Below are 229,275 nucleotides of genomic sequence, written 5' to 3'. Positions count from 1 at the left end.
AGCATTCACACGTCGCCGACCGGTCGATATGTGGCGCGGACCCGCTACCGCGACTGGGACGGTCACGCCCGTCTGGTGCAGGCCAGCGGCACCACCGCCAGGGCCGCAGAACGGGCGCTGAAGAGCAAGCTTGCCGACCGGGACCTGTTCCAACCCGCCGACACGAGGCTCACGCCGGACAGCCTGTTCAAGGACCTCGTGACCTACTGGCTGGAGGACGTTGATTCGGAGGGCCGGATCTCCCGGACCACCCGGAACCTCTACGAGCGCAACATGCGTACCCTCGTCTCACCGGCCTTCGACCACCTCACCCTGCGCGAGATCGGCGTCGCCCGGTGCGACCAGTTCATCAAACAGCTGGCGAAGATCTCCTACAGTCGCGCCAAGCAGGCCCGGGTCGTGTTGCGGCTCGCCCTGGAACTGGCGGTGCGGCACGAGGTCCTCCCGCGGAATCCGATGGACCACGTCTCCCGCCTCTACCGTGAGCCACACCGTGCCCGACGCACTCATGGCCCCCGAGGTGAACATGATCCGCGCGGCGATCGCCCAGTGGGAGGGCGCCGCCGACCACACTTCCGGGCCGAAGCCCGACGGCCAGCTCGGGGCGATCATCGAGGTGATGCTCGGGACCTCAGCACGGATCGGCGAGGTGCTGGCCGTCCACCGCCGGGACGTCGACATCACCAGCGCTGTGCCCTCAATCCGTCTGGCCGGCACGATCGTCAGTCGGAACGGCGAGCAGACGTTCCGGCAGGACCACCCGAAAACCGCCAGGTCCACCCGCGTAGTTGCGATCCCCACCTTCACCGCCGACGCGGTCCGCCGACGGCTCGCCAAGGTCGGGAGCCTGGGCCTGGACGCATTGCTGTTCCAATCCCGGGACGGCACCCCGCTGACCACCGCGAACGTGCGCCGACAACTGCGACAGGTACTCGAGGGGGCGGGCATCAAGGGAGTGACCCCGCACATGTTCCGCCGCACGGTCGCGACTGCGGTCAACACCAACGCCAGCATCGAGCTCGCCTCAGAGCTGCTCGGCCACACGGACACAAAGATCACGGTGCAGCACTACATCCAGCGCAGCGAGATGGTGAACCCGGCCACCGCCGCGCTCCTCGACCGGGCGTTTCCGAAGGATGATGAGTGAACGCGGTGCTGCCACGGTGGCAGCACCGTTCTACCAGGGATTCGCCGCTTCTCAGCGGATCATGTCCGGGTCATCGCGGTGCCGCCACGGTGGCGGCACCGCGTCTTCTAGGGTTTTGTTGGCGAGCGTCGACCACGGATCACGGTGGTGCCACAATGGCACCACCGACTCTTCTGGAGTTGTACCGAAAGCTCGAGGATCCGGTCGTTGATGTAGCGTGCGCGCCTCCTCAGATCTACCTTCCATTGTGCGCCGAGGATCGACGGTTCGCAATCGCTCCATCCGCGGAAGCGGAACGAGACACCGACGCGTCATGCGGGCGCAAGCTAGCGGCACGGTCAGCGGTCAGTGTCGGTAGTAGGCGCATCCACGCTCGAAAACCGAGCAGTACACCTTCTCTACCGCCGACGCAATGGCCGGTTCGTGTTCCCGTCCGGGAGCTGGCTTAGCCGCGGGAAACGCCCGGACGCGGCCTGACCAAAACGCTCCGCCCAGGAGTCAACGAACAGGTCTAGGTCCCCGACGTCAAGAGGGACAACGCCATACCCGAGTTGAAGCCGACCGAGCCCACCTTGGAATACCCCGAGCCCTTCGCTGGGCTGAACCGCACGAGGCTGGTTATTGAAGTCAGCACCCATAGTCTGCATGAAGCCCAACTCGAACCACGAATATGAATGCTCGGCTTCGAAGTCGGCGAAGTAGAGCGAGTGCGAACGGGAACGAGTGCGACCGCTGTCCTCGAGCCGGATGTGGCCGTACGCGATCACGTCGAACGGCGACGACTCGCTGCCGGAGAAGTCAGATAGGCCAGAAATGATTAGGCGCGCGTGCCCCAGCGCGAGCGTCGCGCCACCGTCGCGTGAGCGAGATACCTCGGTCGCCGGGGCACTGTCGGAGATGAACTCGACTACCTCCTCTATCAGCGCCGCGTAGCCACCGCGGCAGCTGTCCGCCAAAGCTTCCCTGCGCTCGCGTTCCGTACGAACGGTCTCCGCGGCGGCTTGCTCGGCGGCACGAGATTGCAGGACTGCCGACTGCGCAGCGGCGAGGGCGCTGCCGCCACGTGTTGCAGCTTCGGCCCCAGCCCGTCGAAGCCGGTCGATGAGATTCCCCGCCGCGGGACGAGCTCCGGGCGCTTTGCTCAGAGACTCGCTCACAATCCAGGACAGCTTTCGGCTGCCGGGCAGGAGGTCCGGCACAGTGCTCAGGTGTTGGTCGCGTAAAACGTCATGCGAGCCAGTGAATGGACGCTGACCGGCGAGCAGTTCGTATGCGATGACACCGAACGCATAGACATCTGTCGCCGCAGTCGCGCGCTCGTACCGCCACTGCTCGGGCGCGGCATAGGCGGCAGTGAAGGAGAACTTTCGCGTATCGCCAGCGGTCGCAGCGTCAGCGTACCGCGCGATTCCGAAGTCGCACAGCGCCCAAGTTCCATTGAGAAAGAGGACGTTTTCTGGCTTGATATCGCGATGAACTACTACCGGCGCGATGACATTCAGGGCCTCGGCCAGATCTGTGAGTATGGCAATCGCCTCGCCTGCGCTAACGCCAGCGTTGATCTTCTGCCGAAGCGAGTAGTCCGCACGCGGCATGTACAGCACGAACGAATCGGGCGTCTCCTCGACGCGCAAGATTGGGACGACGTGGGGCGAGCTGGGTGCGTCCTGTGCGATGAGCTGTTCGCGCGTCGCACCTTCCGCTTTGGGCACGACCTTGGCCGCGAGCTGATCCGTACCTGGCCCATAAGCCGCGTATACCTCACCGAATCCGCCGCTGCCGATCGATTTACCGGAGTCCCATCCCCATTTAGTCACGAGACGAACATATCTGAACTTTATGTCGCGGCAGTTGATAAGCGCTCTCTTGCACTATGAGCCCGTCCAATTCGACATGAAGTTGGAGGGGCCGGTCGCGCGGCGGCGGCAGCTCCAACAAAGTGTGCATCGGTATACCAATACGATCTGCATATGACAGTAATTCCCGAGCCGCCTGTGCCTCACCCTGGCCAATGGCACCGGACTTGGCCGTGGTTGTGTGCGTCCCTATTCGTCCTCGTGTCGATCCCGCTGATCTTGTGGGCACCGGCCTGGATGGTGTTTGGGGCGTTCCCGTGGAACCACACCACGGATTCTACGAGCGTGGAGTGGGCCAACGCGCTCACCGCAGCTCGGCAATCAGTCCTGTGGACCCTCGGAGGTTTGGTAGCGCTAGTCGGTGTGGTGCTCTCCTTGTATCGAAACAGGCGTGAGCATCTCAGCGTTCAGTTGGAACAGCACCGCCAGTTCCTCGACAAAGATCGGCAGAGGCTGGAGAGTGACCGACATTGGACCAGCCGGTACACCGACGCGATAGGCCAACTGGGTGACGTCAAGTCTGTGTCCGTCAGATTGGGCGGCATTTACGCTTTGGAGCGTCTGGCCTCAGAGGCAGCTGTGGCTGACCGCCAAACCATTTTGGACGTTTTGGCGGCCTATCTGCGCGAGAGCGCCAGCATGGAACACCAGAAGGGGCATCTTCCGCCTCCAACCGAGGACGAAATGTCGACCGACACAGCAGCGGTTGCGACGGTATTGGCACGGCTGACGCAGTCCCATGAAAACGCTGGGTACTGGAACATCAATCTTCACGGTGTGGACCTGCATGGGGCCAACCTTGAAGGGGCTCGGCTCCCGAGCGCGCACTTGGATTATGCAAACCTGGAGCACGCGAATCTTCGGTTTGCTGTGCTGGAAGACGCCGGCATGCATTTCGTTCGCCTCACGGACGCGGACCTTCACAATGCGAATTGTCGGGGAGCGCATCTCCCCGACGCCGCCCTCAGCGGAGCATCACTAGGCTCTGCCGACCTCAGCAATGCCTACCTGAATAGATCGGACCTGAGCCGGTCACACCTTAGTCATGCGACACTGACTGGGGCGAACCTGTCTGGGGCTATATTCGATGGCGCTCACCTGAACGGTGCAGACTTGAGTCAGGCCACAGGAACAACATTTGAACAGCTGGAAGCAGCGGAAATGTGGGATGAATCGACCAGATGGCCAGATGGGCATACCCCGTCGATTCCCGCTAAGACTGGTTCGTGATCGACACAGACCGTGTTGGCGCACCGCGGTGACCGTTAGCGCGCTCGCGTAGACGGCAACCCGGGACGTTCTCCATGTGCGACGGCGGCGCGGATCCTTTGGGGGCAAATTTGTTCGCCGAGACGAACCCGCAAGGGCACACGATCGACCGATTCGTTTGTCGACGGTCCGCTTGAGCCTCTACGACCCCGCCTTGCCGAAGATCCCGATCTTGCCCTGCGTCTACGTGCGTACCTCCATGCAATGCTCGGATGCTCGCTCTTGCGATGACCGGACTTTAGCGCCAGAACATGAGCTCGCGGTCCTGGGAATCCCAGGACCGGTCGATGCGCGCCAGCACGTAAGACCTCTTGAGCAACTGAATCAGGTCCGTCGTGACACTTCGTAGTCTCGCTAAATCAGCTTCTGCCTGACCATCGGGAAGTCGTCCGAGCAAAACGCACCACTCCGCCCACAACGGCGCGGCCACATTCTGCCACTCACTCGAGGATTCGACGGATGCTGGCAGCGCAGTCTCTCGAACCCGAATCTCGGCAGCGAGCAGAGACAGAGCCTTCCAAAGGTTCGTGAAAGCTGCGGACTGAAGACGGGCAGCGGCGTGCAGGTCGGTCCGCACCATGGTCCGCGCCTCGGCAGTGGACGCGACGAATGCTGAAATGTCGCTACTGAGGACGTCGCTGAAAGGCGACGGATGTGGATGAAGGGATTCGGCGGCCAGCTCCGCGCGGTACTCCTCGATGATGGTTCCAGCTTCGGTCGCGAAGTACCGTTGCTCAGAGGACCGAACGTTCATGGAGTTGTAAACCGCTTCTGAATCTTCCCCGCGGAAATGATGCAGGGCATGGATCGCCTCATGTGCCGCCAGATGAAAAAGCAAAAGGTGATGCCCATCCAATTGCTCCTCGGTGGACTCCGGGTCTATAAAAAGCGCGTCAATGTCGATCAGGATGTCTACCCCGCCATCCGCTGTGCGCATGGTCTTCGCCACTGCAACGTTTGCACCTCGACTGGTGCCATAGATGATGCCCACGCCTCTGGCGTCGAAACGGTCCTGGACGGACCGGACGAAGTTCGCTGAGTAGACCACCCCCGCGTCATTTGAAATTTGCAGCACCTCGGCGGCAAGCCTGGTCAGAAGCTGGTTCGGGTATTGGGTCGGATCCGCCACAAACTCGCGCAACTCTTCCGGGAGGTATTCCACGATCACCTGTCGTTGGAGCCCTTGATTCGGCTCGGCATTGGTCATTCCGACAGGTTATCGGAGGGGAAGAAGTAGTCGGGGGCTCTCTGAACAAGGCGAACGGCAAGTTGAGTCCGATCGGGGCGAGTCGAGTTGTGCGTGGAGCCTCTGAGGGGGCTGCGAGTGATTTCGCTCGTACGGCACGCAGGCTGCCGACGATGCCTGTCCTGTACTGGGGGAACGCCCGCTGCGCGTCCGTGCGACCCTAGTCTTGATCTAAGGGCAGACTATGACTGTGCCCCCAATGGATGCGTCCTCCAATCCCAGCCACATCGACGCGGGACTCGGAGGTGGAGACGCGCAGGTGATCGCGAGTCGCGCGATGGTCGCTCAAGACGCGAAGTGGTTGTCCAATGCTTTGATCTCGGCTCGTGGAGAAGATGGGGTCTGGTCAATAGCGCTCTTCGGTCACGCAACGCGAGTTGTGTTCGAAGGATCTAAGATCGCACGTGACGAGCGACTTGGCGTGCCCGCACTCGCGGAACTGTTGACCACACAGCATGCAGCGGAAATTGAGCGATCGCGCCAAGCGAGCAAGCTTCTCGACGACAAGTTGATATCGCTGGCGGAACTCCGGGCTGAGATGGCCTCTACCTACGCGGCGCATCATGCGCGATTTACCGGGAACGCAGTCTGGTTCGCGCGCGGTCTAGAGACGGACTTGGCTCTAGCGACTCTCAACGACCGGGTTATCGCCGCGTCGATCCCGCTGGATCGACGCTTCGGGTTGGAAGCACTCGATGAATCGTCGGTAATGCCGCTCGCAGAGACGTTGGGGAGCGCGTTGACCGTTTTAGCTGCGATGACCGGTGAGACCTCGATACAAGTGACCCCTGTGGACTATCAACGCATCGGTCGGGTCACCTGGCGCGACCGGCTGGCGGGACGAGAGCTGAAGCGGTCGTACGAATCAAATATGGCCATCGAAACGAAGTTCATACTCCTTCTGGTTGAGTCCGAGGTGGCGACTTCGGCTGAGGTGCTTCCGCACACCGCGGGTGGGATCCAGCTTTCGGTTTTCCGCTCACAGACGGTTGTTCTGTTCCACGCGCTCTCCACAATCCGCGCCGTACTCGACGCGGAGCCCGGGTTGTCGGCGCGTTCCAATCCCATGCTTCAATTCCTGCAATCGGAGGAAGCCGCATACTTCCTCAAAGATCCGGCGTTCAGGATGGTCCGCAATTATGCGATGCACTACGGCATCCGTGACCCGGCTTTCGTACTAGACCTGCAGGCGCCGATGTTTGGTCTTGTCGAGTCATTGACAGGGGAACGAATTCAGGAACTGGCCGACCAGGTGGCAGGTTCGACTATCGCCCTTGCAGACCTGCTTCGAGACTGGCGGGTGCAATAGAGCCGGGGCACTTGCTTCGGCTCCCGGCCCAGCGGCGCCGGGTCCTTAGAATATGCAGTATTTGAGGCACCAGGTCATATCGCCGGACCGTAGTTTCCAATCTCGCGGAACCCGACGTCAGTCTCCCGCCGTCGCGCGACGTCATCCTGCCTTTGAAACGTCATCCAGGTGATTGCCTCGAAGGCGCCGCCAATCCTAAATTTCAGTTGCCACGCCTCTTGCAGATCGAGGCGGCGTACCTCCTAAGCGATAGCGGAGGAGCGCGCGGTGACGGTGTCGATGCGGGTGATGAGCGCCGGCGACGGCTACAAATACCTGCTGCGCACAGTCGCTGCCGCAGACGGGCAGCGGCCGCTGTCCACGCCGTTGACCCGTTACTACAGCGCGAAAGGAACGCCACCGGGTCAATGGATGGGAAGTGGCCTCCGTGGCCTGGGCGCGGGTTGCATCGTCGAGGGCGACGAAGTTACGGAGGCACAGCTGCAGAGGTTGATCGGATTGGGGTGCGACCCGGTCGACGGTTCGCCTCTCGGTTGCGCCTATCCCGTGTACCGAAGCCCAACAGATCCAGCGCAGAGCGGCGTGTCCCGGGCGACGGAGACCCGGCGACGTGCGGTCGCCGGGTACGACTTCACTTTCTCGATTCCGAAGTCGGCAAGCATCCTCTGGGGCCTGGCTGACGCAGCGACGCAGTCGCGGATTGTGGAAGCGCATCACGCGGCGGTTGCCGAGGTCGTCGCGTTCATGGAGCGCGAGGTCGCGGCGACGCGGACGGGAACCACGGCTGACGGCGGAGCCGTTGCGCAGGTCGATGTGACTGGCCTGATCGCCACGGCGTTCGATCATTTCGACAGCAGGGCTGGTGACCCGCATCTGCATACGCACGTGGTCATCAGCAACAAGGTGCAGACCGTGCTGGACGGTAAGTGGCGCTCGCTCGATGGGCGGCCGATGCACGCGGCTGTGGTTGCGCTGTCCGAACTGCACGAATCTTTGTTCGCTGACGCCTTGACCCGATCCTTGGGCGTCGGGTGGGAGGTACGCGAGCGGGGGAGGGATCGCCACCCCGCATGGGCGATCAACTTCGTACCTGAGGCACTCGTCGCGGAATTTTCGACCAGGTCACGACGCATTGATATTGAGACCGACGAGTTGATTGAAGCGTACGTCGAGAGGCACGGTCATCGTCCCGGGCCGGCCACCATCATGAAGCTGCGCGCCCAAGCGACTCTCTCCACACGACCCGCAAAGCATGTGCGCTCGCTCGCAGAACTCACTGGAGAATGGCGTGCACGCGCGGAGCTGGTGTTGGGACGGGATGCGACAACGTGGGCGAGCGCCGCATCCGCCGGCTCCTCCGTGCTGGTGATACGCGCGGAGGATGTGCCGCCCGAAACCGTCCATTCGCTGGGGTTGAGCGTGATGACGGCGGTCAGCGAGAAGCCGTCCACCTGGCGGCATTGGAACTTGACGGCCGAAGCCGCCCGCCAGACGATGCACCTCCGATTCGCGTCGGCAGCTGACCGCGAAGCCGTCCTCGGCCGTGTCGTCACTGCCGCCGAAAGAGCGTCGCTGCGGATCACACCCCCGGAGCTTGCGTCGACTCCGGAGGCATTCCGGCGGAACGATGGGTCTTCGGTGTTTCACCCGAAGCACTCCATCGTTTTCACGTCGTCGGAGTTGCTCGACGCGGAGGCCCGACTGCTCGAACGCGCGGCCGATGAGACTGGACCGCGACTCGCACCGGCAATCTTGCGTTCGGTTTCCCGGACGAAGCTGCCGGGTGGCGGAGTACTGGCCGAAGGTCAGCTCGGAGCGCTCACGAAGATCGCCGGTTCCGGACGCGTCATCGATGTCCTCGTGGGCCCGGCCGGCGCCGGCAAGACAACGGCAATGCACGCGCTTCGTCGAGCCTGGGAGGCGGCACATGGTGCGGGCTCGGTTGTCGGCCTCGCCCCCTCGGCGGCTGCCGCACAGGTTCTAGGGGAAGATCTCGGCATCACCACCGAGAACCTGGCCAAATGGTGGCAGAACCACCTCGTTTCTGGGGCGACGTTCGGCGCCGCTCAACTGGTGATCATCGACGAGGCGTCTCTGGCAGGAACACTGTCTCTGGACCGGGTCACCGCACTCGCTGCGAACGCCGGCGCGAAAGTCCTCCTGGTTGGCGACCACGCCCAGTTGCAGTCGGTTGATGCGGGCGGTGCGTTCTCGCTGCTCGTCCATCATCGAGCAGACGCGCCCGAGCTCGTCGACGTGTACCGCTTCATTGAAGACTGGGAGAAGACGGCCTCCCTCGCCCTGCGTCAGGGCGACCCCGAGTCCGTCGATCAATACATCGGGCACAATCGCATTCGTGAGGGCAGCACTGAGGCAATGGCGGAGGCTGCATACGAGGCGTGGCGTGTAGACACTCGAGTCGGCAAACGAACGGTTCTGATCAGCGACTCGAACGAGGCCGTGGCGTCACTGAACACACGCGCCCGCACAGAACTGATTCTCGAGGGTCGTGTCGACGCTCTTCGTGAAGTACACCTGCATGACGGAACCCGTGTGGCTGCCGGTGACACGATCATTACGCGCCGCAACGATCGTCGGCTCCGCGCGGCCCGATCCTGGGTGCGCAACGGTGACCGCTGGACTGTGATCGCAGTGCGGCGGAACGGCTCGGCCGAAGTCCGACGGCTTGGGCGGCGATGGGGGAGCGCCGTGGTGCTCCCTGCCGAGTACATGAAGCGCCACGTCGAACTCGGCTACGCCGTCACCTCCCACCGTGCACAAGGCATCACCACCGACACCGCTCACGTCATCGTCGCCTCCAGCACGACGAGGGAGAACTTCTACGTCGCCATGACGCGCGGCCGCGAGGCGAACACGGCCTACGTGGCCGTCGATCAGCCGGATTTCGCGCACTTCGGACCTCGCCTGGGGAATGGCGCCGACTCGACAGGGCGCAGTGTCCTCTATGGGGTGCTGCAGCACATCGCCGCCGAGTTGTCTGCGCACGAGACGATCGTGGCGGAGCACGACGCTCGGGGATCGATCGCGCAACTCGCGGCTGAGTACGAAACCATCGCGGCTGCCGCGCAGCGTGAGAGGTGGGCTTCAGCTCTGCGAGAAACCGGGCTCACCCAAAGCCAAGCCGATGACGCCATCCATTCAGAAGCGTTCGGGGCCCTGGCGGCCGAGTTGCGTCGAGCTGAGGCACACCACTACAACGTCAGAAGCCTTCTCCAGCGGATCATTGCGGCCCGCGGGTTCGACGACGCCCAAGACATCGCGGCCGTCCTGCACAGCCGGATCGCCTCGGTGATAGCTCGAGACCCCGGTGCCGGCCGACCCGGGCGCGCGCCAGCACTGGTGGTCGGGCTCATCCCGGCAGCGGTCGGGCCAATAGAACCTGACCTGCGGCGCGCTCTCGACGAACGCGGCGCCATGATGGAGGCTCGAGCGAGTGCCGTCCTCGATGCGGCATTGCTCGTCAGGGCCCCGTGGACTCGGGCGTTGGGGTCCACGCCACAGGGCTCCGGGTCCGTCGCGTGGCGACAATGCGCCTGCACGGTCGCGGCTTACCGGGACCGTTACGGCGTCGTCAGTGCGAGAACCCTCGGTCCGCCCCTTTCATCGGTGGCACAGGAACGGGACGTCGCCAGTGCTCGTGCCGCAATCCGCAGAGCACAGCAGCTAGCTGGAGAAGACCACCGCTTCGAGGCATCACCAAACGTGGTTCAGTCGGGACCTCGGTCTGTCGGCATCCGCTTCTAGTCGGAGTTAGCGGCCAGGAGCGCTACCGGGGTCGTGAATCTGCCCATCCCGACATCGTCTGAACGCTCGATCTCCCGAGGTGCACGAACGCGCGCGATTTCGGCCAGTAGAGCAGCCCACCTGTAATCGGGAGAGACTCTACTCCCGGGGTCAATCGTTTCGGCCGTATGGAGGCACCTCGACTGCGAATCTATTCGGACGGGTCAAACGAGACCGCGCTAACGATTGAGCCAATCGCCCGAACCGAATGCGCTCTGAGTCGCGTGATCCGTCGCGACGACACCCCCATTCTGCGGCCAACGCATTTTCCGAGATGAAGCGTTCGTGGCGTCGCCCGGCGGCCCTCGGTTCGTAGAGGGGCCGCCTATCCGTTCTGTCGCGATCGGACGACCTCGGTGCCGTCGCAACGCCGCCGGGTGGAGCGCTCCACACCCTTGGGCCCACTCGGGTCCAGCGATGGGGAAGCCCTACCTTGCTGGACTCCTTCTCACGGGCATGCGAGCCGGATAGCATCCTCGCATGAGCGCCGCCTCAAGTCCTCACCCGACACCTTCTGAGCTTCGTGCTGGCGAGGCGTCGCGAGTCTGCAGCGGATGCTCCTGAGTATCATGCGTTGGTGGCACACCCTCTACCGAAGTTGGCAACACGGCCTCGTCGGCGATGACGGAGAAATGTTCTCTAGCGCGCTAGACCCGACGAACATTCATCTCGAACAAGACATCTTTAACCTCATCGCTGGCCGATAGTCACTCCACTTAATGTGTAATCCGCTAAGGCCTAATCCGCGGTGAAAGGCGTGAGCACAGCGAGGAGGACGGGGCCAGAGACCATTGCGGTCCGCCGCTGACAGCGGATAGCGATAATTGGCCTTCGCGATGCGGGCTAGTCAACTTGCGGTGTGGGCGTTTGACGCTTAATCGTCCGGGCAACCCAGCCGATCATCAGATCGGTGGCGCTGTCGAACTTCGGCCACAGAGCAGAATAGATCAGGAACACGGGCGAGAACACGATGAACGCGACTCCCGCCGTGCCGAAGTTTGATACTCCTTCGATAGTGGCTGCGCCCGGCACAAATGCGAGATAGAGCAGCCAACCGCCGACTGTCACAGTACCTATGGCAAGGCAACCCCACGCAACGAGACGAAGAAGCCGCGCGAAACCCTGTACCCCGATCAGCGACTTCGCGAGACGAGACGCGAGGTGCGTTCTGGCATCCACCAGCTTCACCCGGCCCTGATCATTGTCGGGCATGCTGTCAATCGCTTCACTTAGCAACTTGATTCGTTTGATTGCTGACGGCTCTCCGCGAGCGATGAACAACTGCACACCGACCGTCGACACACCTGCAACCACCGCGACTGCAAGCGGCACCCATTCAGCCACGATCGGACCTTTCCCCAGACGACATTCCCAAAGCATATTGCTTTACAAGCCAAGCCAAGCGGCGCGGCCATCCTCCGATATTCGACGATTTGATCGCTCTCCGTTTACCCGTAGACGGTCCCCTATCGGCGCATTTCGCCTTCAGGGTGGCCGGCGACGCGGACGATGGCCCTCCCATTGGGTTTGGCGTGGGACATCGATACGCCACCAGAATGAGGTCAATCCCATTTCCCGAAACGTCGGAGTCTTCCCTGTGCCATTGAGCCCGCAGCAGACCATCGTGAGCGCGACCAGACTGGCGATCCACCCGGCAACCGCTGCGCTCCACCAGCTGCTCGAGTCGTACCTGCAGGGAGCCACGCCGAACGCCGTTCATCCCCAACGAGGTCCGGCCCGCGCCTATAGTGCGGACAGATGATGAGGACACAGATTGCCGAATAATTTGAAACCAGGCACCCGCAGGACCGGCGACCTGATTGACTTCGATCCAGATACGCCGAAGGTCAAAGTCACGCTGGAGTGGTCGGAAAAAGGCATTAGCGTCGAAATCCCGTGGTCGGGACCCGACGACTACTACGCGTCCTGGTTTCTCCGCGACGCGTTCCAGGGCCTCGCTGCGAAGAACAACAAGCCGATACCAAGGCGCCTGCTGTTTACGGACTCACACGGCTCCGTTCTCCTGGTCGACTGCTGGCCCAAGGGCTACCACACGAACTTTGCCGCCGGAACAGGAAGGATGTGGGCTTCCTATGCGGTGATGGACGTTGGCACTGATCTCGATTTCTCGCGGCTCGATGGCATCCGGTCAGAGGTGTCCGGCCTGCGTGAGTGGCTTCAGGTGAGCAGCGTTTCGGAGAACTTCGATCCGTCGTCGCAGACGATGACGATCGTCGGCAAATCGGCAAACCCGATAAACGTCAACCAGGATTTGACGCTGGTTCCGACGTGGCTGACGGAGCGGCCGGACGGTGAGGAATCGATCGTGCTCCGCGACTACGTCGCGTGCGAGACGAGGGCGACGACGCCGGGCGCCTGGGAGGACTTGGCTGAAGCTCATCGCGGCGTGCGGGACTTGCTCGTCTTCGCTCGCTGGCGGCGAGAGACTTGTAACGTGACGTTCGCCACCCGCGCGGACGATCCGATTGTGACGCTCGACGGCGAGGAGCACGGTGAGCAGTGGCGCGCTGTGATGTCACCGCGTCATGAGGATCCGCCGGCGGCGGTCACCGGCTATCGGCCCCATCTGATGGAGTACGACGAGATCGGCGGCGCAGCAGGTGTGGCGCGGTGGCTGAAACTGCGCGACGAGTTCAGTCGCGCCCTCGACCCGATCGTGTCCGACCGGTACCTTCAGCGCGTGCCAGCGGTTACGCACCTCGCACAAGTCGGGCCTGGGCTTGAAGCTCTCGGATACCTGATTCTGAAGAATCGGGACGGCGTGGGATCTACCGCCGCGAAAGATTCGCCTTTGCGACAACGCCTGGACCGGATCGCGTCGGACGTTGATGGAGCGCTACCGTTCGACGGCGCGACGTGGGCGGCCGAAATGACAAGCGCCTACAACGGGATTAAGCATGCCAACCGCAAGTTACCTTCCGAACTCAACCTGTTGAACAGGTGGAGCGAATCAATCGTCGTGATGCGTGCATGGGTTGCTTTAGAGCTCGGGGCCTCCAAAGAGCTTGTGAAGCGCCGGCTTGAGCTTGATCCAGCGGCCGCTCGCTTCAGCGCCCGCAGCTGACGACCCCCTCTGGGTCGGAGGGGTGCGCGGCAGGGAATGACGATAGCTTGGTCCACGGAGTGCGGGGCAGCGCCGCAAGCGGAACCCATCGGCTTAACGCCCGATCTATTTGAAGTGCAACGGAGATAAATGTCCAAGTCTGTCGAGAATGGGACTCGTCCCTGGGTCCGCGTGCTCATCCTTAGCGTTGCGATGGTCATTCTGGGCATAGTGGTAGTGCGGACGACCGGACAAATCATCCCGAACGATCCGTCCGAGGCTGTACTCGTGCAGAACAGCATCCTCCTGTTGGTGCTTGGTTCGGTTATTCTCGAAAAACACTTCACCGCCCCGGGTGATGCACTAGTCAACGCATTCACTGCTCTCATCACGATTATTCCGCTCTTTCCATCTGTCTCGCGCGGTCCTTGGATAGCCGTCGCAACGTATTTGGTACTCGTGATGGTGGCAGGCATCGTTTGTTTATCCCTGCAGTCCGCTGGCCATGGCGGCAGAGTCGGCAAGGCAATGGCCGTGGCCTACCTCGTAGCTTCAAAATTGGGTAGGGCACAGGTCGTCTTCTCGGTCGTATTTCTAGCCGCGATCTTCTTCTTTGCTAGTGAACGGTCTGCACTTGCTCTACCGTTGCTTGTCTTCTGGGGTCTATATCTCGCGATCTGGCCGTTGGGTATACCGCAGTTCATCAGCCGACTGAAAAAATCTTCCGCATGGCGCGGAGTCTTGGTTGGGAATCTGGACCGGATCGACAGCCCAAATATCGCACGAGTCGCGCTTGCGACGAGCGAATCTTGGCCGGGTGGAGATGCTTCCGTGGCGATACACCTTCATGACGGCTCCGCGAGATGGGGGATTCCGTTGTTTCGCGAGAATCGCAGCGATGGCTCGTGGGCGACGTTCCTTATCTCCCCTCAGATCGTCCCTGGCAGTGGTCGGGCCGGTACCGTTGTTCTGCCACCTTCGGCTGAGGCAGGCCCAACATGTTCTGAGCTAGTTGCTGGTCTTGCGGGGGTCGTGGGCGCGTCACTCGTCGGAATCGTACGGGAGGGCTCTAACCTGTCGCGTTTACGGGTCGAGATTCTCCCGGACAGTCAAGTCAGCTCGGGGCAGGTATTTGTGGTCCCTTCCAGTGAAGGACCTGTCCATTATCAGGTCGCTGAAGCCGAAACAGCTGAGGAGTCATTTGGTGGCCTTAACTATGGCGCACACATCGCCTCCGCCACGCAGATCGGCTTGCTGAAGAACGGTCGATTCGAGCGGTTCAACTATCTACCGATGATGAATGAGCTTGTCTTCGAATGGCCCACTCCGGTCGTCGAGCTTGGCAACGACGATCGTCGGTTCACTTTGGGTGTTGTTCCAGGCACGGGCGTGTCGCTGCGTGGGGACTTTGTACAGAATCTCGAGTCACACACCGCCATATTGGGCACGACCGGAAGTGGAAAGACCGAGTTCGCCTTCGACTTGATCCGCCACGCTCTGCAGAACAGGGTGAACGTGATCTGTATAGACCTCACTTCTCAATATGCTCCCCGCCTTTCCGATCTCGACCCTGTGCAACTCTCGATTTCCGCCGCGCAAGCCGCCGACCTCGGGAAACGGCTCTTTGAGGCAGAAACTGGGGCCTATGGCGGCGGGGCTGAGAAGAAGGTGCTGGATCAGTTCGCGAAGGACATCCGCGCTGATATTCGCAAGGCGCTCGAGGACTTCTTCGCAGGTAGTGCGGGGTCTCTAGGTCTCATTGAGCTGAACGAAATTTCGAATACGAAGGCAACCCTATGGATCACCGAGATGTACCTCAGCACTCTTCTCGAACTAGCAAGAGAAGGCAAGACGGGAAACAATAAGACCGTAGTAGTTGTGGAAGAAGCCCACACGGTCATGCCAGAAGCATCCTTCTCTGGACTTGGTGATTTCGACTCCAAAGGCACAATCGCGAAAATTACCCAGATCGCTTTGCAGGGACGTAAATACGGGGTAGGGCTTTTGGTGCTCGCTCAGCGCACGGCAACGGTCAGTAAGTCAGTTCTGACTCAGTGCAACACGATAGTTTCGTTTTCCTGCGTCGATGATACAAGTATCAATTTCCTCCGAAATGTTTATGGGTCGACGATCGCGGAAGGTCTGCCCCAACTTCCTCGCCTACGAGCCATCGCCCACGGCCTATGGATTGATGCCGAGCAGCCCATCGCATTTGACGTGCCCTATGACAAGAACAAAGCGGACAGGAAAGGGTGGGCATTGCAAACCCAACCCCAACCTCAAAACGGAACTGCGTCAACTACGGCTGCGCCCATAGCTCTGCCGGTTAGCGCACCGATGGAGGACGCACCGTTCTAGCCTGTACTGCTAGCGCGCATGCTGGCGCGTGTGAACGACTGTGGTTCCGACGCGGTCGCGCACAGGGTTCCGCGTTCTGGCACGCCGAACTGCGAACCAAACCGACTGCGAGGTGTCCCACGGGTGCCGTCGACTGTCGTGGACAGGCGCATGCTGCTGCCCGAAAAGGGGTCGCGGAGGAACCGTGAGGTGCAGGTTTCCCATGCCAAGCTGAGCAGGCTGTCCTCGACGAAGAAAGTACATAATGGGCCTTTTTGACCGACTTTTCGGCCGCCGCACGAAGAACACCGCGACCTCGCCTCAGGCTCGACCGGTGCGCCGGGCGACACAGAGTAGCGAGCCGACATTCGCGATCATCGATGTTGAAACGACCGGGCTCTCACCTCGGATGGACCGAGTCCTCGAGCTTGCGATCGTCCACGTCGACGCCCAGGGGCGGGTGGTCGACGAATGGGCGACGCGTTTCAACCCGGAGGGGCCGGTCGGTGCGACACACATCCATGGCATCCGGGACGCGGACGTCGCGGCCTCGCCGTTCTTCCGAGACCTCGCGCCCACCGTTGCGTCCCGCCTGCAGGGGCTGCCGGTGGCCGCTCACAACGCGTCCTTCGACCTGGCGTTCCTTCGAGCGGAGTTTGCCACAGCCGGCTGGGATACGCCATCGATCCCGTCATTTTGCACCCTGCACGCGAGCCACCACTACATGCCTGATTTGGCCCGCCGCAAACTAGCTGACTGCTGTTGGGCGACCGGCGTAACGCTCGACAATGCGCACTCCGCACTCGGCGACGCTCGGGCAACGGCAGGGCTCATGAACCGCTACATGGCCGGGCACGGCGGTGCCGAGGTCCACTCTGATCTGCTGACTCTGCCCTCGCACGCACGAACTGTCCTCTGGCCCGCAGGCCCCAGCCGTCAGCCCACGCCCCGGCAGCGCGTAGCGCCTAGGCCGAGCAACAGCCGCCCCATCGATAGTCGACCTGTCCGCTTTACCCCGGCACGCGCGAAACAGCCGCCACTCATCAAACAGCTCACCGCGCTGAGTCTGCTTGAAGTCGTCGACGAGGGCGCACCCGAAGGCACGACGGCGTACCTCGAAACGCTGTTGGAATGCCTCGAAGACGGCGACCTGTCCGACACCGAGACGGCTCATCTGGCCGACCTGGTCAGAGCATACGAACTTAGCGACGCGGACGTAGCAGCGACCCATCGCGCCTGCCTCCTCGCTCTCGCGCATCGAGCACTCGACGACGGGCACGTCTCCAACGACGAACGAGCCGAGCTGTACTCTCTGGCCGAACTGCTTACAGTGCCACGCAGCACCGTGTTAGGAGCCATCAAGCACGCCGATGCTGCTCGCGCCACCCGAATGAGCGCAGGCCTCCTTCCGCTCCCCGACGGTTGGACACACGGCGAACCGCTCCGCGTGGGCGACAAGGTCGGCTTCACCGGATGCGACGAAGCACAGCGCGAAAAGCTTGAGAAGCGCGCCGAAGAACTCGGTGTGCGCGTAGCTGGCAGTATCTCCCGCCTCACCACATTGCTCGTGACCGATGGAACGTTCGCCGGCACCAAGCTCGCAAAGGCGACGGAAATCGGGACACGCGTCGTGCACCCAGATGTGTTCGAAATTCTGCTCACACACCTACAGCCGGCATCCATGCAGCGGGTCGGGACGCAATTCACCCCGCGACTCCAAGTCGCCTCAGAAACAACGTCGGTTGCTCAATCGGCCACCCCCGTAATCACGGTACCCCCGGCACAAGTTCGCGCATGGGCAGCCGCGAACGGATACGCCATCGGAGTTCGGGGGCGTCTGCCCCTCGAAGTGGTAGACGCATTCACTGCAGCAAGCTCATGAAAACCGTGCAGAAGCGGTTGGATGCCCGGAACCAGGGGGAAGTTACATGACGACCGCACCGGATGTGCAGTACGAGACACGGTCCGTGAAAACGGTTCGCGGCATGGAAACCAGGACCAGAGCCAAGATAGAAAACGAAGGCTGGGAGTTCGTCTCTCAAACTCAAGGAACAGTACGGTCGGAGTTGAATTTCCGGCGCCAGAAGCCGAAGACCCCGTGGAAACTGATCGGAATCGGCGGCGGCGTAGTCGCACTCCTTATCGCCGTGCTCCTCATCATCAACGCGATCGGAGGCGGAGGTAGTGGAAGAGAAGGCGATGAGAGCTCGCCGTCGCCAACTCCGTCCCAGGTGGCACCAAGCGAGGCAAGCGCACCATCAGCCGCGCCCGAGCCCGCCGCCGTGATCACAGACACTTCCGTTGATGAGTTACTCGAAAGGCTCAACTCCGCCGAGATGGGTGGAGTCAAGGTTGGGGATCAATTCCGGCTGAATGGCGAGTTGTTCATGTCCGATCTATGGATGACCGGGGCATCCGGAGACTTTTTCGTCATGCTCAAGGCTCAGGACGGAGCCCAGGACTTGCCCGTGTTCGTCGATGAGTCGGATACGGCGGGGTGGCAGGACGGTACAAAGGTGGAGATGGTCGTAGAGATGGTAGAGGCCACGATTGATGGTGAGACCACGGACGGCTGGCTGCGGGCCAAGTCCGCGACGACAAGCCCCTGACCAATGACGTGCGTCGGCAGGCGTGCGCTAGCGCGTCTGAACGTCCGCGGTTCCGACGCTGTCCCGCAATTGGGTTCCCCCTTGGACGTTCCCGCTGAGGGTTCCCGTTCTGGGTGTGCTGGATGGCAGTTAGCCGAGCTTCGTAGCCGATATGGTCAAACTCGGAATCAGATTTCGGCGAAGTCGTGCAGAGCGCGACGCGATCAAAGGGGAGAGGTCGAGCGGGGGCGCTGCTTGGCGGCGACTTCGCGTAGATCGACGACGGACACGTCACCGCAGCCCAGACGGATTCGCGGATGTCGCAAGCTGCCACTAGCGTGATGAACACGGCTAGGGCGCCGAGGGGAGGGGCCCGAAATGGCGGAAACGCTCGGAACAATCATTGGCGTGATCGTCGTTGTTGTGATCCTTCTGACGCCGGTCGCGCTGCTGGTGACGCTGATCGTGTGGCTGATGCGGCGAAGCGGACGTAAATCAGCGCAGGTCCCGCCCCATGCCCGTCGGACAGGCAACGTGGCAGTGCCGATCGCGTCTCCGCCGGCGGCACAGGTCGTCGCACCCGGATGGTACCCCGATACCTCGTCAGGTGGCCAAAGCCGGTGGTGGGATGGCGCTCGGTGGACGATTCTTGCGCACGAGCACCCGGCCGATTCGGCGTCGACCCACCCAACGTTGCCTACGGGGAAGCCGCAGTCCGTTGAGCCGTTGCTGCCAGCGGCTAAGGCCGCGCATGTGGCGGCTGAGAGCGTGCCACGTACCCCCGCGCCAACTTTCAGGACTCGCCGCGATATCCGTGCGGCGGAGCGAGAGGACGAAGCCCAGCGCGCCGCGCAGGAAGCCGGACTGGGGGTGACGGCTGGTGGCCTCCAAGCGAATGGTAACCCAGTCGCGTACGAGAACTACGTGGATTTCAGTGCTGGCGCACCGATGGTTCGCGCAATCCGGGCGCCGATAGCCTCAGTCCCCGCAGCTGCCCGAAGCGTGATCGCTTCCGTTCCTGCTGTCGTTAGGTCGGCTCTTGCGGCGGGCACATTGGGTTTCGTCGAGCCAGCTTCATCAACGGATGCCGACTCGGCTGAGGCGCAGCCACGAAACGAATTTATCGGCGGGGGTCGATGGATACGGCACGGTGAGACGGTCCATGTGGCAGGATATGCAATCCGGGGCGGGCTGATCTACGTCGGGTCCGGACTCAGATCCCCGTACGGTGGGGTAGAGCCTTCGCTGATCGATCCCATGTTGGACGTCAACCGACACTCGGCGCGAAGAACCGTCGATCAACTGGGGTACTGGCCTTCCTACGCTTCGATAAGCGCCGTGTCTCGCGCCGGTTATCTGCGCTGGCTCGCGGACGGTCGCCGCGAGAAACTCGCGCCAACGGGGTTCATGTTTCTGTTCATGTACGGGCTGGAGCGTCGCGTGCTCGTGGACGGCGTCGATGACGCGACCGAGCTGCGGCATATTCGCGACGAGATGCTCAGGCTTCAGGCGGCGTACCGTTCGTCGAGTTCGTCGTTCAATGGATATTCGACCAACTTCATTCAGCTTCTCGACCTGTTGTTGCTGCAGAGGGACCCCGCTTCAGATTTATCGCCACCGCGTCCTTCTGAGAACCGATTCTCCATGCCGGTCGCGATCCGCGTGCAATTAGGGCGCCTCTCAGCGGCTGGCCAGCCGATACCCGCAGCATTGGCTTTCGCGTGGGCGTGGTTCACTCCGGCGATTACTCTGCGGACACCGGCGACGAGGTGCCGTCAGGAGTATGAGGCCCTCTTCAAGGTCTTGTATCGGGAGAGATGCGGAGTCGGCGTGGTGGTCCCGCCGGTCAAGAGGGCGATGTCGTTCACCTACACTCCGGCTAGCTCTGGCATTGGTGCAACGGAAACGACGCTCCAGGGCATCCCCGATGTGTTCGACGCGGTTGAACCACGGCTCCTTCTGATCTCGATTGCGAACTCTGCTCAATCGATGCTGGATGGCTACAGCCGTTACATCGGTAAGAATCCGGGATCGGAGACATCGTTAGAAGCTATATCGCGGCTGCCAGCTCCCCTCATCAACGCGACCCTCGACGGAGTTAGCGCGCTGCGTGAGTGGGCTGAAGCGCTCAGTAAAGCAGGCTTGCAGGGTGCAGCTTCCGACCTGTTTCGGCTGTGGGGGCACAGCGAGCACACGTCTCGGTTGACCAAGGCGGAGTCGGTGCCGATTGCTCAACTCCTGGGCGAGCTCGGGTTTGGCGTCGAGCCGGATGTCCGCTTCGGCGGTGAACCGTTCTCCAGAGATCGGCCCGTGCTTGTTTTTCCAGCGCCCGTTGGAGGATCTCGATCGCCTACGGCAGAGTACGACGCGGCTCAGCTTCTCGTGCATCTTGCTGTCGCAGTCAGCGCTGCCGACGGCCACATTGTCGACGTTGAAAGATCGACGCTGCTGCAGCACATCAAGTCTTCTTTGGGACTCAGCGACGAAGAAAAGGTTCGACTCCACTCTCACGCACGATGGGTCGCCACCGGCGCCTCCAAGCTCAACGGGCTCCCAAAGCGGGTAGCCGAATTGAGCTCGAAGCAGAGCTCGGGCTTGGCAGACCTCCTTATTCGCGTCGCCGTCAGTGATGGGGTCATCGCGAAAGAAGAGGTCGACATGCTGATGCGTATCTTCGCTGTGCTCGGCCAGAATCCTTCGTTGGTCGCATCACGGCTGCACACTGCGCTCTCGTCCACCCAGGTGGCGATCGAGCCTCGCACTGTCGACGACGAGCCGATCACGGTGTGGCGCGCGCCGTCCCCAGTCGCTGGGCAGTCGATTCCCGCCAAGCCCTCTGATCCGAAGGCTGCAATCCCGGCGGACGCGCAGCCGAACGGGCTCGTTCTCAACCGACAGCTCATCGATCTGACTATTCAAGAGACAGCTCGAGTGTCTGCACTCCTGCGTGACGTGTTCGCCGAGGACGAGCCTTCCGTGGTGGCGAGCCCAGCAGTTGAGGTTACGTGCTTCGGTCCCCTTGATTCTGCCCACTCCGAACTGCTTGGGCGGCTGGCGGGACTCTCACGAATTTCGCGCCCCGACTTCGAGGAGATCGCTCGAGTTCTCGACGTGCTGCCGAACGGTGCCTTGGACACCCTCAACGAAGCCGCCCTCGATGTGGCTGATGACCTATTGCTGGAGGGTGATGACACCTTGTTCCTCAACCTCGACGTACTACAGGAGATGATGAAGTGACCGAACCCAACACGATTCGCCCTCGCGACCGCGATGCAGTGCTGCAAGCCCTTCGCACCGGTGTTGTGCCACGCACCGGCCAGCAGCACATCCAAGTGGGACGCGCCAACGAGGTGCGAGCGCTCCTCACCGACATCGAGCGGGTTGCGGATGGGGGTTCGGGCGTTCGCTTCGTCATCGGTGACTACGGATCTGGGAAGACTTTCTTCCTGCATCTGGTGCGATCGATGGCGTTGCAGCAGAAGCTCGTCACGGTGCACGCCGATCTTTCGCCAGATCGCCGGCTGCAGGCGACCGGGGGTCAGGCACGAAGCCTCTACGCAGAGCTGATGCGCAACATGTCGACGCGCGCCAAACCGGATGGCGGCGCCATGACCAACGTCCTCGAGCGCTTCATCACCGAAGCGTTGAACGAGTCGAAGACCTCGAACCAGGCGGTTGAAGTGGTTATTCGAGAGCGGCTGGATGAGCTGACGGAGCTCACCGGCGGCTATGATTTCGCCGAGGTTGTAGCCAAATACTGGGAGGGTCACGACAACGGAAACGAGCAGCTCAAGTCCGACGCGGTGCGGTGGATGCGCGGGGAGTTCACGACGAAGACCGACGCTCGCAATGCCCTCGGCGTCCGCACCATCGTCGACGATTCGAACGTCTACGACCAGCTCAAATTGCTCGCAGTCTTTGTGCGCTTGGCCGGGTTCGGTGGTTTGCTGGTGTGCCTGGATGAGATGGTCAATCTGTACAAACTCGCGCACACGCAGGCGCGCAATGCCAACTACGAACAGATCCTGCGGATCGTCAACGACGCTACGCAAGGCACGGCCATTGGTCTCGGGTTCGTCATGGGCGGTACGCCGGACTTCTTGATGGATCCGCGAAGAGGCCTCTACTCGTATTCAGCTCTCCAAACGCGCCTTGCCGAGAACGCCTTCGCCGTGGACGGGCTTGTCGACTATTCCGGCCCGGTCATTCGGCTGCCGGGACTTACTCCGGAAGATCTATTCGTTCTTCTCTGCAAGCTGCGTCACGTGCAGGCATCGGGCGATCCGGAGGCCTACCTCATGCCGGATGACGGTATCCAGGCATACATGGCCCATTGCCAGACTCGAATTGGAAATTCCTACTTCCGCACCCCACGCACGTCGATCAAGAGCTACCTGGATCTTCTCGCAGTGCTCGAGCAGAACCCCGATCGAGGTTGGGTCGACCTCGTCGGCACCGTTCAGATCGCCGAGGAAGTTAATCCTGATCTGGAGCCGATCGACGGGGGCGGCGAGTCGGACGGCTGGGCTGAGTCTGCACCGGCGGCATCTAACGGGCCGAGGTTCGCGGCTGCACTCTCTGTCGCATCGACCCAAGACGACGATGACCTCACCGCATTTCGACTCTGAGCCCGGCTCGCGGGCACTGATCCCGTCTCGTGGGTTCGACGACCTCCATCCACAGGTACAGCGCTGGATCTGGAACCAGAATTGGGCAGAGCTGCGCCGCGTGCAGCAGCTGGCGATATCGCCGATCCTCGAGGGCAGCCGCGATGTCATCATCAGTGCAGCGACAGCGAGCGGCAAGACGGAAGCGGCGTGGTTGCCGATCTGTTCGAAGCTCGCGTACGAAGCCGAAGCGGGAATATCTGCCCCTGGAATCAAAGCTCTTTACATCAGCCCGCTGAAGGCACTCATCAACGACCAGTTCGAGCGTTTGGAATCGCTGTGCGAGCTTGTCGACATGCCCGTGGTCAGACGCCATGGAGATGTCTCCGGCTCTGAGCGACAGGCACTGACTCGCAAGCCAGATGGCCTGCTTTTGATCACGCCGGAAGCACTTGAGGCGCAATTCGTGCTCAAAGGGCCGCAGGTTCCAGCACTGTTCGCGGGACTTCGTTATGTGGTGATCGACGAGATGCACTCGTTCATCGGAACAGAGCGAGGCGCTCAGCTTCAGTCCTTACTCCACCGGATCGAGCTTGCAACCCGCCGCCGCGTGGTGCGTATTGGGCTGTCCGCGACGTTTGCGGACTTCAGCGCCGCGGCGGACTTTCTTCGACCGAGGCGGGGCGCCGACGTCGAAGTCGTGCGAGATGAATCGGAAGGGCGCTCTGACCTGCGGCTTCAAGTGCGCGGATACCGCCTGTCGCCGCCACCCAGAGAATCGGGCGAGCAGCACCGTCGTCCGAAGCAAACAGCCTTTGAGTTCACTGACGAAAACGGATCGAGCCCCTGTGAAGGAACGATCGCTGGGCACCTGTTTCGCGTACTACGAGGCCAGGACAATCTAGTCTTCGCCAACTCTCGGTCCGACGTCGAGACATACTCCGACAGCCTTCGAGAGGCCAGCGACGCAGCACGCGTTCCGAATGAATTCTTGCCGCATCATGGAAGTCTGTCCAAGCAGCTGCGTGAAGATGTTGAAGCCAGACTCAAAGATCCCTCCACCCCTACGACCGCCGTGTGCACGTCGACGCTCGAGATGGGAGTCGACATCGGGTCTGCGGACTCGGTGGCCCAGATCGGACCGCCCTACTCGGTCGCGGCACTCCGTCAGCGCGTCGGCCGTTCTGGGCGCCGCGGCAAGCCCGCGGTCTTGCGCATATACCTCACGGAGACTGGGCTCGACTCGGAGACCAATGTCACGGACAGGCTTCGCACTAGGACTTTTCAAACGGCCGCAGTTGTGGACCTAATGCTCAAACACTGGTATGAACCTCCTGCCATGACCAAGCTCCACCTCTCGACTCTGATTCAACAAATCCTCTCTGTTGTGGCTCAACATGGCGGCGCGACTGCAGGACAGCTCTTCAACGCATTGTGTGCAGCGGGCCCATTCGAATACGTTTCGCGATCACAGTTCGTCGAGCTCTTGCGGAACCTCGGATCTACCGAGCTGCTCTCGCAAGCCGGCGACGGCACGCTATTGCCGGGAGTCGTGGGCGAGCGGATCATCAACCACTACAGTTTCTACGCAGCGTTCGCCTCGTCGGAGGAGTATCGCTTGCTCGCGCACGGGCAGCTTCTAGGAACAATCCCTGTCGACTTCCCGGTTCTCGTCGACAGCATGATGATTTTCGCCGGCCGAAGATGGCTCGTCGTCGCGGTCGACACCGCTACGAAGACGATCGAGCTGACTGAGGCACGCGGTGGAGTCACTCCTCAGTTCAACCCGAGCTCAGGCGATATCGCTGACCGCATACGGCAGAAGATGCGCGAGCTCTACGTGGCGACTGAAGTCCCCGCTTACCTCGATCAGCAGGCAAGAGTGCTCTTCGCTGAGGGGCAGTCAGCCTTTGCGCAGCATGATCTCGCGGAGAATGCGGTTGTAAGTGCGGGCAAGAACTGCCTGCTGTTCGTGTGGCGTGGCAGTCGAGTTTGCACGACGCTGAGCGCGATGCTGACAATCATGGGCGTGAAGAACAGCGTCGAATCGATGACGATCAAATGCCAGGACGTCACACGCGAAGAGCTTCTCGGCATCCTCGCGGCAATCGGTTCCATGCCGAAGCCTACTGCTCGTGATCTAGCAGGTAGCGCCCCGATACAGAATGTCGACAAGTACGACGAGTACCTAAGTGAATCCCTGCTGAGGGATTCAGCCGCCGCGCGAGATTTTGATGTTGATGGCGCGTGGGATGAGCTCACGTCGATCGTTGCTGATCATCCCGCTATTCCTGATGTCGTGCCTGAATCTTGGACGTCGGTCGACGAGCTAGCGGTGCTTGGCGAGACACCGTTCGTGGTGGTGGACGTTGAGACCACCGGGCTCTCGCCCCGCAACGGCGCCCGTGTCGTCGAGATCGCTCTCGTTTCGTTGGACTCCAAGGGCAATGTTACTGACACCTGGTCGACTTTAATCGACCCGGAAGTCGATACCGGCCCTCGCCACGTCCACGGCATAAGCAGTCAAGACGTGAGCGAGGCTCCCGTATTTGCTGGGATTATCGATGAAGTTGCGCATCGTCTGTCGGGACGGATCGTCGTTGCACACAATGCTCCCTTTGACCTTAAGTTTCTCTCGAGCGAATTTGAAAGAGCAGGAGCCCGACCGATGTCATGGCCTACGCTGTGCACGCTGCGGCTTTCGCAGCGGCTGTTTCCGGGCGAGCCAGCAAATTTGAGTGCTCTGTGCGATCGGCTCGGTATAGATGCCTCACCCACCCACGCCGCGCTCGATGACGCGGTGGCCACCGCGTATCTGTTGCGCTCATTGCTCTCCACTGCACCCACAGATGTGACCCATTCGGCCGAGACTCTCGGCGTGCGACCGATTCGGCTCGGACCCAACTGGCCCGCACCCGTCGTGCCTGCACCAGTTCGGCTTAGACCTGTTCCAACTGACGACTTAAGGCGTGTGTGACCGAATGCTCGACTACACTGCGATCGATTTCGAAACGGCTAACTCTTACAGAGGATCACCGTGCTCGGTCGGCCTCGTCCGTGTCCGCGATGGCCAGGCCGTGGACGAACGCCACTGGTTGATCCGGCCGCCCGAGGGTGCTGAGTGGTTCGACGCCTGGAATATCGCCATTCATGGAATCACCGCCGACATGGTGGCGGACGCCCCTCGGTGGAAAGACATCCTCCCGTACATCGTCAGTTTCATCGGTGACGATGTCGTTGTGGCTCACAACGCCGGATTCGACACCGGTGTAATCCGGTACGCCTGCGCACTGGACGGTATCGAGTGGCCGGAGATGAACTTCCTGTGCACGCTCGTCATGGCCCGACGCGCTCTGGCTCTGCCCACTTACCGGTTGCCGTTCGTGGCCGAGTCGCTGGGCTTTTTGCTGGATGATCACCACGATGCTCTTGCGGACGCGAACGCGGTCGTCGAGATTGTCGCGCGGCTCGCGGCCAAGCAGGGAGTTGCCGACCTCGAGGAGCTTGCCGCTTCGGTCGGTGTGGGTGTCGGGCGAATGGGTAGCGGCATTTACCGGGGGAGTACCGCGGCTTCGTCTAGCGGCCGTAGCTTCACCCCAATTGAAGTCAATGCTGAAGCGGATCCGGGCGGATATCTGTACGGACGAGTCGTCGTGTTTACGGGCACTCTGATGTCGATGACTCGCGATATTGCCCGACAGGAGTTCGCCAAGGTTGGTGCGATTCCCCAGAACGACACGACGAAGCGAACGAATGTCCTCGTTGTCGGCGACATGAACCCGGCTGTGTTGCGTCCTGGCTCGAATCTTACGGGCAAGGCGCGCAAGGTATTTGAATTGCAGGACAAGGGTCAAAAGATTGAGGTGATGACGGAGGATGACTTCCTGCGCTGCCTCGATGGCAACATGCTTGATGGTGCCGAGGTTCTTGTTAATTGCAGTGTCGCTCAGCCGGATGCGGGCTCCCACTCAGACACCGAAGTACCAAGTCGTCTGCGAGGACTACCGCTTACTGAGCGCGCCTCACCGCTGGCAGCTCAACCGCAGGTCGTTAGACCGCCCAAGCCACTTCGACGGATCCCCGTCCCGACCGATCAGACCTGTTCGATCGACGGTTGCGGAGCCGTGGCAGCATTCAAGACCCGGACTAAACCGACGTGGTGCGCCGGCCACATAGAAGACATTCAGCGCAAGGGTGGGTTGCGTCCGTTGGAGTCGTTCACGCACGCTGATGATTGGCAGTTAACCGAGTGCCGGACGTGCAGCGTTGAGGCGCACTATCGCTTCAACTACACGTTGGAGAAGAATGGTTGGGGAGAGCCAACCTGCCGTGCGTGTTTCTGGCGTAGCTGGGCAGCGGATAGCCGCCGAATGCAGGGGGAGTGGGCCGACCTAACGCCGGTGCTTTACGAGGAAGCCAAATCGTTCATCGAAGAACAGGGTTTCGACTACCTTGGCCCTTTGACAGCTCCCTCGTACAGGGATGATCCTCACCACACGCGGTGCCGCCGCTGTGGAAAGGTCAGCGCAGCGCGCCTTGGAGACATCGGGTTCGGGTGCACCTGCCAGCCGCGTGCCTAGCTGGCAATCGCCGCCCACGGCAAGTGGAAGGCTTCTCACCCGTCTTACCTTTCTCATCGACGCCCCAAATGGCTGCCCGTTTGTAACGCCGTCGTGATGCAAATCAGGCCGCAGATCGAGCGCCAGCACAGCCATGCTCGATGACACGCGGCGGCACGGGGAGAATCGTTTGGAGGGCTCGGAGTGCCGCCAAAAGGGGCTCAAATGGTCATCATTTAGTCATCTAATTCAACTTCATCTGACCCGAATTGACCGCGTACAATTGGAGGCAGCGAACCGCCCGGTTCCCTGTAAACACAAGGGAATCCGCCAGTTTTCGGCGATTTTCGGTAAAACCAGAGTTTAGGAAATAACCTCCAAGGGGTCGCGGGTTCAAATCATGTCGGCCCGATCACAACGTCTCGGAAACTCATGGGTTTGCGGGACTTACTTGGTTGTCGTTTGAGTATCCGAGGTTGATTCCGGTTCGCTCTGATCGTCCGGGACGCGCCCTTCGCCGCAAATAATCTCGCCGGTCACACCGACGCGAGGAAATCTACGATCACGGGTACCGTGGCATCCGGATTTTCGTCAATGATGTAGTGCGCGGCCCCGTCGATGAGCGCGAGTCGGACGTCGGCGCCGATGGTCTCTGGGTTCTCGAACACCTTCCGGGCGATCTGTGGAGGAAACACGATGTCCTCGGTGCCGAAGACGAAGAGGGTCGGCATCGCGAATCTCTCGTTCCGGTACGCTCCCCGAACGATTCGCACGAGTTCCGTGAGCACCATCCGCCGACACAACAATGCCGAGGCTTCTGAAATCTCCGGGTCCCCGAGAATCTCGACGGCAAGGTTCACGACCTCGGGATCCATTGGTCGCGCCGAGAAGTTCGAGAACAGCCTGCGGGGTAATCGTCCCCCACGCAGAAGAGCGGGTCCGAGTCCCGGAATGGGGATCACTTCCTGGTGCCAGAGATGACGCATACCCGGCATAAGAGAGAGTGAGAACTTCATTTGTGGAGGCGGAACGGCCAGCAGCACCTGCGCGGTGAATCGATCGGGGAAGTCCAAGGTGAGCTGGAACGCCGTGATCGAGCCGATGTCGTGGCTCACGAGTCGCACCGAGTCAAGCTGCAGCGTGTCGAGTAGCGCGATGACGTCTTCTTCGCGGCGAGTGCGTGTGATAGCGCTGGCTGGCAGATCAGTCCAGCCGTCGCCCCGCAGATCCGGGGCAATTGCCTGATAGCCCGCAGAGGCCAGCGCGGGCATGAGATCGCGCCACTCCCACCACGTCTGACCGAATCCAGCCAGCAGCAGCACGGGGTCGCCCGATCCCAGGGTCGCGACATGCATGCGCCCGTCCGCCAGATCTATGAATGTGTGCTCGACGTCGGCGACCATGGGCATCGCAGGTTTCGCTGCCATCGTGGTGGTCATTTCGCACCTCCTCTTCGGTGAACACTATGTTTATAGTGCTCTCACTCTACAACCACAATCACTACGTTGATAGTGGTCATTTGTACTGATTGAAGCGAAGTCGGTGCCGACGCCTATGCCCATCAACTCCGCGCACATGGATCAACCCGTTTTCGCGTAAAGCCCCGCCCGCAGGTGCAATCACCCGGCAGGGGTGAGGCGACGATCTGTTCGCGGAGAGCACGCTGTCAGCAGAAGCACGTAGCCCGGGCGTCAGCTCTGGGCGCTTCACACTGTGGTTCGGAACCGACGAGGAGTGAGAATGCCGGCTGTGGATTCGAAGTCCGGGGGAGTCGTTCCTCCACCCGGAGCTCGAGCCGCGTCGTCGTCGACGACACGGATCGGCGAATCATCCTCGACCTTCGCGGCCCTTTCGCGGGTTGCGAGCGTGCGCCTTCGCCCATCGAAGGCGGTCCACGAAGCCGCGACCGTACAGCATCCGCTCTCTGCATTTGATTGAAAACGCACCCGGACCGTCGCGCTGGCGGTCGCTGATCGTGAATCACGAAAGAGGTTCTCATGAGTACAGAGACCGTCGCCCGAACGCGCGGCGTTCTGATCGCCACCTGTCTCTCGACTCTCGTGGTGAACGCGAACACGTCGGCGGTGAGCATCCTGCTGCCTGCGATCAGTGAGGATACCGGGATGTCGGTGACCGATCTTCAGTGGGCTGTCACCGGGTATTCGTTGGTTGGTGCGGCTGTCATCATTACCTCCGGATCTCTGGGCGATGTGTTCGGTCGTCGGCGGATATTCCAACTGGGCCTGCTGCTCTTCGTCGCCTCCTGCGTGTTTATCGCTCTGGGGACGACCGGTGGCATGGTGATCGCTGGTCGGATGATTCAGGGGGCTGCCGGTGCGACGATCCTGGCCTGCGGGCTGAGCCTCTTGACCGTGGCCAATAAGGGGCAACAGGCGCAATTGCGTGCGGTGTCGCTCTGGGGAGCTGCGGCGGCGGTCGGTGCGGCTGCCGGGCCGCTGGTTGGCGGGCTGCTTGTGGGCACAACCGGCTGGCAGGGGCTCTTCTGGGTTGACGCAGTGGTTGGTGTCGTCTGCATCGTGATCACCGCGATGTCGGTTGCCGAGTCGCGTGACCCCAACCGATCGCACTCCATCGACTTCGCAGGCACGATCCTCGTCGCGTTGACGCTTGGTCCGATCATCCTTGCGATGAGCAAGGGCGCCGAGTGGGGGTGGACCTCGCTGGCGACGCTGGGTTCGCTGGCATTCGGGGTGGTGGCTGGCATTGCGTTCGTGGCCGTTGAACGCCGCGTGAAGGTGCCGTTGCTTGATCTCGCTCTGCTTCGCAACCGGGTGCTGGTGGGATCGACCGTGGCGATCCTGATCGGTGCGGGCACCATCAACGCGCTGATGTACCTGCTGAGTTTGTACTTCCAGGATCCGGCGAGCCTTGGCTTCGACTCGTTCCAGGCCGGACTGGCGACTCTTCCGGCCACGGTCGGGCTGGTCATCGTCGCACCTCTCGTTCCTCGGCTGGCTGCCCGGTTCGGTGGTCGACAGGTGGTCGGTGCTGGCTTTGCCATTACGGCTGTCGGGTTCGCGATCATCGGCTTCACGCAGACGAACTGGAGCTATGCCATCTTTGTCCTGCCGCTGATCGCCGTTGCCGTTGGCATGGGGCTTTCCAACGGGCCGGCATCGTCGGCGGCAACGGCGTCGGTTCCGGCCAATCAGGTGGGGGAGGCTTCCGGTGTGTCCAACATGGCTCGTTACGTGGGAGCGGCGGTGGCAACGGCGCTCGCCGCGTCGATCTATGGTTCTGTGATCGCGTCGAAGACGGCGGCCGGTGCCGAGACGGCGGAGGCGCTCGCCGATGGTCTGTCCCGAGCATCATGGGTGATGGCGATCTTCAGCCTCGCGGGCGTGTTGATGGCTGTTGTCATGGGTCGTCACCGCGCGGCCGTGGGAACTCTCTACGACGCAGCGTCAGCCGCGGCATCCGTCAGTCATACACTGCCGACGTCCGCCACGCCGTCCCAGGATGGGAAGCACGCGGGTCCCGTCGAAGCGGGATCGCCATAGAGCCAGCGACCCGGTTTGGCGCTCACCCTCCCGGCTGGTCTTGGCTCTGGAACCGTGTTCAATCAGCCGTTCTTGCCTACGTTCACCCGATGCGGGTGATACACAACGCCAAGTCCGGTGACAGGGTCGAGTATTCAGGTCGCGCCGGTGAAGGCGTCGACGTTTCAAGTCGGAGGAGCGCACGATGCCCAACGGGAAGCCGAACATTCTGGTCATCTGGGGAGATGACATCGGAATCACAAATCTGAGTTGCTACAGCGACGGGCTGATGGGGTATCGGACGCCGAACATCGACCGCATTGCTGAGGAAGGAATGCGGTTCACCGATTCGTACGGCGAGCAAAGCTGCACCGCTGGGCGGAGTTCGTTCATCACCGGGCAGAGCGTATTCAGGACCGGGTTGAGCAAAGTTGGCATGCCCGGGGCCGACGTCGGCCTTCAGCCCGAGGACCCGACAATTGCTGAAGTGCTGAAACCGCTCGGATACGCAACCGGACAGTTCGGCAAAAACCACCTCGGTGACAAGAACGAATATCTTCCCACCGTGCATGGGTTCGACGAGTTCTACGGCAATCTGTACCACCTGAATGCGGAGGAGGAGCCGGAGGCGGTGAATTGGCCCTCCGAGAGGGATTTCCCTGACTTCAACGCGCACGCTCGTCCGCGCGGGGTCATCCGCTCGTGGGCGACCGACGAGGATGACGACACGGAGGACGGACGATACGGCCGCCGGGGCAAGCAACGAATCGAGGACACCGGCGCGCTGACCAAGAAGCGGATGGAGACGATCGACGAGGAGTTCGCGGCGGCCGCTCAAGACTTCATCAGTCGTCAGGTCAGCTCGGACACGCCGTTCTTCGTGTGGATGAACACCACACACATGCATTTCAGGACACATCCCAAGCCCGAGAGTGTTGGTCAAGCCGGTCGGTGGCAGTCCGAGTATCACGACACGATGATCGATCACGACGCGCTCGTTGGGGATCTCCTTGATCAACTGGACGAGCTTGGCATCGCGGACGACACCATTGTGATCTACTCCACCGACAATGGGCCGCATATGAATAGCTGGCCCGATGCAGGAATGACTCCGTTTCGCAGCGAAAAGAACACAAACTGGGAGGGCGCCTTCCGTGTCCCGGAAATGGTGCGATGGCCAGGTCACATCCCCGCCGGAACAGTGTCAAACGAGATCGTGCAGCACCACGACTGGTTGCCCACGTTCCTCGCCGCGGCAGGGGACACAACTACTGTCGAGGAGCTGAAGGCGGGTAAAGCCATCGGCGACGCCACTTTCAAGGTCCACATCGACGGTTACAACTTGTTGCCCTATCTGACCGGGGAAGAGGAAGAGAGCCCTCGGAAAGGTCTTGTGTACTTCTCGGACGACGGCGACGTTCTTGCACTTCGCTTTGACAATTGGAAGGTCGTCTTTATGGAGCAACGCACGGCGGGGACACTTGCGGTATGGGCGGACCCATTTGTCACCTTGCGGGTGCCGAAGCTCTACAACCTGCGTACCGACCCGTTCGAGCGCGCAGACGTAACCTCGAACACGTACTACAACTGGATCCTCGAGAATGCCTATCTGATTCTCGCTTCCCAAGCTCTCATATCTCGGTTCCTGACAACGTTCGAGGAGTTTCCTCCCCGGCAGAAAGCCGCGACATTCGGCATTGATCAAGCGGTCGCGAAGCTCGAAGCGTTCATCGCTGGCGGGGACTGACCCGTCGGAGGCAAACGCAGTCGACCGTGCCGAAGTTCGCCAGACCGGTGGCGGCGAGTTCAGCGCGGTTCCCGGGGCATCACAGGCCGATGCTCACGGGGAAGGTGGCAACCCAGATCAGCGCGCCCACGAGCACCGCGAGACCGGAGAGGAGCATGACGGCGCGAAGTCGCCGGCTGCTGAACTTGGTGCTGATACCGGCGAAGAACAGAACTACGGCGTACAGGACGACTGAGAGTACGTAGTTGCTTGCCCGTTGGATGTCACGACGAACTTCAGCCGCGGATTCCTCCGCTTTGTCGTCGAGCCGAGCTGCCTCATTCTTCGATTCGACCTGATACTCCGCCATGGTGAACGGAGTCTCCGGCGCTTTCGGGTCCGTGAACGGCTCCGTCGCGATCCACGCATTGAATGCCACCGTGAACTCGGGACGAAATCGCTCGGTGTAGAAGGTGGCGAGCGAGGCGTCGCCGCTCTGATCTGCGTCAGCCCACGCGATGAAAGTAGCCACGTCCACCTCAGTCTGAGCTTCAGCAAGGCTCGACGAGCGAGCGGCGTCGATTCGGATGGCATTCGTGCGGCTTGTCGCCTGCGCCTGCTCGCCGTGCCATCGAGTCGCCTGGTAGCTACTCCACGATGTGGCAACGGCTGCGACCACGAGGAGCACGGTGACAAGCAGTTCGAGGCGGTCCTGGCTGGCAGCCCCTTGATCAGCGCGCGATGCCATTGCTGTCACATGGTGGGTTCAGGTTCAGCCCGACAAAGTCGAGCTCGGCGTCGATGATCCGGGTTGCGCGCTCCATCGCTGTCGGACGGAGCTGTCCGACACCCGGGCCGTGCGGATTATTGAAGAAGACAAGAAGTACCAGAAGGGTGCTGATGGTCAGAGTGACGCTCCCCATCAGCATGCCTTGGGTTGCCGGTCCCTCGTCCGGATCGGCGAAGAACAACATATAGACAAGGATTGCGGCAAAGATTGTGAAAAGAGCGATCCACAGAGGTAAAGGGATGAGTCCTCCAGCCGCGTGTATTCGATCGAGTCGCGCCTGTTCTCGTTCTCCCGTCTGATCCATCCATCGGTCGTAAGCTGACTGCTCGACGGGGGTTTCCGGATCAACCGCCTTGATAGTGAGGTACATCTGCCCGCCCCAGGGGTTAATGGACTCACTCAATTGCCCCCGCTCCAAGGCATCCCATTGAGGGCCGATCACCGAACGCGCGTAACAGACGAGTTGACCGGTCAGATCCTCAGCAGCGTCCGCTGGTAAGAATTGGGCGGTCTGGACCTGCTGAGCCACGATCGCGGCCTCCGCCTCTGCTCCCGCCCGCGATTCGTCATAAGACTGAAAGGCGATCACAATTATGAAACCAAGGAGCACAGAAAAGCCGGTGGCCAGCACGCCGAAAACCCCGGATGCCCGGTCGCCATCACTGAAATAGCTGCCAGACGGAGCACGTCTGCGGACGAGCAACATTGCGGTGACGGTGACAGCGGTGATCGCGATCACGACAGCAAAGCCGACGAGAACGTTCACCCACTCCTCCTTAAACTGCGAAGACGGTCCGCGCCCATGCCGTTGAACATCGATGGCTATGGCGGCATGTGTTGCGCGTCTTCTCAGGGTGGTCGTAAGCGTGACTTGGAGGGTCCCCCTGCCGGGGTGATCTTGAGGAAGGGGCTTGGCCGCGGAGAGGGCGTTGATCAGTTCATGTTCGAAGCCACTTTCGGCGCGCGCTCCGAGCCAGCAGATTCGGCTGGTAACAGCGCAGCGCCGACGAAAAAGCACACAGCACCGACGAACGTGCCGGCGTTGACCAGTGCAATGTTCGCGGGCTCCGACGTCGTGGGCAGATAGCGCGCACCAATGGCCGCCAGCCCAAACGCTACCGATCCGACGAGGTTGAGTAGTGCGATATGCCACCCGAGATCGCGCCGGGGGTGCCTCCAGATTCGCGGAGAGACCTCAACGTACGCGAGCACGCTGGCGATGAGGAAGCACGCTGATCCCCAGAAGTCGGGCGCCCAAATGAGTTTCCGCTCCTGATCAACCGCAAGGTCCTGCCGGGTTGCCGCGAACGTGCTGATGTTGAAGAGGATCGTTCCGGCAAGCTGAATCGCCGTAGCCCACCAGCCGAGGCTGCGCGTTCGCCACCCGACGAGGTAGCGCAAACCTTGTTTGCGTGAACCTGCCGGGTCGATCGTCTCCGGCGCAGCAAGGCACTCCCGGAACTGCAGGTAGCTCGCGACCGTGAAGAAAATCGACCCACCGAAGAACACCCACGCGACGAGCGCGGAATCGGCAAGGTTGAAAAATGCCGGAAGCGAGCCGAGCGCGAAACAGAAAGCCCCGACCATGAACAGGCCGCCTATGCACCAACTGGACAGCGTCGCTCCGCGCATTAGGTCCCGAAGGCGGCGAACGGGGCGATTTTCTGTCGCCATCGGCGCGAGCCCTTTGCGGTGACGCCGCGTGCTCCAATCGATCTCCGTCCCATCAGGGCGTCTGACCACTGCACGGGTTGCAAAGAACGGCGGGCCGTCAACCTGACCCAGGTGCCAGCCTGCGGGAACATTGAGACCCAGTGCGCTCGACCGGGAGGGCTTGTGCATCTCAAGCCCGGCGTTGGCCAGTGCGGGCTTTCTGGTGGGCCGCCATCAGAGCGGGGGCCGTCCATAGATCCGGGCTCGTGTGTTTGCGCGTCGCAGGCTTTTCCTCCGACAAGTGAGTACAGGCATCCTCGATATCACGAATCAGCATGTCGACCATTTGTCGGCTGAGGTCGAGGCGCACTACCACTCGCATGAGATGAACGTCCTCCGCGTTCGGCGGGAGGCTGTACGCGGGCACGATCCAGCCGTGCTCGCGGAGCCGGGCCGACAGATCGTAGACCGTGAAGTCAGAATCGTTCCTGAGTCGGAACGTCACCACCGGTTCGCTGAGCCCGGGATTGAGGATTTCGAACCAGCCGCTCGCCTCGAGACGCTCGTTTAGATGGCGCGCGTTGTCCAGCATGTTGGCGACGATCGACTTATAGCCGTTGCGACCGAGGCGGAGGAAGTTGTACAGCTGAGCTTGGATCATTGCCGAGCCACGCGAGAAGTTGAAGGTGAACGTGGGTTGGGCGCCCCCTAGATAGTTGACGCTGAAAACCAGATCTTCGGGGAGCTGGAACCGGTCACGGAACACGAGCCAACCGACGCCCGGGTATACCAGGCCGTACTTGTGCCCGGACGCGTTGATCGACGCGACCTGCTCGAGTCGGAAGTCGAATAAATAGTCGGGGTGAGCGAATGGGGCGATGAAAGCACCGCTCGCGCCATCAACGTGAATCGGGATGTCCCACCCCTTCTCGGCTTTCAGGCGCAGCAATCGCTCATTGATCTCAGGGATCGGGTCTGCCTCGCCGATGTGAGTCGTGCCGAGAACAACGCCCACGGCGATCGTGTTCTCGTCTACCTGCTCTTCGACGTCGTCTGCGCTCATGACGTACCGGTCAGGTCGCATGGGAATTTTGCGCATTTCCACATCGAAGTAGTTGGCGAACTTGTCCCACACAACGTGGGTTTCCGCACCGAACACAACGTTGGGTCGATCCGTTGACAGCCCCTCGGACTGGCGTCGATCACGCCAGCTTCGCTTGTGCGCGAGAAGGCCAAGCATGATGGCTTCGGAAGATCCAATGGTGGCAACACCGACCACCTCAGCAGGGTCAGGGGCGTTGAACAGATCACCCAGCATGTGCACGCACGCTTCCTCGATCAACGAAGCGGCCGGATACTCCTCGTGGTCTATGTGATTCTTGCGCAGCGAGTCGTGGATCAGCTGTTCTGCCTGGGGTTCCATCCATGTCGTGACGAACGATGCAAGGTTGAGCGTCTCGCGTCCGTCGAGCATGAGCCCGGTGTGGATGAGTTCGTAGGCCTCGTCAGGAGGAAGTGAGTTCTCAGGAAAGGTGAACGGGTCGATATGTGTACGGAAGGCTTCGCCCCCGTGTATTGGCTCAAAGGGATCGGCGGTGGACATTCTTGTCCTCACTTTCAGTGGTCATTTGTGCGAGCGGGCGCCACGGTACCAACGCCTCGACCCGGCCACCTCGCCCGAACCGTATGACATGGCCGCTCCGGACAGTCGGGTGAAGTAAGCCGTCTACCTGTGCTGAAATCGCCGCGCCTCGAACTGAGGCACCGAGTCGAAGGCCGGAGTGCGCCGGGTGAATGGCAAGGTGCGGACGCTCTTCACGGTTCGCGCGATGGTCGATGGAGAAACCTGTGCTCGCCAAAAGGGTGCACGTGCCCGGGTAGGGGAGACGGGGAGCGCAGTACGAGTGGGTTGTACTTTTGACCCCATTTCGGGGGCGGCCGCATCAGCGCGCTGCGTCTTTTAGGCCGGCGCAATCGCCGTGATCATCGATATCCCGAAGCGGGTGCGCGGGAGTCTGGACAATCGATTCGATGCCGCGACCTGCATCGAGTTGGAGATTTGCTCTTGTGAAATAATAAATAAGCATGAATTATTAATTAATCCATCGGCATCCAATCGCGATGGTCCACCGAGACTCATAGAGGAGTACAGATGCGAAAGATCAATCGCGTGACCGCATTCGCCCTAGCCGGCGCGGCCACTCTGGCGCTGGCCGGATGCAGCACAGGAGGTGGAGCAAGCTCCAGCCTCCCGGATGGGATCCCGGACAGCGTTGATGCCAAGGGCGAGACCCTCACGGTCTGGGTCATGCAGGACGACTACAGCGAGGCCACGCTCGACGCCATCAACGAAGAGTTCACCGAGCGCACCGGCGCTGAGGTCGACGTGCAGATGCAGCCATGGGACGGCATCAGCACGAAGCTGAGCACCGCACTTGGTACATCCACCCCACCGGATGTCGTTGACATCGGAAACACACAGGTCGCCGGTTACGCCACCAACGGTGCACTGCTCGACGTCACCGACTACCGTGAGGACCTCGCGCAGGGTCAGACCTGGCTCGGCGGCCTCGAGGAGCCCGCGACCGTCGATGGGTCGCTCTACGGCATCCCCGGCTTCGCCGGAAACCGCGCCGTCATCTACAACAAGACCATGTGGGCTGAAGCGGGCGTAACCGAAGCACCCACCACCTGGGACGAACTGACGGCGGCGCTCGACACCGTCGCAGCTGCCAACCCGGCCGAAGACTTCTCGCCGCTGTACCTCCCCGGTCAGCACTGGTACGTCGGCCTTCAGTTCATGTGGGACCACGGCGGAGAGATCGCCACGCAGGAGGACGGCGAGTGGGTCTCGACCGCTGGCTCCGATGCTTCGCTCAAGGGCATCGAAGCCTGGAAAGAATTCCAGAACACGTACTCCGCAGAATCATCGCGCACCGTCTCGGCAGACAAGCCTGAGCAGGAGCAGATCCTCGCCGATGGCAAGGCCGGCGCAATCATCGCTTCGAACGGTTCGGTCACGGCGACGCTCAACGCCAACCCCGAACTGACCGAGGCGGACCTCGGCACCTTCGCACTGCCCGGTCAGAACGAAGAGACCCAGCCGGTCATGCTCGGCGGATCGGTGTGGGGCATCGCAGCGAAGAGCGCGAACCCCGAGCTCGCGCTGATCTGGACACAGATCGCAGTGAACCCGGACATCCAGACCGAGTACGTCTTCGGTGACCAGGGCCTGATGCCGAACAGCGAGGAGAGCATCGAAGCTGTCGAAGGCGACCTCAGCGAGGTCAAGGCTGGGTTCTTCCAGGCGGCACTCAACTCACGTGCGACCCCCGCGGCGCCGGGCTGGACCGAGGTCGAGGGCGCAAACCTGCTTCAGAACCTGTTCTCGACAGTGGCCTCCGGCGCGGCAACGCCGGAGGAGGCTGCGGCCGCCTACGACGCCAAGGCCGGCGAAGCCCTGAAGTGATCTGACGGATGGGCGCCCGAACCGGGCGCCCATCCTGTCGTCCGACCCGGAGATACACCGTGAACCGAAAACCTCAATCCGCGCGCGCCTTTGCAGAGCGTCGACTTCCACCCTTTCTGCTTATGGCACCCGCCGGCATCGTTCTCGCCGCGGTGACGCTCATTCCGCTCCTGGTGATGGTCTACATGGCGTTCACCGACTACAACCAGCGCTCGCTCTTCACCGGTGAGTACTCCTTCGTTGGATTCGCCCAGTTCACCGGCATCCTCACCGATCCCGAGTTCTGGGCATCGTTTGTCCGCACGATCGTCTTCACCGCTGCTCTCGTTATCGGCAGCGTGGTGATCGGCGTTGGCATGTCCCACCTCATGACCCGGCTGAGCACCACCATGCGCACCGTCACCACGATCGTGCTCGTGTTCGCCTGGGCGATGCCGAACGTAGCGGCCTCGCTCGTCTGGAACTGGATGTTCCAGCCCGGCTACGGCGTGATGAACTGGATTCTCACGCAACTGCGCATCTTCGGTGACATGACCAACACCGACTGGGGCGCTGACACCGGACTCGCATTCATTGCCATCTGGCTGCTCGTGGTCTGGCAGGCCGTTCCTTTCATCGCGTTGACGATTTACGCCGCCGAAACCCAGGTCGGCAGCGAGTACATTGAGGCCGCGCGACTGGACGGCGCGTCCGAAGCGAGCATCTACCGCCTGGTCACGCTCCCGTTCCTTCAGCCGACCATCCTGCTCGTCACGATCCTGTCGGTGATCTGGGACTTCAACGTCTTCAACCAGATCTGGCTTGTCTCCAAAGGCGGGCCGGACGGCTCGACCTCGACGCTCGGCGTCTTCACCTACATCACAGCGTTCGTCGGTCTCGACATCGGAGCCGGAGCGGCCCTCGCGCTGATCACCGCACTGTTGCTCGGCGCCATCACGAGCGTTTACATCCGTAATCTCATCCGATCGGGGGAGGACCTGTGAGCACACGTCGCCGGCTTCATCGACCATCTCCGGTCGCCACAACAATCGCTCTTATCTTCTGCGTGGTGTGGGCCTTCCCGACCTATTGGATGGTGAAATCCGCGTTCACACCGCGCAAGGACGCCCTCACCACAACGCCGTCGTTCCTCCCTCTTAACCCGACCCTGGCGAACTTCGAAACGGCGATCTTCCAGGCCGGCTTCTTCGACAACCTGCGCAGCTCGGTCATCGTCGTAACCGGTGCCGTCGTGTTCGCCGTGCTGCTTGGCCTCTTCGCCGCAGCCGCCCTCTCCAGATTCCGCTTCCGCGGTCGTCGTCAGATCCTCGTTCTGATCCTCCTCATCCAGATGATCCCTGGCGCGGCGACCCTGATCCCGCAGTACCTGGTCTTCAACCAGGCCGGTCTCCTCGGCACGTACACCGGGCTCATCCTCGCCTACATCTCATCGACCCTGCCGTTCTCGATCTGGATGATGCGCAGCTTCTTCCTGGCGCTTCCCGCCGAACTCGAGGAGGCCGCTCAGCTCGACGGCGCAAGCACCTGGCAGGTGCTGACCCGCATCCTGTTCCCCCTGGTTCTCCCCGGCATGATCGCGACCAGCGTGTTCACGTTTATCAATGCCTGGAACGACTACCTCATCGCCTACACCTTCATGAAGGACCAAAGTATGTATACCCTCCCCGTCTGGCTGGCATCGTTCAGCTCCCCACTCACCGGCACCGACGTGAGCGGTCAGATGGCTGCATCCGTGCTGTTCTCCCTGCCGGTTGTTGTGTTCTTCGTGATCCTGCAGCGCAAACTCGTTGTCGGAATGTCCGCAGGGGCGGTGAAGGGCTGATGGGCGCGCACACGCTGATTCCCCGTCCGCGGCTCTTCACGACCGCCGATGGTGAGTTCACCATGCACGGCTCGGTCGCGGTTTCCGCGGTTCCCGACGCTCGGGACGCGGTTGCCCTGTTGACCGAACGGCTGTGGGCCGGTGCACGCATCCGCGTCGACGTCGTTGATCAGACCCCGTCGAAGATTTCTTTCATAACGGATGCCACGGTGGCGGCTGAGACCCACCTGGTCGACGTGACCTCATCGGCTGTCACCATCACGGCGGGCGACGCGGCAGGTTTCCTGCACGGTACGACAACACTCCTGCAACTGATGGGTGACGGCATCTGGCGCTCGGTCAGTGCGATCACCCGCGTGATCACCATCCCGGCCTGCCACATCGAAGACGAACCGGCCTTCGCATGGCGCGGACTCATGATCGACGTCGCACGCCACTTCCTTCCCGTCCGGGAGGTGCTGCGCATTATCGACCTGATGGCCATGCACAAGTACAACCGCCTGCACTTCCACCTCACCGACGACCAGGGCTGGCGCGTCGAGATTCGGGCGTTCCCGAAACTGACCGAGGTCGGCGCGTGGCGCTACCGCACCCAGGTCGGTGCAGCCGACGCCACAGCGCCGGAGATCGACCGTCCCCATGGTGGTTTCTACACACAACAGGACATCGTCGAAATCGTTGCATACGCCGCGTCCCGCGGCATCGTCGTTGTTCCGGAGATCGACCTTCCCGGCCACTCGCAGGCCGCGATCGCCGCGTATCCCGAGCTCGGTGTGCCCGGCCCGGATGGGGAACCGCCTCTCGTCGAGGTGTTCCCGCGGTGGGGGATCAGCCAGTACCCGCTCAACGCCGAGACGTCGACCGTCGATTTCTTCCGGGTCGTGCTCGACGAGGTGCTCGCGCTCTTCCCGTCCGTCGACATCGGACTTGGGGGCGACGAAGTGCCCTCAGGCCCATGGGAAGCCGATGCGCGCTCCCGAGAGCTGACCAGGGAACGCGGCCTGACGCACCCCCGTGAGCTGCAGTTCTGGTTCCTCGACCAGTTGCGCTCGCACATCGAACAGCGCGGGCGTCGCATGATGGCGTGGGACGAAGTGCTCGAGCACGAGGTGACGCCGGACGTCACAGTGCTCGGGTGGCGTGGTGACGCCGGAGTCGGCGAAGCGCTTCGCCGCGGCATCCCCGTCGTCGCATGCCCAGACAACCGCCTGTACTTTGACTATCGGCAGTCAGACGACCCACGTGAGCCGATCCCGGTTGGCGTCGTCGTTGGGCTTCGAGAGGTGTTCGAGTTCAATCCCATCCCGGACTGGGCAACACCTGAGCAGGCCGCGTTCCTTCGGGGAGCGCAGGCGAACCTCTGGGCTGAGCACCTGGAGGACGCACGCTCGCGTGATTACATGCTCTGGCCACGGGCATCGGCGCTGGCCGAGGTGCTGTGGTGCGGGCCAGGCGGCAACTTCGACGAGTTCAAACAACGGCTCGACGTGCATCTCCGGCGACTCGCCGAGCAGGGAGTGGAGTATCGTCGTGCGGCAGGACCGCTACCGTGGCAGGAACGCCCCGGTGTCAGCGGACGCATTCAGGAACAGGATGAGCGCCAGCGGGAGATCGATGATCTGACCTCCGCAATCGTGCGGTGACAACGATCGAGGACGAGAAAGATGTGGGTGGGGACGTGCGGGACGCAAGCGAGCGAACCAACCGGACGACCGGCATCCTGTCGCTGACATCAACGGAGCTGCAGGCTTTGCGCAGGCCGTTTCCGACGCCAGGCGGAGCCGCCATCCAGGCGACTCGACAGCACAACCTCTCGGTCATCCGCCGTCTCCTCTACGAGAACGGACCCCAATCGCGGCCAGAACTTGCGCGCCTCAGCGGACTGTCGTTGCCAACGGTCGGCGCACTCGTCGCCGAGCTTGTTGACGCCGGCACCGTGGAAGACCTCGGGGTAATCGCGGAGGCCCGCGTGGGGAAGCCCGCATCCCGGGTGGCAATCGACACAGCGGGCAATGTGGCAATCGTCCTCGACCTCACACACGACGACCTGTTCATCGGCGCGACGGTCGACCTCGACGGCGCCATCGTGGATCGTGTCGAGGTCGATATCGGTGATGCCGCAGGAGATGACGCACTCGCCCACGCTGTTGATCTCGCGAGCGTCCTGATCGAGCGCACCACCGCGCAGGTGGTGGGGATCGGCGTTGCTTCTCCCGGTCTCGTCGACGAAAACGGCACCGTGCACGTTGCTGATCGACTCCAATGGCGCGACGTTGCCCTTGCCGAGGTTCTGCACAGCAGCACCGGCGTTGCGACGATCGTCGGAAACGACGTCAATCTGCTTGCGCTCGGCCTCAGCCGGTTCCAGACCGACGCGGGGCGAGACGCGATTGTGGTCGCGCTCGACAACGGTGTTGGTGCTGCTGTGCTCGTCGGTGGCGTTCCCGTGCTCGGAGAACAGTTCGCCGCGGGGGAGATCGCCCACCTGACTGTCGACCGGGACGGAGACCCGTGCCGGTGCGGACGGAACGGATGCCTCGACGTGGTGGTCGGTGCCCCTCACCTTTCCCGCCGGGTCGCGGTTTCCGGTCCTGGCGTGCTTGAGCCCGCCGGACGCATGCTCGGCGAGGTGCTCGCCCCCATCGTGCTCATGCTGAACATCAACGTTGTCGTCGTTGTCGGCCCAGCTGACCTCGTCGAGGGAGCGTTCGCGGCCGGGGTCGTCTCCGGGGTGCACTCACGCCTGCGCCCAACCATCGTCGAGGGGCTCGAGATCGAGGTCGGTCGCCACGACCCTGACCTCGTCCTCAGGGGAGCGGCCGCACAGGTGCTCGAAACACAACTCGGGATGCGCTGACGCTTTATTCACGCCGTCAGTTGAGGGCCGAGGTCAATCGCGCGAGACCGTCGAGGAACGTGGCCCTGGCGGGTTCCCTGCGCCACTCCTCAAGGGTCAGCTCGCGCCCCGCCTCCCGGTAGGCGTCCTCGACCCGGTGCATGTCCGCCACGAACGAACCGCCGCGCACGAGGAGCGAGACCTCCATGTTGAGGCTGAACGAGCGGATGTCCATATTGCTTGATCCGATGACCGCAACATCGTCGTCGATCGAGAAGTGTTTCGCGTGCAGGATGTATGGCCCCGGATAGAGGAAGATCCGCACGCCGGCCTCCAACAGCACGCCGTAATACGAACGCTGGGCGTGATACACCAGGCCCTGGTCCCCGATCTCCGACACAAACAACTGCACCTCAAGCCCCCGCTGGCAGGCCGTGGTGATGGCGTAAACCATCGCCTCGTCCGGCACGAAGTACGGACTGGTGAGGATCACCCGCTCCGTGGCGCCGTAGATCAAGGACAGGAAGAGCCGCAGGTTGTTCTCGGTGATATATCCGGGGCCGCTCGGCACGACCTGGCAGACGAGTTTGCCTGAGGACACAGGCACGGCAGCAGGCGGCACGTGATCCTGATCCACGAGATCGCCGGTTTCGATCAGCCAGTCTGAGAGGAAAACCGCATTGACGGATGCCACGACCGGTCCGGTTAAACGCACCATCAGTTCTTGCCACTTCAGGCCACGCTCAATGTTCTTGGGTGAGTTGTACGAACGGTCGATGAGGTTTTGCGAGCCCATGAATGCGACTCGGCCGTCGATGACCACTAGTTTGCGGTGATTGCGGAGGTCCGGGCGCTGGTACTTGCCCTGAGTCGGCATGACCGGCAGCATCCACGCCCACGACACCCCGATGCTGTCCAGCTTGGCGAACGTTTCCGTCGCGTTCGCTACCCGTTTCGATGCGACGTGGTCAGCCAGCAGCCGCACGGTGACTCCACGCGAGACCGCTCGTTCCATCGCGGCGAAGAACGGAGCTGTCGTCTCGTCAAACGACACAATGTAGAACTCGACGTGCACGAACCGGGTAGCGCTCTCGATAGCCGATGCCATTTGCGCGATCGAAGCTTCGTAGTCGGCGATGAGGCTGGCGTCGTTGCCGCTCACGGCTGGAAGCGCGGTGAGGTCCTCGTTCTGCATCACGACCCGTTGGAACCAGCGCGGCCAAAGAGCAACATCCGCTCGCGTGTGCGTGTCGATTTCCGCGACGCGCTCGGCGATCAGGGTGTCGATGCGCGCTTGCTCGTTCCTGCGAGCGGACGGCAGGCGAAAGCTGCCGAGGAGAAGGTAGAACGCGATGCCCACAAACGGGATGAGGAAGATGGCCAGGAGCCAGGCCATCGCCGCTGTGGGCTTGCGCCCGCGTGGAATGACGATCAAAGCGACCACCTTGATGGCGAGGTCGGCCAGCAACGCGATCGCCCAGACCAGATTGGCCACAGAGGTTGAATCCATGAGGCGCTACAGCCGAGTCAGCTGTCGGTTCGAATCTCGTCGCCGTGCACCAGCAGCGCGTAAATCACAAGTACGTCGATGGCGATGACGACAAGCGACCAGAACGGCTGCACGGGGATGAGCAGCAGTTGCGACACAGCGCTCAGAACCACGAATACGACGGCGACCACCCTGGCCCACGTCGCTCCTGAAAAGAGAGCGCTGCCCGATGCGAGCAGCAGCACACCAAGAATGATGTTCCACCAGGCCCATCCCGTTGTGTCGAAGACGAGGAGCTCCCCGTTGATCTCCGCCGAGTATGTGTTCGGGTCGGTCAGGAGCACCAGGCCCTGCGTGAGACTGAACATGCCATTGACGAAGAGGATCGCGGCTGCGAAGAAGACCCAACCCGTCCATCCCATTGGTTTGGACTGGGGTGCCGCTGCGGAGCTGTTCATCGTGCCGACCGCCTTCTCTGTGTGATGTACCGGCGTCCCCGTGGTCGGCGTGAACGACCGAGAGGCTGGTCCTTGTCTAACACTGCGCGGTGAGCGGGTGAGCCACCCGCTGTGGGTGATCTTGCGGTTCGGGTCAGGCGTCGAACGGCGCTGCGTTCAGCGGGAGCCCTTCTGGTCGGCCGGGGACGACGGAGGAACGGGGCGGCCATCCGCAGCTTCCCGTCGTTCCACGACACCGTCGCTGGCGTCGTCAGTCTCGTGCGCCGCGAGTGTGCGCACCAGGACGATCAGCCAGGTGAAGATCAACAACCCCGCGATCAGTTCGACGGCGGTCAGGTTGTAATAGCCGAAGGGGAAGTACAGCAATGCCGCAATGATGATGACCGCGAGGAACGCGTATCCGAGAGAGATGAACTCGACTGTCGCACCCTGAACGAAACGGCGAACGCGAATAACCAGGACGGCGTAGGTGACGACCATTCCTGACGCGGCAATGGTGTGAACGACGAAGAGCTCATCGACAGGGAACAGTCCGACGCACGCGAGCAACACACCAAGCAACGTCAGGCCGCCCTGAAGAAGAGAGAACGAACCGGCGGCGGGCGCTGACCCCTCTGCGGTCGGCGCGTGCACCGGGGGAGTTGCCGAAGGGCGCGTGGCGAAGCTCGCCAGTGCGGTCACCAGTGCTCCGGCGACAAGCAGCGTGATGTTGAACGCCTTGCCTGACGCGTCAGCGCTGGCACCAAGGGCGCTGAGGTTTCGTTGCCACCAGTTGGGGTCGCTCGCGGTCAGCATGCTCGCGAGCATTCCGCCGACGAGGAACACGGCGAGCAGCGTGGCCAGTCGATACGCGTCCATTCGCGTTGCGGAGAGGTAAGAAACGTATGCGGTCGCCGACCCGACAGCGCCGACCATGACGGCCGCTGCGATCGGATACAGGACCGCTCCGAGAAAGCTCTCCTGTAACAGGGTGAACAGGCCGAGCCACAGAAGTAGGGCGACGATCCCGTGCGCCAGGGCCAGGGAGAAAAGATCGATCAGTGAGCGAACCCGTCCGGCGCGGAACAGGGCGGCATCGGGGTGTACCTGTCTGGCCCGAAACGCCGAGAAGGCGAACGTCGCTGCGCCGACGACGGCGCCACCGAGCGCGCCAACTGTTGCGACAGACAGCCGCCCCGCCAGCGGGATATCCTGGCCGCCGAAAATGAGGAGCGCGACCAGAGTGAGCACCACGAATGCCGCCGCACCTGCCAGTAGCGCTTGCGATTCATCAGTCACGGCTCGACCGAGAATGCGGCCTCGGCGCGTGTTCGTTGTCGACATAGTTTCCCCTGTTGTTCCCGCGGTGAGAAGCGGGCCTGGTCGTCATTTTCGCGTTCCGGCTCCGGGCTGTCGTCATCCGTTCCGAGTGAGAGCGGCTCAGCACCGGAGCTCCCTCTGTGACGGCGTGCCGCCACAGACATTTCATGCTCGGTGGGTGATCTGCCGACCAGCCGCGCGGTGCACTGTTGCTCTCATCACTCGACCGGGCCGGAGAGGACCGAAGCAGAAGTCACGGGCGCGATGACAGGCCTGGCACGGAAACCTCGTCCAGCAGCCCCGGGCGAGCTTGGCACTGTGCAACAACGAGAGGTCGACAAGATGAGTGCTCAAGATAGCGTGAGCGTTGGAGCGGTCACGACAGCGACTTTCGGGGCGTTTCGCATCACCACTTCCTCAGGGGCACAGTACCTTCTCGTCAACGAAGCCGAACGCCCGGTGTTGCTCACTCGAACGCCATCCACGAGGGAGGGCGCCGAGGTGCTGCCTCGGGACAACGTCCCTGTGCCGGTTGTCGACTTCGACACGGTGCGAGTGGGGGAGGAAGCGACCTTTCGGATTCAGGCCGAAAAACGCCGGGCCGCACCCATCACCCGAATCACGACGGCTGTGACCGAGCTGGTGCAGCTGCTGTGACGGGCGGGGTGTGGTTAGCGCGGGCCCTGGCCAATACTCAACCACGCGTCAGGGCCCCCGCCGGGCCGGTCAGCACCAGAACTGTCCGAGGACGCGCCCGAGTTCTTGAGCGCCCGCAGTTGCCGCTCGACCTCAGCTTGCGCTGCGCCGGCTGAGAGCTGGCGCTCGAGGTCGGCATCGGGCGAGGCGGTGAGGTCTTCAAGGGCGCCGCTGGCGAGCAACTCGTCGGTCGCCGCCGCACGGGCCTGCATCTGGGCGACCCGATCTTTGGCGCGGTTGAGGTTCGCACCAACGTCACTCATGTATGAGCCAAGACCAGCGGCGGCTTCGTTCGCCCTGACCTGGGCCTCGGAAGCGGTGTATGTCGCTTTGATCGTCTCTTTCTCGACCCGAAAGTTAGCCACACGTTCCGCGAGTCGGCGCTCATTCTCCTGCAATTGCGTCTGCTGCAGGAGCAGCGCCGCATGCTGCTCACGCACCGTTGCGACCTGTCGCTCAAGGAGGGAGCGGCGCTCGAGTGCGGTTCGTGCGAGGTCCTCCCGCCCCTGACTCAGCGCCTCTTGCGCCTGTTCGGTCAGCCGTTGATACCGGTTGCCCATCTCCTGGCCCTGCAACTCGATCCGTTTTTTGCCCGTCGCGACCGCGGCAAGTCCCTGACGCACCTGTTGCAGCATCTTCACTTGCTCGTCGTAGCTGTCGTCGAGCGCTTCGCGCGGGTCTTCCAGCCGGTCGACGACGTGCGTCGCCTTGATGCGGAATACGGCTCGCAAACGTGAAGTCAGGCTCATGGCTTGTTTCCTCTGCTCAGGCGGTTCATCTCAAGGGGGTTCGACCCGTGCTGTCGTCGATTTTGTCGTGCGTCGTAACCGTTGAGGTTGTGCAGCTCGCGGAGTCCAGCGTTCATCGCCGAGACCTCGATGTCGACATCCGACCGGAGCCTTTCCAACCCAGCGTCGGATTCTTCCGCGAGGCCAGTAGCGACGACGGAGCGGAGTTCGTGCACAACGCTCGCCACCGCTTCAACCCGGCGTCTTGCGACCGGTATCGCCTCGGCCAGCACGGCGGGATCGGTCTCGCTCTCCATCAGTCGCAACTGCGACTCGAGCGCAATTCCCTCGGCCTGGATGCGGCGGAAGAGCCGCGGTATCTCACCGTGTGCATACTCGCTATGCGCGGCAAGGTCTACCGCCGCCTGACCGCTTGCGAGCGAATTGTCGAGGCGCAGTCGCAGCGAAAGGACCTCGTGCCGCCGCCCCAGACTCAGTCGGGTGCGTGTGCGGAGCATCGCTCCGCTGACGGCGCGGCTGCGCCGCATCCTTCTATAGAAGTTTCGGACAACCAGTGCGACTGCGGCGAGCGAGCCGAGGTAAATCAGGAGAAACCCGGCCAGAACCCACTCAAGCATCGTCATGACTGATCCCCGCGCTTTACGGACCGGGTCCTGCGCACGCCTTCGTACTTGCTCATCTGCTCACCTTCATTGAGGCGGTTCGTCTCGCCCGCTCGAACTCGGGACGATCTAACGGTTACGCTACCCTCGTTTCCGACAATTTGTCACGTTCCACTGTGGCTCTTCGGTGCTCACGGTGAGCGTGCTCGTTGTGGCGGGGCTGTGCGCGCCGGACTCGGTCACCTGGTTTGGGTGTCTCGGATGGTTCGCCAGAGCTGTTAGCGTCCAAAGATGACAGAGGACAGCTCATCCGAGAGCGTGGCGCCCCACGCGTACTCCATCCCCGCCATCGCTGCGGCGGTCGTCGGAGTCAGCTCCCTCTTCGTGACAAGCATGCCTTTCGTCGCGACGCTACTCGCCATCGCGGCGATCGGCCTGAGCCTCGGAGCGCGACGGCAGCTCAAACTCACGCCGGGCGCGCGAGGATTTTCGCTTTCCCTGATTGGCTTTCTCGCGGCGATCTGGGTTGTCCTGACAACCGGCGTTCCCTCCCTCTTCGCGGCCGCACTCGTGGCGTCTCTCTGACTCACGCTGAGCGTGCGTTTTCGCCGTCCATGGATCGCGAGTTATGGCATCCGTTCGTGAAAAAATGGGCGTTTGAGAACGAATGCGACGAGGGCGCTCAGCCCGGGAGGTGGCTCGCTGAACCCCTAAGATTGGACCCGTCGCCGCACGGCGCCACGGATGGGACTCGAATACATGTTGAAGAAGCTCGGATTGGCGATCGCCGTTGGACTTCTAGCGTGCAGTTTGACCGCTTGCGGAACCGCGAGGGCTGAGAGCACCGAGGATGTCGCCGGAAATCTTGAGTCGGCGATCTCTGCGGTTGAGGGTGTCTCCAGCGTGAATGCCAGGCACAAGGCGAGCATCGGCATGGGTTCGACGGTTAGCGTGCGCGTTACAGCGGAGCCGGGCGCGGTCCTGGACTCGGTTCTCAACGACTCCCTCATGGCCTTCGCCGGGGCCTCCGACGGCATCAGTTCCACCGCTGCCGTCTCGTTTCAGGTCACCGAAGATGGGCAGCAGAACACCATAGCGCCCGATGCCATCGGCCTGCAGAAGAGCCCAACGGTCCGAGAGGTTCGTGATTTCGCCAACGGCCAATAGCGAAAGGCTGACGGCTGTCGTGTGAGCGTCTGCCGTTGCTGCGAAGATAAATCCCGGAAAGGTCGATGAATGGGAACCGAGCAAGACGTCGTGACACTCGAGGCGGAGCTTCTGCTTCCCGATCTTCCGGAGCTTCTCGCGCCGTACCCCGCTTCGCTGCCGGAGCCACGACTTCACGCACGGTGGATCATCGACGAAGAGCTGACCCTGACGTTTATCGAGATCGGCGATATCGCCATGCACGTCGAGACAACCGACGACGATGTCGCATGGCACCTTCACGTCGGCGGCCACGATGGTCCGCCCCTGGAGGGGACACCGTGGGACGAACCGACGACCGCATTGCTCCTCGAGTGGATGGCTGAATTCGTCGGAAAGGTGCACGCCTGCATCGAGATGATCGACGACGACATCTTTGACGCCGTCGACCTGTTTGAGGCTGGAGCGACCTCGGCGCAACTGTCGCCTGCGAGTTTCGAGCCAGAAGACTGGGCGCGTTTCACTCGGAACGACTTCAAACTGTTTCGGGTCAGCATCCCTGGCCACGCCGAACCGCAGATTTGGACGGGCAGCGGCGACGCGTGGCACATGCACGACGAAGAGCGCAACGGCGATGCGGAACTGCTGTGGGCACCGCCGGGATCCGAGGACGAGAATCACATCCACCTCGGTGCGGTGATCATCTCACCCGAGACCGGACTGCCCGCGACGTTCGCAAACCCGGGCATCAATTGGGATGACGTCGGAATGGCCGAGGATGAAGCCATGGACTGGCTGCTTCGTGAGCACAGAAACTGCGTCTGGGCGTCGACCATTCACGATGCGCTCACCGAAGAGGTGCTCAAGGTGCTGGCCGGGTTTACAGCACCGGTACCGTCGCCTCACCGTTAGTACTTTTCCCGGTTCGCGGCCGCGAGCAGGAGCGCGATAGTCGCTTGACAGGATTACCCCTCATTGTTGAAGTGATGCGGACGGGGGAGCTGACTGCCCGCCACTGTGCATGGGTCAGGGTTCCGCGCGACGGTGAAGTGCAGTACTTTGGGGCGACCGCGAGCCCCGGGAGGCACCATGGCGGATCTGACCACCGATGACGTGTGGCGGGTGCTCGAGAAGCAAAACTTCATGGTGGTGGGAATGGTCTCGGCTCGGGGCAAGGCTCGCACCGCCGGCGTGATGCCGTTCACCCTGGATCGCACGCTTTGGTTCACAACCAATGACAGGGAGTGGAAGGCACGTCACATCGCGTTCAATCCCGAGGTGTCGGTGACGGTGGCGATCCCGAAACGGGTACCGCTCCTGCCGTGGATCAAAGTTCCTGCCGCCACCATCACGTTCTCGGGAATCGCGGAGGTGATGCCAGCGACACGGATGCCTGACGCCGCGCGGCAGGCGCTCACTCAGGGACTCACGCTTAGCGAAGACGGGGGCGCGCACGGCTCACTGCTCGGTATCGGTGTTCGCCCCGTGGGCGACTTCGTGACCTACGGCGTAGGAGTTTCTGTCGTCCGGATGCGTGACACCAATGCGGCGCGCGGGCGAGTGTCGAGCAACGACCAGTGATGTTCGCACATGGCGGGGAGATGAACGGTGAGCCGAACCGATAGAGCGAGCCTGCTGATTCACGCTGACCGAGATCGGGTGTTCGCCGCGCTTACCAGTGAAGAGGCTCTCGTCCGTTGGTTGCCGCCGCAGGGCATGCGCGGGAAATTCGAGCGGTTCGACATGCGCGACGGCGGTTCGTACCGCCTCGTGCTTACCTACGACAACGCATCAGGAGCGCCGGGGAAGACATCGGCTGGCTCGGACGTGTCCGAGGTGCGAGTTGTGCTCCTCGTCCCGGGGGAGCGAGTCGTGCAGGAGGTCGATTTCGAGTCCGACGATCCGGCGTTTCAGGGAACCATGCAAATGGAGTGGGGTCTCCGGGAAGAGCGCGACGGGACAGTTGTCGAATTTGAGGCGAGAAACGTTCCCGTGGGGGTCGGAGCGCGTGACCATGCGGAGGGAATGACGTCTTCGCTCGTCAATCTCGCCTTCTTCCTCGAACCGTAGCGTCGTTGCCCGGGTCGATCACTGTGTCGTCGCTGGTTGTGTGAGTGAGGCGACGACGCTGTCTGCGCCAACAAAGATGCTGCCGCCGTTGCGAACGGTCCTGACGATCAGATCGGTCATGGTCGTCTCATCGCGCCTGACAGCCGCGATCCACTCCGGCGGCGCGTCCGTTTCTGGATCGATACTGGCGCTCCAGTTGGCGATCTCGAGGAGTATCGGGATCAGCCCAAGGCCAGCCTCGGTGAGGTTGTAGACCACTCTTCGCGCATCGGTGGGATCCGGAGTCCGGTCAAGGATGCCATCGGCGTCGAGCCGCGCTAGACGTGCGGCGAGAACGCTGGGCGCAACCGCCTCTTCTGAGGCCAGGAATTCTTTGAAGGTGTGTTTCCCGAAATAGACGATGTCGCGAACGACGAGGAGAGCCCACGGGTCGCCAAAGGCCTCGAGACCGAAGTTGATCGGGCAGTGGGACTTCCCGGTTGTTCGTCTCATGGTGGCCCCTTGACTTCATTTCGCTTTGTGCATCAGAGTGATCTCACTACGTTGATGATAGTGAATGGAGCGACATGATGAGCAACTCGCAACCCACATTTGACGTTCACGCCACCCGAACGTTTCCCGTCTCGGTCGAGGCGGTGTTTGCGGCATGGACCGAAGGGGACCTGGTCAAACAATGGTGGGGTCCGCTCGGCTTCACCTGCCCGATGGCTGAGATGGACGTTCGAAGCGGCGGCGTCTCGGTGGTCGCGATGCGAGCTCCGGCCGAGTTTGGCGGAGCCGTGATGTACAACACGTGGACGTACACCAAAGTCGATCCTCCGAATCGGCTTGAATACGACATGCGGTTCTCCACTCCCGAAGGCCAGCCCATCAGTCCTGCCAGTGCTGGTATCCCGGGCGGTGTGCCGGACTTCGTCCCTCATGTTGTTCTCTTTGATCGGCTGGACGATCATCGCAGCCGAGTGAGCGTCACCGAATCCGGCTACACCGCGCACGACGCCCGTGCCATGTCGCTCGCCGGCCTCGAGGAATGCCTGGACAAGCTCGCCGTTCTCCTCGGCACAGGCTCAACCGCGAACACGTAGACCTCAGAGGAGATGGCGTTCATTGTCGTCGGTGCGCTTCGGCGCATAAGATACGACACCCTGGTATGTCGTGAGGAAGTCTCCTGGAGGTGCACGTGGCGGCGGACATGATTCTGGTTCCCGGCGGAACATTCCGCATGGGCTCGGCCGAGTTCTACCCCGACGAGAGGCCTGTCCATGAAAGGGACGTCGAGTCATTTCGTATCGACCGACTCGAGGTGACCAACGAGGACTACGACCGATTCGTCCGCGAGACCGGATACGTAACGGTGGCCGAACGGGATCTTGATCCAACTCAGTTCCCCGGTGTTGATCCGGCCATTCTGGTTCCGGGTGCGATGGTTTTCACACCTCCGTCTGGCCCGGTCGATCTTCGCAACTGGCGGGGATGGTGGCGGTGGCAGCCTGGCGCATTTTGGCGGCAGCCATCCGGTCCTGGTTCGTCGATCGATCAGAAGCTCAACCATCCGGTCGTTCACGTTGCGTTCGAGGATGCCGTGGCGTTCGCTTCGTGGGCAGGCAAGCGACTGCCTACGGAGACTGAATACGAGTACGCAGCGCGAGGTGGCCTCGATGGCGCGCGGTTTGCGTGGGGCGATGAGCCTTACCCCGACGGGATACCGCGGGCGAACTCCTGGCTCGGTCGTTTCCCGTACGACAACCAGGGGGTTGGCGGCACAGCGCCGGTGGGCTCCTATCCGCCGAACGGATATGGACTTCACGACATGATCGGCAACGTGTGGGAGTGGACATCCGATTTCTACACGGCGCAGCACATCAGGCCGTCTGACGAGCCGGTGAGAGCGCATGGTCGAACGAATCTGCTTGCCGCCGCGAGCGCGGAGGAGGGATTTCCTGAAATGCCTCGGCGTGTCCTCAAAGGAGGATCACACCTGTGCTCCCCGGACTACTGCCTCAGGTTCCGTCCGGCCGCACGATCGCCGCAGGCCGAGGACACGGCGATGAGCCACATCGGATTTCGCTGCGCGCTGGACGCCTGATCGCACAGCTGCAACCCTCAGGTCAGGTAAGCGTTCACCAGAATAGCTCCGCGGATGTCACGGAACGAATCCACAAGTCGCTCGAGACCGCGGGTGGTCACCGAAGACAACTGGAGATCGTGCGGCCCGAGCTTCTCCAGTTTGCCTGTGCGTATTCGCACCACCTCCCACTGGGCCGCACGCAGCAACCGGTCTTTCCGGCGATCCGCCTCTTCCCGTTTGCCGACGTGCTCGAGCCCGTGTCGCCCGGTGCTGTCGTATTCGACGGCGATGCGCAGCTCGGGGAGAACGAGGTCAGGCCAGACCTCGAGGTGATCAAAAAATGGCCGGCTCACGCGCACGGCGTTGAGTCCGGGGGTAACAGCCAAACGTGCGAAAAGGTCAGCTCTCAATTGTGCTTCGACCGCTGACGCGGGCTTGGGAGCGCACGTGCTGACAAACGGCTCGCCGACCGGAAGCCGAGGGGTTTTTGGGCAGACCGGCCGGGCCGGCCTCTGTGGTCGGCGGATCTCCGCTGATTTCGCGGGTCGAACGTGCTGTGGTTTCGCGAGGGACGTGCAGTCCGGACACCACGCTGACCTGCGACGCTCGCGGCTTGGGCGAGCACGTTGCTCGGTTGGAGTGGCGACGAACACGTGCCCGGCGCTGCAGGTCCAGAGCAACAGTACGTCGGCGGCCGGGGGAATTTGGGTCAGCATGATGCCCGCGTTGCGGTCGGGATAGTACTGCCGGATCAACGCCGGATATGGCGCCCACGCCTCGCGGTATGTGCCGATGGCGTATGGCACATCGGTTCCACGGGAGAACTGGCGACGCGCCCACCAGTCCTCGATTCTTTCCGGCATGTCGGCACCGTAACAGGGCCTACTGACATCGACGCTGGTTGTCAACGCCTCACGCGCAACCGGATTGCTTCCTTACCGTAGGCACGTCGGTAGATTCGGCACCGTCAAAGCCTGCCCGACGACGGAAGGGCCAGCATTACAGAGGGGACAACTCGTGGGAAAACTATATGCATTGATGCTCGCAATTGTGCTTGGCAGCCACGGGTTGATTGGGCTGTTTATCGAGGGCGAGCACCTGTTGGCGATCCTCAACGTCGACATCTTCGTGGACGTGGTGTACCTCCTCATGGCAGTTCTCCTCTTTTTCGTCGCGTTGACAGACAGTTCTCCGAACGCGATTCGAGGTTCGTTGTTTGCAGTCGGTGCTGGCCTGCTGGCGATCGGTGGCTTGGGGCTGCTTGATGACACGGTATTCGGGCTCCTGCCGACCGGTCTGACCCTCGTCGACTTCTTCCTCCTGTTTGGAGCGGGAGGGATCTCGGTCATCATGGCTGCCCTGCCGGGGTCAGTCGAGCCCCTCACCTCGGTTGGCCAACCCCTCAACTGAAAGCTGGTCAGAACGACTGGGCGGTAACCACGAACGCTGTGGTTGCCCGTTCGGCGTTCGGGGGGAGTGCTCAGCGCACTGATTTCCGTTCGTAGATGGTCATCGACCAGGCGTAGCCGATCCCCGTTATCACCACACACCAGATGACTGCAAGCACTCCATTCCAGCCAAGGGGGGTGCCGAGCAATAGCGCCCTGACCGTCTCAATGAACGGCGTGAATGGCTGAAACTGCGCGAACCACTGCAACCACGTCGGCATTGACTCGGTTGGCACGAAGCCACTGCCGAGGAAAGGCAGAAAGGTCAGGAGCAGAGGCCAGTTGCTTGCCGTCTCAACCGACTTCGCCTGCATGCCCATGGCCACAGCGATCCAGGTGATGGCAAACGAGATGAAGATGAGGAGACCGGCGACAGCGAACCACTCGAGCAGGTCAGCCGCCGGACGGAAACCGATCAGCACTCCAACACCGAGCACCAGGGTGACGGCGATCAACGCCTGGATGGTATTGCCCAGGACATGCCCGGCGAGCACCGATGCCCTCGAGATCGCCATCGACCGAAACCGGGCCGTGATTCCCTCGGTCATGTCCATCGAAACAGTGGTTGCGGTGCCTCCAGCGCTGCCAGCGATGGTGATGAGCAGAATGCCCGGCATCACGTAGGCGATATACGCTTCGCGTCCGCCGGCGGGATCAACCCCTGGGAGGCCTGCCCCGAGTGTTCCGCCGAAGACATAGACAAACATCAGCAGGATGACGACCGGTCCCAGAATGGTGAACACCGAGAGGCCGGGATAACGGATCATGTGCAGCAGGTTGCGGCGCATCATGGTGACCGCGTCTGCGACGACGTATCCGTGCGGGCGTACGCCGCCCGCGGTTGGCTGTGGGCCTGTAAGAGTGGTCATGACGGTGTGTCCTCGGGTTCGGCCCGGCCGGTGAGGGCGAAGAAGACATCGTCGAGGTCGGGAGTGTGAATGCTGAGGTCATCGACCTCAATGTGAGCCTCGTCCAGTCGGCTTAGAACTGTGCGAAGAGTTCCAACTCCGCCGTCGCTCGGAACCGCGAGCTCCAGCGCTGCGTCTTCGGGCGTTGAGTCGGCGAGGAGACTCGCCGCTCTGCCCAGTCCATCAGCGTCCGCGAACCGGAGTCGAATATGTCCACCGGGAACCAGCCGCTTGAGTTGCTCGGGTGTCCCTTCCGCGACGATCCGGCCTCCGTCGAGCACCGCGATCCGGTCGGCGAGCTGGTCGGCTTCGTCGAGGTGCTGGGTGGTGAGCAGTACGGTGGTTCCCTCGACGACGAGTGCGCGCACGATGTCCCACATGGTGTGGCGACTGCGCGGATCGAGGCCGGTCGTGGGCTCGTCGAGGAAAATCACGCTCGGCGTCGCGACCAGTGTCATTGCCAGATCGAGGCGGCGGCGCATCCCACCGGAATAGGTGGCGAGCGGCTTGCGGGCGGCTTCGACCAGGTCGAACTGTTCAAGAAGTTCAGCGACCCGAGTTTTCGAGCGCTTCGCGCCGAGGTGGCGAAGCCGTGCCATCAGCTGGAGGTTCTCCTCGCCGCTGAGCAGCCCGTCGACTGCGGAAAACTGACCGGTCAGGCCAATCGCAGCGCGCACGCCGTCCGGGTCGCGCGCCACGTCGCATCCGTTCACGAATGCAACACCACCGTCGAGCCGGATCAGGGTGCTGAGGATGTGCACGGTTGTGGTCTTGCCTGCTCCGTTTGGGCCGAGCAACGCGGTGACCGTTCCGGGAGCAACGGTGAGATCGACGCCGTCGAGGACTGCTTTGTCGCCGTAGGACTTTCGAAGTCCTCGGACGTCGATTGCGGGAATATTCATGTCTGTATCCCTTCTGAATGTGCCCGATTTGAAGGGGCACGTGAAATGGCGATGTCGCCGTACTGCGTTCGTGCGCGCACAGCAACTGTCTGTTCGGAGGGTGCGGGAGCACGGTCACCGTCGAGTTCGTTTCGAACCCGGCCGTCTTTGGAAGAGAGGTCAAGCCAGGCTGGGACGCCGGATCGTATGCCGATTGATACGCCGCCGTAGCCGCTCTCGACCTCGATTGAACCGCTCGAGACTTCGCCGATTTCGATGCTGCCGTACGCCGTTTTCGCGGTGACCGAAGCGCTCGCCTGAGAGATTTCGAGGTCGCCGTATGACAGCCGGGCATCGACGTCACCGTGGACTTCTTGGACCCGGATGCTGCCGTGCGATGACTTGAGGACAGCGTCGCCCCTGATGGCACCCGCCCGAATCTGCCCGTGGTCGGCCGTGATCTCAACGTCGCCGTTCGCGGCACCGAGCGTCGCGTTACCGTGGGACGCACGCAACCACAGGTCGCCGGTCGCGTCGACGTTCACGGCGCCCGTGGAGGCTTTGATGCGGGTGGCTCCGAGCCGCCCGACGGTGCGCACGCCACCCACCGAGATGTCAGCGGTGAGCCGCGATCCGGAGGGGAGCTCAACTGTGACGTCGACAGATTCGGCCGGGCCGACCAGAGTGAACCGAGGTTTCGCGCCGGTGACGGTGAGCCTGCGTCCGTCGAACTCGACACTCGTCTCGGCCGCGCCCCTGCGGTCGACCGCCTTATCCGGGTTGGACGGGGCGACGGTCACGATCGTGTCTGTTCGGTTGCTCGCCACAACGTCGATCGCGCCGACTGGGAGGTGAACGGCGAGGTCGATGGGCGCGGGAGTGGGGAAAGTGGGCATGCTGACGCTGTCCTTTCGGTAGGCGTGTTCGGCCATCCCCGCGTCTTCGCGGGGATCAGGGAGGGGCGAGGGCGCTAGCGCGCCCAGCCTGCGAAGTTGTCTCCTGTGCGCAGGCTCCGTTGGGCGGATCGTCGTTGTTTGGGTTGGAGGGCGGAAGCGACAGCTCGGACCAGCCAGGTGTTGACTGACAGACCGTCGGCTGACGCAGCCTCGTCGACCCGCGCCTTAAGAGCGTCGGGCAGGCGAAGTGTGGTTCGGGAGGTGCTGGCATCATCAAGGTCGACGGGGGAGGTCGTTCGATCGTCCCCGTCGGTGTCGATGTTCGGCGAAAGAACGACGAACTCGATCTCCCGTCCGCGAAGACGCACATCGACGGCGCCCGGAGCGAGCTCGCGGGTGATTTCACCGGCCGCGGCCGACAGGGCATCGAGGAGCACAAGCCGCGTTGCGGCGTCGAGGCTGGCTGCGAGCCGTTCAGCGATGGCGCGGGTGTCTTCCGACGCGTGCTCCGTGGCATCCGCCAATTGGCGTTGCAGGTCCTGAACGTACTGCCCGAGTTCCATAGCACCACGGTGACACCACAGTGGTGTCACGTCAAGGGGTCTGTGGTGTCATTTTTCGACGGCTTGCTGGCGGCGGACAATTTCCGCTATCCAGATCGGGGCGTAGGGGGAGGTGCAGTTAGGGGGAGTGGGATAGTCCTTGAGAACTTCCAGGCGCTCACCGATGTCGACGGCCCGGGCGCGGTACTGCGGATGCGAGATGCCAATCTGGGCGAGGCAGCTGTTCATCTCCCATTGAAGCCGGTCGGGTGCATCCTTCATGTCGGTCTCGATGGTGTCGAGCAGCTCCCCAAGATCCACTCCCTCCGGCTTTCTCACCACCCGTTCTGTGGTGAGCGCCCATCCGGCACTCGCAACCACTGGATCGGGGTCGCTGAACCACGCCACCCGTAGTTCGTCCACGTGCGGGCTCTTCTTCACCACGTAATTGACCAGCCAGTCGTGCACCTTGGGGGCACGGGCTTCGCGTAGCTTGGTATCGAGGTCGCTCCGTGAAAAAGCCTTCGGCCGGCAGATCAGGAGAGCCAGCAGCCGGGCGGCGGTGTCGTCGGTTGCCCAAAGGTCGAGCGCCAGCTCGTGTTGCGTTTTCAGACGTTTGGCGATCGCGCGGAGTTTTCCGAGATTGACGCCGTGGTCGTCGCCGTGTCTGTGGTTCACCTCGCGGGCACGCGGGTCGTCAAGCGCAGCTAACTCCGACATCAGTTCGGGTACCGTCGTCCCGGTCATCGTGGTCTGGGTCAACATAGCCTCCCTGTGCTATCCGCGTCAGCACAGCCTACGACGCGGCGTGACTGCGCGCTTCCGTCGCCGAACCGTTCGTTTCCGTGGCCATAACGTGCGACGCTTTTCCTATGGATCTGGAAGTGTCGACCGCGCTGACGATTCCGGCTTCTGAACTCGGATGGCGATTCTCGCGGTCATCGGGGCCGGGTGGGCAGCACGTGAACACCTCGGACAGCCGGGTTGAGCTGTCCTGGAGCGTTCTCGACTCGAGGACGCTGTCTGACGAGCAACGGGACAGACTGCTGTTGCGGTTGCGAGGTCGTCTCATCGCCGGGATTGTCACGGTCACGTCGTCGGAGGAACGTTCGCAGCTGCGGAACCGAGAAGATGCTCTCAAAAAACTCGCCGAGCTTGTGCGCGCGGGTCTCGCACCTGACGGCCCACGTCGACGCCCAACGAAACCGACAAAAGGGTCGAACCGTCGGCGGCTCGCGGCCAAGGGGAGACGAGCGGAGACCAAGCAACACCGACGCCGACCACCGACCGACTAGCGCCCAACCGGTGACGCCGTTCGTGCGAAGGCCCGCGCACGGCGACGCTGGCTCCTTCGAATGCTCGCGCCGACAAGTCTCAAGGCCAGCCAAGCTGGCAGAAACCGCGTCGCCGCGGTTCGTGACGCCGACGTCGGGGTTCGATATCGAGGGAAGTTTTGCAGGTTGTGGGGTGGGCTGGGCAGCGGCAGGGCGGGAAGCTCCGACAGGTCGCGCTCGTCGCGATCCGCGTTTGCAAAGGTCCTCGCCCACCGTCGTACGGACTCGGGATCGGTGGCGGCGTAACTGTCGAGCCGTTCCCAGCCGTCGACGGTAGATCGATAAAAGACCTCGCGGAAGAACGCCCGTGCTTCGCGGTGATAGACCGTCGACACGAGCCAACAACGTCCGGGCGCCACCCACAGCTCACCCGTCGGAACGCGCTCGCTGACGCCCCGCGATGAACTGCCGTGCGGACTCCGAATCATCGTCCGTTCACCGGGGGATCCTCGCCAGGAACTCGGCCAGCTCGTCGGCCATCGGGCCGGGTTCCCAATCGTGGTTCGCGCCTGGCACTCGCTTCCATTCTGCGTTGGGAATCTCAGTGACGATCATTTCGGCGGCGGGCACCATGACGTCGTCGAAGCTGGAGGTTCCCACCATCGCGAGTACTGGCATCCGTCGCTCTGAAAGGAGGTCGGACAGCGGCGCCGACTCTGCCCACGCGAGCGAATCGGCGTCGGGCTGCAGTGTTGCGGCCTGCCCGATCATGGCGGGGATGGTCTTCACGATGTCGAGGATTTCGGGCGGCATGTCACGCATGTAGAAGCTCAGCGCGTTCTCGAGTTCGCCGGCCGTGATGAGGTGGCGGAGTTCGTCGGCGAAGTCGTCGGCTCCGCTGTGTGGCGGAGCGAGTGGCGCTTCCCAGAGAGCAAGCCCCGCAATTGGGAGCCCGCGCGCTGCGGCGAGAAGGGAGATGGAGCAGCCGGAGGAGTGACCGCAGAGAACAGCGCTTCCACCGACCTCGTCGATCAGGGCCGCTAGCGCCGATAGCTCGCGCTCGAGGGTGAATGGGCCTTCAGCGACGCTCTCTCCGCGACCGGGGCGGTCGTAGACCACCGTGGTGAAGCCTTTGCCGGCAAGGAGTTCTCCGGTCTGGCTCGTTCCTGAGTCGATTTCTCGCCAGGGGCCTGCGCCAGCGACGAAGATGAGAGCCGGGCCGGTGCCGCGTCGGTCGAAGGCGATTCGATCGCCGGACTCGGTGGTGACAAAACTGGACACAGGCTTCTCCGATCGATCAGTTTCCTCAGGGTGTCAGGAACCGTTATGCCCGACAAGCCCCGGAGCTGTGGTCACTCTCTCGGCGGGTGGTTCGCACAACCGGCAACCAGCGGCGGTGACGTCGCGCGAGTTGGGGATGGACGGTGAGCATCACCCTGTCCTACAGACCGAGAAGCAGGCTGGTCGCGATCGCAAACATGACGAGCGCGATGCCCGCGTCGAGGATCCGCCAGGCTATCGGTTTCGCAAAGAGCGGTCTCAGGAGCCGTGAGCCATACCCGAGCGCGGTGAACCAGACCACACTCCCGAGCATCGCGCCGAGCCCGAAGAGCCACCGGCTGTCGCCGTAGGTTGCACCGATCGAGCCGAGCAGCACGACCGTATCGAGGTAGACATGCGGGTTCAGCCAGGTTAGCGCGAGGACGGTGGCCACGGCGCTCCTCAGCGGGAGTGCGCTACCGGACGATTCCGCGTTCAATGTGCCGGGCCGCCATGCCCGCATGGCCGAGCGCACTCCGTACCAGATCAAGAACGCGGCCCCACCGATCCGCACCACAACGAGCAGCACATCCGCCGACTCGATGATTGCGCCGAGCCCCCAGATTCCCAAACCGATCAACACCGCGTCAGACAGTGCGCAAATCGCAACGACCCAGAACACGTGTTCGCGGCGAAGACCCTGCCGAAGCACAAAAGCATTTTGAGCGCCAATCGCAATGATGAGGGAAAGGCCAAGGCCAAGGCCAGCCAAAAGAGGAGAGTGCACAGGTTTACGTTAGAGGGTTCCTTCCATCGATGCTTGACGAGCGGTGCGGATGCCGCGGGGCGCGCGGGTGCATCGCTGGCCGTTTTGCGCGATTTTGGGGCAGGGCCTTCATCAGAAGACTTCCCCGGAGGATGATGGTCGAAGAATTGCCCACCATCCGACAACCGTGCCCCACTGAGTGCGCAAAGGAGTTGCTCATGCGACAGGGCGACGCTGCTCAGGGATTCGGTAGACCACGGCGGGTGCGCCCTCTCGTTCTCGGCCTGCTCGCCCTGCTTGTTCTGGCGCTGCTGCCCGGTCTGTTTCAGGTTGCGGACTTCGCCGAGCGGCTCGAGGCTGGGAAACGCGCAGAGCCCAGCCTGAGCGCCTTCTACACAGTGCCGAATTCTCTCCCCGCCGGTTCCCCGGGTGAGATCGTTCGATCGGAACGCGTCGTCGGCGCGCCGCCAGGTGCCGAGGCGTGGCGCGTTCTGTACCACTCGAGTGACGAGCAGGGTGCGGACACGATCGTGTCGGGAACCGTGGTCGCGCCGACGGCGAATACGACCGGCGAGCGCACCGTCGTCTCGTGGGCACACCCGACAACCGGAACCGCGCCCCGTTGTGCTCCCTCTATCGGAATCGCCCCGTTCTTCTTCATCGAGGGTTTGACCAGATTCCTTTCGGCTGGATACGTGGTCGTTGCGACGGACTATGCCGGTATGGGGCTGCCCGGGCCGCCGTCCTTCCTCCTCGGCAACACTGAAGCAGCAAATGTTCTCGATATCGCGCGCGCCGCGCAACAGATTCCGGGCGCTCGCGCGAGCAACGACGTTCTCCTCTGGGGGCACTCGCAGGGCGGCCACGCCGCTCTCTTCGCGGCGCACAATGCGGCCTTCTATGCGCCGGACATCGACGTACTCGGAGTAGCCGTCGCCGCTCCGGCGACCGATCTTGGCGCGCTCCTCACAGCGGATATCGTTGGCGTGTCCGGTATCACCATCGGAGCGTACGCCCTGACCGCGTATGCGTCCGCTTATGCCGATGCGCTCCCGCCTGACCCACTCAGCACAATCCTCACGCCGAATGGTGTCGCTGCCACCAGCCGCATGAGCGAACTATGCCTGCTCGGTCAGAACGACCAGTTGCACGCGATTGCGAAACCGCTCATCGGACGTTATCTGGCCGTCGAGCCAGCGACATCTCCTCCGTGGGACGGTTTGCTCGCGCAAAATAAGCCGAGCTCCGCCGCTTTGACTGTGCCGCTCTTCGTCGCGCAGGGCGAATCGGACACACTCGTGCGGCCACACATTACGGCTGCGTATGTTCGGGCTCAGGAACTAGCGGGAACCGACGTTACCTCGCACACGTACCCGCGGGTCGGCCACGGCACCGTCGCACTTGAAGCGCTCGACGACCTATTCGTCTGGATCAACCAACTGGGAATGTCTGGCGGCTCGACGTCATCTGGCTGACGCGGGTCCAGAGGCGTAGCGGCTCTCTGACCCTCGGTCGAACGCGGACACGCGCCCCGTGTGATGCCGAGGCGCGTGTCGAGTGGTTCGCGTGGAGTCGTGATCACTCTGCGAGCGGGAGATCCCGGCCGTGGGCGGTTACCGCATAGATGATGAGTATGTCGACCGTGATGATGATGACCGACCACCACGGCTGTGCGGGGAGAATCAGCATTTGCCCGATCGCGCTGAGCCCGGCCGCGATGATCGCCAGCACGCGCGCCCACGTGGCGCCTGTCAGTACGGCAAATCCGGTGAGGAGAAGAACGATTCCGACGATGAGGTTCCACCACCCCCACCCGGTGAGGTCGAACAGGAAGAGGGTTCCGCCCTCAACGGTGTAGTAGACGTTGGATCCGATAAGGGCGATGAACCCCTGGATGAGGCTGAACGCTCCGCTGAGGATGAGGATGGTGGCGGCGAAGCTGACCCACCCGCCGGTTCCTTCTGACGTTGTTGCTCGTGCTTCGCTCATTTCTTTCTCCGTTTCTTCCGAATGGAGAGGGCATCGATCGAAGCTGAACCGGGTGGAGCAGAGCAACCGATGAGCGTCCGTCTGCGAGACGGCTTCCTCCTCTGCCGCGACACTCCTCCTTCGGGCCCGGGTGAGCGTCACCCCGTCGGGGTGATTGTGCCGACACAATGCGATCGTCGGAATAGCGCTTCGGATCCGAGACTTCAGCGTTCCTCGCTTACAGAATTGCGATGCCGGAGCCGATGATGATGGCACTGACCATGAGAGCTACGGCGAGCATCAGGGAGCTGCCGCTCCTCACAATCCAGTTACGGGTTGCATCCAGGGGCTGCTTGGTCTTTTCCGGTGCGGAGAAGTGTCCAATGATCGGCGCAGCGACCGTTGACACCCCGATGAGTGTGAAGATCAAGACGACGATGAAGACGTCTCCCATTGGAAGCGAAGCATCCCCGATCACGATTGCGCCCGCAAACGAGAGGACAATGTTCTTCGGACGCAACGCGAGCGCCGCGCCGAATCCGAAAGCGCCGCCTGAGGTGATTCTCCCCAACGCATCCATCCATCGTGGCGCTGCAGACGGTCCCTTCGACCTGGTGCGCCATTTGCCGATGGAGTATATGAGCAATGCAGTGCCGAGGACGATACGGATCACCCCGACTGTCGTGTCATTCCTCGCCGGAGTCGCAGCGGGGATGAGAGCAACCCCGATGGTCAGGGCGGTCAGGATAATTGCCATTCCACATGCCCAGCCGATGAGGAGGGCGATACTCACCAGCGGTTTCGCATCGGACAGCAGGATCAGAATTGTCGCGATGATGGGCACCGTACTGAGAGCGACGGCGATCGCGAGTGGCAGGATCTGGGCGATGACGGTGGTCATGCTTGCTCGCACGCGGTTCGGTCGGACTGCGCCGTTTGCTCATCACGCTCCGGCCGTCGCGTAGCGGCTAGGCCATGGCCTTTGCTTTGAGTGCGGCGAACTCGTCCGCGGTGATCGACCCCGAAGCTAAAAGGCCCTGAGCTTGGGCAATCTGGTCAGTCGGGCTGGGGGAATAGATGTGTGGGTGGTAGTCATCGGGTTCGGACACCGTGACTGGACCCCTCGCGTTGCGTTCGCTCATGCCCTTCCCACGAGCTATGACATAGACGAGGACTGTGAGGATGGGAACGAAGACCAGACAGATGACCCAGAGTGCTTTCAGCCAGCCACTCAGCGAATGGTCGCGGAAGATGTCGCCGAGCACGAACACGATCGTGATCAGGTAGGCGAGGACGACATAAATCCACAAAAACCAGACAATGACGTCCCAGAAATCGTTGAACCAGTTCATGTCAGCTCACTCCTTCGCTCGCAGGCGAACTCTCGTCAGCTGAAACCTAGTGGAGCCCTTCACCGCTTGCAGTCACCCGTCACGGATGACATTTGCGGCGGACTTCAGCAACCGTGGTGAAACCCTGTGCCGAGTGCTAGGTTGCCACAAAGTCGGGACCGCAGAGCCGCGGACGTGCTTCGAGGATGGAATTATGAATCTACGCTTCTGGCGTCGCGGCGAACGCTCGCCTGACGTAGCGCGACCGCCTCAACCCGAGTCGAACGATTACAGCGAAAGCCCAGGAACACTCCCGCGCGCGACCATCATTCTCCTCAGCCTCGGTGGGGGAGCAGCAGCGCTCTTCGGCCTCGCGGCGGTGCAGACCGTTGCCGCGCCTGTCGCCCTTTCACTTGTCCTGACCATCTGCGCGCACCCCGTTCGAGGCGCTCTTGAGCGAATCCGGGTACCTCGAGGAGTTGCGACCATTCTCGCAATCCTGCTCGTGTTCGCGCTGCTCGCCGGCTTCGTTGCCGCCCTCCTCATCGCACTGACCCAGTTCACCACCCTGCTGCCTCAATACGTGACGCAGCTCGAGCAAATCGGGCAGGACTTCGCGGCCTGGCTCGAAAAAATCGGGGTAGGCGCGAAAACAGCGGACACGATAATCACGGGGCTTGAGCCAGCTAACCTCCTCGACTTCGTAGCCGGACTGCTCGGAGGGCTCACGGGCATCGTGTTCTCGCTCGTCGTCATCCTCACACTCGTTATGCTGATGGCGCTCGACGCGACCTACTTGCCGACGCTCCTCTCCCAGCTCCGCCGGATTCGTCCGACGCTCGTCGCCGCGCTCGTCGGATACGCCGCCAGCGTCCGGCGCTACATGGTCGCCGCCACAGGCCTTGGCCTGCTGCAAAGCACCATGAACTTCATCGCCCTCGTGATCCTCGGAGTCCCCGCACCGCTCCTGTGGTCGCTGCTCTCGTTCATCTGCAGCTACATTCCCAACGTTGGCTATTTCCTCGCGATCATCCCGCCAACGATCTTTGGCTTGCTCGTCGGCGGCTGGCCAACGGCCATCGCGGTCATCCTCGTCTACGGCATCATCAACGTGATCGTGCAGTCGATCGTGCAACCCTTCCTTGTCAGCAATGTCGTCGCACTGAACCAGACGATCACTTTCGTCTCGGTTTTGTTCTGGACGCCGGTCCTCGGTCCTGTCGGGGCTGTGCTTGCCGTGCCGCTGACGCTGCTGGTTCGCGCGATCCTGCTCGATGCCGACCCGAACGCTGCGAGGTGGCGACCACTGACGGGGGACATCGACGAGGCGAAAGGCATTATGAAGGCAACGGATGCCGACACTCGGCTTCAGAGATCGGCTCACAAACGCGAGCGCAACGAGCGCAAATCCAGTGCTCGCAAGCCAGCGCCGCTGCCTGACGAGTTGCCCATGTGAACGCGCGGCTTCCGAGGGCTCTACAGGAGACCGAGCTCGCGGGCGCGTTCGATGGCGTTGTCCCTCGTTGTTGCGTCCAGTTTGCGATAGATGTGCGCCATGTGGGTTTTGATGGTGTTGACCGAAACGAAGAACCGACGTGCCAATTCCAGGTTCGTATACCGGGTCGGAAGAAACGCGAGTACCTCTAATTCCCGTTCCGTTAGCGGTTCGCTGAGCCCGACTGGTGACGGCTCCAGCTCCCGGCGAGCGCGAGTGCGCACTATGTCGCTGAAGGCCGATTGCGGTCCGGAAAGCATCGAGAGACGTTGAAGAATCAACGGCCCGGCTTGCACGAAGACGTCAACGAAACCGTGGACTTCAGCGATTTGAAGAGCGGCGGTCAGGTGGCGAATGGATTCATCCGGCATTTCGTCGACCCCGGCCAGACGGGCTCGGAGGATGTGATGTTGGACAACCGACAGCGGAGTGTGAACCTGAACGAGTTCGTCCCAGGCTTCGACGACCTCGCGAGCGAGCTCTGTGTCACCGAGCGAGATGGAGGCCGCGGCACGGTCAAAGAGCACCGTAGGAACGAGCTTCGGTGACTCGAACGCTCCGAGATCGGCGTTGTCCGGGCGTGTGGCCGTGCGAGGCACCAGCGGGTGTCGCACTTTTTCCTCGCCGGGGCTCCCGGTTTCTGCGGGGAAGGAGTCGGGTGGGCTGTGGCTGTGTCGCAATTCGGGCAGCGTCGTCGAGACGACGGCTTTTCCGGGCTCCAGCGAGGTCAGAACAGCGGCGAGGTGGGCGTCGGCGATGGCGGGCTGCGCCAGCATCCCTGCGTCGCGCGCTGTCTCGAGCGCATCTCGCACGAGGCGGTCAGCGATGACGGTGTTCCTGCACCAGGCTTCGACGAGAGACAGTGCGCTCAAAGCGCTGACTCGACCTACGACGTCTCCGGATGCAGCGAGAAGCGCCATCGAGAGCCATCGTCGAGCCTCATCGGTGTTTCCTGCAAGGAAATATGCTCGGCCGCCCGAAACCAGCGCGTCGGCGAGGTCGGGAGATGGCGCGCCTGCAGCTGTCGACAAATTACTGAGCGTCGCCACCTTTGACTGGGCCTCTTCAGTTGATATGTCAGGGCGAGTGCGCCACAGAACCTGTGCAGCCACGAATCCCCACCCTCGACGCGGCGTGGCTGTGCTGAACGGCCCGGGCAGCGGGCTGATCTCCTGGGCTGACGCGGATTCGCTCTGCCGCGCGTGACGCACTCCCGCGAACAAGTCTTCGTCCACAACGTCAGATGTCCACAGCTCCGCGGTCTCGGCCTCGAGGTTGGCGGTAGTCTCCGTGCGTTCGGTCGCGTCGTTCGCGGAGGACGTCAGCATCGCTTCCATCGCTCCGTCTCGTGCTTGCGCGCGGAAAAGGTAGTCAAGCGCGGGCTTGACGCGCCCCCGACTGAGGTGCCAGTCGGCGGCGGCGGTCAGGATCTGTAGTTCAGCGGCAGGGTTCTCGACTCGGAGCCGGGAACGCAGGAGTTCCGAGAACAGGTGATGAAATCGGAACCACTGGCGCCGCGCGTCGAGCGGGATGAGGAACATGCATTCGTGTTCCAGTTCCTCAAGCACCTGTTGCGCGTAAACCGGACCGATCGCCGCTTCCACAAGGCCTGCACACATGTCATCGAGCGCAGACATTTTCAGGAGCAGGTGTCGCCGCTCAGGGGGAAGTCCATCGATGACCTCTTCACCCAGGTAGTCGGCCACCAGTCGGTCGCTACCGTTGAACTGGGCGACGAACGCGTCAGGATCGGCTTCGTGTCTGAGATGCAAACCGGCAAGTTGCAGGCCGGCTGCCCACCCCTCCGTCTTCTCCCGAAGCACTCTGACCTGTTGCGGGTCCACTGGGCGACCGACGATTCGTTCAAGGAATGCCGCGGACTCACGTTCGCTGAACGCGAGGTGAGCGGGCCGCAATTCGAGAAGGTCATCGTTGAGGCGATGGTTGCCGAGCGCGATGGGCGGGTCCACCCGCGACGCCATCACCACGTGGGCTGACTCCGGCATCTGTTCGATCAGGCGACCGAGATCGGCCACGAGCGACACGTTGGTGAAACGGTGAACGTCGTCGAGCAGAAGAACCGTCTCTGGGGATTTTGCGAGCGCGCTCGTGAGGGTCGCACTCAGATGGGAATCGAGACCTGAGCTATGGGGCCCGGCAGTCCGGGGCACGCGAGCAACCGTCGGTCGCGATTTCGTGAGTGCTGCGACCAGGCGCCCCACGAATCGAGCCGGGTCGTCATCGTCTGGTTCGATGTCGAGTTGGGTGAATGCGCGGTCGGCGTGTGTGGTCGCCCACTGTTTCAGCAACGTGGTCTTGCCCGCACCGGCTTGCGCCGTGATGAGAGTGAGTCGTCGGTTCAGCGCTCCGTCGAGTACACCGAGAAGCGCCGGTCGTTCAATCAGGTGTTCTTTTGTCGTTGGATGGCTGGAAGCGCTCATGGCATCTCCGTTCCACGGTCAGTGTTGCATAAGTGACCTGCCGCGACCAGAGTTTCCGCGCACAACTAGGGTTCCTCTACCCCTCACAACTAGGGTGCCTTCACCCTTGACGGATGACGCGGGGAGTCGGCAGCGCTCGCACACTAGCGGGGGGAAAGGTTTGGCTGTGACCGGTGAATCATTCGAGATCGTTATCAAGGGCACACTGAGCGAGCCGGTCCTCGATCTCATCGATGGGTTTCGGATTCATCGGGTAGAGCACGGGGAAACGCACCTCGTTGGTACGGTCCCGGATCAGTCCCGGCTGCAGGGCATCCTCACGATTTTCGGCAACCTTAACATTGAGTTGATATCGGTCAACCCGATATGACTCACACCGGCGAACCTCAGCGGCGTGGTTGCCAGCCGGACACGATCCGCGCGATCGCGATAACCAGGAACAGCTGACCGGTGATTGCCTCGGCAATCGCGACGCTCTGAACGAGGGCACCGACGGGCACGAGGTTGCCGTAACCGGTCGTTGTCAGCGTCGTGAATGAGAAGAACAACTGACCGGTGAGTGAGTCTATGGTCCCAGGCCCAAAGAGCGGTGTCGGCGTCAGAAGAGCGATGAGGTTGAAGACGAACGTGAAGAACATCCCAACCATGACGTAGGCCGCGATGGACGCGAGGAGTGTCTGTCCATCGACGACAACCTTGCGTAGTTGGTGCGCGATGATCGCGACAGGCGCGACGAGGTACGCAACCATGGACGCTGAAGCGAGGACGACGGCAGGGATCGTGTTTTGGAGCGCGGCGATCTCGACCGCAACCACAATCGAGGCGACGAGAACCAGGAGCATTAGCCCGAGCCGTCGGAGGCGCACACCCACCTCGGCCACCCACAGGGTCACCGCGACAGTGACGAGCTGGAACATGAGAGCGAGGAGGCTGGTTTTCGGGGATGTCTGGCTTGCGCAGAGCACGTATGACGTGGCCAGGAGAGCGAGCACAAGCCAATATCCTGACTGCCAGATCGTCCGTCGCGGCGCCGCGGATTCGTTGTCGGGTGAGCTGTTTCTGCGCGAATGTCGACGCGGCTTGATCATCGTTGCACTCCTGGCTTCGCCGGTCGGTTCTCGGGATGCTACCGGCGAAGTTCAGGGCTCGTCGTCATCCGGTCGGGGTGAGGGTTTGGAGGAAGAAGCGGGTCATCCTCGCGGGGTGACGCAGTGGCATCCGTCGCTCATTAGATTCAGGCCATCGGCGTACTTCGCCGATGTTTATCGTGGAAAGGTCGCCCTGAAATGAATTTCTGGGACTTCATTGTGTTCGTGTTCTGGAGCTACGTCTTCTTCGCTTATCTGATGGTTCTCTTCGGGATCATCGCCGACATCTTCCGCGACCACACCCTGAACGGCGGATTGAAGGCGGTGTGGGTGATCTTCCTGGTGTTCGTTCCGTTCCTGGCCGCCCTCGTGTATCTCATTGCCCGTGGCAAGGGGATGAGCGAACGCCAGCGTGCCGCCGCGAATCAGGCCAGGTCTGAGACGGACCAGTACATCCGTAATGTCGCATCGAGCTCACCGGTCGAGGAGATCGCGAAGGCGAAGACGCTCCTCGATTCGGGAACCATCAGCCAGGCAGAGTTCGACGGACTGAAGAGTCGGGCACTTGGTGCGGTTGCCTAGGCTTTCGCAGTCTTAATCCGCTGCGGACCTGGTCGGAACTGTAACGTCGGCTCCGCCTTCTCGGGTAAGCCGCGGCCCCATGCGCACCATCGTTGGGGCAGCGGTGAACCCGCCGGCGAATAGCGCTTCACCCTGCTGGAACCGCGAGGCCCTCGCGAGCATCGCGCTTGGCACGAATCCGAAAATGGTCGCAAGCTCGGAAAGGTCGAGCGGCGACGTCATTTTCATCAGCGCGAGGTTGTCGCACTGGGAGATAATGCTCGGATCAATCCGCGACGGCCGCTGCGTCGACAGCAGGAGCCACAAACCGAACTTCCTGCCCTCGGCGGCGATCTGAATGAGTCGCTCACGCACAGCGACGTGCAGTGGGCTGTGTTGATCCGGCGATCCGAGGTTGTGCGCTTCGTCGATCACGATGAGCAGTGGGCGTCGCTGCTCACGCTTGGCCCAGAGGTCGTCGAGAACCGCCATCGCCACGACGAGCGATTCGTCGGGATTGTCGAAACCGCCCAAATCGAGCACGGTCGCGTCAGGACGCGTGTCGAGGATATCGGTCACCGCTTCGAACCCCTGGGCCCAGACATTCCAGTCAAGCAGGCCCAGATTCTCGATACGTGCCGCCAGAGACGCTGCGGCTGCTGAACCTCGGCTGCGCAGCATCGAAACGACGTCGTTGCCTTCGACCGAGCCGATCATCTCGTCCAGGTGGACAAGTTCGTTGTATTCGTCCCGGTCATTGAGCGGGTGCAGGCGCATCACGGCGGCTTTCGCGCGCAGGGGCAAGTCGATGAACCGGACACGAAGGGAGTCGGGGTTGGGGGACGATGGACGGAGTATCCGAATGTTGCGATTCGAAAGCGCTCGCGTGGCATCCGTCTCGCCCGCCCCGGAATTGGCTTCGCGAAGCCGCACGAAGTCGGCGTTCGGGTCGAAGATCACCATTGGCAGTCCGGTGCGCACCAGAATCTGCTCGAGAACAACTCCGAGCGCGTATGTCTTTCCCGATCCGCTCTGCCCGCACCAGAAGGTGTGTCGGTTGAACCTGTGGGGGAGCAGGTGAGCGGGAAGATCCGCCAGAGCGAGGTAGGACCCGATGTCGAGGACGTCTACCGGGTTGTCGTACAGCGCTTTGACCGCTGTGGCGTCCGCGGGCGAAACTGAGGCTCCACCGAATGGGCGAGAACGCCGCTGATCGAGGTGTTGGCCATCCTCCGAAACCAACCCAAGGATTCTGCCGGCACCCTGCATGCCTCCGTCTTCGATCGAGAACCTGGCCTCTTCGACCTGTCCAAGCTGGTGGGTACCGTCGTCTGAGAGAAGTGTGACGAACGCGCCAGGATCGAGCGCCGATCGTATGGACCCGGCGAATCGAAAGTACCGGCCGTCGAGGGAGACCGCGGAGAAATCAGCATCGGGCGATCGCGAATCATTCATCGGTGGGCTCTCCTTATTTCGCGGCCAGTCGGGTGGAGTTCACAGTTAATTGTGGCGGCGTGATGTACGTCAAGCGTCCGCACGTTCGAGTGGTTGGCCCGATGTCGTTTTTTCGCGATCTCATGCTCCGCGGGTGATCTGGTTCCCGAACACCCGGGGGCAGAGTTGCTGGCAGCACACCATCAGCGCGATTGAGGACTCATGGCGGACCTGGCGAACGTGGACCTGCTGCGGCGGATCGAAGAACTCGAAGCTGAGAACACAACGCTTCGTGAACGAGATTCCGCCCGGCCGACCGAACCCATCCCCTCAGGCGCGCTGCCCGATGGGCCGCGCAAAGGGCGCGGTTGGTGGTGGACAGTCCTCGCCACCGTGCTAATCGTGCTCGGCGCGTTACTTGCGCCCGTCGCTTTGGTCGCATCCTGGTCAAAGACCGTCCTCACGGACACCGACCAATTCGTGGCGACATACGCGCCTCTCTCAGAGGACCCGCGTATTCAGGCCTACGTCGTCGACGAGGCACTCCTCGTCATCAACGAGCAGATCGACATCCCCCAGATCACGTCGGACGTCATCGACGGCATCACCGAACTCGGCACAGGACCACGCGCAACCGAGGCGCTCGAGCTGCTGAAGGGACCGGCCGCGTCAGGAGTCGAGTCGCTGATGGAAAGCGGCGTCACCACCTTCGTTGAGTCCGAAGCGTTCTCAAACGTGTGGGCATCTGCTCTGCGCATCAGCCACACTCAGCTGGTGAAAGCGATGGGGGCGGATCCGGATGCTGCGCTGCAGCTAGGCGATGACGGCTCGGTTGGTATCCAACTCGGCCCCATCATCGATGCTGTGAAGTCCGCCCTGCTCGACCAGGGCATCGAATTGGCGAACCAGATTCCCGCGGTCGACCGAACCATAGTCATCGCGCAGTCCGATGCGCTCGCGTCAGTGCAACTGGCCTACGGGGCTGCCGTGACACTGGGTTCGTGGTTGCCGTGGATTGCCATCGTCCTTCTCGCACTCGGAGTGCTGGTTGCTCGGCGCAGGCCAATCGCGTTGATCTGGGCGGCCATCGCACTGGCCCTGTCGATGGGGCTCGCTCTCGCTGGTTTCGTTGTCGGCAGTCTCGCCCTCGTCTCCGCCCTCAGCCCTGACATCCTGCCCTCCGGCGTCACCAGCTTGCTGTATGAAACTGTCGCAGAAAACATGAGAGCAACAGCGGTCGCGGTTCTCGTGCTCGCCGTCGTTGTCGCGCTGGTGGGTTGGCTGGCCGGCCCGTTTGCGCTTCCACGTCGCCTTCGCGGATTCGCCAATGAGGGCACGGCTGTGCTGCGCAATGCGGCAGAGCGACGCGGAATCACGACCGGTCGGGTGGGCGTGTGGGTGTACACACACCGAACGCTCCTGCGAGCCGCCGTTGCCGTTATTGCTGCGGCCGTTGTCCTCATCGTGCGACCGGTGACCGTCGGTTTGACCCTGTGGACGCTGGTGCTCGCTGGCCTGGTTCTTCTGATTCTCGAACTTGTTCAACGGCCGGTGATCACAGTGCCAGCCACGGCTGAGGAGCAGGTGCCCGTTGTCGCTGTGGAATGACAGCGATACCTGCGCCACGAGGAAGAGGTCCGCATCATGAGTATTTCCACTACCGAAGCGCGAGCCAGATCAGGGGTATGGGCCGGCTGGGTCACCTTCGCCGGAGTAATCCTGATGATCAACGGGATCTTCAGCGTCATCCAGGGTGTCGTGGCGCTCATTGGCCCCGATACCTACTACGCGGCCATGCCAAGCGGACTCTTCCTCTTTGACGTTGAGGGGTGGGGTTGGTTCAACCTGATCGTCGGGGTCTTGCTCATCGCCACAGCCATCGGCGTCTTCGCGGAACAGGGATGGGCGCGAATCACCGCGATCGTCCTTGCCGTGGTGAGCGCGCTGATTCAACTTCTGCTCATGCCGGCGCAGCCGTGGTGGTCGCTCATTGTCATCGCGATCGACATCACCATCATCTACGCCCTGGTCGTGCGCAGCGACGAGTCTCTCGAGCGCCGGTAGCTCGGACTTCCCGCGCCAGTTGGGGCGGGAAGATGCGAGCAGGCCGTGAAATATCCAACGCTGTTCAGGTCAAGGCCCACAGTGGGACACGGCCTGCTCGGGGAAATCAGCCGAGCGTCAGGACGCCTGAGCGGATGGCGGCGACGACTCCACCATCCACAAGGACGTCGGTTCCCGTCATGAACGACGCCTGAGGGGAAAGCAGGAACGCGACAGCGTTCGCGATGTCGCCTGGGGTGCCGACCCGCTTCGTGCCTGAGGCGTCGATCATCGTGCGCATGTTCTCTCCGCTGGGACTTGCGAGTTCCTGGAGCCCCATCGGCGTGGAGATGACCCCGGGGCTGACGCTGTTGATCCGTGCACCGCTGGCGCCCCATGCGATGCTGGCGGCCTGAACCCTGAGCTGGCTGGCGCGCTTCGAGATGCTGTACGCCGCGCCGGGGTTCGAGAACTTGGGGTCAGCCCACAGCGGCAGGTCGAGCAGCTGGTCAGTTGGTGTGAGCGCCAGTGCTCCTTCGAGCTCGGCGGGCAAGCTTCCAGCCGCGATGCTTCCGGCCATGCTTGCGATGACGACTCCGGCTCCGCCGGGCGCGATGACGGCCGCAAACTCGTCGAGTACGTTCGCGACGCCAACGAGATCAACGCGGAGGATCGCGTCCGCAGGCGCCTGTGCCGGGGAGAGGCCAGCCGTGTGAATCACCTCAGTGACCGCGCCGCCAGCCGCCGCGGCGGTGGCCAAATCCGCGACGGACGCTCGCGATGAAACGTCAACGACGTGAGTCTCAACAACGTATCCGTCGCCACGCAGTGCATCAGCCGTTTGAAGAAGCCCTTCTTCGTTGAAGTCGGCCAAAACGAGCTTCTTGCCTGAGCCTTGGCGACGCGCGATCGACTCGCCCATTCCGCCGACACCGATGACGACGACTACCTGATCCACGCTGTGCTCCCTTGCGACTATCGAGACACTCCGTCTCGTAATGCGACTATAAACCCTAGAATCAGAAAATGGTTGAAGCGAAATTGGGTCGACCGCGAAGCGAGGCAACCCGCCATGCGATTCTTCGGGCCGCCGCCGGGCTCGTCGACGAAATCGGGTACGCCAACATCACGACGACAGCCATTGCCACGCGAGCGGGCGCTGGCAAACAAACCATCTATCGGTGGTGGAGAGCGAAGTCGAGCGTTATCGCTGATGCGGTCGTTGAGGGATACCTTCGGCTGCCCTCAGCTGACGTCGCGGTAACGGGGTCACTCGAGGACGACCTCAAAGCCTGGCTGCACGTGACCGTTCAGGTGATGAATGACGCAGCAACCGGTCCCATGGTTCGCGCGCTTGCCGCCGCCGCTTCGGACGATGCCGCCCAGGCAACCGCTCTGTGGGACCACCTGACGGGACCGCTCCATCGAGACCTCCTGAATCGTCTCGAGCGCGGCCAGCACGCTGGACAATTGTCAGCAGCGGTGGATTCCGCTGCCATCGCTGACGCACTTTTGGGGACTGTGCTTTTTCGACTGCTCGCTCAAGCCCCAAACCCAGCGCGTCTGGATGGAATCGTCGACGCTGTGCTCGGAGCGAGTCGCCCGGCCGGATAGCGGCTGGGCGCGGGTAGCCATGCGTGCACCAGCAACCTGCCCGACCCGTTGCGGGGCTCAAAGACGCTGCCTAACATGACAGCCATGACCGGTGACGACTCACCGCACCATCCTCACGGGACACCGCCCCGACGATACCTGTTCGCGCTCATCGACGCGGGCGGCACAGTTCCTCCTGAGCTCGGTGTCGCCCGTCGACTCGTCGACCGCGGGCACGAGGTCACCGTCCTCGCGGACGAGACTCTCGCAGAGGCGGTACGCCGCACGGGCGCGGCATACCTGCCGCGGGCCACCGCACCCTCTGGCACTTTCCGCGACTGGAACCTGACGCCCCTCGCTCTCGCTCGAACCATGGCAGATCACATGATGGTCGGACCCGCACCGGATCAGGCTGCGGATACCCTGATGGCCATCGATGCTGTCCAGCCCGACCTCGTCGTCGCGTCGTCTCTTGCGGTCGGCGCCATGGTCGCGGCCGAGGTACGCGGAGTGCCTTTCGATCTCCTGATTCCTAACGTGTATCCATTCCCTGCCGAGGGAATGCCGCCGTTTGGCGCGGGATTGGCGCCGGCTCGAGGGCCGTTCGGTCCTCTTCGTGACAGGATTTTCAGCACCGCTGGCGTGCGGTTGTTCGATCGATATGCTCTGCCGGGAATTAACACGCTTCGCAGCGAATACTCTCTGGCGCCCATTCCGACGACGTGGGCTCAAATGCGTTTTGCACGACGTCACCTTATTCTCACGTCGAGGTCGTTCGATTTTCCGGCACGAATGCCCGAAAACGCCCGCTACGTCGGCCCCATCCTCGACGACCCGGCGTGGGCCGCAACGCAACCGTGGATCCCACCGGCAGGCGACGAGCCCCTCGTTCTCGTGGCAATGTCATCAACGTTTCAGAACCACGTCGGGTGCATGCAGAAGATCGTCGATGCCCTGAGTTCGCTCCCGGTGCGTGCCGTTGTCACAACCGGGCCTGCGGTGCCTACGAATGCCATCTCCGCACCAGCGCATGTCTCTGTCGTTTCATCCGCACCGCACGGTGAGGTGCTTCGCCAGGCCGCCCTGGTCGTCACACACGGCGGCCATGGCACGGTGGTCAAAACTCTCGCGGCCGGAGTGCCTCTGCTCGTTCTTCCCCACGGCCGCGACCAGTCCGACAACGCGGTGCGTGTCACCACCCGTGGCGCCGGAATCGCTCTGTCCCGTCGCGCCGGAGCCCCGCGTATGGCGCGTGCTGCAACGACAATCCTCACCAGGCCCATCTATCGCGAGGCCGCAGAGAGGCTTGGCAAGGCGATCGCCCATGACGCCGAACACAACGGGCTGATCGAGGAGCTCGAACAGGTGCAATGACGAGGTTCAGCTGGTCAGGAACGTGGTTCCTGCGGTTTGCGGAGCGAGACGAGCGGGGGAGCGTGCAACGGTTCGGTCTCCCAGCGGGTTTCAAAGGTTGAGGTTTCCGAATCGAGACGGATGTGAAGCCGATGCGGTGTTTCGATGAAGATCACGTCGACCGCGAGGTGCTTCGAGCCCCAGCCGGCACTCGCCGACGTCGCTTCGCTCGTGAGCCACTCGCCGAATCCCGCCGGAACCTCGATGTGGTTTTCGTCCTCAACGAGCGTGAGCACAAGCCCGGTGTCGCTCGCCCGGAGGTGAATGGAGGTCAGAGACGGGTACGTATCGGCTGACGACGGTGAGAAGGTGTGCGATGTGACCGGCCGATCGCCTTGACCCGTTTCGAGAGCGGGAAGGGCCAGGGACGCAAGCTGCGCGGCCAGCGTGGCATCCGTCATCGAATTGCCACGGAACTCGTTCTGCGTACCGAAAGCGGGGAGCAGGTGCTCCCAGGCCAGGTTGAGGACCCCCTGCATGTCGTCGCTCTGACCGGTCATCGCCAGGACGACATCGTGCGCCGGCAGAACCACACAGAATTGACCGTACGCGCCGTCGCCCCGATAGCCGTGGCGGGCTATCCAGAATTGGAAGCCGTAGCCCTGCTCCCAGTCGGATGCGGGGTTCGAGCCGTTGGAAATGTGCGCCCGGGTTGCCTCATCCACCCACCCGGCCGGGATCAGTTGTGTGCCGTTCCACATTCCCCGCTGCAGGTACAGCTGCCCGAGGGCGGCGATCGCTTCCGTTGCTGCGTGGAGGCCACTGAATCCGAGTTCATGACCAGAGGCATCCGTTGTCCAGCCCACGTCGCCGATTCCGAGCGGATCCAGGAGGCGCGGGCGGAGGTAATCGACGAGCGACTGCCCGGAGGCGCGTTGAACGATCAGCGCCGCGGCATACGTACACGGCTGGTTGTAGGCGAAAACAGCGCCGGGCTCCTCGTCGGGAGGAAGCAGGAGGAACCCGCGAACGAGGTTGTCCTGGTCGATGGCCAGGGCGCGGTCGAGCGTGTCTTCACGGTGGCCGCTCGACATCGCGAGGACATGCCGAACGAGCATGGAACGGCTGCGGGGGTCGCCGATGTCAGCGTCAATCTCGGGAAAGTGGCTGAGCACAGTGTCGTCGAGACTGAGCAGGCCTTCCTCGACGGCGAAGGCTACAGCGGTGGAGGTAAAGCTTTTGCTCAGCGAGTAGAGCAGGTGGACCCGGTCAGGTGAGTATGGTGACCACCAGCCCTCAGCAAGCACATGCCCATGGCGCAGCAGCATGAGGCTGTGCGGTTCGATGTTCGGGGCGGCTTCGAGTGCCTCGATAAAGGCGGCGATGCCTTGGGCGTCAACGGAGTGAGCGGACGGCGTGCTTCTCGGCAGTGAGCTGTGCATGCGTCCCATGCTAGGACCCGTTCGGCGCGGGTCGAGGCTGCAATCCCCGGTGCTGAAGCGATGCGCCTGAAAGACACCATCGGGGAACGAGCAGGCTGCGGCCGGGCCGCAGCTTCCGTCCGAACGCGGACGACGGGCAAAGCTCGGCGTCAGGAATGCTCGACGAGCGCCCGGGAATCGGTTCGTTCTAAAGAGTCACCCCGCGGAACGCGAGGAAGGGCTTCGGGTCGGTGTATGCGCCCGTGCGGATCTTCAGGTCGAGGTGGCAGCCGGTGGCGACGCCGGTCATGCCGACGTTGCCGATGATGGTGCCGGCTTGAACGTGCTGGCCGACGGACACTTTGAACGACCCGGTCTGCATGTGCCCGTAGATCGACTCGAGACCGCTGCCGTGGTCGATGATCACGCGCTCTCCGAAGCTGCCAGCGTTGGTCGCTGAGGTCACGCGGCCGGGCGAAATGGCTTTGATCGGTGTGCCGCACGCCGAGCCGAAGTCGACCCCGTCGTGGAACGTGTTCGAGCACCCCGCCGGAGTGCAGATGACGGGGCGCGGGCCGTAGTTCGACGTGATCCTGCCGGCGACGGGACGGACCCATGCAGCGTCGGCGTCGTGCATATAGTTTCCTCCGCGACTCGGTGGGCCCGCGTTGAGCTGGGAGTCGTCGACCGCCGCAACCACGGCCGTTGATCCGGCACTTGGTGACGCAGCATCGACGGTGGCCGCATGGGCTGGTACGGCGAGAGCCGCGACCAGAGCGGGAATCACCGCTGCGAGCGCGAACAAAGGCCGAATTGCTCGGCTGTCGGCACGCTTCCGGCGCGAGTGCAGAACGAGATCGTTCATTGTGCTCCTGGTTTCGACAAAGCTCAACGCTGTCGAGACGCAGCGCAGATAGCGACCACGTTATCGGTGCAGACGCCGCAACGGACTGATATTCGGGGGTGTCTTCGCTGGGGGCGCCATGTCACTTTCGTTTCTCCGGATACGATCGGGGAATGCCTCCACGCTCTCCGCTCCCGCAGCGACACGGGCTGGATCCAGCGTGGATGAGGACTCCTGACCTCGATCGGTCACTGCCGGAGCCATGGCCGACCATGGGCGCCTGGTTGACTGACCGTCTCTCCGAATTCATCGACGTCGCCCAGTTTCTGAACGACAAGCGTTTCGTCTATCAGTCAGGTGCCGCCGTCGCTGGGTCGGACGCTTACCGGCCACACACCTTCGTCTGGTTTCATCGAGATCTGCGGGAGGAGGCATCCGTACCGGGAAAAATCGCTGTCGTCCATCGTGACGAACGGATCGTCGTGATCGATAAACCTCCCTTCCTTTCGACGATTCCGCGAGGGCGGCACGTGCAACAGAGTGTGGTCGTGCGGCTGCGTGCGGAACTCGGGCTGCCGGAACTGTCGCCGCTTCATCGACTGGACCGTGTGACATCCGGTCTTCTGATTCTTGCGACGGAAAAGCGGTGGCGTGCGCCGTATCAGACGCTGTTTCAGCGAGGTGAGGTGCGGAAGGTGTATCGAGCGCTCGCGGCGCATCGCCCGGAGCTGGACCTGCCGGTGACCGTGAGCAACCACCTGGTGAAACAGCGCGGGCGAATGCAGGGCGAGATTGTTGCGGGGGAGCCGGCGAACTCCGAGTCGCTGGTTGAGCTTGAGACGGTGATCGGCGGAACGGAGGCTGTTTACCGGCTGACGCCGCGGACGGGGCGAATGCATCAGCTGCGGCTGCACATGTGGAGCCTGGGCATTCCGATCAGCGGTGACCCGCTGTACCCCGTTGTGCGGGACGTGTCAGTTGACGACTTCGAGCACCCACTGCAGCTGTTGGCGAGCGAACTGAGCTTCACTGATCCTGTCGATGGCGCATTCCGCCGATTTGAGGCGGTGCGCGCGCTGCCGCTTCGAAGCGAGATCGTGCGTTGACCTGTGTGCATATTCCGCGCCGAGCGTGGCCCTTTTCCTAGACGGAGAACCCTCCGTCAGCTTTGATCAGCTGACCGGAGACCCAGCGCCCCTCCGGTGAGACGAGGAAACGGACGACGTTTGCGATGTCGTCTGTTGTGCCGAGTCGCCCCGTCGGCTGGCGAGCGACTCCAGACGCACGGATGCTCTCGTCCATCCATCCCGTGTCCACCGGCCCGGGATTCAGCGAATTCGACGAGATGCCGAGGTCGCCCAGCTCGCGAGCGGCGGCGATCACGATTCGATCGAGCGCGCCTTTGCTCGCGCCGTAAGGCATGTTGTGCACGACATGGTCGCTCGTCAGCGCAACGATGGCACCGCCGTCCGTCGGTACCTGCAGAGCGAAGGCTCGAATGAGAAGCCACGCCGCTCGGGTGTTGACCGCGAAGTGCCGGTCGAAGCTGTCGACCGAGGTGTCGAGAATGCCCGAGTCCACCGATTCGGAATGCGAGAGCACCAGAGCGGAAACCGGTCCGAGCTCTGCCGTTGCGCGACCAAGAATATGAGCTGGCGCGGACGGGTCTTCGAGGTCTGCCTCGATAGCCAGTGCGCGTGTCCCCGTCGCCGCGATCTCATCGGCAATGTTGGCGGGGTCGCTGGCCGTTCCGCCGAGCGACATTCGTTCTTCGTACGGCACCCAATAGTTGAACGCGATATCCCAGCCATCGTTCGCCAATCGAAGTGCGATTGATCGCGCAATGCCGTTCTTTCGACCCACGCCCGTGATACAGGCGACCCGTGTTAGCACGTTATGGGTGCCTAGACCGGCGAACAATGAGAACAATGCCGAAGGCGGAGAGACCGCAGAGGATTCCCAGAGGAATTCCCGCGGGGTTCTTCGTGAGAAGCGGCGCGATCACGGCGTAGAGGAGTGCGATCGCGGACAGGAGACCGGCGATGAGCAGCCACGCCATTTGCGTTGTGCCGAGCCGCGCGCGGGTTTGCTCGGAAGGGTTCTTCTGCTCCGTCATGATCACACCGTACTGGTCAGCGGGGGCAATCAGGGGAAAATCCGGGATGGTTCTAGACTGCTGCAATGACGGCAGCGCAGCCAAACGAGCCGGGTAGACGCCTCGTTCTTGACCTGCCGTTCACCGGTCGCTGGCTGGTGCAGAACAGTCCGGCGCGGCGTGTGCCAAGCCACGGTACCGATGCATTCGGTGAACGGTACGCGATCGACTTCGTCGGTGTCGATGCTCGGCGCCGGACGACCGAACACGTGAGCCTTCGGACGCTGGCCGGCGCCGAACCACCCGAGCTGTTCTTCTCATTCGGCCGACCGATACTCGCTCCGTGCGACGGTGTGATTGCCGAGGTGCACGATGGTGAGCCGGACCATGAAGCGCGTCGATCGCCTTTCGCGCTGGTGGGATACATGCTCGGGCAGGGAGGCAGGATGCGCCAGGGAGTCTCGGCGATCGCTGGCAACTATGTGATCATCGAGCTCCCAGACCGAGGAGCATTCGTCGCCCTCGTGCACCTGCAGCGCGACTCACTCATCGTGGGTGCGGGGGACCGGGTTGTGACGGGACAGCGAGTCGCTGTCTGCGGGAACTCCGGCAACTCGACCCAACCTCACGTCCACGTGCAGGCGATGGACAGTCGAGATCTCTCGGTCGCCCAGGGAATTCCGATCGTGTTTCGCCGGTATCGAGAGGAGCTGGGCAGCCGGAGTCTTGGCACGTGGCGGGAGTCCAGCGTTCCCGCCGAAGGTGCTGTTGTGGAACCGTGACGAGGCTTACGGAATCGTCAGCCGAGCTGTTGCTCCAAAAAGCTCTCTCGCTCGTTGTGAATGAACCGAGCCTTTGCACCATTGATGATCGACATCTGGGGTGGAACGTGCCCGATTTCGAGGTCGGCGATGATCGGTACCGTGAGCGAGCCCAGAGCGTCCAAGACCGCGTCGTCCTGGCTCAGCGACGGCATTCCTGGTGCCGCTGTGCGTCCGACGAGAATGGCGACCGCACCGTCGAAGAACCCGGCCAGCTTCATGCCGTGCAGGTTTCGGCAGATGTCAAAGGCGTCGTCCTCTGAGGCTTCGACGAAAACGATGGTCGGCTCCGTTCCGAACTCACCGCGAAGGGACGAGGTGTCGCCGAACGGTGTGCCAGCGACGTTCGCCAGAGTCTCGATACACCCACCAATCAACCGTCCTTCCGCAGCGACCGGACCTGAACCCTCGTCGAGGCGCCTCCACGAGCCAGTCCCGTTCCACGTATGTGTGGTGATGTTGGGATGAGCCATCCAGTCGTCGTGGTCGCCTCTTCGGAAACGGTTCGAGGGCGATTGACGGATAACGGTGCCGGGAGCTGCCGTCGCGACATCGAGCCAGGACGTCAGAGTCTCCGGTAGCTCATACGGACTGTCCATGAGATTCGGGCCGTGCACGGTCGCCCACCCGGTAAGCAGGGTAATCGGGGTGAGAAGCGTCGAAATGTCGGAGTAGCCGACGAACCAGGTCGGCTCTGCTTGTGCGAGGGCGTCGAAGTCGAGGAGCGGCAGGAGATCGATCGCGGTTTCGCCGCCCCACGGTGGGATCACGGCACGGATTTCAGGGTCGAGCAACATCCGCATCAGTTCAGCCGCTCGAGCCGCTGCTGGAGCGCTGATGTGAGCCGAGCCGTCCATGCACTCGCCAAGCTCAACCTGAAAACCCTGATCCCGAAGCCATTGACAGGCGAAATGCAATCGATCCTGTTCGTTCGGGCCGACACCACTGGAAGGTGCCGTGATTCCTATTCGATCACCGGAGGCGAGCGGGGAAGGAAACCGAATCGTCATGGCACTCACACTGTCACACGTGTGGCGTTAACGGAGTGTCGATCTTCTCCGGGTTCACCACCAACGCGATCTCCCGCACCGCCCCATCGGCGACCGCAAGGTCGACAACCGCGACAATGCTCCGGCCTTCGCGCAAAACGATTCCCGTGCGCCCGTTCACCGGCTCGAGTGACGGAACAACAGCCGCGCCGCGATTGCGCTGCTGCCCCAACACGCCGAGCAGATACACCGCGACGGCATTCGCTCCTCGCAGGGCCTTGCGGGCGGCGTGAATGTGCTCTCCACCGTCCGCGCGCGAAATCACCTCCGGGTCGAGGACGGCGGCGAGCGCTTCGAGGTTCCCGTCCATGCACGCGCGAGCGAACGCGCCGACGACGGCATCACGTTCGGAGCCGTTCACGTCGAATCGGGGACGTGATCGCACGTTCCGGCGCGCCGACGTCGCAAGCTGCCGACAGGCATCCGCTGTTCGTCCAACGATTTCGCCGATTTCGCCAAACGGCATTCCAAAGACGTCATGCAGGATCAGGCTCACCCGCTCAGGCGGGGTCAACTGTTCCATTGCGACCAGGAGCGCGAGCGAGATCGATTCGTCAAGGCTGACGGAGTCGTGAGGGTCGACGGATGTCACGGGCAGCGTTACCGAGACAGCCTCACCCAGGAGCGGCTCGGGAAGCCAGATCCCCACGTAGTTCTCTCGGCGAGATCGAGCCGATTTGAGCTCGTCGAGGCAGATGCGGCTCACCACCCGAGTGAGCCAGCCCATCGGTTCGCGAATTGCATCGCGCTCGTCGGCGGTCAATCGTTGCCAGCGTTCGAAGCCCTCCTGCACGGCGTCTTCTGCGTCGTGCACCGAGCCGAGGATCCGATAGGCGACCCCAAATAACCGTCGATACTCACTGCTATCGCGTTCGAACATCACGGTGCCCATTGTGCCGGAGTGGCTCCGCTCGGTCGAGGTTTCGGTCCCTTCGGCGCCCAGAATGCACCCGGCTCCGTGCGTTCGCGCCGTGAGGAGTTCACCGTCATTCTGCACACCGCTTCTTTCACGAAAGCGCCCAGTCGCCCGCCCAGAGCGAGTGACGTCGGCGAATCGTCGGCGTGCACAACTTGAACGTAACCGCGTGAACGGCCCAGGCTGACGCACTGCACAAGAAATCCAACCGAAACCGTCGGCGGTTGCTCACCGCGAAGAATGGCAAGGGCGGTCGCTGCGGCCGCGCCGCCAAGGGGAAGTGCCATGGCGCAGCCCATCCGGACGTGGGCGCCCACCGACTCCGGGAGCCGGACGGCGTCGCCCGCACCGAGGATGTGCTGGCTATCAACGCTCCGAAGATGTTCATCGACGAGCAAGCGGCCCCGCTCATCGACGGTCAGTCCGCTGGCACGAGCCAGATCCGGAACGGAGAAGGACGCGGTCCACATGCAGACGCCAAAACTCACGAGCTCACCAGAGTCCAGGACGATTGCGCTCTCGGTGATGCAATCCACACGCGCGTTCTCGCGGACATCAACGCCGAGGCGACGGAGCGATCGATGAATCGACCGGCGGGCCGCCGCCCGCATGTGTGGCACGAGAAGTTCCGCTGAGAGAAGCACGACCTCAAGATCGGGATGCTGGTCAGCGACCTCACTCGCGGTTTCGACGCCGGTGAACCCGCCTCCAACCACTACGACTCGCGAACCGGGTGCTGAGGCGCCGATCGCCTGAAGCGCCACAGCCGCGTCGGCCGGATCGGCAAGCCCGAGAGCGAATTCGCTGACACCCGGCGTGCGCCGGTCCGCGCAGCTGCCAACCGCATAAACCAGGAGGTCGTAGTGCAGAGCACGGATTTCGCCGGCGCGTTCGACCTCCGCGACGCGGCCGGGGGAGTCGATTCTGACGACCCGACCGATGGTCACCTCAACGTCTGGATGCAGCATCTCTGCGAGCGGTATCGCGGCCGAGGTGCGCGTGCCGGCAGCGACCTCGTGCAGTCGAATCCGCTCCTGGAACTCTGACGTCGGGTTGACGACGACGACCCGGGTCAGAGCGGCCCGGTCCTCGCCCAACGAGGATCGCAAACGGTTGGCGCACAAGATCCCGGCATATCCTCCGCCCACAATGACGACTGTCTGCTCAATTCCCACGGTGATCCTCTCTGTGTCGAGTTGGTGTCACTACTACTGACGATTCACAAAGGCCAGATGTGAGGCCGGGTGAGAAACGGAGGGCACGCACACACAACGATCACTCGGCGAATGCGGCGAATGCTTTCGATCCGGGGCCAAATGCGTTAAGGACGATCAACAACGGATGCTTATGCGAACGCTTGCAGCTCGCGCCGCGTTGCGCGAAACCACAGTCTCGTTCGCCCTAGGCTGAGGTCATGCACAATGGTCACGTCGCCGCTGAATCCAGGCTGCATGAGTCCCGTGAGTTTGCGGTCGCGCTCATGGACATCTCGGCGGACGTGCGCCGCAAGTCACACGAGGGAACCGGTGATCCGGCCCTGTCCAATGCGGCGTTCGACATCGTCCGTGTCATCGAGAACAACCCGGGCATCACCGTTGCGGAACTCGCCACGCGCCTCGGCCGTCAGCTCAGCAACGTGAGCACCCAGCTCAAGGAGCTGGTCATCCGCGGACTGATCACCCGTAAGCACGATCCGGCAGACAAACGCTACGTCGCGCTGCACCCGACTGAAGAGTCGCTCCGCATCAAAACGGTTCTCGAGTCTGCGTGGTCTGACGCCGTCAGCAGTGCCGCCGCGCAGCTCACCGCCGACGAACGTGACCAGCTTCAGGCGAGCGTTCCCGCCCTTCGTCGCCTTGCGGAAATCCTGGGTAGCGAAGCGGACCGGCCGAGCGAATAGATCGGCGTACGCAGGTTAGACGGTCGGCGCGGTCGCGGTCCCGGTCGCGTTCGGCGCAGGCACTGACGACGCGGCAACGCGTGCCAGGAGCCAGCCGCCGGGGATGAGGGCTGCGCCAACAGGGCTGAGCACACCGAGGAGCGGTGCGAGAATTCTCAGCACATCCTGCTCCACTCCCGGCCGGTCGGGTATGTACTGAAAGAACAGCAGGTTCTGGTCGACGATGGCGATTGCGATGAGGCCGGTACCCAGGAGGACGGCAAACCTTGGGCTCAACCGGGGCGGTAACCGGGACTCGTCGGTGCTCTCAGCCTGACGCGAGAACCGCTTTTCGCCGATCGCGCGCGCGACTATCGAGGCGACCACAAACCCGGCGCCAAGCGGCACCATGAGGCTCAGCACTGAGTTGAGTGTCCAGATCGGCCAACTCGATGCCAGTTCCTGTCCACCGAGAGCGATGGAACCGGTGATCAGGGCGTTGGCGCCGACGGTGCCGAGAACGAGTAGGACGATGCCGAGCCAGCACGCCTCGGGTTGAGCCATCCGGACACACCGGAGTTTGCACTCGGCAAACCCGCGGCCTGTGCGGCGTCAGCGGCTTCGTGCATCATCCATCGCATCAATCTCGTCGAGGGCAATCGCCGTCCGCAACTTACGGTCGTCTGCGTAGGCGTTGAGGGCTCGCGTCGCCGCAAGCAGCAAGCGAATCACAACGACCGCGATGGCGACGATGAGTACGATAGCGAGCGCCGTGTACGCCGTCCAGGCGATATCCATTCCGAGGGGCATGACCCGAACCTATCGAATGCGTGAGGGTCGCACCAGAGCTCGGCGAGGCACCGAAGACAAGCGGCCCTCGCGATGGACCGCATTGCCCGGTGCCTTGCCCTACGCCGCGGTTGCCGCCGCCGGCGCAAACTCGTGCAGGTCCACGCGGCCGCCCCGCACAACAACCGAGGAGGATTCAGGCACTTCTTCCCACGCTCCACGCAGATCGCCGAGAGGTTCCGAGACCACAAGCCGAGCGTCATCGGAGAGATCGTGAAGGAGCGGGTTATCGGGGTATTGATGGCGAAGCGTCGAGACATCTGTGCTTCGGAACAGCGAACGAGACCGGCCCTCGCTCGAGTAACGAAACGCCCACGTGGTGTCTCCATCAGTCGTCGCCACGGTCATCTGCAACGGGAACTGCACACCGTGGTTCCGTCCGGTTTCTTCGATGAAGCCCACGGCCCTCGCCACTGCAGCGCGAGGGTCCTCAGCCAACCCGAACGTGAGCGCGAGAAAGAAGAAGGTCTCAGAGTCGGTTGACCCTTCAATGTCCGGATACAGGGACGGGTCCACAGCCATCACCAAATCCCGTTTGACCAAGGAGAAGTCAGCGATCGAGCCGTTGTGCATCCACAACCAGTTCTCATAACGAAACGGGTGACAGTTGGACTGCTGGATGGCAGAGCCGGTGGACGCTCGGATGTGGGCAAAGACACGACCAGCGGATGCCTGTGCCGAGAGTTCACGCAGGTTGCGATCATTCCATGCTGGCTCAATGCTGTGGTAGATGCCCGGTGTTGCATGGGAACCGTACCAGCCGATGCCGAAACCGTCGCCGTTGACCGTCTCGGCGCCGAGCCGCGAGTGTCGACTCTGGACGACGAGCGAGTTCGCCGGCTTGTACAGCAGATCCTCAATCGACACCGGCGAACCGGAGTACGCAAGCCAACGACACATAACTTCTCGCTCTCATTTGGATGCCAAACTTTTGCAACAGTGAACACCGGGCACAGTGCCGCCGAATCATCCGCCGAGGGTGACTCCGACGCGAGGCCAACCCGGTCTCGGTGGATCGCCCTAGGAGATCTCCCGAAATGCCAGTCCCCGTTGCGCGAGACACTCAGACAGAATCCGGATGGACTTCGCGCCGATGCCGTGAAGGTCGAGGAGCTCAGCGGTCGTGACAGTGGTGAGCTGGTCGAATCTGGTGTACCCGTTCTCGGCGAGTGCCCGTCTCGCGACATTACCGAGCTCGCGAGGAAACTCGGTCGGAGCCGCAATGTCGTCGGCGGCTGCTCCGCTCAGCTGTCGGAGAGAGCGGGTGCGAGTCGAACCAGCCTGGCCGTGCTAGTCTCGTCGATCTCGGCGACAGCTTCACGCGACTTCACGAAGTCCGAGAAGGACCGGAAACCAAGGGCTTTCTCGCTGAACGACGGGTCCATGCGTTTCATCTGCGTCTTCACGTTCGAACTGTGCAGCCAGTCGGCGTCGTCCTTCTCGTGCCCCAGCCGGAGCGCGCGCTCAAGCAGCCCGGTCGCGACATCCTGGGGGTCGGGCTCGACCTCTGGTTCGTCGTCGATTTCGGGGTCAGGTGCCGCTGCGCGTCGGGACGCGCGGCGCCGCGGAGGTGCCGCCGGCATATCGGGGCCGGAGAAGACGAGTGCGGTGGGCGAAACCGGCTCCTTCGCTGGTTCGGAAGCGACAGCATCCGTTATCGATTCTGCAGCGACGGCATCCGTCGGTGTCTTCTTCGAACGGGAGGCCCGTTTCGCCGTTGCCGGCTTGTCGGGCTCGGGTGCTTCGACCACGGGGGCCGGGGGGATCGGCTTCACACCGGGGAGTGCGTCGTAGGTGGCGAACTCGTCACAGGCGGCAGCAAGCGAACGGCTGGTCGATCCAGCAACCCCGATGCCGACCACGTAACGCCCGAGACGCTTGCAGCGCTGCGCCAGGGCAATGTAGTCCGAGTCGCCAGCCACGATGATGACGTGGGTGAGGTCGGGAAGTCGGAACATATCCTCAACGCTGTCAACGGCAAGTCGGATGTCTGCACCGTTTTTCGCGTAGGCGGCCGCCGGGAACAGCTGGACCAGGTCGACGGCACGGCTGACCAGCTGTCCGCGGTAGTCAGCGTTGAACGGAGCAGACCAGTCTGCGTATGCCCGTGTGAGCACGAGGGTACCGAATGACGAGGCGAAGTCGATGATCGCACCAACGTCGACGGTCGCGCGGCTCAGCTTCTCGGCGATCTCGGGATTCGCCTCGCGGTCGGCCGCGCTGAAACCGCGTGCCCTGTCGCGCATGAACTGGCTGCGACCGTGCACCTGGTCGTAGCGCGAGATCACGATGTTGTCGAAGTCGATGTAAACGGCGACGCGCGAATCGACGGGTTCTGGCATGAGGGACTCTTCTCGATCGAGGGCGTACTTCCAGTCTGGCGGGTCGATGCGGAACCCGCCAAAAGCAGCGCTACTCGTCATCAGGTGTCGAGAGCCCGCGCCGTGCCGAGAGCAACTCGATCTCAGGGCGGTTCGCGACCGATCGTTCAATGGCGTCGAGGATGTCGCCGGCGTGCCGAAGGTCGGGTGAGACGACCGCGACGCCGACGGCTGCGCGGCGATGCAGGTCGAGCGAGCCCACTTCAGCGACGCTCACATGGAAGTGTTGTTGCAGGTCGGCGACGAGCGGCCGAATCACCGAGCGCTTTTCCTTCAGTGAGCGGACGTCACCGAGCAGAATGTCGAATTCGATCCAGCCAATCCACATATCTTCAGGATGCCATGTGGCGACTTCCGGAGCGGGCTTGCGTGTCAGGCGGGCTGGCGGAACTCACTGACAACGAACTGAGCACCCTGCGGGTCTCGGAGGCTGGCCAGAGCCGCCCAGTTGTGTTCGGTCGCTTCAAGCAGCGTCGCGCCAAGCGATTCCGCGAGCGTGACACTGTCATCACGATCCATAACGCTGAAGGTGACTTGCCAGTGCGAACTTTCCACCCCTGTTGCGACGCTCATGTTACCAATCACGTCGGCGAACCCCGCTGGAGCGTCGGCTTGCCGCACGTAGATATCCGGGTCGGCCGTTGCCGCGAGGTGGTCACCGTACCCGGGCACACTGATCATTCCGTCGAACCCCGCACCGAAACTCAGGTATCTCCAGCCGAAGACGTGAGAGTAGAACTCGGCGGCAGCATCACGGTCGGTGGTGCGAAGGTCGCTGAAGTTCCACGAGCCGGGCGCGTTCACGACCTGCGCTCCCGGTCGCCGGTACGGCTGCCAGAGGCGGAATTCAGCACCGTGCGGGTCGCGGCAGGTTGCCGTTCGTCCACCGGGCCCAGCGTCTTCGGCCGGGGACACCACGGTTCCGCCACCTGCCACGACCTGCGCCGCAGATTCGTCGGCATCCGTCACCGCAAAATAGGTATTCCAGGCCGGACTGCCGGACTCCGAGCCGATTGCTGCCACATCCTGACCGTCGAGTTGGGCGATGAAGTATTGAGCGGGTGCATCCTCCGCCATCACCGACGTGAAGGTCCAGCCAAACAGGCGGCCGTAGAAGCCCCGGGCGGCCGCAGTGTCGGGCTGATCAGTGTCGACCCAGCACGAGACCCCGTGCGGATAGGTACGTGAAACAGTCATAATCGATCTCCTTCTCACGAGCGCGGCGCCGATGTCACGCCGCTCTGCGGTCAGAGTAGTACTCGGCTCCGACAGCGGAGAAGAGATGCCTTACAAACGCACAAACGCCCTTCGCTCGGAAGCGAAGGGCGTCTGTGTGTGTTGCTCGCTTAAGAGCGCGGGGCGCGCGTGTCGTCGCGACGTGCTGACGACTTGCGGTCGGGCTTCAGCTCGATGAGCTTGCCGCTGATGCGGGTCTCCTTCAGCTTGTCGAGCGTCTCGGGGGAGAGGTTCGCCGGAAGCTCCACAATGGAGAAGTCCGGGAGAATCTTGATCCCGCCGAAGTCCTCGCGGCTCAGACCACCCTCGTTTGCCAGTGCACCGACGATCTGGCGCGGCTCGACCTTCTGGCGCTTGCCGACCTCGATGCGGTAGGCGGAGAGCTGCTGGTCGCTCGAGCGCGGCCGGCGTTCGGGACGCTCGCCACGAGCGGGGCGATCATTCCGGTCGCCACCACGTGCCGGGCGATCGTTACGGTCGCCACGGGTTGCCCGTTCGTCGCGTTCCATCCGCTCGCGGTCACGACGCTGCGCGCGCTCGTCCTCTGCCGTGAGCAGGAGGGGTGTTTCGCCCTGTGCAACAACAGCGAGCGCGGCGGCAACATCAGCCTCAGGGACGTCGTGGTGCTCGACGTAGTGGTTGATGATGTCGCGGAATGTCTCGATCCGCTGGCTGTTGCTCAGCGCTTCGGTGATGGCGTCATCAAAGCGAGCGAGGCGCGTCACGTTGACGTCCTCGACGCTCGGCAGCTGCATCTGGGTGAGCGGCTGGCGTGTGGCCTTCTCGATGGCGGTGAGCAGGCGACGTTCGCGCGGCGTGACGAAGCTGATCGCCGCTCCGCTGCGACCGGCGCGGCCGGTGCGGCCGATGCGGTGCACGTAGGACTCGGTGTCGATCGGGATGTCGAAGTTGACCACGTGGCTGATGCGCTCGACGTCAAGACCGCGAGCAGCGACATCCGTTGCAACGAGGATGTCGAGCTTGCCCGACTTGAGCTGCTCAACGGTGCGCTCACGCTGTGCCTGCTGCACGTCACCGTTGATCGCCGCTGCGGCGTACCCACGGGCCCGAAGCTTCTCGGCCAGAGTCTCGGTCTCGTTCTTCGTGCGAGTGAAGACGATCATGCCCTCGAAGTTCTCGACCTCAAGGATGCGGGTCAGCGCGTCGACCTTCTGCGGGTACGACACCATGAGGTACCGCTGCGTGGTGTTCGCCGAAGTCGTCGTCTTGTTCTTGACGGTGATCTCTTCGGGGTCGTGCAGGTACTTCTTGGAGATCCGTCGGATCTGCGCCGGCATCGTGGCAGAGAACAGAGCCACCTGCTTGTCTTCGGGGGTGTCGGCGAGAATCGTCTCGACATCCTCAGCGAAGCCCATCTTGAGCATCTCGTCGGCCTCGTCCAGGACGAGGTACTTGAGCTGCGAGAGATCGAGCGTGCCCTTTTCGAGGTGGTCCATGATGCGGCCGGGGGTACCGACGACAATGTGGACGCCGCGGCGAAGAGCCGACAGCTGAACGCCGTAGCCCTGTCCGCCGTAGACCGGGAGGACGTGGACGCCGCGCATGCCACCTGCATAGCTCTCAAATGCCTCACAAACCTGGAGCGCGAGCTCACGGGTCGGCGCGAGGACGAGGGCCTGCGGGCTCTTCTGCGACATGTCGAGCCGGGAAAGGATCGGCAGTGCGAACGCTGCGGTCTTTCCTGTGCCGGTCTGGGCGAGTCCAACGACGTCGCGGCCGTCGAGAAGGACGGGAATGGTTGCTGCCTGAATAGCCGAGGGGGTTTCGTACCCGACTGCCTTGAGGCCTTTAAGGACTGTGTCGCTCAGTCCGAGATCGGAAAATGTGAGAGCTTCGCGGGCAGTTTCTGCCTCGCTCAGCGTCGTCGTGTCAGAAGACGTCATAGGTTCAACGGTAGCCCCTCTCGCGCCCTGTTGTGTCAGCGAACGGCTCTCATGGGACGACGTGCAGTATTACCGGCGTCTCCTACGCGCATTTTGCGTCAAAATCTGAGCCAGAAAACGCCGAGAGCGCCGAACGCGGGGCCCACAAGAACGACAAGTAGAACCGCCACGCCAGCGAGCAGGAGCCAAAGCCACCAGCGGCCCCCGGCGTTCGCTATGGAGAGCGCCAGAAATATCGGCACGCTCAACTCGACCAGGACGACCGCGAGCACAGCACCGGCGAAGGCCGAGAGATACGAGAAAGCCACGAACAGGCTCGGTGCGATGGACAGCAGAGTGGCAAGAACGCCGACAACACCGACCACCCAGGCGAAAATGAGGCGGAGGGTCCGCGAGGGAGCGGCGGCTTCGCTGGATTCTCGGGATTCTCGTTCCATGGCAGCGATGCTATCGGCCCGGGTGCCAGCGCGGGCACAAACGATCGATTCAGTCTTGCTCGGTCGCCAACGGCTGCTTAAGGGCGAGTTCCCCAGCCGGTACCGACCGAGCGGGATTTGCGGCCAGCCACTTGTGACGGCGCGACGGCGCATGCGGGCGTTGGGAATTGAGCACGCGGCAATCGGGGCGTTTCGCACACAAGGCGCCTCGTGGCATCCGCTCGACAAGGCCAGGATGGGAGCATGCCGACCGTTACTCAGATCGTCCGCGCGGGAATTGCCCCGCTCAGCCGCACCCGCGCCTTCCGGGCGGTCGCGCCGAGAGCACTGCCGCCGTTTGAACGATTTCTCACTCGGATCACCGGCGGAAAGGTGCAGGTCAGCGGCCTGCTCGTGCCGTCGCTGATGCTTCACACAGTTGGTGCGCGCAGCGGCGAGAAGCGCGAGTCACCGCTGATGTACACACCCGACGGGCACGGCCGGGCCCTCGTCGCCGGAACCAGTTTCGCCCGCGAGAAGCACCCGGCGTGGACTCACAACCTGATCGCGAATCCGGATGCCATGATCACGGTGAGAGGACGCCGCCTATTGGTGCACGCGACGTTGATTGACGACCGCGACGAGCGCGAGGCCGCCTGGCGTCGCATCGAGAGCCAATGGCCCGGTTACCGCGGCTATGAGCGAGATTCGGGGCGGCGCGTTCGGATCTTTCGGCTGCAACCGTTGCGGGAGCTGGGCGCAGGGGAAGCTGCGGGGGAGTCAGGCGTCAAGTGACCGGGTCAGCCAGACGATGTCGCCACCGTCGTCGGTTGTGACACGGTCGCGGGAGAAACCAATCTTCTCCAGCACGCGGAAGGACGGCGGGTTCCACGGGCGCACGGTTGACCAGAGCCGCGTGCGGCCCGTCGCTCTCGCCGCGTCGACGATCACCTGGGCGGCTTCCGTGGCATACCCGTTGCCGTGTGCCGAGCGGAGAAGCTCGTAGGCGATCTCGGGCTCCTCAATGCTCGCGCGGCCGATGACCAGGCCGCAATAGCCAAGAAACATGCTCGGGTCGTCGCGTCGACGGAGCGTAAGAAGGTGGATGCCGCGACCAGGAGCGCTCTCTCGGGCGCCGTCGATGTCGGCCAGTGCCTCGTCCATGGTGGGCAATGGGTCGCCCCGTTCGCCGACGAGCTCGCGGTAGCCGGATGCGTCGGCCCGGTCCCAGAGTCGCAGGATGAGGCGCTGAGTTTTGAGTTCGAACGGCAACGGGCGGAATGGCGCCCGTGCGATCTGTCCCTCGTCGGTATGTGGACTCATAAAACCCCTTGGTGTGGCACGCACATTTCGTTCAGGCTATCGACCGAGCCGCCCGCGGGCGAGGAATATTTGTTTGGGCGCGCTGGAGCATCCGTTATCTGTTCACGGCCCGCATTCAGGTAACCGGGAACAGGGGAGGCGTCGCGGGCGTTCCTCTTTTTCGGCAGACTGTTCCGAGACAAGGGAGCCACTTATGACGAACACAACACAGACCGCGATCCTCGCCGGTGGATGCTTTTGGGGAGCCCAGGAGTTGCTGCGCAAGCGCCCGGGAGTGATCTCGACGCGCGTTGGATATTCGGGCGGCGACACTCCGAATGCGACATACCGCAATCACGGAACCCACGCTGAGTCGGTCGAGATCGTCTTCGACCCTGAGCAGATTTCGTACCGAGACATTTTGGAGTTCTTCTTCCAGATCCATGACCCGTCGACCAAGAACCGGCAGGGCAACGACGTCGGCATGAGCTACCGCTCGGCGATTTTCTACCTCGACGAGGAGCAGAAGCGTGTCGCTCTGGACACGATCGCCGACGTCGACGCCTCGGGCCTCTGGCCGGGCCCGGTTGTGACCGAGGTCACCGCGGCCGGCCCGTTCTGGGAGGCCGAAGAGGAGCACCAGGACTACCTGGTGAAGTACCCGAACGGGTACACCTGCCACTTCGTGCGCCCGGGATGGAAACTTCCGCGTCGCGAGGCGGAGACCGTCTCCTAAGCAACACTCACCGAAACGCCGTGGCCGTCCGCCGCGGCGTTTCGCCGTTAACCGCGCGACGTGGTGCTCAGCCCACCGACGTGGCGCTCAACCCACCATCGCTCGGAGCGTGTCGGCGTTGCGCACGGCGTTGCCGTCGCCGTCGTTGTTGAAGTACACGTACACCTCGGTGCCGGCGTCGCGCCATTCGCGGAGCCGGTCTGCCCACCAGGCGAGATCCTGGTCGGAGTACGAGCCGCCGTAGAGGTGGTCGTGGTCTGGGCCGTGCATTCGGACGTAGGCGACGGGCGAGGTCACCCGGAGGACGCACGGGAGGTTCGCTCCGCTCATGACGCAGTAGGCGGCTCCGTGTGACTCGAGGAGCCGGAAGACGTCGTCGGTATGCCAACTCGGGTGGCGGAACTCGACGGCCACAGCGATCCAGTCGGGGAGTTGACCCAGAAAGTAGCCCAGTCGCACGTCGTCCCGCTCGAGCGACGGTGGCAGTTGAACGAGCAATACCGCCCGTTTGTCGCCGAGCTCGTGCCAGGCGCGGGTGATTCGCTCGACCCAGGCCTCGGGCGCATACAGCTTCTTGCCGTGGGTGAGCCCACGCGGCGCCTTCACGGACAGCCGGAAGCCCTGCGGCAACCGACGGCGCCAGCTGGCGAATGACGTGTCGCGCGGCCAGCGGTAGAAGCTCGCGTTCAGTTCAACGGTGTCGAACCGGTTCACGTAGTACCCGAGCCGGTGCCACCGGGGGAGTCCCGGCGGGTACAGAACGCCGTCCCAGTGCTCGTAACTCCAGCCGGACGTGCCGATGTGGATGACCATCCGACCTCGCTTCCGTTGCACCCAAGGTAACCGACAGCATCGCCGCCTCGGTCCGCCGTTCGGCGGCATCACGCACGGTGCGCCCTGCGGTCGAGCATGGCGCACGCGAGGCAGCGACCGTGTGAGCCGCCACCTCGCGTGCATTTCGGGCTAGCGCGAAACCGACGACTCCGCCAGTATCGCGTCGATCTGGCCGAGCGCCTCGGCCATGCCCTCTTCCATCCCCATCTTCATCATCTCGTCGAGCTGCTCAGCGCTCTTGAAGGTGTTGACCAGGGTCATTCGGGTGCCATTCTCGACGGTTTCCAGCGTCACGGCGCATGTTGCGAAGTCCGTGCTGTCGACCGGCTCGCCGCTGTCGTCGGAGAATCCGTCTTCGAATTCAAGTCGGTGTGGCGCGTGTACGGCGAGGATTCGCCACCAGCCATAGGCTCTGGAGCCGTCGGGCATTGTCATGAAGTAGCGGGCGTCCCCTTCGGGCGAGAACTCCAGCTTGGTGAACGTTGCTGGCACAGTTGGAGGCCCCCACCAGCGTTCGAGCTGACGCGGGTCTTCCCAGACCTGCCAGACGCGGTCGACGCTGGCCGCAAACTCGGTGGTGAAGGTCAGCGTGAGGTTTTCGACATCCTTGTGCGAAAGAGTGAGAGTCATTTGTTCTTGTCCTTCTCGGGCTCGGAGAGAATCTCTCCGATACGAATGGCACGTTCATGCCAGATTTGTTCGTAGGCGTCGAGCAGTTCTTTCGCTCGACGGAGCGCTTCGGAGTTTCCGTGCACGATCTGCTCCCGTCCCCGACGCTCCTTAGTAACCAACATCGCGCGCTCAAGCACCGCAACGTGTTTCTGAACGGCCGCGAAGCTCATTTCGTAATGCTTCGCGAGGTCAGACACCGACTGTTCGTGCCGCAGTGTGCGCTCGATGATGTCGCGGCGGGTACTGTCTGCCAGGGCCTGGAAGATGCGGTCCACCGCGGTGTCACTCAACTCATATACAACCATTTGGTTGTACGTTAGCACGACTCCGGCACTCTCGCTAGGGCCGGTTTGAGAGCATTTTTCGAGCGGATGCCACGGGCCTCAGCGCTTCGTGCGGGTCACCTATCCGAAGCGAAAACTCGAGCTGTCCTCGAGCGCCGTGGTCTCATATCTAGCCAGCGTAAAGACGTGTCACGCGGCCCATCTAGACGGCGTCAGGATTGCGGAAAAGGCTGCATTTCCGTGGCATTCGGTAGCAAGGCGGGGTCAGGCCTATCGCCATCGTGGACGATCGCGGCCACCGGTGAGGAGGCTCGTTCGAAAGATTGGAGAATATACTTTCGATTCCGGTGGTTAAGAGTTACAATTGAGTATGGCAAGGATGTCCGAGCAGATTCGAGAGGTCGCCTTCAAAGTGAGCGACCGAATCTCTCGCTGCGAGGCGGCCGCTGAGAACTCGGCGGAATTCGGATCGACCTTGATCTCGAGGCCTTTCGAAATAGGATCCTCCGGCACTACTGCTATCAGTGGTGCCGGTTCTTCGTTAAGTGCCGCTCCGTTGTCGATGGTGCTTGACCGCGCGTCAAACCAAGAGCTGGAGGCCCTGCTCCGAGACGCGGCGCGCGCAAAGTCTGAACTCGATGTGGTCATCGCCGCGGGTGCAGGGGTTGTGGCCAAGCGTTCAACTCGTGACCTGGGTTATTCGGGGTGGGCTCAGTGGTGACCGGACGGCTGTGAATCTGGTTCAGCGTCTCACCGGGTCAACGAAGACCGAGGCCTTCCGGCAGGTCCGTCTTGGCGAAGCGATGGGTGAGGCTGACGCCGCGACCCACCCGGTCGGGTTGCCACCCGGAACAGACGGCACCGGAGAGCCGCTCATCGACCCTGAGGGCAGTGTGGAGGTCGGCCCGAACCCTGACGCTCCCACCGCCGGAGTCATCCAGCTTCGACCGGTTCCCGTCGTGCCGTGGCACGAGCCGCTCACACGGGCAGTTCGAGACGGTGTCATTCGGTCAGAAGCAGTGACGATCATCATGCGCGGCCTCGGTAAGCCGGAAGAGCGGGTGAGTGTCGAGATGCTCCGCGCCGCCGCGGAGGAAATCATTGCTGACGCGGCAGGCGTTCACGCCGACGATCTGGGCGCGAGAGCGCGACACCTGCGCGACCGCATCGACCCGGCCGGAGTTCAGTTGCGCTGGGATGAACGCTACGAAAACCGCAAGTGGCGGTTCGGCCGCACCGAAGACGGCACCAAAACCGCATACGTCACCTTCGACGAGGAGGGCGCAGCCTGGATGGAATCCATCGTCGGCTCAGCTATGCGGCCGCGACGCGGTGGACCTCGCATGGTCGACGCGGAAGAGGCCGAGCGTGCAGAACGGCTGCGACTCGACAGCCGCTCCAACGATCAGATCGTCTACGACATCCTGATGGGCGCACTGAAGGCAGGTGTCCAGGCAGACCCGAGCACGACGTTCGGCTCCCGTCAGCCGGGAATCCGGGTGGTCATGACCGAGGAGAGCCTCAACACCCGCACTCCCGACGCCGAAGGTTCCGAGTTTCTGACCGGCACCGGGTATCTCGAAGACAACAAAGACGGTGTCCCCGGAAGCGTGATCGAAAAGCAGATCTGTATCTCCGGAATCTCTCCGATCCTCATGGACACCAGCGGAACAATCCTCGACGTTGGACGAGAGCAACGGCTCCACACGCCGAAACAGCGGGTTGCTATGGCGGTTCGCGATGGCGGGTGCCGCATCGCGGGATGCGATTGCCCGCCGTCGATGACGGAAGCGCACCACATCAACGAGTGGGCGGCACACGAGGGGCGCACCGACCTGGCTGATGGAATCCTGATGTGTCCGTTCCACCACAACTACGTTCACACCAAAAAGTGCCAGGTGGAGCGGATCGAGGGTGAGTACTACATGGTTCATCCGCCCGGTGTCGATGGGGAACGTGTGCTCATCGAGATGCCCTCCAAATCTCCGCTCGAAAGGGAGCGCATTCGTCAGCGTGCGATCCAGGCCGCGAACGACGCCGCCGACGCCGCAACACGCGCGACAGCTGATGCGCGTGCCGAGGAGGCGCAGGGCGCGAGCGGGCCGGCTGCGGGGGAGAACTCCGCCGACCCACCGTTGAGGATTGCTGGCACGGGGTAGATCACCGCTTCAATGCCGAGGAGCAGGAGCGTCGGCTTCGGTGCACCGGGCGTCCCTGGCCGGGTCGGTGCTGAGCCGCGATCGTTGATGGAAACGGGCCGTAGACGAGTGGGCAAGGCTTCAGTGGCCGACGCGACCGAAGAGAAACGACGCCGACACCCGGACGGCGTCATCCACAGAGGCTCCCATTTCCTTGGGCAAAGCACCCTGCAGCCAGAGAGTGGCGAAACCGTGAACGAAAGCCCACGCGCTGACATTGGTCAGGATGGTGTCTCCACCCCGGCGCTCCGGCGGGAGCGATGCGACCCCGCGGAAGAGAGCGGATCGGCTCATGTTTCGGGCCTTGACCAGACCGGGGTCATCGTTGTGGAAGAGATCGGGTCGGAACATGACCTCGAAGTACGCCTCGTGGTCGACGGCGAACCGCACATAGGCGACGCTCAATTCGACGAGGTCCGTGGCCGGCTCGACCCGACCGAGTGCTTCGGTCAACAATCTGTAACCCTCGGTGGCGACAGCGGTGAAAAGACCCTCCTTGCCACCAAAGTGGTGCGCGGGAGCCGCGTGCGACACCCCGATTCGACGGGCCAGATCCCTCAGGCTGACCGCTGCCGGGCCCGAATCGCTGATCACATCGACCGCGGCGGTGATTACGGCGTGCCTCAGGTCACCGTGGTGATACGGACGCTCACTCACCGGTATCTCCTGTCTTCTCAAATCAGGGCGCGAAGGAAGTCTTCGGCGCTGACGCCCTTCTGGCGGGCGCGCTCCTGCAGCCGGATGTTCTCTGCAGCGCTGAGCGACAACGTAATGGTGTGCCACTCCGTGCCGCTGATGTCGTCGTCGAGGTCGAAGAGGCTCGGTTCGAGGATTTGCGGAGCCGGCGACGAATCAGACGGTTCGTTTGCTGGGGCGTTCGCGACAGCATCCGAATCTGGTGATGGCGTAACCGCACCGGGAAAGCCGGGACCAGACGGAATCTCGCGACCACGCTGGAACGCCTCGGCGACCGCACGTGCGCGGGTGTCCGCTGCCTCATTGAGTTCGTGGCCGATGTGACCCTTCACCCACTCGAATTTGTATCTGCGGCCTACCAGTACTTCATCGAGTTCTTTGAGCAGATCGATGTTGAGTACCGGCTTACCGTCACTTTTGCGCCAGCCTTTGGCCTTCCAGCCGCGCATCCACTTGGTGACGGCGTTGATGACGTACTGGCTGTCGCACAGAACGAGGAGGTCATCGTCGACGTGGGCGGTCGCTCGGAACAACTCGAGCACTGCCTTCAGCTCGGCCTGGTTGTTGGTCGCATGCTTCCAACCGCCAGCACCCCAACGCTCGTCGTCGACGTACCAGGCCCAACCTGCGGGTCCCGGGTTGCCAAGTGCCGAGCCGTCGGCTGAGGCGGTGATCGTCATGCTGCCCTTTCAGTCGCGACCTGTCGTCGGGACTGACCCATCGTATCGATGAGCGCGCGCGACTCCGGGGAAGCCAGCGGGGGAGTCTGGGGTGGCCATGGCGGGCGGGGCAAGGGGTGACGTCGCTTGGAGTGCCCCGCTAGGTTGGTCGCATGGCTACCGACGCAGTCGTCCTTCCCGTTGACGGACCCTCTGGAACGCGCGACGTTCGTATTTCGAGCCCTGGGCGGGTGCTCTGGCCGGAGCCGGGCATCACGAAACTTGACCTGGCGAAGTACATGGTTGAGGTGGGGTCGGCGTTCCTCGCGGCCAATGGGGACCGGCCTGTGTCGCTCGAGCGCTTTCCCGGCGGAATCGACGGCGAACGATTCTTCTCCAAGAACCCGCCGAAAGGAGCCCCGGACTACGTGCGCGCGGTCACGGTCACCTACCCGAGCGGTCGGTCGCACCCTCAGGTCGTTCTTGATGAACCCGCAGCCGCGGTGTGGGCCGTTCAGATGAACACCGTCGTGTTCCACCCGTGGCCGTCGCTTGCGGGCAACTCAGACAATCCCGACCAGCTGCGCATCGACCTCGACCCCCAGCCAGGCACCGACTTCCACGACGCGATCCCGGCGGCGATCGAACTCCGCTCGCTTCTCGAAGAGGCCGGACTGACGGCCTTTCTCAAGACAAGCGGAAACCGCGGCATTCATGTGTTCGCCCCGATCGAACCCAGCCACGAGTTTCTTGAGGTGCGGCACGCCGTTATCGCGGCAGCGCGCGAACTCGAACGGCGAATGCCCGACCAGGTGACAACGAACTGGTGGAAGGAAGAGCGGGGCAAACGCATATTTGTGGACTTCAACCAGGCCAACCGCGACCGCACAATGGCGGGCGCATACAGCCCTCGTGCCCTCGCCCACGCCTCGGTCTCATGCCCGATCGAGTGGGACGAGCTGGAAAACGCAGACCCCAGGGCGTTCACCATCGAGACGGTGCCCGAGCGGCTCCGCACCATCGGTGACCCGTGGGCACGCTTCGGCGAGAACCCCGGCACGCTCGACACCCTCCTCGGGTGGTGGGACCGGGACGTGAAGAACGGGCTCGGTGAACTGCCGTTCCCACCCGACTTTCCGAAAATGCCAGGCGAGCCGCCGCGTGTGCAGCCGAGCCGGAAGAACGCAGCAAACTGGGACGGCGAGGAGAAAAAGTCCGGCTAGACCAGCACGTCGTCCAGGTCGTATGCGATCGGCCGGTCGAGCTGGTCGAAGGTGCATGAGGTTGCTTCCCGATCCGGCCGCCAGCGTTCGAACTGCACGGTGTGCCGAAACCGCATGCCCTCCATCTGGTCGTATTGCACCTCGAGAACCCGGGTGGGTTCGAGCGGGACGTACGACACATCCTTCGAGCCCGAGAACCGACTGCGGTCGGTTTCAGCAGAGACGATCTCGCCGTCCGTGTCCCGCTTCACGAGTGGCGCGAGCTCATCGATCAGCTCCAGTCGACGCGCATTACTGAAAGCGGATGCTCCGCCAACATTGAGCAGGACACCATCGTCTGTGTAGAGCCCCAGGAGCAGAGAGCCCACACCGTTCCCGCTCTTGTGGACCCGATAGCCGACCACGACGGCATCCGCCGTTCGGTGGTGTTTGATTTTGAGCATCAGCCGCTTGCCCGGCGCGTATGCGGCGTTCAACGGCTTGGCGACGACCCCATCCAGGCCAGCGCCTTCGAACTCGACCAGCCACCGACGGGCAAGGTCTACGTCCGTCGTCGTCGTCGTCACGTGCAACGGGTGCGGCAGCGCGCCGAAGAGATCGTCGAGCATGGAGCGGCGCCGGGAGAACGGAGCGTCGAGGAGCACCTCATCAGCCTGTGAGAGCAGATCAAACGCCACGAACATCGCCGGTGTTGTCTCGGCGAGCAGGTTCACGCGGCTCGCCGCCGGGTGGATGCGTTGCGACAGCGCCTCCCAGTCAAGTTTCTGGGAACCCTCGGCGCCCTGTGGCACCACAATTTCACCGTCGAGAACGCAAGGTCCGGGCAGAAGCCGGCGAAAGGCATCCGTCAATTCAGGAAAATACCGCGTCAGCATCTTCGAGCCGCGACTGCCGATCTCGACGTTCTCACCATCAAAGTAGATGATCGCGCGGAAGCCGTCCCACTTCGGTTCGTAGCTCAGGCCACCATCGACGCTGTCCGGTTCGGGGACAGCTCCGATCGCTTTGGCGAGCTGCGGCGAAACGGGAGAGGCTGGCGAGAGTTCCATGGGTCGATCCTGCCGGACTCGGCGCGATTGCGACAGTGTGCGGTTGCGAGTGGCCCGGTGTGCGGTTCGTCAACCCATGTCTACGCCGCGGCTGCCTGGGCTAACGTCAAAACACTGTGCAGACCTTCCTTCCTTACCCCTCATTCGCCGAGAGCGCTGCCGTTCTCGACCGCTCGCGTCTCGGAAAGCAGCGCGTTGAGGCGCTTCAGGTGTTGCGCGCCGTCACCATTCCGACCTACGGCTGGCGCCACCATCCCGCCGCCAAGATGTGGCGTGGGTATGTGCCGGGGCTCACGAAATACGCGTTGGAGATGACGGATGCCTGGATCGCGCGCGGGCACAGCGACACTGTGCGACCGCAGGTGTTGCTGTTCGCGCCCGAGGTGAATGACCTCCGACAGGACGAACTCGATCTGCCGCCGTGGATCGGCGACGAGGCATTTCACCTCAGCCACCGTTCGAACCTGGTTCGGAAGGATCCGGAGTTTTACCGGGACGTGTTCCCAGGCGTTCCTGACGACCTGCCGTACGTGTGGCCGGGCGAGACGTTGCGATGAGCGTCGACGCGGCGGAACTCGCACCGGTTGACCCGGGTCAATCGGGCATCGGCGCCGCTCGGATCGGGATCTCAGGTTGGCGTTATGTGCCGTGGCGGTCGGTGTTTTACCCCAAGGGGCTGCCGCAGCGGCGGGAACTCGAGTACGTCTCTGGCCGGATGAACTCGGTCGAGATCAACGGGTCTTTCTATGCTCTGCAAACGCCGACGAGCTACCAGCGCTGGGCAGACGAGGTGCCGGATGACTTCCTGTTCTCTGTGAAGGGCGGACGCTACATCACCCATATTCTTCGGCTGAAGGATACTGAGAAGGCTCTGGCGAATTTCTTCGCCTCAGGGGTGCTCGCGCTCGGACCGAAACTTGGCCCTGTGCTCTGGCAGGTGCCGCCAAACCTCGCCTACGACAGGGACACTCTCGATGCCTTTCTGGCGACGCTGCCGTGCACGACGTCGGCGGCCGTCGAGGTCGGCCGCAACCATGATGAGCGGATGGACGGTAGGGCGTGGCTGAAAACCGACGCTGACAGGCCTCTCCGGCACACGCTCGAGATTCGGCACCCCAGTTTTGAGTGCGAGGACTTTGTGCAGCTCGCTCGTGATCGAGACGTGGCCATTGTTGTGTCTGACAGCGCAGGACGGTTTCCGCAGATGTTTGAGGTGACATCCGATGAAATGTACGTGCGACTACACGGTGCAGAAGAACTCTACGTGAGCGGGTACCCGGAGGATTTGCTGCAGACCTGGGCCGCCCGGGTGCACGGCTGGCGGACAGGTGAGTCGACAGACGGCCGAGCACGCGACGTCTACGTGTACTGCGACAACGACGCCAAGGTGCGTGCTCCATTCGACGCCATGCGCCTGGCCGAAATCGTCGCAGAGTTGGCCGCCTGACCTCCTCGATCTGACCTAGCGCGCGTTGCGTTCCGCGAGGAAGGCGTGCACGGACGACACGACGACGGAGCCCTCGCCGACGGCTGACGCCACTCGCTTGACCGAACCGCGCCGAACGTCACCCACCGCGAAGAAGCCGGGCACCGACGACTCGAGCGGTGCTGGTGGCCGATCCCTCGACCACACCCGGCGTCCGCCCTCAACCACCATGTCGTTACCAGTGAAAACGTAACCCCACTGATCGCGAAGCACTGCATCATCGATCCATTCCGTGTGGGGAGCGGCGCCGATCGTGATGAAGAGGGCGCTCGCCGGAACAGTGGTTTCGTCGCCGGCCACCCGGTGCCGCAGCACGACGGCGTCGAGTCCCTCATCGGTGCCGATGGCTCCAACGATCTTCCGTTCGGTGAGCAGAGCCACTCCCGCAGCGCTCAGCTGGGTGATCAGGTAACTCGACATGCTCGCCGCCAGGTTCGGACCACGCACAACAAGCGAGACCGAGGCCGCGTACCGTGCGAGGTGCAGCGCTGCCTGGCCTGCCGAGTTCCCGCCACCGATCACGAGCACATGTTTGCCGGTCTGGGCCTTCGCTTCCACGGCGGTTGCGCCGTAGAACACCGACGTTCCGACGTACCGTTCGAGCCCGGGCACGTGAAGCCGTCGATAGGACACCCCCGTCGCCACAATGACCGACCGGGCCACCACCTCATCGCCCCTGTCCAGTGTGAGCCGAAAGCCCTCATCATCCATCGACATGCCCACAACGTTCCTCGTGTGTCCGAACCGCGCACCGAACGCCCACGCCTGCTGGTAGGCACGGTCCGACAGGTCGGCACCGGACACACCGCTGGCGAAGCCCAGATAGTTACGAATCAGTGAACTTGAGCCGGCCTGCCCTCCGACCGAATCCCGTTCGAGAACGAGGGTGCGAAGACCTTCGGATGCCGCGTACACGGCGGCAGCGAGGCCTCCCGGTCCTGCGCCAACGATGGCGACATCGGAAATTTCGGATGTCGGCACCGAGGTGCTCAGCCCGAAGACGTCGGCGAGCTCGGCGTTGCTCGGGTTCACGAGGATGCCCCCGCCAGCCACCTCGACCACCGGCGCGTCCGAGCCCACGGCGGTGAGAGAACCGAGGATCGCGCTGCCCGCAGCGGACTCCGGGCTGCTCACCCGGTGCCGAATGCCCGCCCGGGAGAGATACCTGATGATCTCGTGAACTCGTGGCAGGGATGACGAGCCGACGATCGTGGCATCCGGTGTTGTCAAAGTGCTTGATCGTTCAACGGCATAGAGCAACTCGGTGACCGCGCGGTGAAAGTACTCGTCGGGCGAGCGCCGAGGGAGCACAATGTAACAGTCAGCCTGTGTCGATGCGAGTGCCGAAAGCACCACTTCCGCCGTTTTCGGAAGAGCCCACGACCCCCACTCGATCACGAGCCCGCGGCGCACGTCGGGGAAGAGATGGCGAGCGAGGTGGAACACTGAGCCGTGAGTGGTGTCCTCGGTCAGGTCGTCAGAGAGAACGAGCACGACTGGCACGGCGGAGGATGACGCATCACGCAAGGCGTCGAACGCTCGAACGGCGCTGTCGGAGGCAACAACGTCATAGTCACTGGAGTACCGGCGGGTGAGCTCGTCGACGATCCTGCCCCGGGAGTGTGGCGAAGCAAGGCAGACCAGGATCCTCGGGCGTTTGGGCTGTTCGCTGGTCATTCGGAACCTCCCCGTTGAGTGCCCGCGATTCTGCCCGCGAGTGTACTCGGCGGCGGCGCTGGACTCCAGAGCGGCGGGGGCTGGACGCGAGGGTGTCTCACGTTCGACAATTCCTGCATGGATCGACAGCCCGGCACGATCCGCACCCCCGACCAGAGGCTGCGCATCTTTGTCAGCTCGACGCTGAAGGAACTCGCCGCTGAGCGTGTGACGGCGAGGGCGGCCATCGAGCGCCTGCACCTGGCACCGGTGATGTTCGAGCTTGGGGCCAGGCCGCATCCGCCAAGGGACCTCTACCGTGCGTACCTCGCGCAGAGCGACGTCTTCGTCGGCCTGTATTGGGAACGTTATGGCTGGGTCGCACCAGGGGAGGAGGTCTCAGGGCTCGCTGACGAGTACCTGCTCGCACCGCGGTCAATGCCGAAGCTCATCTACATCAAGGAGTCAGCTCACCGGGAGCCGCGACTGGTCGAATTGCTCGACAGGATCCGCACGGACGACATGGCCTCGTTCAAGTACTTCACCGAGCCCGCTGAGGTCGGCGAGTACGTCGAGGCCGATCTCGCCATCCTGCTGGCCGAACGTTTCGCACTGGGGCAGGTGACGACGGTTGCTGACGTCGACGAAGCCACGACCGCGCGCTCCGGCCTGCCAGCTCCGCTCACCGAGCTAATCGGCAGGGCGACCGAGCTCGACACTGTCGAGTCCCTGTTGCGCGACCCGGCCGTTCGCCTTGTCACCCTCGTCGGCGCAGGGGGTATCGGCAAGAGCCGACTGGCTATCGCAGCCGCGTCGCACGTCGCCGATGCGTTCTCCGGAGGGGTGTGCTTCGTCGACCTTGCACCTGTCCACGACGAGACAGCGGTGCTCGCCACCATTGCAGGGGCTCTGGGGGTTCGCGACACCGGAGACGGGTCGCTCGAAGAGAAGCTCGTCGTCGCGATCCGGGATCGCCGGGTTCTGCTCGTCCTGGACAACTTCGAACAGGTGGTCGACTCAGCGCCACGTCTGGCCGCGCTGCTGGTGAGCTCACCCGGCCTGACCGTTCTCGTCACGAGTCGCACTCGTTTGCGGGTCTCTGCCGAGCGCAGCTTCGAGGTGGGCCCGCTCAGGTTGCCCGTGCCCGGGCGTCCCACAACGGCCGAGCATGTCCTGGCGGCTCCGTCGGTTGCCCTCTTCACCGAGAGGGCCAGGGCTGTGAAGCCCGATTTTCAGATAACGGATGCCAACGCCTCCGCGGTTGCCTCGCTCGTCACCCGGCTCGATGGTGTGCCACTGGCGCTCGAGCTTGCCGCGGCGAAGGTGCGGCTGCTCACGCCGGCCGCCATGCTTGAGCGGCTCGATCGATTGCTACCGTTCCTCAGCGGAGGGCTCCGCGACCTCCCGGACCGCCAGCAAACCCTCAGGAAGACGATCGAGTGGAGCACCCAGATGCTTGGGGAGGACGAGAAACAACTCCTCGCAACCCTCGGTGTCTTTGAAGGCGGTTTCTCGCTTGAGGCCGCCGAAGCTGTCTACAGTCCCGGCCGAGGCACAGACACCCTGAGCGTGCTCGGCACGCTTGTCGACAACAGCCTCGTCCGTCAGGAAGACAGGGTCGCCCGCTCGTACTTTTCCCAACTCGTGACGGTACGCGAATTCGCTCGGGAGCAGCTCGAAGCGACGGGGCGCCTCGCCGAGGTCAGTGAGTTGCACGCCGAGTACTTCTCCCGGCTGGGGCAACAGGCGGAACGTTCGCTCGAGGGCCCGACACAGCGCGAGTGGATGAGTCGCCTGGCTGATGACAACGCCAACCTCCGCGCCACTGTGCTCTATTTTCTGTCGACGGGTGATGTGGACCGGGCGGCGCGTTTCTGCTGGACTCTCTATGTCTACTGGTGGGTAGGCGGGAGGCTGGGCGAGGTTCGCACCTGGATGACCCGGGTTCTCGAAGCCGACCCGCCGGTCTCGGGGTTCACCCGAGCCGTCGCCCTGTACTTCACCCGCGCCATCGGATTCTGGGAGGAGCCAGCAGGGCAGGTCCTTCCAGGACTCGTCGAGAGCGCCGAACTGTTTCGCGCTGAGGGGGCGACATCGGGTCAGGCCCTTGCGCTTGTCTCCGTCGCACTGGCCCGGCTGGCCTCTGACGTGCCCGATATGCAGGGCGCGGAGGACGCGCTGGAAACCAGCCTGGACTTGTTCCGGAAAGCCGAGGACAACTGGGGGCAGGCCATGGTGCTTGTGGCACTGGGGCGAACGGCGTTGCTCTCGGGAAACGTTCCAGCGGCGCTCAGTCGTTTCCGGGGGAGTCTCGCGCTCGCCGAAGAAGAGCAGGACGAGCTGAGCGAGACCATTGCTTTGCATCACCTGGGTGTGGCGCTGGCCTTTCAGGGGGACATGGACAACGCGCGCACCGCGTTCGAATCCAGTCTGACCAAGTCAGCGCGACTGCGGCATGACGACGGCATTGCCTATGGTCTGGAGGGGCTGATCGTCACTGCAGTGTCGAGCGGCGACATCCAACGGGCCGGAGTTCTCACCGGTGCGGCCCAAAAGGTGCGCGAAGAAACCGGGCTGTACAACGCGCCGACGTTCGCGTTCTACCAACCATGGGTCGACGGTGTGCTCGCCGGTGAGGGGGCCGGCGTGTTCGAGTCGGCGCGCGCGGCCGGTCGGGCGCTCAGTCTGTCGCAAGCCGTTGACTATGCGCTGCCCCCACCACTCGCTCCGGTAAACAAACAGTCAGCCAATGCGTGAGCGGCGCAGGGGGAGAGCGGTCCGCGCTGACAACGCCGTCACGGCATTCACCGCGGGCCTGAGCATCCTCGTTCTGCCGTTCCTCATCATCGCGAGTTGCCTCCTCTACGTCGCTCCAGCCAACACGGAACAGCATTTCGCGTGGACTATCGAACCCGGTGTCACCGCCATGTACCTCGCGTCGGCCTATCTCGGTGGCGTGTGGTTCTTCGGAAACGTGCTGCGTGTGCGCCAGTGGCACCGTGTGCGGCATGGTTTCCCGGCGGTGCTCGTTTTCGCCGGCCTGCTCGCCGCCGCTACAGCTCTGCACTGGGACAGGTTCCACGCCGGACACGTGTCCTTTCTCGCCTGGACGGCGCTCTACATCACTACGCCGTTTTTGGTGGGAGCCGCCCTCGTTCTGCAGGCCGGGTCAGACCCGGGAAAGCCGGCTCAGCGCGACACTGTGATCCCGGCAGGGTGGCGGATAGCGCTCGCCGTTCTGGGGCTGCTGTCCATGGGCGTCGGGGTCGTTCTCTTTCTGGTGCCCACTCTTGGGCTGGACACCTGGGCGTGGCCCCTGACCCCGCTCACCGCCCGGGTCCTCGGTGCAACGTTGACCCTGCCCGGGATGGTCAATGTGTGGTTGCTCATTGATGTGCGCTGGAGTGCGTTCCGCATCCTCTTCCAGGCACAAATGGTCAGTCTCGGATTCATTCTGGTGGCACTTGCCCTGAGTTGGTCCCAGCTCGACTTCTCCCGGGTCGCTGCCTGGCTGCTTCCGCCAGGGCTCCTCGTCACCCTGTTGCTCTACGCGCTGGTCTATGGGGTCTGTGAAATGCGCATGCGGCGCCACTTGCCGGGAACTGAACCACCTGTCAACCCCCGGGCTGTGTGACGGCCACGAAACCGCGAAGGCAATAGTCTTCCTTTATGTCCTCGCCGACGAGTCCGCTCGAATACATCTCGCCCTGGGTCGTTTCCCAACGTTGGTTTGCAAGCAAGGGGCGGGTTCCCCGTCTCGAGTCGATCGGCAGTTGGGAGATTCCTTCTGACGGCCCGAGGATCGTCACCCACCTGATCATGGACTTCTCCGCCCGGGTGCCCGTGCTGTACCAGGTGCCCGTGACCGAGAGGGCTGAGCCCCTCGACGGAGCCGAGAACGCCCTGATCGCCGAGGTTGCGACCGAGAACGGTACGACATACCTTTACGACGGACCACACGATCCCGCATACGCAACGGCGCTGCTCAGAATGATCAGCGCCAGCACCGAAGCGACCGCACACGGGGCAACAGCACACGGCCAGGTGTTCGGAGCAATCGAGTTCTCCGAAATCCTGTCCTCGAGTGTTCTGCGCGGCGAGCAGTCGAACACGTCCATCATTTACTCGGTGGTCACTGATAGTGGCATCGACAGTGTCATCTGCAAAGTGTTTCGCGCGCTCCACCACGGTGAGAACCCTGACGTTGTTCTCCAGGCGGCGCTCGCCGCCTCCGGTTCACCCAACGTTCCCCAGTCGATCGGGGCGGTTGTAGGCGAGTGGAACGACATCGGGCGGGCCAACGGGCGCGCGCTTGGGCACCTTGCGTTCGCACAAGAGTTTCTCGCAGGGTCCGAAGACGCGTGGCGATTCGCCCTGCGCTCGGCCGAGGAGATGGATGACTTCACCGAACGGGCCTACTCACTCGGCACCGTCACCGCCGAGGTCCACACACTTCTGGCCGGGTCGCTCGGCACGACAGTTCCCAGCCGAGATGAAATCGACAGCACCCTCGCCAGCTGGCGATCCCGGCTGCTGCTCGCCATCGACGAGGTTCCGGCGATTGACGAGTTCCGGGACACCATCGAGGCTCTTTACGCATCGACAGCGTCACTCGACTGGCCGCCCCTCCAACGCATCCACGGTGACTATCATCTGGGCCAGGTGCTGCTCGCCTCAGATGGGCACTGGGTTCTCCTCGATTTCGAGGGAGAACCGATGCGGCCGATGGAGGAACGCTCTCGATTCGACTTCGCCCTGCGCGATGTCGCCGGCATGCTGCGCAGCTTCGATTACGTTGCCGGCTCGCTCGGCAGCACCGAGGACGCCCAAAGCTGGACCCGCGCCTCCCGCAACGCCTTCCTCAGCGGCTACATCGAGCGTTCGGGAAACGACCTCCGCACCCACAGAGAACTCCTTGACGCGTTCGAAATGGATAAGGCGCTGTATGAGGCGGTGTACGAGGCGCGCAACCGTCCGGACTGGCTGCCGATCCCGCTCGCTGCGCTCGGCCGGCTCGCTCGACGTCAGCGATAACAGCACGGCATCGCGATCCGCGCCGGTTACCCGTGCGTTCGTAACAGCACGCCACGGAGAAACGCTGCCTGACGCCGTGCTGCAGGTGCGCGAATGCTTAGACCTTCACTGGGTAGGTGAGTTGTAACTCGTCAGCGGGCACTCCTCGAATTCCCCAATTCGCCCGAGGCGTCTCGGTGATCGTAATTTCAAGATCGTTGCCGGCGACGCCGATCGCAGCAACACTGCTGATCATCTGCCGGATGAAGTCCTTTTTTGTCGCCGTCGTGCGACCCTCGAACATGCTGACTTCGATGATGGTGTAATCGATCGAACGATCCGAGGGCGCGAGAAAGTACTCGGGATCCAGGGGGATGAAACGGTGAAATCGCTTCTCGACCGGCAGCTGGAGCGCCGATACCGCCGCCGTGTGGATCGCGTCGGACAGTGATGCGATGCGAGGGACAAGCGCCGACTTATGTCCGTAGACAATGATTTGAGCCATGCCTTACTCTCCCAGAAAGGGCGGCGACAGTTCCGCTTGTGAAGGAGACATTCTCCAACCCGGGACCGAGGGTACGGGACCGGAAAGAAGTCCGAGACCGAAATGCGATGGAACCAGACGTCTCACTCAGCTGTCCATGCTCGCGCTGCTGGCCTGTGGCCCTGTATCCGATGACGCCGCCTAGCCGTGCGACCGTAATAGCACGCCGCGGAGAAAGGCTGCCTGACCGGCGTGCTGCTGGTCGTCGGCTATCACGCTGACGAGTCGAACACCGAGGGTGACTGGCGGATCCCATTTCTCGTCGACCACGCGGTCGAGGTCACCGTCGTCCAGCCCGCGCACGAAGTGCACGGTTCGCTCGTGCACCTCATCGAAGTATCCGAGCAGCAGTTCGGGCGAGCTCACCACTACAGCCGCGACGTCGTCGCTCGAGTGCCTGTACCCGGTGTCTTCCGGCGCAAACGGCAACCGGAACCTGTCGACCCAGCCCGCCGAAATCCAGATCTGATCGGTTCCCATAAGTTCGGCCACGTGGTCGTCCTGCACTCGGGTGAGGTGCCAGATCAACCACGCGAGCGTGTTCGACTCGTCATCCACGCGCGCGAGAAGTGTCGGCGCATCAAGGCCATTCACGGCACTGTGGACGCTCTCGGAAACGCGCTGGAAAGCATCCGTCAGCAGATCAGAACTGTTCATCTCGACTCCCTCTGGCTGCGGCGTTGCACCCTCAGGTACGAAGGTTCGCGGAGCCTGCGTTCCCAGGCGTATGTTGAGGTGCCGGGCAGCGGGTGCCGCACGGGGTCGTATCGTTCGGCTGTGTCGACGGCTCCCGGTTCACGCCACAACTCCACGATTGCGAACGGATGCCATAAGCCAAGCGGTTGCGCGTGGTACAGCTTCAGTCGCCAGCTGGTCTCGTCGAGGGCACGGGCAAGCTCGTCGGGGTCGGTCGGCAGGTCTTCGGGCTCGAGCGTGCGTGCGGCCAGGAGAATCGGGCCGTTCGGTGTGCGTAGCGGCATCAGCGTGGTCAGTCGTGCCCGCGACGGTGACCGGTGGGCAGCGAGCCAGAACCGGGACGGCACACCGAACCCGGTTGACGCGAACAGCACGTCGGCGGGGCGGTTCGTTGTCTCGAAGCGGAGGGCGAGCCCGATGACGTCGGGGAGCGGCGACGGAACGCCGACCGAGCGGGAGATCCGTGCTGTCACAGGCAGTTCGCTGGTGTGCGGATGATCGATGAAGTCGATGCCGGCGGGGGCCCGGTCAGTGAGCCAGCGGAGCGTCCCGCGGAGTGCTATGCCGTGTGGATGGATCGGACGAGGACGTCGAACAATGCGGAGGGTGTCGAAGATGCCGGCGATGGCGCCGCCGAGAAGCCCGGTGGGGGTGAGTGTCATGATTCGCTCCGTCCCACCCGCAGGGCGAGCGCGATCAGGGGGAGTTGCAGGGGGAGTCTGGCCAGGGCGGCCAGGAGCGCCGGGGTGCCCTTTGCGCGCACCACGCGGACCGTGCGGACGTTCGCCGGGAATACGGCCACCAGAAACACCGCCGATAACAGCCCGCCTATGCTGCGAGTGGCTCGGGTGGCGACGAGCCAGGCAAGCGCCCATTCGGCGAGACCGGAGGACACCGTCCAGAACCTGCTCGAACCGGGCAACAGGCGCGGAACTATCGCGTCAAAAACCGATGGTCGAAGAAAGTGGATAGCCCCGGTAACCGCGAACATCGAGGCGACGGACCGGGCTGCCCCGGTATCCCGTCCCGTCGAAAGCGTTGGTTTTCTCACTGTGTCGCGCATTCGACTCACAGTAGGGCGGTGACAGTCGCGCTTGCAAGAGGTTGCGCTCGCGGGTCAGTTCTCTCGTGTTGTGCCCGCCGTGCCTTCCTGCTGGTTGCCGTACTGGCTCGCCTTGCGCACCAGGTCGCTGAGGTCGCTCGCGTCGCCGTTCCGGTCGGGAAGGTCATTGAGCGTGATCAGGCCATCGGGGTCGCGTGAATCATATACGCCGGTGATGCGCTCACCGATCGACGCCCCGGGACCGGTCGCTGTGCCGTTCTTGTGGGAGTTCGCATTCTCGGTTTCACTCATGTTTAACCTTCTCTCGGCTGTTCAATTGGTTCAGCGCGCTCATGCGTTCGCCTGAGTTTGGGCACGCGAGGCTTCGTCCTGCTCCTGTTGCCAGCGCGGCGTGCCAGGAATGGCCGGGCCGGTCGGCCACCGCAGAACGGCCGCGACATCCGCTGACCTCGGCAACACACCGTGATCGACGAACATGATCTTTGACTCGGTGAGAACGGCGGCCCGCACCAGGGCCAGGAGCGCTGGGACCGGCTCAAGCACCTCAGCGCCCATTGCTTCTTCCGGCGCTGTCGCAACCCACGGTTCAGACGCGAGCGCGAGAAGAACCCGCCCATCGGCGGGTGCCTCATCGATCAGGATCGTGTCCGCCTGGCTCTGCTGGAGGGCGTGGGCCACAGGACCGATTCCGACCGCGCCGTTCTCGAAGTCTCCGGCCGACAGCCGGTCGAGCGCCGCAGACTGGTCCTGTCTCCGAATTTCTTCGAGTTTCTCTGAGACGCGGAGCTCAAGGGCGCTCCGTGAAGAACCGGCAGCGAGGACGTTGGCCGGAACCGGGCGACTGATCTCGCGAGCGGCAGGGGACAGTTCCTCGGTCAGCAGTTGCACGGCTCGCATGTCGCCAGCGAGCAGGACAAACCGCGGGCGGAGTTGGCGGACGAGCTCGTCCACAGCACCAGCCAGCTGGCTCTGGTTCTGCTTCCAGATCTCCTCCGAGTGGTGCTGATACCGGCTGTGCGCCCAGCCACCGGTTTGAACCTTCTTCAAGCTGTCTGTTCGCCCCTCCAGACTCTCCGAATGCAGGGCGGTGTGGTGCGACGCCCGATACGCATGAATCTCAGCCGTGCCCCTGCTTGCCTCAACCACCAGATAGACCACGTCGTTCTGGCGGTACCGCACGAGGGGGAGCAGGTCAGGGACGCTCAGGTAACCGGTGCTCTCCGGCCATGCGCGCGGTCCGGCGAGTACCTCGTCGATCACCGGTTCGCCATCGTGCACTGCGAGGAACCGCGCGAGTGGGCCTCCCTGGCCCGTCGGCTCAGCGAGGATCGACTCGACAGCGGCGAGATCTCGCTCTGGAGCGCCCGCCCGCGCGAGGTCGTCGCTCACCTGTCGACGCCGGGACTCCGCGTCCTGCCCTGGTCCGTCCGACAGTCCGTTCGCGTCGATGAACACCGTGGAGAATTTGCCCTCTCGGCGCCAGAGCTCAGCTAGTTTCCGTGCTTGTGAATCCAACACTCGCTTGTCCCTCCTCTTCGACAGGCTCACACCGCATCGAAAGGCCCGTCCCTCACGTCGGTGCCGCGACTCCCATGAAACCCGCCAGCGTTGGACATTACAAGGGCTTGTGCCAACTGCGCGTTCTCGATTGCGGAAGCTCCATACCATCCGAACGGCCGGAAAGCTAGACCCGGCGATCACAGGGTCGCACAGCGAGAGACGAACTAGATTTGATAAACCCGTGCGATCTGACGCTCGGTGGAGCCCCCACAAGGAGACCGATGGAAAGCTGGCCTGGAACCGCGTACCCGCTTGGTGCCACATTCGACGGAAGTGGCACGAACTTCGCGATCTACAGCGAAGCGGCGGAACGAGTCGAACTGTGCCTCTTCGACGAGGACGGCACAGAAACGCGAATCGAAGTGCGGGACTCCGAGGCCTTCATCTGGCACTGCTACCTGCCTGAGGCACAGCCCGGCCAGCGATACGGCTACCGTGTCCACGGCGAGTACGCACCCGAGAGGGGCCTCAGGCTCAACCCGAACAAGCTGCTCCTTGACCCATACGCCAAGGCAACGTGCGGATCCTATGACTGGGACCAGTCGCTGTTCTCCTACAACTTCGGTGACCCAGACTCTCGCAACGACGAAGACAGCGCAGCGCACTCGATGCTCAGCGTCGTTGTGAACCCCTTCTTTGACTGGTCGGGCGACCGCCACCCGAAGACCCCGTACAACAACAGCGTGATCTACGAAGCCCACGTCAAGGGCCTGACGAAGCTCAACGAGCAAATCCCGGAGCAGCAGCGCGGCACCTACGCAGGTATCGCTCACCCCGCCACGATCGAGCATCTCCAGCGACTCGGCGTCACCGCCATCGAACTGATGCCGGTGCACCAGTTCGTCCAGGATTCGACGCTCCTCGACAAAGGCCTCCGGAACTACTGGGGATATAACACCATCGGGTTCTTTGCTCCGCACAACGAGTACTCGGCGACCGGCGAGATCGGCCAGCAGGTGCAGGAATTCAAGGGCATGGTCAAATCCCTTCACGCCGCAGACATCGAGGTCATCCTCGACGTGGTGTACAACCACACGGCCGAAGGCAACCACATGGGACCGACCCTCTCATTCCGTGGAATCGACAACGAGGCGTACTACCGACTCGAAGATAACGACAAGCGCTACTACACCGACTACACAGGCACGGGCAACACACTCAACGTGCGCCACCCGCACTCGCTTCAGCTCATCATGGACTCCCTTCGTTACTGGGTGACCGAGATGCACGTCGACGGCTTCCGCTTCGACCTGGCGTCTGCACTGGCTCGCGACCTCTATGAAGTCGACAAGCTGTCGACCTTCTTCGAGCTCGTTCAGCAAGACCCCATCGTCTCCCAGGTGAAGCTCATCGCGGAGCCATGGGACGTCGGCCCCGGCGGGTACCAGGTGGGAAACTTCCCCTCCCAGTGGACCGAGTGGAACGGAAAGTACCGCGACACGGTGCGTGACTTCTGGCGCGGAGAACCGTCAACACTCGGTGAATTCGCCTCACGGATCACCGGCTCAGCCGATCTCTATGAGCACTCCGGCCGCCGGCCGGTCGCCTCGATCAACTTTGTGACCGCTCACGACGGCTTCACCATGCGCGACCTTGTCTCCTACAACGAGAAGCACAATGATGCGAACGGTGAAGACAACAACGACGGTGAGTCACACAACCGGTCGTGGAACTCCGGCGTTGAGGGCGACACGGACGACCCCGAAGTTCTTGGGCTGAGGGCGCGGCAACAGCGCAACATGATTGCGACGCTCCTGCTCTCGCAGGGTGTGCCGATGATCCTTCATGGCGACGAACTCGGCCGAACCCAACAGGGAAACAACAACGGGTACGCGCAAGACAACGAGCTGACATGGTTGAACTGGGACGTTGTTGACGTTCCGCTTATCGAGTTCACCTCAGCCGTGGCCCGACTGCGCAAGGAACACCCCGTGTTCCGCCGGAGCCGGTTCTTCGACGGTCGCCCGGTACGGCGCACCGAAGGCGAACCGCTTCCCGACATCGTCTGGCTCAACCGTGACGGCATGGAAATGCAGCCTGAAGACTGGGACGAGAACCTGGCCCGGACCGTCGGTGTGTTTTTTAACGGCGAGGGTATCCGTGAACGAGATGCGCGCGGTCAGAACGTCAGCGATGTGCACTTCCTGCTCTACTTCAACGCTGACGTTGAGGACGCTGAATTCACGCTTCCGCCAATGGAATATTCTCCCGAATGGGAGATCGTTGTCGACACCGCCGGTGAAGGAGCGGACAGCGTCGCGCGTCCAGCAGGAGCAATCCAGACGGTGAAGGCACGATCGCTTCTTGTCATGCGCGCCTACCGAGCCCCTGAGGTTGAACCGGATCACTCGGTCGCCGCATCGCTTGCGGTCCTGAGCGGGTCCCAGACCACTTCGAGCACCGAAGTGAAACCGGGAGCAGTGAGTTGAGCGACATGAGGATTCCCGTCTCCACGTACCGGCTTCAGGTCCGGGAGTCGTTCGATCTGGATGCTGCAGCTGAGGTGGCTGACTACATCCGGAGCCTCGGTGCCGACTGGCTCTACCTGTCGCCGTTGCTTGAGGCCGAGGCCGGGTCTGACCACGGCTACGACGTCGTCAACCACTCCCACATCGACCCGGTTCGGGGTGGGGCTGCAGGGCTTGAACGGCTCGCCGCGAAGGCTCGGCAGTCCGGCATGGGAATCCTCGTTGACATCGTGCCCAACCATGTCGGCGTTGCTACTCCCGCGACAAACGCCTGGTGGTGGGACCTGCTTACCCACGGGCAGGAATCGCGATATGCCGAGGCGTTCGACGTCGACTGGGCAGCCGGTGGCGGCAAGATCCGGATCCCGGTTCTCGGTGACGGAGACGGCGAACTGGACGAACTCACGCTCGTCGATGGTGAGCTGCGCTACTACGACAATCGCTTCCCCATCGCGCCAGGTACGGCGGATGACGGTGCAGACGCGCGTATGGTGCACTCCCGCCAGAATTATGAACTGATCAACTGGCGCAAGGCTGACTCTGACCTGAACTACCGACGATTCTTCGCCGTCAACTCTCTCGCCGGCATCCGCGTGGAGGTTCCGTGGGTGTTCGACGAGTCGCACGCCGAGATCCTCCGCTGGGTGAAGGAAGATCTCGTTCACGGGCTCCGTGTTGATCACCCGGACGGTCTCGCACAGCCCGGCGACTACCTCGATGACCTGCACAAGGCAACCGGCGGCATCTATGTCCTCGTGGAGAAGATCCTTGAGGGTGATGAGGGAATGCCGCCCAGTTGGGCCGCAGCGGGAACGACGGGTTATGACGCACTCGGCGACATCGACCGGGTCCTGGTTGACCCGGCCGGACGTAGCCGCCTTGACGCACTGGAAGGAAGGCTTGAGGACACGCAGGCGTCGATGGACGACGTCTGGCCCGAGCTGATCTACGAGAACAAGCGCCACATCGCCGACGGGATTCTGCGGTCTGAGGTGCTTCGGCTGGCGCGGCTCGTGCCGGAAATCGACGGTGCTGACGACGCGCTTGCCGAAATACTTGCCTGCTTCCCCGTCTATCGGTCGTACCTGCCGTTCGGCGAGGAGCACCTCGCGGAGGCGGCTCGCTCAGCGACCGCCCGCCGACCCGAGCTGGCCTCGCGTGTCGAGGCTCTCTATCCCGTGCTCTCCGACCCGAAGCATCCGGCCGCCGTCAGGTTCCAGCAAACCTCCGGCATGGTGATGGCAAAGGGTGTCGAGGACACGGCGTTTTATCGGTTCAGCCGACTCACGTCGCTCAACGAAGTTGGGGCTGACCCGGGCGAGTTCGCGATAGACGTCGCTGAATTTCACCGCCGCCAGCAGTCTCGCCAGGCGACGCTACCGGCATCACTCACCACGCTGTCCACCCACGACACCAAACGCGGTGAAGACGTGCGCAGTCGTATCTCCGTGATTGCCGAGATACCGGAAAAGTGGGAAGCGACCCTGGACCGGCTCCGCGAACTCGCGCCGCTCGGCGACGGTCCGTTCGAGCAGCTGCTGTGGGAAGCGGTCCTCGGGGCATGGCCGGCGTCGCGGGAGAGGCTCCACGCGTACGCCGAAAAGGCTGCCCGCGAGGCCGGAACGTCCACAACATGGACCGCTCCGAACGAGAAGTTCGAATCGGCCATGCACGGTCTCATCGACGCCGTCTTCGACAACGCCGAAGTGCACGAGATCGTCACAGGTTTCGTCGACACTGTGGCGCAGGCGGGGTGGTCTAATTCGCTGGCGGCCAAGGTCATCCAGATCACCGCTCCCGGTGTGCCCGACGTCTATCAGGGCAGCGAACTCTGGGAGACGTCACTCGTTGACCCGGACAACCGCCGTTCGGTCGACTTCGCCTTGCGACGTGAATCTCTGGCACGGGTCGACCGTGGCTGGCTTCCGCCCATCGACGAGACCGGTGCGGCAAAACTCCTCGTCACCGCTCGCGCGCTTCGGCTGCGACGGGATCGTCCCGAGTGGTTCTCCCGCTACCTGCCGGTCCCCGCGTACGGCTCAGCCGCCGATCACGTCGTCGCCTTCGACCGTGGCGAGGCTCTCACCGTGGCCACCCGCCTTCCCGTGGGGCTCGAGAACAAGGGCGGCTGGGGTGACACCACGATCGTCGTCGCCGGTCGACCTCTCGTCGATGCGTTCACCGGGGAACGATACGCGGGCGGCACCCTCCGGCTCGCCGATCTGCTGCGACAGTACCCGGTCGCGCTCCTCGTCCCTGACAACACAGACCTCACAGCACTCTTGGGAGATTCCGAATGATCAGCAGACGCCACCGCGAGCCGTTAACCGTTTGGGCGCCGGCCGCAAGCCGGGTCGATCTTGTGCTCGGGGACTCTTCAATCCCGATGACACGGGGCAGGGACGCGTGGTGGGTACCGGCATCCGACAGTCTGAATGTGGGTTCCGAGACCGACTACGGTTTCCTCATCGACGGAGAAGGACCATTTCCCGACCCCCGATCGTTGCGGCAGCCGGAGGGCGTCCACGGGCTTTCTCGTACCTACGATCCGGCGACGTACCGCTGGAAGGATTCTGCCTGGAGCGGGCGTCAGCTTGCCGGGGGAGTGATCTACGAGATGCACGTCGGAACGTTCACTCCGGATGGCACCCTGGACTCGGCGATTGACCGGCTCGACCACCTGGTTGAGCTTGGCGTCGACTTCGTTGAAGTGCTCCCCGTCAACGGTTTCAATGGAACCCACAACTGGGGCTACGACGGAGTGCTCTGGTACACGGTGTCGGAGAACTATGGGGGCCCGGCCGCCTACCAACGCTTCGTCGATGCCTGCCATGCCGCTGGCCTCGGAGTGATCCAGGACGTTGTCTACAACCACCTCGGACCGAGCGGAAACTACCTGCCGAAGTTCGGGCCGTACCTGACGGATGGCCCGGGCAACACCTGGGGTTCCTCGGTGAACCTCGATGGAGAACACTCCGATCAGGTGCGTAACTACATTCTTGAGAACGCCCTGATGTGGCTCGACGAATATCACGTCGACGGACTCCGCCTCGACGCCGTGCACGCGCTCGTCGACTCCCGCGCCACTCATCTGCTCGAGGAGATGGCGACGGAGGTCGCCGCCCTGAGCGCTGCTGTGCGCCGCCCCCTCACCCTCATCGCCGAGTCTGACCTTAACGATCCGACGCTCATCACCCCGCGTGAGGCAAACGGATATGGGCTCGATGGCCAGTGGAGCGACGACTTCCACCACGCCGTGCACGTCGCCCTCAGCCGGGAAACCACCGGATACTACGCGGACTTCGAGCCACTGTCTGCCCTCGCGAAGGTGCTCACCCGCGGGTTCTTCCACGATGGCACGTTCTCAAGCTTCCGCGGCCGAATCCACGGTCGGGCGATCGACACGGAGCGGATGCCGGCCTGGCGCCTCGTGGTCGCCAACCAGAACCACGACCAGATCGGTAACCGAGCTACCGGCGACCGACTGTCGGCAAGCCTCGATTCAGGCCAGCTCGCCATCGCAGCGGCGCTCACCCTCACGTCGCCGTTCACGCCCATGCTGTTCATGGGTGAAGAGTGGGGTGCGAAGACGCCGTGGCAGTTCTTCACCTCCCACCCGGAGCCTGAGCTCGGGAAGGCGACGGCCGAGGGACGCATCGCGGAGTTCGAGCGTATGGGCTGGGACCCGAACGTTGTGCCTGACCCGCAAGAACCATCGACCTTCGCGAATTCGAAGCTCAACTGGGATGAGCTTCAAGACGTGGACTCGGCCCGGCTGCTCGACTGGTACCGCGAGCTGACCGCACTTCGACGCTCGCGCCCTGACCTGCTGGATCCGCGCTTCGGTGCGACGAGCGTCGAGTTCGACGAGGACGAGCGCTGGCTGGTGCTCCGTCGCGGCAGCGTGGCGATCGTGATCAATTTCGACGAGCAGGAGCACACGGTTTCAGCACCCGTTGGCGCGGAACTGCTCTCGTTCGCATCTGACGGCGACGCGGTCCGTGATCGGCGAGAAGGCATCATTCAGCTGGCGCCGCACTCCGTGCTCATCGCCGAGCTGACCGATTAGACATCGAGAGCTGCCCGGAACGCCTCGAGCGTTTGCGCTGAGAACAGCACAAATGTGACGTCCATCGGCGGGTCGACCTCGCGGACCGCCCGAACCGCAATCCGGGCGGCATCCGCGAGCGGCCAGCCGTACACGCCAGCGGAAATCGCCGGAAAGGCGATGGTCTCGGCGCCAAGTTCGTCAGCAACGCGCAGGCTGTTTCGATATGCGGATGCCAGAAGCTGCGAGCGATCCTCATTCGGGTCCCAGATGGGACCGACCGTGTGGATCACGTGTTTCGCCGGCAATCGTCCCGCTGTGGTCGCCACAGCTTCCCCTGTTGGCAGTCCGCGCGGGAACGTGGTTCTTCGCAGTTCCCTGCAAGCCGCCAGAATCTTGGGGCCTCCAACGCGGTGGATTGCTCCATCGACACCGCCTCCGCCGAGCAGTGACGTGTTTGCCGCATTGACAATGGCGTCCACTCGCATCGTCGTGATATCGCCGCGAACCGGTGTGATCATGGTGTTATCAGGACGCCCCGAGAGCGCGAGCCGCGTCGACAGCTGCACGGACACCGCCTGACCACGGGTCGCCGTGGCCGGGCAGAACAAGTTCGGCATCGGTGTCGGCGAGCGCCGTCAGTGTGTCGAGGGCCATAACGGAGTCGGCAGTTGCTGCGCCGGCGATGATTTGAGCACCACGGGAACCCTTGTACGGATCGAGGGTGACGAGCGCGTCTCCGGAGAGCAACGCGCCGCGACCGGCGAGATGCAATGCGGTGTGGCCGAACGTGTGACCCGGGGTGAAAATAATCTGCGGTTGACCCGGCACATTGAGCATGCCGCTCTCTGGAAGGTACTCGACGTTCTCCACACCCTTGACGGCAAGCGCGCCGGCCGCCGTCATGCCCGCGAGTACGGGTATCGCCGCCGGGTAAAGCAACGGATACACAAACGGTGTGCGTTCCCTCTGATACTGGTAGGGGTGGGCGGCAAGATGCTCGTCAGCGCGGTTCACCCAGATCGGCACCCGCAGCTCCGCCTGTGCCCGGGCGGCGAAGCCGATGTGATCGAAGTGGGCGTGGGTAAGCACGATCGCTTCGATGTCTGTGCGTTTGTATCCGATCTCGTCGAGGGCCAGCAGTAGCGGTGCCCAGGTCGACGGAAAGGCGGCGTCGACGATGGTAATGGACCTGCCGTCTTCAATGAGGTAACAGTTCACGTAGGCGTGCTCGAGTCGGTGAACCCCCTGTGCTACATTCTTCGTCAGCGTCGCTCGCCGTCCTCGACGCGGTGCGTGTGCCATTCTCGCCTGCCTCCCTGCCGGCGTTTCCCACCAGCGTTGCGGACAGCGTAGCCCGGCGAATTCGGCAAATCACAGGGGTTGATTGTTCGGCCGCGAAGGTCCATCCCGCACGTCGCCAGGCTTCCAACTCCCGGTGAGCTGCGCTATACCGGGAGGATGGCCTCGCACATCGACCAATGGCTGAACGGTTACCTCCGAGCCTGGCAGAGCAACAGAGCAAACGACATTCGCGCGCTCTTCACCGAGGATGCCGAGTATCGCACCGAGCCGTGGGTCCAGCCATGGCGCGGTGTCGATGCCATTGTCGACGGATGGCTCGAGCGACAGGACCTACCAGGGACGGCTGAATTCACCTGGTCGGTGATTGCCGAAACGGATGCTGTCACAGTCGTCGAAGGCAAGACGACCTATCGGGACGGACCGACATACTCGAACCTCTGGGTAATCAGTTTCGACGCGAACGGTCGAGCACGCAGTTTCACCGAGTGGTGGATGGACCAGTCGTCGTGACCTGAATTACAGGGCCCGAAGCTTCTCAAGCAGCGGCTCGGCAGCATCGGCAAGAAATGCGTCCTGACCCTCATTACCCACCTGAATGAGTGCGATGTCTGTATAACCGGCGTCGACAAACGCGCGAGCGCTTTCCGCGATTTCATCGAGGTCAGGACCGCACGCGATCGACTCGGCAACGTCTTCCTCGCGTACGAACTGCGTCGCACCGGCGAACCCGGCGGGCGTCGGCAGGTCGGCGTTGACCGCCCAGCCGCCGGCGAACCAGCGGAACTGTTCGTGCGCCTTCGAGATCGCTTTTTGCTTATCAGGGCCCCAGCAGATGGGGATCTGGCCGATCACCCGCGATTCGTCTGTCGTGCCGCCCTTGGCCGCTCGCCACCCCGCAACGAGCTCCGGGTCAGGCTCTGTCGAGATGAAGTGATCCGAGAGTGGAGCGAACCTCGCGATGGACTTCTCGCCCGAAACGGCGACGCCGATCGGCACGCCGGAGTCCGGAACGTCCCAGATGCGGGCGGAGTCGACGCGAAAGTACGAACCCTCCCAGGTCACGAGCTGGCCGGTGTGAAGCTCACGGATGATGGTCACCGCCTCCTCGAGCATGTCCTGTCGCACGTCGACGGATGGCCAGCCCTCACCGACGACGTGCTCGTTGAGGTTCTCGCCCGAACCGAGCCCGAGGATGAACCGGCCCTCGGCGAGTATCTGGAGAGTCGCCGCACTCTGCGCGACGACGGCCGGGTGATATCGCATCGTCGGACAGGTCACAAAGGTGGCCAGCTCGACCCGGCTCGTCACCTGCGCCACCGCGCCAAGAACCGTCCAGGCGAACGGCGCGTGTCCCTGTTCGGTGAGCCACGGCGAGTAATGGTCGCTCGACACTTCAAAGTCGAACCCGGCGTTCTCGGCCGCAACGGCATAACGAACGAGTTCTCGTGGGTCGCTTTGCTCCGTCATGAGTGTGTATCCGAATCGAGTCATGCTGCGACGCTGCCACCGGATCTTTCACAGCTCAAGGGCTTGCGCCATCCGCCGCGACCGTTATGTTCGTTGCGGCAACTCCTGCAGCGCCCAGCTGTTCCCGTCCGGGTCATCGAAGTAGACAAACCGACCCCACGGCTGCTCGTCAACATCACTGGCGAGCACCCCGCCGTCGATCAGCTGCGCCCTCGCGGCATCCGCGTCACTCACGACGATCTGGATACCCTTCTGTGAGCCAGGCGCCATTTCGGTGATACCGGTGCCCATCGCGATTGAGCACGCTGAGCCCGGTGGGGTGAGCTGTACGAACCGAAGCTCATCCGAGACCCGGTGGTCGGAGTCGAGGGCAAAGCCGACCCTGTTCGTGTAGAAGTCGATGGCGCGGTCCACATCGGTGACCGGCACCGCAATCAGCTCGATCTTCCAGTCCATGGCGTCCTCCGGGGGTCGATACTTGGGTTGCACCAGTGTAAAAACGGAATGAGGACAACGGGAGTCCTTATTCGGAACCCCCATGCACAACGCACGCAAAGGAGCTACACATGCTGACCACAACATCCGCGTTCGGTGGATTCAGCGTCGACGACATCGACGCTGCACAGGAGTTCTACGGCACGACTCTCGGCCTCCAGGTGGCTACCGGTGAGATGGGCATTCTCCACCTCACCCTTCCAGGCGGGGCCGAGGTCATCGCCTACCCGAAGCCCGACCACACTCCAGCGTCGTTCACGATCCTCAACTTCCTGGTTTCTGACGTCGGCCGAGCCGTCGACGAGCTGAACGCCGCTGGAGTGACGACCAAGATCTACGATGACGAGCAGTTCCCCACAGACGACAGAGGCATCATGAGCGGCAACGGCCCGTCGATCGCCTGGTTCCGCGACCCGGCCGGCAATGTCTTGTCTGTGATCGAGGAGTGAATTCTCGTGCCGCGCGCCCGGCGCGGCCACCGTCGACGTAGTGTCGACTCATGTCTCGCATTCTCGTCACAGGAGCCACCGGCTACGTCGGCGGTCGCCTCGTCCCCAAATTGCTTGAAGCCGGTTTCGCGGTGCGGGTGCTCGTGCGCAGCCCGCACAAGCTGGTTGATGTTCCGTGGCGAAACGACGTTGAAGTGGTTGAGGGCGATCTAGCGAACACGGATGCCGTCACCGCGGCGTGCGTCGACGTCGACACTCTCTATTATCTGGTGCACTCCATGGGGGCAGGCGGACGTTTCGAGGACATCGAGGCGGCCAGTGCTCAGACGGTGGCCGAGGCGGCCGGGAACGCGGGCGTGTCCCGGATCATCTACCTGGGCGGACTGCATCCCGCAACTGGCGACCTCTCCGAGCACCTCAGATCCCGCGTTGCCGTCGGCGAGATTTTTCTGAACTCGCCTGTCCCGACGATCGCGTTCCAGGCCGGCGTTGTTATCGGCTCCGGTTCCGCGTCATTCGAGATGATCCGGCACCTGACCGAGGTGCTGCCGTACATGCCTGCACCGAAATGGGTACGAAACCGGATCCAGCCGATCGCGATTCGTGATGTCCTGCACTACCTCGTCGAGGCGGCCAGGCTTCCTGGCGCTGTTCAGGGCACTTTCGATATCGGTGGTCCTGACATTCTGCGTTACGGGCAGATGATGAACGGGTATGCCCTCGAGGCCGGGCTCAAGCAGCGCCCGATCGCTTCCCTGCCCGTGCTCACGCCGTGGCTGGCGTCGCAGTGGGTCAACCTGGTCACGCCGATTCCGCGCAGCCTCGCCGTTCCGATCATCGCGTCGTTGCAGTACGACTGTGTCGTTACCGAGCACGGAATCGACGAGTACATTCCTGCTCCGCCCGGCGGGCTCACCGGCTACCGTGCCGCGGTGCGGTTGGCCCTCGCCCGGATGCGTGATGGCGATGTCGAAACCAGCTGGCAGGACTCGTCGGTCTTTGGAGCTCCGAGCGATTCATTGCCAAGCGACCCCCTCTGGGCCGGGCACGTCGTCTACACCGACCTCAAGGAACGTGAGACAGCGGCGACCCCCGCCGATCTCTGGGCGGTCATCGAGGGTATCGGCGGCGAGAACGGGTGGTACTCGTTCCCGCTGGCCTGGGCTGCGCGCGGGTGGATGGACAAGCTCGTCGGGGGAGTCGGGTTGCGGCGCGGACGGCGTCATGCCTCCCGGCTGCAGACCGGTGACGCCCTCGACTTCTGGCGGGTCGAACTGCTCGATCGGGGTTCCCGGCTGCGGCTGCGCGCCGAGATGAGGGTGCCAGGCCGCGCCTGGCTTGAGCTCTGCGTCGAGGAAACCGCGACCGGTTCTCGTTACCGCCAGCGTGCAGTTTTCTTTCCGCAAGGGCTCGGCGGTCGCCTGTACTGGTTCGCCATACTGCCGTTCCACGGCGTTATCTTCAACGGAATGGCGAACCGGATCAGCGTCGAGGCGGAGAAGCGCACAGCTGAGGCAGCGCTCGAACGCAGCCTTACCGCGGTGGGCTGACCGGTCCGAGCAGGTGGTTGGCGACTGTGGAGTGCGCCGATTCCGGGTCGCTCGGGTGGAACAGGCCGGCGAGGGCGTCGCGATACAGTCGGCCCAGCTCGTGATCGGCCGAATACGACGCGCCGCCGGAGCAGCGGATCGCCTTCTCGACCACGTCCCTGGCGACGTCGACAGACCGGGTCTTGGTTCCGACGAGCAGCCGGAACCACGCACTTCCATGGTCGACCGAGTTGTCGACGTCGGTGGCGAGCGACTCGATCTGCGGCGCCAGCGAGTCGAGCGCCATGGCGGCGTCTGCGAGCTGCCAGCGGATGTCTGGATCGTCTGCGTAGCGTCGTCCTCCGGCTTTCTTCGATGTTCTGCGGTGTGCGGCCTCGACACCGAGTTCGAGCGCACGGTCAGCGATTCCGGCGTACACCGAGCTGATCAGCAGGAGGAAGTTGCTGAAGATTCCGAAGATGTACGGGTCGGCACTCGGGCCGACCGGGAGGATCCGCGCGATTCGTTCTGCGGGCACACGGGCGTTCTCGAGAACCGTGGTGAAACTCTGCGTTGCGCGCATGCCGAGGGTGTTCCAGTCGCCGACGGCCCGGTGTCCTTCGCTGTTCCGCGTGAGGTACCCGTGCACGAGCACGGGGGAGTCCGGGTCCGTGTCGTCCCTGCCAAAGATGCCCAGCCGGGTCCAGGCCGGCGACAGCGAGGTGAAAATCTTTGTTCCGGTGAACAGGTACGAGCCGTCCTGCTGCGGTTCCGCTCGCGTGCCAGAGTCGAACATCACCTCGTCGTTTCCCGCCTCGCTGTTGCCGAAAGCGAACAACTCACCGGCCCTGGCCTCGTCGAGGATCCAGTCCAGGCTGAAGTCGCCCCGATCGTGCAGTACGCGGGCGACACCGACAACGACGTGGTGCATGTTGATGGCGAGTGCTGTCGCAGGGGCGAAGCGCGCGAGCAGTCGCTGGTTGTGTGCGGCATCAAGCAACGATTGCGGGGCAAGGTACCCGGCCGCGCGGAGCTCGTCCAGGTCCTCAGTGGGAAAAACATTGTCGCGGTCATAGCCTGGCGCGCGGGAACGGATCCGCTCGAGCAGGTCTGGAGTCAGCACGGTCACAGGCCCAGCCTAGGCCGCTCAGTCGTCGGCGGGCTCCCGACCGCGCAGCTTCTCCAGGTCGCGCCGTTCACGTTTCGTCGGCCGGCCGGCACCGCGGTCACGGGTCGGAGCGAGGGCAACTTCCTCCCGGGGCGGCGGAGGCGGAGTTGTGTCAATCAGGCACTCAGCGGCTGCCTGTGCCCCCATTCGTTTCGTGGCCAGGCGCGTCACGGTCACAATGCGGTCGAAACCGTGCTCGCGGATGCGAACCTCGTCGCCGATTTTCACCGGGTACGCGGCCTTGACCCGCTCACCGCCGACCCGAACGTGGCCGCCACGGCACGCGGTCGTCGCCATCGAGCGGGTTTTGTACACGCGCACGGCCCACAGCCAGCTGTCGATCCGCACGGTCGACGTCATGATGTTTGCCCGGCGAGCAGGGTGTAGCCGCGGTAGACAGCGGCTTCGGTGATTGGTTCGGGCAGGCCGGTGGCAGCGGAGAGCCGATCTATCACCAGCTCGAGTGGTTCAGAGCGGGAATACGATTCACGGATGCCATCAGCTACGTTGCGCAGCAGAACGGCCTGCTGTCGAAGAAAGGCCACGTTTACTGGGGCTCCGTGACCAGGCACGATCACGTCGGCGTCGGTCATTCGCCCGGCGAGGGCGTCGAGCTGGACCGGCCAGTCGAACGGGAAGCTGCCCGAGCCGAACATCGGCGGTCCGGACTCCTCGACGACGTCTCCCACAATCCAGGTGTGGGCGTCCGGCACGTGCACAACGAGGTCTGTGTCGGTGTGTCCTGGGCCGAGGGGCACCAGGCGCACGAGCCGGTTGCCGATGTCGAGCTCAATTTCGGCGTCGATCAGCACTGCGGGGGGAGTGAGAACGACGTCGCGCCAGTCATACTGCGGCTGCGCAGCGGGGTCCTCTCGCCACACGTCCAGCCGGGGCGACTCGAAGGCGGCGAAGTGAGCGGGGATCCGGGAATGCCCGTACACCGTCGCCGTTGCGGCGAACTCCGAGTTTCCGAACGTGTGGTCGTAGTGTGCGTGAGTGTTCACCACACGGGTGACGTCCCCGAAACCGAGGGTCATGGCATCCGCTCGGATTTCTGATGCCTCACGCGGATTGCAGCGGGTGTCGACAAGTAGCAGGCCTTCGTCACCGCGAATCAGTGTGACGGAGATATCGAGCGGGGAGTAGCGCCGGACGTAGACCCGGTCGGCGATTTCGGTCCACAGCGGCATGGCTTCGATTCTACGGCCGGATCGCACGTGTTCTGAGGTGAACTCTTACCTCGCCTGCCCGGTCAGGCTAGTGTTTCGGTAAGCAGTGTTTGCTGGCCGCTTCCGCGGACGAATTCCGCGCGGCGCCTGGGCACGTCGAATCGCCAGGTGGTATTGGGGAAAGGTCTGACATGGGAAAGCTTTACTACGATTCGACACTGACCGTCGATTTTGATGACCGTGTGCTTGCGCACCTGCAAATCGTCATCGGTGCAAAGCTTCGGAGAGGCGAATCGTTCTACTTCAGCTGGAAGGACGACCCCGCTGTCGGAGACGGTCGAAGCACAATCTGGCTTGCTCCCCACATTCCACTGCACTACAAATACTTCGGTTCGAGGCTGCCTTCGCTCAACCGTGACTGGATCCTCGCGTTGAGTGCGTCGTCGAACTCCGCAAGCGGACTCCAGATCGTGCCTGAGCCACAGGCCAAAGCCGGTGGGGCGTCGGCGGACGTCGAATAGGGGCGCCTGTCGTCCGCACCAAAATGAGGAACAGGCATCCGTCGCCAAACCGAAACATCGCCGACCTCCCAGGGAAAGATCGGCGATGTGTTCGACGTGATTAGCCCTTTGAGCTTGAGCGGTTCTCCGCGCTGACCATCCACGCGAACTGTTCAAGCTTCGCGATGATCGCGTGCAGGATGTCTGCTGTCGTCGGGTCTTCCTCGTCGATGGCGTCGTGTACGTCACGCATGGTGGCGACCGTTGCCTCGAGGCGGACCGTGATCAGGTCGACGGTCTGGGCGGTGTCTGTCTCACCGTTGGGGTATGCGGGCAGTGTTGTGGTCGATGCGACCGTATCGCTGCGTCCGTCCGGGACGGCGTGCAGTGCCCGCATGCGCTCAGCAACCTCGTCAGAGAATTCGCGAGCGGCCTCGATGATCTCGTCAAGCTGCAGGTGCAGATCACGGAAGTTCTTGCCGACGACGTTCCAGTGCGCCTGCTTGCCCTGAATGTGCAGCTCGACCAGGTCGACGAGCACCTTCTGCATGTTCTCGGCGAGCTCGCTGGATGCGATGAATCCGCGCTCGGGCTTCTGCCTGCGGGTGGTCTTCGCTCCGGAGTTCGACGAAGTGGTCCTTGTTCGTTCCTGCGTTGCCGTTGCCATAGTCCTGTTGTCCTTTCGGCCGGTGTGATTGGATCAGGCTAGGCCGCGACCTGGACCGTTCTCAAGGCCTTGCGCGAGCGTCGAAAACACGACAGGAGGTTGTGGACGGGTTGTTCGTGGGACAAATCGTGTTCGGATAGTTTCTTCTCGCGCAACCGGCCGTGAACAGGGGGCGCTGGTGTTTAGAGTGTGATCTATGCCAGCGCATGTACGAACCATCCAGACTGCAGTTCCGCCGACGATCCTCGATCAGTCGGTGGCGCGGGAGATTTTCGCGTCCCAGGATGGGCTCACGCGGCTGGGAGAGCGGCTTGTGCGAACCTCGTTCGATGTTTCGGGAATCGACACGCGCCACACCGTGGTCGAAGAGCTCGATGGGTCGACGCCCGTCGGCGAACCCACGTTCTATGACGCTGCCGCTGGTGCGTTGCTTGCGCCATCAACCCGCACCCGCAATGAGGTCTATATCGAGGCGGCTCGTACTCTGTTCGTCGACGCTGCGCGGCGCGCGCTCGATGACTGTGCGGAGATCGAGGCCAGTGATGTCACGCACGTCGTCACCGTCTCGTGCACCGGGTTTTACTCCCCGGGTCCGGACTACGAAATTGTGCGCAAGCTCGGTCTCGCCACTGGTACCCAGCGCTACCACATCGGATTTATGGGGTGCTACGGCGCGTTCCCCGCGCTGCGGGCGGCTGCCGCATTCTGCGAGGCTGATCCTCGGGCCGTTGTACTGATCGTCAGCTGCGAAGTGTGCACCATCCATGTTCGATCGTCCAACGACCCCGACCAGATCGTGGCCTCGAGCGTGTTTGGTGACGGAGCGGCGGCGGCGATTGTCACAGCTGCACCCGGGCCGGCAGGAACGCCGACGTTGAGGATCGACAAGCTCGCCAGCGAACTGACGCCGGTCGGCGAGGAAGATATGGCGTGGACGATCGGTGACACCGGATTCGAAATGGTGCTGAGCGCTGCGGTGCCGAAGATCATCGACACCTACATTCGACCGGCCCTGGAGCCCCTGCTCGTCGACGAGCCATGGCTGGCCGAAGACCTGCCGAATCGAATCGCGCGCTGGGCCATCCATCCTGGCGGACGCAGCATTCTCGACAAGGTCCAGTCCACCCTCGGCCTTAGTGTCGAACAACTCACGCCGTCGCGACGCATCCTTCGCGACTACGGAAACATGTCGAGCGCCACAGTGCTCTTCGTCCTCAAGGAGATTCTCCAGTCCCCGGGCGATGTGAGCGAGGAACGGGTGTGCGCCATGGCGTTCGGGCCAGGCCTAACCGTCGAAACTGGCTTGTTCACCCGGGTCGACCGGTGAGAACACGTTCTGGCGTCGCGGGGTGGCTCCGCTTCCGTGACATTGAGGTCGCGGAGCGGATGGACGATCCTGAGTGCGACCTGCCCACACTGTTCCGTACCTATGCGCAGTTCCCGGTGATCAACGGGATCGTTGCCGGCTGGGGAATTACCTACCGGGCCGAGATCCGGCCACGGTTCACGGGAACGCACCACACTCTCCTCGACATTGGGACGGGTGGAGGTGACGTCGCTCGTGCGCTACACAGGCTTGCGCGACGCGACGGCGTCACGCTCTCGGTCACCGCGATAGACCCCGATCCGCGTGCGGCCGCATACGTTCGCAGCCTGCCGACGAGGGAGGGTGTCACCTACCGCCAGTGCACCAGTTCGGAACTTGTTTCCGAAGGGGCGACTTTCGACTTCGTCGTCTCCAACCACGTTTTGCACCACCTCTCCGCACCTGAGCTTGGAGCGGTGCTTGCCGACTCTGAGCGGCTCGCACGGCGACTGGTGATTCACAGCGACATTCGGAGAACCCGCCTCGGGTACGTTCTCTACGGCGCCGTCACGGCGATCCTCTTCCGGCGGTCCTTCGTGCGGGAAGACGGACTCATCTCCATCCGGCGAAGCTTTCTCCCTTCAGAACTTCGGGATATTCTTCCTCGCCGCTGGCGGGTGAAGTCTCAACCGTTCTTTCGGACGCTCAGCATTTTTGACGCGGCCGAATCGCTTCGGATTGTCAGCGCTGGAGGGCGTCGAGCACCGTCGATGCTGTCAGTGCTGATCCCGCGGGCGTCGGGTGCAGCAGGTCGGGCAGAAGCAGAGTCGTGACGTCAGGTGAATCGAGGTACGCGGAGTGCACGTCGACGGCGCGAACCTCCTGGTGCTCAGCGAGCCAGCCGGTCACGTGGTCGATGACGTCGTCGTGGGCGGCAGAGTACTGGTCGAGTCGGGGATTCTCGAGGAGCGCTGCGTAGCCGATCTGTGACGGCCAGTGGCGTTCAATCTCGGCAACCAGCGCGGTGAACTGCTCCCCGACCTGGGCCGGCTCCAGCACATTGTTGAGGCCATGATTGAGGATCACGAGGTCAGGTTCCACCGGAATAAGAGTGTCGAAGTTGGCGAGTGAGTACTCGGCGGTCTTGCCGCTCGCCGAACCGTTCCACACCTCGAGCGGGGCATGCGGTGCGTTGTCGTTGGAGCGAATCGGCTCGAGGTACGCGCTCGACAGCACGTCCCACGGGTGTTGAACGAGTGGCCGGTCGAGTTCTTCGGAGAGAGCTCGAAACGCAACGTCGACCCACTCACCGGGTTCATTGCCGGTGGAATCACCAATGACCTGCACGACGAAGGTTCGGTCCGCGTCTTTCATCAAATCTCGAGCGTCGACGAATGACGCCAGGGAAAACGTCGAATCGGCAGCGGCAGCCACCGTGCCGCCTGAGCCGTCGCCTGGCGTCGCTGTCACGGCAACCGGACGCGGTGATAGCGCGAAAAACAAGGCGCCAACGGCGGTGGCGATCGCAACGGGAACGCCCACCCTGAGTGCGATTCGGCGGCGCAGTCTGGGCGAAATGTCGAGCCGGCCGATCTGATCGCCGGTTCGCGGATTGCGCTGCATGTGTAAAGAGTACGTCAGGAAATCAATGAGAAAACGCCCTCGTAGGGGTGTCATGCTTCACAGGTCTTTCCGCGGCATCAGAAGCACGTCCATTAGGCTGGCCGGGTGAGCAGAGAAGGCGATTCCCTCGTGAGTGACCGCATCCTGACGGTTCCGAATCTGCTGAGCTTTCTCCGGCTCGCGCTCGTTCCCGTATTCCTCATCCTGCTTGTCGAGGGGCAGGACATCTGGGCGCTTGTCATTCTCGCTGTGTCAGGATTTACCGATTTTCTCGACGGCTTCCTGGCACGCCGACTCAACCAGGTCTCCCGACTTGGCCAACTGCTCGACCCGGCGGCCGATCGTCTCTACATTCTGGCCGCGCTGCTCGGACTGGCCTGGCGCGAATTGATTCCGTGGTGGCTCGTGATCGTCATCATTTCCCGTGACGTGATGCTGCTGGTCATTGGAATACTGCTGGCGCGTATCGGCCACGGTGCTTTCCCGGTCAACTGGGTGGGGAAGTTCGCAACGGCGTGTCTCTTTGTTGGCCTCCCGCTATTGATGCTCGGAGCCGCGTTGCCGGACGTTCACGGCTACGCGCAGCCGTTCGGCATGATTTTCGCCATCGTCGGCGCCGTGCTTTACTGGTGGGCCGGCATCCTCTACCTCGTTGACACCGTCCGCGTGAAAAGAGTGCACCCAAAGCACCCGGGTTCATCACACACGGACCTCGGATCAGATACGCTGGAAACCTAGGAGGTTCACGGTGTCATACCCCCACGAGCAGAACCCCCCGACCGGGGACGAGCAGAATCCCCCGACCGGGGCTTTTTTGCGAGAGCCGGCCGCGTACGACAGTGCGACCGGCGCAGTTGCAAACGATACGACAGCGAGCTTCAGTCGCGATCTGAGTGCGGCGCTCCAGGCAGTCGAAGCGGATGTCAGCGCTGACGAGAGAGAAGCCATTGCGGCGCTTCCGTCAGGGTCGGCACTGCTGATCGCTCGCAGGGGTCCGAACACAGGCGCTCGCTTTCTTCTCGACGCCGATGTGACGACGGTTGGCCGGCACCCGGATGCCGATATTTTCCTCGACGACGTCACGGTGTCTCGGCGGCACGCAGAATTTCTTCGCCACGGCGTCGCATTCGAAGTGCGCGATCTGAACTCGCTGAACGGAACGTACTTCGATGGTGTGCGCATCGACAACGCCATGTTGAGCGATGGAGCGGAAGTGCAGGTCGGAAAGTTCCGTCTCACTTTCTACCCGTCACGCGTCGACCTGAACGCTCAAGCGGGCGCCTAGCCTGTGTCAGCCCAGGCGGCCAGGCAGCACGGGGCTGAGCGCGGGCAGGAGAATGTGCGCGCGGGTCAAGCGCGCAAGGGGCAGTCATCGCCCGCTCTCCTTGGAATAGGCCAGGTGCTCGCGCGGCTGGCGAAGGAGTTCCCCGACCTCAGTAACTCGAAGCTGCGTTTCCTGGAGGAGCAGGGCCTCGTTTCGCCGCGTCGGACGCAGTCCGGCTACCGGAAGTTTTCCCCTGACGATGTGGAGCGGCTGCGCATCATCCTCTCGATGCAGCGTGACCACTATCTGCCGCTCAAGGTGATCCGCGGCTATCTCGACGATTTGGACGCTGGGCAGTCGCCCGCTCTGCCTGGGGGCACTGGCCGCGTTTCAACGATCATTCCCGCAGGCAGGCGGTACCAGCGTGAGGAATTGATCAAGGAGGCGGGAGCATCCGCTTCACTGTTTAATGACGCGATTTCTGCCTCACTGATTACGCCGTCGGAAACATACACCGATGACAGCCTCGGTGTGCTTCGTTCGCTCGTCGCGCTCAAACGGTGCGGCATCGAACCCCGGCACCTGCGCGGCTACCGCGCGACCGCTGAACGGGAAGTCAGTCTGATCGAGAGTGCACTCTTGCCGATCTCGCGGAAGGACGACGCCGGCAGCAGGGCGCGCGCCGCAGAACTGTCCGGTGAGATCGCTGGGCAGCTCGACGTGATTCGTGCGAGCCTCGTTCGGTCGGCGCTCGGCAGGCTCACCTCGTGAGCCCGGCGCGACGGCAGGTCACAGAATGATCACGGCAGCTCGACACGCCGGGCTCGCTGAGCCGATGTCGTTGATCGAAACGGCCCGGCTCTGTAGCGTTGACAACGTGGCACCCGCCGCAGCCTTTTTCGACAGGAGCACCAACGGATGAGCGAGAATACCGCCAACGACAATGCTCGGTACGACCTGGGGCTGCTTTTCACCGACGGCATGCCGGACCTGGACGACCAGTCAGGCTACCGCGGCGCCGTTGCCGCGCGTGCTGCCGGCATCAGCTACCGTCAGCTCGACTATTGGGCCCGTACCGGCCTCGTTGAGCCAACCGTGCGTGGTGCGGCCGGTTCCGGGTCGCAGCGGCTCTACGGGTTCCGCGACATTCTTGTGCTCAAACTGGTCAAGAGATTGCTCGACACCGGAATTTCACTTCAGCAGATTCGAACGGCCGTCAACCAGCTTCGCGAATCCGGCATCAATGACCTGGCCCAGACCACACTCATGAGCGATGGCGCCAGCGTGTACCTGTGCACCTCGGACGATGAGGTCATCGACCTCGTCAGTCGTGGCCAGGGCGTTTTCGGTATCGCCGTCGGCAAGGTTCTGCGCGAAGTCGAGAGCACACTCATCGAGTTCGACAGCCAGACAGCCGATCCGATGGACGAACTCGCGGTTCGTCGCGCAGCGCGCACCGCGTAGGTTCTTCCTCACGTCGCTCGCCTTACCGTGGTAAGGCGAGCTTTTTCTTGCCCACAGGTCCGCGCCAAAGCGCTGCGCGAGCGAACGCCCGTGTAAGCCTTCAGCGTTCCGAAGTGGGCAGCGCTGGCGAGCCCGCACTGCTTAGGAGTGCTGAGGTAGGTTACCGAGCTGCTTTTGCGGGGTCAGCGTACTCGCCGACTCGGCCAGTGCGGAGCACGCGATCGAGAAGCAGGTCGAAGTTGTTCGCCATCTCCTGAGCGCTGTCGCCAGGCCAAATGTGAAGCGGCTTTGCCGCACCCTGGGCCTGCTGCAACGAAGTGCGCTCTGGCAACTGCGGGCTGAGCACCAGGGGACCGAACATGTCGCGGAGCTCCTTGATGCGGAACTGGTGCTCAAGTGACTGCGAACGGACACGGTTGACCACGATGCCCAAAGGCTGGAGTCGGGGGCTGAGGCCGCGCCGGATCTCTTCGATGGCGCGGAGCGCGCGGTCAGCGGCGGCGACGGAGAACAGGCCAGGCTCGGTGACAACGACAACGCGGTCACTCGCTGCCCACGCCGTGCGGGTCAGTGCGTTGAGTGATGGGGCACAGTCGATGAGAACGAGGTCGTAGTCGTCCTCGACGTGGGCGAGGGCTTCCTCGAGCTTCCAAATGTCGCGAATGGACGGGTGAGGGCCGTCGAAGTTAATGGCTGACGGGCTGCCGATGAGCACGTCAATGGTGCCCGGGTGTGTCTTCGTCCAGCCGCTTGGCGAGATCGCCTGGCGAACGGTTTTTTCCTTCGGCGACGCGAGAACGTCAGCGACGTTCAATCGACCCGCGAGGGCAATATCCATGCCGGTCGACACATCTGACTGTGGATCGAGATCGACGACGAGGGTTCGGACGCCCTTGGCGAAGGCCGCGGAGGCCAGGCCAAGGCTGACTGTTGTTTTCCCGACGCCTCCTTTGAGGCTCGAGACGCTTAGTACGTGCACAAGTAGATACGTTACCTTCACTAAGCTGGCAGAACCTAACTGTTCCCTGTGCGCTGTGTTGCCAGAGAGGTCTGCATGTTCAAGAAAATTCTCGTTGCCAACCGAGGTGAAATCGCTATCCGCGCTTTTCGCGCTGCTTATGAACTCGGGGCAAAAACCGTTGCTGTCTTCCCGTACGAAGACCGCAACTCTATGCACAGGCTTAAGGCCGATGAGGCATATCAGATCGGCGAGCCCGGTCACCCGGTTCGGGCATACCTCGACGTAGCCGAAATTATTCGTGTCGCACTGGAGTCAGGCGCTGACGCGATTTACCCCGGTTACGGGTTCCTCTCCGAAAACCCTGAGTTGGCTGAACAAGCCGCTGCGAACGGCATCACCTTCATCGGCCCAACGTCGAACGTGCTCGAGATGGCCGGAAACAAGGTCACTGCGAAGACGCACGCGATCGAGGCGGGCGTGCCTGTTCTCGCATCAACGCCCGCGTCTCGGAACATCGACGAACTGCTCGCAGGAGCAGACGCTGTCGGCTTCCCGCTGTTCGCCAAGGCTGTCGCGGGTGGAGGTGGACGCGGTATGCGCCGTGTCGCCACGAAGGAAGAGCTCGCTCCGGCGCTGGCCGAAGCCATGCGTGAGGCAGACAGCGCTTTTGGTGACCCGACAATGTTTCTTGAGCAGGCCGTACTGCGTCCGCGTCACATCGAAGTGCAGATCCTCGCTGACGCTTCTGGCGGCACCGTTCACCTCTTCGAGCGCGACTGCTCTGTGCAGCGCCGCAACCAAAAGGTCGTCGAGATCGCTCCGGCGCCGAACATCAGCGATGAACTGCGTCAGGCACTGTACCGCGACGCCATCGCCTTCGCGCGATCGATCGGCTACGTCAACGCCGGTACCGTCGAGTTCCTCCTGGACACAGCCGGCGAGCGTAAGGGCCAGCACGTCTTCATTGAAATGAACCCGCGTATTCAGGTTGAGCACACGGTGACCGAAGAAATCACCGATGTCGACCTCGTCCAGTCGCAGATCCGTATCGCAGCGGGGGAGACCCTCGCCGACCTCGGGCTCAGCCAGGACACCATTTCGATGCACGGTGCCGCTCTGCAGTGCCGCATCACCACGGAAGACCCGGCGCAGGGTTTCCGCCCGGACACCGGAAAGATCACCACCTACCGCTCGCCGGGTGGAGGCGGAATTCGTCTCGACGGCGGAACCATCAACCCCGGCGCTCAGATCAGCCCGCACTTCGACTCGATGCTCGCGAAGATGACCTGCCGCGGCCGCGACTTCCCGGCCGCCGTTGCACGCGCGAAGCGCGGGCTCGCCGAGTTCCGAATCCGCGGTGTCTCCACGAACATCTCCTTCCTCCAGGCTGTTCTGGAAGACCCGGAGTTTGTTGCCGGTGACCTCAGCACGTCGTTCATCGACGAGCGCCCCGAGCTGGTGCGCGGGCGGGTTTCCAAGGACCGTGGAACCAAGATCATGAACTGGCTCGCCGACGTTACGGTGAACCAGCCTCACGGGGCACGGCCGACGAACTTCCACCCGGCCGAGAAACTGCCGACGCTCGACCTGACCACGCCGGCCCCCGCCGGATCTCGGCAGCGCCTGCTCGAACTCGGACCGCAGGGCTTCGCCCGCGCGCTGCGGGAACAGACAGCGTTGGCCGTCACGGAGACCACCTTCCGTGACGCGCACCAGTCGCTCCTCGCGACCCGCGTGCGCACCCGCGACCTGCTCGCCGCTGCGCCCTACGTCGCCAGGCTCACCCCCGAGTTGCTCTCCGTTGAGGCATGGGGTGGCGCGACGTACGACGTCGCACTGCGTTTCCTCGGCGAAGACCCGTGGGAGCGGCTGTCCAGCCTGCGTGAGGCCCTGCCGAACGTCGCCATCCAGATGCTGCTCCGCGGTCGCAACACGGTCGGTTACACGCCGTACCCGACAGCGGTGACGGATGCTTTCGTGCGCGAGGCAGCGGACAGTGGCGTTGATATCTTCCGGATCTTCGACGCTCTGAATGACGTCAACCAGATGCGGCCGGCGATCGACGCTGTGCTCGCAACCGGAACAACTGTCGCCGAGGTCGCCGTGTGCTACACCGGCGACCTGCTCGACCCGTCCGAGGACCTCTACAACCTGGACTACTACCTCCGGCTCGCCGACGACATCGTCTCCGCAGGAGCACACGTTCTTGCCATCAAGGACATGGCGGGTCTTCTGCGTCCCGCCGCCGCGGCAAAGCTCGTCTCTGCTTTCCGTGAACGCTTCGATGTGCCCGTTCACGTCCACACTCACGACACGGCGGGTGGCCAGCTGGCCACGCTGCTTGCCGCGAGCCAGGCCGGCGCGGATGCGGTTGACGTTGCGAGCGCTCCGATGGCCGGAACCACAAGCCAGCCATCGGCATCCGCTCTCGTCGCAGCGCTCGCGCACACGGAACGTGACACGGGACTTTCCCTGCAGGCTGTCGCGGATCTTGAGCCGTACTGGGAAGCGGTTCGTCACATCTACAAGCCGTTCGAGTCAGGCCTCGCCGGCCCGACCGGGCGCGTGTACACCCACGAGATCCCCGGCGGCCAGCTGTCGAACCTGCGCCAGCAGGCGATCGCCCTTGGGCTCGCTGACCACTTCGAGCTGATCGAGGACATGTACGCCGCCGCGAACCGGATCCTCGGTCGTGTGCCGAAGGTCACGCCGTCGTCAAAGGTTGTTGGTGACCTCGCGCTCTACCTCGCCGCTGTGAAGGCCGACCCGGCCGACTTCGCCGAGAACCCGGACAAGTACGATGTGCCGGACTCGGTCGTCGGCTTCATGGCCGGCGAACTGGGCGACCTGCCCGGTGGCTGGCCTGAGCCCTTCCGCAGCAAGGTTCTCGCTGGCAGGAACATCAACATCGAGGTCGCCCCGCTGAGCGACGACGACCAGGCGCAGCTCGACGGCACGTCGGTCGAGCGGAGGGCAGCTCTGAACCGCCTGCTGTTCCCCGCACCGACGCAGCACTTCCTGCAGACCCGTGAACTCTTCGGCGATCTCTCGGTTGTTGACACCATCGACTACCTCTACGGGCTCGAGCCGGGCCAGGAGCACGTCATCGAGATCGACAAGGGTGTCCGCCTGTACGCGGGCCTTGAGGCGATCGGTGAACCGGACGACAAGGGTATGCGCACGGTGATGACGACGCTGAACGGCCAGTTGCGGCCGGTGTTCGTGCGAGACACGAGCATCAAGGTCGAGACGAAGCCCGTCGAGAAGGCAGACACGTCGAAGCCGGGCCAGGTTGCCGCGCCGTTCTCCGGTGTTGTTACCGTCAAGGTGGCCGAAGGCGATGTCGTCGAGGCCGGCCAGCCTGTCGCGTCGATTGAGGCCATGAAGATGGAGGCGGCAATCACCGCTGCTGTTGGCGGAACCGTCGAACGTGTGGCGATCTCAACGACCCAGCAGGTGGAAGCCGGCGACCTGATCGTGGTGGTCAAGCCGGGCGCGTAACGCTTGTTCTGGGCACGGGGGAGCGCTGACACCTAAACTAAGGGGTTGAACCCGAACGAAGGGGGTTGCTCCCATGGCACCCACTCAAGGCGCAGGGGGTAGCGCGCGACACTCAGGCGACAGGTCCGGAAAGGACGTTGCCGCTGAGCCGGTGCTCTCGTCCGCAGACACAGACACGGCGTCGATCGACCCGATCGACGCCGTGTCGTCACGGGCGACGGTCTCCGTCCAACTGCCTGCAGCGCCGATCCACGACATTCCCGAAGATGAGCAGGCCGTCGCCATCGACGACGTTGCAGTGCAACCCGACTACCTGGAAGCCGGCACCGAGCCTTCGACGGAGTCTGTCGTTCTGCACGCTCCCGTTCCGACGCCGGAGGTCCAGCCGGCGCCGGTGAGTGTGAGTGCCAGGCGATCTGAGAAAGGCGGACCCGAATCGTCAGATCTTCTCACCAGCGAACGCCTGCTTGAGGGAACCCACGGCAGCCGGACACCACCGGAGGGCTTCTGGCGCAAGCTCGTCTACGACGTCAGCGGCCAGCGCGTCCACCTCGGTGATTCTGCCGAAGCCGCAGCGCGCAAGGACCTCGACGAGCGCATCCGCAAACACTTTCACGGTGGCGCCCGGTTCGTCCCGGTCCTCACCCGCAAGGGCGGTGTCGGCAAAACGACGGTAACCGCGCTTCTCGGCATGGCTCTCGCTGACACTCGCGATGACCGGATCATCGCGATCGACGCCAACCCCGACCGCGGGACGCTCTCCGAACGCATCGCAAGACACACCGATCACACGGTTCGCGACGTCGTTCGCGATGTCGACTCGATCCACGGCTACAACGAGTTCTCCACTCTGGTCGCTCGAGATGAAACCCGACTCGACGTACTGGCGTCAGACACCGATCCGCTGCTGTCCGAAGCGTTCAACGCCGACGATTACGACATCGTGGCTGACATCGCCTCGCAGTACTACTCACTCGTACTCACCGACTGCGGCACCGGCATCGTGCACTCCGTCATGGGTGCGACATTACGGCGAGCGGATGCTGTCGTCATCGTTTCCGGATCAAGCGTCGATGAGGCGCGACTCGCGTCCGAGACCCTGACCTGGCTTGAGCGGAACGGCTACGAGCACCTCGTGTCCAACGCAATAGTCGCCTTGAATACGGCGACGCAGGGGTCGCACATGGTGAACCTCGGCGAGATCGAGAGCCACTTCAAGTCGCGGGTCCGCGAGATCGTCCGAATCCCGTACGACCCTCAACTCGCAGCCGGTTCCGCCATCTCCTTCAAAGACCTCAAACCCGTGACACGGCACGCAGCTCGGACTCTGGCCGCGCTTGTCGTCGCGGGAATGCCCACAACACGACCGACACTTCCCACATCATCCCCGACCGAAAGACGCCAGTGACAGAACGACAGATCCGACTTTTCGGAGACCCGGTGCTCAAGACCTCATCCGACCCGATCACCGACATCGATGACCGGGTCCGCGGGCTCGTTGACGACCTCCTCGACAGTGTGCGGCTGCCCGGTCGCGCTGGCGTCGCCGCAAGCCAGATCGGCGTCAACCTGCGGGCGTTCAGCTACAACGTCGACGGTGAAATTGGGTACATTCTCAACCCCGAACTCGTTGAGACACGGGGCGAGGCTGAACTCGTTGACGAAGGGTGCCTCTCGGTGCCAGGGCTCTGGTATCCGACACCGCGCTACCCCTTCGCTCGTGTGACAGGGATCGACCTCGACGGTAACCCCGTGGAGGTCTCCGGAACCGGCGTCCTCGCACAGGCGTTGCAGCACGAAACCGACCACCTCAACGGCATGCTCTACCTGGACCGGCTCGGCAAGGAACACCGCCGCGCTGCCATGAAGGAAGTCCGGGAGAGCAGCTGGTTCTGAACCGGCGCTGCACCACGAGACGGCGGAACCTGGTACAACGAAAAAGCACCCGATCTGGCTTGAACCAGGGCGGGTGCTTTTTCGTTGTCGAAAGCGGGTCGGCCTATTTCAGCGACATGCCCTGGGTCGGAGCGTCAGCGTAGAGACCGTCGATGATGGGCGCAAAGTCCTTGAGGATGACGTGACGCTTGATGCTCAGCTTGGGCGTCAGGTGCCCGCTCGCCTCGGTGAACTCCGTATTCAGAACGACGAACTTTCGGATGGACTCCGCCCGGGACACCCGGGTGTTCGCGTTGTCGATGGCCTTCTGGATCTCAGCGAGTACCGCAGGGTTCTTCGTGGCTTGCTCGAGTGACAGGGACGCGTCCTGGCCGTTGTTGCCGAGCCAGGTGCCGATCATCTCGGAGTCGAGAGTGATCAGAGCGGAGATGAACGGGCGTTGATCTCCGACGACCACGACCTGGCCGACGACCGGGTTCGACCTGATCGGGTCCTCGAGCGCGGCAGGGGCAACATTCTTGCCGGCAGCGGTGACGATGATCTCCTTCTTGCGGCCGGTGATGGCGAGGTTGCCATCCGCGTCGAAGGTCCCGAGGTCACCCGTGCGGAACCAGCCGTCGTTGAACGACTCGGCTGTGGCCTCTGGGTTCTTCCAGTACTCCTTGAAAACGTTGTTGCCTTTGACCTCGATCTCACCGTCGTCGAGGATGCGGATCGACACCCCGGGCATTGGCGGGCCGACGGTGCCGATCGGTGTCTTGCCCGGACGACCCACACTCGCGGGCGCCGTGGTCTCTGTGAGGCCGTAACCCTCGAGGATTTCGATGCCTAGACTGTGGAAGAAGTGTCCGAGCCGTGATCCGAGAGGGGCCGAACCGGAGACGGCGTACTCAATGTGACCGCCCATCGCGGTGCGCAGCTTGTTGTAGACGAGCTTGTCGAACAGCATGAACTTGGCCTTGAGCCCGAACGGGACCTTTCCGGCCTGCCGTGCCTTCGAGTAGTCCACTGCGACGTCAGCGGCGGCGCGGAAGATCTTGCCCTTGCCGCCGGCTTCAGCCTTTTGCTCAGCCGAGTTGTATACCTTCTCGAAAACGCGAGGAACCGCGAGGAGGTACGTCGGCTGGAATGTGCTGAGCGCCGGGAGCAGCTGCTTGGTGTCAGGCTGGTGTCCGGTCTTCACGCCGGCGTGCACGTTGAGCACTGAAATGAAGCGGGCGAAGATGTGCGCCAGCGTGATGAAGAGAAGGGTCGATGACCCGTTCTTCCCGTCCACAACCTCGTGAAGTGCGACGGCGGAGTTACGCGAAAGCTCGACGAAGTTTGAGTGCGTGATCACGCAGCCCTTCGGCTTGCCCGTAGACCCGGAGGTGTAGATGAGCGTCGCGATGTCCGCGCCGACGGCGAGCGAACGGCGACGCTCGATCTCCTCGTCCGGCACATCAGTGCCGGAGGCAGACAGCTTGTCCAGGTCGCCGAGGGCGATCTGCCAGACGTTACGGATCAATGGAAGGTCGGGGTGAACCTCGTCAAAGCGGGCAAAGTGGTCAGCGCTCTCGAGGATGACCGCGACGGCACCCGAGTCCTCCATGTTCCACTGAACCTGGCTCGGGGAGCTGGTTTCGTAGATCGGTACCAGGATGGCGCCGGTGAACCAGGTGGCGAAGTCGATCAGCGTCCACTGGTAGCTGGTTTTGCACATCAAGCCGATTTTGTCGCCCGGCTCAATTCCTGCAGCGGTGAACCCTTTGGCGAGGGCGACGACCTGGCGGAGGAATTCCTCGGCGCTGACGTCTTTCCATCCTCCGTTGTCCGGAAGAGCGAAGAGGGGGGCCGTTGGTGTGAGTTTTGCACGCTCGACCAGCAGATCCGTTGTGTTCGCTGTCGGGTCGGCGGTGACAACTGCTGGGACATCGAACTGTTCCAAGGTATCTCCTTCGGTACCTAAAGGGGCAGGGTACGTCTACTCTAGGGGGCATCCGGCCTCGAATGCGGGCGAGATCACGCGGGTTGGACCGGATCACTAAACTGAGCGGTACTCGCGCGGGCTGTGCTTGTCGCTTTCGTCAGACCATCCATTCTGGTTTCAACTGGAGGTTCCTGTGCACGCCATCGGTATAGACATCGGCGGAACCAAAATCGCCGGCGCACTCGTTGATGAAGAAGGCGACATCCTCCGTGAGGCTCGTGTACCCACGCCACCGACCGCGCAGCTGATTGAAGACGCGGTGGTCGCCATGGTGACCGACCTTGCAATGGGCGAAGCCATCGAGGGTGTCGGGGTCGCCGCTGCCGGCTTCATCGACGCCGCACAGTCAACCGTGTACTACGCGCCGAACATCAGCTGGAGGAACGAGCCTTTCCAGGCTCGCCTGGCTGCCAGGCTGCACCTCCCCATCGTCATCGACAACGACGCAAACGCAGCGGGGTGGGCTGAGTTCCGCTTCGGCGCCGGCCGACTTGTCAGCGACATGGTGATGCTGACCATTGGCACCGGCGTCGGCGGCGCCATCGTCACCGAGGATCGCCTCTTCCGCGGTGGTTTCGGCGCTGGCGCCGAACTCGGACACATGCGCCTCGTGCCAGACGGCCACCCCTGCGGCTGCGGCCAGCACGGCTGCCTCGAACAGTATGGCTCGGGCCGCGCACTCCTTCGCTTCGCCAATGAACTCGCTGACGCTGGCGGAATCGGGCAGGCCCTCGCCGATCGCAGGGCACTGACCGGCGAACTCACCGGAAACGACGTCGCGGACCTCATCATCGCCGGCGATGGCGGCTCACTGGCAGCCCTCCGCCAGCTCGGCCACGGGCTCGGCCAGGGCTGCGCCAGCCTCGGCGCTATCCTCGACCCGCAACTCTTCGTGATCGGCGGAGGAGTGGCGCAAGCGGGCGAGCTGCTGCTCGAACCAATCCGCAACGCATACCTCGAGCACCTTCCGGCCCGGGGTTACCACCCTGAGCCCGAGTTCCGAATCGCGGAGCTCGTGAACAACGCCGGCGTCGTCGGCGCAGCCGACCTTGCGCGTGTCGCCGCACGTCGCACCGCCGACTCAGCGCAGCTGTAGAGCATACTGGGACGACGATGTTCTACTGGTTCATGAAGTACCTGGTGGCTGGCCCACTCCTGAAGTCTGTTTTTCGTCCGTGGGTGATCGGCCAGGAGAACATCCCCAAATCCGGCGGGGCAATCCTCGCGTCGAACCACCTGTCGGTGATTGACTCCGTATTCCTTCCGCTTTACCTGGACCGGCGGATCTCGTTTCTCGCCAAGAGTGAGTACTTCACCGGCAAAGGGCTCAAAGGTTGGGCCACGCGCATGTTCATGACCGCGACAGGGCAGCTGCCCATCGACAGGTCCGGCGGCAAAGCCTCAGAGGCATCTCTTCGTACCGGCCTCCGCATTCTCGGTGGGGGAGACCTGTTGGGTATCTACCCCGAGGGCACTCGAAGCCCGGACGGCAAAATGTATCGAGGTCGCACCGGCGTAGCGCGGATGGTCCTCGAAGCCGGTGTGCCGATCATCCCGGTTGCGATGATCGACACCGAGAAGATGATGCCGATCGGCACCACGCTTCCGCGAATTCGGCGCATCGGCATCGTCATCGGCAAACCGCTCGACTTCAGCCGTTTCGAAGGTATGGAGGGGGACCGGTTCATTCTTCGGTCCGTCACCGACGAGCTGATGTACGAACTGCAGCGACTGAGCCTCCAGGAGTACGTCGACGTTTACGCGACGAGCGTCAAGGAAAAGGCCGCAATCGAATCGCGGTAGTCTGGGATCGTCGCTCATTTCCCTTTGAAATGGGCATTCCCTCCTTTTAGAACAGGATGTTCCGTGGTAGATCCAAACGATCCGGTGGTTTTGGCAGATGACTCTGTGATTGCCGGTTTGGACTATTGGCGTGAGCTCCCGATCAAGCAGCAGCCCGCCTGGCCCGACGCTGATGCCGTTGCTCGTGCGTCGGCGCAGATCGCGTCCTTCCCACCGCTCGTCTTTGCCGGTGAAGTAGACATTCTGCGTGAGCGCCTGGCGCGGGCAGCATCAGGTGAAGCCTTCCTGCTGCAGGGCGGAGACTGCGCAGAAACTTTCGCCGGAGCGACGGCAGACCAGATCCGCAACCGGGTGAAGACTCTCCTGCAGATGGCCGTCGTGCTGACCTACGGCGCGTCCATGCCGGTGATCAAGATGGGCCGGATGGCCGGTCAGTTCGCGAAGCCCCGCTCGAGCGACACCGAGACCCGTGGCGATGTCACCCTGCCCGCGTACCGGGGCGACATCGTGAACGGTTACGACTTCACTCCCGAGTCACGACGCGCCGACCCTGCCCGGCTCGTTGAGGGTTACCACACGGCCGCATCGACGCTCAACCTCATCAGAGCCTTCACGCAGGGTGGTTTCGCCGACCTCCGTGAAGTGCACAGCTGGAACAAGGGCTTCGCATCGAACCCGGCCAACCACCGGTACGAGCAGCTCGCGCGCGACATCGACAAGGCCATCCGGTTCATGGAGGCAGCTGGCGCCGACTTCGATGAGCTCAAGCGCGTCGAGTTCTACACCGGTCACGAGGGTCTTCTGATGGACTACGAGCGCCCGATGACCCGGATCGACTCCCGTACCGGAACGCCGTACAACACGTCCTCTCACTTCCTCTGGATTGGTGAGCGCACTCGCGATCTCGATGGAGCGCACGTTGACTTCCTGTCTCGGGTGCGCAACCCGATCGGCGTGAAGCTCGGCCCAACCACGACACCCGAGACGATGCAGAAGCTGATCGACAAGCTCGACCCGAATCGTGAGCCTGGTCGCCTGACCTTCATCACCCGCATGGGCGCAGGCAAAATCCGAGACGCTCTGCCTCCGCTTCTTGAAGCAATTCAGAAAACGGATGCTCGCCCGCTGTGGGTGACCGACCCGATGCACGGCAATGGAATCACAACGCCGAATGGGTACAAGACGCGTCGCTTTGACGACGTGGTCGATGAGGTCAAGGGCTTCTTCGAAGCGCACCGCGAGGTCGGAACCCATCCGGGCGGAATCCACGTCGAGCTCACCGGTGACGACGTCACCGAATGCCTCGGCGGCTCGGAGCAGCTCGACGAAGCAGCACTCGCGACACGCTATGAGTCGCTCTGCGACCCGCGGCTCAACCACATGCAGTCCCTCGAGCTCGCCTTCCTGGTGGCAGAGGAACTGGCCAAGTAACAACTCGACGCACGAAGAAATCCCCAAGCTGTATGGCTCGGGGATTTTTTCGTGCGTGCGGACTGAGTCATACGGCGCCGGGGCGAACCCTCTGGCGTCAAGTGAGCAGGCGGCGGCGGTAGCCCTCGGCGACCGCTGAGGCGCGGTCGCGAACGCCGAATTTGTCGTAGATGTGTTGCAGGTGTGTCTTGATACTCGCTTCACCGATGAACAATGCCGATGCAACCTCCCGGTTGGAACTGCCGTTCGCGACCAGTTGCAGCACCTCTCGCTCGCGATCCGTCAAGGCGCCGGGGCCGGGCTTCCGAATCTGCCCGAGCAATTGCTGGGTCACCGACGGAGCGAGCACCGATTCTCCTCGCGCGGCCGCACGGACGGCTCGCATCAGTTCGTCCGGCAATGCGTCCTTCAGGAGATATCCGATCGCGCCCGCCTCGATGGCTGGCAGCACGTCGCTCTCGCTGTCGAAGGTAGTCAGGATCAACACTCGTGCGGAGGGGGAGTGCTCTCGCAGGGCTGCGGTCGCTGCGACGCCGTCCATGCCAGGCATTCGAAGGTCCATGAGCACGACGTCTGCTGAAAGAAGCGTCGCCCGTGAGATGCCTTCGGCGCCGTCCGCGGCCTCGCCGACCACGACGATGTCATCAGAGCCCGCAAAGGTGTCGCGGAGACCGCCCCTCACGATCGGGTGGTCGTCAACGATCACGAGTCGAATCATGAGTGGATCTCCCTTGCTGCTCTCGTGCCCCCGGGCGCGATCGCCGGCACCCGCGCGCTGACGGATGTTCCTTCGCCCCGTGCGCTCTGCACCTCTACGTGACCGCCGACCCCTCTGATGCGTTGGCGCATGCTTGTCAGGCCGAAGCCCGTCCCGTCGACCTCAGTAAAACCGCGTCCGTCATCCCGGACGTCCAGCAGCACCTCGTTGCCGGTGTAAGACAGCGTGACACCGACACGTGAGGCCTGCGCATGCTTCGCCACGTTGGTTAGTGACTCCTGTGCGACCCGGAAGAGCGAGACTTCGATCGCCGGGCTCAGCGGTTCTCCGTGGCCAGTGACCTCCACCCGCGCACTGATCCCTTGTTCCTCCGACCATCGCTCAACTAGCGTGCGCACCGCGTCAGGGAGGTGAGCTCGTCCGAGTTCCTGCGGAGCGAGCGCTTGCACCGACCGTCGAGCTTCGGTGAGGCTACTGCGGGCCAGGCGAAGTGCTCGAGCGACATGCTCTTCAGTTTCGCCCTGGACAGCCGCGGAGCGCTGCGCGGCTTGCAACTGTGTGATGATGCCGGCGAGGCCCTGAGCGAGTGTGTCGTGTATCTCGCCAGCCAATCGTTGTCGCTCATCCTGAGCTCCGGACTCGCGCGCCTGGGCGACCAATTGAGCGTGAAGCCCGGCGTTCTCGTGCAGCGTCGCCTCGAGCCGCTCGACAAGTTCTTCCCGCTTCCGTTCCTCCGGCTCGCTGCGGGCCGTCAGCAGAATACCCACCCCGATGGCCGCAGTCTGAACGGTGACGATCAGGGCGAACTCTGCGATCGTTTCGGGAGTCGCATTAGCCCACACCCCCATCGTCGAACCGTTCAGAACCACAGAGGTGGCAAGAACTCCGGCCACCCCAAGAGGCCACGGCCTGAGCAGGTAGGCGTGAAAGAATCCGGCGATGGTGAAGACGAGGAAGATGACGGAGTGAGCCATGAGGGCGACGCACAACGCGAGCAGCCCCACGAAGAAGACGCATGCGGGAACAGGTCGGAGCGACCGCCTCCTGAGGGGCAGCGTATGACCGAACAGCACCCACAACACCGAGACCGCGACCAACCCGAGGACGGATGCGCCCTCGGGCCAGAATCCCTGACCGGAAGAGGGAAGCACCCACGCGAAGTAGATCGTCGCCGAGGTCGTCAGCAACAGCCAGGGGGCGACGAGTTGCAGCCTGTCCCAGACACGCAGTTGCTCTGCTTTCCACGCCAGCCGGGAGTGAGTGGAGTTATTCGCCGGTTCCTCGATCGCAAATTCGTGCGTCCCAAAGCTCGGGTGCTCACCGGCTCGGGTATCCCGCATCATCGACATCTACTCCCAACGGAAGAGCTTAGCGGCGATCGCGGTGGTGACAATGGCAATACCAGCCATCGCCGCAATCTGCAGCCAGAAGGGCAAACCCCCGTTTGTGGCGGTGATCTCGCCCGCTTCCACTGACCATGCCGTGGTCAGGGCCTGCAGCCCTGGCGGTATGAACTCGCCAACCGCGCGCAGCATGTCGGGCATGACGACGCGGGGCAGGAACGCTCCTCCGAAGAACATCAGGGCAACGAACAGAAGTGTACCGATCTGGGTCGCGGCACTGCTCGTGCGGGCTACCGCCGCGGAGACCAAGCCGATCCCAAGCAGGGCCGCATAGCCGACGATGAAGGCGGCGACGAACTCGAGAGGCCGCTCGGGCGGAGCGATGCCAAGCACCGCCCACGCGGAGATGATCAGGAGCGCCGCGGACGCGACCACTGATGCGAATGCGACGATCATCTGGGCGAGCAGAATGCTCCCCGGCGGCGCGGGGGTGGTCGACAGTCTCCGAAGGATCCCACGTTCGCGATAGGTCGCGATCACCGCCGGGATGTGTTGCACGGCGATCATCACCATTCCGAACACCAGCGCGGTTGGCGCCCAAATGTCGATGGATCGTAGCCCGCCGGTGTCCGGCGTTGACTCCCTGAGCGCTGGGACGGCGCCCATTCCGAGGAGGAGCGCCGTCGGGAACAGCACGCCGAAGAGAACGGTGGCAGAGTCTCGAAGGAAGAGTCTGGACTCAATTTTGACCATCTGGGGAAGAGCGCGCATCAATCAACCTTCCTCTCGAAGGGTATAGACGAGTCCGGGGCGCGTCCCGTCAGGGCCACGAACGCGTCGTCGAGGTTGCGCTGGTCGACACGCAGATCCTCCGCCACAACCTGCGCTCTGGCGAGGGCCCCGGCGACACTGGTCAGAAACTGTCCATTCCCTGTGACCGTCCAGCGTCCGTCACTCATATCGACGGAAGTTACGTCGGGAAGGTCGGTGAGAATGCTCTTATCGAGAGGCTGGCGGAGGCGGAACCGGACCTGCTGCGAAGCGCTCGACCGAGCGATCAGACCTGCGGGCGTATCCACTGCGGCGACCCGCCCGCCATCGATGACGGCGATCCTGTCGCTGAGGCGCTCAGCTTCATCCATGAAGTGCGTGACGAGGATGATTGTCACGCCGGCGTCGCGAACCCTTTCGATGAGGCTCCACGTATCCCGTCGGGCCTGCGGGTCCAACCCCGTCGTGAGTTCGTCCAGGATGGCAATCTTCGGGGTGCCCACTAGCGCGAGTGCGATTGACAGTCGTTGCTTCTGTCCGCCGGAGAGGGCCTTGTATCTGGTGTGGCGCTTCTCGGTTAGACCCAGGAGATCCATGAGCTCACGCCAGTCAGCGGGGTTCTGGTAAAAGGAGCTGTACAGCTCGAGGGCTTCCGAGACCTTAATCGCATCGGGAAAACTGCTCTCCTGCAGCTGCACGCCGAGTCGCTCGCGCACCTCCGCCCGGTCCTTGACCGGGTTGAACCCCAGCACAGAAATTGATCCAGAGTCTGGCGTGCGCAGGCCAGCGATGCTCTCAACTGTCGTGGTCTTGCCGGCGCCGTTGGGCCCGATGATGCCGAAAATTTCGCCCTCTTCCACGGTGAAGGAGACCTCGTCGACGGCAACGTGCTTACCGTAGCGTTTGTGCAGATTCCGTACTTCTATAGCGTCCATACTGCGAAGTTACGAGCACACGCCACCCCACTACATCGACCGTAGCGTCTGAGCATAGGTTGATTCAGGGCTCCACCATTCGGTGGATGTATTCGTTCACGTGCGCCGTAGGATTTCGTTATGACCGACGGTGTCCTCAACGTGCAGAACGCCCTCTCCTCAATCGAGGAGCATTGGCAGCCGCATCGCCTCACCAGTATCAATGACTACGACGTCAAGGTGGTCAGGATGCAGGGGGAGTTTGTGTGGCACACCCACCCGGATACAGACGAATTCTTCATGGTCGTTGAGGGTGAGTTGACCATCCAACTTCGGGATCGGAACGTCACCCTGGGTCCGAACGATGTGTTCGTCGTACCGAGGGGCATCGAGCATTGCCCACAAGCGGCCGGCGAAGTTCGCGCAATCCTGATTGAGCCGAAGGGCACTATCAATACGGGAGACGCCGGAGGCGACAGAACGGCGCAGCTCCGGGAGATCAACGAGGTAGCCAGATAGCCGGGTAGCTGCTCTGTGGCCTGAGAAACAAACGTGCATCATCGTGCTGTCAGTGCATCGGTCGTGACGGGCGGACTCCGTCAGGCCCAATTGCGAGCGTGCGCGGTTAGGGCGCTTCGAAGAGGTACGAGGTCAGGGTGACCGTCGAGCCACGCTTGATGGCGGTTCCTGCCGGTGGGTCAGACTGGTCGACAGTGACGAGCGGGAATCCCCAGTTGGCTTCGGCTACGTCGCTGATGACCTTGACGCTGAACCCGAGCTCCTCAAGCTGTGTCTTGGCTTCGGCAAGCACCTTGCCTGCGACGTCTGGGACGGAGACCAGATCCTGGCCCTTAGACACGATCAGCGTGGCTGAATCGCCTGGACGAATTGTGCCGTCCGGCAAATCGGCGTTGATGACAACTCCCTTGTCGACCTCGTCGCTGAACTCTTCCCGGTTTTTGTCCGCAACGAGGAGCCCGCGTTCGGTCAGGGTGCTTCGTGCCTCGTCTGGGCCCATTCCGCTCACCGAGGGGATGCTGCCGAGCGATACGGCAAGATTCACCGTCTCACCCTGGAGGATTTCACCGCCGGCCGACAGATCCGCGTCAGTGGCAGCATCCGTCGCCGCAAGAACGATTCCCTCATCAGCGTCACCGTTGAACTGTTCGTCAACAGTGCCCAGAGTGAGCCTGTTCTCGGAGAGGAACGCCTCGACGTCGGTTCTCGGCATGCCCGCCAGCGCGGGCATCGCTACGGGAGCGCGGCCGAGTGAAACATTCACCGTGACTGCACTGCCCTTATCGACCAGGGCTCCCTGAACAGGGTTTGTGCTCGAGACCAGACCAGCCGCCACGTCGAAGCTGTACTCCTCGCCCCGTGTCACCTCGAGGCCGAGGTCAATCAGGGCCTGCGATGCGGCATCCGGGTTCTCATTGACCAGTGAGGGTATGGAGACGTGCGAGCCAGGGCCAGCGGCAAAGTACCAGCCGGTGCCGCCGGACAGCGCGGCGAGGAGCAGGACAAGTGCGAGGATCCAGTAGCCCTTTGTGCGCCGTTTCGCTGCGACCGTGCTGAGCGCGGATGCAGCGTCGACGGGATCGACAGGGTCGGTGCGCATCGAGGGGGAGGTCAGCACCTGCGTGAACCCGGCTGCATCGCTTGCCGGCGGTGTGCTGGCCATCACCATGGTGGCCTGCGTGTTCGCGGATCCGCCGTAACCGAGCTGGTTCTCGACCTCCCGGAGACGCTCGAGAAGTTCGCGTGCGTCGTTCGGACGCTGGTCAGGCGAGCGCTCTGTCGCCCACAGGACGAGGTCGTCGAGTGCGTCAGGAACGTCCGGGTTCACCGCGCTCGGGCGCGGGACCGACTCATTGGCGTGCTGGTACGCGATCTGCATCGGCTGTTCGCCCTTGTACGGCTGTTCGCCGGTGAGCATCTCGTACATCATGATGCCGAGCGCGTAGATGTCGCTGCGTGCATCCGCCACGCCGCGGGTGACGAGCTCGGGGGAGAGGTAAGCAATCGTGCCGAGCAGCGATTGTCCGGTCGCCGTGTTGGCGCTTGCCGCACGGGCGAGCCCGAAGTCGCTGATCTTGATGCGACCGTCGTCAGCGAGAAGCACGTTTTCGGGTTTTACATCGCGGTGGATGATGCCGGCACGGTGTGCCGCAGCGAGGCCGCTGGTGACGGCGTCCATGATGTCAATCACCTGACGTGGGGTCAGCTTGCCGTGATCGCGAAGCAACTCGCGAAGGGTGATGCCTGGCAGGTACTCCATCACCAGGTAAGCGAGATCCGAGTCCTGGCCCTGATCGAAAACGCTCACAACATGAGGATCTGCGAGCCGTGCCGCGCTCCGCGCTTCCTGAACGAAACGGTTGCGGAAATTACTGTCATCCGCGAGGTGGCCGTGCATGACCTTGATGGCAACGCGCCGTTCGAGGCGTCGGTCTGTGGCGAGATAAACGGTCGCCATGCCGCCGCGGGCGATTCGAGAGCGCACGTCATAACGGTCGTCAATGAGACGGCCGATAATCGGGTCGGTCTGCTGGCTGGTTGTCACGAACGAAAGTCTATGGAGCCATGCCCACCTGGCGCTGGCAAAACACCGCATGGCCCACTAATCAGGGGCAATTCGTGACCTGATCGTAAGTTTCGCCGGGCGTGTGAACCGGTCAACCGAGTTCGGCGAGCCAGGAGCGCGCTGACGCTTCCCATTTCGCGTAGGCGTCCGGGTGTTCCGACTTCTGGACAGCCTGGGCGGCCGCGGCGACGCTCATCGACTTCCAGCCGGGAACGTCGAGCAGGCCGCTCGTGAGGCCCGGGTTCGGGTTCGACGAGCCGCCGAAGAAGGCCTTGGTCGCCCGCACCGGGTCGAGGATCTGATCGGGAGTTCCCCATCCCATGCTCGGGCGTTGCTGGAACAGACCCAGGGAGTCGCGATCGCCGAATTGCACGTTGCGGAGGCTCGACTCCTGTGCGGCGGCAGCCAGCGCGATCACAATGCCGTGGTCGCCCACTCCGATCGACCTGGCGGTCGAAACGATCACAGCGGCGTTGGCCCGCATCTCTGCCGACATCTGCGTCACCGTCTGAGGTGCGGAGGGGGCAGGCGAAGACACCGGCGGAGCGGGAGCTGGAGCGGGAGCTGGCGCGGACTGTGGAGTTCCGGCTGCGGGAATAGTGATGTTCTGGCCGGGGTAAATGATGCTGGCCGAGCTGAGCCCGTTGGCGGCGAACACGGCTGCGACCGTCACTCCATGGGCTGAGGCGATGCCTGAAATCGTGTCGCCGGAGAGGACTGTGTACGTCGAGGTGGCCGGAGCGGGAGGCGCTGGCGCGGTCGGCGCGGCGTCCGGGCTCGCAGTCGCGCCGCTCAGCATCAGCACTTGCCCGGGGAAGATCATGCTTGACCAGCCAAGCCCGTTGAGGGTGAGGACGGATGCCGTTGCCAGACCGAACTTTGCAGCGATGCCCGAGATGGTGTCGCCGGATTCGACTGTGTACTGGGCCGGTGCGGCCTGGACAGCGACAGGTGTCGGGGCGGCCTTGGGCAGTGAGGGCGCCGGAACGCTCGAGCGCGGCTGAGGAGAGGACGCCGAGGAGTGCGCCGCGGCAGGCAAAGCAATTTGCATGCTGGCAGCGAGGGAACCCGTCAGAACGAGCGGCAGCGTGAGGTTGCGTGCGCGGCGGCGACTCGCCGCACGGGCTTCCGTGTCGCGCTCGGCTGCCTCTCGCTCCGTGAGCGAGTTAGTGGTGGGCTCGTCGGTAGTGGGCAGATCTGGAGAAACTAAGTGAGACGCTGATGGCAACGGCATGGAATGACCCCCGTTCGTGTGACATCCGGTAGTCACGCTCCCACAGATCCGTGCCAGGAGTCAATCACTGAGGCCATTGTGATGAACGTGACTGGTGTGAATTGGCGTGTCCGCGAATGAAAGGGTGAGATCGCTTCCGGTGGCGTGGCAGACTCGTAGCGTGACAAATATGTTTCCTGAGCGACAGTGGCTGACTCTTTCCGAGATCGCTGACGCAGTAGGCGTGACCCAGAGCCGTATCCGCAAACTCATCGAAGAACGCCAGCTGCTCGCGGTCAAACGCGAGGGCGTGCTGAGCGTACCCGCGGACTTCCTCCGCGACAATGAACCGATGAGCGAACTCCGCGGAACCCTTTTCGTACTCGCTGACGCTGGTTTCCGTGATGATGACGCCATGCGGTGGCTCCTCACCGAAGAAGAGAGCTTGCTGGTCGCGCCGATCGATGCGCTTCGCGCTGGACGCAAAGCCGAGGTTCGTCGCGTGGCCCAGGCTCTCGCCTGAGTCAGCTCCGTTTCAGTCCGAGCTTTTTGATTACTTTTAATCCGGACCGACGCGTTTAGTGCGATCGACGCGTCACAGCATCGGCGAGTTCGCGTAGTTGCGCTGAGGCCTGAGCCGATAGCGGTGCTGGGTCGAGTGCTGCGATCGCGCGCTCGACGTTGTTGTCGATCATCGCCTCGATCTGGTCGACCGCGCCGGACTCACGGATCGTCGCTTGAAGCGACGAAACCTGGCTGCCGGTGAGTTCGGGGTCTCCGAGAAGCTCGTCGAGAATGCGTCGAGCCGACGCGGGGATCGCGGCTCGAGTCAGAGCGATGAGCACTGTGCGCTTTCCTTCGCGAAGATCATCGCCGCTCGGCTTGCCGGTAACGGTCGCGTCCCCGAAGACGCCAAGCAGGTCGTCCCTCAACTGAAAGGCGACGCCGAGGGGGAGGCCGAAAGACCTCAGAGATGAGAGCTGCTCCTCCGTGGCGCCCGCAAGGAGGGCGCCGAGCGCCAGCGGACTTTCGATGCTGTATTTCGCAGACTTGTAGATGAGCACCTGCTGGGCGCGGCCCAATTGAGAATCGTCGTCATGGGAGCGCCACGCGCGCTCCTCGAGGATGTCAAGGTACTGCCCGGCGGTCACCTCGGTGCGCATCCTGTTGAACTCGGAGCGCGCGGCTCGAGCCACCGGCCGAGCGCAGTTGTCGAGGGCTTCGTCGAGGAGCTCGTCGCTCCATCCGAGGAGGAGGTCGCCGAGCAGCGTTGCGGCCGCTCGGCCGTATTCATCACCATTGCCGGCCCACGTTCCCTGCCTGTGCAATTGCTCAAATCGACGGTGTGCGCTCGGCGCGCCTCGACGGGTGTCCGAGTTGTCGATGATGTCGTCGTGCACCAGCGCCGCCGCGTGGAAAATCTCCAGCGCGCTTGCCACCGAAATGACGTCCGAAAGGGTTGCGCTTCCGCTCACGGCGGGGTGCTCTGGTGCTTCCGAGACGCTCTGCCAGCCCCAGTAGCAAAAGCGGGCACGGAAGCGCTTGCCACCGCTGAGAAAGTCCCTAGAAAAGGCAGCGAAGGGATCGAGCCCTGAGCCCACTTGGGAGAGAATTGACTCTCGCGATGCAATGAAATCACCGATCCGAGACTGGACAAGGTCGTTCAGGTTGACGGTTTCATTCACATCGCTAGCCTAGCCATCGGAGCAAGGCTAGAATTGACACAGATGAACCTGCGTCGAACCCGAAGTTGGAGGGAACATCATGCCACTGTCTGAACAGGAGCAACGGCTTCTCGATGAGATGGAGCGCAACCTCTACAGGAACGACGCTGATTTCGTATCGACCGTCGGGAATCGAAAGGGGCGACCGAGCTATCGCAATATCGCGATCGGCTGTGTTGTCACAATCGTCGGTGCCGGTGCGCTGGTTGCCGGCGTCATCTTGCAACAGCCCATCATTGGCATCATCGGCTTCGCCGCCATGCTCGTCGGTGTGATGGTGGCGATCTCCCCAGGCAAGGGATCGGCAAGCTCGACTCCCGAGTCGCCGTTTACGGGAGCTTCGCGCGGATCAAAACCGAAAGCATCCGCTTCGTTCATGGATCGAATGAATGATCGCTGGGACAAGCGACAGGACGACCGCTAACCTCCACCAGATCCTCGCCGTTAGCTGCCGCCGGGGCACATAAACTCTTCACCGTTTGTCGGGCCGACCATAGTGGTCGGCCCTTTTTTGTTGCCTTTTCTGGGGCGGCACGTCTCGCCGGTGATCGCTGGCGCTCATTTTTCGCGCCCCGATAGCGATCCTCCACTGCCCTCCACTTCAGGCCCAGGCGTGTGCGGTCCTCGCCTTGGACCCCTGTGTGGCCGCGCCGCAGCATCCCCCGATGCAGATCGTCTCCATTTCCCTCCACTCGACAGTTCCCAGTGTTGGCGCGCCAATTTGCGAGTCCAAACCCATTGATTCCCGCGATTTCGTAGATATGTGGTGCTAAGTGGAGTAAAGTGGAGGCAACCTGATGCTTGGCCGGAATCGAAGGGGGATCTGCCGATGTTTCTTGGCACCTACGCCCCCAAGCTCGACGAAAAAGGCCGGATCATCCTTCCCGCGAAGTTTCGCGAGGAGCTGGCCGGGGGAGTCGTCATGACTCGCGGGCAGGAGCACTGCGTCTATGTGTTCAGCACGCGCGAGTTCGAGGCGCTCCACGACAAGATCCGCCAGGCACCGGTTACAAGCAAGCAGGCCCGCGACTACCTCCGCGTCTTTCTCTCCGGAGCGAGCGCTGAGACACCCGATAAGCAGAACAGGGTGACCGTTCCGGCTTCGCTGCGAACCTACGCAGGGCTTTCGCGTGACCTCACAGTGATCGGAGCGGGCAGCCGCGCTGAGATTTGGGACACCGAAGCGTGGGAGAAGTACCTCGAGGAGCAGGAAGCTGCCTTCGCCGACACAGCAGAGGAGGTGATTCCTGGATTGTTCTAGTCCCTGAGCTCTGACTCCCAGCCGTTCGCTCGCCCTGGCACACTTCCCCGGTGCCAGGTCGGAATGGATGGGGATCAGGATTCAGGGGCAATCCGGAAAAGCTATGGAATTTAACAACATTCACACCCCGGTCATGCTCGAGCGCACGGTCGAGCTGCTCAGCCCAGCGCTCTCGAAGCCTGGTGCTGTCCTCATCGATGCGACCCTCGGCATGGGTGGGCACGCCGAAGCTTTTCTGGAGCGCTTCCCGGAACTGCAGCTCGTTGGCCTCGACAGGGACCTGGACGCACTCGCCATTGCCGAAGAGCGCCTCAAAAGATTCAGCAGCAGGTTCCACCCTGTACACACGGTTTACGACGGAATCGCTGACGCACTGGACGGTCTGGGATTTGCCGCGGCAGATGGCATCCTCTTCGATTTGGGTGTTTCGTCGCTTCAGCTTGACCGCGCTGAGCGCGGATTCTCCTATTCCCAGGACGCGCCGCTCGACATGCGAATGGATGCGACGAGCGAGCTAACCGCTGAGGTGATCCTCGCCACCTACCGCGAGGGTGACCTTCGACGCATCTTTGAGGACTACGGCGAAGAGAAGCTTGCGGCTCGATACGCCCGCAAGATTATCGAGGCACGACAGATCGAACCGATCACCAGGTCCGGTCAACTCGTTCAGCTGCTGCAGGACGCAACGCCCGCAGCCCTGTCCCGCGCCGGGCACCCCGCCAAGCGCGTATTTCAGGCGCTTCGCATCGAGGTCAACACCGAACTCAGCGTTCTCAAGCGGGCAATTCCCGCCGCACTCGGAACCCTCTCCGTAGGTGGGCGAATCGTGGTGCTGTCCTACCAGTCCCTCGAAGACCGCATCGTGAAACGCGATCTCTCGGCGGCGACCTCATCGACTTCTCCGGCCGACCTCCCGGTTGAGCTTCCCGAGCACAGTGCCAGGTTCCGGCTACTCGTTCGAGGAGCCGAACTGGCGACGGATGACGAAAAAGCAGCGAACCCGCGAGCGACACCCGTTCGCTTGCGTGCAGCAGAACGACTGAAAGCAGAAAACTCATGAGTGCGAACCTGGCGACATCGTTCCCCCTCTCCACCCCGGCGGCGCCGAGGCGGAACACGCCAGAGCGCCCGCTTCGCGCTGTCCCGGCGAGCACCGCACGACGTGCACGGCCAAAGATTGCCTACGCGGTGGGTGCCGTAGCCGGCATTCTGGCGATTGTTGTCACGCAGCTTTTACTCAGCGTTGGACTCAGCCATGGTGCGTATGAGATGTCCGCTTTGACTCAGCAGCAGACGCAACTGACCTGGGAGAAGCAGGCAGTCACTGACAACCTGCTTGAGGTCTCATCGCCACAGTTCATCGCCGCAAACGCTCAGGCGCTCGGCATGGTCATCAGCGGAACTCCCGCATATCTCCGGCTTTCCGACGGCGGGATCGTCGGGGTGCCCGCCGCTGGGACAGCAGACAGCAGCGTTCCGGTCGGCGCGTCCACGCTCGTGGCGAACTCCCTGATCGCTGACCTCCCGCTCGTCACGGTTCCGGAACAAACCGTTGATCCTGCCAACTCTGGCGTGGCAGACGCTGCGGCGCCGGCGGCGCCCATATCGTTGGACAACGGGATCCCGTCGCCTCAGACCCACTAAACGCCGGGGCTTAGGCGCGAAGGACAAACGCAGTGAAACATTCGCTCTCGACACGGCGCAGGGTGGCAGCAGCCATCGTCTGCGTGATCGCTATCGTCGGAGTCTTCGTCGTTCGCCTCGTGGATATCCAAGTTGTCCGAGCGAGCGCGCTCGTGGATGACTCCCTGACAAAAACGTCCAGCGAAGGAACGATCTACGCTCCGCGCGGATCTATCGTCGACACGAACGGGACGAAGCTGGCCGGAAGCGTCACTCTTTTCGATGTCACGATCTCGCCTAAGGACGTCGACGAATTCTCGCGCACCGGCGAGGATGGCAACAAAACCACAGTCACCGTCGAGCAGGCCATGGCCGAGATCGGTGCGGTCACCGGCCAGTCCAAAGAGGAATTGCTCGCGATCGTCGATGGTGCCCTCGCCGCGGACCCGTCGAGCAACTTCGCCTATCTGATCAAAGGCGTTGAGTACGACACCTACCAGGCGCTCCTCGAACTCAAAAAGCAAGGCATCTGGTGGATCTACCCGAAGCAGACCTCGGGACGCACATATCCAAACGGGGCGATCGCCGGAGGCGTCATCGGGTATGTCGGGAGCGATAACGCCGGTCTCGGCGGCCTAGAACTTTCCGAGAACAGCTGCCTGACCGGGACCAACGGCCAGGAAGCGTACCAAAGGAGCAAGGACGGCGTCGCGCTGCCAGGAACCACGACCATCACCAAGGAACCTGAACCGGGTGGCGAGCTCAAACTCACGCTCGACGCCGATCTGAACTGGTACATGCAGCAGCTCGTCGCCTCCCAGGTGGAGGCTCAGGGCGCGGCATGGGGAACGATCACTGTCACCGAAGCGAAGACGGGCAAGATCCGAGCGATCGCTGAGGCCCCGTCACTCGACCCCAACAACATCACGGCGACGGCGTCCGATGACCGCCGGTCCTATGTGTTCCAAAACCGGTTCGAACCTGGGTCGGTGTTCAAGCCGCTGACCGCCGCGTCCCTGATCGACGCTGGGCTGGCGACGCCGGCCTCACAGGTCATCGCTGACTATCGGTACAAGCCGTCGAACGGTGCGAGCATCAAAGACGCACTGCCGCACGAGCGCCAGCAGCTCACCCTGGCCGGCGTACTGCAGACCTCGTCCAACACAGGCACCAGCCAGTTGGGCGAGAAGCTGAGCCCTGAGAAGCGTTACAACTACCTCGACGCATTCGGTATCGGTCACAAGAGTTCGATTGATTTCCCGGGGGAGCAGCAGGGCACGCTGCACCCGTGGCAGGAATGGGACAACCAGACCTACTACACGACCATGTTCGGCCAGGGTGTCGACGTGACAGGCATCGAACTCGCCGGTGCATACCAAGCCCTGGCTAACCTCGGCGAAAAGCTCCCTCTGCAGCTGATCGAAGGGTGCACGTACCCCGACGGGACCGTCACCGACGTGCCCGCTGAAGGGAAACCTCAGCGCGTTGTATCCGAGGAAGCAGCGCTGCAAACCCTCGGAATGATGGAAACCGTCGTCACAGAGGGCTTCTGGTCTGAAGAGCTCGAGATCCCCGGCTACCGCGTCGCTGCGAAGTCCGGAACGGGTGAACAGATCATCGGCGGTATACTTCAAGACACGTTCTATTCATCAATGGCCGGTGCTTTTCCGGCCGACGACCCTGAATACGTCGTGACCGTGACCCTGAAAGACCCGCTCTACAAGCGCTCATCAGCGGCAGCGGCACCCGTGTTCAAGGAAGCCGTCCTCCAGGTGATCAAGAAGTACGGAATCCCACCGTCGACAACGCCCGGCGCCGACTACCCGGGCTTCTACTAACCCCGTGCGCGAGACACCAGCTTCTCGCTGCATCGGCACCAGTGCGAAAGCCTGCGTGCCTGAAAGAAATTTCCTATGATTCGTTTGACCCTTTCCGAGATTGCCGAACGGCTGTCCGGTTCCCTGCATCTTTCCGAGACGGATGCCACTGGCGAGACAATCGTCGATGGTCCCGTTGAGACCGATTCACGGGAGATCGTGCCCGGTGGGGTTTTTGTTGCCAAACGTGGCGATGACACAGACGGTCACCTCTTCGTCGGCGCCGCCGTCGATCGCGGCGCGGCCCTGGCCATCGTCGAACACCCGGTGAAGGACGCCATCGCGCAGATCGTCGTTTCGGATGCCGTTATCGCGCTGGGGGAGTTCGCCCAGTTCGTCGTTGAGCGCGTTCGTTCAGCAGGTGACCTCACGGTCATCGGCATCACGGGATCCAACGGCAAAACAACGACCAAGAACATGCTCGAACGCATTCTCTCGGAAGAGGCCGAGACCGTCGCGCCGGTCCGCTCCTTCAATAACGCGGTTGGTGCTCCGACAACCATGCTCCGCATCACCGAATCGACCAGGTACCTCATCGTGGAGATGGGCGCGAGCGGGATTGGACATATCGCTCGACTCGTGGAACTCGCCAAGCCCGACATTGGAGTTGTGCTGAAAGTCGGACTTGCCCACGCTGGCGGATTCGGCGGCATCGAGTCCACACTCGCGGCCAAGACCGAAATGGTGGCCGATCTAGACACCGACAGCATCGCCGTGCTCAACGCTGACGACGCCCGGGTGGCGTCGATGGCAGACAAAACCCGCGCCAGCGTTCTCACATTCGGCGAAAACGAGTCAGCGATGATTCGCGCGACAGACATCGTCGGCACGCGGACCGGGACCACGTTCATCGCACACGCTCCGGACGAAGAACCGGTCAAGGTACGGCTTCGCGTCCTGGGAGAACACCACGTCTCCAACGCGCTTGCGGCTCTCACCGTCGCATCAACGCTCGGAGTTCCGCTCGCGCGGGCGGCGGCTGCGCTCGAGACGTTGGAGCGGGCGGAGCGTTGGCGCATGGAGGTGCTCGGCGGCAAGGACGACGTCACGATCATCAACGACGCGTACAACGCCAGCCCGGACTCGATGGCGGCGGCGATCAAAACGCTCGCGCAGATTTCAGAGCCGTCCAAGCGCACGATCGCCGTGCTCGGTGCGATGAGCGAACTCGGTGAATATTCGGGTGATGAACACGACAGAATCGGCCTGCAACTCGTCCGGCTGAACATTTCGCGACTCGTGGTCGTCGGGCCAGAAGCCCGCCGAATGCATATCAGCGCCATCAACGAGGGTTCCTGGGACGGTGAGAGCGTGTACTTTGGCGATATGGATGCGGCTTACGACTACCTCGCCGCAGAGATCATCCCCGGAGACACAGTCCTTGTGAAGTCCTCCAATTCTGCCCAACTACGATTCCTGGGTGACCGGTTAGGAGAACTGTTCTCGTGGTAGCACTCCTCACGGCCGCGGCGTTGTCGATGGCCTTCTCTCTCTTCCTCACCCCGGTCTTCGTCAAGCTGTTCCGAAAGCTCCAGTGGGGTCAGTTCATCCGCGATGACGGTCCCAAATCCCACCACGCGAAGCGGGGAACGGCGACGATGGGTGGCATTGTCATCATCCTGGCGACGCTGTTCGGCTTCTTCACCGCCATGATCATCACGGGTGACGCGATCAGTGTTTCCGCACTCCTCGTGCTCTTCATGATGGTCGGGCTGGGCATCGTTGGCTTCATCGACGATTTCACGAAGACGCGCAAACAGCGCAGCCTCGGGCTGACAGGCTGGGCGAAGGTCTTCGGTCAGGTTGTCGTCGCCGTGATCTTCGGCATCCTCGCCATTAACTTCCCGAGCGCTGAAGGGGTCACCCCGGCGTCGACAGCCATCTCGGTGACGCGCGATCTCCCACTGAACCTCATGATCCTCGGTCCAGTGATCGGAGTGGTGCTCTACCTCCTGTGGACCAGCTTCCTCGTCACAGCGACCTCGAATGCCGTCAACGTCACCGACGGACTGGATGGGCTGGCAACAGGAGCGTCCATCCTCGCGTTCGGATCGTACGTCGTCATCGGCTTCTGGCAGTACAACCAATCCTGTTTCGGGGCGTCCATTGCCGACGAAGTCGCGTACAAGTGCTACGAAGTCCGCGATCCTCTGGCTTTGGCTATCGTCGCCGCCGCGATCGCAGGCGCACTTGTCGGCTTCCTGTGGTGGAACACGTCGCCAGCGTCGATCTTCCTCGGTGACACCGGCTCGCTTGCGCTCGGTGGAGCCATTGCCGCGCTTGCGATCCTCACCCGCACCGAGCTCCTGCTCGTGCTCATCGGTGGCCTCTTCGTCATCGAGACCGGCTCGGTCATCGTGCAGCGCGGTTACTTCAAACTCACCCACGGCAAGCGGATCTTCCGAATGAGCCCTATCCACCACCACTTCGAGCTCAAGGGATGGGCTGAAGTGACCGTCGTCGTACGGTTCTGGATCGTCGGTGGGCTCCTCGCAGCAGCCGGTGTCGGAACCTTCTACCTCGAATGGATCCTGCGCTAACATGTCCGACCGCTTGAACTCGCTCACCAGCTGGCACGCGAACTGGAAAGGCCTTCGGGTCGCCGTACTTGGTCTCGGCGTCACCGGCTTTGCCGCGGCAGACACGCTCGCGGAACTCGGAGCTGACGTCCTCGTGCTCGCGCCAGAGGGCGACAACGAACGCGCGGGCCTTGTGGGTGTCATCGGCGCGCGGCTCGTCCAGACCGATCTCTCCCAGGTGCCTGTCGACCTTGACGAGCACCATCCAGAGGTGCTCATTGTGTCGCCGGGTTTCCACCCCGATCACCCATTGCTCGAGTGGGCAGCTCGCAACCAGGTCACCGTATGGGGAGACATCGAGCTCGCCTGGCGAGTCCGCGACAAGACGGGCACTCCCGCCGAGTGGATCCTTGTCACCGGAACAAACGGCAAGACCACGACCGTCCAGCTCGCGGCCGCGATGCTCGCAGAGGCTGGGCTTCGAGTCGCACCGTGCGGAAACATCGGAGTGCCGGTCCTCGACGCCGTTCGTGACCCCCAGGGCTTCGATGTGTTCGTCGTTGAGCTCTCCAGCTACCAGTTGCACTACCTCGGAGCGCAGGCCGGCCCGGACTTCGTCACACCGTTCTCGAGCGCGTGCCTGAATATCGCGCTGGACCACATCGATTGGCACGGCTCGTTCGACGCGTACGTTGCGGCGAAGGGACAGGTCTACGACAGGACCCGCGTCGCATGCGTGTACAACAAATCTGACTCGCGTACCGAAGCCCTGCTTCGAGACGCGGACGTTGAAGAGGGCGCACGCGCCATCGGATTCGACCTGGGCGTACCCGGCCCAAGCGATTTCGGCATTGTCGACGGCATAGTTGTTGACCGTGCGTTCCTGGAGGAGCGGTCGACCTCCGCGCTCGAGGTCACCACCGTCGCCGACCTGGATGCTGCGGGCCTCGCGGCGCCACACATCGTTGCCAACGTCCTCGCTGCGAGCGCACTCGCACGCTCGTATGGCGTGACACCCGCGCAGGTGCGCTCAGCACTCAACAAATTCCGACTCGACGCCCACCGGATCCAGCCCGTTCTGACACGCAACAACATCAGCTGGATCAACGACTCGAAGGCGACGAACCCGCACGCCGCGAACGCGTCGCTCGGGGCATACCCTTCAGTGGTCTGGATCCTCGGCGGACTGCTCAAGGGCGTCGACGTCGGAGACCTCGTTGCCCGACACAGCGACCGGCTCCGCGGTGCGGTCATCATCGGCAAGGACCGGTCCGCCATCCTCGGCGCATTCGAGCGACACGCGCCCCACGTCCCTCTCGCCGAGGTCGACGCGGATCACACTGAAGATGTCATGCCGCAAGCCGTGGACCTTGCGTCGCGACTCGCAGTTGCTGGTGATGTGGTGCTCCTCGCACCCGCCGCCGCATCGATGGACCAGTTCACGGATTACGCGGAACGTGGCCGACTGTTTTCGAACGCTGTACGTGAACGATGGGAAGGTGAGGCAGATGAGCGCCCCACCAACCAACCGTTCGCTTAGCGAAGACACCGGCGCCAGAAGTTCGAGGATACGACTGGGCGCATACGTTCGCCCGGAATCGAGCAATTACCTGCTCGTCCTCTGCACAACTGTGTTTCTCGTTGGCGTTGGTCTCGTCATGGTGCTCTCCAGTTCCTCCGTCGATTCCTTCCTCGACAACAAGGGATTCTTCGGCGGCTTCTGGAAGCAGGCGACCTACGCGCTGATCGGCATTCCGTTGATGCTCGTGATTTCCCGCATCCCGGTGCGCTTCTGGAAGAAGTGGGCCTGGCTCGCGCTCTTCGGCGCTCTTGTCCTCCAGCTCCTTGTGTTTACCCCTCTCGGCATCACCGAGGGTGGAAACCGCAACTGGATCGCGATCGGGCCCATCAATGGCCAGCCCTCCGAACTGCTGAAGCTTGCCCTTGCTGTCTGGCTTGGATTCATTCTGGGCAAGAAGATCAACCTGCTGAGCGACTGGAAACACGCGCTCATTCCCGTTGTCCCTGTCTCCGCCATCGCGCTGGGCCTCGTCCTCGGCGGAAGGGACCTCGGAACCGTCGTCATCATGGCTGGCATCGTGATCGGTGCCATGTTCTTCGCGAACCTCAAGCTTCGCTTCCTGCTCGTCCCCGTTCTCGCCGGTGTTGCCCTCTTCGCGGTGATGGCCCTCATCAGCCCGAACCGGATGGCGCGCATCCTCACCTTCCTCGACGAAGAGTGCGCCGACTACGAGAACCTCTGCTGGCAGCCGCTTCATGGCACCTGGGCGCTGGCAAACGGGGGAGTGTTCGGCCTGGGGCTCGGTAACTCGCGCGAAAAGTACTCCTGGCTGCCCGCTGCGTCGAATGACTACATCTTTGCCATCATCGGTGAGGAACTCGGTCTGATCGGGGCGACAGTCGTCCTCATCATGTTCGTGCTCCTCGCTGTGTCCTTCGTTCGTGTGATCCGTGCCAGCTCCGACCCGTTCGTCCGCATCACAACCGGCGCTATTTTGGTCTGGATCATCGGCCAGGCGTTCGTAAACATCGGGGTCGTACTCAGGCTCCTCCCGGTTCTCGGTGTTCCACTTCCCTTTATCTCAGCGGGAGGAACGGCACTCCTGACGTCCCTCTGCGCCGTTGGCATCGTGCTGTCATTTGCACGCGAGCAGGCCTCGAAACCCCGATTCCCCTTAGCAGGAGAGCGATATACCCGATGACGAACTACCTTCTCGCTGGCGGAGGTACCGCTGGCCATGTGAACCCTCTTCTCGCAATAGCGGATGCCATTACCGAACGTGACCCAGACGCTCACGTTCTCGTTCTTGGAACGAAGGAAGGCCTTGAGGCCAGGCTCGTCCCTGAGCGTGGCTACGAACTCCTGACCATCGAAAAGCTGCCGTTTCCCCGCAAGCTGAACGGTTCAGTGTTCAGCTTCGCCCCCCGGTTCTCAGCGGCCGTCGCGAGTGTGGTCGAGATGATCTCCACCCATCAGATCGATGTTGTCGTTGGCTTCGGCGGCTACGCCTCAGCACCGGCATATCTCGCCGCTCGACGGGCGAAAGTTCCGCTTGTCCTGCACGAGGCGAACGCGAAGCCCGGGCTGGCTAACCGGCTGGGCGCGCGCTACACGAAATTCGTCGGTGTGGCGTTCCACGGCACCCGGCTGCGCAACTCGCGATTCGTCGGGATGCCGCTCCGCCGCGAAATCGAACGGCTTGACCGGGACGCTGCCCGCCGCGAGGCCCGAGACGTCTTCGACCTCGCGGACGACCGGCCGACCCTCCTCGTCACTGGCGGATCACTGGGTGCGCGCAAGGTCAACAAGACCATCTACGACTCCCGCGACATGATCATCGACGCCGGCTTCCAGATCCTGCACATCACGGGGGACAAATCCGACCTGACCGACCCGGGCACGAGGCATTACCGGATGGCGCCATACTGTGACCGCATGGACCTCGCCCTCGCCGTCGCTGACTTCACGGTTTCACGCGCGGGGGCCGCAACGGTCTCGGAACTGAGCGCCCTCGGTATTCCCGCCGCATATGTCCCATACCCGGTTGGAAACGGTGAACAGCGATACAACGCCGCTGACGCCGTGAACGCCGGCGGTGCCGTCATCGTGCTCGACGCCAAATTCACTCCCGAGTGGATTTCCTCCTCACTGATTCCGCTCATGACAGACAGGATGCGCGTTCAGGATATGGCTGTTCAGTCGCGACTCATGGGGACGCTCGAAGGGTCAAGCCGGATGCTGACCCTCATCGACGAGGCTCTCGCCACGTCGTCGTCCTGAACTCACATCCGACACGCTTAAACTCAAGCTGCCACACGGCGCGAACGACAAACAGGGAAGTACACCGTGATCAAACCCGACTTCAGCATCGAGATCCCCGACGAACTCGGCGCTGTCCACTTCGTGGGCATCGGCGGTTCAGGGATGAGCGGTATCGCCAGGCTCTTCCTCGCGGCCGGACACGTGGTCACCGGCTCCGACGTCCGTGACTCGTCGAACATCGCAGCCCTTCGCGAACTCGGAGCTACCATCAGCATCGGGCACGATGCCGCGAACGTCGGCTCCGCTGACACCCTCGTCGTCACGAGTGCCCTCTGGCCGACAAACCCTGAGTACGTACTCGCACAGGAACGCGGCATCCCGGTGCTGCACCGTTCGCAGGCCCTGGCCTGGCTGATCAACCGGAAGCGACTCGTCGCAGTCGCAGGCGCGCACGGCAAGACGACGTCAACGGGAATGATCATCACAGGGCTTCTCGGCCTGTCCGAGAGCCCCAGCTTCGTCAACGGCGGCGTCATCGAATCGCTCGGTGTGTCAAGCGCAAGCGGAACAGGTGAACTGTTCGTCGTCGAGGCCGACGAGTCGGACGGCTCCTTCCTGCTCTACGACACAGCGGTCGCGCTCATCACCAACGTCGATGCCGATCACCTCGACCACTATGGCTCTCTTGAAGCGTTTGATGACGCCTTTGTCGAGTTCGCGCAGAAGGCCTCGGAATTGGTGGTCATTTCGTCTGACGACCCTGGTGCGATCCGAGTCACCAAAAAGCTCACTGGTAAGCGCGTCATCACGTTCGGTGAAAGCCCCGACGCCGACGTCCGCGTGTCCTCGATCAGTTCCGAGGGGCTCGTTTCCTTCATTGTGAGCGTTGAAGGCCAGGACAACGGCGCCACACTTCGTGTACCCGGAAAGCACAACGCCATCAACGCGGCTGGGGCGCTTGCCGTGCTGGTTGGACTCGGTTTCGGCATTTCGGAGTCCCTTGCGGCCATCGCCGAGTTCGGCGGAACCGAACGGCGCTTCGAGCTGCACGGCACCGTTGACGGTGTGAGCGTGTACGACGACTATGCCCACCACCCGACCGAGGTCGCCGCGGCGCTGTCCGCCGCTCGAACGGTGGTGGGCAACGGCCGTATCATCGCCGTGCACCAGCCACACCTCTACAGCCGCACCCGCTTGATGGCGCGCGAGTTCGCCGACACGCTCGAGTCTCACGCAGACCACACGATCGTCCTCGATGTTTACGGCGCGAGGGAAGACCCGGAACCCGGTGTCACAGGTGCCACCGTTTCTGACAGGTTTGCGGATGCTTCGAAGGTTCGGTTCATCTCGGACTGGCAGGACGCTGCAGACTACGTTGCGTCGATCGCCCAGCCGGGAGACTACGTGATCACCCTCGGCTGTGGAGACGTCTACCGCATCGTCCCGCAACTGCTCGGGTCGCTGACGGCCGCACGGGGCTAGGCGATGAAACGTCCCTCCGGCTTCACGCCGCAGCGGCCAGCCGAGACAGGTGGGGGAGCAGGTCGACTTCCCGACGACACCCCAGCCGAGCGCCCCGACCCGATCCCGCTCTTTGGGCGGGCGGCACCGAAGCAGACCAGTGACGACGGCGGGGGCGTCCCCCCGCTCGTCAGCGCTCAGGTGAGCCCACGCGAGGCACGCAAGCAGCGCAAGCGCGTTGAGAAAGCCGAGGTCAGGCGTTTCACGGCAAGCGCCCGCCGACTCCGCCGCAACTGGCTCGTTGGTACAGGCAGTGTTGTCGTCCTCGCGCTTGTTGCGGTGGTAGCGGCATATACCCCGCTGCTCTCCGTTCGGGAGATCCAGGTGGAGGGTGCCTTCCGGGTGAACTCGGACGCTGTAGTGCAGGATTTGTCGAGCCAGCTCGGCACGCCGTTCCCCCTTGTTGACGACACAGCCATCAAGGCGGCGCTCGTGACGTACCCGCTGATCGAGTCGTACTCGGTCCAGGCGCGTCCGCCATCGACCCTCGTTGTCCGGCTCGTTGAGCGCACACCCGTTGGAGCGCTTGCAACGCCTGACGGCTTCACGGTTGTTGATGCGGCTGGCGTCGTGATCGAGGAATCGACAAGTCGGCCGCCAAACTACCCGCTCATAGCCGTTGACGGCGGCAGTGAGGCACCGGGATTCCTGTCGGCGGCAGCCGTCTTGCGGAGCCTCCCGGAAGATCTTTTCGCCACTGTGGACGAAGTGACCGCGACCACCCAGGACGACGTGACCTTCAGCCTGCGCGACGGCGATGCCAGCATCGTCTGGGGAAGCGCAGACGAGTCGAAGTTGAAGGCGTTCACCTTGACCAAGCTCATGGCCGCCCAGCCGGGTTTTGATGTCTACGACGTCAGCTCACCGAGCGTCGCCGTGGTTCGATAGCGGCGACTTTCACTCCCGGATCCCCGACACGCGGGGAGTCGTCCCTGTCGCGCGCGCAACTGGCCCTAACGTCAAATACAAGAAATGCATACTGAGCATAACTTTAAACCTTAACCTGAGGTTGAGAGTTCTCACCGGAGGCCGGACGTGACTACAAACCAGAACTACCTTGCCGTAATCAAGGTCGTCGGCATTGGCGGCGGCGGCGTCAATGCTGTCAATCGAATGATTGAGCTCGGCCTTCGCGGCGTCGAGTTCATCGCCATCAATACCGACGCACAGGCGCTGCTCATGAGCGACGCCGATGTGAAGCTCGACGTCGGACGCGAGATCACTCGCGGCCTCGGCGCCGGCGCAGACCCCGAGGTTGGCCGTCGTGCCGCCGAGGACCACGCTGAAGAAATTGAAGAAGCCCTCGCTGGCGCAGACATGGTCTTCGTCACCGCTGGGGAGGGTGGCGGTACCGGAACTGGTGGGGCGCCGGTCGTCGCGAGGATCGCGAAGTCCATTGGCGCACTGACCATCGGTGTCGTTACCAAGCCGTTCGGCTTCGAAGGACGCCGTCGCCAGGCTCAGGCTGAGCTCGGTGTCGCCAAACTCAAGGAGGAAGTCGACACGCTTATCGTCGTGCCGAACGACCGCCTGCTTGAGATCAGCGACCGCGGCATCAGCATGCTGGAGGCGTTCTCGACCGCCGACCAGGTGCTCCTCGCCGGTGTTCAGGGCATCACCGACCTCATCACGACGCCGGGCCTGATCAACCTCGACTTCGCCGACGTGAAGAGCGTTATGCAGGGCGCTGGCTCCGCTCTGATGGGCATCGGCTCGTCACGCGGCGCCGACCGCGCCATCAAAGCTGCTGAACTGGCCGTTGCATCGCCGCTGCTCGAGGCGTCGATCGAAGGCGCACACGGAGTCCTCCTCTCCATTCAGGGTGGGTCGAACCTCGGTATCTTCGAGATCAACGACGCCGCACGACTCGTGCAGGAAGCCGTTCACCCCGAGGCCAACATCATCTTCGGCGCCGTCATCGACGACACGCTTGGTGACGAGGTTCGGGTCACGGTCATCGCCGCCGGATTCGACGGTGGCGAACCGCCATCGCGCGCCACCGAGTCCGTCCGAGACGCCGTCATCACGACGGGCGGCGTCATGACGAGCGCTCCAGCAGCCGCTGCGGTCGTTTCGTCAGCTGGAAGTGACAAGGCAGCGAGCGGTGCCGTTCTTACCGAGGCGCCCCAAACCTGGCGTGTCACCGAAGAAGCGCTGTCCACTCCGCCAGCGACCGCCGATCCGGCGTTCGCGGACGAAGACGAACTCGATATCCCCGACTTCCTCAAGTAGGAATGACCCTCGAGAACGAACAAACGCTCGGCCAGCGCCCGCTGGCCGAGCGTTTGGCGTCGGTACGAGCGGGAATTAGCAACGCAGCCTCAGAAGCGGGGCGCGATCCGAACGAGATCACAACGATAGTTGTCACCAAGTTCCATCCGGTTCGGTTGATCGAGGATCTCTACGACCTCGGCGTTCGGGACGTCGGCGAAAACCGGCACCAGGAGGCATCCGCCAAGGCGACTGAACTAGCCGCGCTTCCCGACCTTTCCTGGCACTTCGTCGGGCAGTTGCAGTCCAAGAAAGCCAGGCAAGCCAGACAGTACGCATCCGTGGTGCATTCAGTTGACCGGCCCGCGCTCGTCACAGCGCTCGACAACGCCGGTGCCGACATGCCCCCGCTGCCCTGCTTCGTGCAGATCAACCTCACCGAGGACGAGGGGCGTGGGGGAGTGCAGCCATCAGGGCTTGAAGCCCTCGTGGAACAGGTGCTCGGCGCCGCCGGGCTCGACCTGTTTGGTGTCATGGCCGTCGCTCCCCTCGGGGAGGACCCTCGCGCGGCTTTCGCCCGACTGCGCGCATACTCGGAGCGCGTCGTCGCGCTCACACCGACGGCGACCCGGATCTCGGCCGGCATGTCACACGACTACCGGGAAGCGATCCTCGAAGGCGCGACACACCTTCGCATTGGGACCGCAATCACCGGAAACAGACCAACAGACGGTTAATCTTCATAGAGAAGGAACCGCACAAACGGAGGTAGCGATGTCCAACCCGCTGAAGAAGACCATGGTCTACCTTGGCCTCGCAGATGACGATCTCGAGTACGAGGAGCGTGACTCTCCCGCCCAGCAGGCAACCCCTGCGGCTCAGAGCTCCAACGCCTCCACAAATTCGAACGGTGCACCTGCCCAGGGGCCGACCCCCGTTGCCACCCGTGCCCCTGTGACACCGTTGCGACGCCCGGCTGCCACCAAGCAGGCCGCGCCGAGCGAGCTCAACGAGATCCTCACCGTGCACCCCAAGCAGTACCGTGACGCCCAAGTGATCGCAGAAACGTTCCGTGATGGAGTGCCTGTCATCATCAACCTGTCGCAGATGAGCGAAGGCGACGCCAAGCGTCTCATCGACTTCGCCAGCGGACTCTCGCAGGGGCTGTACGGCAAGATTGAACGCGTTACGAGCAAGGTATTTTTGCTCTCGCCGCAGCACGTCGCCGTGCTCGGAGAAGCCGGTGGAGCTGCTGCGGCAGAATCCACCTTCTTCGCTCAGCAATAATTGACGGGTGGACTCCGTTCTTTCTCTGATTCGTAACATCCTTTATTTCGCGCTGCTGCTGTATTTCTTCGCGATGTGGGCGCGATTTGCGCTCGACCTCGCGCGGACGTTCAAGCCGCGCTGGCGTCCGGAGGGCTTCCTTCTGGTCGCCGCGGAGGTCGTCTACTCGTTGACCGACCCGCCCATCCGTTTCTTTCGGCGTATCCTTCCGCCGATCCGGATGGGTGCGCTCGCTCTCGATTTCGGCTGGAGCATCACCATGCTGTGTGTCATCATCGCGATGACGCTCGTCAACGCGATCCTGCGCTGAGCCCGTTCGTAGCGGTATCCTGAAAGACACGTGTCTCGCATCGCGTCATCCCCAGCTTTTCGGCAGAGGATTTTGCTAGCGTGGGCACGTCCAATCGAGCCAATCAAGTAAGAGGTGGGAAGCCATGGCGTTAACTCCGGAAGACGTAGTCAACAAGCAGTTCCAGCAGACCAAGTTCCGCGAGGGCTACGACCAGGACGAGGTCGATGACTTCCTGGACGAGGTCGTCGTCGAACTGCGCCGCCTGCACCAGGAGAACCAGGAACTTCAGGCCAAGCTCGAGGCAGCCGGATCCGGTTCGACCGAGCGTCAGGCAGAGCCGGTCGTCGTTGCCGCCGCCGCACCAGCACCCGCCCCGGTAGCCGCTGCCCCCGTTGTTCAGCCCGTTCAGGCACAGGACGACTCCGAGTCCTCCTCGAGCCTGCTCCAGCTGGCACGTCGTCTCCACGACGAGCACGTCCGTGAGGGTGCCGAGAAGCGCGACTCCCTCATCGCCGAAGGACACGCCACAGCGGCTCGTGTCGTCGCCGAGGCCGAGGCCAAGCAGCGCGCGCAGATGAACATCCTCAACGAGGAGCGTTCGAAGCTCGAGAAGAAGATCGACGGACTGCGCGAGTTCGAGCGCGAATACCGCCAGAAGCTCCGCGGCTACATCGAGAGCCAGCTGAAGGACCTCGACGCCAACGGTGGCCCGAGCAACCAGAAGTCGGGCTCTGGTTTCGTGACCAGCGCCGAAAAGTCCAACGTCTAAGGTCTTGCCCAAGACGCCAACTGGTACTTCCAGTGTTCGAGCGCTCGTCGTTCTCGCGGCCCTCGCGGGAACGGCGCTCGCGCTTGATCAATTCACGAAACACCTCGTCGTCTCAAACCTGCCGCTTGGCGAACAGGTTCCGGTTCTTGGCGATCTGCTCATCCTGCAGTTCGTCAAGAACCCGGGGGCGGCCTTCTCGCTTGCAGCAGGCAGCACCTGGATCTTCTCGATCCTGGCCACGGTTGTCACAGTTGCGATCATCGTCCTGGCTCGAAAGATCCGTTCGATCGGATGGGCAGTCGTTTTCGGGCTTCTGCTCGGCGGCGTTCTCGGCAACCTGACCGACCGATTCTTCCGCGAACCGTCATTTGGTCTCGGTCACGTCATCGACTTCATCTCCACGCCGTGGATGATGCCGGCGATTTACAACATCGCTGACATCTGCATCGTCTCCAGCATGGGTCTGTTCATCATTCTCACGCTGCGCGGAATCAACCTCGACGGCTCGAAAACCGTCGCGACGAAAGATTCCGAAGCGGATGCCACGGCTTCAGTCGAATCGGACGGCGCCAGTGCCGAACCCGCCGCTCAAACCATCGACTCAACTCCACCCCTGCCCGAACCGGCCCAGCCGGACTCGACGACCGACCCGAAACACCTCCCAGCCTGATGGAATCCCGCAGTCTTCCCATTCCCGACGGGCTCGATGGGTCACGTGTTGACGCCGGTCTGGCCAAGGTGCTCGGCTTTTCCCGCAGCTTTGCGGCTGAGGTCGCCGAAGCAGGAGGAGTCTCCATCGATGGGCGCACCGTCGACAAGTCCGACCGGCTCCGTGCAGGAGGCTGGCTCGAAGTCAACTGGGCACCGCGCCAGGAGCCGGTCGTTGTTCCTGTCGTGGTGAGCGACCTGCATGTCGTGTACGACGATGACGACATCATCGTTGTGGACAAGCCAACAGGAGTCGCTGCTCACCCGTCCGTCGGATGGACCGGTCCGACGGTGCTCGGCGCCCTGGCCGGAGCCGGGTACTCCGTCTCAACCAGCGGCGCCACCGAACGGGCCGGTATCGTCCATCGGCTCGACGTCGGCACAACAGGCCTCATGGCCGTTGCCAAGAGCGAGCGCGCATACACGGCTCTCAAGCGGGCGTTCCACGACCGCGAGGTGGAGAAGATCTACCACGCCGTCGTGCAGGGCCACCCAGACCCACTGGCCGGAACCATCGACGCACCCATCGGGCGCCACCCCAGGCACGACTGGAAGTTCGCCATCACGGCAGAGGGTAAACCCTCGGTAACGCACTATGAAACGCTTGAAGCGTTCCGGAGCGCTTCGCTACTCGAGGTGCACCTGGAATCCGGCCGTACGCACCAGATTCGGGTTCACATGGCCGCCCAACGGCATCCGTGTGTCGGGGATCCTCTCTACGGCGCCGATCCCACCATCTCGGCACGGCTTGGGCTGACGAGGCAGTGGCTCCACGCCCGTCAACTGTCGTTCACTCACCCGGGTACGGGGGAGTGGGTTACATTCACTTCCGACTACCCGGCCGACCTGCAGCACGCACTCGATGTCCTCGGCGAGGATTAGGCTTGTAGTTCAGCCCCTCAGCTTCCCGGAGAAGTCTTGACCTCATCAGACGACTCGTTCGTTCACCTGCATGTCCACAGCGAGTATTCGATGCTCGATGGCGCCGCGCGCGTCAAACCCCTGATCGACGCTGCTCTCGCCGAAAAGATGCCAGCGGTCGCCGTAACCGACCACGGAAACATGTTCGGCTCCTTCGACTTCTGGCGAACGGCAACAGCGGCGGGCATCAAGCCCATCATCGGCACCGAGGCGTACGTCACGCCGGGAACCCACCGAAGCGACAAGACACGGGTCCGCTGGGGTTCGAGCACCCAGGGGCGCGATGACGTCTCCGGTAGTGGTGCGTACACGCACATGACCCTCCTCAGCGAGACCACCGAGGGCATGCACAACCTGTTCCGGATGTCGTCTCTCGCGTCGATCGAGGGCTACTACTTCAAACCGCGCATGGACCGCGAGCTGCTCTCGACCTACGCGAAGGGCGTCATCGGAACCACCGGATGCGCCGGTGGCGAGATCCAGACCCGCCTTCGACTCGGCCAGTACGACGAGGCCAAAAAAGCCGCTGCAGAGTTCCAGGACATCTTCGGCAAAGACAACTTCTTCTGCGAGGTGATGGACCACGGCATCGACGTCGAGCGACGAACAATGACCGACCTGTTCAAGCTCGCGAAAGAGCTCGACCTGCCGCTTCTCGCCACCAACGACTTGCACTACACACACGCCCACGACGCGAAAGCGCACGCCGCACTGCTGTGTGTGCAGTCCGGTTCGACGCTGGACGACCCGAACCGGTTCAAGTTCGACGCCGACGAGTTCTACCTCAAGTCAGCCGAGCAAATGCGCCAGTTGTTCCGTGACCACCCCGAGGCATGCGACAACACGCTGGCGATCGCCGAACGCTGCAACGTCGAGTTCAACACGAGCGCGAGCTTCATGCCCCGGTTCCCGGTCCCTGCGGGTGAAACCGAGGAGACCTGGTTCCTCAAGGAAGTCGAGCGGGGACTCCACGTCCGCTACCCGAACGGCATCCCTTCCGACGTTCGTGAGCGCGCGAACTACGAGGCGGGCGTCATCGTCCAGATGGGGTTCCCCGGGTACTTCCTCGTGGTCTCCGACTTCATCAAGTGGTCGAAGGAGAACGGCATTCGCGTCGGTCCCGGCCGTGGTTCGGGTGCCGGATCGATGGTCGCGTACGCCATGAAGATCACCGACCTCGACCCTCTCGTCCACGGGCTGATCTTCGAGCGGTTCCTCAACCCTGACCGCGTCTCCATGCCCGACTTCGACGTCGACTTCGATGACCGGCGACGCGGCGAAGTGATTCGCTACGTCACCGAGAAGTACGGCGATGAGCGCGTCGCGCAGATCGTCACCTACGGAACCATCAAGGCCAAGCAGGCGCTTAAGGACTCCTCGCGAGTGCTCGGCTTCCCGTTCGGGATGGGCGACAAGCTCACCAAGGCCATGCCGCCACCCGTCATGGGCAAGGATGTCCCGCTGTCCGGCATCTTCGACAAAACCCACCCCAGGTACAAGGAAACCGTCGACCTCCGCACCATCGTCGAAACCGACGCCGAGGCTCGGACGGTCTTCGACACCGCGCTCGGCATCGAGAACCTCAAGCGCCAGTGGGGTGTGCACGCCGCAGGTGTGATCATGTCGAGCGACCCGCTCATCGACATCATTCCGATCATGAAGCGTGAGCAGGACGGCCAGATCGTCACGCAGTTCGACTACCCGGCCTGCGAATCGCTCGGGTTGATCAAGATGGACTTCCTCGGGCTGCGCAACCTCACGATCGTCAGCGACGCGCTCGACAACATCGAGTCAAACCGTGGACACCGGATCGAGCTCGAGGAACTCGCCCTCGACGACAAGGGTGCATACGAACTTCTCGCCCGAGGCGACACTCTCGGTGTGTTCCAGCTCGACGGCGGCCCGATGCGAAGCCTGCTTCGCTCGATGAAGCCAGACAACTTCGAAGACATCTCCGCGGTAATCGCCCTGTACCGGCCAGGTCCGATGGGTGCTGACTCGCACACCAACTACGCACTGCGTAAGAACGGCCTGCAGGCGATCACCCCGATCCACCCCGAGCTCGAAGAGCCGCTGCAGGAGATCCTCGGACAGACCTATGGCCTCATCATCTACCAGGAGCAGGTGATGAGCGTCGCGCAGAAGGTCGCTGGCTTCTCGCTCGGCCAGGCAGATATTTTGCGCCGCGCGATGGGCAAGAAGAAGAAGTCCGAGCTCGACAAGCAGTTCGAGGGCTTCAGCGCAGGCATGCACGAACGCGGGTACTCCGATGCGGCCGTCAAGGCGCTGTGGGACATCCTCCTGCCGTTCTCGGACTACGCGTTCAACAAGGCTCACTCAGCGGCATACGGTGTTGTGTCCTATTGGACCGCCTACCTCAAGGCCCACTATCCCGCCGAGTACATGGCGGCGCTCCTCACGAGCGTCGGTGACGCTCGTGACAAGCTCGCCATCTACCTCAACGAGTGTCGGCGCATGGGCATCCAGGTGCTCCCGCCTGACGTCAACCAGTCGATCGGCTTCTTTGCTGCGGTCGGCGAAGACATCCGCTTCGGCCTCGGTGCGGTTCGCAACGTCGGATTCAACGTCGTCGAGGCGATCCGAGCCACCCGCGAACGCGAGGGTGAGTTCACCTCGTTCCACGACTTCCTGCGCAAAGTGCCGCTGCAGGTGGCCAACAAGCGCACCATGGAGTCGCTCATCAAGGCAGGGGCATTCGACTCGCTTGGAGCCACCCGTCGCGGCCTCATCGAGATTCACGAAGACGCCGTCGAGAGCGCCGTCAGCCTCAAGCGCAACGAAGCCAACGGGCAGGTTGACCTGTTCGGTGGAATTTTTGAACTGGATGCCACGGCGGAAGCGGTCCCGGATCGTCCGGAATGGTCCAAAAAAGACAAACTCGCGTTCGAGCGCGACATGCTCGGCCTGTACGTTTCGGACCACCCGCTTGCCGGTCTCGAACTGGAACTGGCCAAACACGCGTCGACAACCATCACCGATCTGCTCACATCGGATCTGACCGAGGACGGGGACACCGTCACGATCGCCGGGCTCACCACGAGCGTTCAGCATCGAGTGGCCAAGACATCGGGTAACCAGTACGGCATGATCCAGGTCGAGGACTTCGGCGGTGAGATCACTGTCATGTTCATGGGCAAGGCCTATCAGGAGTTCGCGCCAACGCTGGTCAACGATGCGGTGGTCGTTGTTCGTGGTCGCGTCAGCATGCGAGATGACGGCATGAACCTGCACGCGTACAGCATCTTCTCGCCCGAAACCGGGCAAGGAGGATCAAGCGGACCACTTACCCTGACGATGCCAGACTTCCGTGCGACGACCGAGCTCGTCACACAACTCAGCGGCATCCTCACCCGTCACTCGGGTGACGCAGAAGTGCGCCTGAAGCTCGTACGTGGCGACACCGCCCGACTGTTCGAAATCCCATACCCGGTGAAGGTGACGCCCGATCTCTTCGGAGAGCTGAAGTCGTTGCTGGGGCCAAATTGCCTCGGCTAGTATCGGCTGCAACCGTTCGGAGTACATTCGTGCCTCGGCAGAACGACCGTGCCACCAGCGGTGACCAAAGGAAACTGTGATGACCAACCCTGAAACCCCTCCCGTTGAACCGCAGCGGTCCGCACCACACGCCCCGGACGCCACAGTCGATGGGGAAGGGCTATCGCAACAGGCCGGTCAGTCTGAGCCGGTCTCGGCCCCGCATGTCCCGGATGAGCCTCACGCGACGCAGTCTGTGGCAGCGCCAGCCGCACAGCCAGTGACGCCGCAGTTTGCCGCTCAACCCGGTCACCCCGAGCAGCAGTTTGCCGCTCAACCCGGTCACCCCGAGCAGCAGTTTGCCGCTCAACCCGGTCACCCCGAGCAGCAGTTTGCCGCTCAACCGGATCACCCTGAGCAGCAGGCGCCCGAGTCCGCGTACCCGGCACACCAGTACGCCGCGCAATCCGGCTACCCGCAGCCGTACCCGCAGGCGTACGACGGTTCGCAACAGTCGACCGATGGGCACCCCCAGGCATTCGCGCCTTCGGCAGCCGCCCCCGCGCAAGCCAGGCAGCGGCGCCCGCGATTCGACGAGAACGGCGCTGCCTACGGCGTCGGTCCCTTCACCCTGCGTGAAACGATCTTTGTGATCCTGGCCGCCCTGGTGCTCGTTTCGTCGTTCCTTCCGTTCATCGGCGGCGTCTACGCCGACCTGTTCGGATACACCAGCCTGTGGGCACCTGCCCCGTGGATCGCCATTCCAGGCGCGCTCCTGCTGGCCGTCGCAGCTGCGCTCATTGTTATTCGCCGCCTTCGCCCGTCACAGCGTCTCCGGGTCGGGTCACTGTCCGTCGATCAGTTTGCTTCGGCGATGGCGATCTCCACTGCCGGGTTCTACGTTGGCGCCCTGTTTTTGGTCCTCGGCTTCTCCGCGTGGTTCGGCGGTAACGCGTTCGGCCGCGACGCCGAGGTGATCGCCCCGGGCCCCGGCCTCATCCTCGGCCTGATTTTCGCCCTGGCCAGCCTCGTCCCTACGACGTTCGCACCATTCACGGCGCCGCTCAAGGACGACTTCGCGCGGCGAGAGGAAACACCGGCACACCCGCTCGCGCGGGAGGCGAACCCGGTGCCGCGTCGTCCACGACCCGTCCGCCCCGAAGCGCCCCATGCGCCAGAGGTGCACTCATACAGCCAAGAGAACACCGGGTCAGTGCAGCTGACCCCGGCGGATGCCCGGCCGGAGGACTTCGCAGCGTACCGACGAAAGAGCTGGACGCCAGAACCGATCGTCGCGACAGACGACGCAACGTTCGACCCTTCCGCCTCCGCCTCAGACACTGAGGGAGAACCTCAGACCGAGATTCTCGACTCCCGTGAGCTCGCGGACGCGTCGGCTCCGACGCCACATGAGACCCCAGTCCTGTTCACAAACAGTGACGAGGACCGAGACGACGACGAGTCTCACCTCGGGAACGAACCAGCCCCCGTTTCGGCAATTCGCCACGTCGCCGAGCAGGAGATTCTGGGAGACTCTGGCGCGACGTCCGACATCGGTTCCGCGGCAGCCAGCGAGCATGCGCCGATGCCCGCGACGGCCCAGACACCACCCGTCGTCTCCACCCAGCCGTTCTGGGTTTACTCGCCTGTTCCGCTTCCGATCGTCGATGAGACTTCCGGGGCGACGGTGTTCGAGATTGGCCCCAGCGCATGGGCGCTGGCTATCGTCGACCGCGGAAGCGAACTCGTCATCCGGCACGACGATGGCCGGGTTGGTGTCCTCCGTCAGCTCACCGGAATCATGCGCGGTTAGGCGACATCGCCTGGGCGCAGATACTGGCGCTCGTGGTACAGCAGGGGAGCGTCGTCCGCTCCCACTTCACCGCTTTCGATCTGCACGACGACAAGAACGCTGTTGTGTACGGGGAACCGTTCGATGATGCGTCCTACCATCCAGGTTGTGACGTTGTCCAGGATCGGAAGACCGTGTGCGCCTTCATGCCAGTGTTCGCCAACGAAGCGTGATGCATTGTCGCCGCTCATGGTTTCGGCGAGCGACCTGTTGCGTGCGCCGAGCATATGAATCACGACTCGCTCGGTTTCGGCGATCGCCGGCCAGCTGCTCGCGCTCCGGGCCATATTGAATGTGGCAAGGGGCGGGACGGCACTCAGTGATGCCAACGACGTCGCCGTGAATCCGACAGGTTTTCCCTGGGCATCTCGCGCCGTGATGGCGGCGACTCCGGCTGCGTGCCTGCGGAAAGCGGCTTTGAACGCGTCGAGGTCGTCCTTCATGGGATTCATCGTGTGTTGAGTTTCCTTTCACCTGCGCCGAGTAACCGACCCTGCGACGCCGGGCGATAGGCTGGTACCGCCATGATCCAGAAGACAATCCAGACACTTGACCTGCGCGGTATTCAGCCTACTCGCGCTGAACTGTTGCACCTGATCCCTCGCCCGGTCGTGGATATCGCCGTTGCGAGCCAGGCAGCCGAAAAGCTGATCGCGGAGGTTCGCGCCGAGGGTGAGACAGCGCTCAAGCGTCACGCTGCAGCATTCGATCGGGTGTCCGATGTCGAGGTTCGCGTGGATCCGGCCGAAATCACCGCAGCCGTTGCCACTCTGGATCCAGACGTAAGAGCTGCGCTCGAGGCGTCCATTGAGCGAGTGCGCACGGCGAGTGAAGCCCAGCTGCACGCGCCTGTGGCCACCACCCTCGGGCCCGGTGCCCACGTGCACCAGCGTTGGGTGCCCGTCGGTCGAGTCGGCCTGTACGTGCCCGGCGGTAAGGCGGCGCTCTCATCAAGCGTCGTGATGAATGTCGTCCCGGCGCAGGTGGCCGGAGTGCAGTCCATCGCACTGGTCTCTCCGGCTCAGAGCGAGTTCGGCGGGCGTGTCCACCCGACCATTTTGGGTGCCGCAGGGCTCCTCGGCATCGACGAGGTCTACGTGATGGGAGGCGCCAGCGCCATCGGCGCCCTCGCATACGGGGTTACATCACTCGGACTTGAGCCAGTCGATGTTGTGACTGGCCCGGGCAACATTTACGTAGCGGCCGCCAAACGGCTGGTACGCGGCGTCGTCGGCATCGACTCTGAAGCAGGCACGACGGAAATCCTGGTCATCGCCGACGAGACAGCGAACCCGCGATACGTCGCGGCCGACCTGATCAGCCAGGCCGAACACGACGAAGCGGCAGCAGCACTCCTCGTCACCGACTCTGCCGAGCTGGCCGAGCGCGTCGTCCAAGAGCTTGACGTTCTGGCGGCAGCAACGCCGAACTCCGCCCGCGTTATTGAGGCCCTGGGCGGCCAGCAGTCGGCGATTGTCCTCGTCGACGACCTCGGAGCAGCCGCGCGCTTCAGTAACGTCTACGCACCGGAGCACCTCGAGATCCAGACGGCGAACAACACCGCGGTCCTCGCGACAATCACGAGTGCCGGCGCCATCTTCGTCGGCGCACACTCGCCTGTGAGCCTGGGGGACTACCTCGCCGGCTCCAACCACGTTCTCCCGACGGGCGGCCAGGCCCGATTCTCGTCGGGCCTCGGCGCCTACACCTTCCTTCGTCCGCAACAGGTCATCGACTACGACAGGGCAGCCCTCGAACAGGTCGCTGCAGAGGTCGTCGCGTTGAGTGGTGCCGAAGCGATGCCCGCGCACGGCGCTGCCGTCACCGTCCGGTTCTCATAGCCGCTCGCGACTGGCGCCGAAGCATCCGTTACTAGCTGGAGTCCTCATGTTCTGTCCATTTTGTCGCCACCCCGATTCCCGCGTGATCGACTCCCGCACGAGCGACGACGGACTCTCGATCCGACGCAGAAGGCAGTGCCCGGAATGCGGCAGGCGATTCAGCACAACCGAGACCGCGAGCCTCAACGTGATCAAACGATCTGGCGTTGTTGAACCGTTCTCGCGCGACAAGGTTGTCTCCGGCGTTCGGAAGGCGTGTCAGGGCAGGCCGGTCACCGACTCTGACCTGGCGATCCTCGCCCAGAAAGTGGAAGAGTCCATCCGTCAGACCGGCACAAGCCAGATTGACGCCAACGAGATCGGACTGGCCATCCTCACCCCGCTGCGGGAGCTTGACGAGGTAGCGTACCTCCGCTTCGCCAGTGTGTACCAGGCGTTCAATTCGCTCGAGGATTTCGAGTCGGCCATCTCCCTGCTTCGAGTCGAGCACGCGACCGGGCTTTCAGCCGACGCCGCAGATAACGTCGACCGCTGATGTACCCGTTCTTCTTCCGTACAGTCCTGTCCGCACTCGACCCGGAGTTCGCTCACCACCTGGCGTTCGACGTCATCCGGGTGCTGCCGAAGCTGGGCCTCGGGTCGGCCATCCGGCGACACACCGCACCCGCTGCTGACCTCAGCGTGTCGACGCTCGGGCTCACGTTCCCATCACCGTTCGGCGTCGCGGCCGGCTTCGACAAAGACGGAAAGGCGGTGCTCGGTCTCGGGCTCCTCGGCTTCGGCCACGTTGAGGTCGGCACGCTCACCGCCCACTCTCAGCCGGGCAATCCCAGACCGCGCCTCTTCCGCCTCGTTCCGGATCGCGCGGTGATCAACCGAATGGGCTTCAATAACGGGGGAGCAGCGGATGCCGCCAGGCGGCTTGGCAGCGTACGTCGCGCACCGCATCGTCCAGTGCTCGGGGTCAATATCGGCAAGAGCCGGGTGGTGAGTGTCGATAACGCGATCGGCGACTACCTCACAAGCACGCGGCTGCTCGCCCCGGTCGCTGAATATCTGGTCGTCAACGTCAGTTCCCCGAACACCCCGGGGCTGCGGGGCCTGCAGGAACTGGACAAGCTCGCGCCGCTGCTCGCCGCGGTGAAGGGGGAGGCCGGTTCGACGCCGCTCCTCGTGAAGATCGCGCCAGACCTCACCGACGAGGAGGTCGTACGGATCGCCGAACTCGTGGTGTCGCTGAGTCTGGATGGCATCATCGCCACCAACACGACCCTGTCCCGTGAGGGGCTCGCCACCGATTCGTCCGTTGTGAAGGCGGCTGGAGCAGGCGGCCTGTCCGGTGCGCCGCTCGCCAAGCGGTCCCTCGAGGTTCTCCGCGTCATCCGCGGCGTCGTGCCGAGTTCGCTCTGCGTCGTCTCCGTCGGGGGAGTGTCCACTGCGGAAGAGGTCGCCGAGCGACTGGATGCTGGAGCGACCCTGGTCCAGGGCTACTCAGCGTTCCTTTACCTCGGCCCGCTCTGGGCGCGCCAGATCAACCGGGGACTCGCCCGACTTCGTTCACAGCGCTAAACGAGTAGAAAAAGAACCGCCTCACCGATCATCGGTGAGGCGGTTCTTTGTGACCTGTGGTCAGGCGGGATAATCTCCGCGCTTGACCTGAGCCTTCGGCAATCGAAGCGGCCGCAGCTGAAGCGCCCGCATGCCGGCGTACCAGCGCACCCCACGTTCGACCTTGTCTTCACCGAACTTCGCGCGAAGTTTCTTCCGAACGAGATAACCGAGGAAGATGCAGTCGAGGATCGCGATGATGAAGAACGCCCACAGGGCGAGCATTCCGTACACCTGCACCTCCGGCCGGGGGATGAAGGTCAGCAGGATGACAACGAACATCACCGGAATGAGGAACTCACCGACGCTGAATCGAGCGTCGACATAGTCACGGACCCAGCGTTTCTGCGGGCCGCGGTCTTTCTGTGGAAGGTAACGCTCGTCGCCTGCCGCCAGACCGAGTCGCGCCTTCTCCCTGGACTCAGCGAGCTTTGCCCGCGCTGCCTGCTTCGCTTCCTTGCGATCGCCTGGCACCAGGGGACGCTTGTTGAGGGCTTCCCTTTCCTTGCGCGTCGGTGTCGGTCGCCCTTTGCCTGAAACGCCGGCGATTCGGTCGGCCGTCTCTTGAGGGGTTTCGATGGTTGGCTCGGCTGGTGAGCCTGAACTGTGTTTGGTCACGATGGGTCCTTGCGCTGGATACCTCTTAAGATTACCTGCATGACTCCTCCCGCGGAAAACACAAACGCACAGCCGAACGCCCTCGATTCACTCATCACCACCGCAGTGCAGGAGGGAATGCCGTCGACGATCGCGGACCTGTCCAACCTGGTGCGGATTCCGAGTGTTTCCTGGGCGGCTTTCGACCCGGCGCACGTTCGGGCCAGCGCCGAAGCCGTTGCCGCGCTTGCCGAGCAGACGGAGCTGTTCGAGGTGGTTGAAATCAAGCAGGCGAACATCGACGACACCGACGAGCTCGGCCAGCCCGCTGTGATCGCCACCCGCGCCGCGAAAAACGGGGCGCCAACCGTTCTGCTTTACGCCCACCACGATGTCCAGCCTCCAGGAAAGGACGAGGACTGGGAATCGAGCCCGTTCGAACCCACTGTTCGCGGCGACCGGATCTACGGTCGCGGCGCTGCTGACGATAAGGCCGGGGTGATGTCGCACCTGGCCTCACTTCGCGCTATGCGCGACGTGCTCGGCAAGGACTTCGATCTCGGCCTGGCCCTCTTTATCGAAGGCGAAGAAGAATTCGGTTCGCGCTCGTTCGCGAACTTCCTCACCGAGAACAAGGCGGCTCTCGCAGCCGACGCCATCATCGTGGCCGACTCCAACAACTGGGACGAAGTGACCCCGGCGATCACGGTCGGCCTGCGCGGAAACGTCACCTTCCGTTTGACCGTCCGCACTCTTGAGCACGCATCGCACTCAGGCATGTTCGGGGGAGCCGTGCCCGACGCCATGCTCGCCACGATCAAGCTGCTTGCATCCTTCTGGGACGAGGCCGGTACGGTCGCCGTGAATGGCCTCACCAGCTACTCGGGTGACACTCCGGATTACTCCGAAGAGCAGCTGCGTGCCGAAACGGGTCTCCTTCCCGGGGTCTCGCCCCTTGGTACAGGCACGATCCTGTCTCGAATCTGGAACCAACCGTCGATCACCGTAACTGGCATCGACGCCCCGAGCGTTGCAAACGCGTCAAACACGCTCTCGCCGAGCATTTCGGTCAAGGTGAGTGTGCGCATCGCTCCAGGACAGAATGCAACGGATGCCGCCGCGGCGATTCGCGCACACGTCGCCTCCCACACTCCCTTCGGTGCCGACGTCCTCATCGACGACCTGGACCTTGGTGACCCATTCCTGGTCGACACATCCGGTTCGGCATTCGGCGAAGCAAAACGGGCCATGAAAGACGCGTGGGGAGTGGACGCGGTCGAGCTGGGGGTCGGTGGGTCCATTCCGTTCATCGCTGACCTCGTCCGTGTGTTCCCGTCGGCTGAGATCCTGGTCACAGGAGTCGAAGACCCGCACTCGCGTGCACACAGCCCGAACGAATCGCTTCACCTCGGGGTCTTCGCCCGCTCTGTGCTTTCAGAGGCCCTCCTGCTTGCCCGCCTCAACGCGGCCGAGCGCTAGGCAGCGGCCCGGAAGCACTTTGTGGATCAGGGTGATTTCCATGATTGGTCGATTACACTGATCGCAGACTTCGCACAACGCACGTTCACAACCGAGGAGAGTCATGAGCGACACGACGCTGACATCCACTATGCCCGTCTCAGCCGCCCACGGGGTTGGCCTGAGTGACGTGGCAGCCGCCAAGGTCAAGAGCCTCCTCGAGCAGGAGGGTCGCGATGACCTCCGCCTCCGGGTCGCCGTCCAGCCCGGCGGGTGCTCCGGACTGATCTACCAGCTCTACTTCGACGAGCGTGTGCTCGACGGTGACGCGACCGTCGACTTCGGCGGTGTCGAAGTGATCGTCGACAAGATGAGCGTTCCGTACCTCGATGGAGCGTCGATTGACTTCGAAGACACCATCCAGAAGCAGGGTTTCACCATCGACAACCCGAACGCCGGCGGCAGCTGCGCCTGTGGAGACAGCTTCCACTAGGGAGTTTTTCAGCAAAAGCTGCAGGGGACACGCCACCACCGGCGGGTCCCCTGCAGCATTTAACCCCGGTCCACCGGCGTAAATCGCGTCAGGACGGCGCAAATGGTCGAGAGCGGTAGCCCCATTCGGGCTAGACTGAAAGCTGAAACAACACTGTCATCGAAAGGTCCCAGGTGCGCTCGAATCGTCGACTCCGATGGGCTGCTATACCGGTTGCTATCACGCTTGCCGTGGTTCTCGCCGGCTGTACCCAGGCCGAACTTCACGGTTATCTTCCAGGATTTCTGGAGGGTGAACCGCCCGTAACAAACCACACCGAGCGTGTGGCAGGTCTGTGGGTTACCTCATGGATTGTGCTTCTCTGCGTTGGTCTTCTGACCTGGGGACTCACGCTCTGGGCCATCATCGTGTACCGCCGCCGGAAGGGCCAGACCGGCCTGCCAGCACAGATGCGCTACAACATGCCCATTGAGATCTTCTACACGATCGTTCCGTTGATCCTCGTCCTCGGTTTCTTCGCGTTCACCGCGCGTGACCAGGAGATCATCGAGACGCAGTTCGAGAACCCCGATGTGGAGATCGAAGTTTTCGCCAAGCAGTGGGCGTGGGACTTCATTTACGCAGACGCCGTGAACGGCGAAGATGTGTGGTCCGCCGGAATTCAGGCGCAGGAAGAAGAAGGCGCCCCAGCGGGCACCATCGACCAGGAGCAGCTGCCAACGCTGTACCTCCCCGTTGGCGCTGACGTGCGGATCGCTCTTCAGTCCCGCGATGTCATCCACTCGTTCTGGGTCATCGACTTCCTCTACAAGAAGGACATGTTCCCCGGCAAGACGAACTACATGTCGTTCACCCCTGAGCGTGAAGGAACATACGCGGGCAAGTGCGCCGAGCTCTGTGGTGAATACCACTCGCTCATGCTCTTCAACGTCAAGGTTGTTTCGCAGGACGAGTACGACGCTTACCTGCAGTCGCTTGCCGACGAGGGCAATGTCGGTGACTTCGGAGACGAGTTCTCCCGGAATGCAACACTGCCGGGCGTCGACGCTCCGGAACGCGTTGAGGAAGGCGCTTACTAATCATGGCTACCACTATTGAGCTTCCTGCGGGACAGGCACGGGTTGTCAACAGCAACCGTGTCGAGAACAAGGGCAACGTCCTGGTCAAGTGGATCACCTCCACCGACCACAAGACGATCGGGTACATGTACCTGATTGCTTCGTTCCTGTTCTTCTGCCTCGGTGGCGTGATGGCTCTGATCATCCGTGCCCAGCTGTTCGAGCCTGGCCTGAGCCTGCTCGAGACGAAGGAACAGTACAACCAGCTGTTCACCATGCACGGCACCATCATGCTGCTCATGTTTGCGACGCCTCTGTTCTCCGGCTTCGCGAACGTGCTCATGCCGCTGCAGATCGGTGCGCCTGACGTTGCCTTCCCGCGGCTGAACGCCTTCGCTTTCTGGCTGTTCCTGTTCGGTAGCCTCCTGGCTATCGGCGGCTTCCTCACCCCGCAGGGTGCTGCGTCCTTCGGCTGGTTCGCGTACGCGCCTCTGTCGAGTACGACGTTCACGCCGGGTATCGGCGGTAACCTCTGGGTTCTCGGCCTCGCACTCTCCGGATTCGGAACCATCCTCGGTGGTGTGAACTTCATCACGACGATCATCACGATGCGTGCCCCTGGTATGACGATGTTCCGCATGCCGATCTTCACGTGGAACACGCTCGTGACGTCGCTGCTCATCCTCATGGCCTTCCCGGTTCTGGCCGCGGCGCTTTTCGGGCTCGGCGCAGACCGAGTCTTCGGAGCTCACGTCTATGACGCCGAAAACGGCGGAGTGATCCTGTGGCAGCACCTGTTCTGGTTCTTCGGTCACCCCGAGGTGTACATCATCGCGCTGCCGTTCTTCGGCATCGTCAGTGAGGTGTTCCCGGTGTTCAGCCGCAAGCCGATCTTCGGATACAAGACCCTCGTCTATGCAACGATCTCGATCGCCGCACTCTCCGTTACCGTGTGGGCACACCACATGTACGTGACTGGGTCAGTGCTGCTGCCGTTCTTCTCGCTCATGACGATGCTCATCGCAGTTCCGACGGGTGTGAAGATCTTCAACTGGATCGGCACCATGTGGCGCGGATCGGTCACCTTCGAGACGCCGATGCTCTGGGCGATCGGCTTCCTGGTCACCTTCACGTTCGGTGGACTCACCGGTGTGATCCTGGCATCGCCGCCGCTCGACTTCCACGTGTCTGACACCTACTTCGTTGTGGCTCACTTCCACTACGTGGTGTTCGGTACTGTCGTCTTCGCCATGTTCTCCGGTTTCTACTTCTGGTGGCCCAAGTGGACAGGCAAGATGCTCAACGAGAAGCTCGGCTACTGGCACTTCTGGTTGCTGTTCATCGGGTTCCACACCACCTTCCTCATTCAGCACTGGCTTGGTGTCATGGGTATGCCCCGTCGTTACGCGACGTACTCACCCGAAGACAACTTCACCTGGATGAACCAGCTATCCACGGTTGGCGCCATGATCCTCGCGCTCTCGATGCTGCCGTTCTTCCTGAACGTCTACATCACTGCGCGTAAGGCACCGAAGGTCACAGTGAACGACCCATGGGGTTACGGCGGATCGCTCGAGTGGGCAACATCCTGCCCGCCGCCTCGCCACAACTTCACATCGATCCCGCGGATCCGTTCTGAGCGCCCCGCATTCGACCTGAACCACCCCGAGGCCGGCATCCCCGTTGGCGTCGGACCGGCGAAGGACGCTCCAGATGCTCCCACCTATGACCGCGCGGAAGGCGAAGTGAAGTAATGAAGGCTCACGTCAATCTCTTCTGGATCCTCGCCGTCTTCTTCCTGATCATGGCCGGTGTCTACGTGACCTGGAGTCTCGTTGACCCCAACTACGGCACGATCGAGTGGGCCGGAACAACCGCGCTGACGCTGTCTGCGATCCTGGCTGCGTTCGTCGGGTTCTACCTCAGCCGGGTGTTCAAGCACCAGGGTGGGCCTCTTCCCGAGGACACCCTCACCGCGAACATCGATGACGGAGACCCTGAGCTCGGGCACTTCAGCCCGTGGAGCTGGTGGCCCATTATCCTGGCTGCCGGTGGAGCGCTCATGATGCTCGGTCTTTCGATCGGCTTCTGGATCTCGTACATCGCAGCACCACTGTTGCTCATCGCAGTCGTGGGCTGGACTTACGAGTACTACCGCGGCTTCCACGCCAGGTAGATCCAATCTGACGCTCAAGGCCACACACCGAAAGGTGTGTGGCCTTTTGCGTGCGCCGGGTCCGCATCTGCGCTCGTTGGAGCGAGGCGATCCGTGCCGTTGGCTGAAGGTGGAGAATCAAAAAACAGAGAGCGGATGCCACGGTGCGGCACGCAGCGCACGTCACGGTGACCGCACACAGCCTCCTTCGCGACTAACGTCAGCCTCGTTCGCGAGAAGCGTCGGTGTCCCTCGCGATTAGCGTTTGCCTCCTGTAGAAGCGGCTGGGTCCTTCCCGAGCGTCAGGTCCGCGCCCAAGCGCCAGGTCCATCGCGCCCCAAAACGTCGTGACCGTCGCACCCCGGAACGTCAGGTCTGCCGCGCGCCGAGAGCAAGTGAGGCGGTAGGTGAGAACGGTGACCGACGCAACACCTCATGTCGTCCCGGTCCGTAACAGCCGTGATGCGCCGGACACACCCGGCGGCTCTATGCCCGTCAGTGCGACCGGGTGAGCCGATAGGTCAGCACGGTGACCGACGCCGTGACGAGCCGCACCGAGCCAGCCACGGAGCCCTCACCGGCTGCCGCCGCGTCTTCACCATTGGCCGGCGTCGCATCGCCGGCTGCCAGCCTGCCTTCACCCGCGGCATGCGCGCCTGGAACGTCACCTTGCTGTACCGGACCGGTGTTCGTAGCCGCGGCGCTGTGGTGGGCCGAGGGGCCCATGCCGATGAGGTTATTTAACTCGGGCTGGGTGAGCTTCATGTCGAACTCGACCAGCGAACGATCCACCTCGGCGAACCAAGGGGAAGCGGCGTCGGTGAGAGCGTCGGGTTTGCCGTCGGGGATGCCGATCGCCAGCCCCTCTGCCCTCACCTGGTGGAGGTGCCGCGTCGTCGGAACCACGGCGACGAGGCAGCCGCCAGGGCGGAGGATGCGGGCGAACTCGGGCAGGTTTCGTGGTGCGAACACGCTGATGATGCCGTCGAGGTGCGCGTCGACGAAGGGGAGCGGTTGCCAGACGTCGAGAACGACACCTGCGGCGCCCGGAACGGCCCTGACGGCCATGCGGACAGCGAACGGCGACAGGTCGGCGGCAACAGGCTCGACGACGGCGCCCGCCTGGCTGAGCCCACGCGTGGCTCGGTCGAGGTAATACCCGGTGCCGCAGCCGATCTCCGCGAGTCGTATGGGGCGGGATCCGGCCGTGTCCGCTGCCTCGGCGCCGTGCGGCCCAATGCTTCCGGATGCAAGAGCCTGGACGCTGGACGCAGCGACAGCATCCGCTATTGAATCGAAATTGCCGGTGTCGAAAAAGTGCGCCCGCGCATCGAGCATGGCCTGGCTGTCACCTGTCATTCGGCTGGCCGGTGGCAGCAGCGAGATGTAGCCGCGTTTGTTCACGTCAAACCGGTGGCCGGCGTCGCAGCCCACAACCAGCGTGCCGACGGGGGACAAGGGGCGGTTCTCGGATGTGGCGGAAAAGCAGAACGGGCAACGAAGCCCCTCCGCAAGATGTCGGAGGGTCAACGCTGCCCGTTCTGTGAAGGGAATTTAGTGGTGGTCTCCGTGCGAGGACTCAATTTCAGTCCGAGTCACGGGGGAGATGCGGTCTTCGAAGAACCAGCGCGAAAGTCCGGCACGGACCTTCTGCGCCACGGTGATCTTGCCGCGTGAGTTCGGGCGGATCATGAGCGGCTTGTACTCCTCGTGACTTGCGAGCTTCCAACGCTCGTAGTCGGAGACGGGCTCGTGAACCTCGATGTATTCGCCGCCGGGGAGGCGAACGATACGACCGGACTCGTAGCCGTGCAGTGCGATCTCACGGTCTTTCTTCTGCAGGCCGAGGCAGATGCGCTTCGTGACGAAGTAGGCGATGACCGGACCGACGAACAGCAGGACCTGGAGCGTGCGGATGACACCTTCCATTGTGACGCTGAAGTGCGTCGCAATGATGTCGGAGCTCGCCGCTGCCCAGAGGACGGCGTAGAAGGTGACACCTGCAGCACCGATCGCTGTGCGGGTCGCGGCGTTCCGCGGGCGGTCGAGAATGTGGTGCTCTCGCTTGTCACCGGTGATCCACGCCTCAAGGAAGGGGTAGAACATGACGGCGACGATGAAGATTCCGATGACCGCAAGCGGCAGCAGGATTCCAAACGAGAAGGTGTGGTTGAACAGCACCAGGTCGAGGTTCGACGGAGCGAGTCGGAGCCCACCGTCAGCGAATCCGATGTACCAGTCTGGCTGGGTCCCTGCGGAAACCGGTGACGGGTCGTACGGACCGTAGTTCCAGATCGGGTTGATCGTGAAGAGCGACGCGATGAGCATGACGACACCGAAGACGATGAAGAAGAATCCACCGGCCTTCGCCGCGTACACCGGGAGGACGGGGTACCCGACGACGTTCTGCTCGGTGTGTCCCGGGCCCGCGTACTGGGTGTGCTTGTGTACGACGACAAACAGAAGGTGAAGCGCGATGAACGCGAGCACCATTGCCGGCAACAGCAGGATGTGGAGCGAGTACAGGCGTCCGACGATTTCCGTTCCGGGGAATTCTCCACCAAACAGGAGGTAGGAAGTCCAGGTTCCGATCACCGGGATGCCCTTGACCATTCCGTCGATGATGCGAAGTCCGTTTCCGGAGAGCAGGTCATCGGGGAGGGAGTATCCGGTGAATCCTTCAGCCATCGCGAGGATGAAGAGGACAAAGCCGATGACCCAGTTGAGCTCGCGCGGCTTACGGAACGCACCCGTGAAGAAGACACGGAGCATGTGCAGGCCGATGGAGGCCACAAACAGCAGTGCAGCCCAGTGGTGCACCTGACGCATCAGCAGTCCACCGCGGATGTCGAAGGATATGTCCAGTGTGGACGCCATGGCGGCGCTCATCTCGACACCCTTCAGCGGGATGTACGAACCTTCGTAGTGAACTTCCGCCATTGAGGCCTGAAAGAAGAAGGTGAGGAAGGTGCCGGACAGGAGGATGATGACGAAGCTGTACAGCGCCACTTCTCCGAGCAGGAACGACCAGTGATCCGGGAAGATCTTGCGTCCGAATTCCTTGACGGCGGCCGAGATGCTCGTCCGCTCGTCGAGGTAGTTGGAAGCCGCAGCAGTGAATCCGCCTGACTTCTTGGCGGGTGCCTTAGTGGTGTCGGCAGGGGCCGTGACGGTGCTCAATGACGCTCCCAGAAACTTGGGCCAACAGGTTCGAGGAAGTCGCTCTGTGCAACGAGGTATCCCTCGTCGTCAACAGCGATCGGAAGCTGCGGAAGGGGACGGGCGGCCGGACCAAAGATCACGGCGCAGTGGTTGGTGACATCGAACTGCGACTGGTGGCATGGGCAGAGCAGGTGATGCGTCTGCTGCTCGTACAGTGCAACCGGGCAACCGACGTGGGTGCAGACCTTGGAGTAAGCGACGATTCCGTCGTACGACCAGTCCTTCTTGTCCTCGTCTTCGACGAGGTCCTCCGGCTTGAGGCGCATGAGGAGAACTATGGCTTTCGCCTTCTCCTCGAGGTAGCCCTCGCTGTGCCCCAGGTTCGCCAGTTCTTCGGGAATGACGTGGAAGACGGAACCGATGGTGACGTCAACTGCCTTGATGGGAACACCGGAAGGGTCGCGGGCGAGACGGTCGCCCTTCTTCCACATGGTGTGCTCAAGCAGCCTGACCGGGTTGGCTTCAGGGCCCTCGGGTGCGAGGCCTCGGAAGAGGACGACCGCGGGAAGCGGGAAGGCGATGAGCGCACCAATGAGGCTGTTGCGGATGAGCGAGCGGCGTCCGAAGCCGGACTCCTCGTTCGCCTCAGCGAAGACTTCGACGGCGCGATCACGTGTTGATTCCGAGCCGCGCGTCGGGTGACGCATGTCAATGCCCTCTTGGTCGTGCATGAGAGCCTTGCCCCAGTGCACAGCGCCGATACCGAGCGCCAGAAGAGCGAGAGCAAGACCGAGCCCGATGAACAGGTTGTTCGCCCGCACCGAGTTCAGGTTCTCCGGCTCGATGGGGAACATCATGTAGGCGGCGATCGCCCAGATGCTGCCCGCTGCCGAGAGGTAGAACAGCGTGTAGACGGTGCGTTCTGCGCGCTTCTCTTTCTTGGGATCCAGATCCGTCACGCGGGGCCGGTGCGGGGGGAATCCCGGGTTCGGTACCGCGTCTGTGGCCACAACCGCCGTGCCTACGGCAAGTTCAGTGCCGTGGCCGTGGTCCGACGAGTCGGCAGCGGCGAGTTCCGTGCCGCTGTTACCGTCCTGTGCCATTGTGCTCCTTAGTAGTTCTGCGCTGTGTCATTGCTGCTCTGCTGCTTAGTTGGATCGCGCCGTGATCCACACGGTGAGCGCGACAATTGCCCCGAGTCCGAAGATCCAGATGAAGAGGCCTTCGGCGACTGGGCCGAGGCTTCCAAGGGCGTGTCCACCGACAGTCGAGTTTTCCTGGGTGAATTTGAGTGCGGTGATGATGTCGCGCTTGTCCTCGGGGGAGAGGTTGGCGTCGTTAAACACAGGCATATTCTGCGGGCCGGTAACCATGGCCTCGTAGATGTGAACGGGCTCTACGCCGGTCAGTGCTGGTGCGTACTTGCCCTCGGTCAGCGCTCCACCTGCACCTGCAACGTTGTGGCACATCGCGCAGTTGACGCGGAAGAGTTCTGCGCCGTTGGCTGCGTCGCCGTCAGCCTGGAGCAGTGACTCGTCGGGGATACTCGGGCCTGGACCCGTTGTCGCAACGTACTCGGCGAGGGCGCGAACCTGCTCGTCGGTGAACTGCACCGGCTTCACCGGAGCCTGTGGGCCCTGTGCCTGCAGTGGCATGCGGCCGGTGCCGACCTGGAAGTCGACGGACGCGGAACCGACGCCGATAAGGCTTGGTCCGTCGTCGGTGCCCTGAAGAGCGAGACCGTGGCAGCTGGCGCAGTTGGCCTGGAAGAGCTTCTTGCCTTCCTCAACGGTGCCTGCGCTTGCGGCGTGGGACGTTTCAGCGCTGGCCGTCGTGGTTGAGAACGCGGCGTACGCTCCGCCGGTGAAAAGCAGTCCGACAGCGATCAGTGCCGTTGTCGCCAGTGGGGAGCGGCGTCCTGTGTTCCTGCTCTGACGAGGGGAACGTGTGTGAGTCCTAAACATTCGCGTGCAGTCTTCCGGTTCTATTTCAGTACGTAAATGACGAAGAAGAGGCCGATCCAGACCACGTCAACGAAGTGCCAGTAGTACGAGACGACGATCGCGCTTGTCGCTTCCTTGTGGCCGAAGGTCTTAACGGCGTACGCGCGGCCGATGACGAGCAGGAACGCGATGAGTCCGCCAGTGACGTGGAGACCGTGGAAGCCGGTTGTGAGGTAGAACGCCGAGCCGTATGCGTTCGACGAGATCGAGACGCCCTCGCTGACGAGCGTTGCGTACTCGAAGATCTGGCCGGCGACGAAGATGGCGCCGAGCGCATAGGTGAGGAAGAACCACTCGACCATGCCCCACTGCGAAGGCTTAGGGCCAACCGACCGCGGCTGCATACGCTCTGCAGCGAAAACACCGAACTGGCAGGTGAACGACGACGCCACGAGGATGATCGTGTTCGTTGTCGAGAACGGAATGTTCAGCAGCGAAGTCTCGCTCGCCCACAGGTCAGGTGCGACCGAACGGAGGGTGAAGTAAATGGCAAACAGGCCGGCGAAGAACATTACTTCGCTGCCGAGCCACACAATGGTGCCAACGGCTACAGGGTTTGGCCTGTTGATCTTTTGGGCTCTCGCCGCGTAGTTCAATGAGGTGCTCGTCACTGTTCCATTATGGCCGATATCCCCGGCGGTTTTTCGCATTCGGGGGCACTGACAGCCAAGTCTTTACTTAGGTGTGCCTTAGTTCAGTCCGGGAATGTGCAGTGAATTCGTGGCGGAAGGGTCGCTCGATAAGCTGGGAAGCATGACCGACACCGTCACCTGGCCGCAACTTCTCTCGACATTGCTTCACGGCGATGATCTCAGCGTCGCTGAGGCGACCTGGGCGATGGAGAACGTCATTAGTGGGCAAGCCACTCCGGCGCAGATCGCCGGGTTCCTCGTCGCGCTCCGCGCGAAGGGCGAATCGGTCAACGAAATCGTCGGTTTCCGCGACGCGATCCTCGAGCGGGCCGTTCCTCTTCCGGTGGATTCGATGGCGCTCGACATTGTCGGTACCGGCGGAGACAAATTTGGCACTGTCAACATTTCGACCATGGCGTGTGTTGTCGTCGCGTCAACCGGCGTTCCTGTGATCAAGCACGGCAACCGTGCGGTCAGCAGCGTGTCTGGTGCGAGCGACGTGCTCTCTGCGCTGGGAATCGACCTGACCCGCTCACCTGACCAGGTGGCATCCGCTCTCAAGGAAACCGGGATCACTTTCGCGTTCGCGTCGGCGTTCCACCCCGGGTTCCGTCACGCGGCACCGGTGAGGGCCGATCTTGGCATCCCGACGGTCTTCAACTTCCTCGGTCCGCTCTGCAATCCTGCTCGACCCGAAGCGTCGGCGGTCGGCGTTGCACAACTCGACCGTGTGCCTCTGTTCGTCGGCGTCTTCCAGACCCGCGGTGCAACGGCGCTGGTCTTTCGCGGCGATGACGGCCTCGACGAGCTCACAACGACGGGGCACTCCCACATCTGGGAAGTCAGCAGGGGATCGGTCACCGAACATGACCTTGACCCACGTGACCTCGGAATCCCGCTGGTGAAGATGAGCGAATTGATCGGAGGCGACCCGGAGCACAACGCTGGTGTCGTTCGGCGCGTGCTCGCCGGAGAGAAAGGCGCGGTTCGGGACATCGTGCTGCTCAACGCCGCGGCCGGACTTGTCGCCTATCGGCTTGCTGAGGACCCGAGCCAGATGCAGGTTTCTATTCTTGATCGGTTCGCGGCGCAGCTCGAGGTTGCCAGGGAAGCGCTCGACTCGGGTCGTGCGGCCGCGAAGCTCGATCAGTGGGTTGCTGGCGCAAGCGCTTAAGGCTTACCTTCGCGCGCTCTTCGGCGCTAGGTTGAGTGTCAGGCCCCGCGTGACACATCTATTCGCCACATTCGCCACCTGGAGAGAGTTCAATGAAGAAACTCATCAATGACCCGAAGCACGTCGTCGACGAGGCGGTAGCGGGGTTCGCTGCAGCCCACGCCGACATCGTCCGAGCATCGACTGACCCCGTCTATGTCGTGCGCACTGATGCGCCACAGGCCGGGAAGGTCGGCATCGTTTCGGGCGGAGGAAGCGGACACGAGCCTCTGCACGCCGGCTTTGTCGGCTACGGCATGCTCGACGCCGCCGTTCCCGGCGCTGTATTCACCTCACCAACGCCCGACCCAATAGTCGCGGCCACAAAAGCCGTCGACGGGGGAGCAGGTGTGCTTCACATCGTGAAGAACTACACGGGGGATGTCCTGAACTTTGAGACGGCTGCCGAGCTGGCTGCCGCTGACGGCGTCGAAGTCCGCAGCATGATCGTCAACGATGACGTCGCCGTGCAGGATTCGCTCTACACTGCTGGACGTCGTGGGGTTGCTGGCACCGTGCTCGTCGAGAAGATCGCAGGGGCCGCGGCCCAGCGCGGGGACTCGCTGGACGAAGTGACGGCTGTTGCAGAGCGGGTCAACGCCAACGTGCGATCGATGGGTGTCGCTTTGACGCCGTGTGTGGTGCCGCACGCCGGTGAGCCGAGTTTCACGCTGGCCGAGGACGAAATCGAAATCGGGATCGGGATCCACGGTGAACCAGGACGCGAGAAGATCAAGCTCGAATCGGCGGATCTGATTGTTGAGCGGTTGCTCGGGCCCATCATCGATGATGTCCCGTTCAGCTCGGGGGATCAGGTCCTGCTGCTGGTGAATGGCATGGGCGGGACTCCGCAGGTGGAGCTGTATATCGCTTACCGCCACGCGGCCGAGGTGCTCCGGGGAAAGGGGATCGACGTCGTGAGGTCTCTCGTCGGCAACTACACGACATCCCTGGAGATGCAGGGCATGTCGCTTTCGGTGCTCAAGCTGGATTCCGAACTCACCGAGTTGTGGGATGCGCCGGTGCAGACCGCCGCGCTCCGCTGGGGTCGCTGACGCTCCTGCCGCCGCTGTATTCGTCGAGGTCTGAAAGGGCAATTCAATGACATTGGGAACTTCGTGGGCGATCGACTGGACGCGCGCGTGCGCGGCGGTCATCGCCGAGCACCGTGTTGAGCTGATCACCCTTGACCGTGACATCGGCGACGGTGATCACGGCGAGAACATGGATCGCGGATTCTCGGCCGTGGTGGGAAAGCTCGACGATCTCGCGAGCGATGCGACGCCGTCCGATGTCCTCAAGCTCGTGGCCACGACACTGATCTCGACGGTTGGAGGGGCGTCCGGTCCGTTGTTCGGTACGGCATTCCTCAAGGCGTCGGTTGCTATCGGCTCCGAACCGCAGCTTGACTCAGCGGCGGTCGTTGCGCTCCTGCGCGCCGCTCGGGACGGCATCGTGCTGCGCGGGAAGGCGGAAACCGGCGACAAAACGATGATCGACGCGTGGACTCCAGCCGTCGACGCCGCTGCCGACGCGCAAGCTGCCGGTGAGGACGAGGCAGCAGTCCTGGCGGCAGCCGCCACTGCTGCCGAGCGGGGCGCGGAGGCGACAGAACCGCTGATCGCGCGCAAGGGACGCGCCAGTTATCTGGGCGAACGCGCGATCGGCCACCGAGACCCGGGTGCCCAGTCGACGGCGCTGCTGTTGCGGGCCGCTGCATCGGTCGCGGCCGGCAACGGTGAAGCCCACAGCAGTGACGCCAACACCAGTGGAACGGAATCGTGACCGTCGGCATCGTTCTGGTTTCGCACAGTGCGCTCATCGCAGAGGGGCTCGTGCAGCTTGCCAGACAGATGGCGCCGAACGTTGCCCTTGTCGCCGCTGGTGGCACGGACGACGGCGGGATTGGGACAAGTTTTGACAGGGTGACAGCGGCCATCGCCGACGCCGACTCCGGGGGAGGAGTCGCAATTCTGTGTGATCTCGGTTCCGCGATTCTCACGGCGGAAACAGCGCTCGACTTCCTCGATGACGCCGCGCAGGCATCCGTTCGCATTATTGACGCCCCGCTTGTCGAGGGCGGAGTCGCTGCAGCGGTCGCCGCCCAGACGGGCTCGGACCTCGACGGTGTCGAGGCCGCCGCTCGCTCGGCCGTCGACATTTTCGTTGCTCCGCGCACGGGGACGGATCAGGCAGGAGCGGCAACGCCCGGCTCACAAGCCAGCGCGCCCGCTGCGCCGTTCACGGGATACTCGCGATCGGTGACCATTCTCAATCGCGACGGGCTTCACGCCAGGCCGGCCGCTGACTTCGTCAAGCTCGCGAGCACCTTCGCCCCTCGAGTGACCGTCAACGGTCGGGACGCGAAAAGCCTCCTTGCGATCATGGCGCTCGGTCTTGTCAGAGGCAAGATTGCGGAGATTGCGACGGAAGACCCGGCCGGACGGGAAGCCGTCGACGCTCTCGCCGATCTGGTCGAATCGGGCTTCGGGGAGGCGTGAGCGAGTCCATTCGGCGCATTTAGCACGGGCCAGTCAAAACCGCAAATCGGGCGTACCATGGGCGCATGGACACGTCAAAGAAGACTCAACCGGATCCGGGCCACAACGGACGGCTCGTCCGTAGCGCGGCGTGGGTCGATCGCAAGCTGACGCCCGTCTTCGGGCCGCCGCCCCTCGGGCCGTACGGCATCGAAGAGGAACATGCCGCAGCGCCCTGCCCCGTGTGCGGCCATCCGATGGGGGAGCACGTGATCGACCACTCCACCCCGAACGCGATTTTGAACTGCCCTGCTCCGATCGACCGCAGCCTCGAGCACGAAAATTCCTCGCCCCTCGACGAACTGGGGATGCCTCTGCGTGAGCCGAGACGCTCGCGCGCGAACGCTCGCTGACGGCGCTCGGGTGCCCTAATCTCGAGGTAACCCGGTGGGCGGCTGGTCCCCGGCGCCGACAGGAGACCAGTGGCCACCGAGCAATCCGCGTCGCCCCACGTTGCAGCGGTGCTCGCGGCCGCGGTGCTGTGGGGAACAACCGGCACTGTCGCGTCCTTTGCTCCGGAGGGCAGTTCACCATTGCTCGTCGGTCTCGCGACCTTCGGTTTCGGCGGCCTGTTGCTCTTCCTCCGCTCTCCGCGCGACATTCTGGCCTTTCTGCGGCGCCCGGGGACGGCCTGGCCCTGGCTTCTCCTCGGTACGGTGGGCATCGTGGTTTACCCAACCACTTATTATTCGTCGATGAGTTTCATCGGCGTCGCCGCTGGCAACGTTGTCGCCCTCGGCTCAGGTCCCCTGTTCGCCGCCCTGCTTGACCGAACGCTGCGCCGCAAACCGCTTACGGCTCGCTGGGGCATCGCTACAGCCGTTGCCATCGTCGGAATCGCGCTGCTCTCCTTCGGTGTCACGCCTGGCGGCGGGGGAGAGGCACCAACGACCGGCTCAATCGTGGCAGGAGTCGCGCTTGGCCTGCTCGCTGGCCTCGGTTACGCCGCCTACTCGGTCGCCGCCTCGGCCATCATGACCACCGGCGTTTCGTCTGCCGCATCGATGGGGGCCATGTTCTTCGCGGGCTCTGTCGTCATGGTGCCCTGGTTCTTTCTCGCGGATGCCGGCCCGCTTGCCGAGCCACGTGGCATCCTGATTCTGATCTATCTGGCCGTCGTTCCAATGGCTCTTGCTTACCTCGCGTTTGGATACGGACTACGGATGCTGTCGCCAGCGACAGCGACGACGCTCACGTTGCTGGAACCTCTCGTTGCGACATCTCTCGCCATTGTCATCGTCGGTGAACGGCTTCAGCCCGTCGGGTGGGTTGGATTCGCGCTCGTCGGCGCCGGCCTGGTCGTTATCGCGACGGCCGGGGTGAGGAAAAGCACCCGTCAGTCGACGAAGGGCCGCGAGGCCCTTACAGGAGGGGAGCGGGGGGATGGCGCACGGAAGCGCAGCTGACCGATGCCCCCGATGTGGGGTGAGCCGAAAGAGTGGGAACGGGGTTACGGTGAGGAAACCGGAAACGCGAGCAATCCTCAGTTGTGTTTTGCCCGAGTCCGGCCCCACATCAACCGGACGTTCAGGAACTCCAGATGACGCTAAACCAGCGTCGACGCGGCATGCGTCGACACACTCCCTTCATCGGCCACTGCGCACACGTTGCCCATCGATGAGCGCAACGATGATGGCGGCAGGGGCGCTGCCTCGTGACGGTGCGGTCGAGGAAACCCCTCGATCCTGGCCGGTTGGGGAGTGGGCGCAGGCACGCGGCGAACGCCCACCGGGGGCGATCATCATTCCGGCGCACAACGAGGCCGCTGTCATCGTTCGAACCCTCCGCAGTCTCGCGCCGCTCTGCGCAAAGTCGGACGTCGAAGTTTTCGTGGTGTGCAACGGATGCACGGACGAGACGGCGGCGCTCGCTCGTGAGGTCCCTGGCGTGCACGTTGTCGAGATCGATGAAGCATCCAAAACCGCCGCGTTGAACGCTGGTGATTCCCTCGCATCGGGCTGGCCCCGCCTCTATCTGGACGCAGACATCGAGGTCTCACCGGAGACCGTGGTCGCACTCTTCGAAGAATTGGAACGACCGGGGGTCGTGGCGGCTCGGCCTCGGTTTGTTTACGACACGCACGGCGCCGCCGGCCCAGTGAGGGCGTACTACCGTGCTCGAAGCCGCATACCAGGGCAGCCGTCACGACTGTGGGGGGCGGGCGGGTACGCGGTGAACAGGAACGGCCACCGTCGATTTTCCTCGTTCCCTGCGGTGACGGCAGATGACTCGTGGATCGACATGCAGTTCGGCGAGCATGAGAAGTCGATAGTCCCAGCGATCCCCATGCGGGTAAGGACACCACGCGATGTGCAGGGACTCCTCGCTGTGCTGACCAGGCAACGTCGTGGGCAGCTTGAGTTGGGTGTGCCGTCGACAACGAGCAGCCGGGGGAGAGCTCTTCTGAGTTCGGTGCGCGGCCCGCGCACCGCAATCGATTTGGGTTGGTACGTCGTGCTGACCACTGTTGCCCGGCGCCGGTCACGGGTCGCCATGCGTGCCCGCTCTCGCACATGGGAACGAGACGCATCCACTAGGTCAGCGGGGGGATCGCAATGACTTCGAACAGCAGACCTGACGGAGGGACAAGATCCTTTGATTGCTGCGTCGTTGGTGCTGGGCCCATCGGCCTGACCTGTGCACTCGAGGCAGCTGAAGCCGGACTCACCGTTCTCCTCATTGACGCTGGTTCGAACAGCTCCGGGCGGCGTGACATTACCGAGCGTGCCGAAGGGCCCGACATCATCGTGGACCCCGACCGACATGCGCCGATCGAGCACGTGACCCGGCGTGGCATCGGCGGCACATCCTGGCTGTGGGGCGGCAGGTGTGTCACGTTCGAACCCATCGATCTCGAGCACCGCGATTTTGTCCCCGACTCACAGTGGCCGATCACTATTGACGACATTCGACCGTATGAGGCGGCCGCGGCGGACTACCTCGACTGCGGTAAAGCGCGGTTTCGAACCGACGCGGCGGACTGGGCCGGGCTCGGCGATTTCGAGATGTCGCAACTGGAACGCTGGTCAAGGCAGCCCAAGGTCGCCGCTCGTCTAGGCCGAAGGGTGGGGGAGCACCCCGGCATCACCGTGCTCCTCAAATCTCCTGTGATTGATATACAGTTCGGGCCGGAAGGTGCGGTGCGCTCGCTTGTCATCGACGACAAGGGGGAGCATCGTCAGGTGCACGCCTCGAACTATGTGATCGCGATGGGTGGCCTCGAGACAACGAGGCTGCTGTTGACGATTCAGCGTTCGAATCCGACGCTGTTCGATGGCGCAGGCGGGTCGCTCGGTCGCTACTACATGGGCCACGCAACCGGGAGTGTCGCGGACATCGTCCTGACCGAACCGGAGTCGGCCCGCGATATGAACTTCCATCGTGAGTCAGACGGTACCTACCTACGGCGGCGATTCACCCTGACCGAGGAAGCGCAGCGGCGAGAGGAAATCCTTAACACGAGCTTTTACCTCGATAATCCGCCGTTCTACGAGGTGGACCACCGTAACGCGACCCTCTCCCTGGTGTATCTCGGCTTGCTGATCCCGCCGATCGGGCGACGAATCCTCGCTGAGGGTATTCGCCTTCGCCACATCGGCACACGCCCCTGGCGCATCGGCGCGCACGTCGCCAATGTGTTGCGTCAGCCCTGGCGAGCGGCAGTCGACGTCCTAGACGTGCTCCGACACCGGTATCTCTCCACAGTTCGGAAACCCGGGTTCGTTCTCCGCAACGAGTCCGGCCGGTATGCCTTGCACTACCACGCCGAGCAGATCCCGAACGGGGAGAGCAGGCTCAGTCTTCTGCCAGGGGCTGGAGGTTCGCGTCTGTCCATCGACTACCGGTACACCGACCAGGATATCGACTCCATTGTTCGCAGCCACGAACTGCTTGATGAGCAGCTGCGTGCTGCCGGTCTCGGGCGGATTGAGTACCTTGCGAATACACCCGAGGGTGTACGAGCGGGGATCTGGGAGCAGGCCATCGATGGGTTCCACAGCATCGGCACGACGCGCATGAGCGCGAAACCGGGCGATGGGGTCGTCGACGCAGAGTGCAGGGTTCACGGCTCAAGCAACCTGTACATCGCCTCCAGCAGTGTGTTTCGCACGGCAGGGGAAGCGAACCCGACGTTCGTGGCGGCGTGCCTTGCGGTTCGTCTTGCGCGCCACCTCGCGCACCAAGCGTCGACGCTCTCGGCCGCCACAGCGATACCAGCGGTCGGCTTTCCAGCGACACCGTGAGGACTGCAGTCGAAAAGGGGTGGGGTAGTCCCGTCTTGCCCTCCAATCGGCCCGGGCGGGCGCTGCGGACAGCGCTTCATAGTTCTCTTGACATAATGTGCATTATCGGCACGGTGGGCGATAAACGCGACGGTAACAATCGCTGGTGCTATACGGGTCGAGTGCGGGACAATCGAGCACAGCGCACGCCAGTGACCTACGTTCACAAACCGGTTGTGCGGCGGACCAGACGGCGGGCAGCCGGAACCCGGAGGCGATCGTGTCATATTTCTTGAGGGTGAATCCCGCAGACATTTCACCGTCCGAAGTCAAGACAATCCGTCTGGTGAGCATCGTGGCCGGAATCGTCGCTGTTATTTTCGGAATCGCGATACTCTTCTGGCCTCAGGCGACGCTGACCGCAGTTGCGTGGTTGTTTGGTGTGTACTTCGTCGTCAGCGGTGCCTCACGCATCATCAGGGCGATCATGGCGAAGGGGCTCGCGGGTTCCTATCGGGCGTTCCTCGCCGTGCTCGGTGTGCTGCTGATAATCGGTGGTGTGGTCGTGCTGATCAACCCGCTCTTCGGCGTCACCGTTCTCGCGACCATCATTGGAATCACCTGGATCCTTGAGGGCATCGGCGTGCTGATGGACCTCCCACGCGGCAAAGGCGCCTGGGTCGGCGTCGCCTTCGGACTCATCAGCATCGCCGCAGGCGTCGTTGTCCTGTTTGCTCCGGTTGCGGCGACCGTCTTCTGGTTGCAAGTGACGGCGATCCTGCTCATCCTCGCCGGCATCATGCAAACGATTCAGGGCACCACACTTGGACGCTCCCCCCGAAGCTAGAGCGATCCGTCCGCTTTACTTGACATAAAACGTCGTAGCGTCACTCTGCGAGAAAGTCGCTCGTGTCCCCTACGTACCGTGTGTTGTTCTCCGGGATCGGCTGCACGGCGGCCAGGGCGACTTCTGCCGCGAACTCGCCGACGTTGTAAAGCTTTCCGGCCGAATCCTTGCGAGAACTGATCGCTCCCGGATTGGCGCGTTCGAGCAGCGTTGCGGTAATCGTGCCTTCGATCATGTCCCCCGAGACCACAACAAAGTCGATGTTGCGTTCGGTGAGCTCCGGCAACTTCGCGCGGAGAGCATCCTCTCCGGCCCGCTTCGACAGGGCAACAGGAATGTACTCCGGCATGGTGGGGGTGGTTCGAATGAAGTGCGCCTGGTGGCTCGTAACGAAAACGACTCGTGAGCCTTCGGAAAGAAGTGGCAGGGCCGTTTCGAGTACGTTCAGCTGGGCGTCCCGATTGAGCTGCATGGCGTAGTCCTCAGCCATGCCGCTCTCCATGCCGCCGGACGCGTTGAGGACAAGAACATCAAGGTTTCCCAGCTCTGTCTGTACGGTGTCGAGCATCGCCTTCACGCTTGCGGGGCTCGTCAGGTCTGCTCCGACGGTGATCGCAGTGCCGCCGGCAGCTCGGATCGAATCGGCGAGCTTGACGGCGCGTGCTTCCTTGTTGCGGTAGTTGATGACTACCCTCGCGCCGGCCTCGGCGAAGTACCGCACAGTGTCAGCGCCGATTCCGCGTGACGAACCAGTGACGAGAACGTTCTTCCCTGTGAGTGAACCTGGGGCAAGAGGGTTGGACACGGTGAACTCCTTAGACACGGGGCGGTACAGCCGGACAGAGGCAATTCCCGGCACCCGACACTATCAAGAAGTCGCGGTGCACCGCCTTTCGCGGACTGCTAGATTCGATCACAAGGCAAACCGCACAGGCGCATTGCTGAGCGACGAGGGGGTTTCATGGACTGGGTCGTCGAGTACAGCTGGATCATCTGGCTTGTGCTCATTCTTCTCTTCGTCACCATTGAGATGCTCAGCCTCGAGTTCACGTTCCTCATGCTGGCAATCGGATCGGCAATCGGCCTCCTCTCAGGGCTCCTCGGTGTCCCACTATGGGCTCAGTTTCTGATCGCAGCGGCGTCGTCTGTTCTCCTTCTTCTCCTGGTGCGACCGTCCCTCCTTCGTTTGCTTCGAAAAGGCGCAGACCCCGCCAAGAGCAATGTCGACGCACTGGTCGGTGCGACTGGCCGCGTCGTTCAGACAGTGTCAGGACACGGCGGTCAGGTGAAGCTCACCAACGGTGAGCTGTGGACCGCGAGCGTTGCGCCCGACTCAACCGCAACCAGCCTCGAGCCAGGAACGCAAGTACAGGTGTTGGCAATTCGCGGTGCAACCGCGGTCGTCATACCCGCAGAGAGGAACGCTTCATGAACAGCGCATCAGACGTTATCGGCACGGTGACCGCCTGGGTGGTCGGCGTTGTCGTCCTGATTTTCATCCTGGTCGTCCTGTTCCGGGCCATTCGAATCATCCCCCAGGCATCCGCGGGCGTGGTCGAACGTCTCGGCCGCTACCACAAGACCCTCCAGCCGGGACTGAACCTTCTCGTTCCGTTCATCGACAGGGTTCGTCCGCTGATCGACATGCGAGAGCAAGTCGTGTCCTTCCCTCCTCAGCCCGTGATTACCGAGGACAACCTTGTGGTTTCCATCGACACGGTTGTCTACTTTCAAGTGACGGATGCTCGCGCGGCCACCTACGAAATCGCCAACTACCTCGGCGCGGTCGAACAGCTCACAACCACAACGCTGCGCAACGTTGTCGGTGGTCTCAACCTGGAAGAAGCACTCACCAGCCGCGACAACATCAATGGCCAACTTCGGGTCGTGCTCGATGAGGCGACGGGTAAGTGGGGAATCCGCGTCGGCCGGGTTGAGCTCAAGGCCATCGATCCTCCCCTCTCGATCCAGGACTCGATGGAAAAGCAGATGCGCGCCGAACGAGACAGGCGTGCGCTCATCCTGACTGCTGAAGGAACCAAACAGTCGGCGATTCTCACTGCCGAAGGTGCCCGTCAAGCTGCGATCCTCAGCGCCGAAGGTGATGCGAGAGCCGCCGTGCTCAGGGCTCAGGGTGAAGCCGAGGCGATCACGACCGTTTTCGACGCGATTCACCGCGGAGACCCGGATCCGAAACTCCTCGCCTATCAATACCTGCAGACACTTCCAAAGCTGGCAGACGGCTCAGCCAACAAGCTGTGGATCATTCCATCCGAGCTGACGGAAGCGCTTAAGGGGCTTGGCAAAGCATTCGTTCCTGGCAAGGGTGATGACCAGCCTCACTCCCCCGCCGCGCCCGCCCCCGATTTGCCGTCGAGCGTTTCCACGGCAAATGTTCCTCCATCGTTTCCGACGGCACCGTCTACCCCGCCAGCTCCCCCGTCTTCCCCGCCGGTTTCTGAGTAGCACCCGTGGCAGACGATGTCACCGCACGGTCTGCATTCCTGGCACCGCAGCTCCCCCGGGTGTTAGCGCACAGGGGGCTCGCGCTGCATGCACCGGAGAACACGATTGCAGCATTCCAGGCCGCAGTTGACGTCGGCGCTGAATACATCGAGACTGACGTCCATGCGACGGCTGACGGGGTTGCGGTCCTGGTGCACGACCCTGAGATCGTGGTCAATGGGATCGCCCGAGCGGTCAGGGATCTGACCCTGGATCAGCTTCGCCAGGTAGACCTGGGAGGAGGCCACCGCGTCCCAACACTCGCGGGAGCCCTCGTCGCGTTCAGCGGCATCCGGTTCAACATCGACGTGAAAACAGAGCTCGCGGCAGGGCCAGCCGCGCATGCGATTCGCGCCGAGCTGGCCACCGACAGAGTGCTCGTGACCTCGTTCGACGAGGGCCGACGTCTGCGCGCGCTCGACGGGCTTGACGGCGTCGTGAGCTCCGCTTCGTCCCGCTTGTTCACACGAGCCCTGCTCGGTGCGAAAGCGGGAGTTCCTTCGCTGGTCCGGCGTTCGCTCGCGGGCGTGCCCGTCGTACAGATCCCGGAGCGCCACAGGAACCTTCGACTGGTAACGGCGAAGACCTTGCAGAGCCTGCACCGGGCGGGCATCGAGGTGCACGTGTGGACGGTGAACGACCCACGTGACATGGAACGTCTGTTGCGCCTCGGCGTCGACGGGTTGATCACCGACCGTGTGGACCTCGCAGTCCCCCTTGTTCGTGCCTGGCGGACGCGGCTTGCCGAGTCTGGGCGTTAGCTGCGAGTTTCGCGACGGCGGGAAGCTTCTCCCCAGTTTGGGGGTCTATAACTAGGAGAAGCAAGCGAAGAGGGGACCACAAAATGGCTGATCGCAGTTTGCGCGGAATGCGCCTCGGCGCCCAGAGCTTACAGAGCGAAGAGGGCGTCGTATTTTCAGAACGGACCAGGTTCGTTTACCTGTGCCCGGCATGTAACCACGAGAGCGCGCTGATGTTCGCCGCAGATGCGGAGGCTCCTGAGACTTGGGAGTGCCGGCATTGCGGACACGAAGCGGTCCTCATGGTGGGTTCGGAGCCGATCACGATCGACAAGTCGGACCAGAAGCAGGCACGCACCCACTGGGACATGCTGCTTGAACGTCGTTCTCGCGAGGAGCTCGAGGAGCTTCTCGAAGAGCGACTGTCGTTCCTTAGGGAACGACGAGGACTCAACAAGAAGGTTGGAGCCTAGCTCCACTCGACGAAATCGGGCGCTCGCTGTGCGGGCGCCCTTTTTGCTGCCTCGGTTTCCGCTGCTTCAGACTCGATCTTCAAGACGTCCAGTCCTCGGCCAGCCAGGGCGCTACACCAGCAGCTGGTCCCTCGTCGGTGCGCCCGTCCCGGATGCTGTTGCCAGCGTTGTCCTACCGCGTGCGACGCTGATGCGAGCAATGAGAAGTGCTGCGAGGCCGAAGGTCGCGACGACGGCTTCGATTTGTGCGCCATAGAGCATGGCCGGAGTTCTGGAATTGGACAATGGAACGGTCTCGACCATGGAGCCGGGCTCGAATGCCTCGATTTCGGTGAGCGTGCGACCGTCCGGCGCGATCATCTGGCTAGTTCCCACGGTTGAGACGTTCACGACGGTTCGGGACGATTCAATGGCTCGAAGCCGGGCAATCGCCAGTTGCTGCTGGTTTTCATCGGTTCTGCCAAAATCCGCGTTGTTCGTCTGAGCGAGAATGACCTGCGCTCCGCGGTCGACGGCTTCCCGGGTCAGCGCATCATCAACGATGTCGAAGCAGATCGAGATTCCGGCGATGACGCCATTCACATTGAAGATGTTGTCACGCGTGCCCGGCGTGTACTCGCGAGCCACAAGGCCGATCAGATCCGGAGCGAACGGTTCCCAGATCTCGCGGTCAGGAACGTACTCACCGAATGGCACGGGATGACGCTTGTCGTAGTAATCGAGCGCCCCCTCTCCGGAGCTCCACAGGAGCGAGGTATTGAAGTACTCGCCGTCTCGTTCAGTGATGGTGCCGGTGAGGATTGGTGCATCGAGCTGAGCGCCAAGGTAGTCGAGCACAGCCGCCGCTTCCGGAACGGCGAGCGGATCGAGGTCTGACCCGTTCTCTGGCCACACCACCATGTCGACGTCTTTGCCGACCACGTCAAGAGTTGCTGACGCCTGTGCCATAAGGATGTCGCCCGGCTCTCGCTGATCAAAGTAGCCTGCCTTGGCGTTGCCCTGTACAGCAGCGATGGTCGACGTTCCGCTCGTGACGATGGGGACTGCCGGGATCGCCAGTACCGCCGCAATCGCGGCGGCAGGAACAGCAACGCGTGTGAAGGCTGACAGCGAGCCTGGCTCTCGAACAACCTGAATGGCGAACGCAATAAGCCACACCATAAGGAAGCTCAACCCGCTGAGGCCCACCCACGCCACGAGCGATGAAAACGGGCTTTCCGACTGACTGAGCGCCATCCGGCCCCAAGCGAATCCACCGTACGGCCAGGTGCTGACGAGCGCCTCGCGCGCTGTCCACAAGCCGGCGACAACGAGGGGAAGCAGAACGAGGCGGCCCCATCTGTTTCCCCAGACAAGGGGAATGAAGCGGAAAGCCAGTGTAATGAGCAGTGCGCCTATGGCGAAAAAGATTGACTCGAGAACCGAGAGAGCAATCCACGGCACAGGACCCAAATACAGCGCGGTCCACGAAACGTGGACGAGATAGAAAGAAACTCCACCTATGAATCCGACCAGGAGAGCTCCCCAGGCGCTGCGCCCGATGAGTGTGATCAGGATTAGCGCGGCTCCGACGAATGCGAGCGGCCAGATGCCCTTGTCTGGAAACCCGGCATCGAGGACGGGTCCGGCGGCTGCGGCCACCAGAACGGCGGCAAGCAGGGGCAAGAGTGGGCGGGTCGGCTGCGTCACCTCCCCAGCCTAGATCGTCGATCGAGCGCCAACCTCACACGGAGCTGTACGCGACGATTCCGCGCCGGATCGCTTCAAGAGCCTTGCGGGCATTGCGCCCGACTCCCCCATCGGCAACAAGCGACAGTTGGTCGAGCAAGTCGATCGTCTGTTTCGTCCAACGCACGAAGTCTCCGGCAGCCATGTCGGCATCGAGCAGCACAGCGTTGAGCGTAGACCCGCGCGCCCACTTGTGCATCGCGATAGCGAGCCCCGTGGCGAGAGGCTCACTGCCTGGAAGCCGGTGGTCCTGTTCGGTATCGTCGAGCCGGGCCCACAAATCCTGAGTCTTGTCGAGAGCAACACGGAAAGCGCCGCGAGGCAAGAACCGTTCGGGCACCTGGCCCTCATCACGTCGCGGTTCGAACACGATACAGCTCGCCATCGCCGCAAGGCTGGCTGGATCGAGATCATTCCAGAGTTTCCGATGCAGAGCCTCGGCGACGAGCAAATCGCGTTCTCCGTAGATCCGCTTCAGGGTCCGCCCCGCCGAGCTCAACTCGAGTTGTCCGTCAGCGTTCGGAAGCAAATACCCATACTCGACGAGAACGTCGGTGACCCGATCAAAGATCTTGGCGACAGCGCCTGTGCGTGTCGCGATCTGTCGGGTGAGCTGGTCGGTTTGCTTCTTGAGTCGGAAGTACCGTTCGGCCCAGCGTGCGTGATGTTCCCGCTCGGGGCAACTGTGGCACGGGTGAGCCGAGAGCCGCTTCCGCAATCCATTCACCCTGCGCTGGCGCTTCTCGCGGTTCGCTCGCGTGGAATTGTCGGCTTGAGCGGCTCCGCGCTCCAGATCTGTGAGTTCACGCCTCATTGAGGCGTACTCGCGGAAGTCACCAAGATGACAGGTCATCGACTCCGCGTACTTCGTCAGCGACGCTTCCTGCTCCCGCACCTTGCGCGCGATTCCCACAACCGCCCGGTCTGCCTGGAACTGAGCGAACGATGACTCCAGGATTTCGCGTGTACGTTCGCGTCCGAACTGGTCGATCAGGTTCACGGCCATGTTGTACGTCGGCTTGAAGCTGGAGTTCAGCGGGTAGCTTCGACGCGAAGCGAGGGAAGCGACCGACTGCGGGTGCAGCCCCTCCTGCCAGGCGACGACAGCGTGGCCCTCAACGTCGATTCCGCGACGGCCAGCGCGACCGGTGAGCTGGGTATACTCCCCCGGAGTGATCGGCACACGCGCTTCGCCGTTGAATTTTTCCAGCTTCTCCAGCACGACGGTTCGCGCAGGCATGTTGATTCCAAGCGCGAGCGTTTCCGTCGCGAAAACTGCCTTGACAAGCTTCTTGCGGAACAGCTCCTCGACGACCTCTTTGAATGCAGGCAGCATGCCGGCGTGATGGGCGGCGACGCCACGTTCGAGTCCTTCGAGCCACTCCCAATAACCGAGCACTGCAAGATCTTCGTCCGGAAGCTGCGAACAGCGGTCCTCAACGATCGCGCGGATCTCGTCTCGTTCGTGAACGTCGGTGAGACGGATGCCTGAACGCAGCACCTGCGTTACCGCCTGGTCACAGCCCACCCGGCTAAAAATGAAGAAGATGGCCGGCATCAGATGGTGTTCATCGAGGAGGCGGATAACGTCGCCTCGATCGACGCGCTGCGCCGGCCGCCGGCCGCCCTTTGCGTTATAGCGGGAGACGTCGCCGTACTGCTTTGAGTTGAGGTTGCGCCCGCCGAACTGAGCCATCCGCACCAACTCGGGGTTGACCTGCGATGTCTCGGCCAGCGTTGGGGCCGCAAAAAGATCGATCAGTTTGCCGCGCATGAGAACGTGCTGGTCGAGCGGGACCGGCCGTTCCTCGGAGACGATGACCTCGGTGTGTCCGCGAACCGCTTGAAGCCAGTCGCCGAACTCCTCAGCGTTCGACACGGTCGCGCTGAGCGAGACCATCCGAACGGCCTCTGGGAGATGGATGATGACTTCTTCCCATACTGCTCCACGGAACCGGTCCGCGAGATAGTGCACCTCGTCCATAACGACGTAAGCGAGGTCAACGAGCAGGTCAGAATCCGCATAGAGCATGTTGCGGAGGACTTCCGTCGTCATCACGACAACGCGGGCCTTCGCATTGATGTTCGTGTCACCCGTGAGCAGGCCGACAGAATCTGCCCCGTACTCGGCGACGAGCTCCCCGAACTTTTGATTGCTCAGCGCCTTCATGGGCGCCGTATAGAAGACTTTCCCGCGCGGACTTTGCATGGCCGCGAAGATGGCGAACTCGGCAACGATCGTTTTTCCTGCACCCGTCGGAGCGGCGACAAGGACACTGTTTCCCGCTTCGATGCTCGCACACGCCTCGAGCTGGAACGGGTCGAGGTCGAACCGTTGTTTTTCGCGGAAGGCGTCGAGCAGAGGCGTTTTACGTCGGGAAGCCGCGTATCGTTCCGCGGGGCTGAGGTCTGCGGTCACAAAGCCAATTCTGCATCAAGTGCGGCCTGGCGTTTCGCCGCACGGCGATCATGGACCCACGCGATGCCATATGAGGCGAAGTAGAGCACCACCATCGGGATGGCGAGAACGAACATCGAAATGACATCGGCAGCTGGAGTTGCGATGGCGCAGAACAGGACGATCACCAGGATGGCAATGCGCCACGACTTGATGATTGTCGCCGCACTCAGCACTCCAACGAAGTTGAGCAGCACCAGGAAGACCGGTACAACGAACGCGATCCCTACCGCAAGAAGCAGTTTCAGAACGAAGTCGAAGTAGGTTCCGGCGTTGAAGAAGTTCGATGAGTTCGCCGGTGTGAATCCGACCATGAGTTCCACGATGTGAGGCATGACCCACCACCCGGCGGCGCAACCGGCGAGAAACAGCGGGACAGCGCTCAACAGGAATCCGAGAGCGTACCCGATCTCCTTGCGTGTGAGTCCGGGGACCAGGAAAGCCCAGATTTGATAAAGCCAGATCGGACTCGAGGCCACAATGCCGAGTGTCAGCGCGACTTTCATCCGCAGGTCGAATGCGCTCGTGACAGCGTCGAAGTTAAGAAGTGCCTGGCCGCGGTCGTCGGCAATCTCGGTGATCGGCGCGGCCATCTGGTCGATAGCCCATTCGGAAAAAACGAATCCAGCAATCATGGCGACGACAACGCCTGCGGCGATGATGAAAAGACGTTTCCTCAGTTCGATGAGGTGCGCGCCGAGCGACATCCGCCCATCAGAGCGCTTTCGCCCGGTGGTGCTCTGTGTCACGAACCCTACGGTTTCGTGTGTGCGTCTTGCGAGCCAGGCGCCGCGGTCTCAGTCGGTGCCGGAGTTGGAGCGGCGGGAACCGAGGGTGTCGTTGCTGGCGGAATGGGAGCTGTCGCCTCTGGAGCGTCAGTCTTATCGCTCTTGATCTCGTTCTTGAAGATCTTCATCGACTGGCCGACGCTCTTGGCGAGAGCCGGGAGCTTCGGTGCTCCGAAGAGAAGGAGCACGAGGAATACGACAATGAGCAGGTGCCAGCCGGTGAGGTTTGCTAACATGATCCATCCTTTTGATCTGTGCTGTTGGCCAGAAGTTTAGCGTTATCCCACGCTAGCGTGGGATTCCTGTCTTATGGCTGGGCAAGCCGTTCTCGTCATATCTGTCGAGAGCAGCCTGTGCCCAGTCTGCCACGCGTGTTCGTGCGGATGCCGGGTCGACCACGGTAACGGCCCCGGCGAGTCCTGCGACGAGTCGCTTGAGACCGTGTGTGTGGGCGAGGTGAAGGGTAACTCGGGTGCGCGTAGCGCTGACGGGAGTCGGTGCTTCGGTTGTGAGGTAGTCCGCGATGAGCGGAAGGGCGTTACTGTCGAGTTCCACCACCACTGTGAGATCGGTGTCGCTTGGTTCAAACAGCTTGTCCCCGAGCGTGATCTCGCCGGCACGCGAGCTCACGGGCTCCGTCGTCCGGGACAGAGCGCTCATCCGGTCGAGTCTAAATGTTCGCGTGGCTTCTCGGACATGGTCCCAGCCACGCATGTACCAGTCCTCGTCGAGGGACTCCAGGCGAAGCGGATCGACCGAACGCCGCTCCAACGCGCCTCGGGAGTTGAGGTAGTCGAACTGGATGCGGAAACCTCCGGCCACAGCGTCACGAATAACGCTCACAAAGCCATCGACCTCCGACGAACTCACCGCCACCTCACTGGGAGTTCCAGATGCGCCATGTGACAACTTGGCAAGGAGCGAGACGAGCACGCCCCTGTCAGTCTGCTCAGGCAGGGACGACAGGTACTGCAGACCGGCGATGAGCGCGGCGGCCTCACGTGCGGAAAAGCGCGGGGAATCATCTATCGCCACGAGGTGCGTGATGACGATCTCATCCCGCTCATCCAGGAGATCCCAATCGATATCAAACAGATCTTCGTGCTGGTATGAACTGGTTTCGCCCGGCACACCGGAGACGGCGATGAGATTGACGGAGTCCCGAATCTGTGACTCGGTGACGCCGAAATGGCGCGCCGCTTCAGCAACGGAAACGCGTCCTTTGTCCATCAGGTATGGAACAAGAGCGAGCAGGAAGGCAAGCTTGTCCCTGCCATGCGGAGCAGCGCTAGCCACGATCGGACCCCTTGTCTGCGATGGGCTGGGTATCCCGGTGGCGCTCGACTGTGGTGTGATGCCTCGACAGCACCGCTGAACGGAGGCGGTCTGGCGTGAGTACCAGCACCTCTGGACCGTACCCGGCGAGCTCGTCGGCAAGCACATCAACATCCGTGTAGTGCAGTCGCAGTTCGTCGGCCCCAGCCGAGTCGAATCCCACCTGGGCGCGCTTAGAGAGCCGCGTGGCGGCATCCGTTCCTTGCTCAACTCGGATCACGGCCACCTGTGACTCCCACAGGGCATCAAGTTCGCGAAGTGACCGCTCAGCGTGTCCTGATAGCTCCGGTGGCACCCAGGTCTTCGACGTCGAGACGACCGGGCCCACGATGCGACTCAACAGGAACGTGCGGTTGTCGTCCACGTCTATATCGTGCGCGGATAGGTGCCAGCGGCCGCGGTGCTGCACGAGCGCCAGGGGCGCCACAGTTCGCGTCCTGCCGGCAGGCTCACCCGGTTTGAGATACGGGAACTTGACGATCGCGTGCTTGTCGAGGGCAACTCGAAGCGGGTCGAACGCGCTCTCCCGAATGCGAACCCGGGGCGCGTAACCGATGACAGGGTCGTCCGATTCGATCCCGAGCGAGTTGAGCTTGAGCATTGCCCTTTGCGACTCAGCCGACAGTGAACCCTGCCTCCAGACCGTCGCCGCGAGGGACAGCAGTGCAATCTCAGTCGGTGAGAACGTGATGTCGCTCGGCAGGTCGTATTCCCCTTTGGGAATGCGGTAGCGCATCGACTGGTTGTTACCCGGATCTCCGGGCTGATCCAAGGTTTCGAGCGGGATACCCAGCTCGCGAATGTCGTCTTTATCGCGCTCGAACTGCCGGTCGAGGCTCGCATTGTCGCCAAACTGTGAGTAGCGCTGGCGATACCCTTGAACCGTCGACAGAATCTCTGACTTGGTCAGGCCCTGCTCTGTGGCGAGGAGGGCGAGCACGAGGCTGAAGAGCCGTTCCTCGACGGGGACGGGCGCTGCAGCGGGGGGTTCTGACACAGCATCATCCTAGTTGCGTGCTCGATCCGGAGCGTCCCGGCTAGTCGCGGGCCGCCAGTTCTGGGTTAGTCGACTGTCCCGAGGATGTCGACGACGAAGACGAGGGTCGATCCGGGCGGAATGGAGCCTGCGGACTGGTCTCCGTAGCCGAGCTCCGGCGGAATGACAGCAATGATCTGGGAGCCGACCGTCTTGCCGTCAATCGCCGAAGCCAGGCCAGGGACGATTCCGTCGAGGCTGAAGACCGCGGGCGTGCCTTTGGTCCATGAGGAGTCGAAGATGCTGTTGTCTTCCCACAGGGCGCCCGTGTAGTGCACGACCACGCGGTCGTTCGCGGATACCTTTGCACCGTCACCGGTTTTGAGTGTGGCAACCTTCAGCTCGGTTGGTGCTTCAGATTTCGGGACGGTGATGCCAGGAGTTCCATCCGCGGCTGTGACGACACTCGGGAAACCGGACTGGAACACTGGCGTTCGTGCTCCATTGGCCTTAGCGAGGAACGAGTCGGTAATGTCGGCAACCATGACGATCGAGTCGTCGGGTGCGACGCGCAGCTGGGCGCTGCCAGCTTCGCCGAAGGCATCCGCCGGGCTCATTGTTGCGGCGATGCGCGATCCGACGGTGGCGCATTCGATGCTTGCAGCCATCCCCGGGAGCAACTGCGACGGCAGGTAGACGCCAGGCTCCGTATATGCGCCTTCCTCAACGGGCTCTCCCGTCGTTCCGTTGTAGAACGAGAAGCTCATCTCAACGAGCTGGTCTGCAGCGATCGGGGCACCGTCACCCTCGATGAGGGTGGACACCTGAGTCGAGACAGTCTTCAGCGGCGTCGGGAAGTCCACAGCGGGAGTCGTTCCGAGCTTGCCTGTCGCTTCCACAACGTTCGACGCGTCGCCGGAAGTGACCGGCGCCTCGCAGTCGCTGCCCGGCGCCTGGGCGCAGCCGGTGAGAGCGGTCAGGACGACCCCTGCGGTCAGGAGTAATGCGGGTGCCTTCTGCACGGTGCCTCTTTTTCGTACTGGAAAGTTCAGGGAGGGAATCGAGCCGGATGGCGTTCCCGAGAGAAGTCGGGTGCGCTGACGCTCACCCCGGGCCATCTTAGCCACGCGTCGTTTCGTCAGGCTCCGAATTTGCAGAGTCGCCCGTTACGGAGTCGAACGGTGCGGACCCGTGCATCCCTGTGTCAAGGCTCGACTGGTCTACGTCGGTGTCGGATTCCGTTGACTGTGACAAATCGGATGTCATCTGGTCGGAACCGAGACCCCTCGCCTTGGACAGTTCGGCTGAGTTGGCAACACTTCTCACACGCTTGCGCAGAATCTTGGCGCTGACATTCCGCTCACCCAATGCGCCGGGGGTCCACAATTCGACGTCTTCGTCACTGAAGTCGGACTTACTCGGCCGACGCTTGAGTTCCGGGAGAACCGCGCCGTCTGCCAGCTTGCGGGCGGTGATGAGGAAACCGGTGTGGCCGATCATTCGGTGGTCCGGTCGAACAGCAAGTCCTTCAACGTGCCAGCCGCGCACCATGGTCTCGCTCGAGTCGGGGTTGGTGAATCGTCCGGTTGCCCGAATGGCCTCGGCGACGCGGGACAGCTGGGTCACGGTGGCTACGTAGCAGAGGATCACTCCCCCAGGCTTCATCGCGTCGGCGCAGGCGTCAATGCATTCCCACGGCGCGAGCATATCGAGCACGACGCGGTCGACCGAGTTCGGTTCCATCGTGGTCGGAAGTGTCTCGGTGAGGTCTCCAACGGACACACGCCAGTTCTCGGGGTCGTAACCAAAGAACGTTGCGACGTTGCCTCGGGCAACATCCGCGAACTCGTCGCGCCGTTCGAACGACTCCAGGCGACCGGTCGGGCCGATAGCGCGGAGGATCCACAACGACAGGGCGCCAGAGCCGACACCGGCCTCGACAACGGTAGCTCCGGGAAAAATATCCGCCAGCCCCACGATCTGGGCAGCGTCTTTCGGGTAAATGATTGCCGCGCCACGCGGCATGGACATGACGAAGTCCACAAGCAAGGGTCGGAGGGCAAGGTACTCGATGCCGTCGGTGGTGGTAATGACCGATCCGTCTGGCAGCCCGATGATGGTGTCGTGGCTGACGATGCCTCGGTGAGTGTGGAATTCCTTGCCGGGCTCAAGGGTGATGGTGTTTCGCTTGCCCTTTGGCCCGGTGAGCTGGACCCGGTCTCCAATCCTGAACGGACCTGAGTTCTGGGGGCGCTCGTCGACAGGGGGCGGCGTGCCCGGGGTCGAAGAAGAGGTGTCTGTCATCGGGAAAGTCCTTCGTGTGCGCGTGCGCCCACAAGGGCGGCGAGGTCTGCACTCGTTTTGCCTGCGAGCGTTGGCCAGGTGGTGTGGGTGGGTGCCTCGTCGATCGAGACCGCGTGCGGGACAGCGACCGCGATGGTCCCCGCTGCGACGGCCGAGGCCAGACCGGCCCGTGAGTCTTCGATGGCGATGCAGTCGGCGATGTTGACGCCGAGCAGCCGTGCGGCTGTGAGATAGGGGTCGGGGTGGGGTTTGGGGTGCTCAACTTCATCACCGGTGACCAGGACGTCGAAGGCGTCAAAGGGGATGTGCGACACCACCTGCTCAGCCATTCTGCGAACAGACATGGTTACAAGGGCTGTTTTGATGCCGAGCGACCTGAGCTCCTCGAGCAGTTCCCGCGCTCCCGGGCGGAACGGAACCCCGTCGGTAGCGAGTCGGTTCTGAACCCGATTCGTGAGGTGATCGACGATGGCGTCCGCTGTCATGTCGACGCCGTGAGACTGGAAGACCTTGGCGGATTCCCAGAGGCCTGCGCCGACGAGGGTCATGGCATCCTCGTATGTCCAGGTGTGTCCGAAGGACTCAACCAGGTCTGTCTCCGCGGAGATCCAGTACGGCTCTGTATCGACGATGGTGCCATCCATGTCCCAGAGGACGGCGGCGGGAAGCTGTGTAGTCACGAGTTTCAATGCTACCTGTTGACGGACAGCGCCTATTCTGGAGAGAGGACAGGCGAGAGCCTGGAGTCACTGCAGCGAGGTCAACTCGTGGAATGGGGAACTTGTGCTGAATGGTCGGCTGCTCGTCGTGGCCTTTGAAGGCTGGAACGACGCTGGAGAAGCAGCCACAGGTGCGGTCCGTGTGCTGCAGGAGCAGCTTGACGTATCGCCGCTGTTCGTGATCGATCCCGAGTTGTACTACGACTACCAGTTCAACCGGCCGATGCTCGCGGCTGACGATGACGGACGGCGTCGCATCACCTGGCCGACCGCCACGATCTCCGGTCCAGCGAAGATGGCGGGGACCGACGAAGATCCCGCGCCCCTCGCAGATGATGCGGAACTGAGTGTCAGCGGCGCGAACGGCGCGAACATCTTCCTCCTCCTCGGCAGTGAGCCGTCCCGCAGCTGGAAGGCGTTCACCGCCGAGGTCATCGACGCCGCTCTCACGTACGACATTTCCACGATCATCTTCCTGGGCGCGATGCTCGCCGATGTGCCACACACCCGTCCCATCTCCATCTTCGCTTCGAGTGAAAACGATGAAATGCGCGGCGCGCTTGAACTGGAGAGAAGCAGCTACGAGGGTCCGGTCGGCATTCTGAGCGTTTTGGCTGAGGCGGCTGAGGACGCGGGCATTTCCACCCTCTCGATCTGGGCATCCGTCCCCCACTATGTCCACAATGCGCCGTCCCCCAAGGCGGTTCTGGCGCTCATCGACAAGCTCGAGGAGATCGTCGATGTCGTCATTCCTCGCGGCGACCTGGTTGAGGAGGCCGGCGAGTGGGAGAACGGTATCAACGTGCTTGCCGGTGACGACGAGGACATGGCGGCGTACATCGCGCAGCTCGAGCAGGCGCGCGACACCGTCGAGTCCCCTGAGGCAAGCGGCGAGGCCATCGCCAAAGAGTTTGAGCGCTACCTGCGCAAGTCATCAGACGGCAAGGGTGACGGCAGAAACGAACCTCCGACGCTTCGATAGCCGGAAGCTGCACCTGACGGAACGGTCAGGTGCAGCGACTCGCCGCCAGAGTCGTCAACGTCGCTGTGGTGTCACAACTCGACACCGAGCAAAGCGTTGATCGCACGTCGTACCAGTTCGGCGTCTGTCACTCCACGGCGGGCGGCCTCGTCGAGGATCGTCAACGCCTTCGGAGTGTCGAGGTCCACCCGTAGAGCCGCTCGGAGGTCCGCGAGCACGACGGCGGCATCGGCGCCGTCCGTTGCGTTATGGCCGAACGTCTGCTGCCATGCGGTGAGCCGCGCCGTTGCCGCTGAAAGCACCGAAGAGGTCCACTCCCAGTCGGAGCGGTAGTGATGGGCGAGAATTGCCAACCGGATCGACCTGGCGTCGACTCCATCATCGATCAGGCGCGAGACCAGAACCAGGTTGCCCAGCGACTTGGACATTTTCTCGCCCTGGTACGCCACGAGGCCCGCGTGGCTGTAAACGCGAGCAAGCGGGTGTCCGCTGAGCGCTGCTGCGTGGCCGGCACTCAGCTCGTGGTGCGGGAACACGAGGTCGGAGCCGCCACCCTGCACGGTGAAGTCTGTGCCGAGTTCCATTAGTGCGATGACTGAACATTCGATATGCCATCCGGGCCTGCCCGGGCCGACGCTGGAGGGCCAGCTGGGTTCCGTGTCGCGGGCCGCTCGCCACAGGAGCGGATCGAGCCGGTGCCGCTTGCCCTCCCGGTCGGGGTCTCCCCCGCGCTCAGAGAAGAACCGCAGCATCGTCCCTGCGTCGTAATTGCTTACGTCGCCTAAAGCCCATGGTCCGAGTTCGGCAGCCTTCGCACTGTCGAAGTAGATGTCATCTCCGACGCTGGAGTCGGGTGTGGGAACCGGGTATGCCGCTCCGGCGACGAGCAGCCGCCTGACAGCCTCCGCGATCTCATCGAGCACTTCGGTTACGGCAACGTAATTTTCGGGGGGCAGGATGCTGAGCGCTTCCATGTCGCCGCGGAAGAGGTCGACCTGACTCTGTGCGAGGTCACGCCAGTCGACTCCTGTCGCCGCTGCGCGTTCGAGCAGCGGGTCGTCAATGTCCGTGATGTTCTGGGCGTAGTGCACCTCGAGGCCGGCATCGAGCCATACCCGCTGCAGGGTGTCGTAGGCCAGGTAGGTTGCCGCGTGTCCCATATGTGTGGCGTCGTACGGGGTGATTCCACAAACGTAGAGTCGTGCGATGTCTCCCGTGTGCGCCTCAACCAGGCCGTCAGTTGCTGTGTCGTACAGGCACGGTGCAAGCGATTCGCCGGGAAGAGTGGGGACGAGCGGTCTGTTCCATGCCTTCACTCGTCCAGCCTAAGCTGCGTTGCTATGCCGCGAGGACACCGGTGCCCAGCAGGCCGAAGAGAACGAGACCAAGCACGATGCGGTAGATGACGAAGGGCATGAAGCTTCGCTTCGAGATGTAGTTCATGAAGAACTTGATCACGAAGATCGCGACGATAAATGCGACAACAGTGGCGATCAGTGTTTCGAGGGGGCCGTAAATTTCGGGGATGCAGCCGGTCGCGCCCTCGACACACGGGTCGGCGACGGATTTGTAGATTTGGAAGAAGCCACTACCCAGTACGGCGGGGATGGCCAGGAGGAAGGCGTATCGGGCTGCGGCAGCTCGTTCATAGCCGAGGAAGAGTCCGGCGGTGATTGTTCCGCCCGACCGTGAAACACCAGGGATGAGCGCGAGGGCCTGGGCTAGTCCGAAGATGATGCCATGGCGGTATCCGAGGTTCTCGAGTTTGAGATTTTTACGGCCGATCCAGTCAGCGATGCCGAGCAGGATGCCGAAACCGATAAGCATCGATGCCGTAAACCACAGCGACCTGAGTGTCGTTTCGATCTGGTCCTGGAACAGCAAGCCGAGGATGACGATCGGGAATGAACCGATGATGATGAGCCAGCCCATGCGCGCGTCGGGATCATTCCGTGGGATCTTGCCCACGAGGGCCCGGCACCACGCCCCGATGATGCGGACGATGTCCTTCCAGAACAGGATGACGACGGCGAGTTCCGTACCGATCTGCGTGATCGCAGTGAAACGGGCACCTGGATCTCCGCCGGTTCCGAGGAACTCGCCGACAATGCGCAGGTGAGCGCTTGAGGACACTGGGAGGAATTCGGTGAGCCCCTGGACGAGGCCGAGAATTATCGCGTTCAGAATGTCCACGGAGAGAAAAGTCCTTGCTGTTCGTCAGTACGTGCGCAGCAGGTCGGTCAGGACCCGCCTGCCAAAGACTAATGCGTCCAGAGGAACCCGTTCGTCAACACCGTGGAACATCGCCGGAAAATCGAGGTCGGGTGGGAGCAAAAGCGGGGCGAAGCCGTAGCCGGTGATACCCAATTTCGAGAGCGCTTTATTGTCGGTGCCAGCGGGGAGCAGGTACGGGAGTACCTCGGCACCGGGATCGTGTTCGTGGAGTGTCGAGATGACCGCATCGATGAGCGGGCCGGAGAAGGTGTTTTCCAGGCCGACGTCGCGGTGCATCACCTCAATCTCGATGTCCGCGCCGACAAGCTCCTGGACGGCGGCGAGCACAGCGTCCTCTTGGCCGGGAAGAGAGCGGATATCGAGGAGTGCCTCTGCGGTGTCTGGGACCACGTTGTGCTTGTATCCGGCCGTCAAGACGGTCGGATTGGTCGTTGTGCGAAGGGACGCCTGGATGAAGCTGGACGCGGTCCCTGTGGCAAGCGCGAGTTCGTCCGGGCCGACCTTCTGCGGGTCGACATTGAGGATGCGGGCAATTTCGCCAAGCAATTCGGTTGTCGTGTCCGTCAGGCGAATCGGCCATTCCTGTCTGCCGACAGCAGCGACGGCCTCGGCCAGCCGTGTGACGGCGTTCTCCCGGACTACGCGCGAGCCGTGGGCTGCTGGGCCGCGCGCGATGAGCTTCACCCAGAGGAGCGCTTTTTCGCCCGTCTGCACGAGGTAGGCGCGCTTTCCACCCAGGGTGATCGAATATCCGCCAACTTCGCTGATCGCCTCTGTTGCTCCCTCGAACAAATCGGGTCTGGTGTCAACGAGGTAGTGAGAACCAAGCACTCCGCCGTTCTCCTCATCGGCGAAGAAGGCCAGGATCAGGTCCCGTGCGGGGCGTTCGCCGCTGCGGAGGATGTCCGCGACAGCGCTGAGGATCATGGCGTCCATGTTTTTCATGTCGACCGCTCCCCTGCCCCAGAGCATGCCATCCTGGATCACACCACCGAACGGGTCGACTGACCAGTTGCGCGCATCCGCAGGAACAACGTCGAGGTGTCCGTGAACGACGAGGGCGCCACGCGAGCTGTCGCGTCCGGCTACACGGGCGATGACACTTGTGCGGCCGGGTTCTGAGTCAATGAGTTCCGGTTCGAGGCCGAGGTCACGGAGGTAGCGGGCGACGTATTCCGCCGCGATGGTTTCACCCTTGGACTTGCCCCCGCCGTAGTTCGTGGTGTCCATTCGGATCAGGTCCCGAGCCAGTCGTACGGTCTCGTCGAGGCCCGCGTCGAGGTCCGCGTCGAAAGAAGCGGCAGTCGTGTCTGGCGTTTGCGCGTCAAAATCCATGTCTCAACGCTATCGGTGTCGGCAGGAACCGGGTGTGTACTTTGGCCCCCGAAAACCGTGCTAAAGTTTTCTCTCGGCAGGGTGCTTCGGTAGCTGGCCAGAAACAGAAACAAAACAATGCGCGGGTGGCGGAAATGGCAGACGCGCTAGCTTGAGGTGCTAGTGCCCTTACGGGCGTGGGGGTTCAAGTCCCCCTTCGCGCACATTGTGAAGAACTGTGTTGAGACAGTAGAAAAGCCGGGCCTTCGGGTCCGGCTTTTCGCTTTTAACTCTCGGTGACGGCCACGCTCAACGCCCCACGCTCTACAACCGTGATGGGGCGACCCCACCGAACCGGAACGTCATCGCAGGCCTAGGTATGCGCCCGATATCTCGTTCAGACTCGGGACGGGTCGATCCGGGTGTGAGCCCTAGCGCTTGCCGCTCATCTTTTTGCGCAGCCACTCGATGCGCGACTGCAGCTGGGTCACACTGGCCTGCTGGACAGCGGGCCCACCGCAGATCCGGCGGAGTTCGGCGTGCACCAGGCCGTGCGGTTGGTTTGTCGACTTCGCGTACAACCCGACGAGGCTGTTCAGGAGGCTCCGCTGCTCCTTGAGCGTGCGATAGAGCGGGGGCGGCACGTCGTCCGGCTTCTCGGCTGTCGCGGTCTGGGTTGGACCGCTGCGGGTCGACTGGCGTTTCGCCTGCCTCGCCTGGCGCTGCTTGAGCAGTTCGTGAACCTGCTCGGGTTCGAGCAGTCCCGGTAACCCGATGAAGTCGAGTTCTTCTTCGGTTCCCGGTTCGGCCCATTGGCCAAATTCATCGCCGTCATAGACCACGCGATCGAAGGTGGCCGACGAAGACATGGCCTCGTAGCGGAACTCCTCGCCGAGCGAGTCTGAGCCCTTGGAATCGCGGTTGGCCTCGGCGACCATCGCGTCCTCGGGGTTCCACATGTCACCTTCACCGCTGCCGTCGCTTTTGCGGTCGAGGGCATGGTCGCGCTCCAGTTCGAGCGCGTTGGCAAGGTTCATCAGGTTCGGTACATCTGGGAGGAACACAGAAGCGGTCTCACCCCGGCGCCGTGCCCGCACGAATCGACCAATCGCCTGGGCGAAGAACAACGGAGTGGATGCGCTGGTCGCGTAAACGCCGACGGCCAGCCGCGGTACGTCAACACCCTCAGACACCATGCGGACTGCAACCATCCATCGGCTGGTACCAGCCGAGAACTCGTCGATGCGATCCGACGATTCCTTCTCATCGCTGAGAACAACGGTCGGTGGTTCACCCGTGATGCCGTGGAGGATTTTTGCGTACGCGCGCGCGGCCGTCTGGTCGGTCGCGATCACAAGACCACCAGCATCTGGGATGCCATGGCGCACTTCGCTGAGGCGACGATCCGCCGCCTGCAACACCTGGGGAATCCACTCCCCTGCCGGGTCGAGCGCTGTTCGCCAGGCCTGGGAGGTGATGTCTTTGGTGTTGCCCTCACCGAGTCGCGCTTCCATCTCGTCACCGGCATTGGTGCGCCAACGCATGTGGCCTGCATAGACCATGAACATGACGGGGCGAACGACGCCGTCGGCCAGGGCGCGGCCGTAGCCATAGTTGTAATCGGTCAGTGAGGTGCGGATGCCATCTTTGTCTGGCAGGTAGCTGACGAACGGAATGGGTGCCGTGTCTGAGCGGAACGGTGTTCCGGTGAGCGACAGTCGGCGGGTTGCTGGTTCGAATGCTTCCCGGATAGCGTCGCCCCAGCTGAGAGCGTCACCGCCGTGGTGCACCTCGTCGAGGATGACGAGGGTGCGATGCGACTCGGTGATCTCCCTGTGCAGCGCAGCCCGGACGGCGACCTGGGCGTACGTGACCGCAACGCCGTGATAATGGCTACCGTATCTGCCGTCGCCATTTGAGAAGGTCGGGTCGAGTCGGATGCCAGCGCGATGCGCGGCATCCGCCCACTGCCTTTTGAGATGTTCCGTTGGTGCAACCACTGTGATGCGATCAACAGTTCGGCGGGCGAGCAGTTCTGCGGCAAGTCGAAGCGCGAACGTCGTCTTTCCTGCACCGGGGGTTGCTGCGGCCAGAAAGTCGCGCGGCTCGTGGACGAAGTACGCGGTGAGCGCTTCTTCCTGCCAGGCGCGGAGTTTGGAAACGGTTCCCCATGCCGCTCGTTCGGGGAATGTCGGGGAGAGATGTTCGGCCGCACTGGTTCCGATTCGGATGCCTGAAACTGCGTCTTCGGACTTTGGGATGTCCGTTTCGAACTCTGTACTCACTGGATACCAATCTACCCGACCGCCGACGAACCGAGAACCGTGAAGCGTCTGGAACGAGCGAGTACGATGCTTCGAATGGACGCACATGTATCGGACGGCATCGCGGAAATCGTTGAGCGGCCGCATCCCTGGTCGCGCTATGTGGCGATCGGAGACTCCTTCACCGAAGGCATCGGTGATCCTGAGCCGACGCTGCCGGACGGACACAGGGGCTGGGCAGATCGTGTCGCTGAGGTGCTCGCACAGGGCGTAGACGATTTTGCCTATGCCAATCTCGCCGTTCGCGGAAAACTGATCGCACAGATTGCCGCCGACCAGATCGAGCCGGCACTCGAGCTGAAGCCCGATCTCATCACGATTTCGGCAGGAGGCAATGACGTGCTCCGGCCGGGGACCGACCCTGACGTCATTGCGCAGAAGGTCGAAGACGCGGTCGCCCGCCTGTCGCGTGACGGAGCGACGATCGTTCTGTTCACCGGTGTGGACGTCGGATTCTCTCCTGTGTTGCGTACCCTTCGGGGCAAAGTCGCAATTTACAACGAGAACCTCCGGAAGGTGGCAGCGACGTACGACTGCGTGGTCGCCGACCAGTGGGCGCTGACGGAAGTTCAGGACGCACGGATGTGGTCGAGTGACCGGCTGCACCTCAACCCGCTCGGACACCACACGGTCGCGCGGATGGTGCTTGATGCCCTCGCTGTGCCCAACGATCTCGAGCCACTCAAGCCCGAACCCGTGCCGCAGTCGACCTGGCGGCACGCCAGAACCGAGGACCTGGTGTGGGCTCGCCAGTATTTTGTGCCGTGGGTGCTTCGGCGCCTGCGACACCAGTCATCGGGTGACTTCATCACAGCGAAGAGGCCTCAGGCGGAGAAATTTCTTCGGACAGGCGAGATTCCGACCGGAGACTGACTCAGTCGGTGGGGTGGGTGATCCGCCAGCCTGTTCCTGCTTCTTCCAACTCGCCAGCCAGGGCAAGAGGCACGTCGATGACGGAATCGGCGACGGTGAACGTCGCCGTGCCAACCTCGGTGTCTGCCGCGCCGGAGATCAGTGGTTTCGCCGAGACGTCAACCGCGGCAGTGGCGTCCTGCCAGACGAGCACAGACGCCGATTCGGTCGCGACGATGTCCGTTGTGGCGCCCCACGGTGTCGTGTAGCTTCCGAACGAATCACCCTCGCTGACGAGAGGCAACTCCCTGAACCCCGCTTTCATGGTGTCGAGCAGGCTCAGCACAGACGAATTCAAAGCGCTGTGGTTGGGGGCGCCGAGGATCACTCCGACAACGGTGACGGTCTGAGCACCGACGGGAAGTTCAGCGGCGAACAGCAGGCAGGCACCAGCAACCCGGGTCGTTCCCGTTTTGAGTCCGACGACGCCGGCCTGGCCGAGAAGTTTGTTGGTGTTCTTCACCGGCCCGATGACGGGAAGTTCTGCGGATTGGCTCGCAACGATCTCGGAGAGGACAGGGTGGGCGATGGCCATTTGACCAATCCGAACGAGGTCAGCCGGAGTGGACCTGCTGTTCGGATCAAGGCCGCTCGAGTCAGCGAGGTGTGTGCCGGAGAGGCTGTTCTTGTCGAGCCAGGTTTTTGTTGCGGCCAGGAAGTTCTCCACAGAGCCGTATGCCCAGTTCGCGAGCGTGATGCTGTAGTTGTTTGCTGAGGGAAGCATCATGGCTTCGAGGAGCTGACGTTCGGTGAATACCGAGCCGACGGCGACTGGCGCGGCGGATCCGCCTTCAGCGATCACTTCGCTATAGATCCGCTGGTCAGCTGACGTGAGGGTCAGGTCCGGACCGGACTCCCCCGCGGCAAGCGGCATAGCGTCGAGGACGACGAGGGCAGTCACCGTTTTGGTGATGCTCGCCATGGGCGTCGATTCCTGAGCGCCTGTGCTGGAGAGCACCCCGTCGAAGCCGACGGCGCCAATTGCGCCGTTGCCGAAGGCGGGCCAGGCGATCTGGTTCACCGTCTGGGAGATGGTCTCGGTCGGCTCGAGTGTTGCTGCGGTTGCTGGCAGCGGCCGAAGTATCGCGAAGGCGAGGTAGCCGATGACGGCGAGGAGGAGAACGAGAACACCGAAGACGGTGAGCCTGCGCCGCAGGTACACCCGTCGGTCTGACAACGGCTGACGGGACTGATACACGGGGAACGAGTCTATCCGTGCGAGAGGGACGTCCCATCGGAGGCTCGCTGGTCACGGACTGCCCACAGGGCCACGGCACTTGCCGCAGCAACGTTCAGTGAGTCGACGCCGTGTTTCATGGGAATGATCACCGTCGTGTCGGCCGCTTCAAGTGCCTGACCGCTGAGTCCGTCTCCTTCGGCCCCGAGGGTCAGCGCGATTTTGTCCGGCAGGTTCGCGGAGAATTCGTCGAGCGTGATCGCGCGGTCATCGAGTGCGAGAGCGGCAACGTGAAATCCAGCGTGGTCGAGAAGCCGGCGGGCCTCGGGCCACTCCGGCATCCGGGTCCACGGCACCTGCAGCACCGTACCCATACTCACGCGCACACTTCGACGGTAGAGCGGGTCTGCGCAGCGCGGAGTGATGAGGACGGCGTCGGCGCCTATACCGGCGACCGCGCGGAAGATGGCGCCGACGTTGGTGTGGTCAACGATGTCTTCCAGAATGACGATCCGCGTGGCATCCCGAATCAGATCTTCCATCGGCAGAAGCGGTGGGCGGTGCATGGCAGCAAGAGCACCTCGGTGCATGTGGTAGCCCGTAAGCGACTCAAGTGTGGCTGCGTCACCGACGTAGACAGGGACATCGGGAAAATCTGCAAGCAACGGAGTGACATCCGCTATCCATTGTTCCTGCAGCAGGATCGACCGAGGGATGTGCCCTGCGGCGAGGGCTCGGGCGATGACCTTGTGTGATTCGGCGATGTACAGGCCGCCTGCTGGTTCGCTCACGCGGCGGAGGGCGACATCGGTCAACCGGGCGAAATCTTCGAGACCGTCGATGTCGAGGCTGTCAATCGGCACAAGTTGCACGCGGGTTGTCCTTCAGCTCTGTGGCGTAGTGTTTCGGAATCGCTTGATGCAAGTCACGAAACACTACGGACACGTGTGTTGTTTATGATCGGAACATCTGCGAGGTTCGGAGGTTCACATGACAACGCTCGCAAGCGCAACACCCACAGCAGCAGACATCGATCGGCTGAATGAAGCCTACGCGCTCCTGTCGGGCGGCAGGTTTGCTGTGCTCACCGGAGCCGGTTTGAGCACCGACTCGGGGATCCCCGACTACCGGGGGGCTGGAGCGCCGAAGCGCACGCCCATGACGGTGTCGCAGTTTCTTCTCGACGACGCCTCGAAAAAACGGTATTGGGCGGGCAGTCACCTGGGCTGGGCGATGTTCGATGCCGCGCGGCCCAATGCTGGTCATCGCGTTCTTGCCACTTTGGAGGATGCCGGCTTCGTCACCGGTGTTGTCACCCAAAACGTTGACGGGCTTCACGTTCGTGCTGGATCGAAACGAGTGGTTGACCTGCACGGGTCCATGGATCGGGTCAGCTGTCTTGTGTGTGGGCAGACGTTTGCGCGGGCGAGCATTGCTGCGCGGATCGATTCGGAGAATCCGTGGCTGTCGAAGCCGGATTCCGTCACATTGAATCCGGACGGCGATGCCGAAATCGCTTCGGTCGACGATTTCATCGCGCCCGTTTGTTCGGTCTGCGGTGGGGCTCTGAAACCGGATGTGGTCTTCTTTGGTGAGTTCGTGCCGTCAGACAAATTTGCCGAAGCCAGGGATATTGTTTCGACAGCTGATGCTCTCGTGATCGCGGGCTCGTCGCTCGTCGT

The 229,275-nt window shown here is 62.8% G+C and carries 215 protein-coding genes, 1 tRNA gene and 1 pseudogene (2 of these 217 only partly in view); 117 read left to right on the top strand and 100 right to left on the bottom strand.

Going from position 1 to position 229,275, the window contains the following annotated elements; all coding sequences use genetic code 11:
- Nucleotides 1-300 (top strand): annotated as a pseudogene (locus D9V28_RS16245) (tyrosine-type recombinase/integrase) (its annotated part extends 42 nt beyond the left edge of the window); the annotation flags it as partial.
- On the opposite strand, the gene D9V28_RS16240 reads toward D9V28_RS16245, so the two are convergent.
- Nucleotides 289-465 carry a hypothetical protein gene (locus tag D9V28_RS16240; RefSeq protein WP_229727740.1) on the bottom strand — a complete coding sequence of 59 codons (177 nt, stop codon included), beginning with the start codon at nt 463-465 and terminating at the stop codon, nt 289-291. The pseudogene D9V28_RS16245 and the gene D9V28_RS16240 overlap by 12 nt on opposite strands.
- Nucleotides 466-493: 28 nt before the next feature.
- Here D9V28_RS16240 and D9V28_RS16235 point away from each other — a divergent pair, with 28 nt between their 5' ends.
- Nucleotides 494-1,147, top strand: coding sequence for a tyrosine-type recombinase/integrase (locus D9V28_RS16235; RefSeq protein WP_229727739.1), 654 nt, complete (start codon nt 494-496; stop codon nt 1,145-1,147).
- A 398-nt stretch (nt 1,148-1,545) separates the two neighbouring features.
- Here D9V28_RS16235 and D9V28_RS06325 read toward each other — a convergent pair whose 3' ends face one another.
- Nucleotides 1,546-2,964, bottom strand: a complete 1,419-nt coding sequence (locus tag D9V28_RS06325; RefSeq protein WP_183086440.1) for a serine/threonine-protein kinase — start codon at nt 2,962-2,964, stop codon at nt 1,546-1,548.
- Nucleotides 2,965-3,204: 240 nt separating this feature from the next.
- On the opposite strand from D9V28_RS06325, the gene D9V28_RS06320 reads away from it, so the two are divergent.
- Entirely contained in the window at nt 3,205-4,233 is a 1,029-nt protein-coding gene (locus tag D9V28_RS06320; protein WP_183086439.1) for a pentapeptide repeat-containing protein, read from the top strand.
- Nucleotides 4,234-4,510: 277 nt separating this feature from the next.
- Here D9V28_RS06320 and D9V28_RS06315 read toward each other — a convergent pair whose 3' ends face one another.
- Nucleotides 4,511-5,479: a hypothetical protein gene (locus D9V28_RS06315; protein WP_121658784.1), complete on the bottom strand. Its 969-nt coding sequence runs from the start codon at nt 5,477-5,479 to the stop codon at nt 4,511-4,513.
- 223 nt (nt 5,480-5,702) lie between these two features.
- Between D9V28_RS06315 and D9V28_RS06310 the strand changes: the two genes are divergently transcribed.
- On the top strand, nt 5,703-6,827 hold the full coding sequence (locus D9V28_RS06310) for a hypothetical protein (RefSeq protein ID WP_147440924.1): 1,125 nt from the start codon (nt 5,703-5,705) through the stop codon (nt 6,825-6,827).
- A 279-nt stretch (nt 6,828-7,106) separates the two neighbouring features.
- Nucleotides 7,107-10,592, top strand: coding sequence for a MobF family relaxase (gene mobF / locus D9V28_RS06305; RefSeq protein ID WP_121658931.1), 3,486 nt, complete (start codon nt 7,107-7,109; stop codon nt 10,590-10,592).
- 882 nt (nt 10,593-11,474) lie between these two features.
- On the opposite strand, the gene D9V28_RS06300 is transcribed toward mobF, so the two are convergent.
- Nucleotides 11,475-11,975, bottom strand: coding sequence for a hypothetical protein (locus D9V28_RS06300; RefSeq protein WP_121658782.1), 501 nt, complete (start codon nt 11,973-11,975; stop codon nt 11,475-11,477).
- Between the two features lie 430 nt (nt 11,976-12,405).
- Between D9V28_RS06300 and D9V28_RS06295 the strand changes: the two genes are divergently transcribed.
- The 8 genes from D9V28_RS06295 (at nt 12,406) to D9V28_RS16050 (ending at nt 27,807) form a co-directional block, all read left to right on the top strand.
- Entirely contained in the window at nt 12,406-13,716 is a 1,311-nt protein-coding gene (locus D9V28_RS06295) for an ApeA N-terminal domain 1-containing protein (RefSeq protein WP_147440923.1), read from the top strand.
- Between the two features lie 129 nt (nt 13,717-13,845).
- On the top strand, nt 13,846-16,053 hold the full coding sequence (locus D9V28_RS06290; RefSeq protein WP_121658780.1) for an ATP-binding protein: 2,208 nt from the start codon (nt 13,846-13,848) through the stop codon (nt 16,051-16,053).
- A 244-nt stretch (nt 16,054-16,297) separates the two neighbouring features.
- Nucleotides 16,298-17,914, top strand: a complete 1,617-nt coding sequence (locus D9V28_RS06280) for an exonuclease domain-containing protein (RefSeq protein WP_121658778.1) — start codon at nt 16,298-16,300, stop codon at nt 17,912-17,914.
- A 46-nt stretch (nt 17,915-17,960) separates the two neighbouring features.
- Complete coding sequence (locus tag D9V28_RS06275) at nt 17,961-18,641, top strand: hypothetical protein (RefSeq protein WP_121658777.1); 681 nt, start codon at nt 17,961-17,963, stop codon at nt 18,639-18,641.
- Between the two features lie 357 nt (nt 18,642-18,998).
- Nucleotides 18,999-21,857: a TerB N-terminal domain-containing protein gene (locus D9V28_RS06270; RefSeq protein WP_121658776.1), complete on the top strand. Its 2,859-nt coding sequence runs from the start codon at nt 18,999-19,001 to the stop codon at nt 21,855-21,857.
- The gene (locus D9V28_RS06265) at nt 21,854-23,248 is read left to right on the top strand and encodes an ATP-binding protein (RefSeq protein WP_121658775.1); all 1,395 of its coding nucleotides are present in this window, start codon (nt 21,854-21,856) and stop codon (nt 23,246-23,248) included. Before D9V28_RS06270 ends, D9V28_RS06265 begins: the two co-directional genes overlap by 4 nt.
- Before the next feature lie 100 nt (nt 23,249-23,348).
- On the top strand, nt 23,349-26,204 hold the full coding sequence (locus D9V28_RS06260) for a DEAD/DEAH box helicase (protein ID WP_220700455.1): 2,856 nt from the start codon (nt 23,349-23,351) through the stop codon (nt 26,202-26,204).
- A 4-nt stretch (nt 26,205-26,208) separates the two neighbouring features.
- Nucleotides 26,209-27,807, top strand: coding sequence for an exonuclease domain-containing protein (locus D9V28_RS16050; protein ID WP_183086438.1), 1,599 nt, complete (start codon nt 26,209-26,211; stop codon nt 27,805-27,807).
- A 515-nt stretch (nt 27,808-28,322) separates the two neighbouring features.
- Here D9V28_RS16050 and D9V28_RS06250 read toward each other — a convergent pair.
- Nucleotides 28,323-29,225 (bottom strand): alpha/beta fold hydrolase, encoded by a 903-nt coding sequence (locus D9V28_RS06250; RefSeq protein WP_121658773.1) that lies wholly within the window; start codon nt 29,223-29,225, stop codon nt 28,323-28,325.
- 558 nt (nt 29,226-29,783) lie between these two features.
- Between D9V28_RS06250 and D9V28_RS06240 the strand changes: the two genes are divergently transcribed.
- Nucleotides 29,784-31,307, top strand: a complete 1,524-nt coding sequence (locus tag D9V28_RS06240) for an MFS transporter (protein ID WP_121658771.1) — start codon at nt 29,784-29,786, stop codon at nt 31,305-31,307.
- A 184-nt stretch (nt 31,308-31,491) separates the two neighbouring features.
- The gene (locus D9V28_RS06235; RefSeq protein WP_121658770.1) at nt 31,492-33,033 is read left to right on the top strand and encodes an arylsulfatase; all 1,542 of its coding nucleotides are present in this window, start codon (nt 31,492-31,494) and stop codon (nt 33,031-33,033) included.
- A 79-nt stretch (nt 33,034-33,112) separates the two neighbouring features.
- Here D9V28_RS06235 and D9V28_RS06230 read toward each other — a convergent pair whose 3' ends face one another.
- From D9V28_RS06230 to gad, 4 genes are all read right to left on the bottom strand, one after another.
- The gene (locus D9V28_RS06230; protein WP_121658769.1) at nt 33,113-33,760 is read right to left on the bottom strand and encodes a hypothetical protein; all 648 of its coding nucleotides are present in this window, start codon (nt 33,758-33,760) and stop codon (nt 33,113-33,115) included.
- A complete protein-coding gene (locus tag D9V28_RS06225) occupies nt 33,744-34,568 on the bottom strand; it encodes a bestrophin-like domain (protein WP_121658768.1) in 825 nt (274 codons plus the stop codon). Before D9V28_RS06225 ends, D9V28_RS06230 begins: the two co-directional genes overlap by 17 nt.
- 167 nt (nt 34,569-34,735) lie before the next feature.
- Nucleotides 34,736-35,389: a YrhK family protein gene (locus D9V28_RS06220; protein WP_121658767.1), complete on the bottom strand. Its 654-nt coding sequence runs from the start codon at nt 35,387-35,389 to the stop codon at nt 34,736-34,738.
- A gap of 256 nt (nt 35,390-35,645) precedes the next feature.
- Complete coding sequence (gene gad, locus D9V28_RS06215; protein WP_121658766.1) at nt 35,646-37,058, bottom strand: glutamate decarboxylase; 1,413 nt, start codon at nt 37,056-37,058, stop codon at nt 35,646-35,648.
- A 549-nt stretch (nt 37,059-37,607) separates the two neighbouring features.
- Between gad and D9V28_RS06210 the strand changes: the two genes are divergently transcribed.
- From D9V28_RS06210 to D9V28_RS06190, 5 genes are all read left to right on the top strand, one after another.
- The gene (locus tag D9V28_RS06210) at nt 37,608-38,924 is read left to right on the top strand and encodes an extracellular solute-binding protein (protein WP_121658765.1); all 1,317 of its coding nucleotides are present in this window, start codon (nt 37,608-37,610) and stop codon (nt 38,922-38,924) included.
- Between the two features lie 122 nt (nt 38,925-39,046).
- Nucleotides 39,047-39,907: a carbohydrate ABC transporter permease gene (locus tag D9V28_RS06205; protein ID WP_220700454.1), complete on the top strand. Its 861-nt coding sequence runs from the start codon at nt 39,047-39,049 to the stop codon at nt 39,905-39,907.
- A complete protein-coding gene (locus D9V28_RS06200) occupies nt 39,904-40,746 on the top strand; it encodes a carbohydrate ABC transporter permease (RefSeq protein WP_220700453.1) in 843 nt (280 codons plus the stop codon). Before D9V28_RS06205 ends, D9V28_RS06200 begins: the two co-directional genes overlap by 4 nt.
- Complete coding sequence (locus D9V28_RS06195) at nt 40,746-42,389, top strand: beta-N-acetylhexosaminidase (RefSeq protein WP_121658762.1); 1,644 nt, start codon at nt 40,746-40,748, stop codon at nt 42,387-42,389. The genes D9V28_RS06200 and D9V28_RS06195 overlap by 1 nt, the downstream gene beginning before the upstream one ends.
- Nucleotides 42,386-43,603 (top strand): ROK family transcriptional regulator, encoded by a 1,218-nt coding sequence (locus D9V28_RS06190; protein WP_121658761.1) that lies wholly within the window; start codon nt 42,386-42,388, stop codon nt 43,601-43,603. Before D9V28_RS06195 ends, D9V28_RS06190 begins: the two co-directional genes overlap by 4 nt.
- A 16-nt stretch (nt 43,604-43,619) precedes the next feature.
- On the opposite strand, the gene cls is transcribed toward D9V28_RS06190, so the two are convergent.
- The 3 genes from cls to D9V28_RS06175 form a co-directional block, all read right to left on the bottom strand.
- Entirely contained in the window at nt 43,620-45,092 is a 1,473-nt protein-coding gene (cls, locus tag D9V28_RS06185; protein ID WP_121658760.1) for a cardiolipin synthase, read from the bottom strand.
- Nucleotides 45,093-45,109: 17 nt separating this feature from the next.
- Nucleotides 45,110-45,529: a DUF7144 family membrane protein gene (locus tag D9V28_RS06180; RefSeq protein ID WP_229727737.1), complete on the bottom strand. Its 420-nt coding sequence runs from the start codon at nt 45,527-45,529 to the stop codon at nt 45,110-45,112.
- 156 nt (nt 45,530-45,685) lie between these two features.
- Nucleotides 45,686-46,807 (bottom strand): hypothetical protein, encoded by a 1,122-nt coding sequence (locus D9V28_RS06175; protein WP_147440922.1) that lies wholly within the window; start codon nt 46,805-46,807, stop codon nt 45,686-45,688.
- A gap of 363 nt (nt 46,808-47,170) precedes the next feature.
- On the opposite strand from D9V28_RS06175, the gene D9V28_RS06170 reads away from it, so the two are divergent.
- A complete protein-coding gene (locus D9V28_RS06170) occupies nt 47,171-47,485 on the top strand; it encodes a hypothetical protein (protein WP_147440921.1) in 315 nt (104 codons plus the stop codon).
- A gap of 14 nt (nt 47,486-47,499) precedes the next feature.
- On the opposite strand, the gene D9V28_RS06165 is transcribed toward D9V28_RS06170, so the two are convergent.
- Together D9V28_RS06165 and D9V28_RS06160 are read right to left on the bottom strand one after the other, a co-directional pair.
- Entirely contained in the window at nt 47,500-48,273 is a 774-nt protein-coding gene (locus D9V28_RS06165) for a PspA/IM30 family protein (protein WP_121658756.1), read from the bottom strand.
- Nucleotides 48,270-48,896 carry a hypothetical protein gene (locus D9V28_RS06160; RefSeq protein WP_121658755.1) on the bottom strand — a complete coding sequence of 209 codons (627 nt, stop codon included), beginning with the start codon at nt 48,894-48,896 and terminating at the stop codon, nt 48,270-48,272. Before D9V28_RS06160 ends, D9V28_RS06165 begins: the two co-directional genes overlap by 4 nt.
- A 270-nt stretch (nt 48,897-49,166) precedes the next feature.
- On the opposite strand from D9V28_RS06160, the gene D9V28_RS06155 reads away from it, so the two are divergent.
- From D9V28_RS06155 to D9V28_RS06135, 5 genes are all read left to right on the top strand, one after another.
- Entirely contained in the window at nt 49,167-49,460 is a 294-nt protein-coding gene (locus D9V28_RS06155; protein ID WP_121658754.1) for a hypothetical protein, read from the top strand.
- Nucleotides 49,461-49,619: 159 nt separating this feature from the next.
- Entirely contained in the window at nt 49,620-50,042 is a 423-nt protein-coding gene (locus D9V28_RS06150; protein ID WP_147440920.1) for a hypothetical protein, read from the top strand.
- A gap of 69 nt (nt 50,043-50,111) precedes the next feature.
- Complete coding sequence (locus D9V28_RS06145; RefSeq protein WP_121658752.1) at nt 50,112-50,933, top strand: hypothetical protein; 822 nt, start codon at nt 50,112-50,114, stop codon at nt 50,931-50,933.
- A gap of 177 nt (nt 50,934-51,110) precedes the next feature.
- Complete coding sequence (locus D9V28_RS06140; protein WP_121658751.1) at nt 51,111-51,602, top strand: pyridoxamine 5'-phosphate oxidase family protein; 492 nt, start codon at nt 51,111-51,113, stop codon at nt 51,600-51,602.
- A 27-nt stretch (nt 51,603-51,629) separates the two neighbouring features.
- A complete protein-coding gene (locus D9V28_RS06135) occupies nt 51,630-52,091 on the top strand; it encodes an SRPBCC domain-containing protein (RefSeq protein WP_121658750.1) in 462 nt (153 codons plus the stop codon).
- An 18-nt stretch (nt 52,092-52,109) separates the two neighbouring features.
- Here the strand turns inward: D9V28_RS06135 and D9V28_RS06130 are convergent, their stop codons facing one another.
- Nucleotides 52,110-52,583, bottom strand: a complete 474-nt coding sequence (locus tag D9V28_RS06130; RefSeq protein ID WP_121658749.1) for a winged helix-turn-helix transcriptional regulator — start codon at nt 52,581-52,583, stop codon at nt 52,110-52,112.
- Between the two features lie 74 nt (nt 52,584-52,657).
- Between D9V28_RS06130 and D9V28_RS06125 the strand changes: the two genes are divergently transcribed.
- Both D9V28_RS06125 and D9V28_RS06120 read left to right on the top strand, forming a co-directional pair.
- A complete protein-coding gene (locus D9V28_RS06125) occupies nt 52,658-53,176 on the top strand; it encodes an SRPBCC family protein (protein ID WP_229727736.1) in 519 nt (172 codons plus the stop codon).
- 107 nt (nt 53,177-53,283) lie between these two features.
- Entirely contained in the window at nt 53,284-54,177 is an 894-nt protein-coding gene (locus tag D9V28_RS06120; protein ID WP_121658929.1) for a formylglycine-generating enzyme family protein, read from the top strand.
- A gap of 17 nt (nt 54,178-54,194) precedes the next feature.
- Here the strand turns inward: D9V28_RS06120 and D9V28_RS06115 are convergent, their stop codons facing one another.
- Nucleotides 54,195-55,022 (bottom strand): zinc-ribbon domain-containing protein, encoded by an 828-nt coding sequence (locus D9V28_RS06115; RefSeq protein WP_121658748.1) that lies wholly within the window; start codon nt 55,020-55,022, stop codon nt 54,195-54,197.
- Nucleotides 55,023-55,176: 154 nt separating this feature from the next.
- Between D9V28_RS06115 and D9V28_RS06110 the strand changes: the two genes are divergently transcribed.
- Nucleotides 55,177-55,569 carry a hypothetical protein gene (locus tag D9V28_RS06110; RefSeq protein ID WP_121658747.1) on the top strand — a complete coding sequence of 131 codons (393 nt, stop codon included), beginning with the start codon at nt 55,177-55,179 and terminating at the stop codon, nt 55,567-55,569.
- 70 nt (nt 55,570-55,639) lie between these two features.
- Here the strand turns inward: D9V28_RS06110 and D9V28_RS06105 are convergent, their stop codons facing one another.
- The 5 genes from D9V28_RS06105 to D9V28_RS06085 all read right to left on the bottom strand — a co-directional run bounded on the left by D9V28_RS06105 (nt 55,640) and on the right by D9V28_RS06085 (nt 59,581).
- Complete coding sequence (locus D9V28_RS06105; RefSeq protein ID WP_121658746.1) at nt 55,640-56,476, bottom strand: ABC transporter permease; 837 nt, start codon at nt 56,474-56,476, stop codon at nt 55,640-55,642.
- Nucleotides 56,473-57,417, bottom strand: coding sequence for an ATP-binding cassette domain-containing protein (locus tag D9V28_RS06100; protein WP_121658745.1), 945 nt, complete (start codon nt 57,415-57,417; stop codon nt 56,473-56,475). Before D9V28_RS06100 ends, D9V28_RS06105 begins: the two co-directional genes overlap by 4 nt.
- Nucleotides 57,414-58,292, bottom strand: a complete 879-nt coding sequence (locus D9V28_RS06095; protein WP_121658928.1) for a DUF4097 family beta strand repeat-containing protein — start codon at nt 58,290-58,292, stop codon at nt 57,414-57,416. Before D9V28_RS06095 ends, D9V28_RS06100 begins: the two co-directional genes overlap by 4 nt.
- Nucleotides 58,293-58,366: 74 nt before the next feature.
- Nucleotides 58,367-58,855: a histidine kinase gene (locus D9V28_RS06090; protein WP_121658744.1), complete on the bottom strand. Its 489-nt coding sequence runs from the start codon at nt 58,853-58,855 to the stop codon at nt 58,367-58,369.
- Between the two features lie 48 nt (nt 58,856-58,903).
- Nucleotides 58,904-59,581: a DNA alkylation repair protein gene (locus D9V28_RS06085; RefSeq protein WP_121658927.1), complete on the bottom strand. Its 678-nt coding sequence runs from the start codon at nt 59,579-59,581 to the stop codon at nt 58,904-58,906.
- Nucleotides 59,582-59,706: 125 nt separating this feature from the next.
- Between D9V28_RS06085 and arfB the strand changes: the two genes are divergently transcribed.
- Nucleotides 59,707-60,129 (top strand): alternative ribosome rescue aminoacyl-tRNA hydrolase ArfB, encoded by a 423-nt coding sequence (gene arfB, locus D9V28_RS06080; protein ID WP_121658743.1) that lies wholly within the window; start codon nt 59,707-59,709, stop codon nt 60,127-60,129.
- A gap of 474 nt (nt 60,130-60,603) precedes the next feature.
- Here arfB and D9V28_RS06070 read toward each other — a convergent pair whose 3' ends face one another.
- Both D9V28_RS06070 and D9V28_RS06065 read right to left on the bottom strand, forming a co-directional pair.
- A complete protein-coding gene (locus D9V28_RS06070) occupies nt 60,604-61,389 on the bottom strand; it encodes an alpha/beta fold hydrolase (protein ID WP_121658741.1) in 786 nt (261 codons plus the stop codon).
- Between the two features lie 160 nt (nt 61,390-61,549).
- Complete coding sequence (locus D9V28_RS06065) at nt 61,550-62,155, bottom strand: LysE/ArgO family amino acid transporter (protein ID WP_121658740.1); 606 nt, start codon at nt 62,153-62,155, stop codon at nt 61,550-61,552.
- A 197-nt stretch (nt 62,156-62,352) separates the two neighbouring features.
- Between D9V28_RS06065 and D9V28_RS06060 the strand changes: the two genes are divergently transcribed.
- Nucleotides 62,353-63,609 (top strand): alpha/beta fold hydrolase, encoded by a 1,257-nt coding sequence (locus D9V28_RS06060; protein WP_121658739.1) that lies wholly within the window; start codon nt 62,353-62,355, stop codon nt 63,607-63,609.
- A gap of 103 nt (nt 63,610-63,712) precedes the next feature.
- Here D9V28_RS06060 and D9V28_RS06055 read toward each other — a convergent pair whose 3' ends face one another.
- From D9V28_RS06055 to D9V28_RS06045, 3 genes are all read right to left on the bottom strand, one after another.
- A complete protein-coding gene (locus D9V28_RS06055) occupies nt 63,713-64,123 on the bottom strand; it encodes a DUF7144 family membrane protein (RefSeq protein ID WP_121658738.1) in 411 nt (136 codons plus the stop codon).
- Between the two features lie 217 nt (nt 64,124-64,340).
- Nucleotides 64,341-65,003, bottom strand: a complete 663-nt coding sequence (locus tag D9V28_RS06050) for a GAP family protein (RefSeq protein ID WP_121658737.1) — start codon at nt 65,001-65,003, stop codon at nt 64,341-64,343.
- Between the two features lie 67 nt (nt 65,004-65,070).
- Nucleotides 65,071-65,454, bottom strand: coding sequence for an SHOCT domain-containing protein (locus tag D9V28_RS06045; RefSeq protein ID WP_121658736.1), 384 nt, complete (start codon nt 65,452-65,454; stop codon nt 65,071-65,073).
- Nucleotides 65,455-65,647: 193 nt separating this feature from the next.
- Between D9V28_RS06045 and D9V28_RS06040 the strand changes: the two genes are divergently transcribed.
- Nucleotides 65,648-66,889 (top strand): AI-2E family transporter, encoded by a 1,242-nt coding sequence (locus D9V28_RS06040; protein WP_183086437.1) that lies wholly within the window; start codon nt 65,648-65,650, stop codon nt 66,887-66,889.
- Nucleotides 66,890-66,909: 20 nt separating this feature from the next.
- On the opposite strand, the gene D9V28_RS06035 is transcribed toward D9V28_RS06040, so the two are convergent.
- The gene (locus D9V28_RS06035) at nt 66,910-69,369 is read right to left on the bottom strand and encodes a winged helix-turn-helix domain-containing protein (protein ID WP_121658734.1); all 2,460 of its coding nucleotides are present in this window, start codon (nt 69,367-69,369) and stop codon (nt 66,910-66,912) included.
- A 166-nt stretch (nt 69,370-69,535) separates the two neighbouring features.
- On the opposite strand from D9V28_RS06035, the gene D9V28_RS06030 reads away from it, so the two are divergent.
- A complete protein-coding gene (locus D9V28_RS06030; RefSeq protein WP_121658733.1) occupies nt 69,536-69,739 on the top strand; it encodes a hypothetical protein in 204 nt (67 codons plus the stop codon).
- 16 nt (nt 69,740-69,755) lie between these two features.
- Here the strand turns inward: D9V28_RS06030 and D9V28_RS06025 are convergent, their stop codons facing one another.
- The gene (locus tag D9V28_RS06025; RefSeq protein WP_121658732.1) at nt 69,756-70,457 is read right to left on the bottom strand and encodes an ion channel; all 702 of its coding nucleotides are present in this window, start codon (nt 70,455-70,457) and stop codon (nt 69,756-69,758) included.
- A 198-nt stretch (nt 70,458-70,655) separates the two neighbouring features.
- Here D9V28_RS06025 and D9V28_RS06020 point away from each other — a divergent pair, with 198 nt between their 5' ends.
- Entirely contained in the window at nt 70,656-71,039 is a 384-nt protein-coding gene (locus D9V28_RS06020; RefSeq protein WP_121658731.1) for an SHOCT domain-containing protein, read from the top strand.
- A 12-nt stretch (nt 71,040-71,051) separates the two neighbouring features.
- Here D9V28_RS06020 and D9V28_RS06015 read toward each other — a convergent pair whose 3' ends face one another.
- On the bottom strand, nt 71,052-72,473 hold the full coding sequence (locus D9V28_RS06015) for an ATP-binding protein (RefSeq protein ID WP_121658730.1): 1,422 nt from the start codon (nt 72,471-72,473) through the stop codon (nt 71,052-71,054).
- 201 nt (nt 72,474-72,674) lie between these two features.
- On the opposite strand from D9V28_RS06015, the gene D9V28_RS06010 reads away from it, so the two are divergent.
- Both D9V28_RS06010 and D9V28_RS06005 read left to right on the top strand, forming a co-directional pair.
- On the top strand, nt 72,675-74,060 hold the full coding sequence (locus D9V28_RS06010; protein WP_121658729.1) for a hypothetical protein: 1,386 nt from the start codon (nt 72,675-72,677) through the stop codon (nt 74,058-74,060).
- 36 nt (nt 74,061-74,096) lie between these two features.
- Nucleotides 74,097-74,516: a DUF7144 family membrane protein gene (locus tag D9V28_RS06005; RefSeq protein WP_121658728.1), complete on the top strand. Its 420-nt coding sequence runs from the start codon at nt 74,097-74,099 to the stop codon at nt 74,514-74,516.
- A 106-nt stretch (nt 74,517-74,622) separates the two neighbouring features.
- Here the strand turns inward: D9V28_RS06005 and D9V28_RS06000 are convergent, their stop codons facing one another.
- The gene (locus D9V28_RS06000; protein WP_121658727.1) at nt 74,623-75,453 is read right to left on the bottom strand and encodes an SDR family oxidoreductase; all 831 of its coding nucleotides are present in this window, start codon (nt 75,451-75,453) and stop codon (nt 74,623-74,625) included.
- A gap of 68 nt (nt 75,454-75,521) precedes the next feature.
- Here D9V28_RS06000 and D9V28_RS05995 point away from each other — a divergent pair, with 68 nt between their 5' ends.
- Entirely contained in the window at nt 75,522-76,109 is a 588-nt protein-coding gene (locus D9V28_RS05995) for a TetR/AcrR family transcriptional regulator (protein WP_121658726.1), read from the top strand.
- 84 nt (nt 76,110-76,193) lie between these two features.
- Nucleotides 76,194-77,462 carry a glycosyltransferase gene (locus D9V28_RS05990; RefSeq protein ID WP_121658725.1) on the top strand — a complete coding sequence of 423 codons (1,269 nt, stop codon included), beginning with the start codon at nt 76,194-76,196 and terminating at the stop codon, nt 77,460-77,462.
- Between the two features lie 14 nt (nt 77,463-77,476).
- Here the strand turns inward: D9V28_RS05990 and D9V28_RS05985 are convergent, their stop codons facing one another.
- Together D9V28_RS05985 and D9V28_RS05980 are read right to left on the bottom strand one after the other, a co-directional pair.
- Nucleotides 77,477-78,883 carry a serine hydrolase domain-containing protein gene (locus tag D9V28_RS05985; protein ID WP_229727735.1) on the bottom strand — a complete coding sequence of 469 codons (1,407 nt, stop codon included), beginning with the start codon at nt 78,881-78,883 and terminating at the stop codon, nt 77,477-77,479.
- A gap of 187 nt (nt 78,884-79,070) precedes the next feature.
- Nucleotides 79,071-79,727, bottom strand: coding sequence for a M23 family metallopeptidase (locus D9V28_RS05980; protein WP_121658723.1), 657 nt, complete (start codon nt 79,725-79,727; stop codon nt 79,071-79,073).
- Between the two features lie 152 nt (nt 79,728-79,879).
- Here D9V28_RS05980 and D9V28_RS05975 point away from each other — a divergent pair, with 152 nt between their 5' ends.
- Entirely contained in the window at nt 79,880-80,812 is a 933-nt protein-coding gene (locus tag D9V28_RS05975; protein ID WP_121658722.1) for a pseudouridine synthase, read from the top strand.
- A gap of 37 nt (nt 80,813-80,849) precedes the next feature.
- On the opposite strand, the gene D9V28_RS05970 is transcribed toward D9V28_RS05975, so the two are convergent.
- Nucleotides 80,850-81,599 (bottom strand): SDR family oxidoreductase, encoded by a 750-nt coding sequence (locus D9V28_RS05970; protein WP_121658721.1) that lies wholly within the window; start codon nt 81,597-81,599, stop codon nt 80,850-80,852.
- 1 nt (nt 81,600) lies between these two features.
- On the bottom strand, nt 81,601-81,822 hold the full coding sequence (locus D9V28_RS05965; RefSeq protein ID WP_147440919.1) for a hypothetical protein: 222 nt from the start codon (nt 81,820-81,822) through the stop codon (nt 81,601-81,603).
- 65 nt (nt 81,823-81,887) lie between these two features.
- Between D9V28_RS05965 and D9V28_RS05960 the strand changes: the two genes are divergently transcribed.
- Nucleotides 81,888-82,583 (top strand): M23 family metallopeptidase, encoded by a 696-nt coding sequence (locus D9V28_RS05960; RefSeq protein ID WP_121658719.1) that lies wholly within the window; start codon nt 81,888-81,890, stop codon nt 82,581-82,583.
- Nucleotides 82,584-82,600: 17 nt separating this feature from the next.
- On the opposite strand, the gene D9V28_RS05955 is transcribed toward D9V28_RS05960, so the two are convergent.
- Genes D9V28_RS05955 through D9V28_RS05945 form a run of 3 tightly spaced genes read right to left on the bottom strand, consistent with a single transcriptional unit; the run spans nt 82,601 to nt 85,762 of the window.
- Entirely contained in the window at nt 82,601-83,632 is a 1,032-nt protein-coding gene (locus tag D9V28_RS05955; RefSeq protein WP_121658718.1) for a S66 family peptidase, read from the bottom strand.
- A gap of 13 nt (nt 83,633-83,645) precedes the next feature.
- A complete protein-coding gene (gene sigJ, locus D9V28_RS05950) occupies nt 83,646-84,551 on the bottom strand; it encodes an RNA polymerase sigma factor SigJ (RefSeq protein WP_121658926.1) in 906 nt (301 codons plus the stop codon).
- Nucleotides 84,551-85,762 carry an NAD(P)/FAD-dependent oxidoreductase gene (locus D9V28_RS05945; protein ID WP_183086436.1) on the bottom strand — a complete coding sequence of 404 codons (1,212 nt, stop codon included), beginning with the start codon at nt 85,760-85,762 and terminating at the stop codon, nt 84,551-84,553. The genes sigJ and D9V28_RS05945 overlap by 1 nt, the downstream gene beginning before the upstream one ends.
- Nucleotides 85,763-86,001: 239 nt before the next feature.
- Here D9V28_RS05945 and D9V28_RS05940 point away from each other — a divergent pair, with 239 nt between their 5' ends.
- On the top strand, nt 86,002-86,487 hold the full coding sequence (locus tag D9V28_RS05940) for a MarR family winged helix-turn-helix transcriptional regulator (protein ID WP_121658716.1): 486 nt from the start codon (nt 86,002-86,004) through the stop codon (nt 86,485-86,487).
- A 15-nt stretch (nt 86,488-86,502) separates the two neighbouring features.
- Here the strand turns inward: D9V28_RS05940 and D9V28_RS05935 are convergent, their stop codons facing one another.
- The 8 genes from D9V28_RS05935 to D9V28_RS05895 all read right to left on the bottom strand — a co-directional run bounded on the left by D9V28_RS05935 (nt 86,503) and on the right by D9V28_RS05895 (nt 93,273).
- Nucleotides 86,503-87,030 carry a hypothetical protein gene (locus D9V28_RS05935; RefSeq protein ID WP_121658715.1) on the bottom strand — a complete coding sequence of 176 codons (528 nt, stop codon included), beginning with the start codon at nt 87,028-87,030 and terminating at the stop codon, nt 86,503-86,505.
- A 48-nt stretch (nt 87,031-87,078) separates the two neighbouring features.
- Nucleotides 87,079-87,276 (bottom strand): hypothetical protein, encoded by a 198-nt coding sequence (locus D9V28_RS05930; RefSeq protein WP_121658714.1) that lies wholly within the window; start codon nt 87,274-87,276, stop codon nt 87,079-87,081.
- Nucleotides 87,277-87,375: 99 nt separating this feature from the next.
- The gene (locus D9V28_RS05925; protein ID WP_121658713.1) at nt 87,376-88,215 is read right to left on the bottom strand and encodes a class II glutamine amidotransferase; all 840 of its coding nucleotides are present in this window, start codon (nt 88,213-88,215) and stop codon (nt 87,376-87,378) included.
- Between the two features lie 344 nt (nt 88,216-88,559).
- Nucleotides 88,560-89,657 (bottom strand): NYN domain-containing protein, encoded by a 1,098-nt coding sequence (locus D9V28_RS05915; RefSeq protein ID WP_121658924.1) that lies wholly within the window; start codon nt 89,655-89,657, stop codon nt 88,560-88,562.
- Between the two features lie 70 nt (nt 89,658-89,727).
- Nucleotides 89,728-90,024 carry a DUF503 domain-containing protein gene (locus tag D9V28_RS05910; RefSeq protein WP_121658712.1) on the bottom strand — a complete coding sequence of 99 codons (297 nt, stop codon included), beginning with the start codon at nt 90,022-90,024 and terminating at the stop codon, nt 89,728-89,730.
- A gap of 44 nt (nt 90,025-90,068) precedes the next feature.
- Nucleotides 90,069-90,893 carry a VOC family protein gene (locus D9V28_RS05905; protein ID WP_121658711.1) on the bottom strand — a complete coding sequence of 275 codons (825 nt, stop codon included), beginning with the start codon at nt 90,891-90,893 and terminating at the stop codon, nt 90,069-90,071.
- Between the two features lie 149 nt (nt 90,894-91,042).
- On the bottom strand, nt 91,043-92,836 hold the full coding sequence (locus D9V28_RS05900) for a DEAD/DEAH box helicase (protein ID WP_121658710.1): 1,794 nt from the start codon (nt 92,834-92,836) through the stop codon (nt 91,043-91,045).
- 98 nt (nt 92,837-92,934) lie between these two features.
- Complete coding sequence (locus tag D9V28_RS05895) at nt 92,935-93,273, bottom strand: hypothetical protein (RefSeq protein ID WP_121658709.1); 339 nt, start codon at nt 93,271-93,273, stop codon at nt 92,935-92,937.
- 243 nt (nt 93,274-93,516) lie between these two features.
- Between D9V28_RS05895 and D9V28_RS05890 the strand changes: the two genes are divergently transcribed.
- The gene (locus D9V28_RS05890; protein ID WP_121658708.1) at nt 93,517-94,047 is read left to right on the top strand and encodes a nitroreductase family deazaflavin-dependent oxidoreductase; all 531 of its coding nucleotides are present in this window, start codon (nt 93,517-93,519) and stop codon (nt 94,045-94,047) included.
- On the opposite strand, the gene D9V28_RS05885 is transcribed toward D9V28_RS05890, so the two are convergent.
- A complete protein-coding gene (locus D9V28_RS05885) occupies nt 94,033-94,575 on the bottom strand; it encodes a GNAT family N-acetyltransferase (protein ID WP_121658707.1) in 543 nt (180 codons plus the stop codon). The two genes, D9V28_RS05890 and D9V28_RS05885, sit on opposite strands and share 15 nt — an antisense overlap.
- Nucleotides 94,576-94,768: 193 nt before the next feature.
- On the opposite strand from D9V28_RS05885, the gene msrA reads away from it, so the two are divergent.
- A complete protein-coding gene (msrA, locus tag D9V28_RS05880; RefSeq protein ID WP_121658706.1) occupies nt 94,769-95,290 on the top strand; it encodes a peptide-methionine (S)-S-oxide reductase MsrA in 522 nt (173 codons plus the stop codon).
- An 87-nt stretch (nt 95,291-95,377) separates the two neighbouring features.
- Here msrA and D9V28_RS05875 read toward each other — a convergent pair whose 3' ends face one another.
- From D9V28_RS05875 to D9V28_RS05865, 3 genes are all read right to left on the bottom strand, one after another.
- Nucleotides 95,378-96,103, bottom strand: a complete 726-nt coding sequence (locus tag D9V28_RS05875) for a DUF72 domain-containing protein (RefSeq protein ID WP_121658705.1) — start codon at nt 96,101-96,103, stop codon at nt 95,378-95,380.
- Between the two features lie 150 nt (nt 96,104-96,253).
- A complete protein-coding gene (locus D9V28_RS05870) occupies nt 96,254-96,754 on the bottom strand; it encodes an SRPBCC family protein (RefSeq protein WP_121658704.1) in 501 nt (166 codons plus the stop codon).
- A complete protein-coding gene (locus D9V28_RS05865; protein ID WP_121658703.1) occupies nt 96,751-97,101 on the bottom strand; it encodes an ArsR/SmtB family transcription factor in 351 nt (116 codons plus the stop codon). Before D9V28_RS05865 ends, D9V28_RS05870 begins: the two co-directional genes overlap by 4 nt.
- Before the next feature lie 617 nt (nt 97,102-97,718).
- Here D9V28_RS05865 and D9V28_RS05860 point away from each other — a divergent pair.
- Nucleotides 97,719-99,239 (top strand): DUF222 domain-containing protein, encoded by a 1,521-nt coding sequence (locus tag D9V28_RS05860; RefSeq protein WP_121658702.1) that lies wholly within the window; start codon nt 97,719-97,721, stop codon nt 99,237-99,239.
- A gap of 120 nt (nt 99,240-99,359) precedes the next feature.
- Here D9V28_RS05860 and D9V28_RS05855 read toward each other — a convergent pair whose 3' ends face one another.
- Together D9V28_RS05855 and D9V28_RS05850 are read right to left on the bottom strand one after the other, a co-directional pair.
- Nucleotides 99,360-99,935 (bottom strand): TetR/AcrR family transcriptional regulator, encoded by a 576-nt coding sequence (locus tag D9V28_RS05855; protein ID WP_121658701.1) that lies wholly within the window; start codon nt 99,933-99,935, stop codon nt 99,360-99,362.
- Nucleotides 99,936-99,952: 17 nt separating this feature from the next.
- Nucleotides 99,953-100,654, bottom strand: coding sequence for a ribonuclease H family protein (locus tag D9V28_RS05850; protein WP_121658700.1), 702 nt, complete (start codon nt 100,652-100,654; stop codon nt 99,953-99,955).
- Between the two features lie 152 nt (nt 100,655-100,806).
- Here D9V28_RS05850 and ligD point away from each other — a divergent pair, with 152 nt between their 5' ends.
- Nucleotides 100,807-101,856, top strand: coding sequence for a non-homologous end-joining DNA ligase (gene ligD / locus D9V28_RS05845; protein ID WP_121658699.1), 1,050 nt, complete (start codon nt 100,807-100,809; stop codon nt 101,854-101,856).
- Here the strand turns inward: ligD and D9V28_RS05840 are convergent.
- Nucleotides 101,853-102,905, bottom strand: a complete 1,053-nt coding sequence (locus D9V28_RS05840) for an ATP-dependent DNA ligase (protein WP_121658698.1) — start codon at nt 102,903-102,905, stop codon at nt 101,853-101,855. The two genes, ligD and D9V28_RS05840, sit on opposite strands and share 4 nt — an antisense overlap.
- A gap of 116 nt (nt 102,906-103,021) precedes the next feature.
- On the opposite strand from D9V28_RS05840, the gene D9V28_RS05835 reads away from it, so the two are divergent.
- Together D9V28_RS05835 and D9V28_RS05830 are read left to right on the top strand one after the other, a co-directional pair.
- The gene (locus D9V28_RS05835; RefSeq protein WP_121658697.1) at nt 103,022-103,462 is read left to right on the top strand and encodes an MSMEG_6728 family protein; all 441 of its coding nucleotides are present in this window, start codon (nt 103,022-103,024) and stop codon (nt 103,460-103,462) included.
- Nucleotides 103,459-104,352 carry a DUF72 domain-containing protein gene (locus D9V28_RS05830; protein ID WP_121658696.1) on the top strand — a complete coding sequence of 298 codons (894 nt, stop codon included), beginning with the start codon at nt 103,459-103,461 and terminating at the stop codon, nt 104,350-104,352. The genes D9V28_RS05835 and D9V28_RS05830 overlap by 4 nt, the downstream gene beginning before the upstream one ends.
- A gap of 15 nt (nt 104,353-104,367) precedes the next feature.
- Here the strand turns inward: D9V28_RS05830 and D9V28_RS05825 are convergent, their stop codons facing one another.
- Nucleotides 104,368-106,068, bottom strand: a complete 1,701-nt coding sequence (locus D9V28_RS05825) for an NAD(P)/FAD-dependent oxidoreductase (RefSeq protein WP_183086434.1) — start codon at nt 106,066-106,068, stop codon at nt 104,368-104,370.
- Between the two features lie 117 nt (nt 106,069-106,185).
- Between D9V28_RS05825 and D9V28_RS05820 the strand changes: the two genes are divergently transcribed.
- From D9V28_RS05820 to D9V28_RS05810, 3 genes are read left to right on the top strand one after another with little or no spacing between them, the layout of a single operon-like run.
- Entirely contained in the window at nt 106,186-108,804 is a 2,619-nt protein-coding gene (locus tag D9V28_RS05820; RefSeq protein WP_121658695.1) for an ATP-binding protein, read from the top strand.
- Entirely contained in the window at nt 108,797-109,681 is an 885-nt protein-coding gene (locus D9V28_RS05815; protein WP_183086433.1) for a hypothetical protein, read from the top strand. Before D9V28_RS05820 ends, D9V28_RS05815 begins: the two co-directional genes overlap by 8 nt.
- A 35-nt stretch (nt 109,682-109,716) precedes the next feature.
- Nucleotides 109,717-111,081 carry a maltokinase N-terminal cap-like domain-containing protein gene (locus D9V28_RS05810; protein WP_121658694.1) on the top strand — a complete coding sequence of 455 codons (1,365 nt, stop codon included), beginning with the start codon at nt 109,717-109,719 and terminating at the stop codon, nt 111,079-111,081.
- Nucleotides 111,082-111,178: 97 nt separating this feature from the next.
- On the opposite strand, the gene D9V28_RS05805 is transcribed toward D9V28_RS05810, so the two are convergent.
- The 6 genes from D9V28_RS05805 to D9V28_RS05780 form a co-directional block, all read right to left on the bottom strand.
- On the bottom strand, nt 111,179-111,565 hold the full coding sequence (locus tag D9V28_RS05805) for a tautomerase family protein (protein ID WP_121658693.1): 387 nt from the start codon (nt 111,563-111,565) through the stop codon (nt 111,179-111,181).
- A 180-nt stretch (nt 111,566-111,745) separates the two neighbouring features.
- Entirely contained in the window at nt 111,746-112,261 is a 516-nt protein-coding gene (locus D9V28_RS05800; RefSeq protein WP_121658692.1) for a mycothiol transferase, read from the bottom strand.
- Nucleotides 112,258-112,962 (bottom strand): hypothetical protein, encoded by a 705-nt coding sequence (locus D9V28_RS05795; protein WP_121658691.1) that lies wholly within the window; start codon nt 112,960-112,962, stop codon nt 112,258-112,260. The genes D9V28_RS05800 and D9V28_RS05795 overlap by 4 nt, the downstream gene beginning before the upstream one ends.
- Nucleotides 112,959-113,363 carry a DoxX family protein gene (locus D9V28_RS05790; RefSeq protein ID WP_121658690.1) on the bottom strand — a complete coding sequence of 135 codons (405 nt, stop codon included), beginning with the start codon at nt 113,361-113,363 and terminating at the stop codon, nt 112,959-112,961. Before D9V28_RS05790 ends, D9V28_RS05795 begins: the two co-directional genes overlap by 4 nt.
- 54 nt (nt 113,364-113,417) lie before the next feature.
- Nucleotides 113,418-113,654: a hypothetical protein gene (locus D9V28_RS05785; protein ID WP_121658689.1), complete on the bottom strand. Its 237-nt coding sequence runs from the start codon at nt 113,652-113,654 to the stop codon at nt 113,418-113,420.
- Nucleotides 113,655-113,693: 39 nt separating this feature from the next.
- Nucleotides 113,694-114,881 carry a baeRF2 domain-containing protein gene (locus D9V28_RS05780; RefSeq protein WP_147440918.1) on the bottom strand — a complete coding sequence of 396 codons (1,188 nt, stop codon included), beginning with the start codon at nt 114,879-114,881 and terminating at the stop codon, nt 113,694-113,696.
- A gap of 263 nt (nt 114,882-115,144) precedes the next feature.
- Here D9V28_RS05780 and glgX point away from each other — a divergent pair, with 263 nt between their 5' ends.
- From glgX to treZ, 3 genes are read left to right on the top strand one after another with little or no spacing between them, the layout of a single operon-like run.
- Nucleotides 115,145-117,352, top strand: coding sequence for a glycogen debranching protein GlgX (gene glgX / locus D9V28_RS05775; protein WP_121658687.1), 2,208 nt, complete (start codon nt 115,145-115,147; stop codon nt 117,350-117,352).
- A 5-nt stretch (nt 117,353-117,357) separates the two neighbouring features.
- Nucleotides 117,358-119,691: a malto-oligosyltrehalose synthase gene (gene treY / locus D9V28_RS05770; RefSeq protein ID WP_121658686.1), complete on the top strand. Its 2,334-nt coding sequence runs from the start codon at nt 117,358-117,360 to the stop codon at nt 119,689-119,691.
- Entirely contained in the window at nt 119,688-121,460 is a 1,773-nt protein-coding gene (treZ, locus tag D9V28_RS05765; RefSeq protein WP_121658685.1) for a malto-oligosyltrehalose trehalohydrolase, read from the top strand. Before treY ends, treZ begins: the two co-directional genes overlap by 4 nt.
- On the opposite strand, the gene D9V28_RS05760 is transcribed toward treZ, so the two are convergent.
- Together D9V28_RS05760 and D9V28_RS05755 are read right to left on the bottom strand one after the other, a co-directional pair.
- Nucleotides 121,457-121,960: an O-acetyl-ADP-ribose deacetylase gene (locus D9V28_RS05760; protein ID WP_121658684.1), complete on the bottom strand. Its 504-nt coding sequence runs from the start codon at nt 121,958-121,960 to the stop codon at nt 121,457-121,459. The genes treZ and D9V28_RS05760 overlap by 4 nt on opposite strands.
- A 7-nt stretch (nt 121,961-121,967) precedes the next feature.
- A complete protein-coding gene (locus D9V28_RS05755) occupies nt 121,968-122,744 on the bottom strand; it encodes an MBL fold metallo-hydrolase (RefSeq protein ID WP_121658683.1) in 777 nt (258 codons plus the stop codon).
- Between the two features lie 156 nt (nt 122,745-122,900).
- Between D9V28_RS05755 and D9V28_RS05750 the strand changes: the two genes are divergently transcribed.
- Nucleotides 122,901-123,254 (top strand): nuclear transport factor 2 family protein, encoded by a 354-nt coding sequence (locus D9V28_RS05750; protein ID WP_121658682.1) that lies wholly within the window; start codon nt 122,901-122,903, stop codon nt 123,252-123,254.
- A 6-nt stretch (nt 123,255-123,260) separates the two neighbouring features.
- Here D9V28_RS05750 and D9V28_RS05745 read toward each other — a convergent pair whose 3' ends face one another.
- Together D9V28_RS05745 and D9V28_RS05740 are read right to left on the bottom strand one after the other, a co-directional pair.
- Nucleotides 123,261-124,235: an LLM class F420-dependent oxidoreductase gene (locus D9V28_RS05745; RefSeq protein WP_121658681.1), complete on the bottom strand. Its 975-nt coding sequence runs from the start codon at nt 124,233-124,235 to the stop codon at nt 123,261-123,263.
- Between the two features lie 60 nt (nt 124,236-124,295).
- Nucleotides 124,296-124,667 carry a VOC family protein gene (locus D9V28_RS05740; RefSeq protein ID WP_121658680.1) on the bottom strand — a complete coding sequence of 124 codons (372 nt, stop codon included), beginning with the start codon at nt 124,665-124,667 and terminating at the stop codon, nt 124,296-124,298.
- A gap of 110 nt (nt 124,668-124,777) precedes the next feature.
- On the opposite strand from D9V28_RS05740, the gene D9V28_RS05735 reads away from it, so the two are divergent.
- Both D9V28_RS05735 and D9V28_RS05730 read left to right on the top strand, forming a co-directional pair.
- A complete protein-coding gene (locus tag D9V28_RS05735; RefSeq protein ID WP_121658679.1) occupies nt 124,778-125,155 on the top strand; it encodes a VOC family protein in 378 nt (125 codons plus the stop codon).
- Between the two features lie 50 nt (nt 125,156-125,205).
- On the top strand, nt 125,206-126,705 hold the full coding sequence (locus tag D9V28_RS05730; protein WP_121658678.1) for an SDR family oxidoreductase: 1,500 nt from the start codon (nt 125,206-125,208) through the stop codon (nt 126,703-126,705).
- Here the strand turns inward: D9V28_RS05730 and D9V28_RS05725 are convergent.
- The 3 genes from D9V28_RS05725 to D9V28_RS05715 are packed head-to-tail and all read right to left on the bottom strand — an operon-like array spanning nt 126,689 to nt 129,042.
- Complete coding sequence (locus D9V28_RS05725) at nt 126,689-127,813, bottom strand: acyl-CoA dehydrogenase family protein (RefSeq protein WP_121658677.1); 1,125 nt, start codon at nt 127,811-127,813, stop codon at nt 126,689-126,691. The genes D9V28_RS05730 and D9V28_RS05725 overlap by 17 nt on opposite strands.
- 18 nt (nt 127,814-127,831) lie before the next feature.
- Nucleotides 127,832-128,212 (bottom strand): RNA-binding S4 domain-containing protein, encoded by a 381-nt coding sequence (locus tag D9V28_RS05720; protein WP_121658676.1) that lies wholly within the window; start codon nt 128,210-128,212, stop codon nt 127,832-127,834.
- Nucleotides 128,209-129,042, bottom strand: coding sequence for an MBL fold metallo-hydrolase (locus D9V28_RS05715; protein WP_121658675.1), 834 nt, complete (start codon nt 129,040-129,042; stop codon nt 128,209-128,211). Before D9V28_RS05715 ends, D9V28_RS05720 begins: the two co-directional genes overlap by 4 nt.
- Before the next feature lie 170 nt (nt 129,043-129,212).
- Here D9V28_RS05715 and D9V28_RS05710 point away from each other — a divergent pair, with 170 nt between their 5' ends.
- The gene (locus D9V28_RS05710) at nt 129,213-129,542 is read left to right on the top strand and encodes a DUF7882 family protein (RefSeq protein ID WP_121658674.1); all 330 of its coding nucleotides are present in this window, start codon (nt 129,213-129,215) and stop codon (nt 129,540-129,542) included.
- 100 nt (nt 129,543-129,642) lie between these two features.
- Here the strand turns inward: D9V28_RS05710 and D9V28_RS05705 are convergent, their stop codons facing one another.
- Nucleotides 129,643-130,188 (bottom strand): Dps family protein, encoded by a 546-nt coding sequence (locus D9V28_RS05705; RefSeq protein WP_121658673.1) that lies wholly within the window; start codon nt 130,186-130,188, stop codon nt 129,643-129,645.
- 196 nt (nt 130,189-130,384) lie between these two features.
- Here D9V28_RS05705 and D9V28_RS05700 point away from each other — a divergent pair, with 196 nt between their 5' ends.
- Together D9V28_RS05700 and D9V28_RS05695 are read left to right on the top strand one after the other, a co-directional pair.
- Nucleotides 130,385-131,515, top strand: a complete 1,131-nt coding sequence (locus D9V28_RS05700; protein ID WP_121658672.1) for a type III polyketide synthase — start codon at nt 130,385-130,387, stop codon at nt 131,513-131,515.
- The gene (locus D9V28_RS05695) at nt 131,512-132,327 is read left to right on the top strand and encodes a class I SAM-dependent methyltransferase (RefSeq protein WP_229727733.1); all 816 of its coding nucleotides are present in this window, start codon (nt 131,512-131,514) and stop codon (nt 132,325-132,327) included. Before D9V28_RS05700 ends, D9V28_RS05695 begins: the two co-directional genes overlap by 4 nt.
- Here D9V28_RS05695 and D9V28_RS05690 read toward each other — a convergent pair.
- Nucleotides 132,236-133,117: an SGNH/GDSL hydrolase family protein gene (locus D9V28_RS05690; protein ID WP_183086432.1), complete on the bottom strand. Its 882-nt coding sequence runs from the start codon at nt 133,115-133,117 to the stop codon at nt 132,236-132,238. The genes D9V28_RS05695 and D9V28_RS05690 overlap by 92 nt on opposite strands.
- Nucleotides 133,118-133,222: 105 nt before the next feature.
- On the opposite strand from D9V28_RS05690, the gene pgsA reads away from it, so the two are divergent.
- From pgsA to D9V28_RS05670, 4 genes are all read left to right on the top strand, one after another.
- A complete protein-coding gene (gene pgsA / locus D9V28_RS05685) occupies nt 133,223-133,855 on the top strand; it encodes a CDP-diacylglycerol--glycerol-3-phosphate 3-phosphatidyltransferase (RefSeq protein ID WP_229727732.1) in 633 nt (210 codons plus the stop codon).
- Between the two features lie 76 nt (nt 133,856-133,931).
- Nucleotides 133,932-134,402, top strand: coding sequence for an FHA domain-containing protein (locus tag D9V28_RS05680; protein WP_121658920.1), 471 nt, complete (start codon nt 133,932-133,934; stop codon nt 134,400-134,402).
- Between the two features lie 54 nt (nt 134,403-134,456).
- On the top strand, nt 134,457-135,152 hold the full coding sequence (gene ftsR / locus D9V28_RS05675; RefSeq protein ID WP_121658670.1) for a transcriptional regulator FtsR: 696 nt from the start codon (nt 134,457-134,459) through the stop codon (nt 135,150-135,152).
- Nucleotides 135,153-135,299: 147 nt separating this feature from the next.
- Nucleotides 135,300-135,845 (top strand): MerR family transcriptional regulator, encoded by a 546-nt coding sequence (locus D9V28_RS05670; RefSeq protein WP_121658669.1) that lies wholly within the window; start codon nt 135,300-135,302, stop codon nt 135,843-135,845.
- Nucleotides 135,846-136,005: 160 nt separating this feature from the next.
- Here D9V28_RS05670 and D9V28_RS05665 read toward each other — a convergent pair whose 3' ends face one another.
- Nucleotides 136,006-136,824, bottom strand: a complete 819-nt coding sequence (locus tag D9V28_RS05665) for a ParA family protein (protein ID WP_121658668.1) — start codon at nt 136,822-136,824, stop codon at nt 136,006-136,008.
- A 75-nt stretch (nt 136,825-136,899) separates the two neighbouring features.
- Between D9V28_RS05665 and D9V28_RS05660 the strand changes: the two genes are divergently transcribed.
- The 3 genes from D9V28_RS05660 to def all read left to right on the top strand — a co-directional run bounded on the left by D9V28_RS05660 (nt 136,900) and on the right by def (nt 142,203).
- Complete coding sequence (locus tag D9V28_RS05660; RefSeq protein WP_121658667.1) at nt 136,900-140,307, top strand: pyruvate carboxylase; 3,408 nt, start codon at nt 136,900-136,902, stop codon at nt 140,305-140,307.
- Nucleotides 140,308-140,380: 73 nt separating this feature from the next.
- Complete coding sequence (locus D9V28_RS05655) at nt 140,381-141,715, top strand: MinD/ParA family ATP-binding protein (protein ID WP_121658666.1); 1,335 nt, start codon at nt 140,381-140,383, stop codon at nt 141,713-141,715.
- A complete protein-coding gene (gene def, locus D9V28_RS05650; RefSeq protein ID WP_121658665.1) occupies nt 141,712-142,203 on the top strand; it encodes a peptide deformylase in 492 nt (163 codons plus the stop codon). Before D9V28_RS05655 ends, def begins: the two co-directional genes overlap by 4 nt.
- 103 nt (nt 142,204-142,306) lie before the next feature.
- Here the strand turns inward: def and D9V28_RS05645 are convergent, their stop codons facing one another.
- Nucleotides 142,307-144,130 (bottom strand): AMP-dependent synthetase/ligase, encoded by a 1,824-nt coding sequence (locus D9V28_RS05645; RefSeq protein ID WP_121658664.1) that lies wholly within the window; start codon nt 144,128-144,130, stop codon nt 142,307-142,309.
- A 175-nt stretch (nt 144,131-144,305) separates the two neighbouring features.
- On the opposite strand from D9V28_RS05645, the gene D9V28_RS05640 reads away from it, so the two are divergent.
- The 3 genes from D9V28_RS05640 (at nt 144,306) to D9V28_RS05630 (ending at nt 147,406) form a co-directional block, all read left to right on the top strand.
- On the top strand, nt 144,306-145,268 hold the full coding sequence (locus tag D9V28_RS05640; RefSeq protein WP_121658663.1) for an ROK family glucokinase: 963 nt from the start codon (nt 144,306-144,308) through the stop codon (nt 145,266-145,268).
- Nucleotides 145,269-145,285: 17 nt separating this feature from the next.
- A complete protein-coding gene (locus tag D9V28_RS05635) occupies nt 145,286-145,975 on the top strand; it encodes a lysophospholipid acyltransferase family protein (protein ID WP_121658662.1) in 690 nt (229 codons plus the stop codon).
- 63 nt (nt 145,976-146,038) lie between these two features.
- The gene (locus D9V28_RS05630; RefSeq protein ID WP_121658661.1) at nt 146,039-147,406 is read left to right on the top strand and encodes a class II 3-deoxy-7-phosphoheptulonate synthase; all 1,368 of its coding nucleotides are present in this window, start codon (nt 146,039-146,041) and stop codon (nt 147,404-147,406) included.
- 97 nt (nt 147,407-147,503) lie between these two features.
- Here D9V28_RS05630 and D9V28_RS05625 read toward each other — a convergent pair whose 3' ends face one another.
- From D9V28_RS05625 to D9V28_RS05610, 4 genes are read right to left on the bottom strand one after another with little or no spacing between them, the layout of a single operon-like run.
- Nucleotides 147,504-148,124, bottom strand: a complete 621-nt coding sequence (locus D9V28_RS05625; RefSeq protein WP_121658660.1) for a response regulator — start codon at nt 148,122-148,124, stop codon at nt 147,504-147,506.
- Entirely contained in the window at nt 148,121-149,467 is a 1,347-nt protein-coding gene (locus D9V28_RS05620) for a sensor histidine kinase (RefSeq protein WP_220700452.1), read from the bottom strand. The genes D9V28_RS05625 and D9V28_RS05620 overlap by 4 nt, the downstream gene beginning before the upstream one ends.
- A gap of 6 nt (nt 149,468-149,473) precedes the next feature.
- A complete protein-coding gene (locus tag D9V28_RS05615; protein WP_220700451.1) occupies nt 149,474-150,238 on the bottom strand; it encodes an ABC transporter permease in 765 nt (254 codons plus the stop codon).
- Nucleotides 150,238-151,173, bottom strand: coding sequence for an ABC transporter ATP-binding protein (locus D9V28_RS05610; protein WP_121658659.1), 936 nt, complete (start codon nt 151,171-151,173; stop codon nt 150,238-150,240). Before D9V28_RS05610 ends, D9V28_RS05615 begins: the two co-directional genes overlap by 1 nt.
- A 120-nt stretch (nt 151,174-151,293) precedes the next feature.
- Between D9V28_RS05610 and D9V28_RS05605 the strand changes: the two genes are divergently transcribed.
- Entirely contained in the window at nt 151,294-151,671 is a 378-nt protein-coding gene (locus D9V28_RS05605) for a cupin domain-containing protein (protein WP_121658658.1), read from the top strand.
- 106 nt (nt 151,672-151,777) lie between these two features.
- On the opposite strand, the gene pknB is transcribed toward D9V28_RS05605, so the two are convergent.
- Both pknB and D9V28_RS05595 read right to left on the bottom strand, forming a co-directional pair.
- Nucleotides 151,778-153,715 (bottom strand): Stk1 family PASTA domain-containing Ser/Thr kinase, encoded by a 1,938-nt coding sequence (pknB, locus tag D9V28_RS05600; RefSeq protein ID WP_183086431.1) that lies wholly within the window; start codon nt 153,713-153,715, stop codon nt 151,778-151,780.
- Between the two features lie 112 nt (nt 153,716-153,827).
- On the bottom strand, nt 153,828-154,787 hold the full coding sequence (locus D9V28_RS05595; RefSeq protein WP_121658917.1) for a LysM peptidoglycan-binding domain-containing protein: 960 nt from the start codon (nt 154,785-154,787) through the stop codon (nt 153,828-153,830).
- A 352-nt stretch (nt 154,788-155,139) separates the two neighbouring features.
- On the opposite strand from D9V28_RS05595, the gene D9V28_RS05590 reads away from it, so the two are divergent.
- Nucleotides 155,140-155,472, top strand: a complete 333-nt coding sequence (locus tag D9V28_RS05590; protein ID WP_121658656.1) for an Rv2175c family DNA-binding protein — start codon at nt 155,140-155,142, stop codon at nt 155,470-155,472.
- A 55-nt stretch (nt 155,473-155,527) separates the two neighbouring features.
- Here D9V28_RS05590 and D9V28_RS05585 read toward each other — a convergent pair whose 3' ends face one another.
- Nucleotides 155,528-156,634: a polyprenyl synthetase family protein gene (locus D9V28_RS05585; RefSeq protein ID WP_121658655.1), complete on the bottom strand. Its 1,107-nt coding sequence runs from the start codon at nt 156,632-156,634 to the stop codon at nt 155,528-155,530.
- A 79-nt stretch (nt 156,635-156,713) separates the two neighbouring features.
- On the opposite strand from D9V28_RS05585, the gene D9V28_RS05580 reads away from it, so the two are divergent.
- The 21 genes from D9V28_RS05580 to D9V28_RS05480 all read left to right on the top strand — a co-directional run bounded on the left by D9V28_RS05580 (nt 156,714) and on the right by D9V28_RS05480 (nt 180,754).
- Nucleotides 156,714-157,097, top strand: a complete 384-nt coding sequence (locus D9V28_RS05580) for a DUF3040 domain-containing protein (RefSeq protein ID WP_121658654.1) — start codon at nt 156,714-156,716, stop codon at nt 157,095-157,097.
- Nucleotides 157,098-157,502: 405 nt separating this feature from the next.
- On the top strand, nt 157,503-157,934 hold the full coding sequence (gene mraZ / locus D9V28_RS05575) for a division/cell wall cluster transcriptional repressor MraZ (protein WP_121658653.1): 432 nt from the start codon (nt 157,503-157,505) through the stop codon (nt 157,932-157,934).
- Between the two features lie 103 nt (nt 157,935-158,037).
- Nucleotides 158,038-158,994 carry a 16S rRNA (cytosine(1402)-N(4))-methyltransferase RsmH gene (rsmH, locus tag D9V28_RS05570; protein ID WP_183086430.1) on the top strand — a complete coding sequence of 319 codons (957 nt, stop codon included), beginning with the start codon at nt 158,038-158,040 and terminating at the stop codon, nt 158,992-158,994.
- Nucleotides 158,991-159,578 carry a cell division protein FtsL gene (gene ftsL, locus D9V28_RS05565; protein ID WP_121658651.1) on the top strand — a complete coding sequence of 196 codons (588 nt, stop codon included), beginning with the start codon at nt 158,991-158,993 and terminating at the stop codon, nt 159,576-159,578. The genes rsmH and ftsL overlap by 4 nt, the downstream gene beginning before the upstream one ends.
- A 32-nt stretch (nt 159,579-159,610) precedes the next feature.
- Complete coding sequence (locus D9V28_RS05560; RefSeq protein ID WP_121658650.1) at nt 159,611-161,395, top strand: peptidoglycan D,D-transpeptidase FtsI family protein; 1,785 nt, start codon at nt 159,611-159,613, stop codon at nt 161,393-161,395.
- Between the two features lie 75 nt (nt 161,396-161,470).
- Complete coding sequence (locus tag D9V28_RS05555; protein WP_121658649.1) at nt 161,471-162,886, top strand: UDP-N-acetylmuramoyl-tripeptide--D-alanyl-D-alanine ligase; 1,416 nt, start codon at nt 161,471-161,473, stop codon at nt 162,884-162,886.
- Nucleotides 162,880-163,974 (top strand): phospho-N-acetylmuramoyl-pentapeptide-transferase, encoded by a 1,095-nt coding sequence (gene mraY / locus D9V28_RS05550; RefSeq protein WP_121658648.1) that lies wholly within the window; start codon nt 162,880-162,882, stop codon nt 163,972-163,974. Before D9V28_RS05555 ends, mraY begins: the two co-directional genes overlap by 7 nt.
- A gap of 1 nt (nt 163,975) precedes the next feature.
- Nucleotides 163,976-165,493, top strand: a complete 1,518-nt coding sequence (gene murD / locus D9V28_RS05545; RefSeq protein WP_121658647.1) for a UDP-N-acetylmuramoyl-L-alanine--D-glutamate ligase — start codon at nt 163,976-163,978, stop codon at nt 165,491-165,493.
- Complete coding sequence (gene ftsW / locus D9V28_RS05540) at nt 165,462-166,676, top strand: putative lipid II flippase FtsW (RefSeq protein ID WP_121658646.1); 1,215 nt, start codon at nt 165,462-165,464, stop codon at nt 166,674-166,676. The genes murD and ftsW overlap by 32 nt, the downstream gene beginning before the upstream one ends.
- Nucleotides 166,673-167,755, top strand: coding sequence for a UDP-N-acetylglucosamine--N-acetylmuramyl-(pentapeptide) pyrophosphoryl-undecaprenol N-acetylglucosamine transferase (locus D9V28_RS05535; RefSeq protein ID WP_121658645.1), 1,083 nt, complete (start codon nt 166,673-166,675; stop codon nt 167,753-167,755). Before ftsW ends, D9V28_RS05535 begins: the two co-directional genes overlap by 4 nt.
- A 66-nt stretch (nt 167,756-167,821) precedes the next feature.
- Nucleotides 167,822-169,219, top strand: a complete 1,398-nt coding sequence (gene murC / locus D9V28_RS05530; protein ID WP_121658644.1) for a UDP-N-acetylmuramate--L-alanine ligase — start codon at nt 167,822-167,824, stop codon at nt 169,217-169,219.
- 3 nt (nt 169,220-169,222) lie between these two features.
- Nucleotides 169,223-170,146 carry an FtsQ-type POTRA domain-containing protein gene (locus D9V28_RS05525; RefSeq protein WP_121658643.1) on the top strand — a complete coding sequence of 308 codons (924 nt, stop codon included), beginning with the start codon at nt 169,223-169,225 and terminating at the stop codon, nt 170,144-170,146.
- Between the two features lie 147 nt (nt 170,147-170,293).
- Nucleotides 170,294-171,490: a cell division protein FtsZ gene (gene ftsZ, locus D9V28_RS05520; protein ID WP_121658642.1), complete on the top strand. Its 1,197-nt coding sequence runs from the start codon at nt 170,294-170,296 to the stop codon at nt 171,488-171,490.
- Between the two features lie 2 nt (nt 171,491-171,492).
- On the top strand, nt 171,493-172,206 hold the full coding sequence (locus D9V28_RS05515) for a YggS family pyridoxal phosphate-dependent enzyme (protein ID WP_121658641.1): 714 nt from the start codon (nt 171,493-171,495) through the stop codon (nt 172,204-172,206).
- 37 nt (nt 172,207-172,243) lie between these two features.
- Nucleotides 172,244-172,756, top strand: a complete 513-nt coding sequence (locus D9V28_RS05510) for a cell division protein SepF (protein ID WP_121658640.1) — start codon at nt 172,244-172,246, stop codon at nt 172,754-172,756.
- Nucleotides 172,757-172,763: 7 nt separating this feature from the next.
- Nucleotides 172,764-173,066: a YggT family protein gene (locus tag D9V28_RS05505; RefSeq protein WP_229727731.1), complete on the top strand. Its 303-nt coding sequence runs from the start codon at nt 172,764-172,766 to the stop codon at nt 173,064-173,066.
- A gap of 124 nt (nt 173,067-173,190) precedes the next feature.
- A complete protein-coding gene (locus D9V28_RS05500; protein WP_121658639.1) occupies nt 173,191-173,817 on the top strand; it encodes a DivIVA domain-containing protein in 627 nt (208 codons plus the stop codon).
- Nucleotides 173,818-173,821: 4 nt separating this feature from the next.
- Nucleotides 173,822-174,487: a signal peptidase II gene (gene lspA, locus D9V28_RS05495; RefSeq protein WP_121658638.1), complete on the top strand. Its 666-nt coding sequence runs from the start codon at nt 173,822-173,824 to the stop codon at nt 174,485-174,487.
- Nucleotides 174,487-175,407: an RluA family pseudouridine synthase gene (locus D9V28_RS05490; RefSeq protein WP_121658637.1), complete on the top strand. Its 921-nt coding sequence runs from the start codon at nt 174,487-174,489 to the stop codon at nt 175,405-175,407. The genes lspA and D9V28_RS05490 overlap by 1 nt, the downstream gene beginning before the upstream one ends.
- Nucleotides 175,408-175,443: 36 nt before the next feature.
- Nucleotides 175,444-178,962, top strand: coding sequence for a DNA polymerase III subunit alpha (gene dnaE / locus D9V28_RS05485; RefSeq protein ID WP_220700450.1), 3,519 nt, complete (start codon nt 175,444-175,446; stop codon nt 178,960-178,962).
- Between the two features lie 79 nt (nt 178,963-179,041).
- Nucleotides 179,042-180,754 carry a hypothetical protein gene (locus tag D9V28_RS05480; RefSeq protein ID WP_121658636.1) on the top strand — a complete coding sequence of 571 codons (1,713 nt, stop codon included), beginning with the start codon at nt 179,042-179,044 and terminating at the stop codon, nt 180,752-180,754.
- Here D9V28_RS05480 and D9V28_RS05475 read toward each other — a convergent pair.
- On the bottom strand, nt 180,751-181,236 hold the full coding sequence (locus tag D9V28_RS05475; RefSeq protein ID WP_229727730.1) for a flavin reductase family protein: 486 nt from the start codon (nt 181,234-181,236) through the stop codon (nt 180,751-180,753). The two genes, D9V28_RS05480 and D9V28_RS05475, sit on opposite strands and share 4 nt — an antisense overlap.
- Nucleotides 181,237-181,317: 81 nt before the next feature.
- On the opposite strand from D9V28_RS05475, the gene hisD reads away from it, so the two are divergent.
- From hisD to D9V28_RS05460, 3 genes are read left to right on the top strand one after another with little or no spacing between them, the layout of a single operon-like run.
- Nucleotides 181,318-182,634 carry a histidinol dehydrogenase gene (gene hisD / locus D9V28_RS05470; protein ID WP_121658634.1) on the top strand — a complete coding sequence of 439 codons (1,317 nt, stop codon included), beginning with the start codon at nt 181,318-181,320 and terminating at the stop codon, nt 182,632-182,634.
- Between the two features lie 46 nt (nt 182,635-182,680).
- Nucleotides 182,681-183,169 carry a transcriptional regulator NrdR gene (nrdR, locus tag D9V28_RS05465; protein WP_121658633.1) on the top strand — a complete coding sequence of 163 codons (489 nt, stop codon included), beginning with the start codon at nt 182,681-182,683 and terminating at the stop codon, nt 183,167-183,169.
- Nucleotides 183,169-184,203, top strand: a complete 1,035-nt coding sequence (locus D9V28_RS05460) for a quinone-dependent dihydroorotate dehydrogenase (RefSeq protein WP_121658632.1) — start codon at nt 183,169-183,171, stop codon at nt 184,201-184,203. The genes nrdR and D9V28_RS05460 overlap by 1 nt, the downstream gene beginning before the upstream one ends.
- Nucleotides 184,204-184,263: 60 nt before the next feature.
- Here the strand turns inward: D9V28_RS05460 and D9V28_RS05455 are convergent, their stop codons facing one another.
- Complete coding sequence (locus D9V28_RS05455; protein WP_308472420.1) at nt 184,264-184,860, bottom strand: DUF3043 domain-containing protein; 597 nt, start codon at nt 184,858-184,860, stop codon at nt 184,264-184,266.
- Nucleotides 184,861-184,899: 39 nt separating this feature from the next.
- On the opposite strand from D9V28_RS05455, the gene D9V28_RS05450 reads away from it, so the two are divergent.
- From D9V28_RS05450 to D9V28_RS05430, 5 genes are all read left to right on the top strand, one after another.
- Nucleotides 184,900-186,318 (top strand): dipeptidase, encoded by a 1,419-nt coding sequence (locus D9V28_RS05450; RefSeq protein ID WP_121658630.1) that lies wholly within the window; start codon nt 184,900-184,902, stop codon nt 186,316-186,318.
- Between the two features lie 103 nt (nt 186,319-186,421).
- The gene (locus tag D9V28_RS05445) at nt 186,422-186,790 is read left to right on the top strand and encodes a HesB/IscA family protein (RefSeq protein WP_121658629.1); all 369 of its coding nucleotides are present in this window, start codon (nt 186,422-186,424) and stop codon (nt 186,788-186,790) included.
- A 173-nt stretch (nt 186,791-186,963) separates the two neighbouring features.
- Nucleotides 186,964-187,869 (top strand): aa3-type cytochrome oxidase subunit II, encoded by a 906-nt coding sequence (gene ctaC / locus D9V28_RS05440; RefSeq protein WP_121658628.1) that lies wholly within the window; start codon nt 186,964-186,966, stop codon nt 187,867-187,869.
- Nucleotides 187,870-187,871: 2 nt separating this feature from the next.
- Nucleotides 187,872-189,602, top strand: coding sequence for an aa3-type cytochrome oxidase subunit I (gene ctaD / locus D9V28_RS05435; protein WP_121658627.1), 1,731 nt, complete (start codon nt 187,872-187,874; stop codon nt 189,600-189,602).
- Nucleotides 189,602-190,024 carry a cytochrome c oxidase subunit 4 gene (locus D9V28_RS05430; RefSeq protein WP_121658626.1) on the top strand — a complete coding sequence of 141 codons (423 nt, stop codon included), beginning with the start codon at nt 189,602-189,604 and terminating at the stop codon, nt 190,022-190,024. The genes ctaD and D9V28_RS05430 overlap by 1 nt, the downstream gene beginning before the upstream one ends.
- 474 nt (nt 190,025-190,498) lie before the next feature.
- Here the strand turns inward: D9V28_RS05430 and D9V28_RS05425 are convergent, their stop codons facing one another.
- The 5 genes from D9V28_RS05425 to ctaE form a co-directional block, all read right to left on the bottom strand.
- The gene (locus D9V28_RS05425; RefSeq protein WP_121658625.1) at nt 190,499-191,461 is read right to left on the bottom strand and encodes a methyltransferase domain-containing protein; all 963 of its coding nucleotides are present in this window, start codon (nt 191,459-191,461) and stop codon (nt 190,499-190,501) included.
- 96 nt (nt 191,462-191,557) lie between these two features.
- Entirely contained in the window at nt 191,558-193,183 is a 1,626-nt protein-coding gene (gene qcrB / locus D9V28_RS05420; RefSeq protein ID WP_121658624.1) for a cytochrome bc1 complex cytochrome b subunit, read from the bottom strand.
- Complete coding sequence (qcrA, locus tag D9V28_RS05415; RefSeq protein ID WP_121658623.1) at nt 193,180-194,268, bottom strand: cytochrome bc1 complex Rieske iron-sulfur subunit; 1,089 nt, start codon at nt 194,266-194,268, stop codon at nt 193,180-193,182. Before qcrA ends, qcrB begins: the two co-directional genes overlap by 4 nt.
- 45 nt (nt 194,269-194,313) lie before the next feature.
- Nucleotides 194,314-195,129, bottom strand: a complete 816-nt coding sequence (gene qcrC / locus D9V28_RS05410) for a cytochrome bc1 complex diheme cytochrome c subunit (protein ID WP_121658622.1) — start codon at nt 195,127-195,129, stop codon at nt 194,314-194,316.
- 20 nt (nt 195,130-195,149) lie between these two features.
- Nucleotides 195,150-195,818, bottom strand: a complete 669-nt coding sequence (gene ctaE / locus D9V28_RS05405) for an aa3-type cytochrome oxidase subunit III (protein WP_121658621.1) — start codon at nt 195,816-195,818, stop codon at nt 195,150-195,152.
- Nucleotides 195,819-195,921: 103 nt separating this feature from the next.
- Between ctaE and trpD the strand changes: the two genes are divergently transcribed.
- From trpD to D9V28_RS05360, 9 genes are all read left to right on the top strand, one after another.
- On the top strand, nt 195,922-196,974 hold the full coding sequence (gene trpD, locus D9V28_RS05400) for an anthranilate phosphoribosyltransferase (protein ID WP_121658620.1): 1,053 nt from the start codon (nt 195,922-195,924) through the stop codon (nt 196,972-196,974).
- 92 nt (nt 196,975-197,066) lie between these two features.
- Nucleotides 197,067-198,068, top strand: coding sequence for a dihydroxyacetone kinase subunit DhaK (gene dhaK, locus D9V28_RS05395; RefSeq protein ID WP_121658619.1), 1,002 nt, complete (start codon nt 197,067-197,069; stop codon nt 198,066-198,068).
- A 46-nt stretch (nt 198,069-198,114) separates the two neighbouring features.
- On the top strand, nt 198,115-198,798 hold the full coding sequence (dhaL, locus tag D9V28_RS05390) for a dihydroxyacetone kinase subunit DhaL (RefSeq protein WP_121658618.1): 684 nt from the start codon (nt 198,115-198,117) through the stop codon (nt 198,796-198,798).
- On the top strand, nt 198,795-199,514 hold the full coding sequence (gene dhaM, locus D9V28_RS05385) for a dihydroxyacetone kinase phosphoryl donor subunit DhaM (protein ID WP_121658617.1): 720 nt from the start codon (nt 198,795-198,797) through the stop codon (nt 199,512-199,514). Before dhaL ends, dhaM begins: the two co-directional genes overlap by 4 nt.
- A gap of 65 nt (nt 199,515-199,579) precedes the next feature.
- Nucleotides 199,580-199,906, top strand: a complete 327-nt coding sequence (locus D9V28_RS05380; protein ID WP_121658616.1) for a hypothetical protein — start codon at nt 199,580-199,582, stop codon at nt 199,904-199,906.
- Nucleotides 199,907-199,975: 69 nt separating this feature from the next.
- The gene (locus tag D9V28_RS05375; RefSeq protein WP_121658615.1) at nt 199,976-200,959 is read left to right on the top strand and encodes a DMT family transporter; all 984 of its coding nucleotides are present in this window, start codon (nt 199,976-199,978) and stop codon (nt 200,957-200,959) included.
- Between the two features lie 211 nt (nt 200,960-201,170).
- Nucleotides 201,171-202,112 carry a glycosyltransferase gene (locus tag D9V28_RS05370; protein ID WP_229727729.1) on the top strand — a complete coding sequence of 314 codons (942 nt, stop codon included), beginning with the start codon at nt 201,171-201,173 and terminating at the stop codon, nt 202,110-202,112.
- Nucleotides 202,109-203,797: an FAD-dependent oxidoreductase gene (locus D9V28_RS05365; protein WP_121658614.1), complete on the top strand. Its 1,689-nt coding sequence runs from the start codon at nt 202,109-202,111 to the stop codon at nt 203,795-203,797. Before D9V28_RS05370 ends, D9V28_RS05365 begins: the two co-directional genes overlap by 4 nt.
- A gap of 325 nt (nt 203,798-204,122) precedes the next feature.
- Nucleotides 204,123-204,623 (top strand): HdeD family acid-resistance protein, encoded by a 501-nt coding sequence (locus tag D9V28_RS05360; protein ID WP_220700449.1) that lies wholly within the window; start codon nt 204,123-204,125, stop codon nt 204,621-204,623.
- A gap of 40 nt (nt 204,624-204,663) precedes the next feature.
- On the opposite strand, the gene D9V28_RS05355 is transcribed toward D9V28_RS05360, so the two are convergent.
- The gene (locus tag D9V28_RS05355) at nt 204,664-205,428 is read right to left on the bottom strand and encodes an SDR family oxidoreductase (protein WP_121658913.1); all 765 of its coding nucleotides are present in this window, start codon (nt 205,426-205,428) and stop codon (nt 204,664-204,666) included.
- Between the two features lie 156 nt (nt 205,429-205,584).
- Here D9V28_RS05355 and D9V28_RS05350 point away from each other — a divergent pair, with 156 nt between their 5' ends.
- From D9V28_RS05350 to D9V28_RS05335, 4 genes are all read left to right on the top strand, one after another.
- The gene (locus D9V28_RS05350; protein ID WP_121658612.1) at nt 205,585-206,055 is read left to right on the top strand and encodes an NfeD family protein; all 471 of its coding nucleotides are present in this window, start codon (nt 205,585-205,587) and stop codon (nt 206,053-206,055) included.
- Nucleotides 206,052-207,089: an SPFH domain-containing protein gene (locus D9V28_RS05345; protein ID WP_121658611.1), complete on the top strand. Its 1,038-nt coding sequence runs from the start codon at nt 206,052-206,054 to the stop codon at nt 207,087-207,089. The genes D9V28_RS05350 and D9V28_RS05345 overlap by 4 nt, the downstream gene beginning before the upstream one ends.
- Before the next feature lie 5 nt (nt 207,090-207,094).
- Nucleotides 207,095-207,889, top strand: a complete 795-nt coding sequence (locus tag D9V28_RS05340) for a glycerophosphodiester phosphodiesterase family protein (protein WP_183086427.1) — start codon at nt 207,095-207,097, stop codon at nt 207,887-207,889.
- 83 nt (nt 207,890-207,972) lie between these two features.
- Complete coding sequence (locus tag D9V28_RS05335) at nt 207,973-208,341, top strand: RNA polymerase-binding protein RbpA (protein WP_121658610.1); 369 nt, start codon at nt 207,973-207,975, stop codon at nt 208,339-208,341.
- Nucleotides 208,342-208,452: 111 nt separating this feature from the next.
- On the opposite strand, the gene lnt is transcribed toward D9V28_RS05335, so the two are convergent.
- From lnt to D9V28_RS05290, 9 genes are all read right to left on the bottom strand, one after another.
- A complete protein-coding gene (lnt, locus tag D9V28_RS05330) occupies nt 208,453-210,030 on the bottom strand; it encodes an apolipoprotein N-acyltransferase (RefSeq protein WP_121658609.1) in 1,578 nt (525 codons plus the stop codon).
- 34 nt (nt 210,031-210,064) lie between these two features.
- A complete protein-coding gene (locus D9V28_RS05325) occupies nt 210,065-212,488 on the bottom strand; it encodes a DEAD/DEAH box helicase (protein ID WP_121658608.1) in 2,424 nt (807 codons plus the stop codon).
- Nucleotides 212,485-213,234: a twin-arginine translocase subunit TatC gene (tatC, locus tag D9V28_RS05320; protein WP_121658607.1), complete on the bottom strand. Its 750-nt coding sequence runs from the start codon at nt 213,232-213,234 to the stop codon at nt 212,485-212,487. The genes D9V28_RS05325 and tatC overlap by 4 nt, the downstream gene beginning before the upstream one ends.
- Before the next feature lie 47 nt (nt 213,235-213,281).
- Nucleotides 213,282-213,551 (bottom strand): twin-arginine translocase TatA/TatE family subunit, encoded by a 270-nt coding sequence (gene tatA, locus D9V28_RS05315; RefSeq protein ID WP_121658606.1) that lies wholly within the window; start codon nt 213,549-213,551, stop codon nt 213,282-213,284.
- Between the two features lie 52 nt (nt 213,552-213,603).
- Entirely contained in the window at nt 213,604-214,611 is a 1,008-nt protein-coding gene (locus D9V28_RS05310; protein WP_220700468.1) for a helix-turn-helix transcriptional regulator, read from the bottom strand.
- The gene (locus tag D9V28_RS05305; RefSeq protein WP_121658605.1) at nt 214,604-215,647 is read right to left on the bottom strand and encodes a helix-turn-helix transcriptional regulator; all 1,044 of its coding nucleotides are present in this window, start codon (nt 215,645-215,647) and stop codon (nt 214,604-214,606) included. The genes D9V28_RS05310 and D9V28_RS05305 overlap by 8 nt, the downstream gene beginning before the upstream one ends.
- Nucleotides 215,648-215,712: 65 nt before the next feature.
- Nucleotides 215,713-216,648 carry an FKBP-type peptidyl-prolyl cis-trans isomerase gene (locus D9V28_RS05300; RefSeq protein WP_183086426.1) on the bottom strand — a complete coding sequence of 312 codons (936 nt, stop codon included), beginning with the start codon at nt 216,646-216,648 and terminating at the stop codon, nt 215,713-215,715.
- Between the two features lie 97 nt (nt 216,649-216,745).
- Complete coding sequence (locus tag D9V28_RS05295) at nt 216,746-217,930, bottom strand: tRNA (adenine-N1)-methyltransferase (RefSeq protein WP_121658603.1); 1,185 nt, start codon at nt 217,928-217,930, stop codon at nt 216,746-216,748.
- Nucleotides 217,927-218,610: an HAD family hydrolase gene (locus D9V28_RS05290; protein ID WP_229727728.1), complete on the bottom strand. Its 684-nt coding sequence runs from the start codon at nt 218,608-218,610 to the stop codon at nt 217,927-217,929. The genes D9V28_RS05295 and D9V28_RS05290 overlap by 4 nt, the downstream gene beginning before the upstream one ends.
- A 103-nt stretch (nt 218,611-218,713) precedes the next feature.
- Here D9V28_RS05290 and D9V28_RS05285 point away from each other — a divergent pair, with 103 nt between their 5' ends.
- Nucleotides 218,714-219,631 (top strand): proteasome assembly chaperone family protein, encoded by a 918-nt coding sequence (locus D9V28_RS05285; protein WP_371869990.1) that lies wholly within the window; start codon nt 218,714-218,716, stop codon nt 219,629-219,631.
- A gap of 71 nt (nt 219,632-219,702) precedes the next feature.
- Here D9V28_RS05285 and mshC read toward each other — a convergent pair whose 3' ends face one another.
- The 3 genes from mshC to D9V28_RS05270 are packed head-to-tail and all read right to left on the bottom strand — an operon-like array spanning nt 219,703 to nt 223,201.
- Nucleotides 219,703-220,947, bottom strand: coding sequence for a cysteine--1-D-myo-inosityl 2-amino-2-deoxy-alpha-D-glucopyranoside ligase (gene mshC, locus D9V28_RS05280; protein ID WP_121658602.1), 1,245 nt, complete (start codon nt 220,945-220,947; stop codon nt 219,703-219,705).
- Between the two features lie 22 nt (nt 220,948-220,969).
- Nucleotides 220,970-221,824, bottom strand: a complete 855-nt coding sequence (locus tag D9V28_RS05275) for an undecaprenyl-diphosphate phosphatase (RefSeq protein WP_121658601.1) — start codon at nt 221,822-221,824, stop codon at nt 220,970-220,972.
- A gap of 24 nt (nt 221,825-221,848) precedes the next feature.
- A complete protein-coding gene (locus tag D9V28_RS05270; RefSeq protein ID WP_121658600.1) occupies nt 221,849-223,201 on the bottom strand; it encodes a M20/M25/M40 family metallo-hydrolase in 1,353 nt (450 codons plus the stop codon).
- A gap of 119 nt (nt 223,202-223,320) precedes the next feature.
- Between D9V28_RS05270 and D9V28_RS05265 the strand changes: the two genes are divergently transcribed.
- Nucleotides 223,321-223,404: transfer RNA gene (locus tag D9V28_RS05265), tRNA-Leu, on the top strand.
- Between the two features lie 207 nt (nt 223,405-223,611).
- Here D9V28_RS05265 and D9V28_RS05260 read toward each other — a convergent pair.
- Nucleotides 223,612-225,411 (bottom strand): DEAD/DEAH box helicase, encoded by a 1,800-nt coding sequence (locus tag D9V28_RS05260; RefSeq protein ID WP_229727761.1) that lies wholly within the window; start codon nt 225,409-225,411, stop codon nt 223,612-223,614.
- Nucleotides 225,412-225,540: 129 nt separating this feature from the next.
- Here D9V28_RS05260 and D9V28_RS05255 point away from each other — a divergent pair, with 129 nt between their 5' ends.
- Nucleotides 225,541-226,377: an SGNH/GDSL hydrolase family protein gene (locus D9V28_RS05255; RefSeq protein ID WP_121658907.1), complete on the top strand. Its 837-nt coding sequence runs from the start codon at nt 225,541-225,543 to the stop codon at nt 226,375-226,377.
- Between the two features lies 1 nt (nt 226,378).
- On the opposite strand, the gene D9V28_RS05250 is transcribed toward D9V28_RS05255, so the two are convergent.
- Entirely contained in the window at nt 226,379-227,614 is a 1,236-nt protein-coding gene (locus D9V28_RS05250) for a D-alanyl-D-alanine carboxypeptidase family protein (protein WP_121658599.1), read from the bottom strand.
- A gap of 11 nt (nt 227,615-227,625) precedes the next feature.
- Nucleotides 227,626-228,465 carry a TrmH family RNA methyltransferase gene (locus D9V28_RS05245; RefSeq protein WP_121658598.1) on the bottom strand — a complete coding sequence of 280 codons (840 nt, stop codon included), beginning with the start codon at nt 228,463-228,465 and terminating at the stop codon, nt 227,626-227,628.
- Between the two features lie 118 nt (nt 228,466-228,583).
- On the opposite strand from D9V28_RS05245, the gene D9V28_RS05240 reads away from it, so the two are divergent.
- Nucleotides 228,584-229,275 carry the 5' portion of a Sir2 family NAD-dependent protein deacetylase gene (locus D9V28_RS05240; RefSeq protein ID WP_121658597.1) on the top strand. 160 nt of this gene lie beyond the right edge of the window, so only the first 692 of its 852 coding nucleotides appear in the window; the start codon lies at nt 228,584-228,586; its stop codon lies off the right edge, out of view.

The sequence above is a fragment of the Mycetocola zhadangensis genome, from assembly GCF_003668565.1.
GTDB classification, from domain to species: domain Bacteria; phylum Actinomycetota; class Actinomycetes; order Actinomycetales; family Microbacteriaceae; genus Mycetocola_A; species Mycetocola_A zhadangensis.
Note: the sequence above shows the minus strand (reverse complement) of the source record. Positions and strands in the feature narration are given on the sequence as shown.

What these genes read in the sequence shown, in the direction of transcription:
- D9V28_RS06315 (WP_121658784.1), bottom strand. Translation starts at nt 5,479, where the DNA reads ATGACCAATGCCGAGCCGAATCAAGGGCTCCAACGACAGGTGATCGTG.
- D9V28_RS06310 (WP_147440924.1), top strand. Translation starts at nt 5,703, where the DNA reads ATGACTGTGCCCCCAATGGATGCGTCCTCCAATCCCAGCCACATCGAC.
- mobF (WP_121658931.1), top strand. Translation starts at nt 7,107, where the DNA reads ATGCGGGTGATGAGCGCCGGCGACGGCTACAAATACCTGCTGCGCACA.
- D9V28_RS06290 (WP_121658780.1), top strand. Translation starts at nt 13,846, where the DNA reads ATGTCCAAGTCTGTCGAGAATGGGACTCGTCCCTGGGTCCGCGTGCTC.
- D9V28_RS06280 (WP_121658778.1), top strand. Translation starts at nt 16,298, where the DNA reads ATGGGCCTTTTTGACCGACTTTTCGGCCGCCGCACGAAGAACACCGCG.
- D9V28_RS06275 (WP_121658777.1), top strand. Translation starts at nt 17,961, where the DNA reads ATGACGACCGCACCGGATGTGCAGTACGAGACACGGTCCGTGAAAACG.
- D9V28_RS06270 (WP_121658776.1), top strand. Translation starts at nt 18,999, where the DNA reads ATGGCGGAAACGCTCGGAACAATCATTGGCGTGATCGTCGTTGTTGTG.
- D9V28_RS16050 (WP_183086438.1), top strand. Translation starts at nt 26,209, where the DNA reads ATGCTCGACTACACTGCGATCGATTTCGAAACGGCTAACTCTTACAGA.
- D9V28_RS06250 (WP_121658773.1), bottom strand. Translation starts at nt 29,225, where the DNA reads ATGACCACCACGATGGCAGCGAAACCTGCGATGCCCATGGTCGCCGAC.
- D9V28_RS06240 (WP_121658771.1), top strand. Translation starts at nt 29,784, where the DNA reads ATGAGTACAGAGACCGTCGCCCGAACGCGCGGCGTTCTGATCGCCACC.
- D9V28_RS06235 (WP_121658770.1), top strand. Translation starts at nt 31,492, where the DNA reads ATGCCCAACGGGAAGCCGAACATTCTGGTCATCTGGGGAGATGACATC.
- D9V28_RS06230 (WP_121658769.1), bottom strand. Translation starts at nt 33,760, where the DNA reads ATGGCATCGCGCGCTGATCAAGGGGCTGCCAGCCAGGACCGCCTCGAA.
- D9V28_RS06220 (WP_121658767.1), bottom strand. Translation starts at nt 35,389, where the DNA reads ATGGTCGGGGCTTTCTGTTTCGCGCTCGGCTCGCTTCCGGCATTTTTC.
- gad (WP_121658766.1), bottom strand. Translation starts at nt 37,058, where the DNA reads ATGTCCACCGCCGATCCCTTTGAGCCAATACACGGGGGCGAAGCCTTC.
- D9V28_RS06210 (WP_121658765.1), top strand. Translation starts at nt 37,608, where the DNA reads ATGCGAAAGATCAATCGCGTGACCGCATTCGCCCTAGCCGGCGCGGCC.
- D9V28_RS06205 (WP_220700454.1), top strand. Translation starts at nt 39,047, where the DNA reads ATGGCACCCGCCGGCATCGTTCTCGCCGCGGTGACGCTCATTCCGCTC.
- D9V28_RS06195 (WP_121658762.1), top strand. Translation starts at nt 40,746, where the DNA reads ATGGGCGCGCACACGCTGATTCCCCGTCCGCGGCTCTTCACGACCGCC.
- cls (WP_121658760.1), bottom strand. Translation starts at nt 45,092, where the DNA reads ATGGATTCAACCTCTGTGGCCAATCTGGTCTGGGCGATCGCGTTGCTG.
- D9V28_RS06180 (WP_229727737.1), bottom strand. Translation starts at nt 45,529, where the DNA reads ATGAACAGCTCCGCAGCGGCACCCCAGTCCAAACCAATGGGATGGACG.
- D9V28_RS06170 (WP_147440921.1), top strand. Translation starts at nt 47,171, where the DNA reads ATGAGTGCTCAAGATAGCGTGAGCGTTGGAGCGGTCACGACAGCGACT.
- D9V28_RS06165 (WP_121658756.1), bottom strand. Translation starts at nt 48,273, where the DNA reads ATGAGCCTGACTTCACGTTTGCGAGCCGTATTCCGCATCAAGGCGACG.
- D9V28_RS06160 (WP_121658755.1), bottom strand. Translation starts at nt 48,896, where the DNA reads ATGACGATGCTTGAGTGGGTTCTGGCCGGGTTTCTCCTGATTTACCTC.
- D9V28_RS06155 (WP_121658754.1), top strand. Translation starts at nt 49,167, where the DNA reads ATGACAGAGGACAGCTCATCCGAGAGCGTGGCGCCCCACGCGTACTCC.
- D9V28_RS06150 (WP_147440920.1), top strand. Translation starts at nt 49,620, where the DNA reads ATGGGACTCGAATACATGTTGAAGAAGCTCGGATTGGCGATCGCCGTT.
- D9V28_RS06145 (WP_121658752.1), top strand. Translation starts at nt 50,112, where the DNA reads ATGGGAACCGAGCAAGACGTCGTGACACTCGAGGCGGAGCTTCTGCTT.
- D9V28_RS06140 (WP_121658751.1), top strand. Translation starts at nt 51,111, where the DNA reads ATGGCGGATCTGACCACCGATGACGTGTGGCGGGTGCTCGAGAAGCAA.
- D9V28_RS06130 (WP_121658749.1), bottom strand. Translation starts at nt 52,583, where the DNA reads ATGAGACGAACAACCGGGAAGTCCCACTGCCCGATCAACTTCGGTCTC.
- D9V28_RS06125 (WP_229727736.1), top strand. Translation starts at nt 52,658, where the DNA reads ATGATGAGCAACTCGCAACCCACATTTGACGTTCACGCCACCCGAACG.
- D9V28_RS06120 (WP_121658929.1), top strand. Translation starts at nt 53,284, where the DNA reads ATGATTCTGGTTCCCGGCGGAACATTCCGCATGGGCTCGGCCGAGTTC.
- D9V28_RS06115 (WP_121658748.1), bottom strand. Translation starts at nt 55,022, where the DNA reads ATGCCGGAAAGAATCGAGGACTGGTGGGCGCGTCGCCAGTTCTCCCGT.
- D9V28_RS06105 (WP_121658746.1), bottom strand. Translation starts at nt 56,476, where the DNA reads ATGACCACTCTTACAGGCCCACAGCCAACCGCGGGCGGCGTACGCCCG.
- D9V28_RS06100 (WP_121658745.1), bottom strand. Translation starts at nt 57,417, where the DNA reads ATGAATATTCCCGCAATCGACGTCCGAGGACTTCGAAAGTCCTACGGC.
- D9V28_RS06095 (WP_121658928.1), bottom strand. Translation starts at nt 58,292, where the DNA reads ATGCCCACTTTCCCCACTCCCGCGCCCATCGACCTCGCCGTTCACCTC.
- D9V28_RS06090 (WP_121658744.1), bottom strand. Translation starts at nt 58,855, where the DNA reads ATGGAACTCGGGCAGTACGTTCAGGACCTGCAACGCCAATTGGCGGAT.
- D9V28_RS06085 (WP_121658927.1), bottom strand. Translation starts at nt 59,581, where the DNA reads ATGACCGGGACGACGGTACCCGAACTGATGTCGGAGTTAGCTGCGCTT.
- arfB (WP_121658743.1), top strand. Translation starts at nt 59,707, where the DNA reads ATGGATCTGGAAGTGTCGACCGCGCTGACGATTCCGGCTTCTGAACTC.
- D9V28_RS06060 (WP_121658739.1), top strand. Translation starts at nt 62,353, where the DNA reads ATGCGACAGGGCGACGCTGCTCAGGGATTCGGTAGACCACGGCGGGTG.
- D9V28_RS06055 (WP_121658738.1), bottom strand. Translation starts at nt 64,123, where the DNA reads ATGAGCGAAGCACGAGCAACAACGTCAGAAGGAACCGGCGGGTGGGTC.
- D9V28_RS06050 (WP_121658737.1), bottom strand. Translation starts at nt 65,003, where the DNA reads ATGACCACCGTCATCGCCCAGATCCTGCCACTCGCGATCGCCGTCGCT.
- D9V28_RS06045 (WP_121658736.1), bottom strand. Translation starts at nt 65,454, where the DNA reads ATGAACTGGTTCAACGATTTCTGGGACGTCATTGTCTGGTTTTTGTGG.
- D9V28_RS06040 (WP_183086437.1), top strand. Translation starts at nt 65,648, where the DNA reads ATGAATCTACGCTTCTGGCGTCGCGGCGAACGCTCGCCTGACGTAGCG.
- D9V28_RS06035 (WP_121658734.1), bottom strand. Translation starts at nt 69,369, where the DNA reads ATGAGCGCTTCCAGCCATCCAACGACAAAAGAACACCTGATTGAACGA.
- D9V28_RS06025 (WP_121658732.1), bottom strand. Translation starts at nt 70,457, where the DNA reads ATGATCAAGCCGCGTCGACATTCGCGCAGAAACAGCTCACCCGACAAC.
- D9V28_RS06020 (WP_121658731.1), top strand. Translation starts at nt 70,656, where the DNA reads ATGAATTTCTGGGACTTCATTGTGTTCGTGTTCTGGAGCTACGTCTTC.
- D9V28_RS06015 (WP_121658730.1), bottom strand. Translation starts at nt 72,473, where the DNA reads ATGAATGATTCGCGATCGCCCGATGCTGATTTCTCCGCGGTCTCCCTC.
- D9V28_RS06010 (WP_121658729.1), top strand. Translation starts at nt 72,675, where the DNA reads ATGGCGGACCTGGCGAACGTGGACCTGCTGCGGCGGATCGAAGAACTC.
- D9V28_RS06005 (WP_121658728.1), top strand. Translation starts at nt 74,097, where the DNA reads ATGAGTATTTCCACTACCGAAGCGCGAGCCAGATCAGGGGTATGGGCC.
- D9V28_RS05995 (WP_121658726.1), top strand. Translation starts at nt 75,522, where the DNA reads ATGGTTGAAGCGAAATTGGGTCGACCGCGAAGCGAGGCAACCCGCCAT.
- D9V28_RS05990 (WP_121658725.1), top strand. Translation starts at nt 76,194, where the DNA reads ATGACCGGTGACGACTCACCGCACCATCCTCACGGGACACCGCCCCGA.
- D9V28_RS05985 (WP_229727735.1), bottom strand. Translation starts at nt 78,883, where the DNA reads ATGCACAGCTCACTGCCGAGAAGCACGCCGTCCGCTCACTCCGTTGAC.
- D9V28_RS05980 (WP_121658723.1), bottom strand. Translation starts at nt 79,727, where the DNA reads ATGAACGATCTCGTTCTGCACTCGCGCCGGAAGCGTGCCGACAGCCGA.
- D9V28_RS05975 (WP_121658722.1), top strand. Translation starts at nt 79,880, where the DNA reads ATGCCTCCACGCTCTCCGCTCCCGCAGCGACACGGGCTGGATCCAGCG.
- D9V28_RS05965 (WP_147440919.1), bottom strand. Translation starts at nt 81,822, where the DNA reads ATGACGGAGCAGAAGAACCCTTCCGAGCAAACCCGCGCGCGGCTCGGC.
- D9V28_RS05960 (WP_121658719.1), top strand. Translation starts at nt 81,888, where the DNA reads ATGACGGCAGCGCAGCCAAACGAGCCGGGTAGACGCCTCGTTCTTGAC.
- D9V28_RS05955 (WP_121658718.1), bottom strand. Translation starts at nt 83,632, where the DNA reads ATGACGATTCGGTTTCCTTCCCCGCTCGCCTCCGGTGATCGAATAGGA.
- sigJ (WP_121658926.1), bottom strand. Translation starts at nt 84,551, where the DNA reads ATGTTCGAACGCGATAGCAGTGAGTATCGACGGTTATTTGGGGTCGCC.
- D9V28_RS05940 (WP_121658716.1), top strand. Translation starts at nt 86,002, where the DNA reads ATGCACAATGGTCACGTCGCCGCTGAATCCAGGCTGCATGAGTCCCGT.
- D9V28_RS05935 (WP_121658715.1), bottom strand. Translation starts at nt 87,030, where the DNA reads ATGGCTCAACCCGAGGCGTGCTGGCTCGGCATCGTCCTACTCGTTCTC.
- D9V28_RS05930 (WP_121658714.1), bottom strand. Translation starts at nt 87,276, where the DNA reads ATGCCCCTCGGAATGGATATCGCCTGGACGGCGTACACGGCGCTCGCT.
- D9V28_RS05925 (WP_121658713.1), bottom strand. Translation starts at nt 88,215, where the DNA reads ATGTGTCGTTGGCTTGCGTACTCCGGTTCGCCGGTGTCGATTGAGGAT.
- D9V28_RS05915 (WP_121658924.1), bottom strand. Translation starts at nt 89,657, where the DNA reads ATGCCAGAACCCGTCGATTCGCGCGTCGCCGTTTACATCGACTTCGAC.
- D9V28_RS05910 (WP_121658712.1), bottom strand. Translation starts at nt 90,024, where the DNA reads ATGTGGATTGGCTGGATCGAATTCGACATTCTGCTCGGTGACGTCCGC.
- D9V28_RS05905 (WP_121658711.1), bottom strand. Translation starts at nt 90,893, where the DNA reads ATGACTGTTTCACGTACCTATCCGCACGGGGTCTCGTGCTGGGTCGAC.
- D9V28_RS05900 (WP_121658710.1), bottom strand. Translation starts at nt 92,836, where the DNA reads ATGACGTCTTCTGACACGACGACGCTGAGCGAGGCAGAAACTGCCCGC.
- D9V28_RS05895 (WP_121658709.1), bottom strand. Translation starts at nt 93,273, where the DNA reads ATGGAACGAGAATCCCGAGAATCCAGCGAAGCCGCCGCTCCCTCGCGG.
- D9V28_RS05890 (WP_121658708.1), top strand. Translation starts at nt 93,517, where the DNA reads ATGCCGACCGTTACTCAGATCGTCCGCGCGGGAATTGCCCCGCTCAGC.
- D9V28_RS05885 (WP_121658707.1), bottom strand. Translation starts at nt 94,575, where the DNA reads ATGAGTCCACATACCGACGAGGGACAGATCGCACGGGCGCCATTCCGC.
- msrA (WP_121658706.1), top strand. Translation starts at nt 94,769, where the DNA reads ATGACGAACACAACACAGACCGCGATCCTCGCCGGTGGATGCTTTTGG.
- D9V28_RS05875 (WP_121658705.1), bottom strand. Translation starts at nt 96,103, where the DNA reads ATGGTCATCCACATCGGCACGTCCGGCTGGAGTTACGAGCACTGGGAC.
- D9V28_RS05870 (WP_121658704.1), bottom strand. Translation starts at nt 96,754, where the DNA reads ATGACTCTCACTCTTTCGCACAAGGATGTCGAAAACCTCACGCTGACC.
- D9V28_RS05865 (WP_121658703.1), bottom strand. Translation starts at nt 97,101, where the DNA reads ATGGTTGTATATGAGTTGAGTGACACCGCGGTGGACCGCATCTTCCAG.
- D9V28_RS05860 (WP_121658702.1), top strand. Translation starts at nt 97,719, where the DNA reads ATGTGGTCATCGCCGCGGGTGCAGGGGTTGTGGCCAAGCGTTCAACTC.
- D9V28_RS05850 (WP_121658700.1), bottom strand. Translation starts at nt 100,654, where the DNA reads ATGACGATCACCGCCTCAGCCGACGGCTCGGCACTTGGCAACCCGGGA.
- ligD (WP_121658699.1), top strand. Translation starts at nt 100,807, where the DNA reads ATGGCTACCGACGCAGTCGTCCTTCCCGTTGACGGACCCTCTGGAACG.
- D9V28_RS05840 (WP_121658698.1), bottom strand. Translation starts at nt 102,905, where the DNA reads ATGGAACTCTCGCCAGCCTCTCCCGTTTCGCCGCAGCTCGCCAAAGCG.
- D9V28_RS05830 (WP_121658696.1), top strand. Translation starts at nt 103,459, where the DNA reads ATGAGCGTCGACGCGGCGGAACTCGCACCGGTTGACCCGGGTCAATCG.
- D9V28_RS05825 (WP_183086434.1), bottom strand. Translation starts at nt 106,068, where the DNA reads ATGACCAGCGAACAGCCCAAACGCCCGAGGATCCTGGTCTGCCTTGCT.
- D9V28_RS05820 (WP_121658695.1), top strand. Translation starts at nt 106,186, where the DNA reads ATGGATCGACAGCCCGGCACGATCCGCACCCCCGACCAGAGGCTGCGC.
- D9V28_RS05815 (WP_183086433.1), top strand. Translation starts at nt 108,797, where the DNA reads ATGCGTGAGCGGCGCAGGGGGAGAGCGGTCCGCGCTGACAACGCCGTC.
- D9V28_RS05810 (WP_121658694.1), top strand. Translation starts at nt 109,717, where the DNA reads ATGTCCTCGCCGACGAGTCCGCTCGAATACATCTCGCCCTGGGTCGTT.
- D9V28_RS05805 (WP_121658693.1), bottom strand. Translation starts at nt 111,565, where the DNA reads ATGGCTCAAATCATTGTCTACGGACATAAGTCGGCGCTTGTCCCTCGC.
- D9V28_RS05800 (WP_121658692.1), bottom strand. Translation starts at nt 112,261, where the DNA reads ATGAACAGTTCTGATCTGCTGACGGATGCTTTCCAGCGCGTTTCCGAG.
- D9V28_RS05795 (WP_121658691.1), bottom strand. Translation starts at nt 112,962, where the DNA reads ATGACACTCACCCCCACCGGGCTTCTCGGCGGCGCCATCGCCGGCATC.
- D9V28_RS05790 (WP_121658690.1), bottom strand. Translation starts at nt 113,363, where the DNA reads ATGCGCGACACAGTGAGAAAACCAACGCTTTCGACGGGACGGGATACC.
- D9V28_RS05785 (WP_121658689.1), bottom strand. Translation starts at nt 113,654, where the DNA reads ATGAGTGAAACCGAGAATGCGAACTCCCACAAGAACGGCACAGCGACC.
- glgX (WP_121658687.1), top strand. Translation starts at nt 115,145, where the DNA reads ATGGAAAGCTGGCCTGGAACCGCGTACCCGCTTGGTGCCACATTCGAC.
- treY (WP_121658686.1), top strand. Translation starts at nt 117,358, where the DNA reads ATGAGGATTCCCGTCTCCACGTACCGGCTTCAGGTCCGGGAGTCGTTC.
- treZ (WP_121658685.1), top strand. Translation starts at nt 119,688, where the DNA reads ATGATCAGCAGACGCCACCGCGAGCCGTTAACCGTTTGGGCGCCGGCC.
- D9V28_RS05760 (WP_121658684.1), bottom strand. Translation starts at nt 121,960, where the DNA reads ATGATCACACCGGTTCGCGGCGATATCACGACGATGCGAGTGGACGCC.
- D9V28_RS05755 (WP_121658683.1), bottom strand. Translation starts at nt 122,744, where the DNA reads ATGGCACACGCACCGCGTCGAGGACGGCGAGCGACGCTGACGAAGAAT.
- D9V28_RS05750 (WP_121658682.1), top strand. Translation starts at nt 122,901, where the DNA reads ATGGCCTCGCACATCGACCAATGGCTGAACGGTTACCTCCGAGCCTGG.
- D9V28_RS05745 (WP_121658681.1), bottom strand. Translation starts at nt 124,235, where the DNA reads ATGACTCGATTCGGATACACACTCATGACGGAGCAAAGCGACCCACGA.
- D9V28_RS05740 (WP_121658680.1), bottom strand. Translation starts at nt 124,667, where the DNA reads ATGGACTGGAAGATCGAGCTGATTGCGGTGCCGGTCACCGATGTGGAC.
- D9V28_RS05735 (WP_121658679.1), top strand. Translation starts at nt 124,778, where the DNA reads ATGCTGACCACAACATCCGCGTTCGGTGGATTCAGCGTCGACGACATC.
- D9V28_RS05730 (WP_121658678.1), top strand. Translation starts at nt 125,206, where the DNA reads ATGTCTCGCATTCTCGTCACAGGAGCCACCGGCTACGTCGGCGGTCGC.
- D9V28_RS05720 (WP_121658676.1), bottom strand. Translation starts at nt 128,212, where the DNA reads ATGACGTCGACCGTGCGGATCGACAGCTGGCTGTGGGCCGTGCGCGTG.
- D9V28_RS05715 (WP_121658675.1), bottom strand. Translation starts at nt 129,042, where the DNA reads ATGCCGCTGTGGACCGAAATCGCCGACCGGGTCTACGTCCGGCGCTAC.
- D9V28_RS05710 (WP_121658674.1), top strand. Translation starts at nt 129,213, where the DNA reads ATGGGAAAGCTTTACTACGATTCGACACTGACCGTCGATTTTGATGAC.
- D9V28_RS05705 (WP_121658673.1), bottom strand. Translation starts at nt 130,188, where the DNA reads ATGGCAACGGCAACGCAGGAACGAACAAGGACCACTTCGTCGAACTCC.
- D9V28_RS05700 (WP_121658672.1), top strand. Translation starts at nt 130,385, where the DNA reads ATGCCAGCGCATGTACGAACCATCCAGACTGCAGTTCCGCCGACGATC.
- D9V28_RS05690 (WP_183086432.1), bottom strand. Translation starts at nt 133,117, where the DNA reads ATGCAGCGCAATCCGCGAACCGGCGATCAGATCGGCCGGCTCGACATT.
- D9V28_RS05670 (WP_121658669.1), top strand. Translation starts at nt 135,300, where the DNA reads ATGAGCGAGAATACCGCCAACGACAATGCTCGGTACGACCTGGGGCTG.
- D9V28_RS05660 (WP_121658667.1), top strand. Translation starts at nt 136,900, where the DNA reads ATGTTCAAGAAAATTCTCGTTGCCAACCGAGGTGAAATCGCTATCCGC.
- D9V28_RS05655 (WP_121658666.1), top strand. Translation starts at nt 140,381, where the DNA reads ATGGCACCCACTCAAGGCGCAGGGGGTAGCGCGCGACACTCAGGCGAC.
- D9V28_RS05635 (WP_121658662.1), top strand. Translation starts at nt 145,286, where the DNA reads ATGTTCTACTGGTTCATGAAGTACCTGGTGGCTGGCCCACTCCTGAAG.
- D9V28_RS05625 (WP_121658660.1), bottom strand. Translation starts at nt 148,124, where the DNA reads ATGATTCGACTCGTGATCGTTGACGACCACCCGATCGTGAGGGGCGGT.
- D9V28_RS05620 (WP_220700452.1), bottom strand. Translation starts at nt 149,467, where the DNA reads ATGATGCGGGATACCCGAGCCGGTGAGCACCCGAGCTTTGGGACGCAC.
- D9V28_RS05615 (WP_220700451.1), bottom strand. Translation starts at nt 150,238, where the DNA reads ATGCGCGCTCTTCCCCAGATGGTCAAAATTGAGTCCAGACTCTTCCTT.
- D9V28_RS05610 (WP_121658659.1), bottom strand. Translation starts at nt 151,173, where the DNA reads ATGGACGCTATAGAAGTACGGAATCTGCACAAACGCTACGGTAAGCAC.
- D9V28_RS05605 (WP_121658658.1), top strand. Translation starts at nt 151,294, where the DNA reads ATGACCGACGGTGTCCTCAACGTGCAGAACGCCCTCTCCTCAATCGAG.
- D9V28_RS05595 (WP_121658917.1), bottom strand. Translation starts at nt 154,787, where the DNA reads ATGCAAATTGCTTTGCCTGCCGCGGCGCACTCCTCGGCGTCCTCTCCT.
- D9V28_RS05590 (WP_121658656.1), top strand. Translation starts at nt 155,140, where the DNA reads ATGTTTCCTGAGCGACAGTGGCTGACTCTTTCCGAGATCGCTGACGCA.
- D9V28_RS05580 (WP_121658654.1), top strand. Translation starts at nt 156,714, where the DNA reads ATGCCACTGTCTGAACAGGAGCAACGGCTTCTCGATGAGATGGAGCGC.
- mraZ (WP_121658653.1), top strand. Translation starts at nt 157,503, where the DNA reads ATGTTTCTTGGCACCTACGCCCCCAAGCTCGACGAAAAAGGCCGGATC.
- rsmH (WP_183086430.1), top strand. Translation starts at nt 158,038, where the DNA reads ATGGAATTTAACAACATTCACACCCCGGTCATGCTCGAGCGCACGGTC.
- ftsL (WP_121658651.1), top strand. Translation starts at nt 158,991, where the DNA reads ATGAGTGCGAACCTGGCGACATCGTTCCCCCTCTCCACCCCGGCGGCG.
- D9V28_RS05555 (WP_121658649.1), top strand. Translation starts at nt 161,471, where the DNA reads ATGATTCGTTTGACCCTTTCCGAGATTGCCGAACGGCTGTCCGGTTCC.
- murD (WP_121658647.1), top strand. Translation starts at nt 163,976, where the DNA reads ATGTCCGACCGCTTGAACTCGCTCACCAGCTGGCACGCGAACTGGAAA.
- ftsW (WP_121658646.1), top strand. Translation starts at nt 165,462, where the DNA reads ATGAGCGCCCCACCAACCAACCGTTCGCTTAGCGAAGACACCGGCGCC.
- D9V28_RS05535 (WP_121658645.1), top strand. Translation starts at nt 166,673, where the DNA reads ATGACGAACTACCTTCTCGCTGGCGGAGGTACCGCTGGCCATGTGAAC.
- D9V28_RS05525 (WP_121658643.1), top strand. Translation starts at nt 169,223, where the DNA reads ATGAAACGTCCCTCCGGCTTCACGCCGCAGCGGCCAGCCGAGACAGGT.
- D9V28_RS05515 (WP_121658641.1), top strand. Translation starts at nt 171,493, where the DNA reads ATGACCCTCGAGAACGAACAAACGCTCGGCCAGCGCCCGCTGGCCGAG.
- D9V28_RS05510 (WP_121658640.1), top strand. Translation starts at nt 172,244, where the DNA reads ATGTCCAACCCGCTGAAGAAGACCATGGTCTACCTTGGCCTCGCAGAT.
- D9V28_RS05500 (WP_121658639.1), top strand. Translation starts at nt 173,191, where the DNA reads ATGGCGTTAACTCCGGAAGACGTAGTCAACAAGCAGTTCCAGCAGACC.
- D9V28_RS05490 (WP_121658637.1), top strand. Translation starts at nt 174,487, where the DNA reads ATGGAATCCCGCAGTCTTCCCATTCCCGACGGGCTCGATGGGTCACGT.
- D9V28_RS05480 (WP_121658636.1), top strand. Translation starts at nt 179,042, where the DNA reads ATGACCAACCCTGAAACCCCTCCCGTTGAACCGCAGCGGTCCGCACCA.
- D9V28_RS05475 (WP_229727730.1), bottom strand. Translation starts at nt 181,236, where the DNA reads ATGAAGGACGACCTCGACGCGTTCAAAGCCGCTTTCCGCAGGCACGCA.
- hisD (WP_121658634.1), top strand. Translation starts at nt 181,318, where the DNA reads ATGATCCAGAAGACAATCCAGACACTTGACCTGCGCGGTATTCAGCCT.
- nrdR (WP_121658633.1), top strand. Translation starts at nt 182,681, where the DNA reads ATGTTCTGTCCATTTTGTCGCCACCCCGATTCCCGCGTGATCGACTCC.
- D9V28_RS05460 (WP_121658632.1), top strand. Translation starts at nt 183,169, where the DNA reads ATGTACCCGTTCTTCTTCCGTACAGTCCTGTCCGCACTCGACCCGGAG.
- D9V28_RS05450 (WP_121658630.1), top strand. Translation starts at nt 184,900, where the DNA reads ATGACTCCTCCCGCGGAAAACACAAACGCACAGCCGAACGCCCTCGAT.
- D9V28_RS05445 (WP_121658629.1), top strand. Translation starts at nt 186,422, where the DNA reads ATGAGCGACACGACGCTGACATCCACTATGCCCGTCTCAGCCGCCCAC.
- ctaD (WP_121658627.1), top strand. Translation starts at nt 187,872, where the DNA reads ATGGCTACCACTATTGAGCTTCCTGCGGGACAGGCACGGGTTGTCAAC.
- D9V28_RS05430 (WP_121658626.1), top strand. Translation starts at nt 189,602, where the DNA reads ATGAAGGCTCACGTCAATCTCTTCTGGATCCTCGCCGTCTTCTTCCTG.
- qcrA (WP_121658623.1), bottom strand. Translation starts at nt 194,268, where the DNA reads ATGGCACAGGACGGTAACAGCGGCACGGAACTCGCCGCTGCCGACTCG.
- qcrC (WP_121658622.1), bottom strand. Translation starts at nt 195,129, where the DNA reads ATGTTTAGGACTCACACACGTTCCCCTCGTCAGAGCAGGAACACAGGA.
- ctaE (WP_121658621.1), bottom strand. Translation starts at nt 195,818, where the DNA reads ATGCGAAAAACCGCCGGGGATATCGGCCATAATGGAACAGTGACGAGC.
- trpD (WP_121658620.1), top strand. Translation starts at nt 195,922, where the DNA reads ATGACCGACACCGTCACCTGGCCGCAACTTCTCTCGACATTGCTTCAC.
- dhaK (WP_121658619.1), top strand. Translation starts at nt 197,067, where the DNA reads ATGAAGAAACTCATCAATGACCCGAAGCACGTCGTCGACGAGGCGGTA.
- dhaL (WP_121658618.1), top strand. Translation starts at nt 198,115, where the DNA reads ATGACATTGGGAACTTCGTGGGCGATCGACTGGACGCGCGCGTGCGCG.
- D9V28_RS05380 (WP_121658616.1), top strand. Translation starts at nt 199,580, where the DNA reads ATGGACACGTCAAAGAAGACTCAACCGGATCCGGGCCACAACGGACGG.
- D9V28_RS05370 (WP_229727729.1), top strand. Translation starts at nt 201,171, where the DNA reads ATGAGCGCAACGATGATGGCGGCAGGGGCGCTGCCTCGTGACGGTGCG.
- D9V28_RS05365 (WP_121658614.1), top strand. Translation starts at nt 202,109, where the DNA reads ATGACTTCGAACAGCAGACCTGACGGAGGGACAAGATCCTTTGATTGC.
- D9V28_RS05350 (WP_121658612.1), top strand. Translation starts at nt 205,585, where the DNA reads ATGGACTGGGTCGTCGAGTACAGCTGGATCATCTGGCTTGTGCTCATT.
- D9V28_RS05345 (WP_121658611.1), top strand. Translation starts at nt 206,052, where the DNA reads ATGAACAGCGCATCAGACGTTATCGGCACGGTGACCGCCTGGGTGGTC.
- D9V28_RS05335 (WP_121658610.1), top strand. Translation starts at nt 207,973, where the DNA reads ATGGCTGATCGCAGTTTGCGCGGAATGCGCCTCGGCGCCCAGAGCTTA.
- tatC (WP_121658607.1), bottom strand. Translation starts at nt 213,234, where the DNA reads ATGTCGCTCGGCGCGCACCTCATCGAACTGAGGAAACGTCTTTTCATC.
- tatA (WP_121658606.1), bottom strand. Translation starts at nt 213,551, where the DNA reads ATGTTAGCAAACCTCACCGGCTGGCACCTGCTCATTGTCGTATTCCTC.
- D9V28_RS05295 (WP_121658603.1), bottom strand. Translation starts at nt 217,930, where the DNA reads ATGACAGACACCTCTTCTTCGACCCCGGGCACGCCGCCCCCTGTCGAC.
- D9V28_RS05270 (WP_121658600.1), bottom strand. Translation starts at nt 223,201, where the DNA reads ATGGATTTTGACGCGCAAACGCCAGACACGACTGCCGCTTCTTTCGAC.
- D9V28_RS05255 (WP_121658907.1), top strand. Translation starts at nt 225,541, where the DNA reads ATGGACGCACATGTATCGGACGGCATCGCGGAAATCGTTGAGCGGCCG.